The organism is Natrinema salifodinae (genome assembly GCF_900110455.1).
GTDB classification, from domain to species: Archaea; Halobacteriota; Halobacteria; order Halobacteriales; family Natrialbaceae; genus Natrinema; species Natrinema salifodinae.
Genome location: NZ_FOIS01000001.1, coordinates 1 through 230,686 on the forward strand (window position 1 = coordinate 1; position 230,686 = coordinate 230,686).

Annotated in this window: 197 protein-coding genes, 2 tRNA genes and 5 pseudogenes (1 of these 204 cut by a window edge); 96 read left to right on the forward strand and 108 right to left on the reverse strand. The window is 65.1% G+C overall.

The window, feature by feature from the left end:
* Positions 1–611: 611 nt before the first annotated feature.
* Positions 612–1,055: a DUF4112 domain-containing protein gene (locus BMY29_RS00005; RefSeq protein WP_049991692.1), complete on the reverse strand. Its 444-nt coding sequence runs from the start codon at positions 1,053–1,055 to the stop codon at positions 612–614.
* A gap of 471 nt (positions 1,056–1,526) precedes the next feature.
* On the opposite strand from BMY29_RS00005, the gene BMY29_RS00010 reads away from it, so the two are divergent.
* Both BMY29_RS00010 and BMY29_RS00015 read left to right on the forward strand, forming a co-directional pair.
* Entirely contained in the window at positions 1,527–1,880 is a 354-nt protein-coding gene (locus tag BMY29_RS00010) for a HalOD1 output domain-containing protein (protein WP_049991691.1), read from the forward strand.
* A 192-nt stretch (positions 1,881–2,072) separates the two neighbouring features.
* Complete coding sequence (locus tag BMY29_RS00015; RefSeq protein ID WP_049991690.1) at positions 2,073–2,387, forward strand: MTH1187 family thiamine-binding protein; 315 nt, start codon at positions 2,073–2,075, stop codon at positions 2,385–2,387.
* Positions 2,388–2,622: 235 nt separating this feature from the next.
* Here BMY29_RS00015 and BMY29_RS00020 read toward each other — a convergent pair whose 3' ends face one another.
* The 3 genes from BMY29_RS00020 to BMY29_RS00030 form a co-directional block, all read right to left on the reverse strand.
* Entirely contained in the window at positions 2,623–4,626 is a 2,004-nt protein-coding gene (locus BMY29_RS00020) for a TRAP transporter permease (protein ID WP_206539066.1), read from the reverse strand.
* 159 nt (positions 4,627–4,785) lie between these two features.
* Positions 4,786–5,850 (reverse strand): TAXI family TRAP transporter solute-binding subunit, encoded by a 1,065-nt coding sequence (locus tag BMY29_RS00025; RefSeq protein ID WP_049991695.1) that lies wholly within the window; start codon positions 5,848–5,850, stop codon positions 4,786–4,788.
* Positions 5,851–6,063: 213 nt separating this feature from the next.
* Positions 6,064–7,260 (reverse strand): MFS transporter, encoded by a 1,197-nt coding sequence (locus BMY29_RS00030; RefSeq protein WP_049991689.1) that lies wholly within the window; start codon positions 7,258–7,260, stop codon positions 6,064–6,066.
* Positions 7,261–7,521: 261 nt separating this feature from the next.
* Between BMY29_RS00030 and BMY29_RS00035 the strand changes: the two genes are divergently transcribed.
* A complete protein-coding gene (locus tag BMY29_RS00035; protein WP_049991688.1) occupies positions 7,522–7,731 on the forward strand; it encodes a heavy-metal-associated domain-containing protein in 210 nt (69 codons plus the stop codon).
* 101 nt (positions 7,732–7,832) lie between these two features.
* Complete coding sequence (gene mch / locus BMY29_RS00040) at positions 7,833–8,765, forward strand: methenyltetrahydromethanopterin cyclohydrolase (RefSeq protein WP_049991687.1); 933 nt, start codon at positions 7,833–7,835, stop codon at positions 8,763–8,765.
* Positions 8,766–8,778: 13 nt separating this feature from the next.
* Here the strand turns inward: mch and BMY29_RS00045 are convergent.
* The 6 genes and pseudogenes from BMY29_RS00045 to BMY29_RS00070 all read right to left on the reverse strand — a co-directional run bounded on the left by BMY29_RS00045 (position 8,779) and on the right by BMY29_RS00070 (position 15,325).
* Positions 8,779–9,932, reverse strand: a pseudogene (locus tag BMY29_RS00045) (RNA-guided endonuclease TnpB family protein).
* 2 nt (positions 9,933–9,934) lie between these two features.
* Positions 9,935–10,324, reverse strand: a complete 390-nt coding sequence (tnpA, locus tag BMY29_RS00050) for an IS200/IS605 family transposase (RefSeq protein WP_049991694.1) — start codon at positions 10,322–10,324, stop codon at positions 9,935–9,937.
* A 218-nt stretch (positions 10,325–10,542) separates the two neighbouring features.
* Positions 10,543–11,880, reverse strand: coding sequence for a glutamate-5-semialdehyde dehydrogenase (locus tag BMY29_RS00055; RefSeq protein ID WP_049991686.1), 1,338 nt, complete (start codon positions 11,878–11,880; stop codon positions 10,543–10,545).
* A complete protein-coding gene (proB, locus tag BMY29_RS00060; protein ID WP_049991685.1) occupies positions 11,873–12,706 on the reverse strand; it encodes a glutamate 5-kinase in 834 nt (277 codons plus the stop codon). Before proB ends, BMY29_RS00055 begins: the two co-directional genes overlap by 8 nt.
* On the reverse strand, positions 12,699–13,490 hold the full coding sequence (proC, locus tag BMY29_RS00065) for a pyrroline-5-carboxylate reductase (RefSeq protein ID WP_074854586.1): 792 nt from the start codon (positions 13,488–13,490) through the stop codon (positions 12,699–12,701). The genes proB and proC overlap by 8 nt, the downstream gene beginning before the upstream one ends.
* Before the next feature lie 179 nt (positions 13,491–13,669).
* On the reverse strand, positions 13,670–15,325 hold the full coding sequence (locus tag BMY29_RS00070) for a GTPBP1 family GTP-binding protein (protein WP_049991683.1): 1,656 nt from the start codon (positions 15,323–15,325) through the stop codon (positions 13,670–13,672).
* Positions 15,326–15,529: 204 nt separating this feature from the next.
* Between BMY29_RS00070 and BMY29_RS00075 the strand changes: the two genes are divergently transcribed.
* Together BMY29_RS00075 and BMY29_RS00080 are read left to right on the forward strand one after the other, a co-directional pair.
* Entirely contained in the window at positions 15,530–15,709 is a 180-nt protein-coding gene (locus BMY29_RS00075; RefSeq protein WP_049991682.1) for a hypothetical protein, read from the forward strand.
* 43 nt (positions 15,710–15,752) lie between these two features.
* On the forward strand, positions 15,753–16,061 hold the full coding sequence (locus tag BMY29_RS00080; RefSeq protein ID WP_049991681.1) for a hypothetical protein: 309 nt from the start codon (positions 15,753–15,755) through the stop codon (positions 16,059–16,061).
* Here the strand turns inward: BMY29_RS00080 and pyrF are convergent.
* A complete protein-coding gene (gene pyrF / locus BMY29_RS00085; RefSeq protein WP_049991680.1) occupies positions 16,058–16,861 on the reverse strand; it encodes an orotidine-5'-phosphate decarboxylase in 804 nt (267 codons plus the stop codon). The genes BMY29_RS00080 and pyrF overlap by 4 nt on opposite strands.
* A 253-nt stretch (positions 16,862–17,114) precedes the next feature.
* Here pyrF and BMY29_RS00090 point away from each other — a divergent pair, with 253 nt between their 5' ends.
* The 3 genes from BMY29_RS00090 (at position 17,115) to BMY29_RS00100 (ending at position 18,901) form a co-directional block, all read left to right on the forward strand.
* A complete protein-coding gene (locus BMY29_RS00090; RefSeq protein ID WP_049991679.1) occupies positions 17,115–17,387 on the forward strand; it encodes a hypothetical protein in 273 nt (90 codons plus the stop codon).
* Positions 17,388–17,712: 325 nt separating this feature from the next.
* Positions 17,713–18,138, forward strand: a complete 426-nt coding sequence (locus BMY29_RS00095) for an EamA family transporter (RefSeq protein WP_049991693.1) — start codon at positions 17,713–17,715, stop codon at positions 18,136–18,138.
* 190 nt (positions 18,139–18,328) lie between these two features.
* On the forward strand, positions 18,329–18,901 hold the full coding sequence (locus BMY29_RS00100; protein WP_143067634.1) for a hypothetical protein: 573 nt from the start codon (positions 18,329–18,331) through the stop codon (positions 18,899–18,901).
* Positions 18,902–19,005: 104 nt separating this feature from the next.
* Here BMY29_RS00100 and BMY29_RS00105 read toward each other — a convergent pair whose 3' ends face one another.
* Positions 19,006–19,425, reverse strand: a complete 420-nt coding sequence (locus BMY29_RS00105; protein ID WP_049991677.1) for a VOC family protein — start codon at positions 19,423–19,425, stop codon at positions 19,006–19,008.
* 388 nt (positions 19,426–19,813) lie between these two features.
* Here BMY29_RS00105 and BMY29_RS00110 point away from each other — a divergent pair, with 388 nt between their 5' ends.
* Positions 19,814–20,836, forward strand: a complete 1,023-nt coding sequence (locus tag BMY29_RS00110) for an NAD(P)/FAD-dependent oxidoreductase (RefSeq protein WP_049991676.1) — start codon at positions 19,814–19,816, stop codon at positions 20,834–20,836.
* Positions 20,837–20,864: 28 nt separating this feature from the next.
* On the opposite strand, the gene BMY29_RS00115 is transcribed toward BMY29_RS00110, so the two are convergent.
* Positions 20,865–21,557, reverse strand: a complete 693-nt coding sequence (locus tag BMY29_RS00115; RefSeq protein ID WP_049991675.1) for a haloacid dehalogenase type II — start codon at positions 21,555–21,557, stop codon at positions 20,865–20,867.
* Positions 21,558–21,679: 122 nt separating this feature from the next.
* On the opposite strand from BMY29_RS00115, the gene BMY29_RS00120 reads away from it, so the two are divergent.
* Positions 21,680–22,561 carry a halocarboxylic acid dehydrogenase DehI family protein gene (locus BMY29_RS00120; RefSeq protein ID WP_049991674.1) on the forward strand — a complete coding sequence of 294 codons (882 nt, stop codon included), beginning with the start codon at positions 21,680–21,682 and terminating at the stop codon, positions 22,559–22,561.
* A 15-nt stretch (positions 22,562–22,576) separates the two neighbouring features.
* On the opposite strand, the gene BMY29_RS00125 is transcribed toward BMY29_RS00120, so the two are convergent.
* Positions 22,577–23,374: a class I SAM-dependent methyltransferase gene (locus BMY29_RS00125; protein WP_049991673.1), complete on the reverse strand. Its 798-nt coding sequence runs from the start codon at positions 23,372–23,374 to the stop codon at positions 22,577–22,579.
* Between the two features lie 138 nt (positions 23,375–23,512).
* Here BMY29_RS00125 and BMY29_RS00130 point away from each other — a divergent pair, with 138 nt between their 5' ends.
* Complete coding sequence (locus BMY29_RS00130) at positions 23,513–25,798, forward strand: heavy metal translocating P-type ATPase (RefSeq protein WP_049991672.1); 2,286 nt, start codon at positions 23,513–23,515, stop codon at positions 25,796–25,798.
* A 51-nt stretch (positions 25,799–25,849) separates the two neighbouring features.
* Here BMY29_RS00130 and BMY29_RS00135 read toward each other — a convergent pair whose 3' ends face one another.
* Positions 25,850–26,062 carry a heavy-metal-associated domain-containing protein gene (locus tag BMY29_RS00135; RefSeq protein WP_049991671.1) on the reverse strand — a complete coding sequence of 71 codons (213 nt, stop codon included), beginning with the start codon at positions 26,060–26,062 and terminating at the stop codon, positions 25,850–25,852.
* A gap of 175 nt (positions 26,063–26,237) precedes the next feature.
* Here BMY29_RS00135 and BMY29_RS00140 point away from each other — a divergent pair, with 175 nt between their 5' ends.
* The 4 genes from BMY29_RS00140 to BMY29_RS00155 all read left to right on the forward strand — a co-directional run bounded on the left by BMY29_RS00140 (position 26,238) and on the right by BMY29_RS00155 (position 29,133).
* Positions 26,238–26,957: an SDR family NAD(P)-dependent oxidoreductase gene (locus tag BMY29_RS00140; RefSeq protein WP_049991670.1), complete on the forward strand. Its 720-nt coding sequence runs from the start codon at positions 26,238–26,240 to the stop codon at positions 26,955–26,957.
* Between the two features lie 105 nt (positions 26,958–27,062).
* Positions 27,063–27,908 (forward strand): phosphosulfolactate synthase, encoded by an 846-nt coding sequence (locus BMY29_RS00145; RefSeq protein ID WP_049991669.1) that lies wholly within the window; start codon positions 27,063–27,065, stop codon positions 27,906–27,908.
* Between the two features lie 100 nt (positions 27,909–28,008).
* Positions 28,009–28,377: a methylglyoxal synthase gene (locus BMY29_RS00150; protein WP_049991668.1), complete on the forward strand. Its 369-nt coding sequence runs from the start codon at positions 28,009–28,011 to the stop codon at positions 28,375–28,377.
* A 96-nt stretch (positions 28,378–28,473) separates the two neighbouring features.
* Positions 28,474–29,133, forward strand: coding sequence for an HAD family hydrolase (locus BMY29_RS00155; RefSeq protein WP_049991667.1), 660 nt, complete (start codon positions 28,474–28,476; stop codon positions 29,131–29,133).
* Between the two features lie 41 nt (positions 29,134–29,174).
* Here BMY29_RS00155 and BMY29_RS00160 read toward each other — a convergent pair whose 3' ends face one another.
* The 4 genes from BMY29_RS00160 to BMY29_RS00175 form a co-directional block, all read right to left on the reverse strand.
* Positions 29,175–30,134, reverse strand: a complete 960-nt coding sequence (locus BMY29_RS00160; RefSeq protein ID WP_049991666.1) for a bile acid:sodium symporter family protein — start codon at positions 30,132–30,134, stop codon at positions 29,175–29,177.
* A gap of 192 nt (positions 30,135–30,326) precedes the next feature.
* Positions 30,327–30,731 carry a DUF7993 family protein gene (locus BMY29_RS00165; RefSeq protein ID WP_049991665.1) on the reverse strand — a complete coding sequence of 135 codons (405 nt, stop codon included), beginning with the start codon at positions 30,729–30,731 and terminating at the stop codon, positions 30,327–30,329.
* 23 nt (positions 30,732–30,754) lie between these two features.
* The gene (locus BMY29_RS00170) at positions 30,755–31,213 is read right to left on the reverse strand and encodes a DUF2240 family protein (RefSeq protein ID WP_049991664.1); all 459 of its coding nucleotides are present in this window, start codon (positions 31,211–31,213) and stop codon (positions 30,755–30,757) included.
* 157 nt (positions 31,214–31,370) lie between these two features.
* On the reverse strand, positions 31,371–32,009 hold the full coding sequence (locus BMY29_RS00175) for a ribonuclease H family protein (RefSeq protein ID WP_049991663.1): 639 nt from the start codon (positions 32,007–32,009) through the stop codon (positions 31,371–31,373).
* Between the two features lie 221 nt (positions 32,010–32,230).
* On the opposite strand from BMY29_RS00175, the gene BMY29_RS00180 reads away from it, so the two are divergent.
* The 7 genes from BMY29_RS00180 (at position 32,231) to BMY29_RS00210 (ending at position 40,197) form a co-directional block, all read left to right on the forward strand.
* Entirely contained in the window at positions 32,231–33,793 is a 1,563-nt protein-coding gene (locus tag BMY29_RS00180; RefSeq protein ID WP_074854587.1) for an ABC transporter substrate-binding protein, read from the forward strand.
* Between the two features lie 100 nt (positions 33,794–33,893).
* On the forward strand, positions 33,894–34,910 hold the full coding sequence (locus BMY29_RS00185; RefSeq protein WP_049991662.1) for an ABC transporter permease: 1,017 nt from the start codon (positions 33,894–33,896) through the stop codon (positions 34,908–34,910).
* A complete protein-coding gene (locus BMY29_RS00190; RefSeq protein ID WP_049991661.1) occupies positions 34,907–35,902 on the forward strand; it encodes an ABC transporter permease in 996 nt (331 codons plus the stop codon). Before BMY29_RS00185 ends, BMY29_RS00190 begins: the two co-directional genes overlap by 4 nt.
* The gene (locus BMY29_RS00195) at positions 35,899–37,182 is read left to right on the forward strand and encodes an ABC transporter ATP-binding protein (RefSeq protein WP_049991660.1); all 1,284 of its coding nucleotides are present in this window, start codon (positions 35,899–35,901) and stop codon (positions 37,180–37,182) included. Before BMY29_RS00190 ends, BMY29_RS00195 begins: the two co-directional genes overlap by 4 nt.
* Positions 37,179–38,495: an ABC transporter ATP-binding protein gene (locus tag BMY29_RS00200; protein WP_049991659.1), complete on the forward strand. Its 1,317-nt coding sequence runs from the start codon at positions 37,179–37,181 to the stop codon at positions 38,493–38,495. Before BMY29_RS00195 ends, BMY29_RS00200 begins: the two co-directional genes overlap by 4 nt.
* Positions 38,496–38,696: 201 nt before the next feature.
* Positions 38,697–39,062, forward strand: a complete 366-nt coding sequence (locus tag BMY29_RS00205) for a DUF7344 domain-containing protein (RefSeq protein ID WP_049991658.1) — start codon at positions 38,697–38,699, stop codon at positions 39,060–39,062.
* Positions 39,063–39,270: 208 nt separating this feature from the next.
* Complete coding sequence (locus BMY29_RS00210) at positions 39,271–40,197, forward strand: DMT family transporter (protein WP_049991657.1); 927 nt, start codon at positions 39,271–39,273, stop codon at positions 40,195–40,197.
* Between the two features lie 135 nt (positions 40,198–40,332).
* Here BMY29_RS00210 and BMY29_RS00215 read toward each other — a convergent pair whose 3' ends face one another.
* Positions 40,333–40,626, reverse strand: a complete 294-nt coding sequence (locus BMY29_RS00215; RefSeq protein WP_049991656.1) for a DUF8028 family protein — start codon at positions 40,624–40,626, stop codon at positions 40,333–40,335.
* Positions 40,627–40,932: 306 nt separating this feature from the next.
* Positions 40,933–41,691 (reverse strand): protein sorting system archaetidylserine decarboxylase, encoded by a 759-nt coding sequence (locus BMY29_RS00220; protein WP_049991655.1) that lies wholly within the window; start codon positions 41,689–41,691, stop codon positions 40,933–40,935.
* 332 nt (positions 41,692–42,023) lie between these two features.
* Between BMY29_RS00220 and BMY29_RS00225 the strand changes: the two genes are divergently transcribed.
* Positions 42,024–43,238: a polysaccharide deacetylase family protein gene (locus BMY29_RS00225; protein ID WP_049991654.1), complete on the forward strand. Its 1,215-nt coding sequence runs from the start codon at positions 42,024–42,026 to the stop codon at positions 43,236–43,238.
* 36 nt (positions 43,239–43,274) lie between these two features.
* Here the strand turns inward: BMY29_RS00225 and BMY29_RS00230 are convergent, their stop codons facing one another.
* The 3 genes from BMY29_RS00230 to BMY29_RS00240 all read right to left on the reverse strand — a co-directional run bounded on the left by BMY29_RS00230 (position 43,275) and on the right by BMY29_RS00240 (position 49,051).
* Entirely contained in the window at positions 43,275–45,341 is a 2,067-nt protein-coding gene (locus BMY29_RS00230) for a PAS domain-containing sensor histidine kinase (protein ID WP_074854636.1), read from the reverse strand.
* A gap of 92 nt (positions 45,342–45,433) precedes the next feature.
* On the reverse strand, positions 45,434–48,274 hold the full coding sequence (locus BMY29_RS00235; RefSeq protein WP_049990281.1) for a DEAD/DEAH box helicase: 2,841 nt from the start codon (positions 48,272–48,274) through the stop codon (positions 45,434–45,436).
* Positions 48,275–48,412: 138 nt separating this feature from the next.
* Positions 48,413–49,051, reverse strand: a complete 639-nt coding sequence (locus tag BMY29_RS00240) for a prolipoprotein diacylglyceryl transferase (protein ID WP_049990280.1) — start codon at positions 49,049–49,051, stop codon at positions 48,413–48,415.
* A gap of 1,623 nt (positions 49,052–50,674) precedes the next feature.
* Between BMY29_RS00240 and BMY29_RS20790 the strand changes: the two genes are divergently transcribed.
* On the forward strand, positions 50,675–50,836 hold the full coding sequence (locus BMY29_RS20790; protein WP_173424907.1) for a hypothetical protein: 162 nt from the start codon (positions 50,675–50,677) through the stop codon (positions 50,834–50,836).
* Between the two features lie 74 nt (positions 50,837–50,910).
* On the opposite strand, the gene BMY29_RS00250 is transcribed toward BMY29_RS20790, so the two are convergent.
* Positions 50,911–52,305 carry an FAD-binding oxidoreductase gene (locus BMY29_RS00250; protein WP_049990278.1) on the reverse strand — a complete coding sequence of 465 codons (1,395 nt, stop codon included), beginning with the start codon at positions 52,303–52,305 and terminating at the stop codon, positions 50,911–50,913.
* Between the two features lie 114 nt (positions 52,306–52,419).
* Positions 52,420–53,601, reverse strand: coding sequence for a CaiB/BaiF CoA transferase family protein (locus BMY29_RS00255; RefSeq protein WP_049990277.1), 1,182 nt, complete (start codon positions 53,599–53,601; stop codon positions 52,420–52,422).
* A gap of 259 nt (positions 53,602–53,860) precedes the next feature.
* On the opposite strand from BMY29_RS00255, the gene BMY29_RS00260 reads away from it, so the two are divergent.
* Positions 53,861–54,097 (forward strand): hypothetical protein, encoded by a 237-nt coding sequence (locus BMY29_RS00260; protein ID WP_049990276.1) that lies wholly within the window; start codon positions 53,861–53,863, stop codon positions 54,095–54,097.
* Between the two features lie 150 nt (positions 54,098–54,247).
* Here BMY29_RS00260 and BMY29_RS00265 read toward each other — a convergent pair whose 3' ends face one another.
* Positions 54,248–55,171 carry a TAXI family TRAP transporter solute-binding subunit gene (locus tag BMY29_RS00265; RefSeq protein WP_049990275.1) on the reverse strand — a complete coding sequence of 308 codons (924 nt, stop codon included), beginning with the start codon at positions 55,169–55,171 and terminating at the stop codon, positions 54,248–54,250.
* A 266-nt stretch (positions 55,172–55,437) separates the two neighbouring features.
* On the reverse strand, positions 55,438–57,429 hold the full coding sequence (locus BMY29_RS00270) for a TRAP transporter permease (protein WP_049990274.1): 1,992 nt from the start codon (positions 57,427–57,429) through the stop codon (positions 55,438–55,440).
* A 260-nt stretch (positions 57,430–57,689) separates the two neighbouring features.
* Between BMY29_RS00270 and BMY29_RS00275 the strand changes: the two genes are divergently transcribed.
* Positions 57,690–58,634: a D-2-hydroxyacid dehydrogenase gene (locus BMY29_RS00275; protein ID WP_049990273.1), complete on the forward strand. Its 945-nt coding sequence runs from the start codon at positions 57,690–57,692 to the stop codon at positions 58,632–58,634.
* A gap of 25 nt (positions 58,635–58,659) precedes the next feature.
* Here the strand turns inward: BMY29_RS00275 and BMY29_RS00280 are convergent.
* Positions 58,660–59,177: pseudogene (locus BMY29_RS00280) on the reverse strand (SDR family oxidoreductase); the annotation flags it as partial.
* Positions 59,178–59,198: 21 nt separating this feature from the next.
* A complete protein-coding gene (locus BMY29_RS00285; protein WP_049990290.1) occupies positions 59,199–59,627 on the reverse strand; it encodes a universal stress protein in 429 nt (142 codons plus the stop codon).
* Positions 59,628–59,842: 215 nt separating this feature from the next.
* Here BMY29_RS00285 and BMY29_RS00290 point away from each other — a divergent pair, with 215 nt between their 5' ends.
* From BMY29_RS00290 to BMY29_RS00315, 6 genes are all read left to right on the forward strand, one after another.
* Positions 59,843–60,781 carry a dihydrodipicolinate synthase family protein gene (locus tag BMY29_RS00290; RefSeq protein ID WP_049990272.1) on the forward strand — a complete coding sequence of 313 codons (939 nt, stop codon included), beginning with the start codon at positions 59,843–59,845 and terminating at the stop codon, positions 60,779–60,781.
* Between the two features lie 107 nt (positions 60,782–60,888).
* Positions 60,889–61,845: a malate dehydrogenase gene (locus BMY29_RS00295; protein ID WP_049990271.1), complete on the forward strand. Its 957-nt coding sequence runs from the start codon at positions 60,889–60,891 to the stop codon at positions 61,843–61,845.
* An 89-nt stretch (positions 61,846–61,934) separates the two neighbouring features.
* Positions 61,935–63,584: a thiamine pyrophosphate-binding protein gene (locus tag BMY29_RS00300; protein WP_049990270.1), complete on the forward strand. Its 1,650-nt coding sequence runs from the start codon at positions 61,935–61,937 to the stop codon at positions 63,582–63,584.
* Between the two features lie 736 nt (positions 63,585–64,320).
* Entirely contained in the window at positions 64,321–65,487 is a 1,167-nt protein-coding gene (locus BMY29_RS00305) for an enolase C-terminal domain-like protein (protein ID WP_049990269.1), read from the forward strand.
* A gap of 132 nt (positions 65,488–65,619) precedes the next feature.
* A complete protein-coding gene (locus BMY29_RS00310; RefSeq protein ID WP_049990268.1) occupies positions 65,620–66,693 on the forward strand; it encodes a mannonate dehydratase in 1,074 nt (357 codons plus the stop codon).
* Positions 66,694–67,066: 373 nt separating this feature from the next.
* Positions 67,067–68,311: a mandelate racemase/muconate lactonizing enzyme family protein gene (locus BMY29_RS00315; protein ID WP_049990267.1), complete on the forward strand. Its 1,245-nt coding sequence runs from the start codon at positions 67,067–67,069 to the stop codon at positions 68,309–68,311.
* Positions 68,312–69,343: 1,032 nt separating this feature from the next.
* On the opposite strand, the gene BMY29_RS00320 is transcribed toward BMY29_RS00315, so the two are convergent.
* From BMY29_RS00320 to BMY29_RS00330, 3 genes are all read right to left on the reverse strand, one after another.
* Positions 69,344–70,786 (reverse strand): SLC13 family permease, encoded by a 1,443-nt coding sequence (locus BMY29_RS00320; RefSeq protein ID WP_049990266.1) that lies wholly within the window; start codon positions 70,784–70,786, stop codon positions 69,344–69,346.
* A 181-nt stretch (positions 70,787–70,967) separates the two neighbouring features.
* Positions 70,968–72,305 carry a CoA-binding protein gene (locus BMY29_RS00325; protein WP_049990265.1) on the reverse strand — a complete coding sequence of 446 codons (1,338 nt, stop codon included), beginning with the start codon at positions 72,303–72,305 and terminating at the stop codon, positions 70,968–70,970.
* A gap of 92 nt (positions 72,306–72,397) precedes the next feature.
* A complete protein-coding gene (locus tag BMY29_RS00330; protein WP_049990264.1) occupies positions 72,398–72,943 on the reverse strand; it encodes a hypothetical protein in 546 nt (181 codons plus the stop codon).
* 877 nt (positions 72,944–73,820) lie between these two features.
* On the opposite strand from BMY29_RS00330, the gene BMY29_RS21690 reads away from it, so the two are divergent.
* Complete coding sequence (locus BMY29_RS21690; RefSeq protein WP_049990262.1) at positions 73,821–74,315, forward strand: universal stress protein; 495 nt, start codon at positions 73,821–73,823, stop codon at positions 74,313–74,315.
* A gap of 161 nt (positions 74,316–74,476) precedes the next feature.
* Here the strand turns inward: BMY29_RS21690 and BMY29_RS00345 are convergent, their stop codons facing one another.
* From BMY29_RS00345 to BMY29_RS00355, 3 genes are all read right to left on the reverse strand, one after another.
* Positions 74,477–76,210: a thiamine pyrophosphate-requiring protein gene (locus BMY29_RS00345; protein ID WP_049990261.1), complete on the reverse strand. Its 1,734-nt coding sequence runs from the start codon at positions 76,208–76,210 to the stop codon at positions 74,477–74,479.
* A 120-nt stretch (positions 76,211–76,330) separates the two neighbouring features.
* Positions 76,331–77,335, reverse strand: a complete 1,005-nt coding sequence (locus BMY29_RS00350; protein WP_049990260.1) for an ABC transporter substrate-binding protein — start codon at positions 77,333–77,335, stop codon at positions 76,331–76,333.
* 1,438 nt (positions 77,336–78,773) lie between these two features.
* Positions 78,774–79,100, reverse strand: coding sequence for a Rieske (2Fe-2S) protein (locus BMY29_RS00355; RefSeq protein ID WP_074854589.1), 327 nt, complete (start codon positions 79,098–79,100; stop codon positions 78,774–78,776).
* Between the two features lie 576 nt (positions 79,101–79,676).
* Here BMY29_RS00355 and BMY29_RS00360 point away from each other — a divergent pair.
* The 6 genes from BMY29_RS00360 to BMY29_RS00390 all read left to right on the forward strand — a co-directional run bounded on the left by BMY29_RS00360 (position 79,677) and on the right by BMY29_RS00390 (position 85,321).
* Positions 79,677–80,576 (forward strand): DMT family transporter, encoded by a 900-nt coding sequence (locus tag BMY29_RS00360; RefSeq protein WP_049990259.1) that lies wholly within the window; start codon positions 79,677–79,679, stop codon positions 80,574–80,576.
* Positions 80,577–80,712: 136 nt separating this feature from the next.
* On the forward strand, positions 80,713–81,549 hold the full coding sequence (locus BMY29_RS20390; protein WP_081985462.1) for an ABC transporter ATP-binding protein: 837 nt from the start codon (positions 80,713–80,715) through the stop codon (positions 81,547–81,549).
* A 2-nt stretch (positions 81,550–81,551) separates the two neighbouring features.
* Positions 81,552–82,367 carry an ABC transporter permease gene (locus tag BMY29_RS00375; RefSeq protein WP_049990258.1) on the forward strand — a complete coding sequence of 272 codons (816 nt, stop codon included), beginning with the start codon at positions 81,552–81,554 and terminating at the stop codon, positions 82,365–82,367.
* Positions 82,367–83,140 (forward strand): ABC transporter permease, encoded by a 774-nt coding sequence (locus BMY29_RS00380; protein WP_049990257.1) that lies wholly within the window; start codon positions 82,367–82,369, stop codon positions 83,138–83,140. The genes BMY29_RS00375 and BMY29_RS00380 overlap by 1 nt, the downstream gene beginning before the upstream one ends.
* Before the next feature lie 223 nt (positions 83,141–83,363).
* Positions 83,364–84,131, forward strand: coding sequence for an IclR family transcriptional regulator (locus tag BMY29_RS00385; protein WP_074854590.1), 768 nt, complete (start codon positions 83,364–83,366; stop codon positions 84,129–84,131).
* Between the two features lie 200 nt (positions 84,132–84,331).
* Positions 84,332–85,321, forward strand: a complete 990-nt coding sequence (locus tag BMY29_RS00390) for an amidohydrolase family protein (protein ID WP_049990255.1) — start codon at positions 84,332–84,334, stop codon at positions 85,319–85,321.
* Between the two features lie 199 nt (positions 85,322–85,520).
* On the opposite strand, the gene BMY29_RS00395 is transcribed toward BMY29_RS00390, so the two are convergent.
* Positions 85,521–86,981, reverse strand: coding sequence for an aldehyde dehydrogenase family protein (locus BMY29_RS00395; RefSeq protein ID WP_049990254.1), 1,461 nt, complete (start codon positions 86,979–86,981; stop codon positions 85,521–85,523).
* Between the two features lie 224 nt (positions 86,982–87,205).
* Between BMY29_RS00395 and BMY29_RS00400 the strand changes: the two genes are divergently transcribed.
* From BMY29_RS00400 to BMY29_RS00410, 3 genes and pseudogenes are all read left to right on the forward strand, one after another.
* On the forward strand, positions 87,206–88,270 hold the full coding sequence (locus BMY29_RS00400; RefSeq protein ID WP_081985461.1) for an amidohydrolase family protein: 1,065 nt from the start codon (positions 87,206–87,208) through the stop codon (positions 88,268–88,270).
* 255 nt (positions 88,271–88,525) lie between these two features.
* Positions 88,526–89,204: pseudogene (locus tag BMY29_RS00405) on the forward strand (IS6 family transposase).
* A gap of 237 nt (positions 89,205–89,441) precedes the next feature.
* Positions 89,442–90,074, forward strand: a pseudogene (locus BMY29_RS00410) (IS6 family transposase).
* A gap of 308 nt (positions 90,075–90,382) precedes the next feature.
* Here BMY29_RS00410 and BMY29_RS00415 read toward each other — a convergent pair.
* On the reverse strand, positions 90,383–93,472 hold the full coding sequence (locus BMY29_RS00415; RefSeq protein ID WP_049990253.1) for an FAD-binding and (Fe-S)-binding domain-containing protein: 3,090 nt from the start codon (positions 93,470–93,472) through the stop codon (positions 90,383–90,385).
* Complete coding sequence (locus BMY29_RS21770; RefSeq protein ID WP_449289540.1) at positions 93,469–93,606, reverse strand: PaaD-like zinc ribbon domain-containing protein; 138 nt, start codon at positions 93,604–93,606, stop codon at positions 93,469–93,471. Before BMY29_RS21770 ends, BMY29_RS00415 begins: the two co-directional genes overlap by 4 nt.
* 124 nt (positions 93,607–93,730) lie before the next feature.
* Between BMY29_RS21770 and BMY29_RS00420 the strand changes: the two genes are divergently transcribed.
* On the forward strand, positions 93,731–94,126 hold the full coding sequence (locus BMY29_RS00420) for a universal stress protein (protein ID WP_049990252.1): 396 nt from the start codon (positions 93,731–93,733) through the stop codon (positions 94,124–94,126).
* A gap of 147 nt (positions 94,127–94,273) precedes the next feature.
* On the opposite strand, the gene BMY29_RS00425 is transcribed toward BMY29_RS00420, so the two are convergent.
* On the reverse strand, positions 94,274–95,734 hold the full coding sequence (locus BMY29_RS00425; RefSeq protein ID WP_049990251.1) for a YjiH family protein: 1,461 nt from the start codon (positions 95,732–95,734) through the stop codon (positions 94,274–94,276).
* A gap of 590 nt (positions 95,735–96,324) precedes the next feature.
* Here BMY29_RS00425 and BMY29_RS00430 point away from each other — a divergent pair.
* Complete coding sequence (locus BMY29_RS00430) at positions 96,325–97,554, forward strand: FAD-dependent monooxygenase (RefSeq protein ID WP_074854591.1); 1,230 nt, start codon at positions 96,325–96,327, stop codon at positions 97,552–97,554.
* A 153-nt stretch (positions 97,555–97,707) separates the two neighbouring features.
* On the opposite strand, the gene BMY29_RS00435 is transcribed toward BMY29_RS00430, so the two are convergent.
* The 3 genes from BMY29_RS00435 to BMY29_RS00445 all read right to left on the reverse strand — a co-directional run bounded on the left by BMY29_RS00435 (position 97,708) and on the right by BMY29_RS00445 (position 99,532).
* A complete protein-coding gene (locus BMY29_RS00435; RefSeq protein WP_049990249.1) occupies positions 97,708–98,031 on the reverse strand; it encodes a hypothetical protein in 324 nt (107 codons plus the stop codon).
* Between the two features lie 146 nt (positions 98,032–98,177).
* The gene (locus BMY29_RS00440; RefSeq protein WP_049990248.1) at positions 98,178–98,363 is read right to left on the reverse strand and encodes a hypothetical protein; all 186 of its coding nucleotides are present in this window, start codon (positions 98,361–98,363) and stop codon (positions 98,178–98,180) included.
* Positions 98,364–98,452: 89 nt separating this feature from the next.
* Positions 98,453–99,532 (reverse strand): cupin domain-containing protein, encoded by a 1,080-nt coding sequence (locus BMY29_RS00445; RefSeq protein ID WP_049990247.1) that lies wholly within the window; start codon positions 99,530–99,532, stop codon positions 98,453–98,455.
* Positions 99,533–99,717: 185 nt separating this feature from the next.
* Here BMY29_RS00445 and BMY29_RS00450 point away from each other — a divergent pair, with 185 nt between their 5' ends.
* Positions 99,718–100,599, forward strand: coding sequence for a fumarylacetoacetate hydrolase family protein (locus BMY29_RS00450; RefSeq protein WP_049990246.1), 882 nt, complete (start codon positions 99,718–99,720; stop codon positions 100,597–100,599).
* Positions 100,600–100,792: 193 nt separating this feature from the next.
* Here BMY29_RS00450 and BMY29_RS00455 read toward each other — a convergent pair whose 3' ends face one another.
* The 4 genes from BMY29_RS00455 to BMY29_RS00470 form a co-directional block, all read right to left on the reverse strand.
* Complete coding sequence (locus tag BMY29_RS00455; protein ID WP_049990245.1) at positions 100,793–101,506, reverse strand: acetate--CoA ligase family protein; 714 nt, start codon at positions 101,504–101,506, stop codon at positions 100,793–100,795.
* Positions 101,499–102,887, reverse strand: coding sequence for an acetate--CoA ligase family protein (locus tag BMY29_RS00460; protein WP_049990244.1), 1,389 nt, complete (start codon positions 102,885–102,887; stop codon positions 101,499–101,501). Before BMY29_RS00460 ends, BMY29_RS00455 begins: the two co-directional genes overlap by 8 nt.
* Positions 102,888–103,037: 150 nt before the next feature.
* Entirely contained in the window at positions 103,038–104,582 is a 1,545-nt protein-coding gene (locus BMY29_RS00465; RefSeq protein ID WP_049990243.1) for a class I adenylate-forming enzyme family protein, read from the reverse strand.
* Positions 104,583–104,729: 147 nt separating this feature from the next.
* Positions 104,730–105,497, reverse strand: a complete 768-nt coding sequence (locus tag BMY29_RS00470; RefSeq protein ID WP_049990242.1) for an IclR family transcriptional regulator — start codon at positions 105,495–105,497, stop codon at positions 104,730–104,732.
* 396 nt (positions 105,498–105,893) lie between these two features.
* Between BMY29_RS00470 and BMY29_RS00475 the strand changes: the two genes are divergently transcribed.
* Together BMY29_RS00475 and BMY29_RS00480 are read left to right on the forward strand one after the other, a co-directional pair.
* The gene (locus BMY29_RS00475; RefSeq protein ID WP_241471283.1) at positions 105,894–106,760 is read left to right on the forward strand and encodes a branched-chain amino acid ABC transporter permease; all 867 of its coding nucleotides are present in this window, start codon (positions 105,894–105,896) and stop codon (positions 106,758–106,760) included.
* A gap of 11 nt (positions 106,761–106,771) precedes the next feature.
* On the forward strand, positions 106,772–107,800 hold the full coding sequence (locus tag BMY29_RS00480; protein ID WP_049990240.1) for a branched-chain amino acid ABC transporter permease: 1,029 nt from the start codon (positions 106,772–106,774) through the stop codon (positions 107,798–107,800).
* A 187-nt stretch (positions 107,801–107,987) separates the two neighbouring features.
* Here BMY29_RS00480 and BMY29_RS00485 read toward each other — a convergent pair whose 3' ends face one another.
* From BMY29_RS00485 to BMY29_RS00495, 3 genes are all read right to left on the reverse strand, one after another.
* Positions 107,988–109,202, reverse strand: coding sequence for an ABC transporter substrate-binding protein (locus BMY29_RS00485; protein ID WP_049990239.1), 1,215 nt, complete (start codon positions 109,200–109,202; stop codon positions 107,988–107,990).
* A gap of 133 nt (positions 109,203–109,335) precedes the next feature.
* A complete protein-coding gene (locus BMY29_RS00490; RefSeq protein ID WP_074854592.1) occupies positions 109,336–110,040 on the reverse strand; it encodes an ABC transporter ATP-binding protein in 705 nt (234 codons plus the stop codon).
* Complete coding sequence (locus BMY29_RS00495; protein ID WP_049990238.1) at positions 110,037–110,756, reverse strand: ABC transporter ATP-binding protein; 720 nt, start codon at positions 110,754–110,756, stop codon at positions 110,037–110,039. Before BMY29_RS00495 ends, BMY29_RS00490 begins: the two co-directional genes overlap by 4 nt.
* A gap of 109 nt (positions 110,757–110,865) precedes the next feature.
* On the opposite strand from BMY29_RS00495, the gene BMY29_RS00500 reads away from it, so the two are divergent.
* Positions 110,866–112,344 (forward strand): DUF3179 domain-containing (seleno)protein, encoded by a 1,479-nt coding sequence (locus BMY29_RS00500; RefSeq protein ID WP_074854593.1) that lies wholly within the window; start codon positions 110,866–110,868, stop codon positions 112,342–112,344.
* Between the two features lie 9 nt (positions 112,345–112,353).
* Here the strand turns inward: BMY29_RS00500 and BMY29_RS00505 are convergent, their stop codons facing one another.
* The gene (locus tag BMY29_RS00505; RefSeq protein ID WP_049990236.1) at positions 112,354–112,755 is read right to left on the reverse strand and encodes an acyl-CoA thioesterase; all 402 of its coding nucleotides are present in this window, start codon (positions 112,753–112,755) and stop codon (positions 112,354–112,356) included.
* A gap of 196 nt (positions 112,756–112,951) precedes the next feature.
* Here BMY29_RS00505 and BMY29_RS00510 point away from each other — a divergent pair, with 196 nt between their 5' ends.
* On the forward strand, positions 112,952–113,440 hold the full coding sequence (locus tag BMY29_RS00510) for a DUF3237 domain-containing protein (RefSeq protein WP_049990235.1): 489 nt from the start codon (positions 112,952–112,954) through the stop codon (positions 113,438–113,440).
* 114 nt (positions 113,441–113,554) lie between these two features.
* On the opposite strand, the gene BMY29_RS00515 is transcribed toward BMY29_RS00510, so the two are convergent.
* From BMY29_RS00515 to BMY29_RS00535, 5 genes are all read right to left on the reverse strand, one after another.
* Complete coding sequence (locus BMY29_RS00515; protein WP_049990234.1) at positions 113,555–114,550, reverse strand: malate dehydrogenase; 996 nt, start codon at positions 114,548–114,550, stop codon at positions 113,555–113,557.
* A 116-nt stretch (positions 114,551–114,666) separates the two neighbouring features.
* Positions 114,667–115,446, reverse strand: a complete 780-nt coding sequence (locus tag BMY29_RS00520; RefSeq protein ID WP_049990233.1) for an ABC transporter permease — start codon at positions 115,444–115,446, stop codon at positions 114,667–114,669.
* The gene (locus BMY29_RS00525; RefSeq protein WP_049990232.1) at positions 115,437–116,237 is read right to left on the reverse strand and encodes an ABC transporter permease; all 801 of its coding nucleotides are present in this window, start codon (positions 116,235–116,237) and stop codon (positions 115,437–115,439) included. The genes BMY29_RS00520 and BMY29_RS00525 overlap by 10 nt, the downstream gene beginning before the upstream one ends.
* A gap of 4 nt (positions 116,238–116,241) precedes the next feature.
* The gene (locus tag BMY29_RS00530) at positions 116,242–117,027 is read right to left on the reverse strand and encodes an ABC transporter ATP-binding protein (protein WP_241471282.1); all 786 of its coding nucleotides are present in this window, start codon (positions 117,025–117,027) and stop codon (positions 116,242–116,244) included.
* A 91-nt stretch (positions 117,028–117,118) separates the two neighbouring features.
* A complete protein-coding gene (locus tag BMY29_RS00535; RefSeq protein WP_049990231.1) occupies positions 117,119–118,129 on the reverse strand; it encodes an ABC transporter substrate-binding protein in 1,011 nt (336 codons plus the stop codon).
* A gap of 367 nt (positions 118,130–118,496) precedes the next feature.
* Between BMY29_RS00535 and pdhA the strand changes: the two genes are divergently transcribed.
* Both pdhA and BMY29_RS00545 read left to right on the forward strand, forming a co-directional pair.
* Positions 118,497–119,660 (forward strand): pyruvate dehydrogenase (acetyl-transferring) E1 component subunit alpha, encoded by a 1,164-nt coding sequence (gene pdhA / locus BMY29_RS00540; protein WP_081985460.1) that lies wholly within the window; start codon positions 118,497–118,499, stop codon positions 119,658–119,660.
* A gap of 6 nt (positions 119,661–119,666) precedes the next feature.
* Entirely contained in the window at positions 119,667–120,635 is a 969-nt protein-coding gene (locus BMY29_RS00545) for an alpha-ketoacid dehydrogenase subunit beta (protein WP_049990229.1), read from the forward strand.
* A 102-nt stretch (positions 120,636–120,737) separates the two neighbouring features.
* Here the strand turns inward: BMY29_RS00545 and lpdA are convergent, their stop codons facing one another.
* Positions 120,738–122,165, reverse strand: coding sequence for a dihydrolipoyl dehydrogenase (lpdA, locus tag BMY29_RS00550; RefSeq protein WP_049990228.1), 1,428 nt, complete (start codon positions 122,163–122,165; stop codon positions 120,738–120,740).
* Positions 122,165–123,850: a dihydrolipoamide acetyltransferase family protein gene (locus BMY29_RS00555; protein WP_049990285.1), complete on the reverse strand. Its 1,686-nt coding sequence runs from the start codon at positions 123,848–123,850 to the stop codon at positions 122,165–122,167. Before BMY29_RS00555 ends, lpdA begins: the two co-directional genes overlap by 1 nt.
* 149 nt (positions 123,851–123,999) lie before the next feature.
* Between BMY29_RS00555 and BMY29_RS00560 the strand changes: the two genes are divergently transcribed.
* The 5 genes from BMY29_RS00560 (at position 124,000) to BMY29_RS00580 (ending at position 130,151) form a co-directional block, all read left to right on the forward strand.
* Positions 124,000–124,770: an IclR family transcriptional regulator gene (locus tag BMY29_RS00560; RefSeq protein WP_049990227.1), complete on the forward strand. Its 771-nt coding sequence runs from the start codon at positions 124,000–124,002 to the stop codon at positions 124,768–124,770.
* A gap of 910 nt (positions 124,771–125,680) precedes the next feature.
* Positions 125,681–126,871, forward strand: a complete 1,191-nt coding sequence (locus BMY29_RS00565; RefSeq protein WP_173424906.1) for a thiolase C-terminal domain-containing protein — start codon at positions 125,681–125,683, stop codon at positions 126,869–126,871.
* On the forward strand, positions 126,868–127,383 hold the full coding sequence (locus BMY29_RS00570) for a Zn-ribbon domain-containing OB-fold protein (protein WP_049990225.1): 516 nt from the start codon (positions 126,868–126,870) through the stop codon (positions 127,381–127,383). The genes BMY29_RS00565 and BMY29_RS00570 overlap by 4 nt, the downstream gene beginning before the upstream one ends.
* The gene (locus tag BMY29_RS00575) at positions 127,380–129,002 is read left to right on the forward strand and encodes a long-chain-fatty-acid--CoA ligase (protein ID WP_049990224.1); all 1,623 of its coding nucleotides are present in this window, start codon (positions 127,380–127,382) and stop codon (positions 129,000–129,002) included. The genes BMY29_RS00570 and BMY29_RS00575 overlap by 4 nt, the downstream gene beginning before the upstream one ends.
* A 384-nt stretch (positions 129,003–129,386) precedes the next feature.
* On the forward strand, positions 129,387–130,151 hold the full coding sequence (locus tag BMY29_RS00580; protein ID WP_143067635.1) for an IclR family transcriptional regulator: 765 nt from the start codon (positions 129,387–129,389) through the stop codon (positions 130,149–130,151).
* A gap of 33 nt (positions 130,152–130,184) precedes the next feature.
* Here the strand turns inward: BMY29_RS00580 and BMY29_RS00585 are convergent, their stop codons facing one another.
* The 4 genes from BMY29_RS00585 to BMY29_RS00600 form a co-directional block, all read right to left on the reverse strand.
* On the reverse strand, positions 130,185–131,378 hold the full coding sequence (locus BMY29_RS00585) for an MFS transporter (RefSeq protein WP_049990284.1): 1,194 nt from the start codon (positions 131,376–131,378) through the stop codon (positions 130,185–130,187).
* A gap of 926 nt (positions 131,379–132,304) precedes the next feature.
* Complete coding sequence (locus tag BMY29_RS00590) at positions 132,305–134,404, reverse strand: FAD-dependent monooxygenase (RefSeq protein ID WP_160290099.1); 2,100 nt, start codon at positions 134,402–134,404, stop codon at positions 132,305–132,307.
* A 170-nt stretch (positions 134,405–134,574) separates the two neighbouring features.
* A complete protein-coding gene (locus tag BMY29_RS00595; RefSeq protein ID WP_049990221.1) occupies positions 134,575–136,056 on the reverse strand; it encodes a sodium:solute symporter family protein in 1,482 nt (493 codons plus the stop codon).
* Positions 136,056–136,286, reverse strand: coding sequence for a hypothetical protein (locus BMY29_RS00600; RefSeq protein ID WP_049990220.1), 231 nt, complete (start codon positions 136,284–136,286; stop codon positions 136,056–136,058). Before BMY29_RS00600 ends, BMY29_RS00595 begins: the two co-directional genes overlap by 1 nt.
* Before the next feature lie 252 nt (positions 136,287–136,538).
* On the opposite strand from BMY29_RS00600, the gene BMY29_RS00605 reads away from it, so the two are divergent.
* Positions 136,539–138,233, forward strand: coding sequence for a (2,3-dihydroxybenzoyl)adenylate synthase (locus tag BMY29_RS00605; protein WP_049990219.1), 1,695 nt, complete (start codon positions 136,539–136,541; stop codon positions 138,231–138,233).
* A 354-nt stretch (positions 138,234–138,587) separates the two neighbouring features.
* The gene (locus tag BMY29_RS00610; RefSeq protein WP_049990218.1) at positions 138,588–139,352 is read left to right on the forward strand and encodes an IclR family transcriptional regulator; all 765 of its coding nucleotides are present in this window, start codon (positions 138,588–138,590) and stop codon (positions 139,350–139,352) included.
* Between the two features lie 696 nt (positions 139,353–140,048).
* On the opposite strand, the gene BMY29_RS00615 is transcribed toward BMY29_RS00610, so the two are convergent.
* From BMY29_RS00615 to BMY29_RS00630, 4 genes are all read right to left on the reverse strand, one after another.
* Positions 140,049–141,299 carry an ABC transporter permease gene (locus BMY29_RS00615; protein ID WP_049990217.1) on the reverse strand — a complete coding sequence of 417 codons (1,251 nt, stop codon included), beginning with the start codon at positions 141,297–141,299 and terminating at the stop codon, positions 140,049–140,051.
* A complete protein-coding gene (locus tag BMY29_RS00620; protein ID WP_081985458.1) occupies positions 141,296–142,597 on the reverse strand; it encodes an ABC transporter permease in 1,302 nt (433 codons plus the stop codon). The genes BMY29_RS00615 and BMY29_RS00620 overlap by 4 nt, the downstream gene beginning before the upstream one ends.
* Positions 142,587–143,375: an ABC transporter ATP-binding protein gene (locus tag BMY29_RS00625; protein WP_049990215.1), complete on the reverse strand. Its 789-nt coding sequence runs from the start codon at positions 143,373–143,375 to the stop codon at positions 142,587–142,589. Before BMY29_RS00625 ends, BMY29_RS00620 begins: the two co-directional genes overlap by 11 nt.
* 353 nt (positions 143,376–143,728) lie before the next feature.
* Complete coding sequence (locus tag BMY29_RS00630) at positions 143,729–145,039, reverse strand: aspartate aminotransferase family protein (RefSeq protein WP_049990214.1); 1,311 nt, start codon at positions 145,037–145,039, stop codon at positions 143,729–143,731.
* A 220-nt stretch (positions 145,040–145,259) separates the two neighbouring features.
* Between BMY29_RS00630 and BMY29_RS00635 the strand changes: the two genes are divergently transcribed.
* A complete protein-coding gene (locus tag BMY29_RS00635) occupies positions 145,260–145,751 on the forward strand; it encodes an Lrp/AsnC family transcriptional regulator (protein ID WP_049990213.1) in 492 nt (163 codons plus the stop codon).
* Between the two features lie 21 nt (positions 145,752–145,772).
* Here the strand turns inward: BMY29_RS00635 and BMY29_RS00640 are convergent, their stop codons facing one another.
* Positions 145,773–147,170, reverse strand: coding sequence for an APC family permease (locus tag BMY29_RS00640; RefSeq protein ID WP_049990212.1), 1,398 nt, complete (start codon positions 147,168–147,170; stop codon positions 145,773–145,775).
* 421 nt (positions 147,171–147,591) lie between these two features.
* Here BMY29_RS00640 and BMY29_RS00645 point away from each other — a divergent pair, with 421 nt between their 5' ends.
* Both BMY29_RS00645 and BMY29_RS00650 read left to right on the forward strand, forming a co-directional pair.
* The gene (locus BMY29_RS00645; RefSeq protein ID WP_049990211.1) at positions 147,592–148,557 is read left to right on the forward strand and encodes a PGF-CTERM sorting domain-containing protein; all 966 of its coding nucleotides are present in this window, start codon (positions 147,592–147,594) and stop codon (positions 148,555–148,557) included.
* 568 nt (positions 148,558–149,125) lie between these two features.
* Positions 149,126–149,353, forward strand: coding sequence for a DUF8149 family protein (locus BMY29_RS00650; protein ID WP_049990210.1), 228 nt, complete (start codon positions 149,126–149,128; stop codon positions 149,351–149,353).
* Positions 149,354–149,388: 35 nt separating this feature from the next.
* On the opposite strand, the gene BMY29_RS21550 is transcribed toward BMY29_RS00650, so the two are convergent.
* Entirely contained in the window at positions 149,389–149,517 is a 129-nt protein-coding gene (locus BMY29_RS21550; RefSeq protein ID WP_275041248.1) for a hypothetical protein, read from the reverse strand.
* A gap of 196 nt (positions 149,518–149,713) precedes the next feature.
* Here BMY29_RS21550 and BMY29_RS00655 point away from each other — a divergent pair, with 196 nt between their 5' ends.
* Positions 149,714–150,145 carry a hypothetical protein gene (locus tag BMY29_RS00655; RefSeq protein WP_049990209.1) on the forward strand — a complete coding sequence of 144 codons (432 nt, stop codon included), beginning with the start codon at positions 149,714–149,716 and terminating at the stop codon, positions 150,143–150,145.
* 181 nt (positions 150,146–150,326) lie between these two features.
* Positions 150,327–150,662 carry a hypothetical protein gene (locus tag BMY29_RS00660; RefSeq protein ID WP_049990208.1) on the forward strand — a complete coding sequence of 112 codons (336 nt, stop codon included), beginning with the start codon at positions 150,327–150,329 and terminating at the stop codon, positions 150,660–150,662.
* Positions 150,663–150,694: 32 nt separating this feature from the next.
* Here the strand turns inward: BMY29_RS00660 and BMY29_RS00665 are convergent, their stop codons facing one another.
* From BMY29_RS00665 to BMY29_RS21640, 4 genes are all read right to left on the reverse strand, one after another.
* Positions 150,695–153,274: a DEAD/DEAH box helicase gene (locus tag BMY29_RS00665; RefSeq protein ID WP_081985457.1), complete on the reverse strand. Its 2,580-nt coding sequence runs from the start codon at positions 153,272–153,274 to the stop codon at positions 150,695–150,697.
* 10 nt (positions 153,275–153,284) lie between these two features.
* The gene (locus tag BMY29_RS00670) at positions 153,285–154,859 is read right to left on the reverse strand and encodes a ribonuclease H-like domain-containing protein (protein WP_049990207.1); all 1,575 of its coding nucleotides are present in this window, start codon (positions 154,857–154,859) and stop codon (positions 153,285–153,287) included.
* Between the two features lie 111 nt (positions 154,860–154,970).
* Positions 154,971–155,321 carry a thioredoxin family protein gene (locus BMY29_RS00675; RefSeq protein WP_049990206.1) on the reverse strand — a complete coding sequence of 117 codons (351 nt, stop codon included), beginning with the start codon at positions 155,319–155,321 and terminating at the stop codon, positions 154,971–154,973.
* Positions 155,322–155,643: 322 nt separating this feature from the next.
* On the reverse strand, positions 155,644–155,841 hold the full coding sequence (locus BMY29_RS21640; RefSeq protein WP_177179241.1) for a hypothetical protein: 198 nt from the start codon (positions 155,839–155,841) through the stop codon (positions 155,644–155,646).
* Positions 155,842–156,120: 279 nt separating this feature from the next.
* On the opposite strand from BMY29_RS21640, the gene glnA reads away from it, so the two are divergent.
* Together glnA and BMY29_RS00690 are read left to right on the forward strand one after the other, a co-directional pair.
* Positions 156,121–157,476: a type I glutamate--ammonia ligase gene (glnA, locus tag BMY29_RS00685; protein ID WP_074854639.1), complete on the forward strand. Its 1,356-nt coding sequence runs from the start codon at positions 156,121–156,123 to the stop codon at positions 157,474–157,476.
* 337 nt (positions 157,477–157,813) lie between these two features.
* Positions 157,814–158,176 (forward strand): hypothetical protein, encoded by a 363-nt coding sequence (locus BMY29_RS00690; RefSeq protein WP_049992250.1) that lies wholly within the window; start codon positions 157,814–157,816, stop codon positions 158,174–158,176.
* A gap of 296 nt (positions 158,177–158,472) precedes the next feature.
* Here the strand turns inward: BMY29_RS00690 and BMY29_RS00700 are convergent, their stop codons facing one another.
* From BMY29_RS00700 to BMY29_RS00725, 6 genes are all read right to left on the reverse strand, one after another.
* Entirely contained in the window at positions 158,473–158,775 is a 303-nt protein-coding gene (locus BMY29_RS00700) for a hypothetical protein (RefSeq protein WP_049992252.1), read from the reverse strand.
* A gap of 68 nt (positions 158,776–158,843) precedes the next feature.
* Entirely contained in the window at positions 158,844–159,074 is a 231-nt protein-coding gene (locus BMY29_RS00705; protein WP_049992253.1) for a YgaP family membrane protein, read from the reverse strand.
* A 109-nt stretch (positions 159,075–159,183) separates the two neighbouring features.
* Positions 159,184–160,059, reverse strand: a complete 876-nt coding sequence (locus tag BMY29_RS00710; protein WP_049992254.1) for a metallophosphoesterase — start codon at positions 160,057–160,059, stop codon at positions 159,184–159,186.
* An 8-nt stretch (positions 160,060–160,067) separates the two neighbouring features.
* Positions 160,068–161,930, reverse strand: coding sequence for a hypothetical protein (locus tag BMY29_RS00715; RefSeq protein WP_049992255.1), 1,863 nt, complete (start codon positions 161,928–161,930; stop codon positions 160,068–160,070).
* Positions 161,927–163,201: a Single-stranded DNA binding protein gene (locus BMY29_RS00720; RefSeq protein ID WP_049992256.1), complete on the reverse strand. Its 1,275-nt coding sequence runs from the start codon at positions 163,199–163,201 to the stop codon at positions 161,927–161,929. The genes BMY29_RS00715 and BMY29_RS00720 overlap by 4 nt, the downstream gene beginning before the upstream one ends.
* Before the next feature lie 121 nt (positions 163,202–163,322).
* Positions 163,323–164,318: a phosphate uptake regulator PhoU gene (locus BMY29_RS00725; protein WP_049992257.1), complete on the reverse strand. Its 996-nt coding sequence runs from the start codon at positions 164,316–164,318 to the stop codon at positions 163,323–163,325.
* Between the two features lie 381 nt (positions 164,319–164,699).
* Here BMY29_RS00725 and BMY29_RS00730 point away from each other — a divergent pair, with 381 nt between their 5' ends.
* From BMY29_RS00730 to phoU (BMY29_RS00775), 10 genes are all read left to right on the forward strand, one after another.
* Complete coding sequence (locus BMY29_RS00730; protein WP_049992258.1) at positions 164,700–165,677, forward strand: PstS family phosphate ABC transporter substrate-binding protein; 978 nt, start codon at positions 164,700–164,702, stop codon at positions 165,675–165,677.
* A gap of 45 nt (positions 165,678–165,722) precedes the next feature.
* The gene (pstC, locus tag BMY29_RS00735) at positions 165,723–166,664 is read left to right on the forward strand and encodes a phosphate ABC transporter permease subunit PstC (RefSeq protein ID WP_049992259.1); all 942 of its coding nucleotides are present in this window, start codon (positions 165,723–165,725) and stop codon (positions 166,662–166,664) included.
* 67 nt (positions 166,665–166,731) lie between these two features.
* On the forward strand, positions 166,732–168,429 hold the full coding sequence (gene pstA, locus BMY29_RS00740; protein ID WP_049992260.1) for a phosphate ABC transporter permease PstA: 1,698 nt from the start codon (positions 166,732–166,734) through the stop codon (positions 168,427–168,429).
* Position 168,430: 1 nt separating this feature from the next.
* Positions 168,431–169,390 (forward strand): phosphate ABC transporter ATP-binding protein PstB, encoded by a 960-nt coding sequence (gene pstB / locus BMY29_RS00745; protein WP_244887439.1) that lies wholly within the window; start codon positions 168,431–168,433, stop codon positions 169,388–169,390.
* Between the two features lie 4 nt (positions 169,391–169,394).
* Positions 169,395–170,108 carry a phosphate signaling complex protein PhoU gene (gene phoU / locus BMY29_RS00750; protein ID WP_049991045.1) on the forward strand — a complete coding sequence of 238 codons (714 nt, stop codon included), beginning with the start codon at positions 169,395–169,397 and terminating at the stop codon, positions 170,106–170,108.
* A 388-nt stretch (positions 170,109–170,496) separates the two neighbouring features.
* Positions 170,497–171,474 carry a PstS family phosphate ABC transporter substrate-binding protein gene (locus BMY29_RS00755; protein ID WP_049991044.1) on the forward strand — a complete coding sequence of 326 codons (978 nt, stop codon included), beginning with the start codon at positions 170,497–170,499 and terminating at the stop codon, positions 171,472–171,474.
* On the forward strand, positions 171,471–172,388 hold the full coding sequence (gene pstC, locus BMY29_RS00760) for a phosphate ABC transporter permease subunit PstC (protein ID WP_049991043.1): 918 nt from the start codon (positions 171,471–171,473) through the stop codon (positions 172,386–172,388). Before BMY29_RS00755 ends, pstC (BMY29_RS00760) begins: the two co-directional genes overlap by 4 nt.
* Positions 172,388–173,323 (forward strand): phosphate ABC transporter permease PstA, encoded by a 936-nt coding sequence (pstA, locus tag BMY29_RS00765; RefSeq protein WP_049991042.1) that lies wholly within the window; start codon positions 172,388–172,390, stop codon positions 173,321–173,323. The genes pstC (BMY29_RS00760) and pstA (BMY29_RS00765) overlap by 1 nt, the downstream gene beginning before the upstream one ends.
* Positions 173,324–173,326: 3 nt before the next feature.
* Positions 173,327–174,208, forward strand: coding sequence for a phosphate ABC transporter ATP-binding protein PstB (gene pstB / locus BMY29_RS00770; RefSeq protein ID WP_049991041.1), 882 nt, complete (start codon positions 173,327–173,329; stop codon positions 174,206–174,208).
* 218 nt (positions 174,209–174,426) lie between these two features.
* Positions 174,427–175,098 (forward strand): phosphate signaling complex protein PhoU, encoded by a 672-nt coding sequence (gene phoU, locus BMY29_RS00775; protein WP_049991040.1) that lies wholly within the window; start codon positions 174,427–174,429, stop codon positions 175,096–175,098.
* A 52-nt stretch (positions 175,099–175,150) separates the two neighbouring features.
* Here phoU (BMY29_RS00775) and BMY29_RS20800 read toward each other — a convergent pair whose 3' ends face one another.
* Positions 175,151–175,750, reverse strand: a complete 600-nt coding sequence (locus tag BMY29_RS20800; protein WP_049991039.1) for a cupredoxin domain-containing protein — start codon at positions 175,748–175,750, stop codon at positions 175,151–175,153.
* 221 nt (positions 175,751–175,971) lie between these two features.
* On the reverse strand, positions 175,972–176,832 hold the full coding sequence (locus BMY29_RS00785) for a polymer-forming cytoskeletal protein (protein ID WP_049991050.1): 861 nt from the start codon (positions 176,830–176,832) through the stop codon (positions 175,972–175,974).
* A 148-nt stretch (positions 176,833–176,980) separates the two neighbouring features.
* On the opposite strand from BMY29_RS00785, the gene BMY29_RS00790 reads away from it, so the two are divergent.
* On the forward strand, positions 176,981–177,178 hold the full coding sequence (locus BMY29_RS00790) for a DUF5800 family protein (protein WP_049991038.1): 198 nt from the start codon (positions 176,981–176,983) through the stop codon (positions 177,176–177,178).
* Positions 177,179–177,254: 76 nt separating this feature from the next.
* Here BMY29_RS00790 and BMY29_RS00795 read toward each other — a convergent pair whose 3' ends face one another.
* Together BMY29_RS00795 and BMY29_RS00800 are read right to left on the reverse strand one after the other, a co-directional pair.
* Entirely contained in the window at positions 177,255–177,818 is a 564-nt protein-coding gene (locus tag BMY29_RS00795) for a DUF420 domain-containing protein (RefSeq protein WP_049991037.1), read from the reverse strand.
* Positions 177,819–178,025: 207 nt separating this feature from the next.
* Positions 178,026–178,110: transfer RNA gene (locus tag BMY29_RS00800), tRNA-Leu, on the reverse strand.
* A 259-nt stretch (positions 178,111–178,369) separates the two neighbouring features.
* On the opposite strand from BMY29_RS00800, the gene BMY29_RS00805 reads away from it, so the two are divergent.
* On the forward strand, positions 178,370–179,131 hold the full coding sequence (locus BMY29_RS00805; protein ID WP_049991036.1) for a TVP38/TMEM64 family protein: 762 nt from the start codon (positions 178,370–178,372) through the stop codon (positions 179,129–179,131).
* Positions 179,132–179,298: 167 nt separating this feature from the next.
* On the opposite strand, the gene BMY29_RS20805 is transcribed toward BMY29_RS00805, so the two are convergent.
* Positions 179,299–179,442, reverse strand: coding sequence for an HVO_2523 family zinc finger protein (locus tag BMY29_RS20805; RefSeq protein ID WP_173424931.1), 144 nt, complete (start codon positions 179,440–179,442; stop codon positions 179,299–179,301).
* Between the two features lie 216 nt (positions 179,443–179,658).
* A complete protein-coding gene (locus BMY29_RS00810) occupies positions 179,659–182,778 on the reverse strand; it encodes an adenosylcobalamin-dependent ribonucleoside-diphosphate reductase (RefSeq protein ID WP_049991035.1) in 3,120 nt (1,039 codons plus the stop codon).
* Between the two features lie 461 nt (positions 182,779–183,239).
* Between BMY29_RS00810 and BMY29_RS00815 the strand changes: the two genes are divergently transcribed.
* Positions 183,240–183,425 carry a DUF8029 family protein gene (locus BMY29_RS00815; protein ID WP_049991034.1) on the forward strand — a complete coding sequence of 62 codons (186 nt, stop codon included), beginning with the start codon at positions 183,240–183,242 and terminating at the stop codon, positions 183,423–183,425.
* Positions 183,426–183,568: 143 nt separating this feature from the next.
* Here the strand turns inward: BMY29_RS00815 and trpG are convergent, their stop codons facing one another.
* The 4 genes from trpG to trpD are packed head-to-tail and all read right to left on the reverse strand — an operon-like array spanning position 183,569 to position 187,652.
* A complete protein-coding gene (gene trpG / locus BMY29_RS00820; RefSeq protein WP_049991033.1) occupies positions 183,569–184,204 on the reverse strand; it encodes an anthranilate synthase component II in 636 nt (211 codons plus the stop codon).
* Positions 184,201–185,886, reverse strand: a complete 1,686-nt coding sequence (trpE, locus tag BMY29_RS00825; protein WP_049991032.1) for an anthranilate synthase component I — start codon at positions 185,884–185,886, stop codon at positions 184,201–184,203. The genes trpG and trpE overlap by 4 nt, the downstream gene beginning before the upstream one ends.
* Before the next feature lie 3 nt (positions 185,887–185,889).
* Entirely contained in the window at positions 185,890–186,558 is a 669-nt protein-coding gene (locus BMY29_RS00830) for a phosphoribosylanthranilate isomerase (RefSeq protein WP_049991031.1), read from the reverse strand.
* Entirely contained in the window at positions 186,555–187,652 is a 1,098-nt protein-coding gene (gene trpD / locus BMY29_RS00835; protein WP_049991030.1) for an anthranilate phosphoribosyltransferase, read from the reverse strand. The genes BMY29_RS00830 and trpD overlap by 4 nt, the downstream gene beginning before the upstream one ends.
* Positions 187,653–187,840: 188 nt before the next feature.
* Here trpD and BMY29_RS00840 point away from each other — a divergent pair.
* Together BMY29_RS00840 and BMY29_RS00845 are read left to right on the forward strand one after the other, a co-directional pair.
* Positions 187,841–187,915: transfer RNA gene (locus tag BMY29_RS00840), tRNA-Val, on the forward strand.
* A 361-nt stretch (positions 187,916–188,276) separates the two neighbouring features.
* Positions 188,277–189,185 (forward strand): AEC family transporter, encoded by a 909-nt coding sequence (locus BMY29_RS00845; RefSeq protein WP_049991029.1) that lies wholly within the window; start codon positions 188,277–188,279, stop codon positions 189,183–189,185.
* Positions 189,186–189,243: 58 nt separating this feature from the next.
* Here the strand turns inward: BMY29_RS00845 and BMY29_RS00850 are convergent, their stop codons facing one another.
* The 4 genes from BMY29_RS00850 to BMY29_RS00865 form a co-directional block, all read right to left on the reverse strand.
* Positions 189,244–190,077 (reverse strand): hypothetical protein, encoded by an 834-nt coding sequence (locus BMY29_RS00850; protein WP_049991028.1) that lies wholly within the window; start codon positions 190,075–190,077, stop codon positions 189,244–189,246.
* Positions 190,078–190,159: 82 nt separating this feature from the next.
* Complete coding sequence (locus tag BMY29_RS00855; protein WP_049991027.1) at positions 190,160–190,942, reverse strand: YihY/virulence factor BrkB family protein; 783 nt, start codon at positions 190,940–190,942, stop codon at positions 190,160–190,162.
* A gap of 99 nt (positions 190,943–191,041) precedes the next feature.
* Complete coding sequence (locus BMY29_RS00860; RefSeq protein ID WP_049991026.1) at positions 191,042–191,794, reverse strand: CAP domain-containing protein; 753 nt, start codon at positions 191,792–191,794, stop codon at positions 191,042–191,044.
* A 116-nt stretch (positions 191,795–191,910) separates the two neighbouring features.
* The gene (locus BMY29_RS00865) at positions 191,911–192,234 is read right to left on the reverse strand and encodes a lycopene cyclase domain-containing protein (protein WP_049991025.1); all 324 of its coding nucleotides are present in this window, start codon (positions 192,232–192,234) and stop codon (positions 191,911–191,913) included.
* A gap of 108 nt (positions 192,235–192,342) precedes the next feature.
* On the opposite strand from BMY29_RS00865, the gene BMY29_RS00870 reads away from it, so the two are divergent.
* Positions 192,343–193,500: a CBS domain-containing protein gene (locus BMY29_RS00870; protein WP_049991024.1), complete on the forward strand. Its 1,158-nt coding sequence runs from the start codon at positions 192,343–192,345 to the stop codon at positions 193,498–193,500.
* 113 nt (positions 193,501–193,613) lie between these two features.
* Here BMY29_RS00870 and radB read toward each other — a convergent pair.
* Positions 193,614–194,363: pseudogene (gene radB / locus BMY29_RS00875) on the reverse strand (DNA repair and recombination protein RadB); the annotation flags it as partial.
* A 63-nt stretch (positions 194,364–194,426) separates the two neighbouring features.
* Here radB and BMY29_RS00880 point away from each other — a divergent pair.
* Positions 194,427–195,179, forward strand: a complete 753-nt coding sequence (locus BMY29_RS00880) for a hypothetical protein (RefSeq protein WP_049991022.1) — start codon at positions 194,427–194,429, stop codon at positions 195,177–195,179.
* Positions 195,180–195,237: 58 nt separating this feature from the next.
* Here BMY29_RS00880 and glmS read toward each other — a convergent pair whose 3' ends face one another.
* The 3 genes from glmS to BMY29_RS00895 all read right to left on the reverse strand — a co-directional run bounded on the left by glmS (position 195,238) and on the right by BMY29_RS00895 (position 199,804).
* Positions 195,238–197,034, reverse strand: a complete 1,797-nt coding sequence (glmS, locus tag BMY29_RS00885) for a glutamine--fructose-6-phosphate transaminase (isomerizing) (protein WP_049991021.1) — start codon at positions 197,032–197,034, stop codon at positions 195,238–195,240.
* Positions 197,034–198,218, reverse strand: a complete 1,185-nt coding sequence (locus tag BMY29_RS00890) for a sugar phosphate nucleotidyltransferase (protein WP_049991020.1) — start codon at positions 198,216–198,218, stop codon at positions 197,034–197,036. The genes glmS and BMY29_RS00890 overlap by 1 nt, the downstream gene beginning before the upstream one ends.
* A 539-nt stretch (positions 198,219–198,757) precedes the next feature.
* Positions 198,758–199,804: a DUF1616 domain-containing protein gene (locus tag BMY29_RS00895; protein ID WP_049991019.1), complete on the reverse strand. Its 1,047-nt coding sequence runs from the start codon at positions 199,802–199,804 to the stop codon at positions 198,758–198,760.
* Positions 199,805–200,273: 469 nt separating this feature from the next.
* Between BMY29_RS00895 and BMY29_RS00900 the strand changes: the two genes are divergently transcribed.
* Positions 200,274–201,176 carry a bZIP transcription factor gene (locus tag BMY29_RS00900; protein WP_049991018.1) on the forward strand — a complete coding sequence of 301 codons (903 nt, stop codon included), beginning with the start codon at positions 200,274–200,276 and terminating at the stop codon, positions 201,174–201,176.
* Positions 201,177–201,228: 52 nt separating this feature from the next.
* Here the strand turns inward: BMY29_RS00900 and BMY29_RS00905 are convergent, their stop codons facing one another.
* On the reverse strand, positions 201,229–201,507 hold the full coding sequence (locus BMY29_RS00905; protein WP_049991017.1) for a DUF8044 family membrane protein: 279 nt from the start codon (positions 201,505–201,507) through the stop codon (positions 201,229–201,231).
* A gap of 457 nt (positions 201,508–201,964) precedes the next feature.
* Between BMY29_RS00905 and BMY29_RS00910 the strand changes: the two genes are divergently transcribed.
* From BMY29_RS00910 to BMY29_RS00925, 4 genes are read left to right on the forward strand one after another with little or no spacing between them, the layout of a single operon-like run.
* A complete protein-coding gene (locus BMY29_RS00910; RefSeq protein ID WP_049991016.1) occupies positions 201,965–203,386 on the forward strand; it encodes a nucleotide sugar dehydrogenase in 1,422 nt (473 codons plus the stop codon).
* A complete protein-coding gene (locus tag BMY29_RS00915; protein WP_049991015.1) occupies positions 203,379–204,341 on the forward strand; it encodes an NAD-dependent epimerase/dehydratase family protein in 963 nt (320 codons plus the stop codon). Before BMY29_RS00910 ends, BMY29_RS00915 begins: the two co-directional genes overlap by 8 nt.
* On the forward strand, positions 204,338–205,060 hold the full coding sequence (locus tag BMY29_RS00920; RefSeq protein ID WP_049991014.1) for a glycosyltransferase family 2 protein: 723 nt from the start codon (positions 204,338–204,340) through the stop codon (positions 205,058–205,060). Before BMY29_RS00915 ends, BMY29_RS00920 begins: the two co-directional genes overlap by 4 nt.
* Positions 205,061–205,063: 3 nt before the next feature.
* The gene (locus BMY29_RS00925; protein ID WP_049991013.1) at positions 205,064–205,990 is read left to right on the forward strand and encodes an NAD-dependent epimerase/dehydratase family protein; all 927 of its coding nucleotides are present in this window, start codon (positions 205,064–205,066) and stop codon (positions 205,988–205,990) included.
* 39 nt (positions 205,991–206,029) lie between these two features.
* Here BMY29_RS00925 and BMY29_RS00930 read toward each other — a convergent pair whose 3' ends face one another.
* Genes BMY29_RS00930 through wecB form a run of 3 tightly spaced genes read right to left on the reverse strand, consistent with a single transcriptional unit; the run spans position 206,030 to position 209,728 of the window.
* On the reverse strand, positions 206,030–207,304 hold the full coding sequence (locus BMY29_RS00930; RefSeq protein ID WP_074854595.1) for a glycosyltransferase family 4 protein: 1,275 nt from the start codon (positions 207,302–207,304) through the stop codon (positions 206,030–206,032).
* Between the two features lie 22 nt (positions 207,305–207,326).
* Positions 207,327–208,619: a nucleotide sugar dehydrogenase gene (locus BMY29_RS00935; protein ID WP_049991012.1), complete on the reverse strand. Its 1,293-nt coding sequence runs from the start codon at positions 208,617–208,619 to the stop codon at positions 207,327–207,329.
* On the reverse strand, positions 208,616–209,728 hold the full coding sequence (gene wecB / locus BMY29_RS00940) for a non-hydrolyzing UDP-N-acetylglucosamine 2-epimerase (protein ID WP_049991011.1): 1,113 nt from the start codon (positions 209,726–209,728) through the stop codon (positions 208,616–208,618). The genes BMY29_RS00935 and wecB overlap by 4 nt, the downstream gene beginning before the upstream one ends.
* A 564-nt stretch (positions 209,729–210,292) precedes the next feature.
* Here wecB and BMY29_RS00950 point away from each other — a divergent pair.
* From BMY29_RS00950 to BMY29_RS00965, 4 genes are all read left to right on the forward strand, one after another.
* Positions 210,293–211,348, forward strand: a complete 1,056-nt coding sequence (locus tag BMY29_RS00950; protein ID WP_049991009.1) for a lipid II:glycine glycyltransferase FemX — start codon at positions 210,293–210,295, stop codon at positions 211,346–211,348.
* Between the two features lie 415 nt (positions 211,349–211,763).
* Entirely contained in the window at positions 211,764–213,254 is a 1,491-nt protein-coding gene (locus BMY29_RS00955; RefSeq protein WP_074854596.1) for a flippase, read from the forward strand.
* Between the two features lie 125 nt (positions 213,255–213,379).
* Positions 213,380–215,173 carry a hypothetical protein gene (locus BMY29_RS00960; protein WP_049991008.1) on the forward strand — a complete coding sequence of 598 codons (1,794 nt, stop codon included), beginning with the start codon at positions 213,380–213,382 and terminating at the stop codon, positions 215,171–215,173.
* Positions 215,174–215,308: 135 nt separating this feature from the next.
* Entirely contained in the window at positions 215,309–216,370 is a 1,062-nt protein-coding gene (locus tag BMY29_RS00965; RefSeq protein ID WP_049991007.1) for a glucosamine inositolphosphorylceramide transferase family protein, read from the forward strand.
* A 12-nt stretch (positions 216,371–216,382) separates the two neighbouring features.
* Here BMY29_RS00965 and BMY29_RS00970 read toward each other — a convergent pair whose 3' ends face one another.
* The 5 genes from BMY29_RS00970 to BMY29_RS00990 all read right to left on the reverse strand — a co-directional run bounded on the left by BMY29_RS00970 (position 216,383) and on the right by BMY29_RS00990 (position 222,730).
* Positions 216,383–217,411, reverse strand: a complete 1,029-nt coding sequence (locus BMY29_RS00970; protein ID WP_074854642.1) for a lipid II:glycine glycyltransferase FemX — start codon at positions 217,409–217,411, stop codon at positions 216,383–216,385.
* Between the two features lie 253 nt (positions 217,412–217,664).
* Positions 217,665–218,843 carry a glycosyltransferase gene (locus BMY29_RS00975; RefSeq protein WP_081985488.1) on the reverse strand — a complete coding sequence of 393 codons (1,179 nt, stop codon included), beginning with the start codon at positions 218,841–218,843 and terminating at the stop codon, positions 217,665–217,667.
* Positions 218,836–219,954 carry a glycosyltransferase gene (locus tag BMY29_RS00980; RefSeq protein WP_049991005.1) on the reverse strand — a complete coding sequence of 373 codons (1,119 nt, stop codon included), beginning with the start codon at positions 219,952–219,954 and terminating at the stop codon, positions 218,836–218,838. Before BMY29_RS00980 ends, BMY29_RS00975 begins: the two co-directional genes overlap by 8 nt.
* Before the next feature lie 396 nt (positions 219,955–220,350).
* A complete protein-coding gene (locus BMY29_RS00985) occupies positions 220,351–221,235 on the reverse strand; it encodes a polysaccharide lyase (protein WP_049991004.1) in 885 nt (294 codons plus the stop codon).
* Between the two features lie 241 nt (positions 221,236–221,476).
* A complete protein-coding gene (locus tag BMY29_RS00990; protein WP_143067636.1) occupies positions 221,477–222,730 on the reverse strand; it encodes a polysaccharide lyase in 1,254 nt (417 codons plus the stop codon).
* Between the two features lie 237 nt (positions 222,731–222,967).
* Here BMY29_RS00990 and BMY29_RS00995 point away from each other — a divergent pair, with 237 nt between their 5' ends.
* The gene (locus BMY29_RS00995) at positions 222,968–223,990 is read left to right on the forward strand and encodes a peptidoglycan bridge formation glycyltransferase FemA/FemB family protein (RefSeq protein ID WP_049991002.1); all 1,023 of its coding nucleotides are present in this window, start codon (positions 222,968–222,970) and stop codon (positions 223,988–223,990) included.
* A gap of 308 nt (positions 223,991–224,298) precedes the next feature.
* Positions 224,299–225,021 (forward strand): polysaccharide lyase, encoded by a 723-nt coding sequence (locus BMY29_RS01000; RefSeq protein WP_049991001.1) that lies wholly within the window; start codon positions 224,299–224,301, stop codon positions 225,019–225,021.
* A gap of 152 nt (positions 225,022–225,173) precedes the next feature.
* Here the strand turns inward: BMY29_RS01000 and BMY29_RS01005 are convergent, their stop codons facing one another.
* Positions 225,174–225,713, reverse strand: coding sequence for a metal-dependent hydrolase (locus BMY29_RS01005; RefSeq protein WP_049991000.1), 540 nt, complete (start codon positions 225,711–225,713; stop codon positions 225,174–225,176).
* A 206-nt stretch (positions 225,714–225,919) separates the two neighbouring features.
* Positions 225,920–227,419 (reverse strand): hypothetical protein, encoded by a 1,500-nt coding sequence (locus BMY29_RS01010; RefSeq protein ID WP_173424930.1) that lies wholly within the window; start codon positions 227,417–227,419, stop codon positions 225,920–225,922.
* Positions 227,420–228,121: 702 nt separating this feature from the next.
* Here BMY29_RS01010 and BMY29_RS01015 point away from each other — a divergent pair.
* Positions 228,122–228,718 carry a hypothetical protein gene (locus BMY29_RS01015; RefSeq protein WP_177179242.1) on the forward strand — a complete coding sequence of 199 codons (597 nt, stop codon included), beginning with the start codon at positions 228,122–228,124 and terminating at the stop codon, positions 228,716–228,718.
* Positions 228,719–229,026: 308 nt separating this feature from the next.
* A complete protein-coding gene (locus BMY29_RS01020; protein ID WP_049990997.1) occupies positions 229,027–229,293 on the forward strand; it encodes a hypothetical protein in 267 nt (88 codons plus the stop codon).
* Positions 229,294–229,409: 116 nt separating this feature from the next.
* On the opposite strand, the gene larC is transcribed toward BMY29_RS01020, so the two are convergent.
* A protein-coding gene (gene larC, locus BMY29_RS01025) for a nickel pincer cofactor biosynthesis protein LarC (protein WP_049990996.1) crosses the window boundary here: on the reverse strand, positions 229,410–230,686 show its 3' portion. Its footprint extends 136 nt past the window's final position; the window shows 1,277 of its 1,413 coding nt (coding positions 137–1,413); its start codon lies off the right edge, out of view; its stop codon occupies positions 229,410–229,412.

Here is a 230,686-nt window from a genome sequence, read left to right on the forward strand (position 1 = left end):
GCCATGGTCACAACCTGGGTTCAAATCCCAGCCAGCGCATTTTTCGATACCTACCGACGACGAGCGGAGCGAGGAGTTCGTTTATCGAAAAACGTCCTGAATTTTCCCGGGAGCGCCTCGTAGCGCGTCGTCCGTGGGCAAGAGAAGCGGAGTTGCGCACCACTCGCCTGAAACGAGATCGGCTTCAACCGGTGCACCATACGATACCGTCGCTTCCCCTCGCCACCAGCGAAGCGCAGCCATAGACGGGAAGCGCCGCGGCGAGAACGGCGGTCGCAGCGTAGGTAATACGCGATTTAGTCGTGGCTGTCCGCGTCACCGCCTGGCCGGCGAGGAGCGATCGCGGATCTCATAGACGGTTTGTATCGCTCTCCGAAAGTGCTCGATAAGCCGTCTAAATCGGGGTAACAGTTTCTTACAGTTCGATTCGTGCGCTGGCCCAAGTCTGACGTGTGCGAATACCGGACTATCGTTCGCGGCCGCACACGTGCGACCCGTGCGTGTTGGTCCGAAAATGATCACCCGGAACGCTCTCGGCGCCCGAGCGCCGGCTGACGAGCCGATCGAGCGTCTCGAATGACCGAAATCGGGCCTCGTCTCGGAGTCGAACGTTAGTCTATGGAGACGGTCTTCGGTTCGCGCTCCGCCTGGCCGCCGTCAGCGAGGTCCTCGAGTGCCAGCATGACGTTCCACTTGTTCGACTTCCAGAAGGCGTCGAAGAGGACGCCGATGATCGGGACGGAGCCGCCGATGGTGTCGACGGCGACGTTCGCGAGCATGCGAAGGAGCGTCGACTGAGAGACGCCCATTCGGGCGGACTCGGCGACGATGTACAGCGAAACGATCGACGCTGCGCTGTCGCCGACCCCCGGGAGGATGCCGACGATCGGATCGAGTCCGAATCGGAAGTTCGTGCCGGGAACTCGCATCCCTTCGTCGAGGATGCGCGCGGAGACGCGCATTCGTTCGAGCGCCGCTTCGTCGACCGTACTGGGAAGGTCGCCCTCGAACTCTTCGAGCGCCGAACTGACGTTGTCGGCTGCGCCGGTAGCCATACGATACGATCGGATGCCTGCGCGGATAAGCCCGGGGGCGGCCGTGGCAAGCGGTCGGGACATCCATATCGGACGCTCGGTCCGAGCCATCGCGAGAAGGTTAATCGATGCGTGCGCGCAGTTCGATCCTGCCGATCGTCATCGCGCCACCGATTCATCGCGAACTACTGTGAGCGCGGTGTGGCTGATCGGCGCGTTCGAGACGAACCGACTCCGTGCGATGACGGCGGTCCCACCGTCCGCGGGTCGGGTCGACGACGAGTTTCCGCGGACGAGCGGATCCTTCCCGTCGCGTTTCCGCCTGGTCCCCCTTCGTCGAAATCGAGTGTGGATGTCCGTCGCGGCCGACGGTTACCGAACGGGGTTCCGTTTTCGATGTATTTCACATTCGACTACTGTTGTCGGCGACGAGTGGCTTTTATACCGCGAGTAACTACGGGCTAATACACGATTGACCGATCAACGATAGCAATGCAGACGGATCTCACACCCGCCGACGGCACGACCGACCCCCAGTACGACCAGACCAACGACCGCTACGTCTTCCACCACGACAGCGACGGGACGGCGGCTCTCACGACGACGATCGTACACGCACTCGCGTCGATCGCGGACACCGACGTCTCGCAGGGCGAGTTCTCCCTGTACGATAGCGTCGATCCGGATGCACTCGATCGCATCTTCAGTCCCAAAGCGGACGGTGCCGACCGGACGGGCGGTCACATCGCCTTTACCGCCCTGGAACACGAGGTGTACGTCTACGCGAACGGCGACATCATCATCTACCCGCCCGCGGAGACGCCCCGCACTCCGACGACGAACTGAGGACTGACGGCGGTCGCTGTTCTCCCCTGCATCGCCGCCGACGTGTGAGCCGCGCGTCAGCGCGTACAGCGACACCGATAGATCGCGTCGTCGCCGTTCCAAGCGGTCGATAGGACCGGCATCTGTCGACGTCCGGCCGAACGACCCACGCATGGCACATATTTACACCCCTGGCAGTCGTCGGTACCGGGTATGACGGTAATCGCACTACTGAGCGTCGCACCGGTGATCGAGGACAGCATGGCGGGCGAGATCGCGAAGGCCGTCGACGCCCTCGAGGAGTACGACGTTACCTACGAGACGAATCCGATGGGGACTGTGATCGAGGCCGAGTCGGCCGACGAACTGTTCGCAGCCGCCCAGGCGGCCCACGAGGCCGTCGACGCCGACCGAGTGAGCACCGTCCTGAAGATCGACGACAAGCGAACGCGCGACGTCTCCGCACAGGAGAAGGTTGACGCCGTCGAAGAACAGCTCGGCCGCCCGGCGACGAACCGCGAAGACTGAGCGCGAGACGCGTCCTAGTCGTCGTTCCCGTCGGCTCGTCGGTGGGATCGCCAGGCGCGTGACCAGACGGACCGAAGATAGCTAGTTCTCGAACCGACCGTAACGAAGAGCGACCGCACGTGCGGTTGTCCAGTCGCGATCGGTCACAGCGGCGTGACCGGGTTTCGAATCGGTTCTCGGTTCGATGGCCGTTCCGGAGATCCGAACGGCCTCGCGACGGGTCTTCGATTCCTGATTACTGACCGGGAACCTGCGTGTCCGGTGCGTCGGCGTCCGGACTGATCGTGGACTGGATCGCGTGCAGGCCGGCGGTGGCGACCAGCGCGCCGCCTTGGATCAGCAGGTCGGGGTGGACCATCGCCACGACGCCGAGCGCGAAGAAGCCGACCCGCGTGCCGGCGGTGGTGGATCGACTGAGGGGGAACCGGAAGTTGATCCCGTGGATGATCACCAGCGCGCCGATCAGGGCCAGGCCGCCCGCGGTGAGCGACGTGATGCCGAACGTCCCGGAGACGAGCTCCGGGTGGTAGATGAACGCGAAGGGAAGCACGTACAGCGGCGCGGAGATCTTCAGCGCTTCCTTGCACGTCTCCCAGAAGTCTGCGTCGGCAATCCCGCAGGCGACCGCGGCGCAGGTGGCGATCGGCGGGGTCAGGCCCGCAAGGATCGCCGCATAGAACACGAAGAAGTGTGCGGAGAGGTCGGGCAGGCCGAACTGACCGGTCAGCGACGGCGCGACCAGCAGCGCCACGACGGTGTACGCCGCCGTGGTGGGCATGCCCAGGCCGAGCAGGATGCAGATGGCCATTGAGAGGACGGCCGCGACGATCAGGATCCCGCCGGAGAGGTTCATCATCGCGAGCGAGATCGACGTCGGGACGCCGGTGGTCATCAGGATGTCGACGACGCCGTTGATCGCCGCGAGGATGATCGCGACCGGCGCGAGGACGACGACGCCCTCGCGGGCTCCGTCGACGGTGCGCTTCCCAACATCGAGTAGCTCAGCGACCAGGTCCCGTCCCTCGTAGGCGGCCTTGGCGAGAGGGAACAGTACACCGGTGGCGATCATCGACGCCGAGGTCCACAGCGCGGCGGTGCCGACGGTGTAGCCGAGCACGCCGAGTACGTAGATGAGGACGGCAAGCGGAATGAGGAACTTGATGCCGTCGTAGACGAACTCGCCGGCCGGTTTCTCCTCCTCGAAGAAGCCGTCCATCGTCGGATCGTCGATCTGGGGCGCCGCCACGTAGTGGACGGCCACCGTGATCGAGACGACGAGGATAACGGCAGGGATGAGCCCGGCGATCACGATGTCGACGTAGCTGATACCGGGGACGTCGACGAGGTTGGCCATGATGAACGCGGCCGCGCCCATCACGGGCGGCAGCACCTGACCGGAGGTCGAGGCGACCGCCTCGATCCCGCCCGCAGTCGAGGGCTTGATGCCGTTCTCCTTCATCATCGGAATCGTGAAGGAGCCGGTCATGCCCGCGTTGGCGGTCTGACTCCCGTTGACCGAGCCGATGACGGCGCTCGCGAGCACCGCGGTCTGGGCGACGCCGGAGGAGACGTACTTCGCGGACCGGACCGCGATACGCAGGATCAGGTCGAAGGCCCCGTAGGCCTTGAGCAGGCCCGCGTACAGCAGGAACAGCGCGATCCAGGCGGCCACGAGCCGGTTGAGCGAGCCGAAGAAGCCCTCGATCTCGAGGACGAGCACCCGGAGCATCCGTTCGGGGGTGATGCCGCCGTGGCCGAGGATGCCGGGGATGGACTCGCCGAACAGCCCGTAGCCGATGCCGGCGAGCAACACGACGAGGAAGGTCACGCCGAACGACCGCCAGGTGAGATAGATCATCGTCAGCGTGAACACGGCGCCGAGCACGAGCTGGAAGCCGGTCGCCGTGCCGCGTCTTCCGACGTACATCGCGTCGAAGTGCGTGAACATATACACCGTCGTGGCGAGGACGACGAGCCCCGAGGCGACCAGCAGAACGCTGGAGAGGTATTGCATCGCGGCCGACCGCCGATCGGGTGCCGCGAACGGGTTCTCGGCCTCGAAGACGGTTACGAACTCGTTGACGATGTACAGGAGCAGGATGCCCCCGAGGAACGCGACCCCGTACTTGGCGCGGGACGCGCCGCCGAGCAGCGCCAGTTCGTCGTACGCGTAGAGGGCGACGATCGCCCAGAAGACGAGCGAACCGACGGTCAACAGGCTCTCGAACGACCGGTGCATCGGACCGGAGTCGGTGGGCTCGGCGTCCTGGCCGATCTCGGGCGATTCAGCTGCCATCGGCGTCACCTCCCGCTACCGATCCGCGTACCTGACGAGCGATCGATGGGTGGATTGAGTGCATATCGATAATGAAATCGCGAGGGAACTCGGTCGTCGTACTTACTCTTCGTCGCTGCCTTCAGCTTCGCCGCGAGTCCAGGCGTCGTCCCAGACGCCCTTCTCTTCGAAGAAGTCCGCGACGCCGGGGTGGACCTCGAGGTCCTCCACGACGGCCTCGGTCATCGACTCGGCGTCGGAGTGGTCGAGCGTCGTCGGGTCGGACTCGCGGAGCGCCTCGTGGTGCTCGTGTGCGAGCCGGGCGATCTCGTAGGTCGCGTCCGCCGGAATCTCCGGTCCGAACGCCCACTGCGCGGCGAGCGCCCAGCTGGTCACCGTGTCCGTGATTCCGGTGACGTCCTGATTCCAGCCGTAGGGCTCGAACTCCGTCTTCAGCGCGCCCGGCGTGTCGTCGATCGCTTGCTCGAACTCGTCGTGGATCGGGATGGCTTGGAGCTCGGCGCGAGCGTCGACCTCCTCGACCCAGGAGGAGAGGTCGACACCGTTGGCGCCGTAGATACATAATGCGTCGACGCGGCCCTCCTCAACGGCGCCGGCCACGTCGGTGGTGTCGCCCTCGTAGATGTTGTCTGACTCGTCGAGGGACTCCCACATACCGGCGCGGTTGATGACCTCTTCGGTCAGTAGGCGGGTCCCGAACCCGGGCTGAATCGGGTAGATCGTGTGGTCGCCGTCGACGATGTCGGCGGTCGATTCGATGCCCGAGTCCTCGGTCGCGACCCAATACATCTCGAGGCGCGTGAAGACGAATCCCTGCATCGGGAGCTCGTCGACCGGGTCCTCGTCGAAGGGGGCTTCCTCGTTCATCGCCTTCGACAGCGAGTTGTTGTCGACGGCCATCCCGGGGATGTTGCCGCCGTCGAACTCGTGGAGATTCGCGGTCCAGCCGCCCGTGACCTGCGGATCGACCTGCACCGAGTCGCTGTGTTCACTCGCCGCGCGAGCCAGGGCCTGGGCGGCCTGCTGGCTCGAACTGTTCTGTGAGGTCGCGCCGATCGTCACGGTGGTCCGGTCGCCGCTACCGAGACAGCCGGCCAGGCCGATCGCGCCGGCCGCACCGGTCGCTTTGAGCACATCACGCCGCGTTGCCCGAGTTTGTTTTGCCATGTAATCCCACGCTTGCATTGGCATGGTTTAAGGATGTTGGATTGTCCGTGATGGATCATCACTAATCGTGCTGTTTAATTTGGTGATATTTAATCTAGGATGATTATTTTAATACAGATGGTGTGACAGTTGTTGATCAGCATCTAGATACCGTGTCTGATACGGTCGAGAAATGACCAATACGGCTGTTTCCTCAGGCCGAACAAAACGATATTATGTTCGTCTGAGCAGAACAACAAGAAAGACGAATCCGAGAAACGCCATCGCGGCGAGCATCGTCCACCCGGCGTCGTACCCCGTCACGTCGACGAGAAATCCGAACGTCGGCGGGGCGATCAGGGCACCACAGTTGAGCGCGATCTGAGCCCCGGCGGTCGCGCTTCCCATCTCTTCGGACGGGACGATCGATCCGATACAGGAGTAGTAGACGCCGGTGAACCCGAGGATGAAGAACCCTAGTAGCGAGAACAGGACCAGGCCAGTCAGCGCCGACCCGGCGAACGGAACCGCGAGGAAGAGCACGACGGATGCGGCCGCCTGCAGACAGAGGATGCGAAGCGTCGAGACGGTCAGCGGCGCCGAGAGGCGATCGGCGAGCCAGCCGAAGGCGAGGCGGCCCGCGCTGCCGGCGACCTGGGCGGCCGCGAGCGTAACGCCGGCGACGACGACGCTCGCGCCGACGGCCTCGTCGACGTAGAGGATCGTGTAGCCGACCGTCGTGAACAGCCCCGCACCGAGGGCGAACCCGGCGGCGATCAACAGGAGGTACGACGGTTCGGCCAGGCGCGCCCGGATGCCGTCCCGGCCCCCGTCGCTGCCGCGGCCCCCGGCGTCGTAGCTCGCCCAGAAGACGATGCTAGTCGCGGCGGCGACGCCCGCGGCCAGCAGGAACGCGACCTTCCAGCCGAACCGCGTCGCGCCGAACCAGGGCACCAGAACCGAGCTGATCCCGCTGCCCGCGGTCACGCCGACCTGCTTGATTCCCATCGACGTGTTGAGCCGCTCGTCCGGGACCGCGTTGAACACCGCCTTGTTGGTCCCCGGCATCGCCGTCGCGTAGAACGCGCCGACGACGAACACTGACGCGAGCAAGACCAGATACGTCGGCGCGACCGTGACGCCGACCGCGCCGAGGCCGAGGCCGACCAGGCCGCCGACCAGCGCGCGGTCCTCGCCGTACTCGTCGATGAACGAGCCGATCGGGAGCAGGAAGACGGTATACCCGAGCGTCAGCGCCGTCATCATCACGCCGACGAGCGTCGCCGAGACGCCGAACTCCTCGCGGACGAACGGCGTTACCGCGTAGACCGAGTAGAAACAGGCGCTCGCAGTGAGCTGCCAGAGGAGGATGAGCGCGGTGTATCCCTTCCAGCCGCGCACCCGGATTCCGGACTCGAAGACGCTGCTCATCGATCGATCACCGCTTCCGGTCGACGACTCGTCGGTACCGTTCGGACGACGACTCGCGCATCGATTTCGGCCACGGGTTCTCGTCCATTCCTGGGTCGTGTCTCTTGGATAGGAATTTCGACAGCGGCGAAGAGGTGGTAAGAATAGTGACACGATTCGGGGCCGGCCGAGACGTCGCCGCGATCGGTTGGATCGGCGTATCCTCGCCCCGTTGCAGGCACGGGCAGAAGATTCTCCCCGCCGGAAGGCCGAAACGCGGATATGGAACAGACGACGCTCGCCGTCACCGACATGTCCCGTACTGAGTGCGAGCAGACCGTGACCGAGGCCCTCGAAGCCCTCGACGGGGTCGCGTCGGCGCGAGCCGACCGCGAGGCCGACGAAGTACGCGTCGAACACGACGAGTCGCGGATCGATCGGGCAAGCCTGGCGGGGACGATCGAGGACGCGGGCTATACCGTCGAGGCCTGAGAAAGGAGCGGGTCGGGTCGGATCGGACCCAACGGTGTCCGTCGGACGCAGGTCGGACGCCAACGGACAAACGGTTTTACCCCGGAGGCTGAAGCCCGACCATGGAAAGTCTCAATCGGATGGCGATCGAGCTGGTCGACGAGGCCCTCGATTACGCCGAGGAGTTGAACGTCGGGGGCTACGACCTGGCGAACGACGCGACGGTGCTCGACTTTGGGCTCGAGTTCGACGGCGGTGTCGAGGCGGGCCTGTTGCTCACCGAGATCCAGACCGCGGGGATGGCGACGCCGAGTTACGAACTCGGCGAACTGGGCGACGCGTCGATCCCCTACGTCGAGCTCTCGACCGACCAGCCGGCGCTCTCGCTGCTGTGTTCCCAGAAGGCGGGCTGGGAGCTGACCACCGAGGACTTCGAGGGCCTGGGCAGCGGGCCCGCCCGCGCCCTCGTCGCCGAGGAAGCGGAATTCCGACAGATCGGCTACACCGACGCCTTCGACCTGACGGCCTTAGCCGTCGAGACGGACGAGGAGCCGACCGAGGCCGCGGCCCAGCAGGTCGCCGACATGGCCGAGGTCGAGCCCAGCAGCGTCTTCCTGCTCGCCTACCCGACCGCGAGCCTCGTCGGAAGCGTGACGAACGCCGCCCGCGCCGCCGAACTCGCAACCTTCCGGCTCTCGGAACTCGGCTACGATCCGCTCGACATCGTCTCCGTGACCGGCCGCGCGCCGGTCGCGCCCGTCGCGGACGACGAGCAGACGGCCATCGCGCGCACGACCGATGCGATCGCCTACGGCGGGCGGGCCCACATCACCGTCCGCGAGGACGCCGATATCTTCGACTCGGTACCGTCGACGGCCGCCGAGGACCACGGCCGTCCGTTCGGCGCGGTCTTCGACGACTTAGACTGGGAGTTCGACGAAGTGCCGTCGGACCTGTTCGCGCCCGCAACGGTAACGATCGACGTGCTCGGGGGGCCGACCTACGTCCACGGCGAGACGAACGAGGAACTGCTCGTCGAGTCCTTCGGACTCTGACATCCTCCCACGACTAAAGCCGTGGGGTTCCCCACTGGGGGTTGAACCCACGGATACGGAGAGGTTCGCAGGTTCGTCGTCGCGTGGGACGATGACCTGCGTTTCGGGCCGTGCCAGTACGGCCCCCGCCTCGGACAGCGGTTTCGAGAACTTGCCCAAGGCTCGTTTGCCGATGTTCAACGCGCCGTTTTTGTCCGCGTTGTCGTCCAACCCGCATTCCGGGCACTCGAAGCGTCCCTGCGTCTCTCGGACGCCCTCGCAGGCACAGCGGTTGCACGTCTTCGACGTATCGTATTCTTCGACCAACCGCATGTTGATGCCTGCGTCGTGTGCCTTGTATTCGATGTAGTTCAAAAGGCGGGCGAACGGCATCTTGTGCGTCTTGTCGTTGACGTACCGCCCCTTGTCGTTGTCCTTGCGAATCCCGCCGAGGTCGCCCACAACAACGACCGCGTTCCGCTCCTCGGCGTCCTCCACGATTTGGCGGGCAATCTTGTGGAGGAGGTCGTCCACCTTCCGCGCTTCCGCGTCACCGATTCGCTCCACGACCTGCTGGCCCTGCCGGGGTTTCGCCTTCCCGATGGACTTTCGCAACTGTTTGTAGTGTTCGCGGATACGGCGAACTTCCTCGCCGTAGAACCGTGTTTTGCGGTCGGAGAGGAACGCGCAGGTGGCGACCCACCGTGCGCCCATGTCGATAGCCAGCACGTCGTCATACTCGTCTTGAATGGTCACAGACCGTTTAACGACGAGATGGACGTACCAGTCACCGTCTCGGCCCACTAGTTCGCTGTCCCGAATATCGCCCTCGCGGACGAGTTGTTCGTCCTTGTTCGGGACGTGGGCGGGACACCAGATGGAGTTTCCCCGTCCGCGTTCGGGGTCGTAGACGGGGACTTTCACCCACCACGACGACAGCACCGTGCCCTCGTCGTGAGACACGTCGAACACGTCGTTGCGGAGGACGACGGGCTGGTCGGTGTCGGGATTCGGGTCTTTCTGGCGTTGTACCTTCGACGCCTGCTGTTTGGTCGCTGAGTACAGGTCGGCGTCTCCGCCGTGAACCTCGGTCTGAAACGCCTCGTATTCACGGGCGAGCAGGTCGGCCTTCCTGTTGGTCAGCGAGTGGAGTTTGACCCGCACCGTGGTCGAGACGTTCCGTTGCATGACTACTCACCCGCTTGCGCGTCGATGTACTCCTCGATAACCTCGCTGGACACGTCGCCCGCGTTGGAAACGAAATACGAGCGCGTCCACAGCGAGAGCAAGCCGAAGTCGAACTCGTCGCGGAGGTAGCGAGACGAGTAGCCTTTGACCTGTTGCAGTATCTTGTTCGGGGCGAGCGTCGGGTCGCCCGTGATGAACAAGTGAACGTGGTCGGGGCGAATCGCCAACTCCAGTATCTCCAAGCCGAGTTCGTCGGCTTTCTCCTCGATGAGTTCTTCGAGGCGGTCGCGTACCTCGCCTTCCAGTACCGACTTGCGGTACTTCGGACACCAGATGAAGTGGTACTGGAGTTTGTGAATGGAGGTACGTTCCCTGTCGAACCCACGAGGAATAGTCAACATATAGAAACTATTCATCTAAAGAGGTTACGCAAGCATCCAATCCCAGCCGTGGCTACGAGCGTGAATAGATTTCCAGTTGTCGGCTTCATCCCACTCCTACCCCTAGAGGGGGTTTCGCCTCGCAACCGCTGTAACGTCCCGGCGACCGGCAACGATTCCCGTTCTGCTGTAGCGACGTCGAGAGGAGAAAGAAGTGGAGAGAGACGCGACTACTCGTCGGAGAGCCGGCCAGGCGACCACTCGCCGTCGAAGTCCTCGTGGACGAACGGCGCCGCGTCCTCGCCGGCGTAGGTGGCGACGAGGTGGCCGTCGCCCTCGAGGTGGTACTTGTAGGTCGTCAGCCCTTCGAGGCCGACGGGACCGCGAGCGTGGATCTTGCCCGTGCTGATGCCGACCTCGGCGCCGAGCCCGAACCGGTAGCCGTCGGCGAAGCGCGTCGAGGCGTTGTGGAAGACGCTCGCCGAGTCGATGCTACGCATGAAAGTGCTCGCGCGGTCGGCGTCCTCGGTCACGATCGACTCCGTGTGCTTCGAGCCGTGGGTGGTGACGTGATCGATCGCCGCCTCGAGCGAGTCGACGACCCTGATCGAGACGATGAGATCGCCGTACTCGGTGTCCCAGTCGGCGTCGGTCGCCGCCTCGACGTCGACGATCTCGCGAGTGCGCTCGTCGCCGCGCATCTCGACGTCGGCCGTCTCGTAGCGGTCCGCGATCGCCGGCAGGAACTCCTCGGCGACTGCCTCGTGGACCAGCAGCGTCTCGACGGCGTTACAGACCGCCGGGTACTGAACCTTCGCGTCGTAGGCGATCTCCTCGGCCATCGAGCGGTCCGCCTGGTCGTCGACGTAGACGTGACAGACGCCCTCCGTGTGGCCGAGGACGGGGATGCTCGTGTTGTCCTGAATGTAGCTCACGAACTCGGAGCTCCCGCGGGGCATGAGGAGGTCGATCGAATCGTCCATCTCCAGCAGCCGGTCGACGTCCTCGCGGGCCTCGACGTGCTGGGCCCAGCCGTCGGGCACGTCGGCCGTTGCGTCCTCGATAATCTCGAAGAGGATCCGGTTGGAGTGCAGCGCCTCGCTGCCGCCCTTGAGGATCACCGCGTTTCCGGACTTGAGGCCGAGCGCGGCGATCTGGACGAGCGCGTCGGGCCGGGACTCGAAGACCGCACCGACGACGCCGATCGGGACGGCGACCTTGTAGAGTTCGAGGTCCTCGTCGAGTTCTCGTGCCGAGAGGGTCTTGCCGAGCGGGTCGTCCTGATCGGCGACGCTGCGGACCATCTCGGCGATGCTCTCGATCTTCGACTCCGAGAGCTTCAGCCGGTCGACCAGCGCCTGCGTGTACTCGCCTTGCTCGAGCAGCTTCTCGCCCTCGGCGACGTCCTTCTCGTTGGCTTCGAGGATCTCGTCGGCTCGAGCTTCGATCGCGTCGGCGATCTCGCGGAGCGCCGCACTCCGCTCCTCGTCGGAGCGTTTCGCGAGCTCTAAGGCCGCGGTCTGTGCCTCATCGACGTCTCGCTCGATATCGGTGTCAGTTTCAGTCATCGCTCCCTCCGTTGATGGGAACGAATACGGTCCCCACAGGCTTGGCAGTAGCGATCTTCTCGAGGATGTCGGGCTCGGTCGACTTCGCGATCACGGCCGGAATGCCGTGCTCGCTGACGTCGCGTGCGCCCTCGACCTTCGTCTGGATGCCGCCGAAGCCGTCCGAGGCGCTCTCAGAGACGATCTCCTGGACCGTATCGTAGTTCTCGCCGACCGCTTCGATGCGCTCGGCGTCCCCGTTTTCCTTCGGGTTGCCGGTGTAGACGCCGGCGACGTCGGTCAGCGTGACCTGCAGGTCGGCGTCGACGCCCATGGTCGTCGCCGCCGAGAGCATGTCGTTGTCGCCGATCCGGATCTCCTCGGTCGCGACGGCGTCGTTCTCGTTGATGATCGGGACGACGCCCCAGTCCAGCAGCGTCTCGACGGTGTTGCGGAAGTTCGTAAACCGCTCGGGGTTCTCGAGGTCGTGTTGGGTCACCAGCAACTGGGCCACCTTCCGGTCGTACCGCGCGAAGCTCTCGGTGTAGCGGTGCATGAGGTGGCTCTGCCCGACGGTCGACAGCGCCTGGGACTCCTCGACCGTCTCGCTCGCCTGGTCGATCCGTCCCATCCCGGCGCCGATCGCGCCCGAGGAGATCAGGATGACCTGCCTGTCCCGCTTTAAGAGGTCGTGGATGTCGTCGACGAGCTTGTCGAGTTTCTCGTCGTCGAGGTTCGAGTCCTCGTCCGTCAGGGAGTTGGTCCCCGCCTTGACGACGACGCGGTCGGCGTCGGCCGCCAGCTGTCGCGCCTCCGAGACGGCCGACGATTCGATGCCCTTACTCATCGGTCTCGTCACCGTCGTTGAACTCGCTTGCCAGTTCGGCGGAGCGCTCTTCGGCCGCCGTCACCGCCTCGGCGACCGACGTCTGGACGTCGCTGTCCCAGAGGACTTCCATCCCTTCGATGGTCGTCCCGTTCGGCGAGCAGACTGCATCGATCAGCTCGTCGACGGTCCGGTCCGACCGGAGGACGGTCTCGGCGGCTCCCTTGAACGTCTGGGCGGCCAGCGTCTCGGCAGCCTCGGGGTCGAGCCCGCTGTCGACGCCCGACTCCTTCATCGCCTGGAGGAGATAGAAGACGAAAGCCGGACCGCTCCCGTTGACGGCGGTCGCGATGTCCATCTTCGTCTCGTCGATCTCGACGAACTCGCCGACGTCGCCGAGCAGCGCCCGCACGTCGTCGGTGACGTCGTCGCCGGTGACGGCCGCCGCCATGTCCCCCGTCTCGGCCGCCAGATTGGGCATGATTCGAACGACGTTCGCGTCGGTCCGCGCTTCGACGAAGTCGGTCGGGACGCCCGCGGCGATAGAGAGAAGGGTCTGATCCGGCGAGAGCTCGAGGTCGTTCAGTACCACGCCGACGATGTCCGGTTTGACCGCGACGATCACTACGTCGGCGTCGGCCGCCTCCGCGATGTCGGACGTGGTCCGGTCGGCGTAGTCGGCGACCGCGTCGAGTGCTTCGGGATCGAGATCGCACGCGGTCACCGTGTGATTCCCGGCCCGCCGGAGGCCCTTCACCAGGGCACTCCCCATGTTTCCGCAACCGATGACGCTCGTCTGTACCATCTTGTCTCACTCTGAGGAACCGACACGGACATACAACTTTGGTTTCGCACAGCCGACGTCGATCGGGACGGATCGACCCGTCGGTTCGGCGGGCTACGAGTCGAAGGCGAGCACGTCTCGCGGCGGCCGCGAGGGAGCGAGCTACCCGGACGGTGGCTCCATCGGACGACCCGAGTGGATCAGTCCGCGGGGTGGACGTCAGTTACCGTTCCGACGCCCTTGCTTCGACCTTCGCGGAAGACGAACTTCTGGCCCTCTTCCACGAGATACGGGCGGAATTTGAACCGGACGGTGGTCTTGCCCGTGTCGCCTGGCAGCAGCCGGCCGTTTTCGGGATAGAAGGCGGCGGCTTCGCCGATCGTCTCGAGGTGGACGACGGGTTCGTACCCCTCGCCGATACGGGTCGGGTGGTTGAGCACCATCACCTCGGCCTCGAACTCGCGGATCGGCTCGGGGTCCGCGTCCCGCGGGAGCAAGACCATTCCGCGCTCCATGGCGCTCTCCTTGATCCCCTTCAGAGCGATGCCGACGATCCGGCCCGCTTGGGCCTTGTCGACCCGGTGGTAGTGCATCTCGATCGAGCGGACCTCGACCTCCTGGAAGCGGCCGTCTGGCATGGGACCGATCAGGAGTTCGTCGCCGGCCTCGACCTCGCCGGCCATCACCGTTCCCGAGGCGACCGCGCCGACGCCGGTCACCGAGTAGCTGCGGTCGACGTACATTCGGAACTCGCCGGTGTCCTGGGCCGTCTTGGGGAGCCGATCGAACAGTTCGTCAAGCGTGCCCAGGCCGTCCATCGTGATGGCGCTGCTCTCGACGATCGGGACCACCCGCTCGCTGATCTCATCGATCGCGGCGTCGACGCCGTGGCGGGCGATCCGCAGCGGCGACTTGTCGACCTCCCGGAGGAGCCGCTCGACCTCGCGTTCGACCTCCTCGACGCGCTCGTCGTCGACCAGGTCCGTCTTCGTGATCGCGACGATCGTCGGCAGGTCGGTGGCCAGCAGGACGCCCAGGTGCTCCCGCGTCGTCCGCGTCGGGCCGTCATCGGCGGCGACGACCAGCAGGCCGTAGTCGAGCTTCTGGCCGACCAGGCCGCGGATCGTCGTCCGGAGCCAGGGCTCGTGGCCGACGGTGTCGACGAAGGAAACGAGCCGGTCGGCCTCCTGGACGACCTCGGCGCGGTCGGCCTTGCGGTTAGGATTGCGAACGCGGACGGGGCCCTCGTCGTCGAAGCCGTAGACGGCGTAGGAGAGGTCGGCCGAGAGGCCACGCTCGACCTCGTGGGGCTGGACGTCGAGGAACGCGCGGGTCGCGCCGTCGCCGTCGTCCGGTTTCCCGGTCACCAGCGAGCCGACGAGCGTGCTCTTCCCGTGGTCGACGTGGCCCGCCGTGCCGACGACGACGTGTTCGTCGTCCGTCTCGAGGACGCCGCCCTCGCGGACCTGCGCGACCCCCACTAATCCACGCCCGGACGTCTCCGACGCTCGGTCTGCTTCGGACTCCGCGGCGTCCGAAACGCCGTTGACGCCCCAGGTCTGGACGTCTTCGATGTGTGCGTCGGCCTCCTCGGCCAGCAGGGAGAGGACGTCCATCGTCTCGGAAAAGGTGTCGGGATCGACGCCGGCCAGGCCGCCGTCGTCGGTGACGCCGACGACGTACGTCGCCTCGCCGTCGCCCGAGAGCAGGCGGTGTCGCAGTTGGGCGGCCAGGCTCTCCCGCCGTCCGCCCTCGAGGTGGACGTCTCGTGACAACCGCTCTTTGAATTCGACGTTGCCACCGTCCTGTTCGCCACGGTCCAGGGCCCGCTCCAGAAGGGCCCGGTCACGGCTCATGTCCCCCGTTAATGGGGGACACGGCAAAAGCCTTCCCGTACATTGTCAATTATTGTCACAGCACAATTCGGTCCGGCGGAACGACGAGCCGCGTCGATCGACCGTGCGGTCGCGCCTTTCTGGAGCAAATCGAAGCTCGAGGGGATCTCAGCGGTCGACGCATTCCGGGCCCGGTTTCAAGGCCCTCGAAGCCCTACGAGAGGCATGAGCATCAGCGGCCTCTGCCAGATCTGTGAGTCCCGGCCCGCACAGGAGCAGTGTTCGAACTGCGGCACGCTCGCCTGCGAGGTCCACTACGAGGAGAGCGCGGGGCTGTGCGCCGACTGCGCCTCGCAGGCCCAGCCGGGGCCCGACAACGACGACGTGGAGATCAATCGATTCTAGGTCGATCATTCGAATCGGAACGGCACAGCACAGACTCGAGACCGTGACCTCCATCCGCGACCTACTCGGCGAGACCCTCGGCGTCGGAGAGACGTATCGCCTGGCGCTCGAGGAACGGGACGGCTTCCTCGTCGCCGAGCACCCGAACGACGCCAGCCCGATGGACGTCGCCGTCGTCGAGGGACTGGATCGACTCGACGAACGCCCGCCGACGGAGCCGGTTCCGGTCGAAATCGTCGGCCGCGTGGTCGATGATCGAATCGCCGGACGGGTCGTCGCCGCTCCCGACACTGACCCCGAGTTCGGTCGCTCGTCAACGTCCGGAAGTAACGGCGCGGAAACGGACCGCTAGTCCCCCCGATACTGATTCAATCGCGCCTTCAGTTGCTTCGCCGCCTGGCCGCTCGCCTTCGCGAAGTCCTCGCCGTCGTTTTCTCCCGCAAAGATGATCCCCCGCGAGGAGTTGACCAGGCCGACGCCGTCGGCGAGCCCGTACTCGACGGCGGCCTCGGCGTCGCCGCCCTGCGCGCCGATGCCCGGGACGAGGAAGGGCAGGTCGGGCACCTGCTCGCGCAGTTCCTCGAGCTCTTCGGGCTGGGTCGCGCCCACGACCAGACCGACGTTGTCGTTCTCGTTCCAGAGGTCCGCCAGGGCCGCGACCCGCTCGTAGACCGATTCGCCGGTCTCGAGTTCGAGGTCCTGGAGGTCGGCCCCGCCGGGGTTCGAGGTGCGACAGAGGACGAAGACGCCGGACTCCTCGTCGGCCAGGAACGGCTGCAGCGAGTCCCGACCCATGTAGGGATTGACGGTGATCGCGTCGACTTTCTCGAGCATCTGCGCGTACTGCCTGGTCGTGTTGCCGATGTCGGCGCGTTTGGCGTCCAGCAGGACCGGAACGTCCTTGCCGTGGGCGTAGGCGATCGTTTCCTCCAGGGCGGCCCAGCCGTCGGGGTCCTCGTAGAAGGCCGCGTTGGGCTTGTAGACGGCGGCGTGTTCGTGCGTTGCGTCGATGATCCGGCGGTTGAAGGCCCACCGTGGGAGGTCGTACTCGTCGAGGTGATCAGGGACGCGCGACGGGTCGGGATCGAGGCCGACCGAGACGACGCTATCGACCGATCGGATGCGGTCGTGCAGACGATCGAAGAAGTTCATGCCGGGAGTGGCCCCGCGACGGTCGAAAAGGTTGCTATCCCGTCGGCCGCAGTCGATGGCGTCGACTTCGCTTCTCCTCGGTTTCCCATTGCGGCCGCTGTCTCGGACGAATCGGTCGCGGCTCCGCGTCGGACGGGGCTCGCGACGACTCATCGCCGGTCTCGAAAGCCACAGCATGTGACTGGTTACGATCGATCACGCTCCAAATATTTTAGACATCAGCTACTTCCTCCGTATGCCAGTTACATCACCTATGAACATCCGACAGCGTTCGACATCGTTCTCGAACCGCCTCCGTGAGCACGTCCGGTCGACGCTCCTGGAGCCGACGGACGCGAGGTGGGACGGGCCCGGAGACGATCAAACAGCGGACGCCGAACCCGAACAGGAGGCGACCGCATCCGGGAACCTCTTCCACTGCGCGCGGTGTAGCGTCGTCTACATCGCCGCCGAGAAACAGACCTGTCCCGAATGCGACGGGGACGTCGAGCAAGTGCGATCGACGCTGGCTTGTAATCAAGACTGACGCGGCACGATCCGTTACTGCCGGGCTCATACCGGTTTCGTTCGTTCTGTTTGCTCCGCCCGCTTCGTTCGTCTCAGGCTGTCCCTTAGCAGTAAATAGTAGCGCGATTTCTTTATTTAGAATCATGTCTGAAACTGAATCGGGCAGTTCGATAACTACGTGTGCGAACTGAACGGCGAAATATCTATCAGATATGGATGATGTTTGTCGAGCCGTGCTGCATATACAGCGCACTAACGTGCTCTATTCTTGAACAGAGGGTGTTTAAGAATTGCAGATAATGAAGGGAGAGGTGTTTTTCGAGGGCGATGTAGATTGCACACTGATGGGTTTCCCCGAGATAGATTCCGCTGTTTTCTTTGGTTCGATTACAATGGTAACGTGGGGAATCTGGGTAGTCTTGGGCAACGCTGCGTCAGAGACCATCGATCCGAGGACGGCCGCCGCGATCTCCTATCTTGTTGCGGGACCCCTTGCACTCGGATTCATCCTCGTTTCAGACGCATCGCTCGCCATTACTGCGAAAGGAGGACTGCTCGCTGGCACAGCCGGATTGTTCACCGGAATAGGCCTTATTTCGATGTACGTCGGCCTCTCCGGAGGGTCAACAGCAATCGTCTCTACTCTCGGTGCGATGTACTTCGTCATCGCGGCCATCATCGGTATGGTCGTCCTCGGAGACGAAGTTACGATAACGAGACTTGCCGGGATAGCGTTCGCAGTTATCGGGGTCGTCTTGGTTACCAGATAGATCAATCTTACTGAATTATTGGAAATGAGATAGTACTCCAAAAAATGAGTCAAGGCGCGCCTTCCACTCGGAAGAATACACGAGTAGCCCCTCCAAAACGTTGTTCTTAGTAGTGATCAGGGGGAGTAGAATCCGTCACGTTGCTGGTTCATCTGTCCCTACAGAAAAAGCAGGCCGAGTGCCTCGGGGCTTGACCCCGAGGGTGAAGGCCGTAAGCTCGATTATACGAACCGATACCCTCCGTGCCCTTATCCTGTACGAGCCGCCGATTCAGGTCGGCGACAACGAACTCGACATCGCCGAGATGGAGACGATGGTGAAACGCGGGGAAAACGAGCAGGCGCTCGTACTGTTCGAACGCGACCTCGCCGGTCTCCCACCCGACGAACTCGACGGGCTTCGCGCGACGCCGATCTGGCGGGAGATGGTAGACGCAGCCCGTACGCTTCCCCGAGAGTTGCGGGCGATCAGCGCGTACGAGTTCGATGCGGCCCGGTTTGCAGACGTGACCGCGCCGACCTTATTGTTGACCGGCAGTGAGAGCCCCTCACAGAGACGCGACGGACGCGGTTCACGAGGCGCTTCCGAACGGCCGGATCGCTACCTTCGAGGGGGAACAACACATGGCGGTGCACACCGCACCAGGCCGGTTCGTCGACGAGGTAGTCACGTTCGTCGAACCCCGAACCGGCTAATCGCCACCCGTTTTCTCCTCATCTCCGGCGGCCTACTCGAGAGCGATGATTGCAGGAAGTTGGTGTAGAACGGACTTCCTGAATAGGGACGCTCATCGTACCACATCTTCCCTGCACGTAACGGGTGGTTCGCGAGTTTTTCCGCAGAAAGTGCCCGTGCCCTTCGCTCCTGTTAGGCTTCGAGTACTTCGATCAGGTTCCCTTCGGGATCGCGCAGGAACAGAATCGACGTGCCGCTTTCGGTCGTGCGCGGCTCGCTGATCGTCGACACGTCGTCGGGAAGCGCCTCGTAGAAGGCGTCGAGATCGTCGACCGCCAGGCCGACGTGTTTCGCGCCCGGTTGGTTGAGCCCCGCCGCAGGGGAGCCCCTTGCTTCGGGCTCGTATTCGACGAGTTCGATGCGAGTTCCGTCGGCCTCGAGGTGGGCGAAGTCGGCGCTCGCGCCCGCGACGTCGACGGCGTCGGCGAACGCCTGGCCGCCGACGCTGAACCGGTCGATGACCGAGAGGTCGAGGACGTCACGGTAGAACGCGAGCGTCTCCTCGAGATCGGCGACGGTGATGCCGACGTGGTGTGCGCTGAGGTCTGCCATGGTTCGGTCGTGCCAGCGCGGGGGAAAAACGCTTCCGGCTGCTCGCCGCCTCCCGGGCGACCGGGGCAGTCCGGCGGAGCCGGTGACCGGCGGAATCAGGCGTCCACGGCCGGACGGTCGTCCGGAACGCCACGTGGTGGACGGTGCCGGCGCCGGGCTGGCCCCGCGGGTCTGGGGCTCCTCGAGGAGGCGGGGTCGAGCACCGTCAACACGAGTTTAGCGCTCGGGGGAGGTCGGCGACCGCGTCGGGAACCGTCGCCGCTGCCAGGCCGGATCGATCGCTCAGAGGAGTGGTGCCAGTTCCGAACGGTCTCAGTGACCCGCGGACGTGCGTCGTAATCGCACACCCACTGTAGACGCTTTGTGGCTCGGCGGCGTAGGCGGTCCCATGTCCGGTGATTCGACCGACCAGCGCGAGTACGACGTCGTCGTGATCGGTGGCGGCCCGGCGGGGCTGACGGCCGCGCTCTACACGACGCGACTCGGCCATGCGACGGGCCTCGTCGAGCGCGGCGGCGGCCGCGCGGCGATGATGGAGGACGTCCACAACCTCGTCGGCGTTCCGGAGGAGACCGGCGGAAACGAGTTGCTCGAGACCGGCCGCGAGCAGCTCGAGTCCTACGGCTGTGACGTGTTTCGGGACTTCGTCTCCTCGGCCGGCGAGACGGACGACGGTCGGTTCCGCGTCTGCGGGGCCGACGCGGACTACGTCGCCGACTGCGTCGTCATCGCGACGGGGTTCGACGACGTGCGGCCGCAGCCGCCGCTCCCCCGGACCGGCCGCGGGCTCCACTACTGCCTCCACTGCGACGCGTACATGTTCGTCGACGAGCCGGTCTACGTGATGGGGACCGGTGAGAGCGCGGCCCACGTCGCCGCGATCATGCTGAATTTCACCGACGACGTGGATCTGCTGACACGGGACGGCGACCCCGAATGGAGCGACGAAACCGCCTCGATGCTCGAGAACCATCCGATCGACGTCGTCAGCGAGGCGGTGACCGGCGTCCGCAACGGCGCGGACGGCTGGCTCGAGGCACTCGAGTTCGCCGACGGGAGCGTCCGCGAGTACAGGGGCGGATTCGCGATGTACGGCTCCGAGTACAACAACGGCCTGGCGGCCGATCTAGGCTGCGAACGTAACGACGACGGGACGATCGTCGTCGACGACCACGGGCGGACGAGCGTCGACGGCGTCTTCGCGGTCGGCGACGTCACGCCGGGACACAACCAGGTCCCGATCGCGCTGGGCGAGGGCGCGAAGACCGGGATCGCGATCCACTGGGTTCTGCGGGAGTTTCCGCGAGATATCGAAGAGATGGAGACCGCCGGCCCCGTTCGCGACGAGGAAGTACCCGGCATTCCGGACGAACTGCTCGAGCAGGCCGTCGCGTTCCACACGTACGACTGAGACCGTCCTGAGCGGACGAGCGTCGCGCTCAGGCCGTCTCTAGTTCGTCCGCCAGCTCGTGGAAGCTCTCGATCGTCAGCTCGGGCTCCGTCTCGTAGGGGCCCCAGAGCGTGTCCTGCCGGTTGATCCAGACGCCCTGCATCCCGGCGTTGATCGCGCCTGGCACGTCCCACCAGCCCGCGGCCACGAAGGCGATCTCCTCGACCGGCGTCCCGATTCGATCGGCGGCGTGGCGGTACAGCTCCGGTTGCGGTTTGAACTGCTCGATCTCGTCGGCGCTGATCGCGTCTTCGATTCGGTCGCCGAGATCGGCGTGCTCGAGTAGTGACTCGAGCATCTCCTCGTTGCCGTTCGAGACGATGTAGCAGTCATAGCCGGCGTCTCGAAGCCGCTCGAGGCCGTCGTGAACGTCGTCGAAGACGGGTAGTTCGTGGTACGTCGAAAGGATTTCCTCGCGTTCCTCATCGTCGAGGGCGACGTCGATCGTCTCGAGCGCGAACCGCAGCGCGTGCCGGTTCATCTCGTAGAACGAGTCGTACTCGCCGATCGCGTTGCCGACCATCGCGTACGCCAGCGACCGCTGTCGCCAGAGCTTCGCGACCAGGCCGGGATCGACGTCGTCGACGCGCTCCGAGAGCGGTTCGGCGACGGCGGAGACGTCCACGAGCGTGCCGTAGGAGTCGAACGCGATCGTCTCGACCGCGTCGGGATCGAAGGCCATAGCAGTCGGGCTACCCCGGCGATCTCGAAATAGCTTGGCCCGGGTCCGGTCCCGGTCCCAGAGCGCGGACTCGGATCCGAACGCGGCCCGGGACTGATAGGCATTGGCGTCGAGTCGGCGGTATGGATCGGAGCAGACAGCTGTACGAACGAGATGCGACGGGGTGGCAGCGCGGGCTGTACGAGGACGTCAAATCGACCTTTCGAGCACCGATCGTCAACTGGTTCTTTCGCGCACTGACGGCCAACGAACCCGCGTTCGCGCGGTACGCGTGGGGCCAGCTCAAGCCGCTCTTCCAGACGCGCGCGTTCGGCGGCTATGCCGTCTCGTACCGGGACGCCGTGCTCTCGGCACTCGAAGACGGCGAGGCGGCGCTTCCGCGCTACCGGCGCGTCGACGTCGACGTCCGACCGGCCGAGTGGCGCGAGCTCCGGGGACAGCTCGCGACGTTCGATATCGTGGCGCCGCGGCTCGCGCTCGCGTTTGCCGTCTGCGATCGGGCGATGAACGGTGACTCGGTAGACGATGACCCGAGAGGGACATCGTCGACGGCGCCCCTGCCGACGTGGCTCGACCGCGACCGTGGCCGGTCCGTGACGATGGTCGATCCCGGCGACGTTCCCGACGACCTCGCGGATACCGTCGACGGGATTCGCGACTTTCACGGCCTCGAGGGCGGACTTCCGAGCATCTACCGCTGCCTCGCGCAGTGGCCGCCCTATCTGGAGGCAGCCTGGTCCGATCTCGAACCGGTCCTCGAGAGCGAGGCGTTCGAGCGCGCCTGCGACGGCGCCGATTCGGCCGTCGACGACCACCTCGCGGGGCTCCCGTACGCGCCGCGGCTCTCGCCGGCGGCGCTCTCCGAGCGGGGGTTCGACGACGCGACGATCGACGAGCTCGGCGAGTTCGTTCGGCAGTTCAATCGAGGCGCCATCGAAACGGTGCTGCCGGCCATCGCCGTCTACGCGGCCACGCTCGACGTTGCCGGCGAGCGGATGCTGTAGGAAGAGTCGATCGTCTCACTCGAGTACGGCCCGCACCTGAAGGTACTCCACGCGGATCGCGTTGTCGCCGAACCACTCCTCGAGGGCCGCGACCGCGTCCCGGCGGAGCGCGGCCCGAGCCTCGTCGTCGTCCATCTGCCGGAGGACCGGCGAGAGCGGCCCCGACTCCTCGGCGAACTCCCGCCAGAAGTGGTGCGGCGTCGCGTACCGGAACTCGAGCAGCCGCCGCTGGAACGACAGGTCCGTTCCGTCGAACTGTTCGCGGACGAACTCGGGGTCGCCCCACTGGAGGTGCGACCACGGATCGCTCGGCGATTCCGCGACGTGGTCGGTCAGCACCTCCGTGAGGTCCCCGACGACGCCGTTGGGCGACCAGGCGGTGAAACAGACCCGGCCGCCGGACCTGGTCACCCGGCATAGCTCCGCGCCGGCCTGCGTCGAGTCCGGCGCGAACACGTGCCCGAAGTTCGAGAGGACGACGTCGAACGCGCCGTCGGGTACGGGGAGGGTCTCGGCGTCGCCGGTGAGCCAGCCGATGTCGTCGTAGCCAGCCAGGGAGGCGTTGTCGCGGGCGAGTTCGAGCATCCCGTGGGCGAGGTCGACGCCGACGACCTCGGCCCCCGCGCGGCGGGCGGTCAACGCGGCGTTGCCCGTCCCACAGCCGACGTCGAGGACGCGGTTGCCCGGATCGATCCCCGCGACGTTGATCAGGCGCGCGATCGCGGGCAGCATGTTCGGCGCCATCGCGGGGTATCGGCCGGCCGACCAGACGTGGCGCGTCGATCGGTCGTCGGAGTGGCTCGGGTCGTTCATACGCCGTGTGGGCGCGCCACGGACAAAAATCGGTTGTCGGAGCCGGCGTGCGCGCCGGAGCCAGGCGGACACGGCGGCGCGGAATCGACGGCGGAGGCGAGCGGCCGCTTTTAGGGATCGGGCTGCTAGCGAGTACCGATGAGCACCGCCCGAGAACAGTTCGACGTCGGCGGGATGAGCTGCTCGTTCTGCGCCGAGAGCATTCGGAAGGCGTACGACCGCACCGACGGCGTCGCGGACGTCGACGTGAGCCTCGCCCACGAGGAGGTGCTGGTCCGGTACGACGACGACCGGGTGAGCGAGGTCGACCTGAAGGACACGCTGCGGGACCTCGGCTACACCGTCCGCGATCCGGACAAACGGGAGCGATTCCGCGAGCAGCAAGCGGAGCTCGCGACCGGCAAACGGCGGCTCGCCCTCGCCGGCGGCGCGTCCGCGCTCACCGCCGCCCTGATGGGGTGGATGATCGTCGGCACGGGACGGTTCGAGTCGGACTCGCTACCGATGGATCTGGTCGCGCTGGGCCTGGCGCTGGGAACGATGGTCGGCCCCGGGCGCTACATCCTCGAGAAGGCGTACAACAGCCTCCGCCGGGGCATCTTCAACCAGCACGTCCTGCTCGAGGCCGGTGCGCTTGCCGGTCTCCTCGGCGGTTTCCTCGGTCTGGCGGTCTTCCCCGCCTTCCCGACGGTGCACTTCTTCGCCGTCTCCGTCTTCATCACCACCTACCACGTCCTCTCGGAGTACACCAGTCTGCTCGTCCGCACCCGCGCGTCCCAAGCGGTTCAGGACCTGCTCGAGCTGCGGCCGGAGACCGCCCGCCGCGTCGCCGACGACGGCACCGTCGAAGAGGTCGCCGTCGACGAGATCGATGAGGGCGACCGCGTCCGGATCAAACCGGGCGAGCACGTCCCGGTCGACGGCGTCGTCCGCGAGGGCGAATCGACCGTCGACGAGTCGGTCGCGACCGGCGAGTCGATCCCCGAGGAGAAGGCGCCTGGCGACGAGGTGATCGGCGGCAGCGTCACCGAGACCGGGACGCTGCTCGTCGAGGTGACCGCGACCGGCTCCGACGCGTTTCTGAACCAGATCGTCCACGAAATCGAGGAGGCCCGCGCGATGAAACCGGGAATCGTCCGGCTTGCCGACCGCGTCCTCAGGTACTTCGTGCCGGGCGTGCTCGCGATCGCTGCGCTCTCGTTTCTCTTCTGGGTCGTCGTCCCGGCCGCCTGGCCGGCCGGGCCGTTCGGAACGGGACCAAATGTTCAGCGGGGTGCGTTCGCCGCGTTGGCTGTCCTCGTGCTCGGCTACCCCTGCGCGCTCGGGATGGCGACGCCGCTGGCGCTCATCCGCGGCGGCGGGGCAGCGGCGAACCGCGGCGTCCTGCTGCGGTCGGGCGACGCCTTCCAAATCCTCCCCGAGGTCGATCGGATCGTCTTCGACAAGACCGGGACGATCACGGTCGGCGAGCCGGCCGTCGCGGAGATCGCGCCGCTGGCGGCCGAGACCGACGAGGAAGCCGTGCTCGCCGCGGCGACGGGCGCCGAAGCGTTCAGCGAACACCCGCTCGCCGACGCCGTCCTCGAGTGCGCGGATGAGCGGGAGGTATCCTCCGTCGACCCCGACGCGTTCGACTCCGTGACCGGCAAGGGCGTCCGCGCGTCGGTCGACGGAGACGAGGTGCTCGTCGGGAAGCCCGCCTGGCTCGAGACCGACGGCATCGACGCGTCCGGGGCGGCCGCGGAGATCGAGCGCCTCCAGCGCCGCGGGTTGACGGTCTCGGGCGTCGCGCGCGACGGAGAGCTGATCGGCCTGCTCGGCATCGGCGACGAGATCAAGGACGACGCCGCCGAGACCGTCCGACGGTTGCGGGCGGCGGGAATCGCGCCCGTGATGATCACCGGCGACGACGAACTGACCGCAACGGCCGTCGCGGAAGCGGTCGGTATCGACCGCGTGATGGCCGACGTCCGCCCCGACGAGAAGCGCGACGAGATCGGTCGGCTGCAGGACGCGGGCCACCGTGTGGCGATGGTCGGCGACGGGATCAACGACGCGCCGGCGCTCACGCAGGCCGACGTCGGGATCGCGATCGGGGCCGGGACGGACGTCGCGATCGAGTCCGCCGACGTCGTCCTCGTGGGCGAGCGCCTCGGCGGGGTGAGCGACGCCTACGAGATCGGCCGGGAGAGCTACCGGAAGACGAAACAGAACCTGGCCGCCGCGTTCGCGTTCAACGGGCTCGGCGTCGCCGCGGCGACGACGGGCCTGGTCCACCCGGTGTTCGCGATGATCGCGATGGTGCTGTCGGTCTCGGCCGTCCTCGCCAACAGCTTCGCCGGCCAGTTGCTCTCGGGCGAGGGGGTCAACGCGGCGTTCGCCGTCCGAGAGAATCGCTCGGAGGACGACTCCCCGGTAGCGTGATCGGACCGCGACGACCGCGCGACCCGCGGACCGATCGGTGACGGTCGCTCGTTAGGCGGTCCCGGGCACCTCGTAGCCGGCCTCGCGGATGGTGGTATGGAGGTCGTCGTCCGTCACCCCCTCGTCGACGACGACCTCGACAGTCTCGCCCTCGTGGTCGGCCTCGACCCGCGAGACCGCGTCGAGGGTCGCGAGCGCGCTCTCGACGGTCCGTTCGCAGCCGTCGCAGGACATGCCGCTGACGGAGATCGTCGTGCGTTCCATGCGAGCGGGTTGGCCGTCCAGCCCGAAGACCGTTCCGCCGACGCTCGCTGCCGTCCACCGCCGTCGTGTGACCGCGACCGGGCCGGACCCGATCGGGCCAGGCGGGCCAGGCCGCGGGACGCGGAGTCCCACCTCCCCCACCGACGTTTTGGAACTCGCCGTCGTCGCACGTCCCATGGCGCAATCGAAGACGGCCGTCATCGCCGGCGTCGGCCCCGGTCTCGGTGAATCGATCGCCCGCAAATTCGTCGCAGAAGGCTGTCGGGTTGGCCTGTTCGCCCGCTCGGCGGAGTACCTCGACGACCTGGCTGCGGACCTCGGCGACGACACTGTCGCCGTCCCGACGGATATCACCGAGCCCGACCAGGTCGAAGCGGGGTTTCGCGAGGTCCGCGACGAGTTCGGCCCGGTGGACGTGCTCGTCAATCACGCCAGCGGCGGCGCCTGGCGGGGGCTCCGGGACGTCGACCCGGACGAGTTCGAACGGGCCTGGCGCGTCTCGGCCTACGGCGCCCTGCTGTGCTCCCGGGAGGCGGTCGACGACATGCTCGCCGCGGATGGGGACGAGGACGGCGGGACCGTCATCTTCACGGGCGCGACATCGGCGGTGCGCGGCCGGGGCGGCGCGATCGGGTTCAGCGCAGCCAAGTTCGCCGTCCGCGGGATGGCTGAGTCGATGGCCCGCGAACTCGGACCGGAGGGGATCCACGTCGCCCACGTCGTAATCGACGGCCAGATCGAGACGCCGTCGGTCCGCGAGTCCCGGCCCGACCGCGACGAGGACGAGTACCTCGACCCGGACGCGATCGCCGACTCCTACTGGCACCTGGTGACCCAGGACCGGTCGGCCTGGACGCTCGAACTCGATCTCCGGCCGCACGTCGAGGAGTTCTGAGCGGGCGCTGGAGCCGCCGTCGCGGCCCGTGACCGTACCGGCAGCACCCGGTGCCTGCGCTTGCACCGTCCCCGGTCTATGCTCTCGGTTAGCATAGCGGTGCGTATGACCGAGCGACCGTTCGACCGCGCGTTCGACTTCCTGCACGTCAACCACCGGCCTGACAAGCCCCGCGAGAAAGGCATCACCGAGATCCGCGGCCCCTACTACGACCCGATGGGGCCGCGCGAACTCAGAGATATCCTCGAGACGATGGGTTGGTACGTAGACATCTACAAGTACTCCGGCGGCTCGTTCGCCCTAATGGACCGCGAGACGGTCCGGGAACTCAACGAGATCTGCCACGAGCACGACGTGCAGGTCTCCACCGGCGGGTTCGTCGAGAACGTGCTCGTCCGGGACAACGATCAGGTCGAAGCGTACGTCGAAGAGGCCGACGACCTCGGCTTCGACATCGTCGAGATTTCGTCCGGATTCCTCGCCATCGACACCGACGACCTGGTCGCGCTCACGGAACTGGTCGCCGACCGCGGCCTGCAACCGAAACCCGAGATCAACGTCCAGTTCGGCGCCGGCGGCGCCTCGAGCGAAGAGGAACTCCTCTCGGAGGTACAGCAGGATCCCCGCCTGGCGATCGAGGAGGGACGGCGCCACCTCGACGCCGGCGCGTACAAGCTGATGGTCGAGGCCGAGGGGATCACGGAAAACGTCACTGACTGGCGGACGGACGTGGTCTACGAGATCGCGAGCGAACTCGGCATCGAAAACTGCGTTTTCGAGGCCCCGGGACCGGAGATGTTCGAGTGGTATCTCAAGAACTTCGGGCCGAACGTGAACCTGTTCGTCGACAACTCTCAGATCGTCGAACTCGAATGTCTGCGCTCCGGGCTGTGGGGGAAGACGACCTCGTGGGGACGGGTCGCCTCGTACGAGCGCGGTCCCGATGAGTAGCCGCGGATCGCTCGCCTCGATCCGGAACCGAACCCCCAGTTACCCGTCGGGCTGCCGATCGACGGCCTAGCGTTATCCGCCCGGGGGTGGATCGTCCGCTATGACGCGCGTCGCGCTGATCGCCCACGACGAGAAGAAGCCGGATCTCATCGAGTTCGCGCAGGAGCACGAGACGCAGTTGCGCGAGTACGAACTGACTGCGACCGGGACGACCGGCAAACGGCTGCTGGAGGAGACCGACCTCGACGTCGATCGCAAGGAGTCGGGCCCGCTCGGCGGCGACCTGATGATCGGAGCGGAGGTCGCTGAGGGGAAACTCGACGGAATCGTCTTCCTCCGCGATCCACTGCGGGCCCAGCCCCACGAACCCGACATCTCGGCGCTGTTGCGCATCTGCGACGTCCACGACACCGCGCTGGCGACGAACCTCGCGTCCGCGCAGTTTCTCATCGAGGGCCTGGCGGAGTAAGCCGAGCGGGTCGTCGCTGACGACCGACTCGTCGCGATCGCCCCGTCTTCAGCGGGAAGGGATACCTTCAACCGGGTCGAGCCCCCCGTGACGTCTATGATACGGGCGGTCGTCTTCGACCTTGATTACACGCTCGCCGTTCCCCGCCGCGATCGGGCGACGATCCTCGCGGAGGCCGCGTCGGCGGCGGGCGCGCCCTCGCTGACCCGCGAGGAGTACCTGGAGGCCCACCGCCAGAACCTCACCAGCGAGACGCGCGAGCCCATCTTCGCCGACCTCCTGGCGGACCGCGAGAGCGACGCCGATCCCGCCGCCGTCGCGACGGCCTACCGCGAGACGATCGCCGACGCCCTCGAACCGCTGCCTGGCGTCGAGGACCTGCTCGCCGCCCTCCGGAAGGAGTACGCGGTCGGCCTGCTCACGAACGGCCCCGTGCGCGCCCAGCGGGACAAACTCGAGACGCTGGGCTGGGAAGACGCGTTCGACGCCGCCCTCGTCACCGGCGAGCTCGCGGCCGGCAAGCCGGACCCGCGGGCGTTCGAGGCGATCGCGAGCGAACTCGGCGTCGTGCCGGACCAGGCGGTCTACGTCGGCGACGACGTCGAGACCGACATCGGCGGCGCCACCGAGGTCGGCATGGCCGCGATTCAGGTGCTGCTCGCGGACGGACCCGGGCCGGACCCGCGGGCCGTCGCGCACGTGGACCAGGCCGAGGTCGCGACTGCGGTGCCGGAGCTCGTCGCGGAGCTCGATTGAGCCGGCTCGAGTAGCAGTCCACGCGCGACGGACAGTATCCGTTAGTCGCCGAGCTGGTTCGCCGAGACTGGCTCTGACGACTGTGCGGAGGTAGCGGAGCTGGTGGCGGTCGAATCGAGGTGCCGAACGAGCGAACTACTCACGATCTGCTGGGCGACGTGAAATGCGGTTATGCTGGCGATGATCGCCCCGCCACCGAACACCGCCCCGACCATCACCGATACGCTCAGGTTCTTCATCGAACTGGAGAAGAGCACGGAAAGACACTCGTCGCTCCGCAATCCACGCGCGTACAACGCGTAGGCGATCCCCGCACTGAGACACAGTGCCGCGATCGCGATACCGCAGACGATCGCGAGTTGAAAGACGTCGACGGAGAGGGTGGAATCCCCGACGCCGACGTAGATCACGATCCCGAGCGTCGCGACGGAGAATCCGTCCAATTGGCCGTCGGAAACGGTCCCGTTCGGGACGAGACGTGCGAGCACTCCCGCGCCCAGAATGATAGTCCCGAGTTCGACGATCATCTCGGCGGCGGAGAGGTCGACCGGCGAATCGGCAAAGAGCGCGATAGTGGTCGGCATCGCGAGCGGCGCGAGGAGCATCGAAGCGAGGACGATGACCGTCGCCAGGAGCGCGTTTCCCCCGCTCAGGCGCGTCCAGATGATCGAACTGCCGGCGGCCAGCGGTGCGGAGAGGACGATGAGGACGCCGAGTAAGACGTCCCCGGAGAGAACCAGGGCGGCGATCGGGTACAGCGCGATCGGCACGAGCAGATAGAGACAGCCGAGCGAGGCGATGATTGGGATCGAGAGAGCCCGCACCGAGAGATCGGCGAAACTGAACCCGTAAAACGCCGTGAAGACCAGTCCGGCGACGAGAATCGGGAGTATCGGCTGAAGGGGGGCGGAGAACGCGGGATACGCTACGCCGGCGAGCGTGGCGGCCAGTACGACGAACAGCGACCGCTGTGATCGAACGAGAGTCCGGAAATGATTCATTGATCGGTCGATAGCCGCGAATATTCGAAACGGGGGATATAGGTCTTTTCAAGCGCTCTTCAGCCAGATTCAACCAGACAGTCGCCCGTAATTTGAGTGGGAACATCTCCCACGACAAGCGCTGCCGCTATCAGGGTCGATACTACCCGCGAGTTCCACGACCGATTTCGAACACAGAAACCGTGCTACTAGCTACAGCGACTGGTCCGCCTCGCGTACCGCGCGGCTCACGCGCTGAAGGACGTCCGTCGCCCGCTTGACCTCGGCCCCGCTCTCGACGAACACGAGCGTTCGCGGCGGCGTCGTCGCTTTCGGTCGCACGCGAAGTTCGAGGTCCGACGCCGCGTCGGCCGCGACGTCCTGGGCCGCCGCGAACTCGATGTGAGCGCGGTCCTCGTGGACGAAGGCGCGAGCAATCCGCTCGTCACGGTCGTCGTGTGCGATATCGTACGCCCGAGCGCCGTCCGCCGTCGGTTCGACGTCGCGATCGGCGTTCGTCACCGCAAAATACTCGAGTTCGCCGTCCTCCCGCCCGTCGATCTCGCTCGAGAGGAGTTCAGCGATCCGCCGGCCGTCGGTGATCCGGTCCTCGACCATGCCCGACGCTCGGGGTTCGGGAACTAACTCTCTTCGGCTTCGAGCACGGCCGATCGAGCGACAGGCACCAGGTCGTCCACGTCGAGTCCCTCCCGCCTGGCGTAGACGACCGCGGCGGCTTCGATGGTCAACCCCAACTCCTGTTGAAGGGTGTTGATCGCGCCGACGGCCTCGTGTTTCTCCACGCCCTCGGCGACCAGCGAATCGAGGACGCGCTCGAACGCGGACCGCTCGCGCAGGAGGTCCTCGTCGGGCACGAACTCCTCGGGAACCGTCACTTCGGCGGGATCGAACGTCACCGCGAGGGCGTCGTCCTCGCGCTCGAGCAGTCCCTCCTGGGTGGCGACGTCGATCAGCCGCTTGGACTGGTCGGGGGAGAACCAGTCGCGATCGAGCGAGAGGGCGACGACGAACTCGTTTTCCTTGAGGCGACGGGTGCCGTTCTGGATGAACGGGGCGGCGACCGCGACGCGAAGGCTCATCGGAGACGACTCTCTCGAGGGGTGAGATAACGATGGCGGTTCCGGCCGATCCGTGGGTGACGTCGACTCGCGAGTCCGCGAGTCGGGGAAAACGGTGGTCGACCGCGGGCTGATCGCCCGATCGACCGCCGGCTACCGGGTGTGGGAGGCCCGGAGATCAGTCCGAGGCGCGTCCCCCGCCGCCGTTGCGGTCGGCGCGGGACGGCGGCGGAAATTCCGCTGCGGCCGGGTCCGGGGTTTCCGGAAGGACGCAGCGGTCGGGTTCGCGGTTGACGTGGCGGTATTGCTCCGGCGCGTTCGCGAGCGGGTGGGCGGGATTCTGATCGCTATCGATGCGGGCCGCTCGGACCTCGTCGAAGCCGTTGAGTCGGGCTTGGATGCCGCGCCAGTGATACCGCGTCGCGGTCGGGACGGAGACCGGCTGCGGCGATTTTCCGTCCGGATGCTGTGTCGCGAGGATGGAGCTGTTGACGTTGCTGGCGAGCGCGTCGTGGTCGATGAGGACGCCGACAGATGTGTCTCGCGGTGCACGCGCGGCGAGGACGTCCAAGCCGAGGTGCAGCGCCCGATACTCGGCAACGTTGTTGTCCGGCGGCGCGTCCGCGGTCGCAACGCGTGCGACACGGGTGCCGTCGCGCGTTTCGATTACGGCGCCCAGCCCGCCGCCCGACTCCCGGAAAGACCCGTCGGTGGCGACGTAGAAGTCTCGATGATGAGTCCGGGGAGGGTGGGCGATGTGGGGCGTGGGCGATTCGTCGAACAGGTCCCGCAGTGCGGGCCGGCCGTGAGCGGCCATACAATCGAATAAGTGATTCGCCACCTTAACTATTCTGTCCGTGGTAACGAATGCCACGGCTGAACGAATAGGATCGTCGATCGGGTCCAGAGCGATTCAATCTAGCTAGGTAAAATTCTGGTTGGAGAATACACAAATCAACGAGAAATACTATCTCCGGTATTTCATCCGATTTTATTTGTGTCACAATACCTATATATCGGTGTAGAATGTGTTGGGTTATGTCGTGGGATACTAGCCAACGTTCAACGCGGCGGTCGTTCCTAACGGCCGCGGGTGCATCGTCAGTGGTGGCGGTTGCCGGCTGTCTCGGTGAGGAAGGCGACGACACCGACGAAATCGTTATCACGCTGTCGCAGTTTCCGGACACCGTCGATCCGATCGACCACATCACGGGCGACTACTTCGACGTCTTCGATCACGTCTACGAGCCGCTGTTTAACATCGAACCAGGCGAGGCGCCTGAACCCCGCGTCATCGAAGACTGGGAACACGACGACGGGGCAGTCGACCTGATGCTGCGCGACGACGTCCAGTTCCACGACGGACAGGACCTGACCGCCGAGGACGTCGTCTTCACGCTGCGCCGGCAGATCGACCCGGAGTTCGGCACTGCGTCCTCGCAAGTCGCCGGTCTAGGGTCGATCGAGGGCGCGGAGCCCGTCGACGAACACACCGTCCGGTTCGAGTACAGCGGCGCGTCGGCGCTGGCGGAGTACGAGTTCGGGAACTACGCCCGCGCGATGAACGCCGAGTGGGCACAGGAACTGGGCGCTGAAGACGACGAGATCACCGGCGACTCCGCCGACGTGTTCAACGGCACCGGGCCGTACGAGGTCGTCGACTTCACGCCAGGCACCCGAATCGAACTCGAAACATTCGACGACTACTGGGGCGAGGACCCGCCGGTCGAGCGGCTCGTGTTCAACGCCGACGAAGAGTCAAGCGGCCGCGTCTCGGCGCTCGAGGCCGGCGAGTCCGACCTCACCATCAACGTCCTCCCGGAGGACGTCCAGCGGGTCAACGACGAACAGGATACCGAGGCCCGCCGCGTGACCAGCTTCCGGAACATCTTCTGCCCGATGAAAAACGAGTCGGAGCCCTTCGACAGCCAGGCGTTCCGCCAGGCGATGAACTACGCCGTCGACAACCAGGCGGTCATCGACAACGTCCTCAGCAGTTTCGGCGAACCGATGAGCCAGCCCACGCCGCCGGGGGTCAACGGGTACAACCCCGACCTCGATCCGTATCCGCACGATCCCGACCAGGCGGAGCAACTCGTCGAGGAGAGCGGGTACGGCGGGGTCGAGATCGAACTGGTCGCTCCGCAGGGGCGATACCTCAACGACGCCGACGTCGCCGAGACCGTCGCCGACCAGATCGATCAGCTCGAGACCGTCAGCTGCAGCGCTGACGTCGTCGACTTCGGGGTCGTCTCCGACGCCAACTCCGCGGGTATGGACGACTACGAGATCCCGTTCTTCATGATCGGCTGGGGCGTCATCACCGGCGACGCCGACTACGGCGTCTCCGGGTTCTTCCAGGAGGGCGGCGGCGTCCAGAGCTTCCGCGACGAGGAACTCGACCAGGCGATCGAGGAGAGCAAGGGGATCGAGGATCCCGAGGAGCGCGAACAGCAGCTCCAGGCGGTAAACGAGATGGCCCGCGAGAAGGCGCCGTGGATCTTCCTCCACCTCCAGGAGAGCATCTACGGCGTCCACGAGGACGTCGAATGGGACCCTCGCGAGGACGAGAGCGTCTGGGTCTGGGAGATGAACACGTGAGCGCGGTCATCCGCATCGGAGAGCGAACCGGAACCGGTTACCGACGGTACGGACCCGCAGTCGCGGTCGCACCCGCCTACCCTCGATCAACGAACGTCAGATGTCCCTCGCAAAGTTCCTGCTAACGCGACTCCTCCAGGGCGTGTTCGTCGTCTGGGGAGTGGTCACCGTCATGTTCGGACTGCGAGCGGTCTCGCCAGGCGATCCCGCCAATCTTATCGTGGGAGAGGCGGCCGATCCGGCGATCCGCGACCAGGTCCGCGAACAGTACGGACTGAACGAACCGATATACGTCCAGTACTTCGACTACGTACGGGGGATGGTCGTCGGCGACTTCGGCTACTCGTTCCAGTCGGGTCGGGAAGTCGAGGCGATGGTCGTCGAGCGGATCCCGGCAACCCTCGAGTTGGCCGTCGCGGCGACGGTCATCGCGATCGTCATCGCGGTGCCGCTCGGCGTGGTCAGCGCGTCCCGCCGGAACGAGCCGGCCGACTACGGGGCGACGCTGTTCTCGCTGGTCGGCATCTCGACGCCGAACTTCTGGCTGGGACTGATGCTCATCCTCCTCTTCGCCGTTCGGTTTCAGGACCCGATGGAGGCGATCCTCGGGTTCTCGTTCCCGACCGGTCGCCGACCGGTCGGGCTCGGCGAGGCCGCGCTCACGCTCGCGACGACCGGCAACGCCGGCGGCCTCTTCACCTGGCTACGCCACATCGCGCTGCCGGCCATCACGCTCGGGACCTACTTCACGGCCCTGATCACGCGGCTGACCCGCAGCGGCATGATCGACGAACTCGGCAAGCCCTACGTCGCGGCGACCGAGGCGAAGGGGCTGCCGGGCGCGCTGATCCGATACAAGCACGTGCTGCGGAACACGATGATCCCGATTATCACCGTGCTCGGGCTCCAGCTCGGAACGCTGATCGGCGGGGCCGTCATCACGGAGACCGTCTTTAACTGGCCCGGACTCGGCGACCGGCTCATCCAGGCGCTCAACTCCCGTGACTGGCCGCTCATGCAGGGGATCATCGTCTTCATCGGCATCGGCTTCGTCCTGATCAACATCGCCGTCGACACGCTCTACGCATCGCTCGATCCGCGGGTGACCGACGAATGATTCCGGACCGACTCAAAGCGAACCTGGGACGGGAGTTCCGACGGAGCCTGCTGGCGAAACTGGGGCTCGTCCTCCTGGCCCTGATCCTGTTCATGGCCGTCTTCGCACCGCTGCTCGCGACTCACAACCCGACGCGGACGGGGTATCTCGACGAGAACGGCAACGAGTACCCGCCGCTCGGGACCGAGTACACCACCCAGATCGGCGAGGACGGCGAGTTCGTCGACGTCGAGGTCGAACCGACGAGCGAGCACATTCTCGGGACGAACAACATCGGCCAGGACGTCTTCTCTCGCCTGGTCTACGGCGCGCGGACGTCGCTGCTGGTCGGCCTGCTGGGCACCGGGCTCGCGGTGCTCATCGGCGTCCCGTTCGGCCTGATCGCGGGCTACTACGGGGGACGCGTCGACGACGCGATGATGCGGATCGCCGACGTGATGCTCGCGTTCCCGTCGCTCGTGCTCGCGCTCGCCCTGATCGGCGTCTTCGGGACGGCCGGGTTCAGCGTCCCCGATCCGATCGTGACGGCCGGCCTGGCCGACGGGATGCCGGCGAGCACGACCATCCCGGGGACCGTGACGATCGTCGTCGCGCTGGTCACGTGGGTCTGGTTCGCCCGCGTGGCCCGCGGCGAAGCGCTGTCGATCCGCAACGAGGAGTACGTCACGGCCGCGCGGAGCCTCGGCGCGAGCGACCGGACGATCCTACTGAAACACGTCCTGCCGAACAGCCTCACGCCGGTGATCGTACTCGCGACGATCCAGGTGGCTGCAGTGATCCTCCTCGAGAGTTCGCTGTCGTTCCTCGGGTTCTCCGGGACGACGCTCTCGTGGGGGTACGAGATCCAGCGGGGGCAGGACTACCTGTACTCGCGGTGGTGGATCGCGACGGTTCCGGGGATCGGGATCGTCCTGTCGGTGATCAGCGTCAACCTGCTGGGCGACTGGTTCCGCGACGCACTGGACCCGAACATCGAGGGAGAAGGACGATGACGGAAGACATACTCCGAGTCAACAGGCTTTCGACGCGATTCTTCACGCAAGAGGGACAGGTAAACGCCGTCGACGACCTCGACCTGCGGATCGAGCGCGGCGAGGTCTTCGGTATCGTCGGCGAGAGCGGTTCCGGGAAGAGCGTCACCGCCAGGTCGATCGTCGACCTGATCGAGTCGCCAGGCGAGATCACCGACGGGACGATCCGGTTCAACGACGCAGAGTTGGCCGCGGCGGTCCGCGAGGACCACCCCGGGGCGGTCGACGGTGACTTCGTCGACCTTCGGGCGGTCCCCGAGCGGCTCCGGCGGTCGCTCCGGGGGACGTCCTTCAGCATGATCTTCCAGGACCCCGAGAGCAGTTTCAACCCGAGCCTCACGGTGGGAGAACAGCTCGCTGAGGCCGTGGAGGTCCAGCGGCGGGCCAGCGCGACCCCGCGGTCGACGCGGGCCCGAACGAAGTCGTCCGAGTACTCGCTGGGCAATTTCGTCCTCTCGGCGATGCTTCCCTCCCGGCGATACGTCAGCGAGGAGAGCCGCGAGCGGGCGATCGAACTGCTCGAACTGGTCGGCATCCCCGACCCGGTCGAGCGGGCCGACGAGTACCCCCACGAGTACTCCGGGGGGATGCTCCAGCGGGCGATGATCGCCCAGGCGCTGGCCGGCGAGCCGGACGTGCTGATCGCCGACGAGCCGACGACGGCTCTGGACGTAACCATCCAGGCCCAGATCTTAGATCTGCTCGACGACCTCCAGCGCGAGACCGGGATGACGATCCTCTTGATCACGCACAATCTGGGCGTCGTCGCGCGGATGTGCGACCGCGTCGGCGTCATGTACGCCGGCGAGATCGTCGAACGGGGCACCCTCGCGGACGTCTTCGACGACCGGGTCCACCCCTACACCGAGGGCCTGCTCGGGTCGATCCCCGATCTCGAAGGCGTGCGCGGACGCCTCGACCCGATTCCGGGCAACGTCCCCAGCCTGCTCGACGCGGAGATGGGCGACCGGTGTCACTTCGCCGACCGCTGTCCGAAGGCCATGGCGGACTGCCTCGAGCATCCCCCCGAGTACCCGGCCGCGGGCAGCGAGCACCACCAGGCGCGCTGTGTCCTCGCCGAGATGGAGTACGATCCGGCAAGGGCGCTGCCGGAGGGCTACTTCGACGAGACGGAACGGCCTGCCGCCGACAAACACGCGGGCCCGGAGGAACCCGAGGAGGAGCCGCCCGAAGAGCGACGGCATCCGCCGGCCGAGACCACCGGAGGTGAACACCAGTGAGCGCCGACGAGCCGCTCGTTCGCGTCGACGACCTGCAAAAGTACTTCTGGGAGAACGACTCGCTGCTCGACCGGCTGCTGGGCGACGAGCCCGTCCCCGTTCGCGCCGTCGACGGCGTCAGCTTCGACATCTACGAGGGCGAGACGCTCGGCCTGGTCGGCGAGTCCGGCTGCGGGAAGTCGACGGCCGGCGAGACGCTGTTGCGCCTCCGGGAGCCGACCGACGGCCGGGTCGAGTTCGACGGCGAGAACGTCTACGACCTCGGCGGGGACCGTCTCGACGCGTTCCGGAACGCGGCCCAGATCGTCTTTCAGGACCCGTTCTCGAGTCTCGACCCGCGGATGACCGTCGGCGACATCGTCAGGCAGCCCCTGGACATCCACGACGTCGGCACCGACGCGGAGCGACGAGAGGGGGTGCGGGACCTGCTCGAGCGCGTGGGACTCTCGGCCGATCAGCTCGACCGCTACCCTCACGAGTTCTCCGGCGGGCAGCGCCAGCGGATCGGCATCGCCCGCGCGCTCGCCTTGGAACCCGACTTCGTCGTGCTCGACGAGCCGACCTCGGCGCTCGACGTCTCGGTTCAGGCGCAGGTGCTGAACCTGCTCGACGACCTTCAGGACGAGTTCGACCTGACCTACCTGCTGATCAGCCACGACCTCTCGGTCATCCGGCACGTCTGCGATCGCGTGGCCGTGATGTACCTCGGCGAGATCGTCGAGATTGGCCCCGTCGAGGAACTGTTCGAGGCGCCGAAACACCCCTACACGCGGGCGCTGCTCGAGAGCATCCCGCGGGCCTCGACGGACGAACGGGAGCGCGACCGGGAGACGCTGGCCGGCGACGTCCCCTCGCCGCGGGACCCGCCCAGCGGCTGTCGGTTCCGCACCCGGTGTCCGCTGGTGATCCCGCCGGCCGATCTCGAGATCGACCAAGACGTCTACCGCGTCCTCATGACGCTGCGCGAGCGGATCGAGCGGCGCGATATCTCCCTCGAGTCGGTCGGCGAGGGTAATCGGTTCGAAACCGACGACGGCGGCGTCCCCGACGACGAGGTACCCGCGTTCGTCGCGACGCTGAAGGCACGCCTGGTCGACGTCGATCTGCCGCCCCGCCACGACGCGGTCGTCGAGGACGCGCTGGCCGACCTGGCGGCGGCGGACTGGGAGGCGGCCGCCGAGCGATTGCAGGCCAAATACGAGAGCGTCTGCGAGCGATCCCATCCCGGACTCGGGGATGACGGTCACCCCGTGGCCTGTCACTGCTACGGCGAGGCGAGCGAGCGGACGCCCGAGCCCGCCACCTGGCGGTGACGACATCGGCGACCCGGCTATTGCCGGCGTCAGTCGGTACGCGAGACAGTCAATAGAATGGATAGAACGCCGTATTTCGGCGTATTCCGGCGTTTGCGGGCCCGTACCGATTCTGTCCCGTGGTCGGGGACGAAACACCGTTTGCGGGGACCCAATCTGTATTGGCAGCAGGTGTAATACCGCTGCGTGTTTGGTACAGGTATGAACCAAACGAACGGCAGTCGGATGGAAGCCGCCTGCTCGCTGCTCGCGGAGTCGGAACGGCGGTTTCTGCTCTATCAGTTAGCGGACGATCGGACCGTCAACCTCGAGGACGTCATCACGCAGGTCGCCGCCTGGGAACTCGACGCCCATCCCGAGGCGATCGACAAGGAGACCAGACAGCGCGTCTACGTCTCGCTGGTCCACAACCACCTGCCGCGACTCGCGGACTACGACATCATCGAGTACGACCTCCGGAGCGGCGACATCGTGCTGACCGAGGGGTTCGAGGACATCAAGCCCCTGCTCGAGCAGTTCCGCCAGACCGAGGAGGAGCGCGAACTCCGCGAACTGCCTCCGCTCTGAGTCGAGTCGGTCCGTTCCAGTCCGGTCCGCACTGCCCCGTCCGTTCTCCGCCGGTTCGATAGCCGGACGTTCGCTCTCGACCGTCGTCCTGCCACGCTTGCGCGCTTTCCGCCCCTCGTTCGGCTCCGATCGTTCGATATGCTGACCGTTCACCGCCGCGGTAATTTCGAATCGAAACCAATAGGGGAACCCTAGCGAGACTGCCACTGTGAGCCGGTACCGAAATCTCGCACTGTTTCTGATACTCGCAACGCTGTGGGGATCCGCGTTCGTCGCGATCAGCGCCGGCCTCTCCTATCTCCCGCCGGTCCTGTTCGCGGCGCTGCGCTACGACGTCGCCGGCCTGCTGATGCTCGGTTACGCCGCCTACGCCGTCGACGCCTGGCGACCCAGCGATCGAGCCGAATGGGCGCAGGTCGCCGTCGGCGCGGTGTTGCTGATCGCGGCCTATCACGCGCTCCTCTTTATCGGCCAACTGAACACGACGGCCGCCGCAGCCGCGATCCTGGTAAGTCTCTCGCCGGTCCTGAGCACCGGGTTCGCGCGCCTGCTCGTCCCATCGGACGCGCTCTCGCCGGCGGGCGTCGTCGGCGTCGTCGTCGGCCTGGTCGGCGTCGGCGTCATCGTCCAGCCCGATCCCGCGAACCTGCTGGCGGCCGACTCGGTCGCGAAGGGCCTGGTCTTCTGTGCCGCGGCGGCGTTCGCGCTCGGTAGCGTCCTCACCCGTCGTATCGACGCCGGGCTCCCGATCGAAACCATGGAGGCCTGGTCGATGCTCGGCGGCGCGGCCGTGATGCATCTCGTGAGCCTGGCGATCGGCGAACCGGTCGAGCCGTCGGCGTGGGTCCACCCCGAGGCGCTCGGCGCGCTCGCGTACCTCTCGCTGGGCGCGAGCGCGGTCGGCTTCCTCATCTACTTCGACCTGCTCGATCGACTCGGGGCCGTCGAGATCAACATGGTGTCGTACGTCGCGCCGATCGTCACCGCGGTGGTCGGCTGGCTCTACCTCGACGAGGTCGTCGACGCGGCGACCCTGATCGGATTCGGGCTGATCGCGGTGGGGTTCCTGCTCGTCAAGCGGCGCGCGATCCGGCGGGAGTTCGGCCACGTTCGGTCCCGGGGCTCGAGCGAGTGAGCGGCGCGATCGACGGCACCGACGGCCGCGAGCGGCCGTTTCGCCTGCCGTAGGCATCGCCTACGGCCACGCGAACGGACGGAATCGGAGAAACGTACGACGGAAGCAACGGACGCGACGGACCCGCGGCCGGAATCACTGGCGGTACGCGTGTCCGACGTACAACGCGAGGAGATTCCCGAGTATCAGAGCGAGAAAGACGCCGCCTTCCAGCGAGGACGACAGCCCGGTCGCGAGCAACGGGAGGTAGAGGACCGGGAAGACGATCGCCGTCCAGAAGCCCGCCGCGCGGATCGGCGTGGCGAGTTCCGGCGCCGCGCGTTCGAGGACGCCGTGGTCCTCGTCCTCGCGGTCGTCCGGGGCGTTCGAATTCGAACTCGATCTCGAACCGGCGGATCGTCGCTCGCGGAGCGGGGATGAACTCGCCATCAGAATCACCTACGGGATTTCGTTTGGCCCGATGCCGCAAATACCGGGCCGACCGTTCGGATCAGTTACCGCGGATTCAACGAGATATACCCGGCTGAACGGCTCGTTTACTCGAGAAATATTTTGTTCCAGTCAGCAAAAACGGCTCGCACGGAGCCGCGCCGACGCGTCCCCGTCGCGTTCGACTACGCCGAGGTTGGCCGGCCGATATCGGATATCGGCTATCGATATGGCGGTAATCGGAATACCCGGCCGGTCCGAGTATCCGGTTCCGTCAGGAGGGGATCCCTCGACCGACCGAGTCCATCAGTTGGTCGGTCCGTCGGCGTCGAGCCCGAAATCGTCGTCTAACGCGTCGCCAGGCGAGTCGAGCACGACGCTCTCGCCGGCGGTCATGGAATCGCCGACGTCGACCGCGACGTCCTCGATGTCGACCGCGGGCGGGAAGAGGAGGTCGACCCGGCTCCCGAAGGCGATGTGGCCGATGCGCTCGCCGCGCTCGAGGTCGTCGCCGCGCTCGGCGTAGGGGTGGATGCGGCGGGCGAACGCGCCGGCGATCAGCGTGACTTCGGCGTCGTGGGCCGGCTCGTCAGGGTGGGCGGTCGGATCGTCCGCGACCGGCTCGCCGCCGTCGTCCGCGACCGTCGCCGGTTCGTCCTCGTCGCCAGTCGACGGCAGGTTCGGCGAGTCGGTCGCGAGGCGGACGTGGACGCGTTCGTTGCGATCCGATTCCTTCGAGAAGGCGGGCCGGTTCGCGCCGGAGACGTGTTCGACGTCGGTAACGCGTCCGTCGAAGGGCGCGCGGACGACGTGGACGTGCCAGACGTTCATGAAGACACCCAGGCGGACCCGATCGCCCTCCTCGCGGAGCACGGAGACAGTGCCGTCGGCCGGCGAGACGACGCCGGTCGGCGGCGGGGTGCGTTCGGGATCGCGGAAGAACGCGAGGGTTCCGACGCCGACCGCCAGGGCGACCAGGCCGACGGTGGCGCTGTAAAGGAGGGCAAACGGGGCTGCGAGCAGAGGGAGGATCGCGTACTTCCAGGCCCCCGGCGCGACGTTCATGGGCTAGGTGACGGGATCGGATCGTATGGCCGTTACGGATCGAGACCCGAACTGTAGCAGCCACCCAACCGTCCTGTAGCGGCTCCGTAGGTGAGACGACCGAGACGTACAACGTGGCACGGCGAAACCGAAGCCGCGTTCGGGGACCCTGTAGCCGGGTATTCGGCTACTACACAATGCCGCCGGTCCTACCGGACGATTCTTCAGTTACGGCCACTGTTCTCGTCCGATCAGCCGTTTCGGACCGCGTTTTTCGGACACTAGTGGGACTCCTGTCGTGTCGTCAACCGAGAATAACAATGTGGCTCTTCGTGCCGCAAGCGGTCACAGCAATGAAACGACGAACGTACCTCGGCGCGGCCGCTGCGGCCGTTCTGGCGGGTTGTTCGAGCAGCGAAGAGGCGAACGAGGCTACTCCGGGCGACGAGTCCGAATCGGACGACGGGGGATCGGACGGAGACAACGCGGAACCCGAGACGTTCGACGACTTCGAGGAACTGGATCAGTGGACCGCAGAGATCGGCACGCTCACCGCGGACGAGGAGCGCTCGGCCACCGGCACCCAGTCCGCCCGCCTCGAGGCGGGAGATGGCGACGACCAGATTCGGCTCGTCCAGGAGCTGTCGGAACCTCGTGACTTCTCGGGCGTGCGGCCGAGCCTGGCGATCTCGACGGAGGAGGAGGCCGACGTCGTCATCCAGCTGATCGACGAGGACGGCGACCGGATCGACTTCCGCCAGCGGATGCACGCCGGAACGCCGCTCGCGCAGTGTAACTTCGGGATTAGCAGTCTCGAGGGCGAGCCGGACCTGAGCGCGGTGGCGGAGATCCAGCTCATCCGCTGGACGGGCGAGGACGACAAGGGATCGGTCTGGATCGACGACCTCCGGTTCGCCGACGCTCCGGAGCCCGGCCAGGTCATGCTCCAGTTCGACGGCGGCTACGAGTCCGACTACACGCACGCGCTGCCTGTCCTCGAGGAGTACGACTACCCCGCGGTGTCGTTCCTCACGACAGAGCGGATCCGCGAGGACGAGTCCGCTCAGGGTGACCACCTCATCCGCGACCAGGTAGGCGAACTGGCCGACGCCGGCTGGACGATCGGGAGCTACTCGGCGCGGGGTCTGAACCTGGTCGATCCGTCCGATGACCGCGACCCCGAAGCCGAGATCAGCGACGCCGTCGACTGGCTCGAAGACGAGGGCTTCGAAGACGGCGCGCAATACTTCTCCTATCCGCTCGACCGATACGACGGCGACGTCCTCGACCTCGTCGCCGACCACCACGAGGTCGCCTTCGCCGGCCGCTACCCGTCCCACGGGGAGCCCGCGAATCCGCACCTCTGTCCGCGCGTCTCCAGTCCCAGCGCCAGCCAGGCGCGGACGGCCCTCGATCTGACCGCCGAACTCGGCGGCATCACGGCGATTTCCTTCGGCGAACTCGACAACGGAAGCCGGTCGGTCCTCGAGGAGACGGTCGCGCACCTCGACGAACTCGAGTCCGCCGGCGATCTCGAGGTGATCCTCCCCGAGGACATCCACGCGTAACGCCGTCGCCTCCGATCGAGCCCGCTCCCGTCGCGATTACCGGCCGCCGACCGGGATCGTGAACGTGAACGTCGACCCCTCGCCTGGCTCGGAGTCGACCCAGATGCGGCCGCCGTGGCGCTCGACGATGCGACGACAGAGCGCCAGGCCGATGCCGGTGCCGTCGTACTCCTCGCGGCTGTGGAGCCGCTGGAACACCCGGAAGACGCGGTCCTGCTCGTCGGGATCGATTCCGATTCCCTCGTCGGCGACCGATAGTTCCCAGGTCCGGCCGCTGCGATCGACCCCGACGTGGATCCGCGGGGGGTCGTCGCCGCTGTACTCGATGGCGTTCGACAGCAGGTTCTGGAACAGTTGGCGAAGCTGTCGCGGGTCGCCCTGGACCGCGGGTAACGACTCGGTCGTGATCTCGGCGGCTTCCTGCTCGATCATCACCTGAAGGTCGGTCAGGACGTCGTCGAGCACGTCGTCGAGATCGACGGGCTCGAACGGATCGCCCTGCGAGTCGATTCGGGAGTACTCTAAGAGCCCGTCGATCATCCCGCGCATGCGGTCGGCGCCGTCGACGGCGTACTCGATGAACTCCCGGCCGTCAGCGTCGAGGTCGTCGGCATACCGGTTCTCGATCAGCTGCAGGTAGCTCGAGACCATTCGGAGGGGTTCCTGCAGGTCGTGGGAGGCGGCGTAGGCGAACTGCTCTAACCGCTCGTTCGAGGCTTCGAGGTCCGCCACGGTTTCGTTAAGGCGACGCTCGTACCCCTGGCGTTCGATGGCGGTCGCGAGAATCGTCGCGACGCTCTCGAGGAAGTCGACGTCGTGGTCGGCGAACTCCCGCCGGTCGGTGTCGTAGACGCCGAGGACGCCCCACGGATCGGCCGACGAGCCGACGGAGACGCTGACGCCGCTGCGGACGTCGCGATCGGTCAGCAACGACGGGCCGTCGAACCGGTCGTCTGTTTCGAGGTCCTCGACGACGACCGGGCCGTCGTTCGTCAGCGTGGCGGCGGCCAGCGAGTCCGGCGCCGTCGCGGACGTCGTGGCGTCGTCGAACGAGGCGCCGGGGTCGTTATCGGCGCGGACCCGAAGCCGGTCGGCATCGGCGTCCGGGCCTGTCACCTCGCGCTCGAGGACAATCGCGTATTCCGCGTCGAGCGCGGCCGCGACCAGTTCGGTTGCTTTCGGAAGGAGATCGTCGATGTCGGCGTTCTCGAGGGCGTACCGACCGAGATACGAGACCGACTCGAGCTGAACGACCTTCTCGGTTAGGGTGTGTTCGGCCCGTTTACGCGGCGAGATGTCCCGAAAGAGGCCGACGAAGTAGCGGTCGCCGTCGTAAGTGAAGTCGTTGAGCGAGACGCCCAGCGGGACCTCGTGTCCGTCCTTGTGTTGGCCGGGGAGCTCGACGTAGGTCCAGTTGATGTGTCGCTCGCCGGTCTCGAGGTACCGCTGGAGCGCGGAGAGGTGTGTTTGGCGCAGCCGCTGCGGGATGATCTCGACCTGGCTCGATCCGACGAGTTCGTCGGGGTCGTAGCCGAGGATGCGCCCGACGGCAGGGTTAGCGTACTGGATATCGCTGTCAGTGTCCAAAACGATGATGCCGTCGGGGAGCGCGTCGGCGAGCGCCTCGAAGGTTCGCCCGTACGTGAGCTCGGAACGGGCGTCCGACACCGACCCGCCGTCGCCCGATCGGGGTCGGACGATCCCGGTGATCGACGGCTGCTGGTCGACCTCAGCCGCTGTTCCGGCCGCACTCGGCCCCCGTTCGAGGTGGACGGTACAGGGAAGCGTCTCCGTTTTCGTCCGAAGCGAGATCGTCGCCGAGATCGGCGATCCGTCGTCGAGGGCCGCGACCAGCGACTCGAAACCCTTCCCCTCCCCCTCGTCGGCGACGAGTGCGTCGAACGACCGGTCGCGGAGTTCGGCGCGCGTGTAGCCGGTCAGCCGAGCAAACGCGTCGTTGGCGGCGATGATCGTTCCGGCCGGCGTCGCTCGGAAGCAGGCGATCCCTGCCGCTTCGAGCAGTCCCGCCATCCGGAAATCGGTCGACTCCACGTCAACACCGGTCTCCTCGGGGGCGGACTCGTGTGGCGGGCCGGATCCCATCGTCGTGGCTTCGACCGTAGCGTAGATAAGGTCTGTGAAACCCGGGACCACTTCCCGCATTCGATCACTCCCGACTGAGGCAGACGGGAGCCCTAGTCCCAGAACGACTGCGTCCGGGCGTACTCGCGCTCCTTCGAGAGAATGTCTCGATAGAACTCGTCCTCGTCCTCGCGGAGCTTGTTGATGATCCGGGCGGCGTTGTGCGGGCCGACGCCGCGGGCGGCCATCGCGATCACGGCCTGCTTGCCGTGACTCTGGACCAGGCTCGCGGCGCGGAACGCGCGCTCGGTCATCTGCTCTTGCTCCTCGTCTTTCTCCGCGGCGCGGACGGCCTGGACGACCTCGTCGGCCCACGGGTTCAGCGACGCGATCCGGGTCGAGCCGCAGTCGGGGCACTCGGGTTGGTCGGGAACGCGTTTGACCTTCGTCTTCGCCTTCCACTCCTTGCAGTGGGTACACAGCAGGATGACACGGTCGTTCTGGAGCCGCTCGCGGACCGTCTTGATGACGCTCGCGTCGGCGTTTTCCGGCGCGAGCAGTTCCTTGCCGCTCGAGGAGCGACCGCCCTGGCCGACCGGCGTGCGACCGCGGTGGGTCACAAGTTCGAGGTCGTCGGACTGGATTCGCTCGAGGACCGCGCTCGCCCGCTCGATATTCAGGTCCTCGTGGAACACCTCTCGGATCGCCTCCTCGTACATCGGCGTCTCCTCCAGGGCCGACAGCAGGCGATCGTTCGAGATGCGGCCCGACCCCTGGCCCTGCCAGCGCTTGAGCGCGCCGAACTTCGCCGAGACCTGGGCGAGCCGGAACGCGAGGGCGTCCGAGCGCTTGAGCCCGAGTTCGACGATGGCCTCGACGTGGTCCGGGTCGGTGTCCTCGAGCACCTCGATCACGTCGCTGGTCGCGATCGAGTTCGGCACCTCGAGTTCGATCCGGTAGGGATCGGTCTCGAGGCCGACGGAGGAACCGGCCCGCTGGCCCAGCAGGGCCGAGAGCACCCGCCCGAGCGTCTCGTTGGCCGTGTGGCCGAAGCAGGCGTTGAGCACGATCGTCCGCCCCCGGCGCTCTAAGACGAGCCGATCCGCCGTCGGCATCGGCGTCTCGGCGTCGACCTGGCGCTCGAGCTGCGTACAGGCCTCCGTGAGCGTGTACTCGTCGGCCGGATATCGGTGTGCGAGTTCGCGGCCGATCGCCGCGGCGTCCGCACCCGTCTCGAGCTGCGGCTCTGCGACGGCGCGGATCTCGCCGACCTCGCCCGCCACCGCGGCGGGGACCGGGATCTCCTGGCCGATCCACGACGGGACTTCCCCCGCGGGGTCCTCGATCGGACTGACCTTGACCCGCCCCTCCTCGTCGTCGATCTCGGCGATCCGCCACATCTCACCGCGCTGGACGAACACCTCGCCAGGCTGGGCGAAGTTGACGACGAACCGCTCGTCTAAGGTGCCGATCTGGGTCCCCGAGGCGATGTCGTGGACCTCGTAGGTCTCCTCGTCGGGGATCATCGAGAGGTTCGCGTAGACGTACTGCCAGGTGCCGCCGGTCGTCTCGATGCGGTCCTCGCCCTCGTCGAACCACAGGATCCGGTTGCGGTGGAGTTCCGAGAGGATTTCGCGGATCGTCGCCTCGGGCACGTTCCGGAACGGGTACGCCCGCGTGACCGTCTCGACGGCCTCGTCGACGTAGGTATCCCCGCGGCTCTGGACGATCGCCGGCAGCTGGTTCGCGACCACGTCCAGGCTGCCCTCGTGGATCGCCGCCGGCTCGACCTCGCCGTCGCGGGCCCGCCTGGCGATCGACAGCGCCTCGAACGTGTCGTCGGGCCTGGTCGTCACGATCGTCCCCTCCGAGACCGCGTCCTGGCGGTGGCCCGCGCGGCCGATCCGCTGGAGCAGCCGGGTGACCTGGCGGGGGCTCTTGTACTGGATTACGTGGTCGACCTGGCCGACGTCGATGCCCAGTTCCATCGAGGAGGTACACAGCAGGCCGTCGAGTTCGCCGGCCTTGAACCGGTCCTCGACGTCGATCCGGGCCTCCTTCGAGAGCGACCCGTGGTGGACCCCGATCGGCAGGTCGAGCTCTTTGAATCGCGAGCCCAGCGCCTCCGCTGTCTGGCGGGTGTTGACGAAGATCAGCGTCGACTCGTGGTCGGCGACCAGGTCCCGGATCAGCCGGACGTGGCTGGCCGTGTCGGGTTCGGTCATAAGCTCGCCGGCCAGGCGCTCGTCTTCCCCCGTCACCGCGGGCTCGCGGACCGTCACGTCGACGTTGCTCCCGACGTCAATCTCGCGGATCTCGCAGGGGCGGCCGCCGGTGAGGAACTGTCCGACTTCCTCGGGGTCGCCGACGGTCGCAGAGAGACCGATCCGCTGGAACGGCCCCGCCAGGTCGCGGAGCCGCTCGAGGCCGATCGCCAACTGCGCGCCCCGCTTCGACGCGGCGAGCTCGTGGACCTCGTCGATCACGACGTGGGAGACGTCCTGTAGCGCCTCGCGCAGCCGCTCGCCGGTGAGCATCGCCTGAACGGTCTCGGGCGTCGTGATCAGCACGTCCGGCGGGTCCTCGGCCTGTTTGCCCCGCTGATACTGGGTCGTGTCGCCGTGGCGGACGTCGACCTCGAGGTCGAGGTAGTCGCCCCACCACTCCAGACGCTCGCGCATGTCGCGGTTGAGCGCCCGCAGCGGGGTGATGTAGAGCGCGCCGAACCCCTCCGGCGGGCCACCGTCGGCGACCAGGTGGTCGAAGACGGGCAGCATCGCCGTCTCGGTCTTGCCGCTCCCGGTAGGCGCGATCACCAGCGTGTTCTCGCCGCTCGACAGCGGCGGGATGGCCAGGCGCTGCGGTGCCGTCGGCGTCGAGAATCCCCGTTCGGAGAGCGCCCCGCGAACCGTCGAGCCGAGGTGCGTAAACGCCGCGACGTCCCCGTCAATCATCGAAATACGGTACGGGAGAGCGGCGGATAAGTACCACGTTTCCGGTGAACACGAGCGGGTCGAACGGAACCGCTAGCCGAGCAGCGAACCGGACGGCACGTGCCTGCGAACGCGCAACCGTCACGATCACTGCTCGAGTTACTCTTCGGTCTCCTCGCTCTCGTCGTCGGTTTCGGTCATCGATTCGGCGTCGACGAGATCCTCGGCGACGTCCTCGTCGACCGTCATCTCGCCTGGCTCCGCGGGTTCCTCCTGAACGTCGGACTCCGCTCGCTCGGCGATTTCCTCCTCCGAGCGCTCCCGATCGGTGTAGTCGGCGTTCGTTGCCGTCTCGTCGAGCACGTCGGCCTCGTCGGTCTCAGCGGGCGCTCCGGGTTCGTCGTCGGCTTCCGTCTCCGATTCGTCGCCTTCCCCTTCGCTTTCGTCCTCACCGGGTTCTCCGATCGGAATCCGCGCGACGTCGTCGGGCACGGCGTCGTCGGCCCGATCCCGAATTTCGGCGACGGACTCGGTGGGATCGGTCGGGATGGCCTCGACGGTCCGGTTCCGTACCTGATCGGGGATGGCGTTGACGGCGCGTTCCTGAACACCCTCGACGGATGGGCTCGGGGCCCGGTCGCGTGAGCCCAAGAGGCGCGAGATGATGTAGGCGAGCGCGAAAACGCCGAGGCTGACGAGCAGGAGTCTGACGGGCCCGCCGACGGACGAGGCTCCGTCCGTCCGGCGACGTGCCGAGACGGTAGCGTCTTGATCACGAGCGGGTGGTCGGAGTCGCATCACGAATGGTACGCGCTCGGCCGGGAAGTGGGTTGGGGGGTATCCATTCAACGACAGATACCGGCTATCGATCGGTAGTCATCAGTCGATACGACAGCCTACCGAAGGAGAAAAACTATATAGATGTTTTCCCGGAATGGCTGGCTCATGGACAGAACAGTTACGGCACTGTGCCGTAGAGGCCTTACTTCGTCACGGAATCGGTATATCGTCGTCTTGAATCGAATGGCCGTCCGCCACGGACGGAAACCCTGGTATTTTGTAAATATCGAAATGATGAAGGGACCGGCCGTCGTCAGTACCCTGCCGAATGCGCCGGTGTGTGCGCTCTTCGGGCAGTCTGATCAGTGGTAGCCACATATACCGGTATTATAGTAGGGCCGTCTTTCCTCTTCATGATGATGGCTCGAAGAAACTATGAATGGGTTTTATAGTAACTATATATTTGTTCTCGGCCTCTCGCTCTCTGGTTCGAGTCCGCCGGTCGGGCACATATTTGGCACCGGAGCGGTTGTGTTCGTGTACCGGGTTGTGACCGGATCGGCTTACGATTACAAACATATGGTTGTAATTCATTGGGAAAACATCGGCCGGCCCCATGTTGTGTGTTCCCGTGTCGCGAACCCCGATGGTTGTACTTCCGAATTAGTACCCGATATATTATATGCGCTTGTTTTATAATGCCTCATAATTGTGGTATACATGAATCAGATCTGGGCCTGAGTCCACTATTTCGGAGATTTGGGGCGGTGGTTCATACGGTTCCTCACGGAGGAACCCGTTCCGAAAGCCGACCCATCCGCCGCCTGGCTGCGGCGTCGTGGAATCGATCGCGCATCGCCGGTTCGGACCGACGAATACGGCGGTATTTGCAGACATCAGCCCCCGATCCTCGAACTCGATACCCGGCGTGACATCGCGACAATGCCGGATCAGCGCCGATTGATCGGCCGTGCTACGGCCAGCTTAGTTCCGCTATCGGGAACGAACCGGAGCGGTAGACGAGTCTCGAGCGCGACGTATCGACCGTCGTTCCGTCGCGAACCGACGCGGAATTCGGACCAGGCCGTCGCGAACTGAGCCACCCCTTCCACTATCGAAACGAACAGGGCGGTCTCTGAGTCGGTGGTACCGTACCGTGTGTTACGCACACCGCTGCACTCTGTCCGTGGGTTTATGGTGACGATGGTCGCGCGCCTGGCGATCAGCCCGTTCGTCCTGGCGATCACCGAGGAAGTTGCCGGCTCGAACGCTGCGGTCAGCCTCGGCCCCTCGCTCATGTGGGAGAGGGACGCCGCGATGCAGCTCCCAGCGGGATTCTCGGCGATCGATTCGGCTGGCGGGCCGGAATTCTCATTGGGTTCGCGATCGCTGCCCGGGTCTTCATCCTCTTCGCGAGCGGGCTCTTCTCGCTGTATCCCCTCAGTCACGAACTGACGCAGCCGCTGACGGGTTCGCTGTCGGATCGGTGGGGCGGGGAACGACGACGGCGCCGAGGCGGCCGGGGCAGTCCCGGGCGATACCTTTTTTCCGTCGTGGATCGATCATCTCCGATGTGAACGTTCTGGACACGCGACGGCGGAGTCGATGGCTCGCGAGCGCTCGAGGAGGTGACGTCGACGGATGAGTGACGGCCGACCGGGACCGATCGGGCGGCTCCTCGACGCCGAACGACGGCTCCACGAGGCCGCGCCGATCAGGGACGGCTACAGCCGACTCCTCGTCCGGACGCTCCTGTGGTTCGCGTTCTTCAGTCTCGTCGCCGCGTTGCTTTCGGGGCTCTGAGCGCCGTCTGCCGCCCCCGAGATGAGCCTCGCAACCATCGCGGCCCTCTGCCGGGCGGCCGCCACCGACGTCGGTCAGGCGTCCGGCAGCACCTTTCCGGGATTCAGAATGCCGTTCGGATCGAACGTCTCCTTGACTGAGCGCATGAGATCGAGCGCCTGGCCGTGTTCCGCCTCCATGAATTTCCGCTTCCCGATGCCGACGCCGTGTTCGCCGGTCGCGCTGCCGCCGAGTTCGATGGCCCGCTGCACGACGCGATCGTTCAGTTCGTGAGCCCGCTCGACCATCGCCTCGTCATCGGGATCGACCAGCGGGGTAAAGTGGAGGTTTCCGTCCCCCGCGTGCCCGACGCAGGCGGTGACGAGATCGAGATCGTCGCTCGCCTGCGAGACCGCGTCGACGATCTCCGGATAGCGGGAGATCGGGACGACCACGTCGCCGACCAGAGCGATGTCCCACTCCTGCCGGTACGCCCGCGTCGCCGGATACTTGTCGCGACGGGCCTGCCAGATCTCGTCGAGTTCCCCGTCGGGGGCCGACTCCCACGAGCGCATCCCGTGGTCCTCGCAGATCGCCTTCGCGAACGCGAGGTCCTCCTCGATCCCGCTGTTGTTCGCGTGCAGCTCGATGAGCAGCGTCGGGCGCTCCGCGAAGGTGACGTCCTCGCGGTAGGCGTTTATCACCTTCAAGGATGTGGCGTCGATGAACTCGATGGCGCCGGGAACCAACGCCGATCCGATCGCGTCGGCGACGGCCCGAGACGCGTCGACGCGCGACGGGAACGTCACCAGTGCCGCGCGGCGGTGTTCCGGAATGCCGACTAGACCGAGCGTGGCTTCGGTAACGACGCCGAGGGTCCCCTCGCTGCCGACGAAGAGGTCCGTCAGACTGTACCCCGCGGAGGTCTTGACGACCTCGCTGCCGCACTCGACGACGCGTCCGTCCGCGGTGACCACCTCGAGCCGACGAATGTGGTCGCGGGTCTCCCCGTACCGGACCGCGTTGAAGCCGCTGGCGTTCGTCGCGACCATCCCGCCGATCGTCGCCACGTCGCCGCTGGAGATGCCGGGTGCGAATCGCAGCCCGTGCGGGGCCAGCCGTTCGTTCAGGTCGTCGTAGACGACGCCAGCACCGACGGTCGCCTGCAAGTCGTCGGGCGACACCTCGACGTGCTCGATCTCGGCGGTACTGAGAACGATTCCGCCAGCCGAGGGGATCGCACTGCCCTCGAGCCCCGAGCCGCCCGAACGGGGCGTGACCGGGACGCCACGCTCGTCGGCCGCCGACAGGACGGCCGCGACCTCCTCAGTCGCGGCCGGCCAGGCGACGGCATCGGGTAGCTGCTCGGGGTGAACGCTCGCATCAGATGCGTACTGTTCGCACACGCTTTCCGCGTGTGCCACCCGTCCGTCGGTGATCACCTCGTCGAGAAATCCGCAGTCGTAGCCCGAATCGGCATCCGATACCATGGGAAGAAGGTTCACGGACTGGCATAAAATCGCATCGGTCCACCCGGATCGGCTGATCGGGTAGCGAGCACGTTTCGCGTCCGCCGCTCCGACCCGCTCGCGTCAACGTCCGAACTAGATGACGCCGTCGGTCTGCAACCGCTCGCGCTCGGCCTCGTCGTATCCCAGGTCCGCCAGTACCTCGTCGGTGTGCTCTCCGAGCCGGGGCGGCGGCCCCTCCTCGTCGGTCTCGAGGGAGTCGAAGTTGACCGGATTTGCGGGCGACTTGAACGTCCCCAGCTCCGGGTGTTCCATCTCCGCGACCATGTCACGGGTCTCGATATGCGGATCGTCGACCAGCGTCTCGACGTCTTGGACCGGCGTACAGGGGACGTCTTCCTCCTGTAGGATCGCCATCCACTCGTCGGTCGTTCGCTCGGCGAAGAGTTCGTCGAGGACGGGATCCAGTTCGTCCCGGTGTTCGACTCGATCCGAAAACGTCGCGTAGCGCTCGTCGTCGATCCACTCCTCGCGGTCGATCGCCCGGCAGAACTTCGGCCAGATGTGTTCGCTCACGACGCCGACGACGATGTGCGAATCGGCGGTCTCGAACGCCTGGTAGGGCATGAGGCTGGGGTGACGGGTGCCCATGCGCGTCGGATTCTTGCCCGTCGCGAAGTAGTTCGACACGTGGTAGCCGAGAAACTGGAAGCTCGCGTCGAGCAACGAGACGTCGATGTACTCTCCGTCGCCGGTTCGCTCGCGGTGGTACAGCGCCGTGAGGATCGAGTAGATCGCCGTCATCGCGCCGGCGAGGTCGCAGATCGAGACGCCGATCCGCGCGGGCTGGTCCTCGGTACCGGTGACGCTCATCATCCCCGACTCGCCCTGAAGGACGATATCGAAGGACTTCCGGTCGGCGTAGGGACTGTCCCGGCCGTATCCGGAGATGTCGCAGTAGACGAGATCGTCGTTGACAGCCGAGAGTGTCTCGTACTCGGCGTCGAACGTCGCCGCGTTCCCGGGCGCGAAGTTCTGCACGAACACATCCGCCTCCGCGATCAACTCGCGGAGGATCGCCTGGCCCTCGGCCGTCGTGAGATCCAGACTGACGCTTCGCTTGTTCCGGTTCGTGCTGACGAAGTACGCGGAGAGTTCGTCGCCGTACCGCGGCGAGTACGTCCGCGTGAGGTCACCGTGCTCCGGCCGTTCGATTTTGATCACGTCCGCCCCGAGGTCGCCGAGCGTCTGTCCCGTAAACGGACCGACCAGTGCCTGGGTCGCGTCGATGACGGTAATATCGTCCAGCGGTTGCATACTCGCGAGACATCCTCGGTGGAACGCATATAGCTTACGCCGGGCCGAGCGTCGCTGCGAGACCGGCCGCTCGATCCTAAAAGATTCCCGGGCCGACGCGCCGTTCGACTCGCGGACGTACCGAATCGGCGAGCCGTCGGACCGTCGGATCGATGTCGACCGTCCGGCCGGATAACGGTCCGAGTCGCTCTTCCGATGCGTTATCCGTCGCGAACGACTGATGCGAATATTTATGTCTCGTGGTGCGACATAACATAGTATGGGATCGGATACCAGTGGTTCAGGCGTTCCCGACGGAGACGACCGCGAGGCTCCGATGCGAGCGCCGTCCCGACGCATCGATCGAATCAGCACGCCGCTCGGGGAGATCCTGTCACCAGCACGCGTAGACGCCTTCAAAAAAGGCGTCAAGGCGCTCTTCACCCTTCTCCTGGCGACGCTCCTGGTGTACTGGGTCACCGCGTTTTACTTCGGCGTCGCGCTCTTCGAGTTCTGACGGCGGCCCGCTTCTCGTGCGAGTGTTTGTTCTCGTCCTCGTCCCCGTCCCGCGAGTTCGATTCGAGGCCGTAAAAGTCGGTTCTCGGTTCGCAACGACCGGTGTGTAACTGGCGCGTCGAGACGCTCGTCTATCGACCCTCGGTTCGGTTCAGTCACCTCGCTCCCAGCTGTCGTCCCAGAGGTCGTGATCCTCGTAGAAGTCGGCTGCACCCGGATGGACCGGCAGGAAATCCGATTCGATGGCGGTGACGAAGTGCTCGGGTTCTTCCCCGTATGGGAAGAACGCGGGCTGGCCCTCTTGGACGCTCTCGTAGTGTTCGTACGCGATCTCGAGCACTTCGTAGACCGCGTCAGCCGAGAGGTCGGGGTCGAAGAAGTACTGGAAGAGCAGGTTCCAGCCCTGGAACGTGTCGCCGACGTCCTGTTCGTAGCCGTAGGTGTCTTTCTCGTAGTAGGAAACCAGGTTCGACTGTTCGAACACGTCCTGAAACTGATCGGTTACCTCGACGCTGTGAAGGTCGACACGGGCACCGGTCTCGGCCATCCACGTCGGGAGGTTGACCTCGTTCGCACCGTACGAGAGGATCGCCTCGATCCGTCCCTCTTCGGCGGCCCCGGCCACGTCGCCGGTGTCAATGTTGACGACGTTTTCCGTGAGTTCCTCTTTCAGGTCGGGGTCCTCATCCATGGCGTCCATGAACTGCTGGCGCGTCCCCCAACCCGGCTGAAGGAGGTAGACGTCGCGCCCGAGCAGGTCGTCGGTTGTCTCGATCCCCGTGCCGTCCAGCGCGACGAAGTGGTCGTCGCGGACGAAGTAGGTGAACCCCTGATAGGGAACGTCGAGATCCTCGTCTTCGAATGGCTCCTGCGAGTTCAGCGCGTTTTTGACCGTGTAATTGGTCATGCCGTAGGCCTCGAGATCCCCCTGATCGTAAATCCGGGTGCTCGCCGGATCGCCGCCGGTCGTCTGCGTGTCCCACCGGACGGAGTCGGACTGCTCCCGGAGGACCCGCTGAATCGCCTGCGAGGTCTGGAAGACGGTCGACCCCTGGGTCGACGATCCGACTCGCATGTCCACGTAATCACCTCCGCCCCCACCGAGACAACCGGTCAGCCCGATCGCACTGACGCTTGCAGCACCTTTCAGATACCGCCGTCTTGAAGTCGGCCTCTCAGACATTACGCGAATTCCTTCGTATTAATAGATATTAAATCTGTGGGAGAGATACACACCCATAATTCTTGATAACACGAAACAACTACTTCGTAGCCCGTCCCAATTACGGAGTAAGCCGACGTGAAACGGCGATGTTCGAGTTTCGATCGCCCCTGGATCGCTCAGATCCGCCGTTGAATCACTGTCCGCATCTGTGTAAGGTCCAGTTCGTTGACTTGCATAAACTGCACCGTCACGAGGATGGCGAGGACGACCGAGAGGGCGAGACGGATGAAATCGCTGGGTACCGCCATGACGATCGTGCCCAGAACGACGAATACGGCGCTGAGAACGTAGTTGACCGCCCTGTTGTCGAACGCTTTTCCGTAGTAGTTCAGGCCGTGAACCATGGCAGCGGCGCCGCCGAGTAGCAGGACGCTCGACGTGAGCTTGTGCATCGACAGTCCGCCAGCGACGATTTCGGCATTGTAGATCAACGCGAACGGGAGGACGAAAAGCGGTGCGGCTATCTTGACGGCTTCGAACGCCGACGACCAGAAGTTCGCCTCCGCGATCCCCGACGCGACCACGACTGCAATCGCTATCGGCGGCGTAATGCCGGAGAGAATCGCCGCGTAGAAGACGAAGTAGTGGACCGGGAGCCGCGTCAGTCCGAACCCTTCGATGAGCGCCGGCGCCACCAGCAGGGCGACGATCGTGTACGCCGCGACCGTAGGCATCCCGAGCCCGAGCACGATACAGATCACCATCGCGAGCACGAGGGCCACGAGGAGGACGCCGCCCGACAGCTCGATCAGCGCGAGCGCGAGCTTTCCAGGGACGCCGGTCGTCACCAGGAGATCGGCGATACCGTTGATCGCGGCGACGATGACCACGATCGGGCCGAAGATGGTCGCACCGCCCTTGAGACCGGCCAGCGTCTGGCCCAGCAGATCGAGGATCGACACCTGGTTCCACCCCAGGAGTCGCTCGACGAGCGGGAAAGTGATCCCCATGATGACCATCGAGATGGCCGTGTACAGCGCGGAGGACATGACCGTCCACTGTGCGATCCCGAGCGCGTAGACCAGAACGGCGAACGGAATGCCGAGTTTTAGGGTCTCGGAGACGAACTCCGGTCGCGATTTCTTCTCCCCGACCGACTCGGGCGTCTCCTCGATACCGGATTTGATGTTCTGGTTGACCGCGGAGTAGTGAACGGCGATGGCGACCGAGATATAGAAGACGAGCGCGGGAACGATGCCCGCGACGAGGACCTCGAAGTAGGTGATCCCGAGGATCGACGCCATGATGAACGCCGCCGCTCCCATGACCGGCGGCATGATCTGTCCGCCCGAGGACGCGACGGACTCGACGCCAGCGGCCGTCGAACGCTTCAGGCCGCTCTCTTTCATCAGGGGGATCGTGACCGATCCGGTCATCGCCGTGTTCGCGACCTGTGACCCGTTGATCGATCCGATCGCCAGGCTCGCGATGACCGCTGACTGGGCGATCCCTGACCTGAGATACTCCGAGGCCCGAAACGCGATTCGCATCACGTAGTCGAACGCGCCGTACCCCTCCAGCAGGCCGGCGTACAGGAGAAACAGCGAGACCCAGGCAGCGACGATACCGCTGATCGACCCGAAGAACCCGGTGAAGTCCAACACGAAGACGTTCATGATCCGAGTGGGAGTCAACCCGCCGTGACCGAGGATCCCTGGCAGTCCATCACCGAGCCACGCATAGAGGGAGCCGCCGACGATGACGCCCAGAAACGCCGTCCCGAATTCGCGGAAGATGAGGTAGAACATCGTGAGCGTAAACATCAGGGCCAGGACGTACTCGTCGTGGTAGCCGAAGCCGGTCCGCTCGAAGAGTAACTCGTCGAAGTACCACAGCAAGTACGTCGTCGTGACACACACGATGAGCAGCGAAACCACCAGCAGGGCGAGATCGAGGTAATCCCGCTCCTCGAGTGTGTCCGTCATCTCGTCGAGGATGTAGATGCTGAACCCGAGACCGAAGAGACCGAGCGTATACTTCGCCCGCGGCATCATCTGGGTGTACGCGTAGTACACCGCGAGCCCCCACATGATGACCGCGAGCACTAACACTAGTATATCTATCGCCTTTGCTAGGCTTCCCGGCACGGTGGAGCGTCGTTCGAACATCCATTGTGTACGACTACCATCCTAGGCCATAAATATTCGGTATGTGTACTCACCTCATATCTTCGTTGATCGCAGGGGCCGTTCCCGCTGTTTCGAGGGTGTATCGGGGCGTCGCCGCCGAGAACCGCACGACGAGAGAATCCGACACGTCGGCGATCGAATTCCCCATTCCGTGGCCTCTCATCACGTGAGACAGGCGATCGATCGACGATCTACGGCGACCAGTACATCTTTACACTAGTCTGCGAAACAACTCGTTCATGCCAAGCGTCATCGTGAGACATGATCAGCCGATCGCGAACGCGCTTCGCGACGAACGCGAGGCGTTGACCGTCGTCCGCGCGGAGACGGAGGCGGATTGCCTGGCGACCCTCTCCGAGGCCGACGTCTTCGTCACCAACCCGACGAACTGGACGGACGAGTATCTCGACGGTCTCTCGGCCGGAGACTGGGTGCAAGCGACCAGCGCGGGATACGCGGCGTTTCCGCTAGACGAGTTCGAGGCGAACGACATCGCCTTCACGAACGCCGGCGGCAACTACGGCCACCCCGTCGCCGATCACGCGTTCGCCCTGCTCCTCGGCCTGGCCCGTCAACTGCCCCGCTGTTTCGAAAATCAGCGCCGCGGAGAGTGGGATCGCGACCTCGGGACCGACCTGCTCGACCTGCAAGGGCGGACGCTCACCGTGGTCGGACTCGGCGACATCGGCGAGGAGGTCGCACGCCGCGGCCGCGCGTTCGGCATGGACGTTTTCGGGACTAAACGCGATCCTGACGCCTACGACGGTTGTCTGCCGACGGAACGGGTCCGACCCTCCGGCGACCTCTTCGAATTGCTCCCGGAGACGGACACCCTCGTGGTGGCGGTCCCGCTCACGGAGGCGACACACCACCTCGTCGACGAGGCGGCTCTCGAGACGTTGCCGAACTCTGCGATGCTCGTCAACGTCGCCCGCGGCCCGGTGATCGACGAGGCGGCCCTCACCGACGCGCTCGCAGCGGATCGCCTGGCGGGTGCCGGCCTCGATGTCTTCGAGGAGGAACCCTTGCCCGAGGAGTCGCCGCTGTGGGATCGCGAGGACGTGATCGTCACGCCCCACGTCGGTGGCCGTTCGCGGGCGTTCATCCCGCGGTTCGTCGAGCTGTTCCTCGAGAACTACGACCGGCGACGGGCCGGCGACGCCCTGCGCAACCGGATCGTCTGAGTCGGAACCGAGTCCGCCATCGTGCCTACAGGGTCGCCCGACCGAGGCCGCCGTCGATCGTGACCGTGGTTCCGGTAATGAACTCGGAGCACGGCGCACTGAGGAACACGACCGTCTTTCCGAGCCCCATCGGGTCGCCCAAGCGTCCGACGGGAACGCTGTCCGAGCGGGCGGTCAGGCCCTCCTCGGAGGAATCGTACTCGCCGCGTTCGACGGCGTCCTCGATGAGCGATTCCACGCGATCGGTCTCGTGGGGACCGGGTAGGACGGCGTTTACTCGCACGTCCGGCGCCAGTTCCCGCGAGAGCGTTTTTCGAGGCCGACGACGGCCATCCGAACCGAGTTAGAGAGGACGAGACCGTCGATAGCTTCCTTCACGCTGCGTGAGGTGATGTTCACCACCGTCCCGCCGCCGTTTGCCTGGAGCGCGTCGGCGCTTTCCCGGACGAGGCGGACGACGCTCATCACGAGGAGTTCGTGTGCGTCGTTCCAGTCCTCGTCGGTCGTCTCGAGGAACTCGCCGCTTGGCGGCCCGCCGGCCGCTCCGGCGGGTCGGCGGGCGAGCTAGTCGGACAACGAAACGGTGACCGGCCGATCCGCGTCGAGTAGAACCGCCTGGACGACGCTGCCGAACAGCGCCTTCCCTACCGGCGATCGCCGACGACCACCCATCACGATGAGATCGACGTCCAACTCCCGCGCCGCGTTCGTGATCTCTTCCGGCGGCTCCCCGTGGCGCCGCTCGGCGGTCGACGACACGCCGTGTTCCGTCAGGAACTCGACCGTGCGCTCGAGGCTCTCCGGCGCGGGCTGATCCTCGAAGAGATCCTCGGACGAGGCGCGACCGCCGGCGTCCGTGGCGTCGAATTCCTCGAAGACGTTGAGCGCGGTCACCTCGATTTCGTCGCTCGCTCGCGGGAGGCCCGTGACGACCGCCGCGGAGCGGAGGGACTGCTCGACGTTCGAATCGACCGCTAACAGTATCTCGTACATCGTCATGTCGAGGAACGACCACCATCATAAATGTATCGCGGAGTGCCCCGTGGACGGCGCCGCTCCCACCCACCGCGTTCGGCTGACGCGGGATGTCCAACGCCAGCAGGAGCCGGGAGTCCGGAGCGTCAATCAGCGGAGCCACCGTTTCGGGCTTGCGCTCGACGTCTCCGCCGGCGATGGATTTATGCGCCAGCACCCTTCAATCGGAAGGCATGGCATTGTCAGCCGACCAGGTGCAGGAGCACCTCCGCGGCGTCGCCGCGGGGCTCCTCACGCCGCTGGACGACGATCGCGAGATCGAACACGAGAAGTTGCGCGAAAACGCGACATTGCTCCACGAGGCGGGTATCGAGACGTTCCTGGCGACCGCGAACATCAGCGAGTACCACTCGCTGACCCGGCGCGAACGGGTCGCCGTCGCCGAGACGGCCGTCGAGGCGCTCCCCGCGGACGCGTGCGTCCTCGCCGGCGTCGGCGGAAGCACGGTCGACGCGACGGAACTCATCCGCGAATACGATCGCATCGGCGTCGATGCGATGATGATCATGCCCCCGGACCACACCTACCTCCACGAAGAGGGGCTCCTCGAGTATTACCGCACGCTCGCGGCGAGTACCGACCAACCGCTCGTGCCGTACGTCCGCGGGTTCGATCCGTCGGTCGAGTACCTCGGCGAACTCACGCGGGTCGACGGCGTCGCCGGAATCAAGTACGCGCTACCGGATCCCGTGAAACTCGGCGCCGGCGTCGCGGCGGGCGACGACGACGTCGTCTGGGTCGACGGCCTGGCCGAACCGTTCTCGGTCGCCTTCTGGGCGGAGGGCGCGGAGGGCTTCTCGGCCGGCGTGAGCAACTTCCGTCCGGAGGTCGGCCTGGAACTGTTCGACGCGCTCGAGAACGGCGACTGGAAACGCGCCCGCGAACTGCGGAACGTCTGCCTCCCCTATCAGAACTTCCGCGACGAGCGCGGTGAGAACAACGAGATTCCTGGTGCCATCAGCATCCCCGCGGTTAAGAAGGGTCTCGAGCTCGCCGGTCTTCACGGCGGCACCGTCCGGGAACCGATCCGCCCGCTCTCCGAGGCGGACGAACGGCGAGCCGAAGAACTCTACAGCGAACTCGACGACAATATCGACCGCCTTATCGAGTGAATCGGCCGATCGACGGCGACAGCCAGGCGGTAGTCCCTCGCTTTCCGCGCTTTCTGGTTGGGAGAGTGACCGCAACTACAATGTAGTCGAGTGCCACACTGTGGCACATGCACGTAACGGTCATCGGTGGTGCCGGGGCAGTCGGGTCGACCGTCGCCTACACCCTCGCAACGACGGTTCCGGACGTGGAGCTTCGCCTGGTCGACGTTGCGGACGACGCCGCGGCCGGCCACGCGACCGACGTAGAGCACGCGATGAACCACGATACGCACGAGGTCGGACGCTCGATCGGCTCCCACGTTAGCTGGGGCGCCGGGCCCGTGACGACGGCGGAGCCTGGCCCGGACGCCGTTCGGGACACCGATTGTCTCGTCGTCGCCTACAACGTCTCGCGGACCGACGATGCCGTCGGCCGCGGCGGACGGGAGAGCTACTACGAGAAGAACCGGCCCGTCGCGGACGACCTCGGCGACTGGATGCGTGGCGCCGACCCGCGTCCCGTCGTCGTAGTGACGAATCCGGTCGACCGGATCACGGATTGCCTCTGGCGGAACTCCGGCTGGCCACGGGAGTCCTTCGTCGGCTACTCCCTCTCGGAGACAGCCCGTGCCGTCGCCGAGATCGGTCGTATTCGGGACGTCGATCCGCACACGGTTCACTGTCCGATGATGGGCGAGCACGGGGAACACCTCGTGCCCGTCTTTTCGAAGGCGACCGTCGGGGGAGACCCCCTCGAGCTGTCCGCAGCGCAGCGTCGCCAGGTCCTCGATTACGTCCGGGACGTTCCGTACGACGTCATGCGACAGCGGGGCGCGGCGGAGTCGTCCCGATGGGTGTCGGGACGGGGCGTGGCCGCGGTGGCCCATTCGATCCTAACGGGCGGCACGACGGCGCCGATCTGCCTGTCGGTGCCGTTGGCCGGTGAATACGGATACGAAGACGTGAGTATGAGCGTCCCGGTCGTCCTCTCGTCCGACGGCTGGGATCGGATCGAACGCTGGTCGCTGTCCGACCAGGAACGGGAACTCCTCGACGCGGCGTACGATCACCTCGCTACTGACTGAACGGCATCGAGACGGTCCGTCGTGCTCGTCTCGGTCGTCGCCCCGGTGACGCCCTAAAGCTTTAGAGCGATCCGATAACAAGGGGATGTATGACAGTTACAGTTGGTGCTGCCGTAATCGATTGTCTCGTCGACGAAGGGATCACGACGCTGTTCGGCATCCCCGGTAAGCAAACGCTCCCGATGAACGAGGCGGTCGCCGACCGGGACGACGTCGAGTTCGTGATGGCGCGCCACGAAACGGTCGTCTCTCACAACGCGTGGGGGTACGCGGAGTCGAGCGGCGAGATGGCCGCGACCGTCGTCATTCCCGGACCGGGGGATATGAACGCGATGAACGGGCTGAAGAACGCGTTCAACGACTGCACGCCGCTGATCCACATCTCGGTCGAGACGGAGCCCGAGATCCGCGGCGGCGACGGGATCCACGAGACGCCGCCCGACACCTACGACAACGTCGTCAAGGAGAACATCCTCGTGGAGACACCCCAGAGCACAGTCGCGGAACTCCGGCAGGCGATTCGGATCGCTCGGACTCCGCCGAAGGGGCCGGTCCGAATCGGAATCCCGAAGAATTTCCTGCCGATGGACGTCGAACTCGCCTCGACCGGCGACGCACGTCCCGCGGCCGCTCCGTCTGCCCCCGACCAGGCGGTGTCCGCGGCCGCGTCGCTGCTGGCCGACGCCGAACGCCCCGTCGTCGTCGCGGGCGGCGGCGTCCGATCGGCCGAAGCGCCCGCCGCGCTTCGGGACGTCGCGGAACGCCTTGACGCGCCGGTGGTTACGACGTACAAGGGCAAGGGGACCTTCCCTGAAGACCACCCCTTGTCGGCGGGCGTTCTCTGCGGCGGGTCGAGTACGGAACTGCAGGCGTTGTTGAGTAATGCGGATGCCGCCCTCGGCGTCGGAACCGACTTCGACGCGGTAAGCACGGGCAAGTGGAGCGTCGATCTCCCCGACGACCTCGTCCACGTGTCGCTGGACGCATCCGATATCGGAATCGGGTACGATCCGGCGGTCGGTATTGCGGCGGACGCCGCCCAGACGCTCTCCGCGCTCGCGGACGCGTTGGCGAACCGAGCCGTCCGGAGCGAACCGGGGGCCGAACGCGCGGGGGCAGTCCGCGAGTCCGATCGGGACCGGATCGCGGACCTCCAGAACACCGACGAGTCGCCACTGCCGTCCGTCGCCGCGCTCGACGCCGTTCGTACCGCAGCCCCGAGGGACGCTATCGTAACGGCCGACGCCGGCGGCTCTCGCGTGTGGACTGTCGTGACGTTCCCGGTATACGACTGCCGCGACTACGTCAATCCGGGATCGTGGGCGACGATGGGGTCCGGGCTCCCGTCGGCGATCGGCGCCAAGCTCGCGAATCCCGACCAGCAGGTTCTCACCGTCGTCGGTGACGGTGGACTGATGATGAGCGTCCACGAACTCCACACGCTCGTCGCGGAGGACATCGACGTCACCGTCGTCGTTCTCAACAACAGTGACTACGCGATCATCTCCGAAGAGGCGGAGCGAAACTATCGACTCCCCACGAGCGAGTACGGCTGGACCGACGCGCCGCTGGACTTCCAAACCATCGCTGACGGGATCGGCCTGGCGTCTCAGTACGCCGAAACGCCCGCAGAACTCGAAGCGGCCGTCACTGACGCCCTCGAGAGCGACGGACCGACGCTCGTCGAAGTACCGACCGATCCCGCGGAACCCCAGGCCGGCGTCAGGATGACGGAGTGACGATGCGGGTCGCAAGCGCCCGAGTGCGTGACCGAAACCGCAGTCGACCGGTTCGTTACGGACGGCCACACCACCGGCTAGTCGATCCGTACCGCCGGCAGTCGCTGGCCGCGAAGCGCACGATCAGAGCATCGATTCCGGTTCTCGATCACGGTCTCTGCCGTGTCCGCGGCCGCGAACAGGTATGAGTACCCTCAGACGCCCGGACGGCGGTCAAGCCGCTCCGCAGAGAAGCGGTTCGGCCCGATTCAGTTCCCCGTGAGGGAACGACCGGTCGCTCCCCCATTTTGCTCGGCGGCACCGCGGATTACGACTTCACGAGGCCGTCGCCTGCGATACGATCGCTATCCGTCAGCGATGCCGAGAAACGGCCACAACGGACGACTTCGGCCTGAAACGGCGGTTCCATTCGAACGGTGCTTCGGTTCCCCAGGACCGAACGAATCGATTCGTACCGCGGACCGAACGCGTCCATGCGCATTAATTTCCTCACTAAGCGGTATAGATTACTTTCGTACGGTTGTAAACAACGGCTCCGATGGGAGTCATTACGTACATACGGCTGTAAATTGTCCCGGCCGATCCGAACACTTGAACGGCATGCGAACGAGCGTCCTGTTCCCGCTTGGGGAACGATATTTCTCGCACCGCGAACGACGTCGGTCGCCGTGATCGGTACTGTGTTTCTGTCCCCAATACAAAGATATTAGATACCACATGGCATAGATACATGTCAATGTCTCCGACCATCACGCGCATCGAATCGATCGAATTCGCGTACGAACTGCCGGACGTCGGATACAGTCCGAACGGGTTCAGCGTCGTTTACGAACCCGGTGCCACAACGGAACGGCGATTGTTCGCCCTCCGTATTCACACCGACACCGGCGTCACCGGCGAATACGTCGGCGGGAACTCCCCCGCGGCCGCACAGATCAATATGATCGCGGAGTACCTGATCGGGAAGAATCCACTCGAGCGCGAACGCCACTGGAGCGCGATGAAACGCGCCCTCCGGAAGTACGACTGGATGGGTCTGGGCCCTCTCGACATCGCCCTCTGGGACTTCGCCGGGAAATACCGCGACGCGCCGATCCACGAACTCCTCGGAACGTACCGCGAGTCGTTCCCCGCCTACGCCTCGACCTACCAGGGCGACAAGAACGGAGGGCTGGACTCTCCGGACGCGTTCGCCGACTTCGCAGAGGAGTGTCTCGAGATGGGGTACCCGGCGTTCAAGATCCACGACTGGGGCGGCGACTGGACCGACCCCGAGGAGACCGCCGAGACCGTCCGGACGGTCGGCGACCGCGTCGGCGACCGGATGGACCTGATGCTCGACCCCGCCTGCGAGCCGGCAACCTTCGCCGACGCGCTGAAAATGGGCCGCGCCTGCGACGACGCCGAATTCCTCTGGTACGAGGATCCGTACCGCGACGGCGGCGTCTCTCAACACGCCCATCGAAAACTCAGACAGCGGATCGATACGCCGCTACTCCAGACGGAACACGTCCGCGGACTCGAACCCCACACGGACTTCATCTCGGCGGAGGCGACCGATTTCGTCCGCGCGGACCCGGAGTACGACGGTGGCATCACCGGGGCGATGAAGATCGCCCACGTCGCCGAGGGGTTCGGCCTGGACGTGGAGTACCACGCACCGGGGCCGGCCCACCGACACTGCCTGGCGGCGACGCGGAACAGCAACTACTACGAGATAGCGCTCGTCCACCCGGACTGTCCGAACACCCAGCCGCCGGTGTACGCGGACGACTACTCCGACATGCTCGACGCGATCGACGACGAGGGTCACGTCAGCGTCCCGGACGGGCCGGGATTGGGCGTCGAGTACGACTGGGCGGAGATCCAAGAGCGCGAGACCGGCCGTCGCGTATACGAGTGACCCGTCGGCCAGGCGCGAGCGGGTCGTCGCCAACTCGCGACTGACAGATTGAACACTGCGTCAGGGCATCCGATCGGCACCACGTCCCTGCAGCGCCGGAATATCTTAGTTGGTGGACCGAAGAGATGGGATATGGCCAATCGCAGTGATACGTATGACGTTCGAGTCGGCGTTCGCACGCGCTCGCTCTCGGACTCGCGACTACAGTACGTTCGGCAGCTGGGCGCGACCGACGTCTTCGTCGATCACGCCGACACGGAGGAGGAACCGGACGAGTTCAACGACCGCGACGGCACCGACACCATCGCGGTCGGCCCCGACCACATCCCCTCCGTCGCGGAACTCACTGCCGCGCAAGCACGGGTCGCAGACGCCGGTCTGTCGCTGACCGGTATCCATTCGCTTCCGTACTCGATGTACGGCGACATCATGTTCGGTCGCGACGGCGCGGACGAAGCGCTCGATCGGATCACGACCCTGATCGAGAACCTCGGGACGGCTGGCGTTCCGATTCTGGGCTATCAGTGGAATCCCCGAAGCGTCGTCCCGATGCGAACGACGCCGGTCGAAACCCGGGGTGGGGCGGAGGCGACCGCGTTCGAATTCGACGAACTCGACGATCCGCACGCCCTCGCGCCGGATCTCGATCGGGAGTACACCGAAGAAGAGTTCTGGGAGAATTATCGGTCCTTCCTCGAGACGGTGCTTCCGGTCGCGGAACGGGCCGGCGTCGAACTCGCGCTCCATCCGGCCGATCCGCCGGTCCTCGAGTCGCTCGGCGGGATCCCTCGCCTGTTCAGGAACGTCGAGAACTTCGAAAAGGCGATGGCCCTCGTTCCGAGCGACAACCACGGACTGAAGCTCTGTCTCGGGTGCTTCTCCCAGATGGGGGAAGACGTGACCGAGGTGATCCGTCGATTCGGCGCGGACGACGATATCGTCTTCGTTCACTTCCGCGACGTCGTCGGCACGGTCCCCGAGTTCCACGAGACCTTCGTCGACAACGGGAACTTCGTTCCCGCCGAGGCGGTTCGAGCGCTTCGGGACGTCGGATTCGAGGGCGCGGTCATTCCCGATCACGTCCCGAAGATGGTCGACGACGACGACTGGAGACACCGCGGTCGCGGCTTCACCGTCGGCTACCTCCGCGGCGTCATCGACACGGTCCGTACCGAACGCTCCGCACACCCGATCGAGGTCGAGTAGGAACCCCATCGCTTTCGCCAGGCGCGGAACACAGCCGAGTGAACGGACTCGCAGAGTCATAGTAGCGGGCCGATAGTTCGGTCGAACGGCGACCGCGAACGCTACCGTGCGGATCGGCATTCGATGAGTCCAGTAGTTGACAACCGGCGTTTCTAATTACTCGTCTCACCGGTGCCGGTACGTATGCGCTGCCCTGTTGGGACGACCACGATCGGCCCGTTCGAGTCTCTCGTTCTCGCGTCCCGATTGCGGTCGCGCGCCCCCGCAGGCGCCGACCGATAGCCACACGTCCTGGCGGCGATCAGAGGGAAGATAGTGGGTGTTGGTGGCAGTGACCACAATTATTTAATACATGAAAGAAGATAGCCCGCACATGGACATCGCTAGTGTTCATGGGTACGCACTGTCTTCGCCGATCGATCCGCCACAGGATCGCCCGTTTCACGGCGGAACGCGGCGGCTGAACAAGCGGGACGTGGTCCTCGTCGTCGTCGAAACTAAGGACGGAAGCCAGGGATTCGCCACGGCGGGTGCGAGCAGTTCCGCGATGCGCGAGTACTTCGAGGGCGATTCGCAGGGCACCTTCGCCGACGTGGTCGACGAGACCGTCGCCGACGCGCTCGCGGGCACGACGATCGACGAACCGACCGACGCTCACGATCTGATCGCCGATACGGATCTCCCGGCTCGCCTTCGAACCGAGGCCGTCTCCGCGCTCGACGTCGCGCTCTGGGACCTTCGCGGGAAAGAACTCGGCGCACCCGTTTACGAACTGCTCGCCGACGAGTACGGGACCGAGCCGACCAGCAAGATGCCCCTCTACGCCAGCGGCGGGATGTACATGGAACCCGAGGGGTACGTAGAGCAGGCTGAAGTGCTCGAAGCGGAGGGGTTCTTTGGCTACAAGTATCGCCCCGGTATCGGACCCGAGGGGGACCGGCGAACGGTCGAGTTGCTCGCCGACGCGACCGACGAGATGGAGTTCATGCTCGACGTCCATACGTGGTGGAAGCTCCGCGACTCGTACGGGACCGGTACCGTTCAGGAACTCGTCGAGCACGCGGCCGACGCGGGCGCGTTTTGGATCGAAGAGCCGGTCGAACCGGACGACCACGAGGGGTACGCCGCGCTGTCGAAGACCGGCGCCCCGCTGGCTGGCGGCGAGAGCAAGGAGGCGCCGTCGGACCTGGTCGCGCTGGGCGAGACCGGTGCCGTCGATTTCCTCCAAGGCGACGTCCGCCACCACGAGGGGTTCTCGGGCTGTCGGCCCGCCATCGAGTTTTGCACCGGTCGCGGCGTCGAGTTCGTTCCGCACAACTTCGGTACGTGGCTCGGACTGATCGCGAACGCACATCTGGTTTCCGCGGCGCCCGAAGTGCGCCTGCTCGAGTACCCAGTGTTCGAGGACGATCCGATGATCGCCGGGGAACCCGATCCTGGGATGTATCCGTTCGACCTAGCCTTCGACATCATCGAAGGAGAACCGGCCATCGACGACGGGACGCTGACGGTCCCAGACGGTCCCGGTCTCGGTGTCGACGTGGATCTCGACGTCATTTCGGAGTACCCGTTCGTCGACGGACCATGGACGGAGTTCAACTACGAGGACGAGACGTAGAGCGGACAACGCGCCGATCACGGAAGCGCTCGGTCACACCGTTTCGGGGATCCGTCCCGCGCCGTCAGCAGAGCCCGGTCCATAGCCACCTCCCAACCCTCGAAGAACGGGAAATCATCGGCCAGGAAGAGGACGGATACCGCCAGAAACTACAGCTTTTAGACATGGCAAATGGGATCCAGAACTAGACTAGCAACTACGATGCATCATCGATCCCGCTGACAATCACGAGTGATCACCTACGGAACCGTCACCGGGGTGGTCGTCGGACCGGGATCATCGAGAGGCTTGCCCGATCGCCGTAATAGACGAGTTGAGCGACGACCGTATCACGGCCTATTTGCACTGCGAGTGAACCGATACCGGTCGATTTCGCACTCGTCAGACGCATCGAGGTTCGTAACCGACGATTCGAGAACCGACGTCCGCATTCTCGGGCTCGGTCAGTAATCACGTCCGAACGTACACCGTCCCGAACCGGGAACGGGTCGAATAACGGCGCGGATACAACCTGCATTACGCTGTCGGGATCGGCTCGCAACACCCACACTACCCTGATCGCCCTACATGATATAAAATAGATATGTTATAGTTCCCATTCGAAACCATACTATTTCCCAATACACCGATTTAGTAGCCGCTGTCCGGAGATGCAGTATTCCTAGATCCTGGATTTTCGGATTGATGGCGCAATTAATGGCGGTGTTAGATTTCTTCTCACCTTGATTATTTATCGAAATTGTTTACGGATATGATTGTGGGTTTCCCCCACTAGAAATATGCTCGAAATAGGGCTTATAAACGGGTATGGCGGGACTAACAGGAGAAATAACCAATCGAGAACCGAAAATCGATCGATCCAATCGGTGACCGATCTATCAGTTTCACAATCTACATGCTATTCTGGTATGAACGAGGATTAGAAGTGCCTTCGTTAACGAATCCGGCGATCACCGGACGACACCGACGCCGGAACGGAATCGAACGGGCCTGGCCGCGACGGACGAGCGGAGACGGAGAGAAGTGGGCCGGTCAGTAGAAGACGCTAAACAGCCCGAACTGGATCGGGAGCAAGAGCAGGATTGTCGCGGCCGAGCACGCGACCGTCGTAAGGATCAGCTCCCGCGTCTCGATGTCCCCCTCGTTCAGGATGACGATGAGGACCGCCGACTGGTAGGGGAAGAAGTACGAACTCAGCGCCATCGTCTCCGCCAGCAATACCGGGGTGAACGGCAGCCCCGCGGCGTCGATGTACGGGATTAGGACCGGCGTCAGGACGCTTGCGACGGCCAGGCCTTCCATCAGGAACGTGAGTGCGAAGGTGATGAAGAAGACGGACGCGAGGATCACCGCGAGCGGCGCGCCGGTCGGGATCAACTCGAGCAGGTACGTCGCCGCGGTGTCGGTAAAGCCGGTCTCGGTCAGGCCGTCGCCGATCGCGAACACGGCGGCGATGAAAAACAGGATCGAGAAGTCGACCTCGCCGCCGACGGTCTCGAAGTCGACGACGCCGACCTCGGGGAGGAACGCGAGGACGACGACGACCACCGCGCCGATCACCGGGTGGAAGCCGTGGACGAAGTCCGTCGCCCAGATCGCCGCGCCGACGAGGAGGAAGGCGAGCATCCGCCGTTCGGCGGCGCCGGTGTCGATTCCGGCTCCTGTTCCGGTGTCGGTACCAGCGTCGGTGCCGTCGGTCCGCCCGCCGTCCGTATCGGGGACCTCGAACGCCGAGTCAACCGGCGGTCGAAAGAGGAGATAGACGATGCCGACGACCAGCACCACGCGCACCAGGCCCATGACCGGATACATGTGGAGCCACCACTCGGACCACGAGATGGTGTGGCCGGCGATCGATTGACCGAACCCCGAGATGATAATGTTGGGGAGATCCGCGGTCAGAATCCCCGACGAGCCGTAGAATGTCGCGAACAGCGGGCCGAGGTAGAGTCCGACACGGGCCTCCCGCGAGTCGAACAGCGAGCCGAGTTCCCGGAGGATCGGCGCGAGCGCGAGGATGCGAACCAGCGCCGAGGGAACGAGAAAGGCGAGTACGTGGGCGCCGATCGCGAGCGCGAGCAACAGCCGCCGATACGTGCGGCGCGAGTCGGCTTCGATCGGGTCGCCGATGCTTCTGGTCGCGATCACCCGGCCGGCCGCGTTCGCCAGGCCGCTCTGGCGCGTCGCCTCGCCCATCAGGAGCCCGAACCCGATGAGCCAGGTCGCCGGCTTCTGGAACCCGACGAGCGCCAGGTCCGTCGAGAAGGTGACGGCGATCAGGCCGAGACCGATCAAGCCCGTGTACGAGGGCGCTACGGGTGTCAGCACCCAGAGGACGATACAGAAGAGCGTGATCGAGAGCATCGTTCCCACCGCGGACGGGACCGTTAGCCAGGTCGCGACGGCGACGACGGCGGCGAGGGGGAACGCCACCGCCGGGGACCGAAGCGTCTCGATCGCTTCCGATCGGTTCATTGCTCCCAACTCGGGAACTCTACAATAAAGGTGTCGTGGTTCCGGAATCTCCGGATCGGTGAGTCGATTCCCGGCCGGTTCGTGGGCGGTTGGCAGCCGCTCCCAGTGGGTCTCGCACGGTTTTCGGACCGTCGCCGGCCGATGGTCGACGGCCGGTCGTCGCCGCGTTGACGCCGCGTCGCTACTCGTCGCCCGAAACGGATTCGATCAGCGCCGCGACGGCCTGGGCCCCGCGTTCGGGCGTGTCGAACGTCGGAATGCCGAGGGCCTCCATTGCTCGGCGCTCGTCTTCGAGCGCGTGGTCGGGGCCGGCGACCGTAAAGCAGATCGGTTTGTCGACTTCCTCGGCAAGCGCCTCGAGTTCGTCGACGGGGTAGCCCAGCGAGTCCTCGTAGATCTCGTAGACGAGCACGATGTCGACGTTGTCGTCGCGCGCGACGGCGTCGATGGCCTCGCCGAACTCGGGCATCGGCCGCCCCGTGTCGACGGGGTTTTCGGTGTACGTGATGCCGGGGAGGATCTCGTCGAGTCGCTCGCGGGTCTCCTCGGTCAGGTCCGGAAACTCGGCCCCCGTACCCTTGAGGTAGTCCGTGGCGATGATCCCCGGGCCGGCCTGGGCCGTCACGATCCCGACGTTCGGCCCGTCGGGGGTCGGCGAGTCCGCCAGAACCCGCCCGGTGTCGATCAGTTCGGTCGTCGAGGAGACGGTCACCAGGCCGGGCCGGTCGAACCCGTCCTCGTAGACGGCGTTGTCCTGTGCCGGGGCCGCGGTGTGGGCCTGCGCGAAGTCGGCGATGTCGTGTTCGCCGACTTTGAGGGCGACGACAGGCGTGTCCGATTCGCGGCATGCCGCGAGGAAGTCGTCGACGTCCTCGGTCCCCTCGACGTGCACGACGATCGCGTCGGTCCGCGGATCGTCGTCGAGCGCCGGGATCACGTCGGCGAACTCCGTGTTCACGCGATTGCCGAGGCCGAACATCGCGGAGACGCCGTACCCTTCACGGGTCAGGTGGAACGAAGAGGTGATGGCGACGCCAGCGCTTTGAGCGACGATGCCGACGTTACCGGTCCCGACCTCGCGGATGCGGGGGACGAACGAGCCGTACAGGTCCTTGTGCGGGATCGCGTAGCCGGCCGTGTTCGGGCCGAGGACCGTGATGTCGTACTCGTCGGCGATCGACGCGATCTCGTCCTGGAACGCCGCGCCCTCGCCGCCCATCTCGGCGAAGCCGCCGGCGAAGATCACGGCGGCGCCGACGCCCGCCTGGCCGCACTCTTCCAGGACCTCCGGAACGACGGGACTGGGCACGCAACACAGCGCCAGATCGGCGTCGACGTCGTGGACCGAGTCGACGAACTCGTAGCCGTAGACGCTCCCCTCGCTGGAGGGGTTGACCGGAAAGACGTCCCCGTCGTAGGTCCGAATGTTGGTCATCGCGTCGTTCCCGAGTTTCCCGGGGGTCTTCGACGCGCCGATGACGGCGATTCCGTCCGGATCGAAGAAGTCAGTTACTCTCATGTTCAATCATTGTCGAACATTGTAATATAAATTGCGGGAAAACGGACCGGGTGATGTAAAAAATTTGCTGATTTCGGAATCTGTAATATCAATTACTCGCCGTGTTCGAGGTACTGTCGTCCCTCTTCCGTCTCTGCGAGGATGTCGTCGAACACGGCCGACTCCGTTTGGAATTTGTGGACGCTATGGAGCATCGTGTTATGGAAGTCCGAAATCAGTTCGCCGTGCTCTTTGAAGAATTCGTGTACCCAGCTCTCCATCTGGTCATCTGTCCGGAACTGGGCGATGGCGTGCCACTGATAGTCGGTGTCCGCAGTGAAGAACATCAGGACGTGAGGATCGTTCTGGAGCGCCTCGTAGCAGTCCCGCCAGTGGTCCTCGAAGTTCGGGAAGTTGAAGGAGACCCGGAACAGGTAGTGACGGAAGATCTCCCGGTTCGGAAGGATCATCTCGCGGAAGATTTCCTCTTCGGACATCGTCCGCAGAATCTCGTTGATCCGGTTGTGGGACAGCGAGATTCCGTACTTCGCCTCGAGGATTCGGCTGAGTTCGCGCGTCGACGAAGCCGGATTGTCCACTCGCGCTTTCAGTATGGCGATGTCGCGGGGAGAGACGTCGAAGGATTCGGTATCGTTCATTGTAATCGTTTGTGTGGGATACTCCTGCAAAAGTTTATCCAATACCTTACGAGAGCGGCAACTGTTCGGTATCAGCGATGCGAACCCGTCGCGCAGTAACCGATCTGCAGAGGAAAGCTACAATCCAACACAGCGCCCGTCGGAGGCATTGTTCAGATTAGCTGACTCCGGCAGTATACGTAGCTCTGAGACCATGTTTCGACGGTTGCTGGATAGGCGTTTCTAAAACGGCTTTCAAACTGTGAGGTATGTCGTTTTGTCTCTTTGAATATGTATCTGAGGGGTTCCAGTTTCCGTGTTTTTCGAATCGGAATCGGCGCCCATGATCGTGAAGTGCAGCTTTGAGCCGCGGCGCTGCACCGGTGAAAACACGGCGTCTTTAACGCCGTGTTTCTCTCGCAAGGTTTGAATTGATATCGCCATACAGTCGATGACGCTAATCATTGAGTTAGATCATAGTTTCGTTGATCGCAATGCGATCCGGCTGGTTGCTGTCTTCCGGCTGTAGATCGGCTTTCTGCACCCAGTTATAGATAGTCGATCGTGCCCAACTGGCGCCAAATACATCTGATATAGAAACAATGTCCAAAAGTGATGATAGGGTGGATACTGCTGACTTCTCAATCGCAGTAGTTTGCGCGGTGTCGCCTCACGCTCCGCAAATCTAACTGTATCGCTGCACTATATTGTTGACCGGGTCGAGTTCTGGCATAAACCGCTGGCAAATCGCACCGTTTCGCTCGTCATCCCAATCTGAACAGCGCCACGGATTCGGTCGTTAGACTCGAATTTCGATCATGACGTCTGGAACAAATCCGATAAACAGCGTAGATGCGCACCATTATATATTTGGTGATTGAAAGATAGCTGTGACCAAATGACAATCTCGTATGCAGTCAATGACGATCAGTTCAGTGACGCGGTCGTAACGACGGCGAACGACCTTGCCGAAGCCTACAATGACGAACTCGTCGTGCTACATAGTATGACACAGGAGCGGTTTGACATTCGCTCTGAGAGACAACCCGAGTACTACGTCGACGAGGGCGCGAACGACGCTGCGAACACTGCCAAAACCATTGCCTCGCGAACGCTCGAAGACGCGGGTCGTGTTATCGCGAAGGGACAGGTCGGTGATCCAGCCGAAGAGATCATCGAATCGACCGAACGACTCGAGCCGCGGTATCTCGTCCTCGGCGGTCGCAAGGATCGCCGGTCGGAAAGGCGCTGTTCGGGAGTATCACGCAGTCGGTTCTCCTCGAGATCGGCACGCCAACTGTCACGGTTATGCGTGACTGACGTCTGCGCCGTCCGAGTCGGAACCAGTCGGATCAATGCGCCCCGCTCCGTCTCCACGTCCCTCCTGCGATAATAGAACGCGTTCACAGCCAGTATCACCCGGAATACCCCACTGTGATCTCGAGTTCGAGTCGATTCTCACCACTGGATTTCTTCGCCGCATCCCGACTCATCGGGGTCGGCTCTTCGAAGGCGGATGAAATCACGGATCCCCCGTGAGACACCACCCTGAGTTCACGAGATCGGTTCGAGGCGGACGTCGATTACGGCGTGGGTGCCGTCATCGACCGCGGCGGCGCCGGCCTCGAGCGCCTCGACGAGTCGGTCGGGATCTGTCACGGTCTCGGTGTGGGCGTCGACGACGTTCGCGGGCGCAGTGAGGTCTGCGGGTTCGTCGAACACCGATCCGGGCACGCCGTCGTCCGCGGCGGCGCCGTCGGGATGCTCGGCGAGCGTCGACGTCTTGACCGCGTTCCAGCCGCTGTTGTTGTAGATCACGGTCAGCGACGGTGCATCGGCGACCGCGGAGAGCCAGTTCCAGGCGGTCGGCACGGAGAAGAAGTACGAACCGTCGCCGACGAGCGAGACGATCCGATCGTCCGGTCGTCCGAGCGCGGTCCCGACCGCGGCACCGCCGGTCCAGCCGAGCCCCGCGCCGCCCTTCTGGTAGTAACTCCGCGGCTCGGTGAGTTCGAGGTAATCCAGCACGGCGTCGCGGCTCGTCACCGTATCCTCGATGACGACGGTCGACTCGTCGACGACGCGATTGAGCGCGTCGGAGAGGACGGCGGGCGTGAGCCGGTCGGACGCCCGTTGCTCCTCGAGTTCGGACTGGCGCTCTTCGCGGCGCGCCGCGACGACGCGCTGCCAGCGTTCGCGGCCCTCGTCGCCGGCGGACGGATCCAGCCGCTCGGTCACGTCCCGCAGGGTCGCCGTCGCGTCGGCCCGGACCGTCTCGGTGATGGGAAAGTCCCACTGCGGGTATAATCGCTTCGACGGATCGACATCGAGTTGGATGACGGGCACGTCGGGCGCCCCTCGCGACGGGACCCACGGGACGTCCGTGTCGGCGACGAGGACGAGATCAGTCTCGTCGAACACTGCCGTGGGTTCGTAGCCGGCGTGGAGATCGTGGTCGCGCGGGAAGCAGAGATGCGTCGGCGCGTGCTCGACAACGCCCGCGCCGGCGGTCTCCGCGAATTCGACGAGCGTCTCGAGACCCTGCGCCGACGCCGGCGATCCGATCCGACTGGTGATCACGAGCGGTGCGGTCGCCTCCTTGATCCGCTCGGCGAGCGTCTCGACCGTCTCCGCGTCGGCTCCCATGCGCTGCGTCACGGTGTCGAGGTTCGTCCGACTCGGTGCGAGTTCGATCTCCGTCTCGAGGGCCTCTCGGGTGGCAGTCAGGTAGACCGGTCCCTCCGGCGCCGTCTGGGCCCGCTCGAGTCCGCGAGTGACCAGTCGATCGGGATCAGCGGGCGGCCGGTACTCGGCCTCCCAGCGGCAGTACTCTTCGACGATCGCCGGCTGATCGAAGACGTCCTGCGCGAAGTGGATCGAGTGGTCGCGGGAGCCGGCGTGTCCGCTCTCGGTCACCGGTGCCAGACCCGAGATGATAAATACGGGCGCGTTCGCCCGGTGGGCGTTGTGCATCGCCGCCCCGAGGTTCTGGGTCCCGACGTCGACGTGGACCAACACCGCCTGCGGCCGGCCCGTCGCCACCGCGTATCCGTGGGCGACGCTCATCGCGACGAATTCGTGTGGACAGGCGATCAGTTCCGGAATCTCGTCTCCTTCGCCGTCGCGCTCGACGCGGACCATCGCCTCCAGAAGCGGCGTGTGATCCGTTCCGAGGTTTCCGAAGATGTACGACACGCCGCGCTCCGCGAGCGACCGGAGTAACCGCTCACCGGCGACGATCCCGTCCGCGCTCTCCTCGCTGCTCTCGCTGTCGGCTTGCTTTCTCATGTGTGGATTGATACCTGGTTCCGTTCTCAGACTCTTATGCTTTGGTCCCGTCAGCGCTGCCGTCACGAACGCCGATCTCGCGAGGTGACGCGGTGCGGGAACTGATCGTCGGACGACCGGTTACAGGAACTCATCGGTGAAGATCTCGTCGACATCGTCGACTCGGCTCTCCTCTTCGATGAGCCCCGTCTCGAGCAGGAGATCCTGCGCACGATCCATCTCTTCTTGCGCGATGTCTCCGTCCTCGGCCCAGAGCTCGTATTCGCGTGCGAGGTCGAGCGACTCCTCCCAGGGACCGTCTCCGACGTCGAACGTGGGGTAGAAGTCGTACTCCTGTGCGCCGTCGATGAGTTCGCCGGCGTCCGCCTCGTATACCTCTTTCTGGGCCGCTACGAGGAGATCGGCGACTTCCTGCACCTCTTCCGTCTGGTTCTCGATCTTGTCCTCCGTCGTCGCCCACACCAGCGCAGTCTGGTTGTTCGTGACCTCGTACTCCCACGGGAACGCGAGGATCGACGCGTACCCCTCTTCCTCCGCGGCGAACGCGCTACTCGCGGTGACCGCGGCGGCGGCCATCTCGCCGGACTCGATGGCGGCGATTCGGTTTTCGGTGCCCGCCATCGACGAGTACTCGACCGCTTCTGGATCGCCGAGTTCCTCGTTGACCATCGCGACCGTACTGGCGTAGGAGACCGCAGACGTGTCCTGAATGCCGACCGTCTCGCCCTCTAGATCGTCCCAGGTCTCGATTTCGTCGGTGGTGAGAAGCGGGAAGACGTACTCGTTCCCGTTCCCGAGGAACGCCTTGATCGGAACGCCCTCGGCTCGCGAGTTAATCAGCGCCTGGAGGCTGATGTAACAGAAGTCGGCCTCCTCGCTGACCGTTCCGGCGACGACGTCGGAGAATCCCTGAAAGGCCGTTCGTTCGACCTTCATGTCCTGCTCCTCCTGGACCTGCTCATCGAAAAGCGGAAATGCGGCGAACTCCCAGACCGGTGCCGTCGGACCGTTAACGCCGATCTGGTAGGTATCGGCCAGACCGCTGCCGTCCTCGTTACCGATACAGCCGCTGAGTGCGATTCCGCCAGTGGCTCCGACACCTGCGATGAACTGTCTGCGGTGCATGGTATGATGGCTGTTCCCAGGGGTCATAAACTATTTTAAATATTTTCTACACTTGTTCGTCTGTGACTACGCCGACGGCCGCTAAATGCACCCCTTGGACAACCGGTATCGCGACAGTCGCGGGAAGTTCCAGTGTCGATCGGTGGAAACGACCCGACCCGAACCGAGCGACGAGCTCGCCACCGATACCGATCGACAGGGCGAGACGAATCCGCGCGCGAGTTCCCGCTGGAACCGATCTCCGAGTCGTGATTCGGACCCACCGGGCGCCGTCCGGTCGCGGCTCGAATCGATCGCCGCCTCGCCAGCGCATGTGTGGAATGAGAGGTGTATTAACATACCATCATATAACGGGTTCATCCGGAAATATCGAACGCGATCCGCAGAGACCTGGCGGATCGCAGCGGTCGATTCTACCCGCTGCATTCTGCAGTCGATCGAGTTCCTTTACTACCATACGATTGTAAACACTGGATGCATCCCTTCCAGGGTGTCTGAAGCGGATTGATAGCGATTCGAACTGGACACGTCGCATTTTCCGCGAGCATCGGCGACGGTGTCTCCGAACTCATAAAAAGGATACTGAAGAACAACGGACGAAGCGAACTATGGTTTCGTTCCTTGAAACTAGAGGCCGTGAATTGTTGTGATTCTCTATCCAAAAGACAACTTGATCTGAGTTTCTAAGGGGACTCACCAGTAGTTCGTAGATATCGAACACTGGGCTAATTTCTCCATGATAATTTGTCGAATATATGGTGGCACACGTCACTCTGACCCTGGATATAACGCGTTAAACGCGATTCCGTGGCAAATTCCCTGATCCTGGGAGAAAATACACGGTGAGCAAATTCGGCCTTGGTTCGGTATGTCTTCACATGCTCTTCGAGGGTAGTCCTCGATCATCCGGTTCGCAGATACCGGCCGGTCCGTCTACGAGAATCGAGTCTGCGATGCCGTCCGAAAAGGCGTCTACTCACTGCCTCGGTGGCAGTTTCAACCGCGTTGATCGATATCGCGAGCGAGTTCGGGGCCACGAGAGCCGGCCTCGAGGCCGACCGGTCGTCGGTCCTCCGGATCGGCGACGGACGCATGAGAGAACGTATGACGACGATCCGACCGCCACGACGAGTGTTTCCCACATTCTGTCATCGTCTTCGGCCCGACACGACCGGTCCCCTCGGCGATCGCAGCCGCAGCGTCTCCCGTAGCAGTCTTCGGAACTGTACGCGTCTCCGGGTCGAGCGGTTATTGAATCCACCCGCCGAAGGGCGTCGCTCCGGTGATTTATCGTCGAACCAGCTCCGCTGTGAACGGAATTAGCGTGCTCGTCCGATCGGCGATGTCAATACGAGCGCGTCTCCGCCGACCGAAATCAGCGAGTGCCGCTCGGACGTCCCGGTCGACCGGACGGAACCGCTCGATCGGTTCGCCCGAATTATCGTTCGACGCGGATCTCGTCGCCTTCGACCGTCACCGAATACGTCTCCACCGAGTGGTCGCTGTGAGGGTGATCGCCCGATTCGATATCGAACCCCCAGCCGTGCCACGGACAGTAGACGCACTTGTCCTCAACCTTTCCCTCTCCGAGCGGTCCGCCCTGATGGGGACAGACGTTGTTCACCGCGAAGTACTCCCCGTCCTCGTAGAACACCGCGATTTCCTCGTCGTCGACGTCGACGACCAGCGGTTCACCTTTTGAGATCTCGTCCGTCGAGCCGACGACGCGGGATACACCTGCGCCTCGATTAGTCTGGTCAGCCATGTACACTCTGCACCGATCCCCTTCATATATATATAACTGACTTATTTATTCATCGAGGTCTGAATCGAACGAAGGGTGATCGAGCGGGCCGATCCCGAGTAGTTGGGTGGTATCTCGGACTGAATCCGGCTCTCATCACGAGGTTCGGACAGTTGCAGGCGATCGATCTGCCGGGTGACGGGGAGGACGCTCCCGAGAACGGGTCCGCTCCGCTTCGAACGACCAGCGAGTCGACGCCGGTGTCGTCGGTGAATCGTCGACTGACCGCTCGGCCAGATGCTGTCACGCGTTATCACATCCGTAGATTTATATATGGTTCTCTATCACATGCTACGTGATGATCGCGTTCAGCCGAAAAGCGGCCCGTAGCGCAGGCGAATCGAACGGTCGTTCGATCGGTTCGACGCTCGCGTGACCGACCAGCGACCCGCGATCGATCTCTCGCGATCGCTATCACGGACATCCGCTGTTCGCCGTCAGACACCGGTGATTCGGACGGATATCCGGAATCGAAACCGATCAAGTAATCGCCCTCGAATCGATCGTTCACACTCCCAACGGGGGTGTCGGTGAACCGTGCTGTCGGCGCTGCCGATCGGTGCATTGCTGGCTACCGTCGGAGCGGCGGGGCTGGCCGTCCAGGCGCTGTGTATTCGGTACGGAACGGTCCGCAGTCAGTCGACGCAGGCGCTGCTCGTCGTACTCGCCGTCAACCTGACGGCACTCGTGCCGATCACGTTCGTCTTCGCCGATCCGGTCGCCGAGTTCACTCGGCGTTCGCTGATCGCGTTCGTCGGCGCCGGTCTCGTCGGAACGATGGCCGGTCGCGCCTTCTACTACGAGGGGATCAAACGCATTGGTGCGAGCCGATCGGAGCCGATCAAGGCCTCACAGCCGTTACACGCCTCCCTGCTCGCCGTCGTCGTCCTCGGCGAAGTCGTCACGGGACTGCACTTCGTTTCGATGCTGTGTATAGTCGTCGGCATCGCACTTATCACGTGGGAGACCGCACAAAACGGCCTGACGGCCGGCGAGACGAACGCGTCCGCGCTACTGTTTCCGGTCATGGGCGCGGTGTTGTACGGGATCGAACCGGTAATCGCGACGCTCGGGTTCAACGCGGGGACGTCCGCGCTGTCGGGATTGCTGGTCAAGACGGTCTCGGCGGCGATCGGATTCGTCGCCTACCTCTTCTGGCGACGGGCGCTCCCCGCCCTCTTGACGTACGACGTCGCCGAACTCCGGTGGCTCGTCGCCGCTGGACTGGCCAACACGACCTTTCTCGTGGCATACTACACGGCGCTGGAGGTGTCGACCGTCGCCGTCGTGGTCCCGATCGTTCAGTCCAGTCCGCTGCTGGTGATCACCCTCTCCGCGCTGTTCGTCGGAGACGACCTCGAGCGAATCTCGCTTCGGCTCGGAATCTATACGCTGTTCGTGATCGCCGGCGCGATTGGCGTGACGATTTTCGGATGACATCGGCGATACCGATATCTCGCTCCCCACGAGTGGCCGCCAAATGACGGGGTTCGACAACAATATTTATGTCCTTGCGTGGTATTGATCGGCATACGCGTTTCGTGTACAACCGTCACGGGAAACGGGAACTACTATGTGTAAACAAATCGATATAGACTCCGTATCGAAGACGTACGGCTCGGAAGAGGACATGCTGCACGTGATCGACGAGATCGACATCGACGTCGATGCGAACGAACTGGTCGTCATCGTCGGCCCGTCGGGCTGTGGGAAGTCGACCCTGCTGAAGATGATCGACGGACTCGTCACGCCGACCAGCGGCGAGGTCCGCATCGGGGGCGAGACCGTCACCGGTTCCCGGTCCGAGGTCGCGATGGTGTTTCAGGACTTCAACCTCCTGCCGTGGCGGACCGTCCGCGAGAACGTCGAGTTCGGCCTCGAAGTACAGGGCGTCGACGACGAGGCCCAGCGTGAGCAGGCCCTAGAGTGGATCGAAAAGGTCGGTCTCGACGGGTTCGAGGACAGTTATCCGCACGAGCTCTCCGGCGGGATGCAACAGCGCGTCGGGCTGGCGCGGGCACTGGCGATCGACCCCGAAGTACTGCTGATGGACGAGCCCTTCGGTGCGCTCGACGCGCAGACGAAAGACCAGATGCAGACGGAGCTCCTCCGCCTGCTCGCCAACGAGAACAAGACCGTCGTCTTCATCACGCACGACATCCGCGAGGCGATTCTCATCGCCGACCGCGTGCTGGTGATGTCGACCAAGCCCGCGACCATCCTGGCCGATCTCGACATCGACTCCGAGCGGCCGCGGTGGAATCGGCGGACGGAGATCGAGACCAGCGAACCATTCGAGGAGTACGAGACCAGGATACGGAAAGAACTCGGCCTCATGCCGACCGACGCCGCCGCAGGTGAGACCGGCGCGACGGCCGAGACCGAACCGACCCAGCAATCAGCCGAATAACGATGGCGACGAAACAATCAACCGCTCCGGACGTGTTCACCGGCGTTCGCGCGCGCCTCGAGCCCTTCCAGGGGATCCTCATCCGGATCTCGGCGGTCGTCCTCTTTCTGCTGATCTGGGAGTGGTACGCCGGCACTCAGCCGGATTACCTCTTCCCACAGTTGGGCGTCGTCGTTGAGGCCTTCGGTCGCCAGATCCGGGAGTTCGGCCTCGTCAGTGCGTACGCTTCGACGATGGCGACCGTATTCATCGGATACGCCATCGCCGTCGTCGTGGGCGTCGCCGTGGGGCTCGGCATGGGTCTGGACAAGCGCATCGAGGTGACGCTCGATCCGTACGTGAGTGCGATGTACGTCGCTCCGGTTTCCGCGCTCATCCCGATCATCATCATGGTCGGTGGATCCAGTTTCGAGAGCAAGGTCTTCGTCGTGTTTCTGTTCGTCGTCTTCGAGATGATCATCAACACAATGAACGGAACGAAGACCGTCCCGGAGGGGCTCGTCAATGCCGGTCGATCGTTCGGCAGCAGCCGCCCCACGATTATCAGACGGATCATCATCCCTTACACGCTTCCGTACATCTTCGCGGGAATGCGACTGGGGATCGGTCGCGCGATCAAGGGCGTAATCCTCGCGGAGCTGCTCATCGAGTTCTCGAATCTCGGTGCGGTCATCCGCGAGTGGGAACAGATGTTCCAGATCGCCGGCGTTCTCTCGGTGACGTTACTGCTGATGGTGACGGGAGTCGTGCTCACCAGAGCCGTCAGCGCGATCCGCGATCGGATTATTACGTGGGAAGCCGACGGAGGTGATCACTGATGGCACTGAACCCGAACCGACGGCGCGATCAACGCCTCATGCAGGCCGGATTCGGGCTCCTGCTCGTCGGTCTCTGGACGGTCGCCGGTCTGCTCTCACCGCGGATCTTCCCCTATCCGTGGTTGATCGCCGAGGCGATGATCGAGCAGTTCGCCAGCGGAGCGATGACGGCCGCGCTCGCCGACGCCCTGCAGGCGATCGTCGTCGGTTACCTGCTGGCCGTCGTCGTCGGCATCGGTATCGGGCTGGGGATGGGCCTCAACGATTTCGTCGAGGCGTTCATGGACCCGTATCTCGACGCATTGTACGCGCTTCCGTTCGCGGCGATCATTCCGGCGATGATCCTCTGGTTCGGCACCGGCTTCCAGATCCGAGTGGTCGTCGTCTTCGGCTTTGCGGTGTTCCCGATCGTCATCAACACGCTCGAGGGCGCCAGATCGATCCCGCAGAACCTGTCCGAGCTCGCGCAGTCGTTCGACGCGGGCCGGTTCTACACGATCAGACACATCATCGTACCGTACGAACTGCCGTATATTCTGGCCGGACTGCGGCTGGGAAGCGGACTCGCGGTGCGCGGATTGGTCGTAACCGAACTGCTCGTCGCCGTAACCGGCTTCGGCCAGCTCATCACGCAGTGGAGCGCCGCGTTCCGGATGGAGGGCGTAGTCAGCGTCGTGCTCGTTCTGATGGCGCTGGGCGTCCTGTTCACGTGGGGACTGGGCCAGGTCGAGAAGCGAGCGATCGAGTGGGACGTCTCCGCGGTCAACAACTGAACCAGGCCCCGTGACGGCCGGCCTTCCCGTCGTTCGGTTCGATATCTCGAAACTCGTTCCGGCGTATCTTACCGTCAACACGGTCGAGACCCTTCTACGAGGACGCTACGCAGCCGTCACTCGCTACCGATTGCCGGCCGCTCGTCACGCTCTGCCCTGCGTTCGTCACTCGTTCGATATAGCGGAACATTTTAGTCGCCACCAGCCGTCATTTGCAGGTATAATGCAGGATGGTACCAAACGGCAGGTGAAAACGGCAGTCAGGGTGTTCGATATCGTCGACAAAGTTCAGGAGCGCGACGGAGCGCGACTGGTAGACATCGCGGACGCGCTCGACGTTTCGAAGAGCACCGCCCATCAGTACCTCTCGACCCTCGTCGATCTCGGCTACCTCAAGAAGGTCGAGCAGGAGTACACGCTCGGTCACAAGTTCCTCAATCACGGAATTCACGCCCGAAAGCAGTACGAGATCACCGAGGTTTGCCGGCCGACCCTCGAGAACCTGGTCGAGGAGACCCAGGAGATGGCGTGGGTGACCGTCGAGGAGCAGGGAAAGGCCGTCTACCTGGACAAAGTGAAGGGGAAACGCGCCGTCCAGACGCTCGCCCAGGTCGGTACGAGCGCCCATCTCCACTATCTCGCATCGGGACGGGCGATGCTCGCGAGCATGTCCGACGAAGACGTCCGCGAGATCATCGATAGACACGGTCTGCCGGCTCGGACGGAAGAGAGCATCACCGACACCGACGCGTTGTTCGACGAACTCGAGGAGATCCACGACCGCGGCTACGCGATCAACGACGGCGACGCGACGCCCGGCGTCCGCGCGGTCGGTGCCTCGGTGACGGTCAACGGGGACATCTACGGTGCCATCGCCGTTACGGGTCCGGCACACCGGTTAGACGAGCAGACGCTCGAGGAGGAAATCGCCAAACCGGTGTTGAGCGCGACGAACGAGATCGAACTCAAACTGGGGTACCAGATCGAGTAGCGCCCGATCCGCTACTGGCTTCACTGGCCCCTGTGGTGCGATCATCGCGATCGAGTCTCACTTCGTCTATCCGATCGAATACGTTCCGACTACCGTCGAGTACCCGATGACACTCGCGTAGCGGGTCTGCAACGCATCGTAAGCTGCCTGCCCGTTTCGATCGGTACCTTCATACTCCGCGACGTGTTGTGTACAGACGGATGCCAGAGATCATAGATAGCTATTCGCACATCGGTAGTGAGGCCGTCCTCGACGAGTTCGAGAAGGTGAATCCGAGCGTCGAACTATCGAGTCTGCGCAACGCCCCGCGGCTGTTCGCCGTCGACGGTCGGATCGACTACCTCGATCGCTACGGCATCGATCAACAGGTGATCAGTCTCGTCGGGCCGAACATGTGGCTGGGTGCAGATCCGGAGGATTCGTTCGAGGCGGCACGACTCGCCAACGACGAGGTCCGCGACATCGCCGACCAATATCCCGACCGGTTTCTGCCGATCGGCAACATCCCGTTCCTGACGGGTGAGTACGTCGACGAGGCGCGGCGCTGTATCGAGGAGCTCGACTTCCATGGGCTCCAGATCTTCTCGAATATCAACGGCCGGATGCTCGACGACGAGGCGTTCGAGCCGTTCTGGGAGACGGTTGACGACCTCGACGTCCCGGTCTGGATCCACCCGCAGCTCCACGACTGGCACGACTACGACGAGGGGTCGACGTGGATCTACAAGATGATGGGGTGGCCGTTTGACACCAGTATCGCGGTCGCGCGACTGGTGTTCAGCGGGATCATGGACCGCTACGAGAATGTAGAGATTGTCAGCCACCACCTCGGCGGCGCGATTCCGTATTGGATCGGCCGGGTTCGGTCGTGGTATCAGACTCGCCAGGAAGAGCCGGAGCTGTACACCAACCCGGACCTCGCGGACCTCTCCGAACCGCTCGACGCCTACTTCGACCGGATCTACGGCGACACGGCCGTCAGTTCGCAGGGCGAGTCGTATCCGCTCCGGTGTGGCTACGAGTTCTTCGGCAAGGACAACGTGCTCTACGGCGCCGACTACCCCTTCGGTCCCGAGAAGGGCGAGTACTGGACGCAGACGATTCCGCAAGCCATCGAGGACCTCGACATCCCCGAGGAGCACAAGCGGAAAATCTATTCTGAGAACGTCAAGTCGCTGCTCGATCTGTAATGCCATCGAACCGCGCGAGTGCCCTCGGTCGAGCGACGACGCTTGTCGGGACGGACGAGCACGGGTCGCCACTACCAGCGTCGGTCCGCTCGGAGCCGTCGCCGATGCGACGGACGCGTGAACCGACTCGCTCAAGAGACCCGAGCGACGTTCTCGATCGCGATCCGAGGCAGAATAGCGGCGGTCCGTTTGCGGCTCCTTATCCGTCGAGCGCGCCATCGGACGCGTCGCCGTACTCGATGTTGACCGTTTTCAGTTGGGTGTAGTGATCGATCGCCTGCATTCCCTTCTCGCGGCCGAGTCCGCTCTTCTTGTGGCCACCGAAAGGGGTCTGGGGATAGGATCCGGAGTACTGGTTGACCATCACGCTTCCCGCTTCAATCCCGTTCGCGACGCGGTGTGCGCGACCGAGGTCGTTCGTCCATACTGTCGCGTAGAGGCCGAACTCGGTGTCGTTGGCCCGTCGAACCGCTTCCGCCTCGTCGGAGAACTCGTAGAGGTTGATCACCGGTCCGAAGACCTCCTCACGGGAGATAGGCGCGTCGTCGTCGGCGCCTTCGATCACCGTCGGTTCGTAGAAGTAGCCGTCGCGATCCGGTGTTCTGCCGCCCGTGAGAGCGGTCGCGCCGTTCTCGAGGGCCTGCTCAACGTACCGTCGGACCTTCCCGAGACCGGCCTCCGAGACGAGCGGGCCGAGATCGGGGTTCTCGATTCCCGGACCGATCGAGACCGACTCGACGGCTTCGCGGAGGGCATCGCGGAACTCGTCGTACCGGGCTTCGTGGACGAACACCCGTGTCGTCGCGAAGCACACCTGGCCGCTCATGAGCGTGAGCGCCTTCATCGCGCCCTCTACGGCGCCCTCGAGGTTGGCGTCCTCGAAGACGATCGCGGGGCTCTTCCCGCCGAGCTCAAGCGCCGTCGGAACGACGTTGTCGATCGCGGTCTTTCCGACGGTCTGTCCGGTCGAGACCGAGCCGGTGAACGTGATCTCGTCGACCCGGGGGTCATCCGTGAGCGCGGCGCCCGTCGTCACGCCGTCGCCAGGGACCACGTTGAGGACGCCGTCGGGGAGGTCCGCTTCGGTGGCGAGTTCGCCCAGTTTCAGCGGGCCGAGCGGCGCCTCCGGTGCGGGCTTGACGACGGCCGCGTTTCCGGCCGCGAGCGCCGGACCGATCCCACGACAACAGAGTAGGAGCGGTGCGTTCCACGGCACGATCTGTGCGCTCACGCCCAGCGGTTCCTTCCGCGTGAACGCCTGTTGGGTACCTGGAACGGGCACGGTCTCTCCCTCGATCTTCGTCGTTAGCCCCGCGTAGTACTCGATGTAGTCAGCAGCGCTGTCGGCCAGACCCTTCGACTGACCGATCGGCCGACCGTTCTCTCGGGTCACGACCTCGCCAAGTTCCTCGGCGTGGTCCGCGATCGCCTCGGCGAATCGGTACAGGAGTCGGCCGCGATCGGCCGGGTCCATCGCCGCCCATTCGGGCTGGGCACGGTTCGCCGACTCGAGCGCGTCATCGACGCCCTGTTCTCCGCTCTCGGCGACGGTCGCGATCGGCTCCCCCGTCGCCGGGTTCTCGACCCGAAACGAGTCGACGCCGTCGTGGAACTCGCCGTTAACGTATACCCCCCGATACTCGGTTCGCTCGTCCTGCATGCATTGTCACTACATCTCACTCTACAAAGAACCTTCGCATCCGCTGATTTCGGGTCGGTGCGTCGCTCTCCTCTCGACGAGACCGCCGCAGCGTCCGCCCCACTCGAGCAGCGACGCCGCTCTCCGACCGCGTTCACGCGTTCGTGAACCGACACGGCTATCGGATCTAGCCACATGATACCACGGATAAGACTAATAGGTTCCACTACGGATATCGCGTCACGATGAGTCGAACAATCATTGATGGCGAGTGGCACAGCGCCGAGTCCGGCTCCGATATCCGCGAGTACCTCTCCAATCCGGAGTTCCGAGAGAACGAGCGGTCGGGATACACCGCTGGCCCGAACGAGTGGGGTCCGATCCAGTGGGACGGCTGGGACAGGAGCGCCGGCGGACGGAGCTCGATCGAGATTCATCAGCCGGATATCAACGATGCCGAAGACGTCGACACCGTCCGCGAACGGTTGGGCATCGATAGAGTCGTGTTCTCGCCTGGTCAGTTCCGGATGACGACGATCCCCGCGCAGGACAAGCAGGTCCCCTATATGCGGGCGCTGAACGACCTGACCGTCGATCGCTTCGCGAAGGGGGACGGGACGTATTACGCGAAGCTGTTCGTCATGGGCGACCATCCGAAGGAGAGCGCCAAAGAGATCGAGCGTCACGCCGACGAAGACGGGATCGTCGGCGCGATGATCACCGACGTCGGTCCGACGTTCCCGATGGGGCACAAGAGCTACGAGCCCCTCTACGAGGCGGCGGAGAAACACGATATCCCGATCATTCTCCACTCGACGACGGGCATCGTCCCCGGCTTCCCCATCACGGGGATGCAACCGACGAACTTCGCGGAGTTCCACACGCTCGCGCACACGGTACCGAAGATGTGGCACGCGAACAGCCTCGTTCAACGCGGCATCCCCGAACGGTACGACGTCGACATCGGGTTCTGGGAGGGCGGCATCTCGTGGGTACCCGCCCTCGCCGAGCGGCTCGACCGCGAGTACCTCGAACGCTCGAGCGAGTTCGCCGACCTCTCGAAACTACCGAGCGAGTACCTCTCCGAGTTCTACTACGGCACGCAACCGCTGCCCGAGGAGGAGACCGGAATGGTCGACTTCGCCAACCTCATCGAGCGGGCCGACCTGGGGGATCAGGTCGTCTACACCTCCGATCGGCCGCATCAGGACTTCGACGCCCCAGCGGCGATCGACAACATCGAGGGGCTGAGCGAGGAGCAGCGTCGCAAGATCTTCAACGAGAACGCCTTGGCGCTGTTCGATCTATAGAGGTGTACACTACGCACGGTCGACGCGGAGAACGTCGACGCAGAGAACGTCGACGCAGACGTCCGATCCGGCCGGATCCGCGGTGGAGCGGCGGCTCCGGTCTCGTCCCCTTCACCGTGGCGATCTCGATTCCGATACGCGGCCGCCCGTACTATTATACCTCAGATAGTGGTATATATCGGATAATACGAGGAACTAGGCAGAGTCTAGTGAGGACCGTTTGAGAAGTGAGCAGGTCGTAGGGCTAATTTGGATATGTCACTCGCAGATCTGTTCAAGAGTGCTACGCGGCGGAATTTGATGAATCTTTGGAGCGTGAGCGGACGGCGACGTCCGTCAGGGCGTTCGCCGTCCGCCTCCATGCAACCGGTTGTTCTCTCCGGGAGATAACAGCAATTCTCTCGGAATTAGGTGTTGAACGATCTCATGGAGCGATCTGGAACTAGGTACATCGACTGGCTGACAGCGTTCCGGACCCGCCGTCGGCGAAGCCGACGCGGGTCGCGGTTGACGAGACGCTGTCAAAATCAACGGCGAGTGGTCTTGGCTATACGCTGCAATAGACATCGAGACACAGTTGATTCTCGATGTCGCGTTATTTGATCGGCGCGGCACCGATCCAGCAGCTGCGTTTCTCCGCAAATTGACCGAGAAGCACGATCTCTCCAAGACAGCGTTTCTCGTCGATCAGTTCGGGTATCGGACTGCCCTCGCTCGCTTAGGATTGGGCGGTCAGGTCGAATATACTGACCGAAACCTCATCGAAAAGTGGTTTCAGACTCTCAAAATGCGAGTCGACCGCTTCCACAACTCGTGGGTGGGCAGTCGGGCGAGCGCACGCCGGTGGATTGAGCAATTCGTACACTACTACAACCACCAGAGACCGCATCAATCGCTCGACGAAAGAACGCCAGTCGAGGAGGTGCTGAACTAGACAGTGCCGTCAGATGGAGCTGAATACTCGATCGCATCAACTCCCGCGGTGTCCGCCTCTCGTTCCACAAAATCTGACTGAATCTCTGTGCTAGAACCGTTGAGCCCGGTGGATTTTGATATGGGCTCCTAAAATCCCTCCGCCTCATTCCTTCAAACTCTAATCTGAACAGCGCCGCCGCTCACGGTGCTGTTTCGTTAAGCGTGAAAAGTGAGGCGGGACGATTTTGTGGTGCCTATGCCAAAAATCGACTGCCTCAGTGGGTATAGCGACTGGATCGAGTTGAGTTTTGTGGAGCGAGAGCGGACACCGCGTCAGCTGATGGAGCTCGGTATTCGACTCTATCTTGCTTCTGACTCTTTCGAATACTGTTCAAGAGTAATAGAATTTCGGTGTCGAACGCAGTCGCAAGGCAGTCCACGATTGGGTTCACAAGTGCGATCTACAGCCGGTAGTTGACGAGAATCCGAATCACGCCGCGCTCGACGAGACAGTGATTCAGCTTGACGAACACCGCTATTGGCTGTACACTGCTGTTGATCCACAAACGAACAACATCCTCCATATACGGCTATATTCGACGACTACAACCGCGTTGACAGAGCGATTCCTGCAGGAACTCACTGAGAAACATGATCTCGACGATACCGTGTTTCTCGTCGATGGCGCAAAACATCTCCAGACTGCACTCCGTCGATCAGGGCTCCGATTTCGATACGAAAAACATGGAAATCGGAACAGTTCCGAACGTGTCTTCCGAGAGATAAAACGCCATACCTCTTCGTTCTCAAACTGTTTTAGCCACGCGAAACGTCAACAGCCGAATCGTGGCTCCAAGCCTTCGACGTCTGTCACAATGCTACAAACTAAACACGACCCCGCTCACGCTCCCAACATTCATCAAATTCTGTCGCGTAGCTCTCACTGAGCAGGTCTGTGAGCATTAGTCCAGCCAAACTCTACGACCTGCTCACTTCTCAAACTGGCCTAACTAGTGTCACTTCAAGCCTCAACCGGTATGCAGAACAACGACAACGTAGCCACGCTCGGTCGATCATTTCACGGCTGAAGCAACACTAGACACTGCCTCATACACTATAGATCGATATTCGGACACGATCCATCGTTCGCTCTCGACGAACGACTTCGAGACCGCGGGTTGCGGGACAGTCCGCCGTCTACCGCGGGAGCGCGTACGCCAGCAGTTCGACCGGCGTCGGCGGCTTCTCGCGGTCGAGCGACGTGCCGGCGAGCGAGCTGGCGGCGGGGACGGGCTCGATCCGACCGTCGCCGAGCTGGGTCCGACAGGAGGTTCCCGGCGCGGTGACGACGTCGGCGCCGCTGTCCTCGATCTGCTCGAAGAGGATGTCGCCGATCGACCGGCTCAGCGAGTAGTGCTCCGCCTCGTAGCCGAAGGTACCGGCCATGCCACAACAGCCCGAGTCGAGCGGCTCGACCTCGTAGCCCGCCCGCCGGAGGACGCCGACGGTGTGGTGGTCCTTCTTTTCGGCCTTCTGGTGACAGTGACCGTGATAGGCCAACGACTCGGGGGGCGACGCCCACTCGACGTTCTCGTCGAGTCGGAACGCGTCGAGGTACTCGCAGACGCCGTAGGCGTTCGCCGCGAGCGTCTCGACCGCCTGGCCCGAACACAGATCGAGGGCGTCGGACTGGAACATGACGGCGTCGGACGGCTCCGCGAGGACGATGTCCCAGCCGTCGCGGATACGGGGCTCGAGTTGGGAGACGTTCGTCTCCACGGCGTCGCGCGCCTTGTCGACGAACCCCTTCGAGAGGGCCGGCCGGCCGCTGTCGGTCCGGTCGGCCACGTCGACGTGGACGCCGGCGGCCTCCAAGACGCGCACCGCGGCCTTGCCGACCTCCGGATGGCTGTAGTTCGTGTCGGTGTCCGCGAAGAGGACGGCCGTCCGCTCGGCCTTGGCTTGGGAGACGCGCGCGCCGCCGCGGGCCTCGAACCAGTCCTGCAGCGTCTCGCGCCGGAACGCCGGCAGCGACCGTTCGCTCGCGATGCCGACCGTCTTCTCGGCGATGGTCCCCGAACCCGGCAGCGAGTCCACGAGGTTCGAGACGGGCGCCAGCGCGCTTCCGAGAGCGGCGAGCGTATCGAAATTCGCGAACAGTTTGTCCCGGAGGCTCGCGCCGTGTTTCTGGTGGCGTTCGTGCATGACCTCGGTCTTGAGCTTCGCGACGTCGACACCGCTCGGGCAGTCCCGCTTGCAGCCCTTACAGCCGATACAGAGGTCGAGCACCTCCTCGGCGAACTCGTCGTCGGTCGGGTCGTCCGGCAGGTCGCCGCTCATCGCCTGGCGGAGGAGGTTGGCCCGGCCGCGAGTGGCGGTGATCTCCTCGTCGGCGGCCCGGTAGGTCGGGCACATGACGCCGCCGGTGGTCTCCTGGGAGCCCCGACAGCCGCCGCAGCCGTGACAGAGCTCGACCATGCCCTGCATGCCGTTCTCGTTGTCCCAGTTCAGCGACGGCTCGAGCCCGGCGTCGTACTCGTAGTCGTCGTCGTACCGGAGGTGCTCGGTCATGTCGTGGTCGCCGCAGACGTTGCCCGGGTTGAGCAGCCAGTCGGGGTCGAAGGCGGTCTTCAGGTCGCGGAACGCCTGCCAGAGGTCGTCACCGTAGAGCTTGCGGTTCCACTGGGTACGCGCGTGGCCGTCACCGTGCTCGCCGGAGACCGAGCCGCCGAACTCGACGACCATGTCGGTCACCTCGTCGGCGATGGCGACCATGTCTTCGCGGTCGTCGGCGGCCTTCGTGTCGACGAGCGGGCGGACGTGGAGGACGCCTGGCCCGGCGTGGGCGTAGAACGCGGCGTCGGCGTCGCGATCCGTCTCGGTGAGCAGCGCTTGGAAGCGTTCGACGAACTCGGGGAGGTGTTCGGGCGGGATCGCACAGTCCTCGATGAAGCTGATGTGCTTCTCGTCGGAGGTCCGCGAGAGCAGGATCGGGAGGCCGGCCTTCCGGAGGGTCCAGAACGTGTTGCGTTCGTCCGCCTCGTGAGCTTCGAGTCCGGCGAACGCGATGGTCTCGTCGACGGTCGGCCGCTCGGCGGGCGGTTCGGCCTCGGTGTCGGTCCCCGGCACCCGGTCCGCGAGGAGCCCGGCGGTCTGCTCGCGGCCGTGGTCGTCGTCCTCGGCATAGAACTCGACGAGCAGCCCCGCCTGCGCCTCGTCGGGGACCAGCGACGCTGCCGCCTCGAACTCGGTCGTCTCGCGGGCTAAGCCGAGGAGGACGTCGTCGATGAGTTCGACCGCCGCGGGGTCGTGCTCGAGGACGTGCTGGACGTCGGTGACGGCGTCGAGGACGCTCTCGTAGAACAGCAAAGAGACGGCCTTCGTCTCCGGGACGGGTTCGAGCGACACCTCGGCCTCGGTGACGACGGCGAGGGTCCCCTCGCTGCCCGCGAGCAGGCGCGCGAGGTTGACTGTCCCGGACTCGGCCTCCTCGACGAGCACGTCCAGATTGTACCCCGAGACGTTGCGCTTGAGATCGGGAAAGCGGTCTCGGACCTCGTCGGCCTCCTCGTCGATGATCCGGACGACTTCCGCGTACACCCGCTCGAGGATCGAGCCGTCGGGGTCCGCTTGTTCGCGGAGCTCGTCGACGGGCGTCTCGCCGAGCGTGGCGACCGTCCCGTCGGCCAGCACGACTTCGCACTCCTCGACGTAGGCGTCGGTCTTGCCGTAGACCAGCGAGTGGGCGCCCGTCGAGTTGTTGCCGATCGCGCCGCCGATCGCGCTGCGGTTCCCGGCGGCCGGGTCGGGCGCGAACTTCAGATCGTACGGCGCGAGCGCCTCGTTGAGGTCCCCGAGGACCGCGCCGGCCTGGACGCGCGCCTGGCGGGCGTCGGCGTCGATCGACACGATCCCGTCCATGTGACGGGTGAAGTCGAGCACGACGGCCTCGTTGACCGCCTGGCCGGCCAGGCTGGTGCCGCCGCCCCGCGGGAGGACGGGAATCTCTCGCTGTGTGCAATAGGTGACGGTCGCGGCGACGTCGGCGGTCGACGTCGGGAAGACGACGCCGATCGGCGTCACCTCGTAGGCGCTGGCGTCGGTCGCGTACAGCTGGCGCGTGTAGGTGTCGAACCGCACGTCGCCGTCGATCCGCCCGCGGAGGTCGTCCACGAGCGCAGGCTGTGTGACGTCGTCCGAGACGAAGTCGTACGGCGCCCGCTCGTCGGCGACGTCGGCTCCGCTGTCGTCCCCTGCGTCGAATACGGTGTTAGAGCTCGCAGTCATCCTCTACTGAACACTTCGAATGGTTCGTCACACGTTTCACAACGATAAAGCGTTCGACAACGCGCCGGTCCCGGTCCGATCCGCCGGTGCGGTCGCGGCCAATTCGCGGATCGGACGGTGCGTGATGTAAACAGCTATATGCCTGGGAGGTGCTACCTTTCGCCGATACGAGCAGCGTTCGATGTCAACGGGTGGGCGACCGGTCCGCACGAACGGTCGCCCTGACGTCGAACCGCGCCGTCGATACGTCGACAACCTATGAAAACGATACTCCTGTGCGCCGACACGAACGTAGACCAGGTATCGGACCAGGTCGAATCGATCACGAATCTGCCGTTCGACCGGGATCGAACGCGGATCCTCGTCTATCACGTCTTTCGCGCCGACGACGGCGGGGTGGCCGCCGCGAACCTCAAGTCCGTCCAACACGCCACGGACGCGCTCGAGGCGGACGGGTTCGAGGTCGAGGTCGTGCAGTCGAGCGGTGACGCCGTTCGGAACATCATCGAGACGGCCGACGACGTCGACGCCGACGCGATCAGCATCGCCGGTCGGAAGCGGTCGCCGACCGGGAAGGCGCTGTTCGGCAGCGTCGCACAGCGAGTTACCCTCCGCTCGGAGCGGCCGGTGTTGTTCGCCACCGCGAACGAGTAAGTAGCGCCAGCGCGTCTTTGCGGTCTCGATCCCTCGTTAACGGCTTCGAAAGCGCGGTTCTCGTTCTCCTCGACTGGAAACCGTCTCGGTCGGCTACCGAGTTCCGACGGGGAAGAGATCGAACCGCGACGAAGACCGGTCAGTTCCTCACAGAAGCCCGGCGATCCGCGCGGCGTGGATCAGGCCCGCGGTGATCGGGATGAGGAGGACGGTCCGCAGCACGAACAGCACGAAGAGGTCCCGGAACCGGATCGGGATATCGTCGAACATGTCCACCATCATCGGGGCCGACGCGGCGAAGAAGATCGCCTGGGAGCTCACCACGATCACGACGAACACCTTCGTGAGCAGATCGGAGCCGACGGCGAACGTCGCGCCGATGAACATCTCCGCGCCCCCGAGGATCAACCCCGTCGCGGCCGTCTGCGGGTCGGGGATGCCGAACGCCGACAGCACGGGCACGAGCGGCGTCGAGAGCACCGCGAAGAGCGATGTGTACTCGTTGAGGAGCATGGCGCTCATCGCGATCGTGAGGATCGTCCCGACCATCATCGCGGTCAGCTTCATCCCGTCGATGAGGCCGATGACCGCGGACCGCGGGATCGACTCGCCTTTCTCGGCCGTCCTGACGGCCTCGTTGAACGCGAACCGGATGTAGTCGCCGACCGACCCGCTGAACTCGGGTTCCGGATCGGGCTCGGCGACGTACTCGTCGGGCACGGTCGACAGCGGCGGCATGCGAACGAGGATGACCGCGGTGACGAGGACGCTGAGCAGGTACAGGAAGACGACGATCGGAAAGACGTGCAGGATGTCGAGCACGGCCGCGATCGCGCCGACCGTCCCCAGATTCCCGGTCGCGAAGCAGGTGCAGATGACGAAGACGTCCCGCTTGTTGTAGCCGCCGCGGTCGAAGACGTTCCGCGTGAGGTAGTAGCCGATGCTGAACGAGCCGAGCCACGACGCCGCGCTGTCGAGGGCCGCGCGGCCGGGCAGGTTAAACAGCGGCCGCATCACCGGCTGCGAGAGCGTGCCGACGAACTGGAGTCCGCCAAGTTCGGCGAGTAAGTTGACGAACACGGCGCCGATCGGGATCACGAGCGCGATCGTCAGCAGGAGCGCGCCCCAGACGATCCCGGACGTGCCGTCGTTGAACAACCACGCCGGGCCGGTTCCGAGGAGGATCGGAATCGCGAGGAGGATTCCGACTACGCGGAATGCCCAGAAGATGCTTGAGGTCTGCCAGTAGTCCAACTCCAATCGCTCGACCGTTGCCCGATCGAAGGTCACGATCTCCCGGTAATGGAGCATCGAGAGCGTCGTCAGCACGCCGCCAGCGACGATCAACGCGAACGTGAACAGTTCGACGAACGTCGGGAACGATTCCTGTATCTGGCTGACGACGACGTCGAGGGGGATCGTCGTCTGTCCGTTCCACTCGATCGGAAACAGGAAGAAGAACGAACCGATGCCGAACGCGAGGATGAATTTTAGCAACGGCCTCGGCCGTTTATCGATCAACGTAACGTCGTCGATCGTTTTGGCTTCCGGCTCAGTGCTTTCCCCTGACATGTGATCGTCATTCTCCCACGCGGTTCTCCCGAACATGGTCCGACCTCATTTTCCATTAACAATAAAAATACCGGTCATACAGGGCTATTGTTTACCAGTAAACACTAGAGCGGCGGCTGAATCAGAAATTGTAGTCTCACAAGCCGGTTCAAGCCGACGCGTCGCCGACGGCCCGTGCTGCAGCGACTGAACGCCAATGACCGCGTTCAAGCGTTCGCTCCGAAGCGTCGATACCGCTCGCATTGTCTCGTTCTCGGAAACCAGCGTTCGAGCATTCGGATTACAGCCTACGACCCTAATTCGAAATAGATGATATTGGTCTGCCTATAGAGTTTTCTTATTATTTTGTAATATGGGTCCGATATACGATCAATCGATCCCTGATAGAAGATCACGTTGAACATACGACCAGATTTTACGCACGTACATTTGTAATGCGTTGTGAAGGGGACGCACCCGGTACCCACCGATACCCTCGTTCTCCGATCGGCGGCTGACCCAGGCTAAAATTGCGTTCGTTCGCTCGCGCGCTCTACTGTACGTGCTCAAACAGCAATCGACCACGGTAAACGACGAGACCGAAATGACCACAACAATTATCACGGATTACTGCAACTACACGTATCATGAGCGGTGATACGACGGAGTCTCCCGTACTGATAGCTGGTGCCGGACCGGTCGGAATGTCCGCAGCGCTCGCGCTGAACGCGCGAGGGATCGACGCGACGATCCTCGAGGCCGACCCGGAAGACCGAGATCGATCCGGGAGCCGCGCTATCTACGTCCACGGCTCGACGCTCCGGACGCTCGAACGAATCCACCCGGGACTGGGCACCGATCTGGTCGACGAAGGGCTCGTCTGGCCGACCCGACGGACCCTCTTCCGCGGGACGGAAGTGTTCAGCCGAACCTACGACTCGCCAGGCGGCACCGGTGACATCCCCCACTTTACTAGCGTCCCGCAGGTCGTGACCGAGGCGTACATGCACGACGCGTTAGCCGAGGCCGGGATCGACATCCACTGGGAGGCCGAAGTGGAGACCGTCGAATCCGATACCGACGGCGTCCGCGTGGAGACAGCCGACGGTCGCGAGTGGGACGGTGAGTTCCTGATCGGGGCCGACGGCGGGGGCTCGACCGTCCGCAAGGAGATCGGTGCGAACTTCGAAGGCGATCAGTCCGAAAATTCCTACATCATCGCCGACGTCGAAGAGGTCGAGGACGACCCGCGGGAGCTCGAGCGGGTGTTCCACTACGACGCGCCGGCGGCCGGCGGACGGAACGTGTTGCTCGTCCCGTTTACCGGCGGCTGGCGGCTCGACATTCAGTGTTTCCTCGACGACGACCCCGACGAACTCAGCAGCGACGAGCGGATGCGCGAGTTCGTCCGCGACATCATGGGCGAGCGCTACGCGGACAACCTCGAGTGGACCTCGACCTACCAGTTCCTCCAGGTCATGGCCGACACCTTCATCGACGAGCACCGCCGCGTGCTGTTGGCCGGCGAGGCGGCGCACCTGCTGGCGCCGTTCGGGGCCCGCGGGATGAACTCCGGGGTCGCCGACGCCGACGAGGCCGCCTCGGCCATCGCGGCCGCGATCGACGCCACGACCGACGCCGTCGTCCGCGACGAAGTCGAACTCTACGCGGCGCGCCGCGAACGGGCCGCGGAGTTCAACCTCGACGCGGCCGGCCAGGCGCTCCGCCATCTCCGGGGCGACGATCCGGTGACGGTCCTGCGCAAGGAGGCCGCCGCCTCGCTGGCGGACCACTTCGAGGTCGCGGGCGAGTGGCTCGACGACGCGCCGTACGGCCCCCACGGCTCCCCGCCGATCGTCTCGACGGGTAACTACTGACCGCCTGGCCGAGTCACACCGCCGAACGACGCAGCCCGCTCTTCTTTCGCACGCGATCGACGGTTACCGACGGGGCTGTCGGGAAGCGTGACTGGGGCTTCGACTGGAAGCAACCGAAAAGGACCGACGAATCGAGCGTCCCGAGCGCAGTTTTCAGGCCAGGTCCAGTCGCTTGGCCACCCAGTGGTCGCGAGCGGCCAGCACGAACGCCTGCTCGTCGTCGAAGGCGGTCGCGTCGGCGACGAACTCGTCCCACTCGCCGTGGGGAACCGTCTCGAGTTCGTCGGCGGAACCGGCGTCGCTCGGACTCGCCGCGACCAGTTCGTCGAACGACTCGAACGCGGTGTGTTCGCGGACGAACGCCGCGTCGAACAGATCGGTGACGTCGATCTCCGCGTCGAAGTCGTACACCTCGTCCGGATCGGGAAGGTCGTCACGGTGCGCTGCAGCCGTCTCGAGATCCGTTTCGAACGCCATACTCGCATTCGGTAACGAATCCATGTAAATCCATCCCATCCGGCGACGGCGACGAACTGACGCGGGCGGAGCGGGTCTTGTGAGTCCAGCGGCTTTGCCGATCGAAACGGCGTCCTCGACCGTCCGCCACACGACCGATCGATGCCTCAGTCAGCGGTCCGTTCGACGCTGGCGTCGAATACCTGTTCCGACGGGAAGACGCCGCGACACTCCTCGCAGACCATCTGTCCCTGGATCGCGTACTCCCAGAGCTTCCCGCCGCAGTCCAGACAATCGAAGTGTGCTCGGACGAACGGGTCCTGATCGACGTACGGGTTGTCGAACTCGGCCATACGGGAATTCTATGGGCGACAATCTATAAGAGTATTCCCCCGTTCGACACGTCCTCGGCGGTCCGACGGCGTCGACATCGCCGACGAACTCACTCGTCGATCGCGGCCTCGGCGTAGAAGTTCATCGACTCCAAGATCGGGCGGTCGGTGATGCCGAGGAGGATCGCCTCGCCGTCGGGGTCGTGGTGGTGGGGTTCGTCCGGCGGCACGACGAAGATGTCCCGCTCGCCCCACGCCAGCGCCTCGTCGCCGACGTGGGTCGCGCCCTCGCCCTCGATGACGAAGTAGACCTCCGTCGAGTTGTGGAAGTGCGTCTCCGTCGGGCCGTCGTTCAGCAGTTGCGCCCGGAAGGACATGGTCGGGACCACCGGCGGCTCCCCGGTAGCCGGATTGACGTATTCGAGGCTGTAGCCGTCGTAGGGGTCGGGGTCGTCGTTGTCGGCGCGCTGGCGGAGCGCCTCCAGCATCTCGTCCCAGCCGAAGCGGTACGGCGGCGTCGGCTCCTTGTTGCCCTCGAACGGACCGGGGATGGAGCCGTCTTTTTCCTCGTTCGCGGGGCGGCCGCGCCCGTACTGGGAGTCCCAGTATCCCTGGGTCTTCGTGACCGGCTGGCGCTCGAGTTCGTGGTTCTCGAAGACGTGCGTGTTGTTCAGCGTGTCGAGGAACAGCGGCAGATCGAGGATGTCGAGCCAGGCGGCCGTCTCGTCGGAGTCGTTGACGTGGTCGTGCCACTCCCACTGGGGCGTCGTGATGAGGTCGTTGTCGCGCATCGGGAACTCCTCGCCGGCGACGACCGTCTTCATGTCCTCGGTGCCGTCGATGGTGAACCGAAGGGCGCTGGAGGCGTGGCGATGGGCGGGCGCGGTCTCCCCTGGCGAGACCGTCTGGACGCCGACGTAGATCGTGTTCGAGATCGCGTGTGCGGCGTTGATCGGGACCGCAACGCGGCGCTGGAAGCCCGGCGGCAGATCGGCGATCGGGACGTCCTCCTCGATCCCGTCGATGGCGGCCTGAATGTCCTCCCACTTCCAGATGTCCGCTTCGAGGTCGTCGAGGAGATTTCCCATGTCATCTTCCACTTCCCAGAGCGGGCGGAGGTCATTCGTCTCGAGGATGCTCCGCGTGTCGGAACTCAGCTCTAGGAGTTCCTCTGGCTCTTGTTCTGCCATATTCGTATGTTTGGTGAACGATACCATAAGTGTGTTGGAGGCCCGTTCGTCGCTCGGGAGGCGATCAGAGACGGCCGCAGACGACCGGTCGCCCCCTCGCGTCCGTCCGAGAACGTAATGATCGTTCGGAATGGTTAGTGAGCGAGAAAGGATGATTTATGTGGGCGTGTCGCAGTGTGTCTACCATGCGATTCGTCCGATTCAATGACGAGAGACTCGGCCTGCTGACTGACGACGGCGACGGCATCGTCGACGTCACCGATCGCCTTGGGCTCGAGACGACCGATCCGCTCCGGGAGTACGCGAACCGCGATCTCGACGCGAGCGAATACGCGGACGCCGAGGCCGACTACGACCGCGAGGAGGTCCGCATCGAATCGCCCGTTCGCCGCCCCGGGAAGGTCATCGCGGCGCCGCTGAACTACGAGAACCACGTCGAGGAGGCCCTGGCAGACAAGGACATCGTCACCCAGGAGTGGTTCACCATCGAGGACAAGGGCTACTTCCTCAAGGCCCCCTCGAGCGTCGCCGGCCCCGAGGACGGGATCGAGTTGCCGTTTACCGACCGCCGCGTCGACCACGAGATCGAACTCGCGTTCATTATGGGCGAGGACGTCAAAGACATCGACAGCGACGACGTCTGGGACGCCGTCCTCGGCTACACGATCCTGCTCGACGTCTCGGTCCGGGGCGATCAGGACCGCTCGAACCGCAAGTCCTACGACACCTTCACGATCGTCGGCCCCTGCGTCGCGACCCCCGACGAGGTCGGCGACCCCCACGACCTGGAGATGGAACTCCAGCTCAACGGCGAGACCCGCCAGCAGGAGAACACGGGCGAGATGATCTACAGCTGCGCCGATATCGTCGAGTACGCCTCGATCGGTGCGACGATCGAAGCCGGCGACGTCGTCACCACCGGGACGCCGGAGGGCGTCAGCGCGATCACCGGCGGCGACACCATCGAGGCCGAGATCGAGAACGTCGGCTCGATGACCGTCGACGTGACCGAGCGCGACCTCGCGTTCGAGGACGTCGACGTCGAGAAGAGCCAACTGGACGAGTAGACGCCGAAGCCCGTATCCTCCAGACGGACGGGACTGCCGGTTCGGATCCGACCACCGGTTCACGCGTCACGCTTCGCGTTCGGCCACCCGTCGTCGACGAGCGACCAGGCGGGCGACGATTCCGTCTCGCTGTCTACCGTTGTACTCGGCCCCGTCGGTCAGCGGGCGCACTCGCGAACCGTCCCAGCGACAGCTACTCGTACTCCTCGTCCACCCCGTCGAGCGTGATGAGCGCGTCGAGCGCCACCGCCCGCTCCGACAGCGCGAGCAGGGGGTTGATCTCGATCTCGCGGATCGCCTCGCGCTCGGCCAGTAGGTCGCCGACGGCGACGATCGTCTCGGCAACCGCCGTCCGGTCGACCGCGGGGCTGCCGCGGTAGCCGTCGAACAGCGGCGACGCCTCCAGTTCGCGGGTCATTTCGAGCGCCTCGGCGGTCGAAATGGGAGCGATCCGGTGGCTCGTATCCTGCAGCACCTCGACGGCGATCCCGCCGAGACCGACGAGGACGGTGGGTCCGAACGAGGGATCCCGCGTGCCGCCGACGATAACCTCCAGACCGGCGTCGACGTCGACTCCCGATTCGACGAGCACCGCTGCATCGAGCTCTCGGTCGTCGGCCGCGTCGAAAATTTCCGTCGCGGCCGACCGGACCGCGTCGGCGTCCGCGAGGTTCACGTGCACGCCGGCGCCGCCGGCCCACTCACTCTTGTGCTGGACCGACGGCGCGGCGACCTTCGCGACGACCGGGTAGCCGATCCGCTCGGCCGCGTCGACCGCCGCGTCGGGCGAGTCGACCGTCTCGCCCGCCGGAGTCGGAAGTCCCGCCTCGGCGATCATCCGTTTCGCTTCGGGCTCAGTTAGCGCGGCTCGGCCGTCCGCCAGCGCGGTTTCGAGCGGATCAGTCATCCGCGCTCACCTCCTCGCCGGTCCTCGCCGCGTCGGGCGCCTGGTTCCGTCGCGCGTACTGCACGAGCGCGGCGACGGCGTCGGCCCCGCGTTCGGGCGTCCGGTAGGTCGGGATCCCGAGCGACTCGAGTTTCGGGAGTTCCTCGGCCAATGCCGCGTCGGGACCGCCGGTGGCGAAGACGATCGGTTTGTCGACGTCCGCGACGAGTCCCTCGAGCGCGTCGGTCGGGTAGCCGATCCCGCCCTCGTACAGCTCGTAGACGAGAACGATATCGACGTTCTCGTCGCGCGCGACGGCGGCGACGACGTCGCCGAACTCGGGCATCGGCCGGCCGGTGTCGACCGGGTTCGCCGAGAAGGTGATCCCCGGGAGGATCTCCTCGATGACGGCCTGGGTCTCCTCGGACAGCGACGGCAGCGTCGCCCCGGCGGCCTTCAGGCGGTCCGTGATGGCGATGCCCGGCCCGGCCTGTGCGGTCACGACGCCGACGTTCGGTCCGTTCGGGCGCGGGCAGGTCGCCAGCGCGGTCCCCGCGTCGAGCAGTTCGGCGGTCGAGCGGACCGTCGGCACGCCGTACTGGGCGAAGCCGGCCTCGTACAATTCGTACTCGCCGGTCAGCGCGCCCGTGTGGGACTTGGCGAAGTCGCCGACGTCCTGCTCGCCGACGTTGTAGGCGAGAATCGGCGTCTCCGCCGCTTTGCATGTCTTTAACAGCCCGCGGGCGTCGTCCGATCCCTCGACGTGCAACAGGATCGCGTCGGTCCGCTCGTCCTCGTCGAAGTACTCGATGGCCTCCCGAAAGCCGACGTTCGCTCGATTGCCGAGCCCCACCATCGCGGAGACGCCGATCCCCCGGTTTTCGGCCTGAAACGCGAGGGCGTAGGCGAGCCCGCCGCTCTGGGCGACGATCGCCAGGCTCCCCGCGGGAATCGTCTCGACGTCCGTCGCGAACGTCGCGTACAGGTCGTCGGCGGGTACTAGGAAGCCGCTCGTATTCGGCCCGAGGAGGGCGACGCCGCCCTCGCTCGCGGCCTCGACCAGGCGCTCCTGTAACGCCCGTCCGTCCTCGCCCGCTTCGGCGAAGCCGCCGGCGAAGATGACGGCGCCCTCGATCCCCGCGTCGCCACACTCCTCGATGACGTCCGGGACGACCGGCGCCGGCACGCACAGCAGCGCGAGATCAACGTCGCCGTCGATGTCGGTCACCGAAGCGACGAACTCCCGGTCGAACACCGTCCCCGATGCGGACGGGTTGACCGGATAGACCGGCCCGTCGAATTCGATCGCGTTTCGCATCGCCTCGTACCCCATCTTCCCCGGCGTGTCGGACGCGCCGACGACGGCGATCCCGCTGGGGTCGAATAGTTTCGTTACGGCCATAGCAACGGTGTTGTGCAACGGCGTGATAACGTTTTCCCCGGGAGATAGTCGCACGAACGGGTGACGCGCCGCTTCTCGACCGGTAGCGCGGTGCAGACGGACGGAGCGACCTGAACCGTATCCCGGTTCCGACGCCGAACGGACGGCGTCTCACTCGTCGAAGAACTCGGCGGAGACGCTCTCGCGCCGGATCGTTCCGGTATCAGTCCGTGGGAGCGGTTCGGTCGTCACTTCGTACTCGCGCGGGCGCTTGAAGTTCGCGAGTTCCTCGTGGTCCTTGCAGAACCGGTCGAGGCCGTCGACGTCGAGATCGTCCGATTCGCAGGCGATCACGCAGGCGACGCGGTGTCCCCACTGTTCGTCCTCGACGCCGACGACGACGGCCTCCTCGACCGATTCGTGGGTCTCGACCACTTCCTCGACCTCCTCGGGGTAAACGTTCTCGCCGCCGCTAACGATCATGTTGTCGACTCGACCCACGATGTACAGGTAGCCGTCCTCGTCGACCTGGGCGCAGTCGCCCGTCCGGAGCCAGCCGTCGACCAGGAGTCGCTCGGTCTCCTCGGGCCGGTCCATGTAGCCGTCGCACATCCCCGGATTTCGCACGAGGAGCTCGCCGGTTTCGCCCGGCTCGACGGTCGCCGTCGGATCGGGATCCTCGTCGGGTTCGGCGGCCTCGACGACCCGCACCTCGCACGTGAACGATTCCTTTCCGATCGTTCCCGGGTGATCGTCCTGAGCCGACGGATGCGCGAACGACACGTTCGGCCCGCCTTCCGTCAGGCCGTAGGTGTTGTACACGCCTTCGGTCAAGTGGTCGGCGGCCTTTTCGACAAGTCCCTCCGTGACGATCGACCCGCCCGTACGGATGTACGAGAGGGTATCGATGTCGTACCCCTCGGCCGCCTGCGTATCGGCTAACGCGTGTAGCTGCGTCGGGACCGCGAGCATCCCCGTCACGTCGTGTTCCTCGATGAGCCGCAGCGACTCGTCCGGGTCGAAATCGGACTGGACGACCATCGTCGCCCCGGCCTGAATGTGCGGGAGGATCCAGGCGTCGCAGGTGACCATGTGATACCACGGCGTCGTCACCAGCGCCACGTCGGTCTCCTCGATCCCCATCTCCATGACCACCTGCGCGCTGCCGTACCACAGCTGTTCCTGATCGAACAGCACGCCCTTCGGCGTGCTCGTCGTTCCGCTCGTGTAGAAGACCCCGTGTTCGTACTCCGGATGCGGCTCGACCGGCTCGGTCGACGCGTCCGACAGCAGGACGTCGTAGGAGACGACGCCCTCGCGATCGATCGACTTCTCGCCCGCGTGGATCGCCGTCTCGATATCCGTCCGGTCGAGCACCGACAGCGCCTTCTCCGCGTTCGCATCGTCGAAGAGGAGGATCTCCGCCTCCGTCGGCTCGAGCATCGACGCGAGCGCACCCGGACTATCGCGAAACGGGAGCTGGACGTTCCCCACCCCCCGCTTCTGGCTCGCGATCATCGCTTCGATCGGGGCCACCCCGTTGACCGCGAGCGTCGCCAGGCGCCGGCCCGGCGCGCGCTCGGTCAGCGCGTTGGCCAACCGGGTCGTCCGATCGTCCAGTTCCCCGTAGGTCAGCGACCGCCCGTCGTCGGTGACGATCGCCGTCGTCGACGAGTGGCACCGGACCGTTCTTTCGAACGCGTCAATGAGTTTCATGGGTACGTCCGTCATCCGCCTACATGTGAGAGGCGTTACCGAACATATTAATGATTATGGTGCGGGAATTCGCCGACGGACGTCGTCACCGCCCCGCTCTTTTTCGCGGCTCGGTCGGGACACCCGATCTGACTGCCGAACGGGTCCTTAGCCGTACACCAGGCGGAGCTCGATGTCGTCGACCGCTTCGAGCAGTCGCTCGGACAGATCGGCCTCGATCCGGTCTTCCGTGACGCGGTTCGCGGCGCCGGCGATCGTCACGGCAGCGACCGGGCGGCCGTCGGTGATGATCGGCGCTGCGATCGCGTGGAGGCCGCGCAGGTCCTCCTGAAAGTTCACCGCGTACCCGCGGTCCCTGGTCGCCTCGAGCTCGTCGAACAGCGCGTCGCGGTCGGTGATCGTGTTCTCGGTCTGGGCCGGGAGCCCGTGGCGGTCGATGACGGCTTCTACCTCGCTCTCGGAGAGGTGCGACAGGATCGCCTTCCCGGCCGAGTTCGCGTGCAGGTAGACCCACGTCCCGATCGTCGTGTCGAACGTGAACGATTCGTTGGACGGGACGCCGTAGACGAACATCCCCATCCCGTTCTCGTGGACGATGAGCCAGGCCGCCTCGTTCGTCTCGGTCGCTAACCGATCGATCCGTTCCTTGGCGGCGTGATAGACCTCGTACCCGTTCCGGACGTGGATCCCGGCGTTGAAAAACTGGAGACCGAGCCGGTACTCGCCCTCGTCCTTGACGGCGTACCTGTTTCGTTCGAGCGCCACCAGGTGTTTGTGGACCGTGCTTTTGGCGAGATCGAGCCGATCGGCGAGTTCGGTCACGCCCGCACCGTCGGTTCGCTTGAGGCATTCGATGATAGCGAATAGCGTCTCGTCCGATTTGATAGAACGTCCATCGCTTGCCCGATTTTCCATAGTGCGTCTATAATTCGGTCCCCATATAAGTGATTTCCAAGGCATCTAGCAGGTTCCCCCGAGAAACAAACGCCGATCGTTCGTTCACAAGAAACGAAAAAATTGGGTCGGAAGCAAGGCGATTAATTACAACCATATGGATGTAAACCTCCAGCATCGGCCGCTGAGCCGCTTTACCATATACAATTGTTATGGAGTCTGGTGACAAGGTTATGGCTGTAAAGAAATGGCCGAACGGGAGAGTGGGACGCTATCACGCTGTTTCCTGATATCGAACGGAATGTAATTATTAACACTACAGTGCGAGTACGGCGACGAACGGCGGTGGATCGACGGCACGCGTCGAGCGGGGTGACCATAATTTATAATACAGGGAGGTGTGATACCATTTGTGTAATGGTGTCAGAATCGGTAACACAGGTAGTGGAGTTTACCATCGACGGGATCACGCAGGGTCTCGTCCTGGCTCTGCTCGGGTTGGGGATCACGATCGTCTTCGGGCTCGGGGGCGTTCTCAACCTGGCGATCGGAGTGTTCTCGGCTATCGCCGTCATCGTCGCGATCGAACTCCTCGGCATCACGTCCAGCCTCCCCCTCTCGATCCTCCTCTCCGTGCTCATCGTCACGGGTATCGGGTTGGCGATCGACAAGTCGCTGCTCTCGTTCGTGTACCGGTCCGAGGGGGAAGAGCGCATCCTGCTTGGAATCTTCGTCACGCTCGGCCTGGCCACGCTTCTCGACGGGTTGCTCGTCATCTACTATCCGTCGTCGTATTCGCTGTCGGTCGGCGTCCCGTCGACGACGATCCTCGGCGCGCACGTCCGCGGCTCGTCGCTCGCGATCATCGCGATCACGCTGGCGATCTTTGCGGTGCTGTATTACTTCTTCAGTCGAACGTACCTCGGCGGGGCGACGAGGACGGTGATGCAAGACGAGACCGGCGCGGTACTCTGCGGGATTAGCCCGCGGAAGATGCGGACCTTCGTGTTCGCGCTGAGCGCCGCGATCGCGGCGATCGCGGGCATCCTCTACAGTTTCACGCAAGAGGTCGGCGCGGCGGAGGGATTCGAACTGACGATCCTGGCACTGATCGTCTCCATCGTCGGGGGCGTGACGAGCATCGTCGGGGCGGTCGCCGCGGGGTTAGTCCTCGGGCTCGTCGTCACGTTTACGAGCGCGTACGTCGGCGCGTACGTCGCCGAAATCGCACTGTTCGCGGCCGCAGTCGTCGCACTCCTGCTCCAGCCCGAGCAGGTCGCATAACGGACAAGACAATGAGCCAATCATCACTCACGCGCGTCACTGGGGCGAATCGAGAGCGACTGAAACTACCGGTCATCGTGGGACTGCTCGCGCTGATTCCGCCGGCCGTCTTCCGCGAAGGCGCGACCTACGTGTCCCGCCTGATCATCCTCGCGTTGATCTTCGCGACGCTCGCGATGGCCCTCAACATCGTCTTCGGACACACCGACCAGTTGTTCCTGTTCGTCGGGGCACTGACCGGGATCGGGGCGTACACGACTGCCCTCTCGGCTGACGCGTTCGGCATCTCGCCGTGGGTCACGCTGTTCCTCGGAGCGCTCCTCACCGGCGCGATCGGCGCCCTGGTCTGTTACGTCGCGGCCAGGCTCCGGTTTACCGTCATCCTGATCGCCATTCTCACCCTGGCCCTGCAGTTCGCGGTCATCGAGTTCTTCGTCGGGGCCCGCGACATCACCGGCGGCAGTACCGGCTTCATCTTCTCCGGACTCGAACTCGAGTCGATTCAGGAGAGCGTCGGGCTCCACGAGCACGTCGTCCTCTACTACCTCGTGCTCGGGGTGCTGGCCGCGACGTTCGCGTTCTACGAATGGATGCGGGGTTCGAAGTACGGCCTGGCGTTCGACGCCATCCGACAGGACGAGGTCGCCGCCGAATCGATCGGCGTCGACGTGGTCCGGTACAAGTCCGTCGCTGGGTTCGTCAGCGCTTTCATCATCGGCCTCGTCGGGCCGCTGTACGCGCAGCTAGAGGGGTTCGTCATCCCCGGCCTGTTCGAGTTTCAGGTGATCGACGTCCTCGTACTGATCATCCTCATTGTCGGCGGGATGCGGACGCTGCTGGGGCCGCTCGTCGGGGCCGCGATCATCATCTACATCAACGAGGGGTTGGCGGCTGCCGGCCAGTGGCGCACGGTGATCTTCGGTGGGCTCCTGATCTGCCTGTTCCTCTACTTCCGGCAGGGCGTCGTCCCGTTCGCGGACCGCGTGCTGAACGAGCGGTTCGCCGTCCGCGATCGAGTCACCGATTTCCGGGAGAGTTGAGGCGGGATACGCCTTCCGCCGCGTTGTAGACGGTGACCGTCCGTGCTCACTCGGCCGGGGGCCGCCGAACGCCGTTCGATTCCGACTAGCGATTCTCGAGGAGAACGGGGGCGTCGCTGGTGGTGCGTTCGTAAGGGACACCGGAAAACGGAGCCGAGCGTCAGAAAGCGATGGGGGGGTCCGTCGGTCACCACTCCTCGGGATCGATGGCCGACAGCGTGTCCGTTCGGTAGGCCTCGTGGAGATCGAAGTCGCCGTCCGGATAGTACTCGGGCGCTTCGAGTTCGAAACCGCTCCAGATCAGGGAGTAGTCCTGCAGTTCTCCCCACTCCGTGTATTGGATCGGTTCGGCGTAGATCGTGTCGTACTCGAGCTGTCGGGTTCCCGCCGCGATATCCGCCGCATCGTCCGACTCCTCCTGTCGGATCGCTTCCGCGATCAGGTGGACGGTGACGTAGCCGGCCGCCTGCGTCGGCCCGAAGTAGCCACCCGTCTCCTCGTAGAACCGATCGGCGATCTCCCGGTACTCGTCGGAGTAGACGTCCGGGAGGTGACCGAACGTGAACCCGTTGGCGACGTCGTCGCCGATCCCATTGTAGTTCGTCTCGGGCGGATCGACGGCACCGGTCATCAGGTCGGGCTCGAGTCCGACCTCCAGCATCTGACTGAACATATCGTTCAGCCCGGGCGGATGACCCGATCCGACCAGCACCTCGAGATCGCCCGGCATATCACGGAGGTACGGCGAGAAATTGCTCTCGCCGGCGGGTGCCCTGCGCATCGTGAGGTCGATACCGTCAGGGAACGTCCGCTCGATGGCCGCTTCCGCTGCTTCCCCCCACGCGTAGTCCGCGTTGATGGCGCCGACCGTCTCGTAACCGTTCCCCTCGATGATGTCGGCGACGGCCTGAATGAACGCCGGTGCGGGCGGAAGCGCCGTCCGGAACGTGTATCGCGAGTCCCGGGAGAGAATCTCGATGTCGCCCGCGGTGTGTAGGTACAGCGGTACCTCCAACTCCTCGGCGTTTTCCGAGGTCAGCACGCCCACGTCGCTCGAGACCGGCCCGAGGGCAGCGACGGCGCCCTCGCGTTCGACCAGGCGATTGAGAATCGTCGCCGCCTCGCTGGGCTCGGAGCCGGTGTCCTCGGCAACGTGTTCGAGTTCCTTGTCGAGCAGGCCGCCGTCGTCGTTGATCTCCTGCATCGCGAACTCAACCCCTGCCGTGTGTGCATCCCCGTAGAGGGCGAACGGCCCGGAATAGGGCTGTAGTCCGGCGATCGTGATCGTGTCCTCGTCGCCGCCGCCACCCATGCACCCGGCAGTCAAGCCGACGCCGACGCCGGCGCCGGTCGACTTGAGAAACGTTCGCCGCCGTATTCGGTCTACTCCCTTCGCTGGCATTTGAACCACGGTACCAAATCACACCTTGATGACTTCAATCTTTTCGTGGCCGCGACCTTCGAGACCCGGTTCGGCAGAGCGAACGACGAGGGAGAGAGGAGGCGGCGAAGCGACGATCCGCTCGCGGACCGGTTCAGCCGCGCAGGTACGCGTCCACGACGTGATCGCTCTCGAGCAATTCGTCGCCGGTCCCCTCGGTGGCGATGCGGCCGTTCTCCAGGAGGTACGCGCGGTCGGCAAGTTCCAGCGCCCGGTCGACGTGTTGCTCGACGAGGAGGACGGTGATGTCGGTGCTGATCTCCTCGATCTTCTGAAAGACCCGCTCGGCCAACTGCGGGGCGAGCGCGCCGGAGGGCTCGTCGAGCGCCAGGACGTCCGGCTGGGCCATCAGTCCGCGACCGATCGCGAGCATCTGCTGTTCGCCGCCGCTGAGCGTTCCGGCCTTCTGTTCTCGACGTTCCTCGAGGACGGGAAACATCTCGAAGATCTCCTCGCGGGTCTCGTCGAATTGGTCGCGGTGCGTGAACGATCCCATCCGGAGGTTTTCGTAGACCGTCATCTCGTCGAAGAGGTTTCGCTCCTCCGGCACGTGGACGAAGCCGAGATCGATGATCTCCTCGGCGGGATGCCGAGAGATGTCCTCGCCGAGGATCTCGATGGACCCCGCCGACGGCTCGAGGAGGCCCGACAGCGTCCGGAGCAGCGTCGTCTTCCCTGCCCCGTTGGGTCCGACCAGCGTGACGACCGAATCCGACTCGTCGACGGTCATCGACACGTCCCAGAGGACCTGGAGGTCCCCGTAGGCGACGTCGATCCCGTCGACGTCGATCAGCGTCACACTTCCACCCCGCCGAGGTAGGCCTCGGCGACCTCCGGATCGGCCTGGACCTCCGCGGGCGTGCCGTCGGCGATCTTCTGCCCCTGATTGAGCACGATGATCCGATCGGTCGCACCCATGATCGCGTCGACGATGTGTTCGATCCAGAAGACGGAGATTCCGAGGTCGGCGCGAATCCGCGTGAGCGTCTCCGTCAGCGCGTCCAGTTCGGCCGGCGTGAGTCCGCTGCCGATCTCGTCGACGAGGACGAATTTCGGACCGGTCGCGAGCGCCCGCGCGAGTTCCAACAGCTTCCGGTCTGCGATGTTGAGGCTCCCGACGGACTCGGTCACCTGGTCGTCGAGGCCGACGAACTCGAGGCACTCGTAGGCCCGCGATTCCGCCTGGTCTTTCGAATCTCCGTTACCGAAGACGGCGCCGATGGTGACGTTATCGAGGACGGTCGACTCGTTGAACGTCCGCGCCGTCTGGAACGTCCGCGCGACGCCGGCCGTGGCGATCTCGTGGGGTTTCTTGCCGGTCAGCTCCGTGTCGTCCAGGACGATCGTCCCCGACGTCGGCGGATGGACGCCCGTGATCGCGTTGAACAGCGTCGTCTTTCCGGCCCCGTTCGGCCCGATCACTCCCACGATCTCCTCGTCACCGATCTCGAAGGTGACGTCGTCGACGGCGACTAGACCGCCGAACGATTTCGTAACACCCGTCGCCCGTAGCATGGTATGCGATTTCGTCGCGTCCGATATAAATGATGTGGGAGACAGGCGCATGATTCGGGACGAGCGGGGAGCCATAGCGTACTTATGCCAGACCGTGACATTGACAGTCATGTCTTCGCGCTCATCCCCCGAGCAGACCGACGATCGTCTCGCGGCCCTCGTCGACGACCTCCTCGTCCGCGATCCGGCCGTCCACGCGGCGGCCCTCGACGAGCTCGCGGACGTGGGCGATCGCCGCGTCGTCCCGCACCTGATCGAGACGCTCGTGATCCACGAGATCGGCGGCGACTGGGAGCAGTTCGGATTTCCCGAGGTGCTCCGCGACCGCAGCCCGCCGCGGTACCTCGAGCTCCCGGAGGCTCGCTGGCCGGGTGTCCGAGACGCCTTGCAGACGATCGCTGAACCGGACTACGACTCCGACTACGCCTGGGTCGAGTGGGAGACCTGGTACTCCCAGCAGGGGATCGAACCCCTCGAGGGATTCGACGAGTGGAAACTGCAGCTCTACCGGTCGTATCTACCGCCCGTGGGACGCCTGCTCGACGCCGAACCGCGTGCGTTCGATCTGCGGGATATCCGCTGGGGGAACTGCGACCCGTCGTTCCTCGCGGCGTGTAACGAACCGGACTTCGTCCCGGGCGACGCCGTCGCGACGGACGCGGAGAGCGAAGCCGGCGAGTACGACCGCTATCTCGACCCCAAGGACGCCGTCTTCGGGTTCACCGTCGGCGACACCGCCTACGCCGTCCCGCGGTGGGTGCTCTTCCCTCACGAGTTGGCGAACGTGACCGTCGACGGGACGCCGCTGACGCTCACCTACTGTACGCTCTGTAACGCGCCCATCTGCTACGACCGGCGCGTCGGCGATCGGTCCTTGACGTTCTCCAGTACCGGGATGCTCCTGGACGGCAACAAGGTCATGTTCGACGAGGAGACCGAGAGCCTCTGGAGTCAACACCGCGGCGTCCCGATCGCGGGCGAGTACCTCGACGGCGGCGGCGACGCGTCCCTCGACGTCCGCCCCGTCACGCAGACGTCTTGGGCCGAGTGGCGCGAGGCCCACCCCGAGAGCCTCGCGCTGGACATCGACACCGGTTATGACTTCGACTACCGGTTCTACGAGGACGATATCGGCTTCTTCCGCCACTACTGGAACGACGAGGACGCCGTCCAGCCGGGCGTCGAAACCGCCGACGGCGCGTTGCCGGAGAAGACCGACGTCTACGGCGTAACGACCGACGACGGGACGACCGTCCGCGTCTATCCCGTCGACGACGTGCCCGACGACGGCGTCTGGACCGACGAGATCGACGGCCGGTCGGTCGTCGTGCTCCGGGACGAGACGGGGGACGTGGCCGTCTACGAGGCCCCGCCGACGCCAGTCGAACGGGACGACGACGCGCTCGTCGACGCCGAGGGGACCCGCTGGCGGCCCGGTCGCCAGGCGCTCGCCGGCGAGCGCGAGGAACGCGGCGAAAGCGGCGAGCCCGACGGCCGCGAACGACCGAGGATGCCCGGACGTCACGGGCTCTTCTTCGCCTTCCGGTCGCAGTACGAGACCGTCGAGGTCGGCCCGACCGGGACGTAGACGCGGCCGTCAGTCGGCGGCCGCTTCGAAGGCCGCGCGGAGGTCGTCGGGAACCGGAACGCCGCCGTCGCCGTCGACCGGGACGCAGACGCGGTGTTCCGTCCCGCTGAAGACGACCGCCCCGTCGTGGGTCGCCCGGTAGTCCAGGCGAACGCTCGAGTCGCCGACCTCCGGCGTCAGTTCGATCTCGACCTCGTCGCCGGCGTTGACCTGGCCCTCGAAGTCGAAGTCCATCGAGACGAGCGGGAGACCGATCCCGTGGTCCTCGGTCAGTTCCCAGAACGGCCAGCCGATCGACTCCATGAACATGTCCGACGTCTCGTGGATCGCGTCGATCAGCCGCGGGTAGTGTGCGATCCCGAACGGATCAGTGTCCGAGAATCGAACCGTCCACGTTCGTGTGAAACTCATGGGATATACGGTGACCGAACGCGTCGAGTTTCATAAACATACTCCTCTCTCCCGCCTCCACCCGACGACACGCTGCGGCGATCGATAGTCCTGCGGAGTCGGCGATTTCGCTGGCCGAGAGGGGCGCGCCGAGCGCAGCGGGTCGCGCCGAGCGAGCGACAGCAGTTATTTAACCGAAAAACCTGAACCGTTTGCTGTGGGCCCCGATAGCGATAATCACGGCACTAATGTACCCGCGCCGGCGCTAGAGCACGTCCTCGAACTCGACGTCGAAGTCGAGGAGCCGATCGAGATCGGCGACACCGGCAATGGCCGGCGTCGCATCATCCCGATCAGCGGCGGGACGGTGTCGGGCCGCTGCGGGGGGACGATCCTGGCCGCGGGCGCGGACTACCAGGTGTTCCGCGAAGAGCGAGCGACCGAATTGGTGGCCAAGTACGCGTTCGAGACCGACGGCGGCTCGCGCGTCTACGTGGAGAACCGCGGGATCCGCGACGCCTCCCCGGAGACGAAGCGGCGGCTCCGCGACGGGAAGCCGGTCGATCCCGACGACGTCTACTTCCACTCGGTCCCGGCGTTCGAGACCGCCGACCCCGACCTCGAGTGGCTCACGCGGAGCATATTCGTCGCAGCGGGAATTCGGCAACCGAACGGCGTGAAACTGGCGGTGTACCGCGTCGGCTGACGGGATCGGATCGCCAGGCGGCGAAAGCGAGACCGAGGACAGTTCCCTCGTCGGCGATATCCGCCCCGCTGTGGGTCGACGAACCCGCTCGTTGCGACGCCGCGAGCGCCGCGGTTACAGGTCCGCGACGACGGACTCGTGTGCGGCCGCCAGGCGCTCGCGCTCCTCGTCGGCGAGTTCCCACTCGACGATCTCGCTGACGCCGGACGGCGTCAGCGTCACCGGGACGCTCAGACAGCCGTCGTCGAAGCCGTACTCGCCGTCCAGCGGCGTCGAGAGGCAAACCGGGTCGGCGGGCGCGTTTGCCGTCGCAGCTGCGTCGGCCCCCGTCGACGTCCGCTCGGCGAACATCGTTCGGATTACCCGCACCACCCCGGCGCTCGTGACCCAGCGCGACGTCTCGGCGGCGCCGCGTCGCGCTGCGATCTCGAAGGGAACGCTCCGGACGTACTCGCGGACGGCCGCGCGCTGGTCGTCGGTCAGCGTCGTCGGCTCGCCGTCGATGCGGAGCCGCGAGAAAACCGGCACGACGCCCTCGCCGTGTTCGCCCATGACGGGGCAGTAGACGGTCGCCGGGTGCGAGTCCGTCAGCCGCCCGATCTCGTGGGCCGTCCGCGCGGTCTCCGACAGCGAGTAGCCGAGAACGCGCTCCCGCGGCCAGGCCAGGCGGTCCCAGAGTCGATACGTGAGCCGGTCGATGGGGTTCGTCAGCACGAGGACGGGAACCGGGTCGATGCCCTGCAACTGCTCGGCCACGTCGTCGACGATAGCGCGGTTGGCCTCGAGTTCCGCCTCGCGAGCGTCGCGATCGGTCGCGTCGTCCGGCCGCGGCGCGGCGGCGGTGACGATCGCGAGGTCGGGGGCCGGATCGAGGTCGGGAAGTTCGTCGGGGCCGACGGCCCGGACGGTACCGAACGATGCCGCGCGGTCGCCGTCGACCGGAGTGGTCGCGGCGTGGAACGTAGCGTGGGTGATATCGACGGCGTGGGCCCACGCAGCCTCGGTCGCCGGGTCGACGAGCGTGATATCGATCGTCGGGTCCGTCGTCGCCAGCGTGTAGGCCACCGTCGAGCCGATCGTGCTTGCGCCGCCGATCACTGCAATGTGCATAGATTACGGATCACACGCTACGCTGGGAGGGCGGCTCACTTATAGATTGCAACGGACTGAACGGTCCGCGCTCGGAAACCAAACTCGTCCTCGAATCCAACCGTCGGGTCGCGCCCTCAGGACCAGCTGAGCAGCCGCGCCCGGAGGATCCGCAGCGCTCGGTCGAGGGCGAACCCCAGGATCATGATTGCGATGAGCGACGCGTACACCTGCGCCGAATCGAACGAGCGGACGCCCTGAATCTCGAGGTGGCCCAACCCGCCGCCGCCCGCGACCATCTCGAAGACGAACGTGACGATCAGCGAGATCGGCAGCGCGATCTGGATGCCCGAGATGATCCCCGGCGCCGCGGCCGGAATAACGACCCTTCGGAGCAGCCCTCGGTCCGAGGTGCCCATCATCCGCGCCGACCAGATCAGGTTCTCGTCGACGTCGCGGGTCGCGTTGCGGGCGTTGATCGCCACCGGCCAGAAACAGCCGACGGCGACCAGCACGATCTTCGGGAGGTCGCCGGTCCCGAACCAGAACATGAACACGGGCACGAGTGCGATCACCGGCACCGGGTAGCCGACCTCGATAATCGGGTCCCAGAACCAGGCCATGAGCCGGTTCCGGGCGGACAACACGCCGACGACGACGCCGAGGACGCACGCGATCACCAGGCCGACCAGCGCCCGGCGAAACGTCAGGTAGGCGTGCTCGATCATCGTCCCGTCGACCGTCAGCTCGTAGAAGGTCGCGAGGACGTCCGACAGCGGCGGCAGGAAGTAGTAGTGGATCATGCCGTTCTGGGCGGCGTACTCCCACAGGAGCAACACGAGCACGAGCGAGTAGATCGACTTTCCGACGGCGACGACGTCGTTCCGGTCGACGGCCGCGGCACGAGTTACGTCCATCGAACCACCTTCCGTTCGAGCCACTCGTAGCCGCGGACGGCGAAGAATGCCGCCCCGGAGATGATCACGAGAACGGCGAACATCGACGTGTAGTTCCCGATCTGCCCGTACCGGAGGATCTCGAACCCGATGCCCTGGTTCGAGGCGATGAGTTCGGCGCTCACCAGCGCGATGAACGCGATCGGGATCGCCTGGCGGATCCCGGTCAGGATGCTCGGGATCGTCGCGGGGACGACGACCTTGATCGGGATCTTCCACGAGGGCATTCCCATCATCTGAGCCGACCAGATCAGGTTCCGATCGACGTCTCTCGCGGCGTTGTAGCTGTTGAGGACGATCGGGAGCAGGCAGGCGAGGAAGACGATCAGGATCGCCGTCTCCGTGCCGACGCCGAGCCAGAGGATCGCCAGCGGCACGAGCGCGGCCTTCGGGATCGGATAGAGAAGCGCCAGGAACACCTCGAAGACGTTCTCGATCGGCTTCGACCGGGCCATCCCGACGCCGAGCGCCACGCCGACCGCGATGCTCAGTCCGAGCCCGACCGCGATCCGGTAGAGCGACATCTGGAGGTGCGGGAGGACCTGCCCGCTCGCGAGCAGGTCCCACGTGACTCGGAAGACCGCCGTCGGCGGCGGGAGGATCTCGCTCGAGACGACGGTGCCGCTTGCCAGTTCCCACAGCCCCGCGACGATGACCAGTGGGATCCACTCGACGACGAACCAGGCGACCCGTCGGAACGGGGCCGGGAGCGTTTCGTCCAGCGCGTCGAATCTGAAGTCGGCGTAGGACATGGGCTTAGAGTTGCGCCTCGGGGGTCGTTTCCTCCCGGAGCGATTGCCAGACGTCGTTTTTCGTGGCGGTGTACTCGTCGGACATGATGATCTCCTCGCGGGGTCGAGAGCGATCGAGGTCGATCTCGACGGTGGTCTTCTTCGTTCCGGGATGGCGGGTCATGATCATCACGCGTTCGGAGAGGTAGACCGCCTCCTCGACGTCGTGGGTGATGAACATGACCGTCTTCTCGAGGTCGCGCCAGATATCGATGAGGTGGTCCTGCAGGGACTCGCGCAGCGGTTGGTCGAGCGCCCCGAACGGCTCGTCCATCAGGAGGATCTTCGGATCGTACGCCAGCGTCCGCGCGAGCGCGACCCGCTGTTTCATCCCGCCCGACAGCTCCTTCGGGTACTTGTCCTCGAAGCCATCGAGGTCCATCATATCGATGAACCGCTGGGCGGTCGACCGGCGCTCCTCCTTACCGACGCCCGCCTCCTCGAGCCCGTAGGTCACGTTTCCCATGACCGTCCGCCACGGGAAGAGCGCGTAGTCCTGGAAGACGACGCCGCGATCGGTCCCGGGGCCGTCGATCGGGTCGCCGTCGACGGCGATCGTCCCCGACGTCCCGTCGAGGAAGCCGGCGACGAGATAGAGCAGCGTGCTCTTCCCGCAGCCGCTCGGTCCGACGACGCTGAGGAATTCCCCGCTGGGGACGTCCAGCGAGAGGTCCTCGACCGCCGTCGTGCGTTCGTCTCCCGACTCGTACACCTTCTCGAGTTCCGAAATCGTAACTTGTCCGTCAACCATCGTATTCGTGTCTCGCCCGTGCGTTCACGGCTCGGGTCTGGGTCTTGGTCTGGGTTCGGGGTCGGTTCATGGTCGGGCTCCGTGGGTCGGCTCAGGGCAGGTACTCGTTGGTCGCGTGCTCCTCGACGTCGAACGTGTCGTCGGTAAAGCCCATCTCGTGCATCTCGTCTATCGCGAACTGAAGGCGATCGAAGTCGATCTCGATCTGGTCCCGGTAGTAGTCCTGCTCCGTCAGGAAGAACGAATCGACTAGCTCTTCCGGGATCTCGAAGTGCTCGCTGGCCAGCGAGACGACCTCGTCGCGGTTCTCGAACATGTAGTCGACGACGTCGACGTAGTCTTCCATCCACGATTGGACGGCGTCTTCCTTCTGGTCTAAGGCGTTGTTCGACGCGACGACGTACGCGAACGGGTACTCCCCGTCCCAGACGTCCTGACTGGAGAACACCTCGTTGAAGCCGTTGTTCCGTGCCTGGGGCGCGAACAGGGCCGGGTAGATGGCGACGTCGAAGATCCCGTCCTCGAGACCGGCCGTGAACGTGGGGAAGTCCTGTTCGACGAATTCGACGTCCTCGTCGGGATCCAGGCCGAGTTCCAGAAGCTGGCGCTGGTACACCGAGTGGATGCCGGTCCCCAACGAGTTGACGCCCAGGGTCGCACCTTCCATGTCTTCGGGTTCGGTGATGTCCGAGTCGCTGTGCGAAAAGATGGTGAACCCGTAGTAGTCGTCGTGTGCGTCCCAGAAGTCGGTCGCGAGCATCGTGATGTTGCCGGGGACGGCTTCCTGCATCACCGCCGAGGCGTAGCTGACCGTCGTCACGAGACAGATGTCAGACTCGCCGGCCGCCAGCGCGTTCAGCGAGTCCGGCGTGCTCGAATCCTGCGAGACGTTCAGCTCGTACTCGTCGCCGATGTTCCCGAGCTGATCCTGAATATCCGGGATGTCGAGCAGCGACCCCAGGTTCTCGATGGGAACGGTGAAGTTGAACCCCAGCGCATCGTCGCCGCCTCCCCCGCCGACGCAGCCGGCCAGGCCGGTGAGGCCGGCAGCGGCGACCGCAGTGCCGGACTTGAGGAATGTTCTCCTGCTACGTGGTAGCATACTCCTTCGTATATCCGTATAGTGGTAAAAAGATTGTGATGGAATGTTACCCGACGGAATCGGCTGATGTTTAACAGCGGCACAGTCGGCGGTCGAACCAGTCGAAGGTCGGAAGAAAAACGGGGCTGATTCGGTACTACCGTTCGAATTCGCCTCGTTGCGGTCGTTTCCACCGGTGCTAGGCGTTAGAACTCGGTAGCAGGCCGACGATCGACGACCGCCGGTCGTCAGTCGGCGATCGATGACGGTTCGGGACCGATCGAGCGACGGGCGGCGAGCAGCGGGCGGCGAGCGGCGGACGTCCGCGAAACGGTGGGAGGGAGTAGCAAAGATTTATACGGTTGATGCAGACATGTTGAGCCGTACTATGGACGACAGCCCACGACCAGTGACCCCAGCGCCGGCGTCGGTCGACACCGGCGTCGATCCGCTCTCGCAGGGGGATCTGGAGATCGAAACGTACCGCGTGGTACGTCCCGACGGGTCGTTCGACGCCGATCGGGTCCCGGATCTCGACGACGACGAACTCCGCGATCTCTACCGCTGGATGCTGCTGCAACGCGTCTACGACGATCGGGCGACGAAACTACAGCGGCGCGGCCGGCTCGGCACGGTCGCTTCGGGCCGCGGGCAGGAAGCCAGCATCGTCGGCAGCGGCTACGCGCTCTCCCGGGACGACTGGATCTTCCCGTACGGTCGCGAGGCCGGCGCGCTGTTGATGCACGGGCTTTCGATGCGCGATCTCCTGTTGTACTGGCGCGGCATCGAGGACGCTTCGCGGATGGAGGGCGCGAACGTCTTCGGCATGGCCATCTCGATCGGCTCACACATCCCGCTCGCGACCGGCAAGGCCTGGGGGATGCGACTCGAGGGCCAGGACGCCGTCGCGTTCGCGAACCTCGGCGACGGAGCGACCTCGACCGGCGCGTTCCACGAGGGGATGAACTTCGCCGGCGTCCTCGGCGCGCCAGCGGTATTCTTCTGCCAGAACAATCAGTACGCGATCTCGCTGCCGTTCGACGAGCAGACGAACGCCGAGACGGTCGCCCAGAAGGCCCTCGCTTACGGTCTCGACGGCATCCGCGTCGACGGCAACGACGTGCTCGCGGTCTACAACGCGGTCTCGACCGCCCGCGAACGCGCCCTCGACGGGAACCCGGTCCTGGTCGAGGCCGTCACCTACCGGCGCGGCGCGCACACGACCAGCGACGACCCGACGCGGTACCGCGCCGACGACGAGGTCGACGAGTGGAAAGAGCGCGATCCGCTGGAGCGCTACCAGGCGTTTCTCGAGGAGACCGGTCGATGGGACGCGATCGACGAGGAAGCGATCCGCGAGGAGATCGAGGAAGAATTCGATGAGGCGGTCGACGCCGCCGACGCCTTCGAGGAACGCGGCATCGAGGAGATCTTCGAGTACCTCCACGAGGAGATGCCGCCGGAACTGAAACGGCAACTCGAGGAGTTCCGCGAGCTATTGGAGGAGCGACCCGACATGGACGACTACATCGAACGGCGGCCGAAGGGGTGACCAGTTATGAACGCGACAATCATCGACGCGATCAACGACGCACTGCACGAGGAGATGCGAAACGACGACCGGACGCTCGTCTTCGGCCAGGACGTCGCCGAGTCCGGCGGCGTGTTCCGGGCGACCGACGGGCTCTTGGAGGAGTTCGGCTCCGATCGCGTGCTCGACACCCCGCTCTCGGAGATCGCGATCGTCGGCGGCGCGGTCGGCCTGGCGACCCACGGCTTCCGCCCGATCGCGGAGATCCAGTTCTCCGGGTTCCTGCCGCCGGCATTCGACCAACTGGTCACGAACGCCAGCCGCATCCGCTGGCGGACCCGCGGCGAACTCACCGCGCCGATGGTCGTCCGGACGCCCTACGGGGCCGGCGTGCGAGCGCTGGAACACCACTCCGAGAGCCTGGAGGCGATCTACGGCCACGTTCCCGGTCTCAAGGTCGCGATTCCGTCGACGCCCCACGACGCCAAGGGGATGCTCATAAGCGCCATCCGCGATCCGGATCCGGTCCTGTTCATGGAGCCGAAACACGTCTACCGCTCGCTGCGCGAGGAGGTCCCCGAAGGGACCTACACCGAACCGCTCGGCCAGGCGGCCGTGCGACAGGAGGGCGAGGACGTCACGGTCATCTCGTGGGGCGCGATGATGCACAAGACCCTCGAAGCCGTCGACAACCTCGACGACGTCGACGCCGAGGTGATCGACCTGCGGACCATCTCGCCGCTCGACCGAGCAACGATCACCGAGTCAGTCCGGAAGACCGGCCGCTGCGTCGTCGTCCACGAGGCAGCCAAGACCGGCGGCCTGGCCGGCGAACTCATCGCGACGATCAACGACGAGGTCCTGATGTACCTCGAAGCGCCGGTCGAGCGCGTGACCGGCTTCGACGTGCCCGTCCCGCTGCTCTCGATGGAGGACTACTACATCCCGCACCCGCCGCGGATCGAGGAAGCGATCACGGAAACCGTCGCGTACTGACGGCCGTCGACTCCTTCAGGTCGCGACGGTTTCGTTCCCGTTCCCGTTTCCGTTCTCGCGCGTTTCCGATTCGCTAGCTTCGGTTTCCGATCCGCTATCGATTCACCGGTTCAGCGTGTGAATCGTCCGCTCCCGCGCGTTCTCGGCTGCCTCCATCACCGCCTCCGAGAGCGTCGGGTGCGCGTGGACGGTGCCGCCCAGGTCCTCGAGTCTCGCACCCAGTTCGATCGCCAGGCCGAGCTCGCCGATCAGTTCCGACGCCTCGGGCGCGACGGCCTGGCCGCCGAGGACGAAGCCGGTCTCCGCGTCGGCGACGAGCCGCACGAACCCGTCGGACTCGCCCAACGTGAGCGCGCGGCCGCTGGCGCGCAACGGCATCGTTCCGACGACGGGGTCGTACCCGGCCGCCGCCGCCTCCGCCTCGGTCAAGCCGACGGTCCCGATCTCGGGATCGGTGAACACCGCCGCGGGGATCGCCCGGTGATCCAGCGCCGCGGGTTCGCCGGCCGCGACGCCGGCGGCGACGAGCCCCGCCGCGCTGGCCTCGTGAGCGAGCATCGGCTCGCCGGCCACGTCGCCGACCGCCATGACGTGGTCGACGGCGGTCCGCGCGTGCTCGTCGGTCGGGAGGAACCCGCGCTCGTCCGGTTCGAGACCGATGGCATCCAGCTCGAGGCCCTCGGTCACGGGCTCGCGGCCGACGGCGACCAGGACGCGATCGGCGTCGTAGACGCGCTCGTCGCCGTCCTCGCGCTCGGTGACGACCTCGATTCCGTCGCCGTCGGCGTCGCGCCACTCGCTCGCGCGCTCGCCGAAGTGGAAGTCGATGCCCAGGTCCGCGGCGCGCTCTCTGACGACGCGGGTGACGTCGTCTTCGTAGTTGGGAAGCGCGTCGTCGAGCGCCTCGACGACCGTGACGTCGGCGCCGGCCTTCGTGAACGCCGTCGAGAGCTCCATTCCGATGTAGCCCGCGCCGACGACGACCAGGGCCTCCGGGACGGCGTCGGCGTCAAGCGCGTCGCGCGAGGACCAGACCGGCTCGTCGCCGAAGTCGAACCCGGGCAGCGATATCGGGCGGCTCCCCGTCGCGATGACGGCGTGCTCGAACTCGACGGACTCGCTGCCCTGTCCCTCGCCGCCGTGGGCGATGCGGACCGTGTGTTCGTCGACGAACGTCGCCGTTCCCTCGATCAGGTTCACGCCGTTGGCCTTGCAGAGCTTCTCGACGCCGCCGGTGAGCCGGTCGACGACGCCGTCCTTCCACTCGACCAGCGTCCGCATGTCGACGGTCGGGTCGGCGCGGACGCCGAACTCCTCGGCCTGGCGGGCCTCGTGGGCGATGTCCGTGGCCGTCAGCAACGCCTTCGAGGGGATACAGCCGTAATTGAGGCAGGTCCCGCCGTAGGCGTCCTTCTCGACCAGGGTCGCGTCGAGTCCGTGTTGCGCGGCGCGGATCGCGGCCGTGTAGCCGCCCGGTCCGCCGCCGATGATCAGTACGTCAGTGCCGGTGGGTACGTCTCCGACGACCATTATTCGAGTAGGAGCAGTTCCGGTTCGTTCAGGTACCGTTTGACCTCGTTCGTGAACCGCGCGGCCTCGGCGCCGTCGACGATCCGGTGATCGACCGACATCGAGATCGGCAGCGTCGGCCTGGCGAGGAGCTCGCCGTCCTCGGCCCAGGGGCGTTCTTTCAGCGAGCCGAGCGCCAGGATGCCCGCTTCGGGATGGTTGATGATCGGCGAGGCGTACTCGCCGCCGATGGCGCCGATGTTGGTGATCGTGAAGGTGCCGCCCTGCAGTTCGTCGAGGCCGATCGACCGGTCGCGGGCGCGGGCGGCCTTGTTGTCGATCTCGCGGGCCAACTCCAACAGTCCCTTGCGGTCGGCGTTCTCGATCACCGGGACCATGAGCCCGGCGTCGGTCGCGACGGCGATCCCGATGTTATACTCGTCGTGGAGGACGATCTCCTCGCGCTCCTCGTCGAGTTCGCCGTTGATCGCCGGCACCTCCTTCAGCGCCGCGACGACGGCCTTGACCGCGAACGGCAGGTACGTGAGCTTGACGCCCCGCTCTTCGGCCCGCTCCTTGAGCCGACTGCGCGCGTCGACGAGTTCGGAAACCTCGACCTCGTCGTGGTGGCTCACGTGGGGCGCCGTGTACTTCGAGGTCGCCATCTGCTCGCCGATCGTCCGCCGAACGCCCGCGTAGGGGATCCGATCGCCCGGTCGTGGGCCGTCGGCCTGGTCCGCGCCCGTCGATCCCCGCGACTCTGTCGCGGTCTCGGCTGCGGCCTGTGATCCTTCCGCGGCCAATACCGCAGACTCCGGTCCCGGTGCCGATGACGCCGGCGGAGCGCCCGCCGAGCCTGCCGCGTACGAACGCACATCCTCCGGCGTCACGTACGGCTGGCCGTCCCGCCGCTCGCTCGCTGGCACGTCGTCGACGTCGACGCCCTCCTCGCGGGTCAGGCGACGCGTCGCCGGCATTGCTAGAGTTCGATCGCGGCCGGCGGCCGCCTGCGGCCGCGACTCGGCCGAATTACTCCCGCATCCGAGGTCGGGGCTTTCGACACTGACGGCGTCGGTCTCGATGGACGCGGACTCGGCTTCGACCGTCCCGGATTCGGGTCCGACTGCGCCGATGCTGGCGGACTCGGACGGGGTTTCCGCGTCCGATTCCGTCTCGGTCGCGGCCGCCTCCCCGGCGGCGTCGCGGACGTCCCGTTCCGAGAGCCGACTGCCGGGATCGGCCTCCTGTACGGCGGCGAGGTCGACGCCCAATTCCCGCGCGAGCCGCCGGACGCTCGGCGGCGCGAACACGCGCCCGTTCGGGATCGCCTCGTCTTGGTCCGTCTGATCCGGCTGATCGGTCCGTCCCGTCCCGGCATCGCCGTCGCCTGGCGGCGCGGTCGAGTCGGCCCGGTCGCCTGCCGTCTCCGATTCCGACGCACCGGTATCGCTCGGCGCGTCGGCCTCGTCGACGTCGAAGACGACGAAGGTCTCGCCGACGGGAATCGTTTCGCCTTCCGCGGCGCGCAGTTCCTCGACGACGCCGTCGTAGGCCGACGGGATCTCGACGAGCGCCTTGTCGGTCTCGACTTCCGCGATTGGTTGGTCTTCCGCGACGCGGTCGCCCGGCTCGACGAGCCAGGCGACGAGTTCGCCCTCGGCGACACCCTCGCCGACGTCGGGAAGCGCAAACTCCGTTCGCACCATGTAACAGTCACTCTCACACACTGGTGTATACAGTCTTCGATGCGCGAGCGGCGAGGTCGGGACCGGTTCACCGGTGCGGGTGCGCTCGCACGAGACGGCCGCCAGAAACGAATACCTATTAGTAGGAGCCGAACGGTTTATCGTGTACAATGACAACCAGCGACACAGGGCCGGAAACGCCCGTGAAAACGGCTCAGACGACGTTCAGGATCGTCGAGGCGCTAAAAACGCTCGACGGTGCGACGGTGACGGCGATCGCCGAGCGGCTGGATCTCCCGAAGAGCAGCGCGTACAACTACCTCAAGACCCTCGAGCACGAGGGGTACGTCGTCAGCGACGGCGGGGAGTACGAACTCGGGCTGCGATTCCTCGATCTGGGCGCGTACGCCCGCCAGAAGAAGAAATTGTACACCGTAGCGAAGCCGGAACTCAGGTCCGTCGCCGAGGAGACCGGCGAACTGGCCAACCTCCTCGTCGAGGAGAACGGACACGGGGTGTTCATCGTCCGGGAGCGCGGCCCGGACGCGGTCAACATCGATTCTTACACCGGCCAGTGCGTGCACTTACACACGACCGCGCTCGGCAAGACGATCCTCGCCCACCTCCCATCGGACCGACGGGACGAGATTATCGATCGGTACGGGCTGCCGGCGAAGACGGACCGGACGATCACCGATCGGGAGACCCTGCTCAATGAACTCGACGAGATTCGCCAAAACGAGGTCGCGTACGATCGGGAGGAGCGGATCAAAGGGCTCCACTGCGTCGCGGTACCGGTCTTCGAGGACGATCGGATCTCCGGCGCGATCAGCGTGTCCGGACCGAACAGCCGAATGGACGACGAGCGGATTCGAGAGACTATCCTCCCACAGCTCCGGCACGCGGCGAACATCGTCGAACTCAACCAGACGTATTCGTGACCCGCGATTCGGCGGTCGTCTCCCCATTGTTCGTGAGATCCGAATCGCCGTTCGGATACTGACCGATAGAGCCGTCCGAAGCGGACGGCAGTTCGGTCGAACCCGGACGACGGCCGCGTCTCGTCACGATCAGCGACCGGTAGTGCGATATTATTACAGGTATACGGATGTAAACCAGATCGCACGCAGAGCGGGGTGCGGCCGACGAGTCGACAATGAGTGGTTACGTTCCTTGATAACATCCCACATAAAAATTGTCCGGCCAGAGAGAGCGGGCCGTCGAACGCGCCGTGACGGATACCAGTGCCGTCTCCTGTGCGGATCGGCCTGGTCCGCGAACGGGGCCGTCACGCGTGTAACCCGACGGGCGAACGCAACGATCTGCCCCCGTGAATCGATCGCGCGGTCCGATTCGTAGCGTCGGAAAGGCGGTTCGGTTGTTACGAACAACGGGGCGGTAGCCGGCGATCCTTGCCCGACATATTCGGGCGTGATACGGCCTGTGTCTGGTATCTACGGCGGAGATACCGAGACCCCGAAACCCCGAAAAATCCGTCCACCGACGGCGGACGGAACCGGAGTACTAATCGCTACGACGTGGCGACCGCGCCGGAGGCGTCCGATCATCTCGGACACGCCTGAACGGCTATCCGTTCGAACGACACCGAACGACCATTCTACTCGACCGGTGTATCGCGTCCATCGTGCCCGATCACTGCGATGTCGTCGCCGTTCGAACGCCACTCGTTCTCTCAAAAGATATATGTACTATACTATCACACAGGTCTGTGATGACAAATGATACCATAGAGCAAATCTCGATCCTCGGTGCCGGCGGTATGGGCCACGGGATCGCCGCAGTCACCGCGTTCCGGCAGGATCGCGACCCGCAGTTCGAGGGGGACTGACCGTGACGCGAAACGTAGCGATCGTCGGCGGCGGCCACACGCGCTGGGGCGAGCGTGACGCGACCTGGAAGGACCTCGCCCAGGAGGGCGGGAAAGCGACGTTCGACGCCGTCCCCGACGTCGGCCCCGAGGACATCGAGGGGCTGTTCGTCGGCACGGTCCAGCCCGAACGGTTCTCCTACCAGACTCACGTCGCACCGATGGTGGCGGAACTGCTCGGCATCGAGGTGACCGAGATGATCGCTCGAACGGAACTGGCCTGCGCGAGCGGCCAGGCGGCGCTGCGGTACGCCTGGCTCGCGATCGCGGCCGGCCAGCTTGACGTCGCGCTCGTGCTCGGTGTCGAGAAGATGAACCTCGGGCGCGAGCACATGCCCGAGATGCAGGCCTCGATGTCGAACGTGCTCGATCGGGAGTTCGACGGCGTGAACGGACTGGCCGCGCCGCCGTTTTTCGCCTGGTACGCCCAGCGACACATGCACGAGTACGGGACGACCCGCGAGCAGCTCTCGGAAGTGGCCGCGAAGAACAAGAGCAACGCCGCAAAGACGGCGTTCGCGCAGTTCCAAAGCGAGATCGATCCGGAAGACGTCCTCGACTCGCCGGAGATCGCGCCCCCGCTGCACCTCTACGACTGCAGCGGTATCACGGACGGGGCCGCGGGCCTCGTCCTGATGAGCGAGGAGAAGGCCCGCGAGGTCACCGACACCGCGGCCTGGATCGCCGGCAGCGGACAGTCCTCGATGGCGGGTAACTCGATCAACAACCTGCCCTCGTTCGACGGCTGGCCCCAGGCCCGGAAAGCCTCGCAGTCGGCGTACGACCAGGCGGGCATCGAGGACCCGCTCGCGGAGATCGACGTCGCCGAGGTCCACGACTGCTTCTCGATCAGCGAGATCATCGAGTACGAAGAACTGGGCTTTGCCGAGCGCGGCGAAGGCGGCCAGTTCGTCGAAGACGGGCGGAGCCGCATCGACGGCGACGTGGCGGTCAACCCCCGCGGCGGGCTGCTCGGCTGCGGGCACCCGCTGGGCGCGACGGGGATCTCGCAGGCGCTGGAGGTGACCCGACAGTTCCAGGGAACAGTCGCGAGCGACCGCCAGGTAGACGGCCCGACGACCGGCCTGCTCCACAACTTGAGCGGGAGCGGGTCGGTCCACAGCGTGATGGTCTTAGACCGTGATCCGCAATGACTGACCCATCCGATTCGATCGACGGCGACCCGACCCCGAAGCGAGAGCGCGTCTCGGTCCCCGACGAAGTCGACCTCCCCAGGCTGCTCGACTTCTACGAGCTGCAGACCGAGGCTCAGACGGAGATCCACGAGTTCTACGACAACCTCCGGGACGGCCGGCTGACGACGACGCGGTGTACCGACTGTGAGGAGATCCACTACCCGCCCCGGATCGTCTGCCCCGAGTGTACAGGCGACGACCTCGAGTACGTCGATCTGCCCCACGAGGGCGAGCTGTTTGCCTTCTCGGAAGTGCGCGGCGGACTGCCGCTCGGCCTGGCGGAGCACGACGTGCCGTACGTCGTCGGGGTCGTCGACCTCGGTCCCGTGCGGCTATCGGCCCGGATCGACGACGCATCGTACGCGGACCTCGAGATCGGCGATCCGGTCGCGCTGAAGGTCGTCGAGATCGACGGGCCGACGGACGAGGACCGCGTGTTCTACCGCTTCGAACCGAGTAAGGGCCTATGAACGACTACGAACTCACCCTGCAGGTCATGCTCGAACGGGCCACTGACCTGTTCGACCACAAGGAGATCGTCTCCGAGGAACCGGACGGCACGACCCACCGGTACACGTACGCCGACGCGTACGACCGGATGGGGAAACTCGCGAACGCGCTCGACGACCTCGGCGTCGATCCGGGCTCGCGACTGTCGGTGATGGCGATCAACCACCACCGCCACTACGAACTCTACTTCGCGCTCCCCTGTAGCGGCCGGAGCATCCACATGACGAACCACATGCTCCCGGACGAGCACATCGTCGAAATCATCACCGAGGCCGAGGACGAGATCGTCTTCGTCGATCCCGATCTGATCGACACCGTGGAGGCCGTCGCCGACCAGCTCGAGACCGTCGAGCGGTACGTGATTCTCGACGACCACGTGCCAGAGACCAGCCTGGAACCGGTCCACGCCTACGAGGACTTGCTCGAGGGTCGGGACGCCGACTACGCCTGGCCCGACATCGACGAGGACCGGGAGGCGGGGATCTGCTACACCTCCGGCACGACCGGGCTCCCGAAGGGCGCGGCCTACTCACACCGGGACCTCTACCTCCACACGGTGACCCACAGCCACGTCGACGTCTTCGGGATCAGCGAGAACGACGTCGTGATGCCGGTCGTTCCGATGTACCACGTCAACGGCTGGGGACTGCCGTACACGGCGACGATGTGCGGCTCGAAGCTCGTGCTCCCGGGCCCGAAGACCGACTCCGAGCGGATCGCCGAACTCATCGACCGGGAGGACGTGACCGTCACCGCCGCGGTCACGACGGTGTGGCTGGAGATGGCCGACTTCTACGACGAGCGCGACGACGTCAGCCTCGAGAGCCTTGACCGCGTGCTCATCGGCGGTACGTCCCCGCCCGAGTGGCTCATGGAGAAGTTCGACACGGAGATCGACGCGCCGATCCACCAGGGCTACGGGATGACCGAAGCCGCGCCCCACCTCGTCAATACGATGACGACGACCGAGGTGCGGGACCTCCCCGAGAGCGAGCGATACCAGCAACAGATGAAACCGGGCGTCCCCGCGCCAGGCGTCCGCATCCGCCTCCGCGACGCGAACGGCGAGCCGGTGCCCCACGACGGGGAGTCCACGGGCGAGATCCAGGCTCGGGCGCCCTGGCTCATCGACGAGTACTACGACCGCCCGGAGGAGACCGCCGCGTCGTTTACCGACGACGGCTGGTTCGAGACCGGCGACGTCGGTGTCATCGACGAGTACGGCTACCTCGAGGTCGTCGACCGACTCGACGACGTCATCAAGAGCGGCGGGGAGTGGATCTCCTCGCTCGAACTCGAGAACGAACTGACGGCCCACGACGCCGTCGAGGAGGCGACGGTGATCGGCGTCGAACACGAGAAATGGGACGAGCGGCCGGTCGCCTACGTCGTCGCCGAGTCCGGCGTGGCCGAGGACGAACTCGACGACCACCTCCTTGACCGCTTCCCGAAGTGGTGGCTGCCGGACCGGGTCTTCTTTCGCGAGTCGATCCCGAAGACGTCGACCGGGAAACGCAACAAGAAGGAGCTCCGCGAGGCGTTCACCGACGAATACGGGTCGCTGCCGCTCGACGAGTAAGACCGCGGCTCGCGAACGCTACGCGTTCTCCGTTTCGCGTTCGGACCGACCGCGAAAGCGATCCCGAGATCCCGACGCCGACGGGCCAGGCCTATCGCCTATCGACGGGAGTGGTCGGCGTCGGTCCGGATCAACCGTCCGTGCTGACGGAATCGGAGCAATCCAATATCTTCGGACGGGATGAACTCGGCGTTCGACTGAGAAAGACTCGGAGAGCGCCGCGAATAGTTACAAACACAGGTCTGTAATGGAATTGAAGATGTCGTTCGAACCGGTCCCGTCCTACGTGTACCAGTCGGTTCAGTCGGTGTCGATCGGTCGGTAACCGCATCCACGTCCAAGATAATCGAACGATTTAACACGTCCGGGATGGGTCGTGATACCATGACAGACGGCGAGACGGCCGCGATGACGTCGATCCTCCGGGCGTTCGAGGTCATCAACGCGCTCTGGGAGACGAAGGGCGCGGGCCCGTCCGAGCTCGCAGCTCGAATGGACGTTCCGAAGAGCACGGCTCACGTGTACCTCCGAACGTTAGAGGAGACTGGCTACGTCATCAACGAGGGCGGCGAGTACTCGCTCGGCTATCGGTTCCTCACTACCGGCTCGCGGATCAAACACCGGAACGGCCTGTTCCAGGCGTCCGAGCGGCTGCTAAAAGATCTCGCGGCGCAGACGGATGAACTGGTGACGCTCGTCGTCGAACAGGACGGAAAGGCGGTGATATTACACAAGGAATTCGGCAATCGGTCGCTGGAACTCGGGATCTATTCGGGCATGACGACGCCGTTGCACACGAACGCGACGGGAAAGGCGATCCTCGCGTTCCTTCCGGACGAGCGGACCGACGAGATCCTCGACGCGCACGGACTGCCGCAGGTAACCGAGCAGACGATCACGGACGAAGCCGTTCTCCGCGCGGAGTTAGCGACGATTCGGGAGGATGGGTGCGCCGTCGACTGGGAGCAACAGGTCACGGGGATGGGCCTCATTGGGGCGCCGATCGTCGTCGACGAGCGGGTCGCGGGCGCCGTCGGCATCGTCTGTCCGACGGGACGGCTACAAAACGAGGCATACCAACAACGGCTCGTGCGGAAACTCCGGGAGACGATCGATGCGATCACGATCAAGTACCGGTACGGGAACTGAGCGAGGGCGGCCGGGAAGAATCGCGTCGCTCCCCTACCGCCACCGACGGAGCACGAGGACGACGAGCGCGGCGGCGAGGAACAGCGCCGCGATCACCTCGAACGCCGCGGCCTGGCCGCTGACATCGATGACCTGGCCCAGAAGCACGGGCGCGAGCGCGCCGCCGATCGGGAGGCCGGTGTAGACGATGCCGAAGCTCTTCCCGGTGTCGGCGCTGTCGGAGAGCGCGTTCGTGATGCGGTCGCGGGCGGGGAGCGTGAGCCCGAAGCCGGCGCCGGCCGCGCTCCAGACGAGCACGAGCGCGACCGGCGTGAGATCGACTGCGAGACCGGCCCAGAGGACGACGGCCGACCAGCAGACGCTCGCGACGATGATCGCGAAGCCGTCGTAGCGATCGGCGAGCCAGCCGCCGACGAGGACGAAAACCGCCGCTGCGGCGAGAAACGCCGTGAGCGCAGTGTTTCCGACGGCCGTCGAGTGTCCCAGGTCCACGGCCAGGGTCGTGGTGTACGTCTGGAACCCGGTGTCGGCGAGCGTCACGAGGAGGAAGAAAGCGAACATGCCGGCGACGAGCGGCCGACGGAGCAGGCGAACGCTCTCGAACTGGCCGCCGTCGGTCGCGAGCGCAGGCGCATCGGGCGCGTCGGCGATCGTTCGTCTGTGAATCGGTGCGAGGGAGGCGGCGAATACCGCAGCGTAGAGGAGGCCGCCGGCGCCGACGGTGAGGAACGCGGTCCGCCAGTCAGCGACCGCCGTCAGCCCGGTCATGAGAGCGGGCGCCGCGGCGAAGCCGACGAATCCGCTGAACGTGTGGACGCTGAACTGGCGCCCCTCGGTGGCCGCGTCGCCGGCGACGTCGAGGAGAGCGTAGTTCCCCGGATGGAACGCCGCCTGGCCGACCCCGGAGAGGAAAGCGAGCGCGAGGACGTGCCGGTACGAGGTCGCGAACCCGAGGAGGCCGACGCTGACGGCCGTGAGGGCTAACCCGCCGCCGACGACGCGCTTGCCGCCGACGCGGTCGACGAGTTCGCCGGCCGGGATCTGACAGAGGAACTGAGCGGCGTAGATCAGGGTGACGGCGACCGCCAGGCGGGTGACGGTGGTCTCGACGACGGACGCGAGGATCGGGAACAGCGGCGGGAGCGCGAGGAGGTAGACGTGGGAGAGGAAGTGGTCGACGCTCACGAGCGCCGTCACACCGACGGGATCGGACGCGCGTCGCGTCACGGTTTCACCCGACGTCTCGATGTCGGTGTGATCGCCTCGGATACTGTCATGGCCACACGTATCAGTGGGGGCCTCGTAAAAATTGCGAAAGCTGTCGGTCGACTGGCGGCTGATCTCCGGCGTTCGGGATCGCGGGCACGGAGTCGGAGGCGGCGTCGTGGCCACAGGTCGGTCCAACGGCCGGAGCGCTGACTCGAGTTAGCGGGGAGCGAGAGCGGCGCCCGAGAGACGGTTGGCACTCGGTATTCGCACTTTTCCCCTCTCCTGTCTTCTCTCCCTCTCCCAGAAATGCCAAATTCAGATACTACATCTGAAGTAGTGACTCCGGTAGTCTCCAATCGCGGAAAGCCGTCGGTGCCGGGATCCCGAGGGGATATACGATCAGTCAGGTACGTGCGTCTAGTTTCCATCGAGACGACGGGGCGGCGAGCCGAATCAGCGGACAGCCGTTCCGTCTGCACGCCGTTTGATTCCGACCGAACGGCGTTCCGCGTCAAACGCGAGCCGTCGCTACGAGAGGGGACGTGAGAACGGTGATCGTCGCCGTAGTCGATCACCGCGCCTCGTGGCTACACCGCACCGAGTCAGGGCGGTGGTTTCACAATCGTGCGACGCAGAGAGTGAACCTAATTAATAGAATCAATATGATTACATTCGATTTTCACTATTCACTTGATATAACGGGCGTGTGATCCAGAAACCACGACGAGAGCCTGGCCGTCAAGTAAATCTCGCGTGACCGAACGCGATGGCTCCGCACTGCGTCACTGAAAACGCGTAGAAAACCGCTCCGCTACGAATGCGGGGCGAGGGCAATATCCGAGGTATTCGTCGCCCGGCGCGGCGGCCGCGAAAACGAAGTGAGGGAGGCGAGTCGCGGGGAATTGAAAGTAATCCGCTAGACCCACCTGATCAAGCACGCGTCGTTAGCCGTCGCGAAACGGCGTTCCCTGAACCGCACAGAGGTCCGCACGTCCGGTCGCGACGAGCGTGTTTACTTTATCCGCGGACGCGGCGGGGGCAGTCGCCAACGTGGAAACTTCGACCTCGTTTCTGATATCGTCGCTGAAGTCGCTCGGTCCTTTCTCGGCCAGGCCGCGCTCACCGGTCGACGCCGCAACCGGCGCCACGACGTCACAGCCCGCCTCCGAAAGTTCGCGAACGGCCCCGAACGCCTCCTTGAGCGACAACCCACGTCCGTCGCCGTCCGAGACGGGGACCGTCACGCCTAGCGGCGTTCGAGCCGGTAACGCGTCGGCTACGTCGGCGACGACGGTCCGTACGAACTCGACGCGGTCCTCGAACGGGACGCCCGACGCCGTCAGGAACCGGGACAGAAGGGAGGGAGCGGCCGCCTGCAACTGAACGTACTCGAAGCCGGCGTCGTCGGCGCGCCGGGCCGCCGCGACGAAGTCCTCGACGACGGCGTTCCGGTCGTCCGCGTCCATCGCAGTACGCTCGAACGAGCGGGGATGAACCGGGTACTCGTCGCTGAGACGCGGCGACCACGTCGGCTCCCGCTCGGTGAGGCCGCCGTGACCGAACACGCGGGGCTCTCGCCCGCCGCTCGCACCGGCGTGGGTAAGGTGGGCACCGGCGGTGACTTCGTCCAGAACGGTGTCGATGGCGTCGGCCCACGTATCGACGTGGTCCTCTGTGTAGAGTCCCGGACTTCCGATCGTCGGCCGTCCCGCTTGTGCAACGGCGAGCGGTTCCGTCAGCAACACTCCCGGCTCTTCGTCCGCCGCCGCGGTGAACGCCGACAGCTGTGCGGTTGACGGTGTCCCTTCGTCGGCGGACGACGTGGGTTCGAGGACGCGGACGTACCGGTTCGCGATGACGGTATCGGCGAGTCGAACGGGCTGGCGGGCCGGCGGTCGCCGCTTCGTATCGACCGGCGTCCGCTCGGCGAACCACTCGTCGAACGCGTCTGTGAACGTCGGATCGCGTCGCTGCAGGCTCCCGTACGTGAGCCGACCGCTTCGGGTGAGATGGTGGATCGCGAACTGTCGAGACGGCAGATCGTAATACCGCTCGATGTCCTCGAAGTGAATCCGACTCCGTTCGGCTGCCGACAACAGGGTTTCGACGAACGGTTTCCGAGCCGATTCGTAGGCCGCGAGTGCGGCGTCGAGTTCGTCGTTGGTCTCGAAGGCCTCCATCAACCCGATCGCGTCTTCCATCGCGAGGGTCGTTCCGGAGCCGATCGAGTAGTGGGCGGTGTGAGCGGCGTCGCCCACGAGGACGACGTTGTCGTGGTGCCAGATATCGTTCGTGACCGTCTGGAACCGTCGCCACTGGTCCTGCTGGGACTGGATCGAGTGCCCGTTCAGATGGTCGGCGAAGACGTCCTCGAGGTAGGGGAGGTACTCGGTTTCGGTCATGTCCGCGACCCCGGACCGCTCCCACGTCTCGACGTCGCAGTCGATGATGAACGTACTCGTCGGGCCGGGGTAGGTGTGAGCGCACCAGAGCCCATCCTCGTTCTCGACGAAGATATGCGTCAGCGCCTCGAACTCCGCGTCGGTACCGAACCAGGAGAACCGTGCGCGCCCCTGTTCGATCTCCGTGCCGAACTCGTCGGCGAAGACCTCACGCGTGTGGCTGTGGATCCCGTCGGCCGCGATACAGAGGTCGGCCTCGGCGGCGACGGCGGCGGGGTCCGCGATCTCCGTCTCGTACTCCAGTTCGACGCCCACGTCGCGACAGCGCTCTTCGAGGACCGCGAGGAGATCGGTCCGCATCATGCTCGCGAACGTATTTCCGCCACAGCGGAAGTGGTCGTCGTCGGTGACGATGTCAAACGGATCCCAGCGCTCGAACGTCTCGGTTATCGCCTCGTGGGACGGCGGATCCGCGTCGGCGAGGTTCGAGAGCGTTCGGTTCGGGAACACGATCCCCCAGCCGTACGTGACGCCCCGGGGATTCCGTTCGTACACGGTCACGTCCCAGTCGGGGTGGCTCCGTTTGAGGAGGAGGCTCGCGTATAGTCCACCGGGACCGCCGCCGATAGTCGTGACGTTCATCGATCGGCCCTCCCCTCCCCAGCGATCGATGACGCGATCGTCTTCCGACTCTCCGACGTGGTCTCTTCGGTGCCGGCACATCCTCTCCGCTCGCAGTACTGGACGGTTCCTCGCATTCGTGAGTTCTCGTTTTCCACGATTACCCGTATTCCCTTCATTGTTGTGACTTCTCACCAGACATTTTCGAAGAGTCGCTCGTACTCCGATACCCTTTCAGCGGGCGGTTCCGGTGTCAGATATGCGACGACGATCATCAGGACGAGCTGGCTCGCGGCCAACGGCAGGAACGGGAGGAACCCGAACGTGAAGCTCCCCGGGAGCAGTCCCAGTTCGAACGCCCAGAGGCCGACGAATCCCCAGATGAGGCCCGCATAAGCGGCGTACTTGTTGGATCGGCGCCAGTAGAAGGCCGAACAGATCGGGAAGAACATCAGCGCAAAGCCGGAGAACGCGAACGTCGCGGTGTCGACGATCGTATCACGGGTGAGCATGGCGCCAGCGAACGCTGCGAGGAAGATCGCAATCAGGAACAGCCGCGTGTAATGGATCTCCTTGGATTCGTCGACGTCGAAGAACGGCCGGAGCACGTCCTCGGTGAAGAAGGTGCTGAGGGTGAGCACCTGCCCGTCGAGGCTCGACATGAGCGCGGCGAGGATGCCGGCCAAAGCGAAGCCGATGACCCAGACGGGGAGGAACTCGCCGACCAACGCCGGCAAAATGAAATCGGGGTTCGCCAGATCGGGGATCTGTGCGATCCCCCAGAACCCGAGCATCACGGCGGGCACCCAGACGACGATAACCGCGACGGGGTAGAGGACGGCGGTTTGCTGGAGGTTCTTCACGGATTTGGCGGTCATGTAGCGGATGATCAGGTGCGGGAACATGAAGGCGCCAAACGCGACAACTAGCCCCTGCGAGAACCAGATCCGCGGCTGAAACGGGGGAATCCCGGCACGGTTCAGGAGCGCACCGTTGTTGATCCGTGCGACGGCATTCGTTGCCTCGGTGAACCCGCCGACCCGTAACGGGATCCACGCGAACATCGCCAGCAGGAACGCGATGAAGACGATACCCTGGAACGCGTTCGTCCAGCCGGTCCCACGCATTCCGCCCTGATAGACGTAGCCGCCGACCACGAGGAGGACGATCGCGGCCCCCGCCCAGTAGGGGACCAGGCCATCCGTCAACGCCTCGAAGACGATTCCCCCTCCCTGCACGCCGACGAGGAGATACGGGACGGTCCAGACGGTGAACATTCCCATGGCGAGCACACCGAGGTACTCGGCGTCCCATCGGTGGTTGATGATTTGTGCCGGCGTGATGTGACCGAACTCCTTTCCGACCATCCAGATTCGGTAGCCGACCGTCATCAGGAAGACCGGGAAGAGGAACGCGAACAGAACGACGAAGAATCCGAACGCGCCTGCTCCGGCGTTGTACGCCAGCCCCGGTGCACCGATCATCACCACCGCAGTCATATTCGTGGCGAACAGCGCCGCCAAGAGGATGATCGTACTGAACGACCGGTCCGCCATCAGGTAGTCCTCGCGGGAAGTGCCGGTCGTCCGCGCTGCGAGCTGACCAACGCCGAGGACGATCAGGAGGTAGACCGCAGTGATACCGACGATAAGGAGGTTCGATTCGGCCAGCATCAGTCATCGCCCTCCGCGGGAGCGACGGGGTCAGTTGGTTCGTCCTCTCGCTCGAGTTTCGCATCGTAATCCGCGGGCGGTTCGGGCGCGACGACGTACATCACCGATAGGATAACGACGCCGACGAGGAGGAACGCAATGTCGTACGCGATCTGGATCGGCAGCCATCCGAACAGCAACGTCTGCGCGTCCATCAATCCGAACAGTTCGCTCTGATGCAGTACGACCATCGTCAGTACGGAGACGAGTAGCGCCGCTCGTACCGGTGACTTCGGAGTCCAAAAGCTATCGCCCATCATGTTCTCAGTTCACACACCACGTTATATGCCAGGGGTACTTGAAGATAATTATAAATAATCATACATATTCCGCGGGGAACAACGGGCGGTGCGCTCTGTCGCTATAGGCGTCGAAGCGCAAAGACAGAGGCCGAGCCCGGACATAGATTTAATAATACCGGTCCGGTATGTGGATCCGCACCTATGGTCGAAGGCGAGACTATCGATACGGCGTCTTTAGACGGTTATGTTCCGTTCGACTCCGAACGACAACAGGCGTACATCGACGCCGGGTACTGGCGAAATATCACGTTTCACGACGTAGTCGACCGACACGCAGAGGAAATCCCCGACTATACCGCTCTCGTCGGGCCGCATCGCGAACTCACGTACGCGGAGCTCGCGGCGAATTCCAGGCGGATCGCGGCGTACTTCGTCGGTGAACTCGGCCTGCGCCCGAACGAGCGAGTCGTCCTCCAGCTACCGAACTGCACCGAATTCCTCGAGGCGTTCGTCGCCTGTTCTCGCGTCGGCGTCATCCCGGTAATGGTGCTTCCTCGTCACCGGAGCGCCGAGGCGAACCACGTCGTCGATCTCACCGACGCGCGGGCCTACGTCGTCGATTACGGCCGCTATTCGTCCGGATTCGACTTCGTTGGACTCGCGGATGACGTCCGCAGTTCTCACGAATCTTTGGAGCATCTCATCGCCGTTACCGACGGTGAGACGTCCTCCGTCGACGGCTGCGACGCGTTCGCCGAAATGCGCGACGAGCGCTGGGTCGACAAGTACGGGGACGAGGTCTCGAAGACCGACGTCGATCCGTCGAAACCAGGCGTCATGCTCCTTTCCGGTGGGACGACCGGGTTGCCGAAAGCGATTCCGCGCACCCACAACGAGTACGTCTTCCAGTGGGAACGGATGGCCGACGCGGCCGACGTTCGAGACGACTGGGTCGCCTTCCCGGGCGTGCCTATCGGTCACAATGCCTCGCTCAACTGCATCGTTGGCGCCGCCCTGTGGGCGGGAGCGACAGTTGCCGTCGAACCGGAACTCAAGCCGGACGCGCTCATGGCGTTTATCGAGCGCGTCGGCGGCAACTACACGCTTCCCATGCCGACACAGATCCTCGACATCCTCGAACACCCGGATCTCGACCAGTACGACCTGAGTTCGCTCGAGGTGCTCGTCAGCGGCGGCCAGAAGGTTCCGCCGAGGGTCGTCGAGGAGGCAGTCGATCGCTGGAACGTCGGGTTCTGTAACATCTTCGGCATGGCCGAGGGGCCGCTCATCTGCACTCGTCCAGGAGACGACGTCAAAGTCCAAGCCAACACCGTCGGTCGTCCGATCGCCCCCGAGGCCGACGAGATCCGTATCGTGGAAACCGACCGCGAAACGGAGGTCCCTCCCGGAGAAGCGGGCGAACTCGCCGTCCGCGGTCCCGGCTACTTCACCGGCTACTTCCGGAACGAAAAGGAGAATACTGAGAACTTCTCCGACGACGGCTGGTTCTTCACTGAGGACGTACTCGCCCGGCGCGACGACGGTAACCTAGAGGTCTACGGCCGAATCAAGGATACCATCATCCGCGGCGGGGAAAACATCTACGCGCCCGGCATAGAGGACGAACTCGTCGAGCATTCGAAGATCGCGAACGCCGCCTTGATCGGAATGCCGGACGACCGACTCGGGGAACGACCAGCCGCGTTTGTCGAACTGACGGACGATGCGACCGAACTCCCGCTCAAGGACGTCTCGTCGTTCCTGGAGGAGCGCGGTATCGCCGTCTTCAAGCGGCCGGAGTATCTCGAGATCCTCGAGTCGCTTCCGCGAACGGAAGTCGGCAAGATCGAGAAACAGGCCCTCAAGGACCGAATCGTCGATGCAGAGTCGAAGTAAATAGTCCGGCCTCTTCTCGTCCGTCCCGTCCGTGTTCCATTCTCGAAGCGTAACTACCAAGTCTGGTTTTGCTCCGGGATCCGTTTCCTGCCATTTGTTACCGTGCAATAAGCGGCCATCGGATGGGCCAATTTTTCCTTAGCAATTATGGACCAATATATCGTTCATGCGATTGAATCCACCATATAGTGGATGTACGGGGTCAAGAGAAGCCCATACAGCGAACTAACGACCTGATCACCGTTCGTTCCGCCTCGTGCAATAGATTGATGATCGCTATCGGCTCTCCAAGAGAGAGTCCTAATGATTGCATGAGACGGAACAAATATGGTACCTCACACCACGGGTTATGGTATGGGAAAGCGGACGGAAGGCACGATCAAATCGGACGAAACGCTACTTGAGATACTCGAGACGCTTCATTCATACGAGAGAGTCTCGCTAACGACGATCGCTGACGAAGTGGGTGTGTCGAAGAGCACCGTGCACCGACACCTGAGGACGCTTCAAAATCGGCGGTTCGTCACGAAGATAGACGATGAGTACGTCCTCGGACTGGAGTTCCTCCGATTCGGCGGAGCTGCACGGGAGCGGTATTCGTTCCACCGGCAGTCGAAAGCGATCGTCCAACAGGTCGCGGATCAGACCGGTGAATTCGTTGGCTTTCTCGTTGAGGACCAGGGAATCGGGACGTTTCTCTACTGCGAAATGGGGACCGAAGGCGTCCCGTCCGAGGCCCGGGTCGGACAGAATCTCTACCTCCACCAATCTGCGTCGGGTAAAGCGGTTCTCGCGCATCTCCCGGCGGATCGACGCGAGGAGATACTGGACGAATACGACTTACCGGCGCGGACGGAAAACACGATAACGGATAGGGAAGAACTCCGATCGGAACTCGCGGAGATCCGTGACCGCGGGTACGCGACCGTTCATGGGGAGTACGTCGATGGGCTGAAAGCCGTCGCCGCACCGGCGTTCGATCCCGACGACGCCCTTCTCGGGAGCCTGGTGGTCGCGGGTCCGTCCCACCGCTTGCGAGGGGACCGCTTCGAGTCGGAACTACCCGATCTGATTCAGGGTGCCGTCAAGGAGTTCGAGCTCACGATCTCGTACACGTAGGGCCGACCGATCTCACCCTCTGTTCGGACGTCGCTATCCTGCGATCAACGCCGTTTTGCGGAATGCCCGTAACCCGACAATCGTCTGTAGTTGTTTACAGTCATATGTCTGTAATTCATAGGAAGACAATCTGAAGACGCCGTATCCGACCAAATTAACATTCTAATTCTGGTACTTATGGATAATAATATGGTATCTTACTATTCAGGGATCGTATAAGATAGATCGAATATGGATTTGCAGAGTGGTTCCGTAATATAGTCGTGGCGAGAGCTAGGGAGATAATCGGCCCAGTACGCCCGGTTCGGGCGGCTTCGAAGCGAACGGGTACTGCCCATCGATCAAATCACCAACGAGGGCGCGTCCAGCGGTATGGATACCTCGACGGCAACTCCAAAATCTCGGTGGCGCCGCCAGATCCGCCGAACCGTCGTACGAGTATCCTTCAGGGGGTAACATTGCGGCCGGCTAATTGGGTACAGTCATTGGTATGACATCCAATTCATGTCGAGTTAGAATCGTAATATCAAATCTGACATATAACGGGGGTATCTACCCCATTGGTCGATAGACAAGATGTGACAGAACTCGGTAATTAGGAACGGTCCGACTAGATCGACTCGCGGTACCGCAGCAGGAATCGTGGGCGGCGATCCGGCGCGATCACGACCGGGACTGGCGGGACCGCCCTGCCCGTCACCCTTCGACATGTTCGATGCGAGCGTAGCGGCCGGCGCGCCAGCCGGAAACGAGCGCGACGATCGTTCCCACGAGGATCGCGAGCGCGAAGCCACCGAGGTAGATCTCGGGCGTCGTCTGCAGGAGTCGTTCGAACCCCAACATCGACGCCGAGAACCGGTTCAGCCCGAGCACGGCCAGCGGCGTCGCCGCGACGCCGATCAGACCGCCGACCAGACCGATGACCAGGCCCTGGGCGCCGATCGTGCCGGCGAGGACGCGCCGAGAGAGGCCGACCGCCCGCAGCGCCGCGAGTTCGTCGCGCTGCTGGTGGGCGACGAGCGCGAACAGGTTGGCCGTCAGGACGACACCGCCGAGGACGGCCAGGCCGACCAGCGTCGCGCCGCTGGCGAGGACGATCGTGCGCTCCTCGAGCATCGACTGGACCTGTTGGTCGCTGGTCCGGACGTCGTATTCGGGGTAGTCCGCGTTGAGATCGGCCGCGACGGCGTCGCGGTCGGCGTCCGATTCGACGTCGGCGGTGATGAAGGTCGCCCGGTCGGTCCCCGACGTTCCGGCGACGGCCTGCAGATCGCCGAGCGGCACCGTCATCGCGGGCGAGCCCAGGTACTGCGAGTAGTAGCCGGAGATGCCGATGACGGTAAACTCGTGAGTCGCCGCCGTGTGCCGGCTGGTCCCGACGTGGATCGTGTCGCCGACCGAGACGCCAAGTTCCTCGGCGACCCGCGGGTCGATCACGATTTCGTTCCGCTCGGGCTCATCGGGCGGGGGGCTGGCGGCGGTCTCCTCGTCGACCTCGAAGCCGTGGCCCGCCTCGAAGTCGAACCCGTCGTGGGTCTCCTGGACGCCGACCGCGGGGCGGCGCTGGAGCTCCGACGGGTCCGTGCCGACGTAAATGTCGTACATCGCGATCGGCGAGGCGGAGCTGATGTCATCCCGCGCGGTGAGCTCCGCCGACACACCGTGGGCGCCCGCGATCGGGTTCTCCGTGCCGCTGGCAGTCGGATCGACCGGTTCCCGCGAGACCCAGATATCCCGATCGGCGTTGTCCAGGCCCCGCTCGCCCTTCTCGAGGACGCCGACGCCGAGGCTCGCGAGCACCGTCACCGAGAGCACGGCCAGCGTGACCGCGACCACGGTGAGGGCGGTCCGGCCCGGCGAGCGCCGGAGCTGGGCGAGCGCGAGGCCGAGGACCGCTTTCGCACGGATCACCGCGCCGCTCAGTCCCGATCCCGATCCCGGGCTCATCGTCCCACCTCCGCCAGGACCGAGGTCCGCGCGGCCACCGCCAGGGGATAGGGCACGGCGACCAGGCCGGCGACGAAGGCGACGACGATCGCGTAGGGAACGAAGATCGGGTGGAAGTGCGCGACCGTCCCCGGGGCGACGGTCGCGCCGGCGATGGCGTTGACGCCGAGGATGCCGAGCATTCCGAGGGGAATGCCCGCGAGTGCGCCCGCAAGCGTCGTGACTTCCGTCGAGATTGCGACGACGGCGAGCCGGCTGTGGGTCGGGTATCCGACCGACTCGAGGACGGCCAGGTCCCGCCGGTCCTCGTCGACGGTCATCCCCATCGTCGTCGCGACGAACGACGCGCAGATGGTGACGCCGACGAGCAACGCGATTACGCTCGTCGCGAACGCCAGGCCGTCGTCGAACAGCGCCGAAGGGTCGGTGCTTCCGGCGACGTCGACCGACGCGGCGGGATAGGCGTCGGCGGCGGCCGCCTCGGCCGCGTCCTCCTCGCCCCAGATCAGGATTCGGTCGGCGAGCTGCCCGTCGTCGGCGCCGGCGACGGTCTGGAGTTCGCTCAGGTGGACGAGCGCGAACGGAGCGCCGGCCTCGCTCTCGCCGTCGTCGACCGCTGCGACCGTGACCGTGGGCGCGTTCTCGGCCTCCGGTCCCATCCAGAGGGTCAACTCGTCACCAGCGGACGCATCGAGGCTGTCCGCCGCGGTGCGAGAGAGCACGATTGTGCCCTCCCGCGGACCGTCGTACGAGCCGTTTGCGTAGTGGGGATCGCCCGGCTCGAGGCTGCTCGTCGACATCCCCGCGACGGTCCGCGACTCGTCGTCGGGATCGATCCCGACGAGTCGGACGGTCCGCGGCTCGCCGTCGGCCCCCTCGAGTCGCGCCGTCTCGATTAGCATCGGCGACGCGTGCTCGACGCCGTCCTGGGAGCGGATCGTCGCGGCCCGCTCGTTGGTCTCGCCGAGGTTCGGTCCCTCGACCCCGTCGACCGAGGAGAGCGTGCTCCCGTCTTCCGGCGCGACGCGGACGTCGGCGTCGTCCTCGGTCACCACGCCGCCGTCGGCCAGCGCCAGCGCGACGCCCGTCACGGTCAGCAGGAACGCGATCGTCAGCGCGACGGCGGCGACCGTCGACGCGACCCTGGCCGCCGTCGTCCGCGTTGCGCGTTTCCACCACCTGATGACCGTCAGACCGACCAAGCCGCGCCAGCGCGTGCGTCGCGGCCCCGCACTGGGACCGGAACCGGGGCCCGAGCTAGGGCCGGGTGTCCCGTCGGTCCCGCCGTCACCGGCCATCGTCGACCACCCGTCCGTCGCACAGTGTGACAACCCGGTCCGCGACGGACAGCGTGGCCTCGTCGTGGGACGCGACCACGACGGCCCGGTCGCGACCGATATCGGTCAGGAGCTCGAGGACGTCCGCGCCGGTCGCCGTGTCGAGTTCGCCCGTCGGCTCGTCGGCGACGATCACGTCCGGATCCGTCGCCAGCGCCCGCGCGATCGCTACGCGCTGGCGCTCGCCGCCGCTCAGTTCGCCGGGCAGGTGCGTCGTCCGATCGCCGAGCCCGACCGCCTCTAGCAGCGCCGTCGCCCGCTCTCGCCGACCGGCCCTGGGGACGCCCGCCTGAACCAGGGGCAACGCGACGTTCGCGCGGGCGGAGAGCGAGGGCATGAGGTGAAACCGCTGGAAGACGATCCCGACGTGACGCCGGCGCAGCTCGGTCCGTTCGGTCTCGGACAGCGTCGTGAGGTCGGTCCCGCGCAGTTCGACGCGGCCGCTCGTCGGCACCAACAATCCGGCGACGGTGTGGAGGATCGTCGACTTGCCGCTCCCGCTTGGTCCCTCGAGACCGACGATGGTCCCCGTCGGTACCTCGATGGAGACGTCGCGGAGCGCGGTCACCGCCCGCTCCCGACCCGACCGGAGCCGACCGCCGGTAGAGCCGTACTGGTGTGTAACGCCCTCGAGACGAACGGCCGTCGTCGGTTCGCCCCCGTCGTCCTCGCGGCTTCGATCCCGCTGGGCGGGTCCCCGGGCCGACGAGCGCGAATCGTAAACTGTGTGATCGGACATCCTCACGCGATCTCGTTGCTACCCGACGGCGGACCGACCCATTGTTTCGACCCGGTTACCCCTGCAAGACGTCTCTTAACGGTTATCCCGGTCGATACAACCGTTCGGAGACGGCAACGCGATGTCGCCAGCGATCGACTAGTCAGTCGCGAGACGGTCGTATGCTTGCCGTGACGGCAACTGTCCCGCTTGGGAAAAGTATGCAGTAGGGAACGCGTTTTCCGGCGATTCGGTATCGAAACGGCGCCGTACAGATTGGCGGTCGATCACGTTCTACGGCGGCGCGTTCTACGGCGGATTCGGTCGCGCACGCCTGGCGGGACGGCCGGCGTCGCCGCCTCGCGATCGGCCGCTCAGGCGACCGTCTCGAGGGCCGCCCGGAGCTCGTCGACGGCGGTGGCGAGCTGGTCGCGCGAGATCGTCAGCGGCGGCTGGAACCGCATGACGTTCTTGTAGTAGCCGCCGACGCCCATCACGACCTGCGACTCCTCGCGGAGGTAGTCGCTGACCGCCGACGCGAGTTCGGCGTCCGGCTTCGGGGCGACGTTCTGCGGGCCCGTCGTCCCCGGCTCGACGAGTTCGACGCCCCACATCAGGCCGAGTCCCCGGGTCTGGCCGACGACGTCGAAGTCCTCCTCGAGCGCCGCGAGTTCGTCGGCGAGCCAGGCGCCCTGCTCGCGGGCGTGGTCGACCACGCCGTCTTCCAGTTCGTCGATGGTCGCCAGCGCGGCGGCGCAGGCGACGGGGTTGCCGCCGAACGTCGAGAGGTGGTCGCCGGACTCGAAGGCGTCGGCGATCTCCGCCGAGGCGGTGAACGCGCCGAGCGGGAGCCCGTTGGCGATCCCCTTAGCCTGGGTCAGGATATCGGGTTCGACGTCGAAGTGCTCGGTCGCGAACAGCTCGCCGGTCCGGCCGTAGCCGGTCTGGACCTCGTCCAAGATGAGCAAGGCGCCGTGGTCGTGGGCGATCTCGCGGACCCGTTCGAGCCAGCCCTCGGGCGGGACGATGATCCCGGCTTCGCCCATGACGGGCTCGACGACGACCGCCGCCAGGTCGCCGCTGGTGTGCGAGCCGATGACCCGCTCGAGTTCGTCGGCGCACTCCGGACCGCACTGCGCGCCGTCACAGCGCGGACAGCGGTAGCCATAGGGCGGCGCGGTGTGGGCGACGTCGTTGATCGTCGGCGCCATCCCCTGCTTGTAGGCCTTGTTCCCTGTCAGCGCCAGGCTGCCGAGGGTGCGCCCGTGAAAGCCCATCTCGAGGGCGATGACCTCCTTCGAACCGGTGTACTTCCGGGCGAGTTTGATCGCGCCCTCGACGGCCTCCGTCCCGGAGTTACAGAAGAAACTCTTCTGCAGGTCGCCTGGCGTCACGTCGGCGATCCGTTCGGCCAGGTCGGCGACCGGTTCGTTCGGATGGACGTACGAACAGCCGTGGACGAATTCGTCGAGTTGGTCCTTCGCGGCGTCGACGACGGCTTCGTTCCCGTGGCCGACGTTCGTTACGGAGATGCCGGAGAACACGTCGAGGTACTCGTTCCCGTCGAAGTCCTCGAGCGTGCACCCCTCGGCCCGTCTGACCGGCACGTCAAGGGACTTCCAGATGGACATCACGTGCTCGTCGTACGCCGCCTCGACGGCAGCATTTGACTCGTGTTTAGACATAGTAGCAATAACGGTACTACCTCCTAATAAAACATACTATGCTGAACTCAGTACGACACGCATCGTTGCTCGGGTAACCGGAGCTACGCGGGCGGAAATCGGACGAACGGTCCACCGTCAATCAATCCGGCGTTCGATCCGTCGAACTGTATCCGACTAGCGGCCGAATTTGTGGCGATTGTTCGAATAGTGTTTAATCCCGCGGCGCCTCTCCGCGGATATGGACGAGCGGAACATCCGCATTCTCCAAGCCGTGGCGGAACTGGGTACGGGAAGCCCGGACGAGATCGCCGAGCACACCGGCATTCCGAAGTCGACGGTCCACTACCGGCTCACGAAACTCAAAGAGCAAGGCGTCGTGACGAACGACTTGCTGGACGTCGACCTCGAGCAACTCGGCCTCGATATCACGGTCATCACGGAGGTCATCGCGGAGTACGACGACCAGTATCACGAGCAGGTCGGCGAGCAGTTAGCCGCCATCGAAGGGGTCAACCAGGCGTACTTCACGATGGGGGACACCGACTTCGTCGTCATCGCTCACCTCTCGGACCGCGAGATGGTCCACCGACTCATCAGCGACTACGAGGCGATCGACGAGGTCGTCCGCACGAGTTCGCAGTTCGTCGTCGAAACCGTCAAGGACGAATCCCGGCCGCTGAACGACTTCTCGCTGGAAACGCTGCTAGAACACACCGCGGATATGGACTGACCGGCGGCGCCGGTTGCGCGGTTATTCGAGTTCGTCCAGTTCGAGGTCCGCGAGTTCGAGGTCCGACTCGGTCGACGAAATCCCGTAGAGTCCGACGCCGAGCAGCGCCCAGAAGAGGACGATCGCCCACTCGTAGGGCCAGACGAGCGCCGACGGGCCGCCCGGCAAGTAGAGTCCGATGAAGCCAAGCGTCAGGACGAGCGCGACGGCACCGAACGCGTAGCCGAACGGCAGTTCGAGCGGCCGCTCGAGGTCGGGTTCGCGCCGCCGGAGCACGAAGAAGGAGACGACCACGAGGAACCAGGCGACGACCAGGCCGAGGCCGCTGGCGTTGACGATCCAGACCAGCATCTGTTCGCCGAACAGCGGTGCGAAGACCGAGAGGCCACCGAGGAGGGCGACGGCCGTCGACGGCGTGTTGTACTCGGGGTGAAGCGTGTTGATCCGCTTCGGGATCATCCCCGAGTCGGCGAGCGCGAAGACGGCGCGGCTCGCTCCGAGCAGGAAGGAGTTCCAGCTCGTGAGGATACCCGCGATACCGGCCAGCGCCATGATCCGGCCGATCACTCGGCTGTCGAAGATCGCCTCCATCGCCGCGGCGGCCGGAAGCGGGCTCTCGACGAGTTCGGCGCCGGGCATCGCTTGTCCGGACGCCCAGATCACGGCGATGTAGAACAGCGCGGCCAGCGTGACCGAGGCCGGGATGAGCAGTCCGATGAGACGCGGCGAGACGTCCGCCTCCTCCGCGGACTGCGGGATGACGTCGAACCCGACGAACATGAACGGGGTCATGATCGCGACCGTTGCCACGCCCGTCGCCCCGACGTCCGACAGCGGTGGGTTCGGCTGCGACTGCCCGTTGAAGACAGATCCGATGACGAGCATGACGCCGGCCAGGCCGATGACCAGCGCCAGGAGCGTCTGGAACTGCGCCGCGGGTTTCACACCGCGGTAGTTCAGCGCCGTCATCGCGACGGCGCCGAGTCCGCCGACGAGGATCCAGGAGGCGTAGACCGGCTCACCGGCCACGGTCCAGAGTTCGAACACGTTGAAGCCGGGCACGATGTACGCCATCGCGGACGGCAACGCGACGACCTCGAAGACGACGACGCCCACGTAGCCGAGGACGAGCGACCACGTACAGATGAACGATCCGAGCGGACCGAGCGCCCGGAAGCTGTAGACGTGCTCGCCGCCGACGAACGGCAGCGCGGAGGCCAGTTCACCGTAAATCAGGCCGACGATACACACCATAACCGCGCCGACGACGAATCCGAGTACGGAGCCGCCGACGCCGGCTTCGTCGAGCCAAAACCCCGTCTGGATGATCCATCCCCACCCGATCATTGCACCGAACGCGAGCACGAAGAGATCCTTCTTCGTCAGGATGCGCTCGAACTGTCTGCCATCTTCACTCATACCACGCAGTGGCAAACAGTACGTCTTAAGTTTAACTATTCCGCTCGCTATGAGACTGCGTTCTTCATCTAGTCAATCAATCGAACTACGTTCAACGAGTGTCGAACGGGAGGCGACAGACGCGACGCTCGTCAAATTTCGATCGGTAAGGGCCAAATATAATCGCCGAAACGGCTGCCTACCGTCCTTACTCTGCCCCTATTCCGCGGTACGCTGCTCATAGTATAGACCGTCGCATCCGGTACGTCAATTCGATGACCCGTACCAGATCGAGACAGTCGTCATCGTGGAACGATAGTCCAATCGACACTCCCTCCGGTGTCGCACGGCCGTCGCGACGTCCCGGTCGCCCCCCGACGCGACTCGACGCGTCCCCGACGATCGAATCCGAACCCGCCGATTCGAGGGCCGAGGCGTAACCATGGCGGGACTCCGACCGCTCCTCGCGGGCAAGCGCCAGGCGCTGCTCGCGCTCGGACTCGGCCTGGTCGTGATCGCCAGCCTCGTCGTCGCGGGCGCCAGCGCGGGAGCGACCGCGAACGCAAGTGCCGTCGATCCGGACGTTTCGAGTTCGGACGGCAACGTCTCCGAAGCAGCCTACGTGGAAGCCGCGCCGGAACCGGGCGACCCCTACTTCGAGGCGGCGGCCGACGACGGTAGTTGGATCAGCTACGACAACCCGCGCGACGAGTATCGGAGCCCCTACCTCGGCGACGGCTCCGGGAAGATCTGCGTGACCCTGGTCAACGAAAACGGCGAGCCGGTCGTCGGCGAGTCGGTCCCGGACACGTCGGTGACGATTCCGACCGGCGGTGCGACGACCTGGCACCCCGACGCGGATCCGATCACGGTCCAATTCCCCATGACCGAGCACTACGACCGGCCGCTCGACGGCGACCAGTTCGGGACCAGCGAGGACATCTCGCAGGGCGACGGCTACATGGACTCCCACTGCTACGAGTTCCACGGAAACCCCGAAGACGCGACCCTCGAGTACGGCGAAGCGCAGATAAACGGCGAACACGCCGATCGGATCGACGTCGTCGGGTACATCCAGCAAGAGCCCGAAGGGGACGGCTGGGACACGGACATCGACCCGATCGACGCCGCCGAGTCCTACGAGGAAGCCGGCGGGAGCTGGACCTACGAACCCGGTTCCACCCACGGCCAGGTCGACGTCATTTTGCAGCTCGACGCGCCGGCCGACGAACGGTTCGATCCCGACGACCCGAGAGAGACGTCCGATTCCAACGGGACCGAGTCGGGCGAGGACTCGGACGAGACGAGCGACGGGACCGGTTCCGACGGCGATGAGATGCCCGGCTTCGGCGCGCTCGCGGCCGTCGTCGCCCTCTCGGTCGCCGTCCTCGCCCGCTACCGCGGCTAACCGTTGTCGACTCGCAAGTCGCCGTCCGTAGCCGATTTCGATCTCGAGTCGCATCCGCGGTCCGCGTCCGTCGCGAGCCGCCGCGACCGACGCAGTCGATACGATCTACCGACGGGAGCCAGGCGCGACCGCGGTCGGGTACGACGACGGATCGGCGTACCTGACGGCTGTTGCTGGTCCGTCGATAGTCAGTCCGTCCGCGGACCGAACAAAAAATTGGACAGGGAACGGCTACGGGTGTAGCCGGGAACCATGGAGCTCCTCGCACGTCGTGACGGGGCGAACGGAACTGATGGGGAAATCCATCGACAGACTGTCGTACCCCCGTCTATCCGACGATTCGTTCGAACTGCAATAAGACTGCTGGCCAACCGGTCCGATAGGTGATACGAATTACCGACGGCAGCGGAAGGAAGCTGTGTTTCCGGACCGCATCACGTCGCGACCGGCGAGCGGTCAGTAGCTGCGGCGGGGCCACTGTTCCGGCAACCGATGTGACCAGCGCGGCCGACCGCGTCGGTCGCCGGAACCAATTAGGTTTTGTCGGTCGCCGCGAGACACCCGAAAAATGACGACCACGAGCGACTCCGACGATCAGCCCGCGCGCGTCCCCATCGTCTGTTCCGCCTGCGAGACGACCAGCCGCATCCCGCTCTCCGACGTCGCCGACGCCATCGAACGACACAACGACCAGCTCCACGACGGGGACGACGTTGCCGAAGTCGATCCCGACGTCGCCGACCGCATCGCGGACCTGGTCGCCACGGAACTCGGCCTGCTTGACGACGCGGAGTGAGCGGACGGCCCCGACTCACCGGTGTCGGGCTGCGATCACCGACGGAAGAACTCGCGGAGTTTCTCGACGAGCGACCGAGACGAACCGCCTTGCTCCCGCTTGGTGACGATTCCTTCTTCATCGGGCGAGTCGTCGAGTTGGACGTCGGGACGTTTCGAATCCATACCCTCGAATTACGGAGATACCGAGGACAAGTATTGGCCTTGAAAGTGTAACCCGCCGACCCTCGCGGCTCGAATGACGGTTCGGAACACTGTTCCACATTCCGTCTTATTCCCACTCGAGAGGTTATATTTCGCCTGTTCCGACCGTTAGTTCAGTGAGAAGGCTTATACTGTTATACCCGACTGTGTCCACCATATGGCACCCGACAAAGTGACAGTCGATAACGACACCGGACGCTCAGCCGCCGATTCGACGGTCCCTGCATCCCCGATCGGTACCGAGACGGCGGCGACGGCGACGATCGCGGCAACGCGAACGGCATCCGACGCCGATGCGGACGGCGACCTCCCGAACACGCTGACGATCATCGGTCAGGGCGTCCCCACGAGTTTCGAACTCACCGTCGACGGTGCGATCGAACTCGCCGACGAGGACCAGGCGACGGACGTGACCGTCCTCTCGGGAACCGCCGTCGAGGGCGCAATCGAGACCGACACGATCACGTTCCGGTTTAGCGGCGAACTGACCGACGTCACGTTCGTCGATCGCGGGATCACCGGCCTGGCGCCGGCGACGACCCCGAACGTCCACGTAGACTACGGCGCGCCCGACGCGTCCCAGTCCTAACGCGACGATTCGACGCGGCGACGGGCCGGGTCGAGGGACGGAGCGCGATTCGTTTCGCGGATCTCGCGGCACGATTCGATTTTTCGCTGTCGACGCTGTCTCGGCGACCAACACAGTCATGTGGCGCGCACGCCATCGATCCGATACGTAACGCGGCTCCCGACAGGGAGCAGTGATATCAATGGACGATGAACCTGCCGACAGTGATCGTGACGCCGGGGCGGAGGCCAACGCCGACTCCGAACCCGAGACTGATGCTGAGTGGATGCAACCCGCGGACAGGCCGATCCTCGAACTGATGCAAGACGACGACGTCTTCGAACCCAGCCACATCGACGAGGAGCGCATCTGCCGGGGCCCCCACGCGGCCTATCGATGTCGGGAGCTAACCAAGTACGGCCTTTTAGAGCGACTCATGCCCGGCATGTACGACATCACGGAGCTCGGCGAGCAGTACCTCGCGGGCGAACTCGACCCGAGCGAGCTCGAGCCCGACGAGAGCATCAACTTCCGCTGACCTGTCTGTCGCCGTTCGGCGGCTAGCGGTTGCTACGAGATCGAAGCCGGCGGCCTGCGGTCGTCGCCGTCGTCGGCCAGTTCGGTTTCGAGCGCCGGTCGGACGGCCGCTGCGTCCGTCTCGCCGAGCAGCGCGTCGATCACGTCCGTCGCCGCTGGCGCGTACAGCGGCCGGTTATCGTTCCCGCACCGATCGTCCATGAGACAGGCGGGACAGCCCTCGTCGCGCCCGCACTCGCAACCGGTCATCAGCTCCCGCGCCCGCTTGGCGACCGCCTCGTACTCCTCGTAGATGCGGCGAGAGAAGCCCAGCCCGCCGTCGACGCCGTCGTAGATGAACCAGCCGCTGGTGTCCGGGGCGTCCGGCAATCGATTGGTCGCCAGGCCGCCCAGATCGGACGCGTCCACGGTCAGTTCCAGCGGCGCGACGGCGATCATCGCGTGTTCGATGGCGTGAATGCCCCCGAGGTACCCGTGAAGCCGCGGGGGGAGCTCCTCGCATTCGTCGTTGTGGTACTCGCTGTGAGCGGCCGTGACCGCGCGTTCGACGTCGTCGGGGACCTCGGCCCAGCAGAGCTGCGTCCGCATTTCCAGCGGCGGGACGCCGGTTTCGAGGCCGGTCTCGCGGACGTCGCCCGAGCCGAGTTCCCGCTTCATGAAGGTGTCGTAGCGAACGGTGACGGTGCCGTATCCCCAGTTGAGGCGGAACGGGCCGACCTCGCGCGACTCCCGGATTTCGGTGTCGTAGATCGTCGTCTGGCGTTGGGACTGAGTGTAGTAGTCGACGTCGGCCGGTTCCAGTTTCACGAAGGGCTGCGGGCGGTCCTCCCGCAGTTCGACGACCTGGTACCGGTCGCCGCGGTAGAGCACTGTCGCGCCCTCGTGGTAGTCTCGGTACGCGCGTGCGCGGCCGATCGGCTGGTGATCGAACGAGTCGTCGCCCGCCAGGCGGACCTCGAAGGCGTTCCCGCCGGAGGCGTAGAGGCTGATCTCGTCTTGGGGGCGGTCGCGGTGGGCGTAGGTGACGCCGCCCGCGAGCGAGCCCTCGAGGTCGCCGGTCCGCCGGCCGTACTCGACGGCCCGCTCGAGGCGGTCGCGCCCGCCGAAGCGGTCGGCGTCCGCGCGGGTCAGCGGCAGTTCCTGGGCGGCACAGCGCAGGTGCTGGAGGTAGACCGGGTTGTTCTCGAGGTCGACGACCGCGCTCTCGGGTGCTTCCTCCAGGAGGTACTCGGGATGGCGGAGGATGTACTGATCGAGCGTCGCGTGACTGGGAACGAACACCGAGAGGGCGTTGCGCTCGTCGCGGCCCGAGCGGCCGATGCGCTGCCAGAACGACTGCCTGGAGCCGGGGTAGCCCAGGAGGACGGTGCCGTCGATCCCGCCGACGTCGATCCCGACTTCGAGCGCGCTGGTCGTCGCGACGCCGTCCAGATCGCCGGTCTTGAGTCGGTGCTCGGTGCCTCGCCGCGCTTTCTTGCCGTGGCCCGCGTTGTACGCGGCCAGGTCGGCGCGTCCCCGATAGGGAAACTTCGGGGTCTCGAGGAACTCCCGCGCCCGTCCGACGGCCAGTTCGGTCTGCTTCCGCGAGTCACAGAACAGCAACGAGGGGACGCCGTGATAGCAGCAGTGGGCCCAGACCTCGGGCGCCTCGACGGTCGCGGGTCGTTTGCTCGGGGTCCAGTCGGACCCGTCGCCCGCCGCGTCGCCTCCGCTCCCGTCCCCGCTTTCGGTTCCGTCTCCGTCGCCGCCGCTGCCCTCCTCGTCAGCCGGCGGATCCCAGAAGACCAGGTGGCGGCGACCGCTAGGCGAGCCGTCCGCGTCGATCACCATCGCGGGCTCGCCGGTCAGCGTGCGGGCGTGTTCGGCCGGATTCCCGATCGTCGCAGTCGTCAGCACGTACTGGGGATCGCCGCCGTACCAGCCGATTACGCGGCGAGCGCGCCGGAGGATCCAGGCGGCGTGCATCCCGCTGACGCCGGTCCAGGCGTGGGCCTCGTCGATCACGAGCAGCGAGCAGTTCGCGTGGAACTCGGCCCAGCGGTGGTGGCCCTCGAGGTACTGATTGAGTCCCGCGAAGTTCGTGATGACGACGGTAGCCTCCTCGCGGATTCGGACCTTCTCCTCGCGGTTCGTGTCGCCGTCGTAGACGCCGACGGTGACGTCGACGCCGAGGGCGTCGAAGAGGTCGTTGAGCTCTCGCTCCTGGTCGCGGCTGAGCGCCTTCGTCGGGTAGACCAGCAGCGCGCGCACGTCGGGATTCTCGCGAAATCGCCGCGCGATATCGAGTCCGTAGACGTAGGTCTTCCCGGAGGACGTCGACGTCGCGACGCAGACGTTCTCGCCGTCGGCCAACGCGTCGAGCGCCGCGGCCTGGTGGCTCCAGAGATCGACCCCCAGGTTCGCCGCGAGTCCGGCCGGAAGCGCCTCGCGGGCCGGGACGTGCTCGGCCGGTTCGGCCGGCAGGACGAACTGCTCGCGGGCCTGGTGGGCGTAGCGAGCCGCGGGATAGGTCTCGCGGAGCCGGTCGGCGGTCAGGGCGAGGCCGTCCGGGCCGGTGCTGTGGCGGCGGTTCGTCGGTCGTTCGGCGTCGATATCGGTGTCGTCGGATGGCATCGGTAGCGAGTCAGAAGTCGGCGAGCCCGGTCTGGGTCGTCGAGTCGGCGGTCGATCCGTTCGTCGCTTCTTCCGCTCCGTCGTCCTCGTTCGGCTCGGGTTCGGCCGCCGCGATCGCGTCGAAAACGGCGGCCAGTTCGCGGACGTCCGCCTCGCAGTACCGTCGGGCGGCGTCCCAGTCGATTCCCGCGTCCGCGTCGGATTCGGCGGCTCCGGCGGTCCCCGTGGGCTCGACGGCTCCAGCATCGTCGGCGGAGCCGACGGAAGAATCCTCGAGCAGCCGTCGGATCCGCTTCGCGAGGGACCTTCCGTCGAGCGCCGCCGCAGGGCCCGAACGGGCACAACCCAGGGCGGCGGCGACGGTTTCGAGGCGATTCGTTCGGCCCGGCAGGACGGCGTTGTCCCGCCGCACCGCCCAGTCGTAGGGGTCGTACGTCTGGACCCGATCGCGCCAGTACTCGCGGTACTCGGGCGCGTAGCGGACGACGAATCGATCGAGATGTTCGTAGTCGAACCCGTAACCGTTCCAGGCGATCAGCGACGGCCGCTCGTACTCGGCGGCCAGCCACGAGACGAATTCGCGGGTCGCGGCGCCTGGCTCGTCGCGGGACGGATCGGCATCGACGAAATCGACGTACGCGTCCCGTTCCGGGTCGTAGACGCCGATCAACCAGATGATCGTCGGCCGAAGTCCGTCGGTCTCGATATCGACGAACAGCGGTGTCGCCGTCTCGGCGGTCGGCGGGACCGGCTCGTCCGTCCGGCGGACGACGCGAGATTCGGCGAGCGCACGCGCGCTGTGGAGCAGCTCCCGGGCCGTGGCCGCGCCGATGCCCGCGATCTCGCGCAGGTCCGTTTCGGCCGCGTCGGCGACGGCCGCGCGCGTCTCGTACCCGTGTGTTCGGAGCCGATCCGCCGTCGTCGGACCGACGCCGTCTAGCGCCTGCAGTCCGAACCGATCGGCCGGCGCCGACGAGACGGCCACGCCGCCGCCTCGATCGCAAGTGAGGCGGGCGAGTTCGACCGCGCCGGAACGTCGCAGCGGGGCGACACCACGCACCGGCAGCCGGACCCGGTCGCCGTCGACGGTCGCGTCCCAGACGTGATCGTAACTCGCCGGGAGCGCGCCGGAGAGGAACGTCGTCGAGCCGCCCGTCCGGCGCTGGTAGCGAGCGATCTCCCTGCGCCCCTCGAGCGTGGCCTCGAGCGCGACGGCGTCGGTCGTCGGCTCGAGATCGTCGCAGACGACGTAGTCGGCCCGGGCCGCGGGTTCGGGCGGCTCCTCGAGCAGTGACGCTGCGCTCGCGAAGGCGACGGTGACGTCCGCCACCGTCTCCGTCCGGACGTCGGCGGGGCCGCCGGCGAAGACGACCGGGCCGTCGAACGCACGCCGGAGGCGACTCACGATCCGGACGTCCGAGGCCTCGCGAACGACGTAGACGAGGTCCGGGTCGAAGTACTCGAGGGCGTCGCGCAGCGCCGCGTCCGCCAGATCGGCGACGGCGTCACAGCGTAACGCCAGCAGGTCTCCCCCCGTTTCGGTTTCGGACCCGGCTCCGGGTTCGGTTCCAGTCCCGGCGGTCATAGCGAGAAAATACCAGCGGCCGGCAATAAGGGTTCGTGAACGGACGATCGGCGGCGTCGGACTCGCGCCGGACGATCGTGAGACGTCACGGCGAGACGGCACACGACGGCGTCAGGCCGTCTCGGCCGCGTTCGGCACGTGCTCTTCGAGGAAATCCGTGACCGCGTCTCCGCCCTGGAACCCCTCGGCTAGGCGCGCCGTCTCGGTGCCGTCCTCGAACAGGATCAGCGTCGGCACCGACCGGATGTCGAACCGGTCGACCAGATCGATGTCGTTGCCGGGGTTGATCATCCCGATCGCGACGTCGGTCGCGCGGGCGACGTTGCCGAGCACCGGCTCCATCGCCTGGCACAGCGCACAGCCGCTGGTGTAGAACTCCACGAGCGCCACGTCGTTGGTTTCGACGAAGTCGTCGAGCTCGTTGCCGGTGTCGAATCGGCTCGGTTTGCTGGCGGTGGCCATGTCCGGTGCTACGAGCCGTCCGCTGAAACGTGTGACGGACGCCGAACCGGCCGTCGCCGATCGGTTCGATATCGCGATCGACTACCCGATTCGGCGGACGTTGTGGCGACGAACATTCACAAGAAAACCGTATTATGTGAACCGGAGTCGGAGTGTGATTTTATACGTGGCGATCGTAGCCTCGCTCGATGACCGGTCCCGCACCAGACCGCAGCGACGGTGGCCCGACCCGGCGGAAAGCGACGCTGTTCTGCTGGGAGTGTGACCACTCGAGTCCGATCGACGGTGACTGGCACCGCCGATCGGCCGACCGGCACGTCGCCTACGTCTGCCCCGACTGCGAGACGACGCTCGCGACGCGTCCCCGGTCCGGCGAGTCGGTCGCCGAGCCCGAGTCCGAGATGGACCAGGCGACGCCGAATCCGTTGACGGCCTGGCGGAGAGCGTTTCGTACCACGGCGACCGTCTGGCGGGCGAGCGTCGACATCGGGTTCGTCGGGCTGCCCGCACTGTGTGGCATTCCACCGGTCTGGTCACGTCGCTCCGGGCTCGGTCGACCGGCCGTCCGAACGGTGACTCGGCCGCACGCCCGCGGCGATCACTGTCGATAGCGTCGACAGATCGACCGCCACCCTATACGACCATTCAATTTTAGCGGCTGTTTTTCTGTCAGTGTAATCCGCACTCCGAATATCTCATATTATAACGGACAATCGGCCAATTTCTGGGAGATTTGCGCATATTCGCCCACAACAGTAGAATTTTAATAGTGGGATCCGTCGTCATACTCGAGCAGAAGATGACAGACGGGTACCTGACCGCTGCGGAAGAAGACGTACTGGAAACGATCGAAGCGGAAAATATCGACTTCCTTCGGCTGCAGTTCACTGACATCCTGGGCACGGTCAAGAATGTCTCCGTTCCGGCCCGCCAGGCCGAGAAGGCCTTCACCGAAGGCATCTACTTCGACGGCTCCTCGATCGAAGGCTTCGTTCGCATCCAGGAATCGGACATGCGGCTCAAGCCCGATCCGGACACATTCGCGGTGCTTCCGTGGAAACAGCGCGAGGACGGGGCGTCCGCCCGGATGATCTGTGACGTCATCAACACCTCGACGGGCGAGCCCTTCGAGGGCGACCCGCGCCGCGTCCTCAAGAACGCCCTCGAGCGCGCCAACGATCTGGGCTACACGGTCAACGCCGCGCCCGAGCCGGAGTTCTTCATGTTCGAGGAGGACGAGGCCGGCCGCGCGACGACCGACACTGCCGACCACGGCGGCTACTTCGACCTCGCGCCGAAGGACCTCGCCTCCGACGTCCGCCGCGACATCATCTACGGCCTCGAAGACATGGGCTTCGAGATCGAGGCCAGCCACCACGAGGTCGCTCGCGGCCAGTACGAGATCAACTTCGAGTACGACGACGCGCTGTCGACGGCCGACAACGTCGCCACGTTCCGGACGGTCGTCCGCGCGATCGCCGCCGAACACGACCTCCACGCGACGTTCATGCCCAAGCCGATTCCGAAGATCAACGGCTCGGGGATGCACACCCACCTCTCGCTGTTCACCGAGGACGGGGAGAACGCCTTCCACGACGAGGACGACGAGTTCGACTTGAGCGAGGAGGCTCACGCCTTCACCGCCGGGATCCTCGAGCACGCCCCTGCGATCACCGCCATCGCCAACCCCACCGTCAACAGCTACAAGCGCCTGGTGCCCGGCTATGAGGCACCAGTCTACGTCGCCTGGTCGGACCGGAACCGCTCGGCGCTGGTCCGCAAACCGGCCGCGCGCGTCCCGGCAGCCTCCCGGATCGAACTCCGCTCGCCGGACCCGTCCTGTAACCCCTACCTCGCGCTCGCCGTCATGATCCACGCCGGCCTGGACGGCATCGAGCGTGACCTCGAGTGCCCTGCTCCGGTTCGAGAGAACATCTACGAGTTCGACGAGCAGAAACGCGAGGAGTACGGCATCGACACCCTCCCGTCGAACCTCGGCGAGGCCGTCGAGGCTCTCGAGGCGGACGAGGTCATCTACAGCGCCCTGGGCGAACACGTCGGGCCGAAGTTCGTCGAGGCCAAAGAACAGGAGTTCGAGGACTACCTGGTCGACGTCTCCGAGTGGGAGCTCGACCGCTACCTCGAGACGTTCTGACGTCTGCGGCGACGGGAACGACACTCGACGGCAGCGCCGAAACGCCCCACCGTTCGTCGGGCACTCTCATCCGATTTTGACACACCACCGAGCGCGGCGTCTCGGTCGCCGTCCCGACGACGCGGTGTGGCACCCGTTCGCGACGACGTCCGCCGGTCTGATCGACGTCGCCGGCGCTCACCAACGAGTGCAGTGCGCGCAGGATGGTCCCCGTCGTCATCGCGAGCGCTTCTGAGGGCACCGATCGTGTCGCACCGCCGCCCACCTCGAGAGTCACCGTCCGAAGTGATCGAACGGAACGACGACGTTTTACGGGCCCTCGAGACTATCGAGAGGTATGCCCACGGACGAGCGACCGAGCCCGCCGACGGACGTCGACCGCGTCGGCCGCGAGGCTCTCCGGGAGCTCGCGGACCGAGATCCCGAAACGCTTCGCGCAGCGAGTACGTACCTCGCGGACTTAGCGGACTGGAAGGACCGAACGGACGCCGCTGCGGACGAGCGAGACGAGAGCGAGAGCGGCGACGATGGCGACGGGGACACGTGTGACGGCGCGCCCTCGTCGACCGATACGGCCGACTACCCGGACGGCGTCCCCGAACGAGCGAGCGTCTCGGTGGACGAGATCGGCGGGACCGAGTACCGCTACTACCAGTGGCGCGAGGGCGACGAGATCAGGTCGAAGACGGTCCGCCGATAGCCGACGTCCGACGGTGATCGCCGGCGGCGGCGTCGGTGTCAGTGCCGCGGGCCTGGCGTGGCTCCGCGACGTCGGTAATGCGCCGACGGCCGACGGTCTCATCGTCGCGCCGCCCTCGTGCGCGGTCCAGTCTCCGTTTCACCGGAAACCGGGTGTCCGGCGGGGACCGCTCGCCGATCGACTCGGTTGCAAACTCGCGCGTCGGTTCGACGTTCCGCGCCGGTGAGCCTGGCGGCTCGACGGCCGCTTCCGGTGCTCATCCCCCGCCGAGTACCGGCCGACCACCGCCTGCGCGGTCAGGCCAGGCCCCACTCTTCGTCGTCGATCCGGATCGACGTCAGTTCGTCGCGGTCGCCCAACAGGCGAAACGCGAAGCCGGCGTCGTCGCGTTCGTACTGCAGGTCGAGCGTCGTCACGTCGGCCGTCACCTCCGTCGTCGCGTTCGGTTCGTCGTCCCGGGAGCCCGGCGGATCGAGGTCGAAGTCGTCGTAGGCGACCCGCGTCGACGCTTCGACGGTTCCGTCCTCGTTGTAGACGTCGGCGTCGATTCCGTTGGCCTCCGCTTCCCGGATCTCCAGCCGGTACGTCTGCATCGTCATACCGCGAGTTCACCGGGCCAGGGGATGGCGATTCGGCTTTCGTGCGCTGGCGTCGCGGACCGCGGTCGTTACGCGTCCGCGGCTAGTTCGTCCTCGGTCGTATCGATGCCGAAGACCGCGTTACAGCCGCAGAACTGCGTCCGCCAGTTGAACAACAGGCCGATCCCCGCGAGCGCGGCCGTGGCGGCGGTGACGCGCCGCTCGTCGAGCGCCGCCGCGACGGCGACGACGACCAGCCAGATCCCGGCGACACCTCTCATAACGCGGTCGAGACCGCCCACGTTTCGCTCGAGTGCCATGTGAGTAGCTACTGTCAATCACCCTAAATACGTTCGGGGTCCGAGAAACTCGATTGATCTCCGAACCCCGACCCGCGATGCGTCCCAACGACGCGCCGTCGACCGTCGATCAGACCGACTCGTACGGCCCGAGCCGCGTCCCGTCGAGCAGGTACGCCTCGCCGTCGGCCAGGCCGGCCGGCAGGAACGGCGAGAGAAACGACTGGCCGGGGACGTTGATCCACGTCCCGCCGACGAGATCGTTGAACGCGGGCAAGACGACCGCTCGCGGCGGCGGTTCGTCGCCGTCGACCCACGAAACGCCGTCGTACTCCGGCCGCTCGCGGAACGGTTCGGGAGCGAGCCGTCCGCGCAGCCAGGCGCGCTCGACGCGGCTGCCGCCGACCTCGTCTTCGAGCCGGACGCAGGGGTGTTCGTGACCCAGACAGACCACGTCGGACTCGAGGACGGCCGGCGCGGGCCAGGTGTGGCCGTGACAGACGCCGACGGCGCCGAGCGCGACGCCGTCGCCGGGGACGACGTCGACGGCGGGGGTCTCCTCGTCCGCGGCGAGCCAGGTCCCGATCTGCCCGTCGTGGTTGCCCTTGACGACGGTCACGTCGAAATCGGCCGGAAAAGACTCGAACAACACTTCGAGTTCGCCGCGTTCGGCCCCGCCGGGGTCGCCGATCGAGTGCATGAGGTCGCCGAGGACGACCAGGCGATCCGGACGAGTGCGATCGAGCAGCGCCTGGAGTCGCTCGCGGCGGTCGGGCGCCCGGCTGGGGACGTCGACGCCGCGCTCGTATCGCAGTCCCGCCTCGTAGCCGGCGTGGTAGTCGGCGACGAGCAGCGCGCGTTGGGTCCCGTCCCCGTCACCGGTCCCGTCCCCGATCGTCGCGGTCGCGGCGGGCGCGCCCGGAACGGGCTCGACGAGCGGGGCGGTCGAGGAGGCGGGTGCGGACGCGGATCCTGGCTCGGCCGGACCGTCGTCGGGGGTATCCATGGGCCGGTTCAGATCGCCTTCAGCGTCTCGTCGTCGGGCTCGTAACACTGCCCGCCCATCAGCGCGTCCTGGATAGCGTCTTCGACCGCGGCCTCGGCGGCCCCCGTATCCGCGGCGACCGTCTCGACGAGTTCCGTCCGGTCGGCGCCGTCGCCGTCGTCGAGTTCCTCCATAGTTTCGACGACGTACGCTTCGAGGTCGACGTCGTCGGCCGGTTCGTCCTCGACAGCGGAGTCGTCGGCGTCGTCGGTCGCTGGCTCGGACTCGTCGTCGGTCGGCTCCGGTTCAGCGGCGTCCGCAGTTTCGGCCGCCGCTTCGCTCTCGTCGACCGGTTCGGATTCGAGTCCGGACGCGGGCGGTTCACCAGGGTCGTCGTCCGCCGGCTCCGCCGACTCCGCCGACTCGTCCGGTTCGGGCACGTCGATGTCGGCCTCGCCTGGTTCGTCGACTTCGGATCCGGTGGTGAACTCGGCACCGAACTCCGCTTCGATCTGCTCGCGCTCCTCCTCGTCCATCTCGTACATACCGTCGTCGACGCTGCCGGCGTCGAAGTCGCCGAGTTCGCCGTCCTTGTCGGCGGCAGGTTCAGGCTCGTCGGATTCGTCGACGGCAGCGGGTTCGGGCTCAGCGGATTCCGCTTCGTCGGCAGCCGGTGCATCGTTCTCGGCCGCGAGCGGTTCGTCGTCGGTATCGGTCGCTGCCGATTCGGGTTCGGGCTCGGACTCGGGCTCAGGCCCGGATTCGACATCGTCGCCCGCCGTCTCATCGACGGCGGTCTCCGTGTCGGTGTCGGTATCGGATTCGGCCTGGTCGGTCGATGCCGCTGCCGCCGTGGCGTCCGCCTCGGCGTCGGCGGCCCCGGAATCGGACTCGGTGCCCGTCCCCGCGCCCGCGGTCGCGGCGGCCGGTTCGGCGTCGACCTCGGCGGCGTCGGGTTCGTCGCTCGTCGCCGACGTCGCCGTGCCGGCCGCGGAGCCGGAGTGCGCTTCCGGCTCGTCGGCGTCGGTTGCCGCGCCGCCGGTCGTCGCCGCTATCGGCTCCGCCGGTTCAGTCTCTGTGTCGGCCGCGGCGTCGGGGTCGGTCGCGACGCCGCCCTCGAGCGCATCGGGATCGATCCCGTCGAGCTCGGCCAGCGCGTCGAACGTCGTCTCGTACTCGGGGCTGGTGTCGTCGGGCGCGAGATCGAGACCGCTCACCTGGTCGCGCTCGCCGGCGACGACCTCGACAGCCTCGAGCGCGCAGTCCCGCAGCGCCGCCAGGTACGACGGCGTCGTGCCGTAGTGGTCCTGAGCGAGCGGGAGTCCCGCCGCCAGGCCGGATTCGACGTCGGCCTCGAGCAAGGCGTCGGTCAGGGCCTCGCCGCCGGCGTCCAGATCGGCCGCCGCGGAGTACGCGGCGATCCGTTCGATCGTTTGTTCGGCCGCGCTGACGACCCAGCGGTCACGGGTGTCGGCGTCGACCGTCGCGAGGCTCTCGGGTCGGAGCGAGGTGTAGACCCGATCGCCGTCCTCGGGCTGGAAGGTGCGGGCCTTGCCGGTCACCGCGACGAACGCCGGCGGGTCGATCTGCTCTAAGAAGGCCAGCTCGTCGGGCTGGTACTGGCCGGCGTAGACGACGAACGCGCCGGTCGGATCGACGACGCGTGCGCGAACCATCTCGTCGTTGACCGGCGAGACCTCGGTCAGCGTGCCGACGGCGAAGACGCGGTTGAGCCGCGCGCCGGTCGGCGAGATCACGTAGTTCGGGGCCCGCTCCTCGTCGCTCTCGGCGTAGGAGAGCGAGGCGTCGTCGTACTCGGCGGCGAACAGGCGGTAGGCGATCTCCCGTCCGGGAATCTCGTCGTCGCCGTCGCCGTTTCCGTTCGCGCTCATGCGTCCACCTCCGCGAGGAAGTCGGTCGCACGCGCGGCCGGATCGTCGGCGCTCTCCTCGAAGATCTCGGCGTCGAGGTTCGCACCGTACTCGTCGACCGAGAGGTGGCCGCGCACGCGGTACTCACGGCCGACGATGCGCTCGCGGATCGCGTCCGCGACGACCGCCTGGTCCATCGCCTCGCGGGCCTGTTCGAGCGCGTCTTCCAAGGTCCCGCCGTAGACCTGCTCGGTGAGTTCGTCGTCGAGGACGGCGGTGACGGTCCCGGTGCCGTCGTCGAGGATCGCCTTCACGCGCAGGTCGTCGATTCCGTCGACGTCACCGTGGGTCCGGCACTGCCCCTTCTGGATGACCCGGTAACACTCCGGACAGCGCTGGATGAGCCCGGAGCCGTCACGGACCGCGATCACGTTACCCACGAGTTCGACGTCGTAGATGCCGCCGGTGCGGACGGCGTCGCCGACCCCCATCGTCGAGGCGGCGCTGCCGACGTCGATCGCGCGGTCGAGGTCTGAAACCGTCGAGAATTCGGAGACGTTGACCTCGGGGACGCCGCGGAACTCCTGGACGTAGGCGTTCTCGATGCGGATCGAATTGCCCTCCTCGATCTCGGGGGCCGGCTCCCAGTTCGTGAAGGGCAGGCGACCGCTCTCGTCGCCGAAGACGCCGCTTTTGATCTCGGTCTCGCCGTCGCGACCGTCGATCGTCCGGCGCTCGCACTCGACGACGGTGACCTCGACGGTGACGGCGCGGTCGCCCGTCTGTAAATCGGCCAACTGCGCGTCGCCGCCGATCTCGTAGGGGACGTCGAGCGACTCCTCCTCGAACGACAGCGAGGTGCTCTCGCCGAGGTTGAGTTCCGGCTCGCCGTCCCACTCGCGGACGCCGGCGTTGCCCGCGGTGATCGTATCGCCAGGCGAGAGGCCGAAGTCCTCCCAGGCCGTGTAGTCGATGACGCCGGTCTCGTCGGCCAGGCGGCCTTCGACGATAACGTGATCGGAGCCCTGATAGCGGATCGATCGCTTGCCGGCGGTCAGGACGGTGCTCGTGACGGTGACGTTGCTATCGTCGGGCGTAATCTCGGCGACGTCCTTCGCCGACGGCGTCGCACCGCCGCCGCTGGAGCCGTCGCCGTACTTCCGGCGGAGGCTCTGTTTGGCCTCGTCGACCGGGACGCTGTACTCCACTAAGTTCTGCAAGTCGGATTTGACCTCCTCTTTGTCGACACCGAGGTCGGAGGCGAGATCCTCGGCATGATCGTCGAGTTCCATCACTTGCCTTTCGTAGCGGGGCTTGAAAAGCGTTCCCGCAGGAGGGCGAAAGTGAAAACCGGCTCGCGGCTGCGGTATCGGTCCGAACGCGGGGGAAACCGTATCGCTGTCGGCGGCGTGACTACGGGCGCGGCGCCGCCTTCTGCAGCGCCGTCTCGGCGATGTTGCCGCCGTAGTCGGCGCTTCTCGACAGCGAGTCGACGATCAGTCCCAGCGACTGGGCCTGAACCGGCTCCATGTCACGCAGCATGTCGTCGATCGTCCGGGTGTGTTCGTCGATCTCGAGGACCGTCTCGCGGGCGTCGTGGCCGAGGCGGTTGGCCTCGTCGGGCTCGTCGGCGAACAGCGCGTCCATCGCCTTCTCGAGGACGGTGGAGGCGTCCGCGTGGAGTTCCTCCAGTGCGTCGGCGACCGGCCCCGGAATCTCGTCGAGTTTCAGCGCGATGTTGCTGATCTTGGCCGCGTGGTCGGCCACGCGTTCGAGTTGGCGGGCGCTGGAGTGGAAGTCGAAGCAGTCCTCGCGGGGGACGCCCAGTTCCTCGGCTGCGCGCGGAGAGCGAAGCGTCGCGCGGAAGATCCGCGAGACGACGAGCCAGAGCCGATCGACGTCGTCGTCGCGCTCGATTACGTCGTGGGCGATGTCGTCGTCGTTCTCGACTAACGCCCGCACGGCGTCTTCGAGCATCGATTGGGCGATCAGTCGCATCCGCGTGACCGCGTTGACGATCGACAGCTCCGAGGAGTCCAGTAAGTCCTGAATGACCACGCTGTCGGTCGTCTCCTCGAGCACCTCGACGCCGACGAGACCCTGGGTCGCGTCGCGGATCGCCCGGCGCTGGTCGGTCGTGATCCGGCCCGCTTCGAGCCGGATGATGTCGAAACCGCTGACGTACATCGTCATCACGGCCCGGGTCAACCGTTCGCCCTCGAGGTTCGAGATGTCGAGGGTTCCCTCCTGGCGCTCCGTGTCGTTCTGGGGCGTCAGTAGGAGGGCGTCGTCCTCGGGGTAGAATTCGACGGTCGTCCCGGCGCTGACGTCGTTGTCCGTCGCCCACGTCTTGGGCAGCGAGACGGTGTAGGTCGACCCGCCCGTCACCTGGACCTTGCGCGTCTCCATGTTGCGAGGGCTTTTCGACTGAGGGAATATAAATATATGTGGATCTATAGAGGTCCGTTCGAAACCGACCGCTATCGCACGTATCCGACGAGATTTTATCGGGTATCGAACGAAGAGTTCCGTATCAGTACCACTGACAACGGACCTGAACGGACCCATATATAGTGATACGTTACGCTCAGTTCACGACATCACTCTCTCGACGGACCCGTCGCCGCATCGCGTCCGTTCGCTCGGTTTGTGCGTCTCGAGACGCAACGGTTCCTATCACCGACAGTTTGCTCCGGTATCGGGATTTGACTATATAGGAATATGTCCCTACTGACCGGTATATATGGCTCATAGCATCGTATTTTTATATCCTCTCGAATTCCCAACGTGATGGCAGACAGCCAGTTCGGACGCTCTGTCGACGCGGTATCGCGGCGAAAGTTCATTGCGGCCACCGGTGCGCTAAGCGCGACCGCGCTCGCCGGCTGCAGCGAGACGACCGACAGCGACGACCTCTCCGGGGAGGTCGTGGTCACGGGCTCGAGTACGGTGTTCCCGATTTCCGACGCGATGGCGGAACGGTTCATGGAGGAGAACCCGGCCGTCAACGTCACGGTCGACCCGACCGGCAGCGGCGGTGGGTTCGAGAACTACTTCTGTCCCGGCGACGCGGACGTCAACGGCGCATCGCGGCCGATCAAGTCCGAAGAGGAGGATCACTGCGGTGAAAACGACGTCACGCCGGTCGAGATGGAGATCGGCGGCGACGCGCTCACGATGGCCGTCAGTCCCGAGAACGACTGGGTCGACTGCATGTCCTTCGACGAGATGGCCCAGATCTGGGAGGACGGTGGCGCCGACACGTGGTCCGACGTCAACTCGGAGTGGCCCGACGAGGAGATCGTCCGCTACGGTCCCGACACGACCTCGGGGACCTACGACTGGTTCACCGAGAACGTCGTCGGCGAAGCCGGCAATCACACCACCGACTACGAGGGGACCGAGGACGACAACACGATCGTTCAGGCGCTCGAGAACGACCCGTACGCGATGGGGTACTTCGGCTACGCTTATTACTCCGAGAACGAGGATCGCGTCAAGGCCCTCGAGGTCAAGGAAAGCGAGGGCGACGAGTGCGCCGAACCGAGCCTGCAGGCGGCCAGCGACGGTACCTATCCGATGGCTCGTCCGCTGTACATCTACCCCTCCGAGGAGGCCCTCGAGAGCGAGGAGGTCTACGAGTTCGTGAACTACTACCTCGAGAACTCGACCGAAGATTGGATCGCGGACGACGTGGGCTACGTACCCTCCAGCGACGACCAGGCGGACGAGAATTTGAGCACGCTCGAAGAGATCGCCGGGGAGTAACGCGGACCGTCTCTCAGGTTTTCGTCGAACGGAAAACGAAACGACATGAGTAATACACCAATGGACGCCGATCTCACGCGATCGGCAAACGGACGGATTGCAAAGGAACGGTTGTACCACGGCCTGTTGTTCTGCTGTGCGGCACTGACCGTCGTCGTCACGGTCAGCATCGTCGTCACGCTGGCGAGAGACGCCGTCGAGTTCTTCGGACGAGTCGACCCCGTCTCGTTTTTTACCGGTACGGAATGGGTGCTACGCAACAATGATCCGATCCTCGGCATCCTGCCGCTGGTCAGCGCCACGCTCGTCGTGACCGTCGTCTCGGCGCTGGTCGCGATCCCGATCGGCACCGCGGCGGCGGTCTACCTGAGCGAGTACGCCAGCGACCGGATGCGCTCGGTGCTGAAACCGGCACTCGAGATCCTCGCGGGGATTCCGACCGTCGTCTACGGCTTCTTCGCGCTCGTGTACCTGACGCCCTGGCTCCAGGCTCTCGGGCTGGACGTGAGCCTGTTCAACCTGCTGTCGGCGTCGATCATGGTCGGGATCATGATCATCCCGATGGTCTCCTCGATCAGCGAGGACGCCATGAGCGCGGTGCCCGACTCGCTTCGCCAGGCGGGCTACGGACTGGGCGCGACGAAGTTCGAGGTCTCGACGCGGATCGTCATCCCCGCCTCGATCTCGGGGATCTTCTCGTCGTACATCCTCGCGCTCTCGCGGGCGATCGGCGAGACGATGATCGTGGTGACGGCCGCCGGCATGCAGTCGCGGATGTTCGACCCGACGAACCCGCTCTCGAATCTCTTCAACTCGGGCCAGACCATGACCAGCGCCATGGTCCAGGCGGTCACCACGGATCTGGTCGGCGGGACCGCCGGCTACTACTCGATGTTTGCGATCGGGTTGACGCTGTTCTGTATCACCTTCATGATGAACCTGCTCAGCAACCGCATCGCCGCACGCTACCGGGAGGAGTACCAATGACGCCAGCGCAGACGCGACCGATCCGAACCGCGAGACCGATCGCGCGGCCGACGGAGGTGGACCGCTGATGGCGACGATCGACGACCAAACCGAGGCCTGGTACGGCGCGGAGGGACAGATCAGTCAGCTCCGAGGGCTGCTGTTCAAGCTCGGCTGTCTCGGCGCGACGCTGCTCGCCCTCCTGCTCGTGTTCGTGTTCCTGCTGTACGTCGCCAACGACGCGATCGAACCCATGTCGGTCGAACCGATCTGGACGGTCACCCTGACGGCGCCGATCTGGGCGGTCAGCGTGACCGTCCCGCTCCCGGCCTGGTGGCTCGCGGTCGCCGCGACCGTCGGCGCCCCGGCGCTCGCGCTCACCGGCTACTACTACCGGTTCGATCCGCGAGCGGGCGAAGTGGCCTACGCGGCGCTCGGGCTCCCGATCGCCGCGACCTTACTCGCCGGCGGCGTGGTGATCGCGTTCAGACACATCGTCTCGCCGCGCGAGTGGCTCGCGCTCGTCGTTGCCGCCGCCGTCGCGGTCGGATTGCTCGCGCTCCACGTCCGTACTCGCGACGCCGCCGCCGTCGAACGCGGACTCGTCGCGACCCTCGTCCCGCTGCTCGTCGTCGTCGGCGTGCCGGGCGTCGTCCCGAGTCTACGGGGACTGATCCTCTCGCTGCCGGTCCTCCCGTTACCGTCGCTGTCGCTGCTTGGGACGTTCGCAGCGCCAGTCGGGCTCGGCGTGGCCTGGTACGTGAGCCGCGTTCGCGAGAGCCCCCGCGCCGGATGGCTCGCCGGCGGGGCGACGGTCGTCGCCTCGGCGCTCGGCCTGGTTGCCGCGCCGCTGGTCGGTATCGCGGCGACGACGTGGATCGTGCTCGTGACGGTCGTCGGCGTTCCCGTCGGCTTGTACGTCGAGCGGGTGGTGCGACGCGGAGAGGGGATCGCCGGACTCGCCATGCCGGTCGTGATCGGTGCCGGCGTCGTCGCCTGTGCCCTCGTCGTCGAGGCGCTCGGATTCTCCGGCCCCAACGTCTGGTTCGATTGGGACTTTCTGACCACCGCTCACAGCCGGGACCCGTACGATGCCGGGATCTATCCCGCGCTCGTCGGCTCGGTGATGCTGATCATCGTCGTCGCCGTCTCGGCGTTTCCCGTCGGGGTCGGCGCGGCGATCTATCTGGAGGAGTACGCGCCGAGCGAAGGGCCCCTCGGTAGGTTCGTCGAACTCATCGAGATCAACATCGCGAACCTCGCGGGCGTCCCCTCGGTCGTCTACGGGCTGCTCGGGGTCGCGCTGTTCGTCAATACCGCCGGTCTGGGCCGCGGGATCGTCGTCGTCGGCGGGCTCACGGTCGGTCTGCTCGTCCTGCCGATCGTCATCGTCTCCGCTCAGGAGGCGATCCAGGCTGTCCCCGACTCGCAGCGACGGGCCGCCTACGGGATGGGCGCCACCAGATGGCAGATGGTCAGAACGACCGTCCTGCCGCGGGCGATGCCCGGCATCCTGACCGGGACGATCCTCGCGCTCGGCCGGGCGATCGGCGAGACGGCGCCGCTGCTGATGGTCGGCGTCGCGGCGGTCGTGCGCATCCCGCCGAACTCGTTTTTCAGCCGGTTCAGCGCGATGCCGCGACAGATATTCTCGTGGGCGAGACTGGCCCAGCCGGAGTTTTATCACGGCGTCCTCGCCGCCGGCGTGCTCGTGTTGCTCACCGTCCTGTTGATGATGAACGGCACCGCGATCCTCCTGCGGAACAAGTACCAGCGTCGAGAGTGAGATGACCCGAAACGACACACCACGGACCGACGACAGCGATGCACAGCGAACGGACGAGGGCGCGGCCGTCTCGGAGACGACCATCGGCTCCGGATCCGCCGGGCCCGATTCCGGATTCGGATCCGAATCCGACGCCGAAAGCGCCCCCTTGCTCGACGAGTCGTTCGACGTCGGCGAGCGATCCGCAGCCGGGACGACCCAGGCGGAGACGGAAGCGGTGATCGAAGCACGCACCCTCGACGTCTACTACGACGACCACCAGGCGCTGCGAAGCGTCGACATCGAGATTCCCGAGAACCGCGTCACCGCGTTGATCGGCCCCTCCGGTTGCGGGAAGTCGACGTTCCTGCGCTCGATCAACCGGATGAACGACCTTATCGACGCCGCCCGGATGGAGGGAGAACTGCTGTTCGACGGCAAGAACGTCTACGACGAGGACGTCGACCCCGTCGCCTTACGCCGGAAGATCGGAATGGTCTTTCAGTCGCCCAACCCCTTCCCGAAAAGCATCTACGACAACGTCGCCTTCGGCTTGGAGGTGCAGAACAGGGACGTCGACGTCGACGAGACGGTCCACAGCGCGCTCGAGCGCGCAGCGTTGCTCGACGAGGTCGAGGACCAGCTCGATGGGAGCGGACTGGACCTCTCCGGCGGGCAGCAACAGCGGCTGTGTATCGCCCGCGCGATCGCGCCCGATCCGGAAGTCATTCTGATGGATGAGCCGGCATCGGCGCTGGACCCAGTCGCCACCTCGAAGATCGAAGATCTGATCGAGGACCTCTCCGAGGAGTACACGGTCGTCATCGTCACGCACAACATGCAACAGGCGGCCCGCATCTCTGATAAGACGGCCGTCTTCCTTACCGGCGGCGAACTCGTCGAGTTCGACGACACGAACAAAATCTTCGAAAATCCCGATAACGACCGCGTCGAGGACTACATCACCGGCAAGTTCGGGTGACGGAATGACCCGCGAAAAGTACCGACACCGGCTCGAACGGCTTCGCGAAGCGGTCGTCGCGATGGGCGATCTGGTCCGCGATCGGCTGGCTGACGCCTGCACCGCACTGTATACCGGCGATCGATCCCTCGCACGCGACGTCGTCGCGGGCGACGACGAGATCGACGACCGGTATCTCGAGATCGAAGGGGAGTGTCTCGATTTGCTCGCGCTGCACCAACCCGTCGCCGGTGATCTCCGGTTCGTCGCGGCCGCGTTCAAGGTCGTTACCGATCTGGAGCGGGTGGGCGATCTCGCGACCAACCTGGCCGAGTACGCAATGGACGCGACCGGCTCCGCGTCGCCGCTGCCCGACGTGGATTTCGAACGGCTCACCGCGCTCGCGCTCGAACTGCTCGATCGGGCGATCGAGGCGTTCGCCACCGAGGACGCGGCGGCCTGTTTCACGGTCGCCGATCGCGACGACGAACTGGACGCGCGCTGTGCCGACGTGACCGATCGAGTCGTCCGGACGCTCGTCGAGTTACGGTGCGAGGCGACCGGCGAGAACGCCGGTCGGCCTCGGTACGGACGGGACGCCCCCGTTCGGAACGTCCTCGCTGACGTTTCACGGACGCTCGTCGTCGTTCGCGATGTAGAGCGCGTCGGTGATCACGCGGTCAACGTCGCCGCCCGGACGCTGTACGCCCTCGAGAGCGACGACGAGTTACTCGCCTGACCGCCGTCGGCGGGACCGAATTCGAGTCGAACGGACGGGAGCCGTCGACCGAGTAGCGATCGATGTTCTCAGCAGCGAGTCCCCTTTTCTGCCGTCTCTCTCCGGAGTAGCGCCGACCGTCGGTCTCGCTATCCCCTACCCCTATTTCGGTCGATTACGTTCGAACGCGGTCTTCTATATACTACGCAGCTGACACAGGTATCTTCGACTGATTGTAACGCGCATCAACTGGATCGATAGTCCTACTGAGCAATCAAGCGGCGAAATACGTGCCGCTTGTCGCATATTCCCACAGATCACGGCAACCGATGCCCGACCCGAATATCTACATACGTCTATATAGCGATCATAGTAGGGTACTTATTCGGTAGCTGGTCATCCTCACGTGATGTCGAAAGACACCACTGGACCACCGTCGTCCGGGCTCGGGCGGCGGCATTTTTTGGCCGGGACGGGCGTTGCCGCCGCAACCGGCCTGGCCGGCTGTGTCGGGACGCTCTCGGGCGAGTCCAGGGAGGTCAACATCGCGGGAAGCTCGACGGTGTTTCCCGTGACCTCCGTGGTCGCGTCCGAGTTCAGGGAGGAACGAGACGACGTCACCATTTCGATCAGCCGGACGGGGACCGGGGGCGGTTTCTCGAACTTCTTCTGTCCGGGGATGACGGACATCAACAACGCCAGCCGGGAAATCGCCGACGTCGAGGTCGAACAGTGCGGCGGGAACGACATCACGCCGATCGAGTTCACCGTCGCGACGGACGCGCTGACCGTCGTCGTCAATCCCGAAGCCGATTGGATCGACTGCGTGACCGTCGAGGAGCTCAGCCAGATCTGGCAGGCTGACGGCGCCGAGCGGTGGAGCGAGGTCCGCGACGAGTGGCCAGACGAGGAGATCCAGCGCTTCGGCGCGGACACGACTTCCGGCACGTTCGACTACTTCGACGAAGCCATTCTCGGCGAGGACGGCACTCACACGACCGACTATCACGCCACCGAGCGCGACCGGACGATCGTTCAGGGCGTACAGGGCAACGAGTTCGCGATCGGGTACTTCGGGTTCGCGTACTACGACGAGAACCCGGACGAGATCAAGGCCCTCGGGATCGACGACGGTAACGGCTGCGTCAAACCATCGCTCGAGACCGCAAAGAAGGGCGAGTACACGCCGCTGTCCCGCTCGCTGTATATCTACGTCGCCCAGGAGTCGCTGGAACGGTCCGCGGTGCGTGACTTCGTCGAGTTCTACCTCGAACAGACGTCAACGGACCTGGTCAACGAGGTCGGCTACGTCCCGATGACCGAGGACGAACGCGACGAGAACCTCGCGGAACTCGACGACGCGATCGAGGAGGTGACCGCCGAGTGAGCGCACCCGATCTCACCGGCGACGGCGCCCGCACGACCCGCGGTGCCGCGTTCAAGGCGCTGTTCGCGCTGTGTGCCGCCCTGTCGATCCTCACGACGATCGCGATCGTCGCCACGTTACTGTACGACGCCGTGGACTTCTTCGCGGCTGTTTCGCCCCTCGAGTTCTTCACCGGCACCGAGTGGACGCCGGCCAACGAGGTCTACGGCGTCTGGCCACTGATCTCCGGGACGCTGATCATCACGTTCGGCTCGGCGGTCATCGCCCTGCCGATCGGTCTCCTGACGGCGATCTACCTCAGCGAGTACGCCTCCGAGCGCCGGCGGGCCTTCCTCAAACCCGCCCTTGAGGTGCTCGCGGGCGTGCCGACGGTCGTCTACGGCTACTTCGCGCTGGTGTACGTCACGCCGGCGCTCGACGCGATCGTCCCGATCGGTACGTTCAACGCACTCTCGGCGTCGATCATGGTCGGGATCATGATCATCCCGATGGTCTCCTCGATCAGCGAGGACGCCATGAGCGCGGTGCCCGACTCGCTGCGCCGGGCCAGCTACGGCCTGGGCGCGACGAAGTTCACCGTCTCGACGTCCGTCGTCGTGCCGGCGGCGCTGTCGGGGATCCTCTCGTCGTACATCCTCGCGCTCTCGCGGGCGATCGGCGAGACGATGATCGTCGCGATCGCCGCGGGCCAGACCCCGCGGCTGATCGATCTGACCGATCCCGCCGGAATGTTCCTCGGATCGATCCAGACGATGACAGCCGCCATGGTCCAGATCGGGGCCAGCGACGTCATCGGCCAGTCGACGGAGTACAAGAGCCTCTTCGCGGTCGGGTTGACCCTATTCGTCATCACGTTCGCGATGAATCTCTTCAGCGAATGGGTGGCCTCGCGCTACCGGGAGGTGTACCGCTAATGTCCTCGGATACGGAGCAATCGCAACCGGACCTGACCGACGCGTCGGAACCGGCCTTCGGCCGCGTGAGCCGAACGAAAGACGTCGCCTTCCGCTGGCTGACCTTCGCGGCGGCCCTGCTCGGCATCGTCGCGCTCGCCGCGTTGCTGGCGAACGTCCTTGTCGACGCGCTGGCGGTGACCGACCCCGAGTACGGCTCGTGGCTCGATTGGCAGTTCCTCACGAGCCCGCCGAGCTTCAGCGATCCCTTCGCGGCCGGGTTCTTCCCGGCGATCGTCGGCTCGATCGCGCTCATGATCGTGATCGCCGTGATCACCTTCCCGCTTGGCGTCGGCGCGGCGATCTACCTCGAAGAGTACGCCAACGACGGCTACCTCACGCGATTCATCCAGCTCAACATCGCGAACCTCGCCGGCGTCCCGTCGGTCGTCTACGGCCTGCTCGGGCTCGGCCTGTTCGTGAGCCTGCTCAATCTCGGCTTCGGGACGCTGTTGGTAGCCGGCTTCACGATCTCCCTGCTCATCCTGCCGATCGTCATCATCTCCGCCCAGGAGGCGATCCGATCGGTGCCCGACTCCCAACGCCAGGCGAGCTACGGGATGGGCGCGACGAAGTGGCAGACGATTCGCAACGTCGTCCTGCCGCGGTCGATGCCCGGCATCCTGACCGGGACGATCCTCGCGCTCGGTCGGGCGATCGGCGAGACGGCGCCGCTGATCATGATCGGCGCGCCGACTGCGGTCTTCGGAACCCCGAACAGCCTGTTCAGCAAGATCACGGCCATGCCCATGCAGATCTTCACGTGGGCGGACCGTCCGGAGATGGAGTTCCAGTACGGCGTCGTCGCCGCCGGCGCGGTGACGCTGCTGGTCGTCCTCCTGACGATCAACTCCATCGCGATTCTCATCCGGAACAGATATCAGCAGCGGACCTGACACATGACACAAGACGCAATGACTTCCCCAGAGGCGGAACAGACCGACGAGCAGCGAACCGGTACCGGCCCCACGCCCGGAACCGACGGCCTCGCCGACCGGACCGCCGAGTCAGAAGCGGAGACGGTCGTCGACCGGACGATCATCGAGGCGCGCGACCTCGACGTCTACTACGGCGACGACCAGGCGCTGCAGGGGATCGACATGGAGATCCCCGAGAAGCAGGTGACGGCGCTCATCGGGCCGTCGGGCTGCGGGAAGTCGACATTCCTGCGCTCGATCAACCGGATGAACGACCTCATCGACATCGCTCGCGTCGAGGGCGACCTCTACTTCCGCGGGAAGAACGTCTACGACGAGGACGTCGATCCCGTCGCCCTGCGCCGGAAGATCGGGATGGTCTTCCAGTCGCCCAACCCCTTCCCCAAGAGCATCCGCGAGAACGTCGCCTACGGGCTGAAAGTCCAGGGGAAAGACGAGAACGTCGACGAGAAGGTCCGCACGGCCCTCGAACGGGCAGCGCTGCTCGACGAGGTCGAGGACCAACTCGACGAGAGCGGACTGGATCTCTCCGGCGGGCAGCAACAGCGGCTGTGTATCGCCCGCGCGATCGCGCCCGACCCGGAGGTTATCCTGATGGACGAACCGGCGTCGGCGCTGGACCCGGTCGCCACCTCGAAGATCGAGGACCTCATCGAGGACCTCTCCGAGGAGTACACGGTCGTCATCGTCACGCACAACATGCAGCAGGCGGCCCGCATCTCCGATAAGACGGCCGTCTTCCTCACCGGCGGCGAACTCGTCGAGTTCGACGATACGAACAAAATCTTCGAGAACCCCGAAAACGACCGCGTCGAGGACTACATCACCGGCAAGTTCGGATAGTCCCTCGGTCGAGGGGGGTTTGCGGTCCCGGTACTGACCTATTGCCGAACGATCCGTCGCTCGAATCGCGTCTCGTTCCTCGTTTCTGTCCCGCGTTCACGTTCGACGTCGCCGTCATCAGCGGCGGCACCAGAGCGGCCGTCCGCAGCGGTGTCGCAGAATCTGCCCGCGATCGCTCGCACGCAGTCTTTATCAGTGCTCGACGAGGTGTCAAACGTATGGCCAGGCAATCGTATCAGGAGCAGCTCGCGGAACTCCGCGAGGACGTGCTCTACATGAGCGAAGTCGTCATGGAGCGCCTTCGCATGGGACTGGACGCCCTCGAGCAGAAAGACGACGAACTCGCCCACGAAGTGATCGAGGGCGACGGTGAGATCAATCGGATGTACCTCGACTTAGAGCAGGACTGCATCGACCTGCTGGCGCTCCAGCAGCCGGTGGCAAGCGACCTTCGCTTTATCGCCGCGTCGTTCAAAATTATCACCGACCTCGAACGGATCGCCGACCTGGCGGTCAATCTCGGCGAGTACACGATCGACGCCGAACAGGACCTGTTCCCCGACGTCGACGTCCAGGAGATGGGCGAACTGACGCTCGACATGCTCGAGGACGCGATGATGGCCTACGACACTGAAAACACCGAGCGCTGCCGGGAGCTGGCCGCTCGCGACGACGAACTCGATACGTTCGCCGAACGTGCCAGTGAGATCGTCGTCCGCGACCTCATCGAGCGTGAACTCAACTCGCCGGACGAGGTCGAACTGCTGTTACAGGACGTTTCGCGGCTTCTGTTGACGATCCGCGACCTCGAACGCGTCGGCGATCACACGGTCAATATCGCTGCGCGGACGCTGTACATGGTCGAAAACGACGAAGAATTGATCTACTAAATCACGCGTCTCGTCTCACGGTCGGAATCGATTCCCGACCGATCGACGGGAATTACTCGCTGCTTTCGTTACCGCCTTCGCTCTCGTTACCGCCTCCGCTCTCGTTGCTTTCGTTGTCGCCTTCGCTTTCGTTGCCGCCTTCACTTTCGTTGCCACCTTCGCTCTCGTTGCCACCCTCTTCTCCGCCACCGCCGCCGCCGCCTTCGACCTGAATCTCGCCCTCCATGTTCGGGTGCGGCTCACAACGGTAGGTCGCCATCTCGCTGCTGGCCGTGAAGTCGAAGGGGTTGTTCTCGGCCTCGTCGGGGTTCGAGACGGGATCGCCGGTCGTGAGGTCGTCGATGACCTGGTCGCTGTCGTCGCGGATTTCCAGGTTGTGGTCGGAGTCGTCGCCTTCCGACCAACCGATCGTGTAGTCCTCACCCTCTTGGAGGATGAGCGTCGGATTCTGCTCGCCCTCGATCTCGGAGGGGGCGAGGCCTTCCCAGTGGCTGGTCTGGCCGCTGAAGTCGATCTCCGTTCCGGGCTCGATCTCGACGCCGTCACCGCCACCGCCACCGCCGTCGCCACCGTCGCCGCCGTCACCGCCGCCACCGCCACCACAGCCGGCGACGAACGCCGTCGACGCTGCGACGCCTGTCAACTGGACCATCCGCCGTCGGGATAACCGATCGTCTCGTGCCATCGGGCTGACTTTGCCCTCAACGGGAATAGTCGAATACCCGTCTACTGCGTGTGAATCAAGTACGGGCGGGTTTGAGCGGGGACAGCGCGTCGATTTCTGTCCCCGCGCCGTCCCTCATGATGCGATCCGAACTGGTTGCGATCCGCGCTCGGCTCACACGGGAGAACCGACTGCGTCCACCGACCGCGTCACTCCAGATCGCGTTCGGTCGTCCCCATCGTGATCTCGCCGGCGGCGCGGATCGTCCCGTCGATCTCGGCGTCGGGACCGAGTTCGAGGTCCTCGCAGGAGACGTCACCGAGGATTCGGGCGTCGCTTGCGATCTCGACATCGCCGTCGCGCGTCGTCAGATCGCCGTGGATGCGGGCCCCCTCGCCGACGGTGACGTCGTCGCGCGCCCGGAGGCTACCGAAAATATTGCAGTTCGCACCGACGTCGATCGTCTCCGCGCGGACGTTGCCGTGGAGCCGGCAGTTGTCCCCGATCGTCGCGGGCGTCGAGACGCGCCAGGCGTCGTCGCCGACGGTCGCGTTTCGGGGGATCACGAGCGGCTCCGCCTCGGGCTCGCCGTCCTCGTCGTCCTCGACGAGTTCGGAGACGAGCCGCTGGGCGGCGTCGTCCTCGCCGATCAGGAGGAGGTGCTTGAGGTAGACGAACAGGAAGACGATCGTCGGCATCGGGTTCCGGATGACGATCCAGCCGTTGGCTTCGAACCCCTCCTCGATCTCGACGTCGTCGCCGATATCGAGGTCGCCCGCGACTTTCAGCTTGCCGCCGACATGGACGCGCTCGCCGATGTAGGCGTCCTGGCCGACCAAGACGTTCTCCGCGACGTCACACCACATGTCGAGCCGGCAGTCGCCGTCGGCCTCGATGTCGCCGCCGAACGCGGCCGACTCGCCGGCTAACACGTTTCGGCCGCGGACGCCGAACTCGACGGTCGCGCGGCCGCCCACGAGGACATCCCCGTCGGTCACGAGGGCACGTTCCTGGGCTTCCGTTCCGTCGGGAACGACGAGTTCGTCGAGCGGATCCCTACTGAAGGCCACACTCACATGCAAAGGAAGTACCGCCTAATAAAGCTCGCGCGTCGTCAGTCGTCCGTCTGACGCCCGGCCGTCGCCGCGACGGCACTCGGTCTCGCAGCCGCCGAACACAGTCGCCTCCCTTTTACACCAGCACTACATACGGTCGCTTATGACTACGCTCGCGTTCGACGACGACGGCGTCGACGTCGTCTACGAAGGCACCGAGTTCCGCCTCGAACGGGATCTCGTCGAGGAAGCCGTCGAGAAATCTTACTACGACGTAACCGACCACGAAGTGCTGAAGATGGTCGCCGAACAGCCGAACCTGCAGGGCGAGCCCCGTCGGATCGGCGACATTCTGGACTGAACTACACGGACCGTCTCGACCGACTCGAGACGCGGTCGTCACCGCCCGATCGCCGCTGAGAACCGACGGTTCGAACTCAGTAGGCGACGTGGAGCAACGCGTAAACCACGATCCCCAGCGTGAACGAGACGAGCCACAGCGTCGCCGCGACCCGACCCACGCGGGCGTGGTTCGTCCGGGCCAGGTCCCCGACCGGATGCGCGAACGCCACCAGGAGCGCGTAGTAGACCAGCGGGATACAGATGATCGCGAGAAGAATGTGGACCGCTAACAGCGGCAGGTAGACGAACTGATAGACCGCCTCGGGACCCGGAAACGGCTGCGGCCCGCCGGTCGCGACCAGGCGATAGAGATAGAGCGCGAGGAAGCTCGCGAACAGTCCGAACGACGTGAGCATCGCGGCCCGGTGGCGGGCGATCGCGCCACGACGAATCGCGCGCCAGCCGAGCGTGATCGTTCCGATCGCGGCCGCGCTGAGCACGACGTTGACGTGCGGAATCGCGTCGAGGAGCCATTCCGGCGCCGTCGGGACGCTCGAGGAGGGGATCCGACCGCCCGCGGCTGCGAAGACCACCGCCAGCGACACGACGCTCAACACGCCGGTGAGCAGGCGCACGCGCTCTCGCGGAACGTATTCCATACGCGAGGATTCGAGCGGAACGGGAAAGTGGTTACCGTCTCCGCCGGTCGCGACGCTAACCGGATCTGGTGCGGTAGCGGTAGCCCGACGGAGCGATGGACGACGCCATCGCTCGTCGGTGTAGCGTCGGAAGGAATTATGCGTGGGTGATGTCCACGAAGGGAGATCACCTGCATCGATCTGTGGCGGCTGAACCGCCGTATGCGATGCGTGGGACCGGATTCGAACCGGCGGACCCCTACGGGACAGCGCCCTCAACGCTGCGCCGTTGGCCTGGCTTGGCTACCCACGCACGCTGTCTCTGTCTGCACTCAATCGTATCCAGTGTGATTATAAAAGCCCTTTCCTTTTGGTCGGCGACTGCGGCCGGCTCACACGGGGAGCCAGTCCACGAGTGACACGTGACCGACTCACTACCGTCGTCGACTCGCCGCATCCCGACCGCGACGCCGTCTCTCGCCCGAAACGCGTCGGTTCCGCCCCAGACGCCGCCGACACGTCGACCCGCGGGAGACACAAAGGTTTCAACGCTCGCGCGAGAGTCTCGATCGATGTCGTTGTCGTCGGTCCGAACGCGCGCACTCGCAGGGGCGATCGTCGCGAGCGGGATGGTCGCCGCGGGTGCGCTCGTTTCCCCGACGACGATGCTCGGAACCGTCGACGCCCTCGCCGCGGACCCGTTCCTGTTCGGCCTCGTCGTTACCGGGCTGTACCTCGTGCGACCGCTGCTCGCCTGGCCGACCACGCCGCTTGCGGTCGTCATCGGCTACGGCTTCGGCGTGGCGATCGGGGTTCCGATCGCGCTCGCCGGCGTCGTCGTCACCGTGCTGCCCGTCTTTTTCGCGGCTCGTTGGCTCGCTGGCGGCGACGCGGCCGGCGCTACCGACTCGACGCCCTCGACCGAAGAATCGACTGTGGGGCGGCTGAGCGGGCGCAGCGAACCGCTCGCGCGGGCCGGCGACGCCGTCGCGCGCTACTACGACGCGGCGGGGCCGCTCCGCGGCGTCACCGCCTCCCGACTCGCGCCGATCCCGTCGGACGTCGCGACGTGTGCCGCCGCGGTCAGCGGCGTCGGTCTCCGGCACCTGGTCCTCGGAACCGCGATCGGCGAACTCCCGTGGACGGTCGCCGCGGTCGTCGTCGGCGCCTCCGCCGCGACGGTCACGTCGGGCGGCGTCGGCGACCTCGGCATCGTACTTTCGCTCGCCGGCGTCGTCGCCGCCGGTCTGCTACTGGCCGGGCCCGCGTACCGCGCGCTCCGAGCGCGGGGTCTCTCACGAACGGACGGATCCGGTCGATCGACCGACGGGTGACGACGGGTGACGACGGGCGGTCGACGACCAGAATCGTCGGTTGCGTCGACGTACAACTCGATGTCGGCACCGTCAGTTCCCATCTCGTCGCAGTATCAGGCGACTCGCGGCTCGAGTCGGGCGCTGAAGCGGATCAGCGCGGGCCCCGCCCGCGTCCCCACCGTCGCTTACTGCCAGAACGTGTCCGAACAGTCGTAGACGACGCCGTGTTGTGGACAGACGTACTTACAGTGGCGTTTGGACATCGGCCGCTCGCAGACGGGACACGGGCGACCGCCGTCGGCAACCTCGTCCGGCTCGGTCTCGACCATTATCCGAGTCCTCTTCGCGGACCGTGCTAAAGGCTTCGCGACCGAGCGCGGACTCCCGCCGTGATGACTCCGGTTGAATCGCGGGCGACCAGGCGAGGCGCGCGAACTGCGACGGCGAAAAACAGCGACAACGGAAAACGGAAGACGAGAGACGAAATCGGGACGCGAACGATCCGCGTCAGTCGATGCGGCGGCGAGTGTGCCGACTACGGCGGCTTAGCACTCGCTCCAGCCACAGGACTCGCAGGTCTTGCAGCCTTCGGAGAAGTACAGCGACAGCGAGCCGCAGTCGGGACACTCCGGCGATTCGCCGGCGTCGATGAGGTCCTGGGTCGCGTCGCTGTCGGCGTCGGACCCGCTCTGGGCGGCCGCACCGCCGTCGGTCTTAGGCCCGTCGTAGGTGGCCTCCGTGTCGGCCGACTCCTCTAAGGTCTGCTGGCGCGGGTACGGCTTGTCGATCTCGTCTTCGAGGTAGCGTCGCATCGCCGTGCCGATGGCGTCCGGGATGGACTGAATCTGTTCGCCCTTGTCCCAGGCCACCTTCGGACTCCGGGTGCCACAGAGTTCGTCGACGATCTCCTCGGGATCGACGCCCGAACGCAACGATGTCGAGATAACCTTCGCCAGCGCCTCGGTGAAGGAGTTCGTGAAGCCGCCGGAGTGGCCGATGTTGGCGAACAGCTCGAACGGCTGGCCGGTCTCGGGGTCCTCGTTGATCGTCACGTAGACCTTCCCGTAGCCGGTGTCGATGCGCTGGCTGACGCCCTGAAGAGCGTCGGGTCGTTCGCGCTTTTCGGTGAAGTCGATCTCGATCGGCTCGTGGTCGGCGTCGTCGCCGGCCAGCGGGTCGACGTCCGACGCGAGGACGTCCTGGACGTCCTCGCTCTCGAGGAACGCCTCGAGCCCGCCGAAGATGTCGTCGATCTGCTCGACGAGCGCCTCGGCGGCTTCGGTTTCGTCGGCGAAGTCGGTGTTCTTCGCGCGGGTCGTCAGCACCTGCTTGCTACGGGTGCCGTCGCGGTAGTAGGTGACGCCCTTGCCGCCGTGCTCGTAGATGTACTCGAACACGTCCTTGGCGTCCTCGAGCGTGGAGTCGTTGGGCGCGTTGACGGTCTTCGAGATGGCGGAGTCGACGCCCGCCTGGCAGGCGACCTGCACGCCGGCGTGCTCTTTCGCCGAGAGATCGCCGGTCGTGACGAACAGTTCGCCGATCGCGTCGGGAACCGTCGAGAGACCCTCGACGCCGTTGAACTGGTTGGTTGCCATCTGCTCCTGGGCCTCCTCCTTGACCGCGTCGACGTCGATGTCGTTGGCCTCGAGGGTGCGCAGGAAGTAGTCGTCGAACTCGACGAGCATTTCGTCGCCCTGAACGTCGTCGGAGACGTTCTTGTAGTAGGCGACGTTGTAGATCGGTTCGCAGCCGCCGGTGGTGTTGCCGACCATCGAGGTCGTGCCGGTCGGCGCGATGGTCGTCGTGTTGTGGTTCCGGATCGGGAATCCATCTTCCCAGTCGTCGGCGTCGAGGCCGGTCTGGTGTTCGAACCACTCGCGGTACTCGGTCGGGTTCGCGTACTTGGACTTGTCCCACTCGTCGAAGCTTCCGCGCTCCTCGGCGAGTTCGTGGGACGTCCACTTCGAGGTGTGGTTGATGTGGGTCATCAGCTGGCGCGCGACCTCGTTGGAGGCCTCGCTGCCGTACTCCATGCCGAGCTGGATGTACAGCTGCGCCAGGCCCATGATGCCGAGCCCGATCTTGCGCATCTCCCGGACCTTCTGCTCGATCTTTTCGACCGGAAAGTCCGACATCGTGACGACGTTCTCGAGGAACCGCGTGCCCATCTCGATGCGGCGGTCGAACTCCTCGAAGTCGACGGCGTCCTCGATGAAGGCGTCGACGGCGTCCTCGAGCGAGTCGTACTCGTCGCCGTGCTCGTCGTACCAGACGCGCCAGTCGGGCGCCTCGAGGTCCGCGAGCGTCGAGAGGTTGATGTGCCCGAGGTTACAGGCCTCGTACTCCTCTAGGGGCTGCTCGCCGCAGGGGTTCGTCGCGAGGATGCGGTGGTCGGGATGTTTCTCGACGTCGAAGGAGTGTTGCTTGTTGACGCGCTCGAGGTAGATAACGCCGGGTTCGCCGTTCTCGTGGGCGCCCTCGACGATGTCGTCCCAGAGCTCCTCGGCCGGAATCGACAGCTCCTCGCCGACCTCGACGTGCTCGCCGAGGCCGAACATCTCGTAGAGTTCCTTCGTCTCTTCGGTCGCGATGTGGGGCTCACCGGTTCGGGGGTTGGTGAACGTGAACTCCTCGTCGTTCTGCAGCGCCTCCATGAAGCCGTCGGTGATGCCGACGGAGATGTTGAAATTCGAGAGGTGGCCCTCGACGGCGTTTCGGAGGTGCTTGGGGACCCGCCCTTCGTCGTCGATGAGTTCGCGGGCCTCCGCTAAGGCGTCCTGGAAGGAGGTGTGCGTGTAGTCGTCGGGGTCGTTCAGGCGCAGCGTTTCGGCCAGCGAGACGTCCTTGTTCTTGGCGTGGATGAACTGGATGACGTCCGGGTGGGAGACGCGCATGACGCCCATCTGCGCGCCGCGGCGGGCGCCGCCCTGGGCGATCGTCTCGCACATCTGGTCGTACGTGCGCATGAACGTGATCGGCCCCGACGCGATGCCGCCGGTCGAGCCGACCGCGTCCCCGTAGGGGCGCAGACGCCAGAAGGCGTAGCCCATGCCGCCGCCGCTCTGGAAGACCTGCGCGGCCTCCTTGGCGGTCTGGTGGATGTCGTCGATGTCGTCCTCGGGGGAGTCGACGAAACACGCCGAGAGCTGCTGGAGCTCGTCACCGGCGTTCATCAGGGTCGGCGAGTTCGGCATGAAGTCGAGGTTCTCCATCATGCCCTGGAACTCGTCGGCGACGTCCTCGACGTGGTCGCGGATCTCGTCGGGGAGTTCGGGGACGACAGTCTCGTAGGCAAACTTGTTGACGTTGTAGATAGACAGCGTAGTCTCGTCGTCGTCGTCCGCGGTCGTGCCGGCGCCGAACACTTCCTCGGCGAGCTCGTCGCGCCGCGGGTGGTCGGGCTTGAGCTGGTCGGGCGTGACCGTGATCTCGACGTCCCGCTTTCGCGCCTCGAAGACGGCTTCGGCCAGCGCGATGTTCTCGCCGACGCGCTCGAAGAGGTCCTCCTGCTCCTCGACGAGTTCGCCGTCGGCGTCCTTGCGGAGGTAGCGGGCGGGGAGGATGTTCTGGTAGGCGTTACCGGTCAGGCGCTCCTCGAGGGTGTCGCCCTCGGTACGCTTGATCGGGAGGGTCAACTCCTCGGCCGAGAGGTCGGCGTCGCTCATGCGCGGGTCACCTCGTCGCTATCCCACTGCCGTGTACCGATTTCGGCGCGGGTCGGATTCCAGGTTCTCATCATTCGTGACGAAGGTTCAGTATTCATGCCTCCATCTTAAACGTGGTGTTGTAGTTCTGTTTTTCTTGTAGTAATACAAATCTAGTTGTAGAGACGTCTCTACTATCTATCGTTCCTGTGCGTCCGGCGGCCGTCGAGACGGTCGCCTGCGTGGTCGTTACAGTCTACGCGGCCAACCGTCTTAACGATTTTCAGACCGGGCTGAAAGTGACTGTGAGCGACGGAACTCTATCGTCTCTCAGCGATTTTCTCCTACGTCGACCGGTTCATTCGCCTGATTCAGCGACCGGTTCGCCCGCCGGTCGGACAGCCCTCGCCGCGGTTAGGTCTCGTCGCTGATCAGTCACGATATCCAGAAAGATTACGTCCCTGCAGCGCGGGCTTTCACGTATGATCGATGCACTGACGTCGGCGCCCCCGCTCCTGTTGGGCCTGGTCGCGCTCGCCGTCTTCGCGGTCGCGGTCATCGCGATTCGAATCGCGATCAAACTGGCCGTTCGAGTGGGTATCGTCGCCGCGGTCGTCCTCGCGGCCCTGTACGCGGTCGGACAGCTCGAACTGCTCCCCGGCGTCTGAGAGCGCGGCCAACAGCCGCTCTGCCCGCATCGCCTGGCGGCCGGCGAAAACGAACGCAGTCTCGGAAAAGTGCGCACCGAACGGCCGCGTCCCATCCTGTCCCGTCTCGTATCGCCGACCGTTTTCGAGTCCGATCGTCCCGATTAGACGCCAGAGAGGAAGTTCTCGATCACGTCGTGACCCGCGGCCGTGAGCACGCTTTCGGGATGGAACTGGACGCACTCGAGGGGGTATTCGCGGTGACGGACGCCCATCACGAGCGTCTCGTCGTCGTGGTCGGCCGTCGCCGAGACCTCGAGACAGTCGGGGACCTCGGTTGCGACGAGGGAGTGGTACCGACCCGCCCGGAATCCCTGATCGAGGCCGGCGAAGACGCCCTCGCCGTCGTGGTCGACAGCGGACGCCTTCCCGTGGATCGGGTCGGGCGCACGGCCGACGGTCCCGCCGTACTCGTAGACGGCGGCCTCGAGGCCGAGGCAGACGCCCAGCGTCGGGACCGCGGGCGTGACTTCTTGGAGGACGTCCGTCGTGACCCCGACGTCCCGGTCGTTCTTCGGATGACCGGGGCCGGGGCTGATGATGATCGCGTCGGGGTCGACCGCCCGGACCGCTTCGAGCGAGGCGGTATTCTTCAGGATCTCGGTCTCGGTGCCGTCTAACTGACTCACGTACTCTACGAGGTTGTACGTAAAGGAGTCGTAGTTGTCGACGAACAGGACGGTCAGCGGCTCCGCGTCGCCGTCCGTCCGCTGCTCGTCGTCCGTCGCAGTCGCGCTCATCGGCTCACCTCCGGGGTCGGTTCGGTTTCGCCGTCCGCGGTCGATTCACCGGCCGTCGTCTCGATTTCCTCGAGCGCCGCCAGGACGCCGCCCATCTTCTTCTCGGTCTCCTCGTACTCGGCGGTCGGATCGCTGTCGGCGACCAGGCCGGCGCCGGCCTGGACGGTGATCCGATCCCAATCGCCCTCGTTCTCCACGGTCGCCGTCCGAATCACGATCGCGAAGTCCGCGTCCCCGGTCCAGGAGTAGTAGCCGACACCGCCGCCGTAGAGGCCGCGGGGCTCGGCCTCGAGTTCGTCGATGATCTCCATCGCGCGGATCTTCGGCGCACCCGAAAGCGTCCCGGCGGGGAACGACGCGCGGGTCGCGTCGAACGCGTCCGCGTCGTCGGCCAGGCGGCCGGTCACGGTCGACTCGATGTGCTGGACGTGGCTGTACTTGAGGACGTTCATGAACTCGTCGACGCGGACCGACCCGGGTTCGGAGACGCGGCGCACGTCGTTGCGCGCGAGGTCGACCAGCATCGTGTGCTCGGCGCGTTCCTTCCCGTCGGCGAGCATCTCGCCGGCGAGCCGGCGGTCCTCGACGGGGCTCGATCCCCGGTCGCAGGTGCCGGCGATGGGGTTGGACATGACCTCGCGGCCGCGGACGGAGATGAGCGTCTCCGGGCTGGCCCCGACGACGGTCAGGTCGCCGTGGTCGAGCAGGTACATGTACGGCGACGGGTTCACGTCCCGCATCGCCTCGTAGAAGCCGAGCGGATCGACGTCGCCGTACAGCTCTCGCGTCCGGGAGATGACGCCCTGATAGATGTCCCCGTCCAGAACGTGTTCTTTGGCCCGACGGACGCTCTCCTCGTACTCGTCTTTCGGCCCCGCGACCTCGTCCTCGCGGACGAAGCTGCCGGTCTCGGGCGTCTCAGCCCCGCGCAGCGTCGCCGCGACCGCGGCGGCCTCCTCACAGAGCGCGTCGTAGGCCGCGTCGGGGTCGTCGCCGGCCTCGAGCACCGGCGTGAAGACCAACGACACCGTCCCGTCGCGCTCGTCGAACGTGAGCGTCTTCGTCGTCAGGACGAACTGCGCGTCCGGGAGCCGGGAGTCGGGCCGCTCGAGCCCGACCTCCTCGAGCCAGAGGTCGTAGACCGCGTCGTACGCGAGGAAGCCGACCAGGCCGCCCTCGAGGTGTTGGCGGTCGTGGTCGGGAACGTTCGCCAGGCGCACGTCGGGCATCGCGTCCCGGAGGGCGTCGACGGTGTCCCCGTCCCCGTCGCCGTCGGTCTCGGCCGCCGCGAGCGGCGCGTCGTCGGACAGCGCCTCGACGGTGGCGTCGCCGGACTCGACGGTCACGACGGCCTCGGGGTCGTAGCCCACGTAGGAGTACCGCGCGTGGCGCTCGGCGTCCGCGGCGCTGGGTCGGAAGGCGCCGTCCGGATCGCTCGAGGCGGTCTTCTCCGCGCTCTCGAGCAGGAAGGCGTACGGTGCGCGCTCGCGGTCGCTCGCGTCCGCGCGGCCGGTGAGCGCGGCGTAGGCGGACAGCGGCGTCGTCTCGACGTCGAGGGTCGCGACGGTGCGGACGACGACCGGTTCGTCTTCTCGGTCCGCGCTCGCGCCCGCGTAGTCGCGGAACGTCTCGCGATCGATGTCGAACGACGGTGACTCGGTTGCCGTGGCTGATTCGCGCATGGATTACGGCTCCGGCTCCGTTTCCAACTCCGCCTGGCGGCGGGTTCTTGTGGCTCGCTCGACGAACGATCGGACGGCCTCGGCGTCCTTGACGCCGCCGTCGGCCTCGACGCCGCTTGCGACGTCGACGGCGAACGGCTCGACGGTCCGGACGGCCTCGGCGACGTTGTCGGGCGTGAGTCCGCCCGCTAAGATCAGCGGCGAGTCGAGGTCAGCGGCGGCCGTCCGGGTCCGGTCCCAATCGTGGGTCCGACCGGTCCCGCCGCCGCCGTCCTCGGCCGGCGTGTCGACGACGAAGCCGTCGACGATATCGTCGTAGGTCTCGGCGGTCGGCGCGTCGTCGGCGTCGACCGCGAGCAAGAGTTCGACGTCGAGTCGCCCGCGCAGATAGGAGAGGTCGCCGGCCCGGCGCTCGCCGTGGATCTGGATCGCGTCGGGTTCGATCTCGTCGACCAGGTCGATCGCGTTCGCGGGGTCGTCGGGCATCGTCACGAGGACGCTCGTCACGAACGGCGGGGCTGCGGCCGCGAGCGACGCGGCCCGCTCGACCGAGACCTCTCGAGGCGTATCGACCGGGACGTCGCAGATGATGCCGACCGCGTCCGCGCCCGCGTCGACGGCCGTTTCGAGATCCGCCTCGTTCGTGAGTCCGCAGATCTTCACGTGCGTCATCGGCGCTCCGCCTCTACCCCTCCGTCCGCCTCGACCGCCTCCGCCGTTGCATCCGAACCGCGGAGTTGGTCGAGCTTCGTCGCCGCCGAGCCGGAGTCGATGGCCTCCCGCGCCGCGTCGGCGCCCGCTTCGAGCGAGTCCGCCTCGCCGGCGACGTAGATCGCCGCGCCGGCGTTCGCGAGGATGACGTCGCGTTTCGCGCCGGTCACGTCGCCCTCGACGATCCCGCGCATGTCGGCCGCGTTCTCCGCGGGCGAGCCGCCGGCGATGTCCTCGATGTCGTGCTCCGCGAGCCCGAGGTCGGCGGGCTCGACGGTGTACTCCTCGACGGCGTCGCCGTCGTCTCGCGGCTCCGCCGCTCGAGAGTTCGCGGAACTTCGTTCCGCGCAGACCTCGGCGACGACCGTCTCGCCGTGGATGGCGATCTCGTCGGTGCCCGCGCCGTGGACGACCAGCGCGCGCTCGATATCCATTCGGGATAGGGCTGCCGCGAGTACGGGAACGAGATCGGGATCGTAGACGCCGACGACCTGTGCGTCGGCACCAGCGGGGTTGGTCAGCGGCCCGAGGACGTTGAAGATCGTCCGCATGCCGAGTTCCTTGCGCGGGCCGATGACGGCCTTCATCGCCGGGTGGAACACCGGCGCGAGCATGAAGCCGATGCCATCCGTTTCGATGGCCTCCTCGACGGCCGGCGGCTCGGCCTCGACGTTTACGCCGACTTCCTCGAGTACGTCCGCGCTGCCCGACGAGGAGGAAACCGAGTAGTTGCCGTGCTTGGCGACCGGCACGCCCGCGCCGGCGGTGACGATCGCGCTCGTCGTCGAGACGTTGATCGTATTGTAGTCGTCCCCGCCGGTCCCGCAGGTGTCGACCAGCGGCTCCCGGTCGGGCGAGATGGTCCGCGCGGCCCCGCGCATCCCCTCGGCGAAGCCGGCGATCTCGGCTTCGGTCTCGCCTTTCGCGCGCAGCGCCGCCAGCAGCGCGCCGATCTGTGCCTCCGTCGCGTCCTCGAAAACGGCCGTGGAAGCCGCTCGAGCGCCCGCTTGCGTGAGGTCGTCCCCCTCCGTGACTCGTTCGACGTACTCCTGCATAGTGAACACCAATGTACGTAGTTGTCTTGTGATGTCCAAATGAGTACATCAACTTAAGCGTATCGACGGTGGTGCGTGGGTTCGACTCGCGTACGGCGTCCGATTCGAAACCTTCAATTAGGGTCGGCAGCAACGATTGAGTGCAGGCGAGGTGGCGACGGACGCCACGAACGAAAGCGAAACCAGGCGGGTTGGTGGTCTAGTCTGGTTATGACACCTCCTTGACATGGAGGAGGTCGGCAGTTCAAATCTGCCCCAACCCATTACTTCTGTCGCGAGCAAACCCGCGAGCGACGGCGTCGTGACGTTTGGCAGATTTGAATCAGGGAGTGAAGCGAAGCGGAACGACCGTGGTTCAAATCTGTCCCAACCCATTTTTCGAGCGCTAACACGCGAGGAGCGACGCGACGAACGAATCGCTCAAAAGCCGTACTGTTCGTTCTCCGCGCGACGATTCCTCCCTCGAACGCGGACGACCAGGCGACGCGTTCTCTCCTAGTCGTGCCGGACGAGATGCCTGACGAGTCCGGTCGTGTTTTCGGCGTCGACAGTGCTGATGTGTGACACAGGTGCACTGTTGCCGCGACCGAACGGTACAAAACCTCGTGACGACTGGGCCGGGACATGGAAGTCGTCGGTCGTCTGGTGGCGCTGCTCGTGATCCTTCTGGTCGGGGCGGGGCTGCGGACGACCGGCGTGTTGACCAAGCAACGGACCGCGTTGCTGAACGACGTCGCGTACTACATCGCGCTCCCGGCGCTGATCTTCGTCTCGACGTACGATCGTTCCATCGGCGCGCTCCTCTCGCCCGCGCTGCTGGGTGGGCTCCTCGCCGTATTGCTCGGAACCGCGAGCGTCGCCTGGCTGGTCCATCGCCACCGGGACTCGACCGCGCGCCGGAGCGTGGCGATCGTCCAGTCGTACCACTCGAACCTGGGCTATCTCGGGCTCCCGCTGGTCGCCGCGACGTTCGACCAGTCGGTGACGGCGATCGCGAGCGTCGTGTTGGGGGTCGTCTCGCTGGCCCAGGTGCCGCTGACGGTCGTCGTGCTCTCGACGTTCAACGGGACCGACGCCTCGATCGCGCGGGAACTCCGTGGACTCGCGACCAACCCCGTCTTGCTGACGCTGCTGGCCGGACTCGCCGTCGGCTCTCTGGGCCTGGTGATCCCGTCGCCCGTCGCGACCGGGCTCGACGCCGTCGGCTCGCTCGCGCTCCCCGTCGCACTGCTCTGTGTCGGGGCCTCTCTGGAGGTCGACCTGCCATCGGTCGACGTCGGGGCGACGGCCACCGTCGTCGCGGTCAAGATCGGCGTGATGCCGGTCCTCGCCTGGGCCGTCTTCTCCACGCTGGCCGTCGACGCGACCACGTTCACCGCCTGCGTGGTGATGCTCGGGACGCCGACCGCCGTCTCGACGTTCGTCTTCGCGAGCGAACTCGGCGGCGACCGGGAGTTCGCGTCGCTGAACGTCTTCGTGACGACCCTGGTCTCGGTCGCGACGCTATTCGTGTTGATCGCGCTGGTCAGCTAGTCTGCGAGCAGAAACCGAACCAGAACGGAGAGTCGAAGCGGTCGGTACCGATGTGCTGTTAGCTCGAGAAGAATCGCTTGAGTCGACCGAGCAGACCGGGTTCGTCGGAAGCGTCTCCGTTCGCATCGCTCGCATCGTCGCCAGCGTCGCGGTCGATCGATCCGGCGAGCGGCTCGGCGTCGTCGGAGACGCCGGCGCCGCCGGTTCCTGTCTCCAGATCGTCGATCGAGAGGTCGACATCGTCAATCTCGGGCGTCGACTCGCGGCCCTCGCCGGCCTCGGCTGCGCGGACATCCGCGCCGGTAACGGTCCCCGCTTCGACGCGGGCGGCGAGTTCGTCGATCGAAGCGTCGTCGGGGAGTGAAGACGCGGCCGCGTCGATCGACGACGCAGCTGCGGATTCCGACGACCCCGATTCGGACGTCGATTCGGATTCGGGTTCTGGTGTGGGTGCGGTGGTGGTCGCGTCCACGGCGTCGGTCGCATCGGTGTTGGTGGCGTCCGTTTCGGTCGTCCGGTCGCCGTCGCCACCGTTGTCACCAGCGTCGTCGACGTCGGTATCGGACGGCGCATCGGCGGTGTCAGTCGCGGTCTCCTCGACGGCGGTCTCGGCCTCGTCGGGGTCGGGGATGTCGTCCTCGTCGAACTCGGTCGTGACGGACTCGTCGGAGTCGCTCGTCGGGGTCGTGACGGTCGCGGAGGGCGCGTCGTCAGCGTCCGTCGGCTCCGATTCCGTCTCGTCGAGCGAGTCGAGGATGTCGTCGACGCTCTGCTCGGAGACGACGCGTTGCGGACCGCCGGCGGGCTCGAGGCCGCCGCTCGAGCGGTCGGTGTCGGCGTCGTCGTCCGCCTCGTCATCGGTCGCGGCGGAGGGTGAGTGCTCGTCGCTCATACTGGTGGTCTGACGCTGCCGGGGACATAATCTTTCCCCTGAACGGACGTTTCAAGGAACGAACGTGTCGTCGACGGTCCGACTACTCGGCGATCATGGGATGGCCGCGAACGACGTTGAGCACGGCGCCGACGAGGATGATGATCCCGGCGAAGTAGAGCCAGGTGACGAACAGGAGGATGGCCCCGACCGCGCCGTAGGCCTCGTACTGGCCGGCGTTCGCGGCGTAGAGCTGGAACCCCGCCTGGAGGACCGTCCAGCCGACGGCGGCGAAGATCGCGCCCGGGAGGACGTCGGTCAGCGTAACGGGGATCGGCGGCAGGACGTAGTAAATCGGCAAAAAGACGAGGACGAGCCCGCCCAGCAGGGCGAGCCAGCCGAGCAGGCCGGCAAACGGAACGGTGTCGGCGACGAGCCGAAGCATCGCGCCGATCCCGACCATCAGCCCGAGCGCGCCCGCGCCGGCGACGATCACGGTCAGTCCGTCCGTGATCTGGTCGACCAGCGTCTCTTCGGCCACCTCGTCGTAGACCTTGTCGAACGCCAGGCTGAGTCCGCGGAAGACCTTGAGCGCACCCCAGGTGGCGACGGCGAGCCCGACCGCGGTCGCCTCGGCGCGCCCGGACTCGGTCGTCAGCGCCTCGGTCACCAACTCCTCGCCGGCCGCCGGGAGGAAGTCGCCGGCGACCATCACCAGGCGCTGGGCGGCTTGCTCGCCGCCGACCAGCGAGCCGACGACGAGCGCGAGCAGGATCAGCGGGATCAGCGAGACGAAGGCGTAGTAGGCGAAGCCGGCCGCGAGAAAGGTCAGGTCGCGGTCGCTCGCCGTCCGATAGACCGCGGTGAGCGTCCCTGAGACGTCCATCGTATCAGGGCTGTACGGAGCGTCCGCCTAAGAACCTGTGAGTCGTTCGCAGTTTCTGGGGCCGGCTCGTCGGGACGTCCGCGTCACGTCCGGCGGCCGTCACCACTCCCGACAGAAGTTCTGGGCCGCGTACACCGACCCGTCCTCGGCGATGTAGACGCCCACGCCGGCCCGATCCCACGCCGGCGTCTCGCCCTCCTCGAGGATCGCCTGGCGGTGCTCGGTCGAGTTCATCCACTGGTTCACCAGGCCGGTCGCGAGGGCCTCGCCGGTTCGGTAGCGGACGGGGTCACCGCCCCCGCCCGGTCGCTCGACGGGGCGGTCGACCCACGTCATGGCGATGTTTTCGCCGTAGGCGTGACAGTAGTCGTCGACGCCCTGGAACCGGTCGTACGGTCCCTCCCCGTCGGGGTTCCGGTGGGCGAAGTAGTCGCGCTGGGCCATGTCGTGACTGTGTGCACGTGCGACGGACGCGACCGTGCCGTCCCACCCGATCGGATCGAGGCCGCGCTCGGTCCGGCGCTCGTTGACCTCGGCGTGGACGAAGTCCTCGACCGTCGGAGAGCGGACGACCTCGACGTCGGTCTCGTAGCTCGAATTCCCCGGGTCGTCGGGATCGGTCGTCGCGGGATCGCGCTCGCCGGCCGGCGGCGGATCGGAGCTGGGCGTCGGCGCGTCGTCGACGCCGACCCCGGCGAGCAGTTGGGGCGCGAACAGCGCGGTCCCGAGCGCGAGCGAGCAGACGAGGGCAACGGCGACGAGGAAGTTCACCAGGCCGCGCACCAGCGCGCGGTCCCGGCTCTCGTCGGTGCCGGTCGAGACCCGAACTGTTGCGGGTCGCCGTCGATCCATCGGATCGACTATCCCGACCTCGATACAAGACGGTCGCGATCCCTTACAGTTACTGAGAGACGATTGTCAGGACGTGAATAGTGAGAATCGTGCAGTCGTCGCCATCGCGAGCACGACTACGACGCGGGATTCGACGCGTCGGCGCCGGTGCCGAAGATGGTTTCGTGAATCCCGATGACGAGCCCCGGCACGACGGCCATGAACAGGTGTTCCTCAAGCGGGATGCCGGCAATGTCGATCCCCGTTCTGAGTTTGATATCGAAGACGCCGACCGCGAGGGTGTACCGGTCCCAGGCGTAGGCGATGGGGTACAGCGCGAGGATGGTTACCGCCGCCTTGTCCAGCGCGTTCGCGCGACGGAGCAAGAGAGCGGCGACGGTCCCCCAGAACAGTTCGGTCACGAGGTAGGTGTACCGACCGAAGACGCTGATATCGCGCATCGAACCGGGCCTTCCACGGCCGGTGCAAAAAGTCCGGCCCCCATCGCCACCCGGATAAAAACGGGCCGTACGTTAAATACCTCGGCCCCGGTACGTCTCCGTAGAAGGATGAATATCGCTGATATCGCCACTACGGAGTTCATCGAAGTCGACGTCGGCACGCGCATGGGGAAGGTCCGTTCTACCTTCGAAGACGGCAACCCCAAAGGGATCATCGTCACCGACGACGGGGACTACGAGGGTGTCATCAGCGAGCGGGAAGTCCTCCAGTCGCACGTCGAGGACGACGCCAAGGTGGCGGCGCTGATCAAACCCAGCCGGAACTCGCCGGCGCCCAAGGTCGACCGGGACGAGGATGTCCGGGAGACCGCACGAGTGCTGATCGAGAGCAACGCGAAGGTCGCACCGGTCTTCGAAAACGGTGAACTCTGGGGCGTCATCACCGACGACGCGATCCTCGAGGCGGTCCTCGAGAACCTGGATACGCTCACCGTCGAAGACATCTACACGAACGACCCGGTCACGATCGAGGAGGACGACGGGGTCGGCCGGGCGATCAACTACCTGCGGGAACACGGCATCTCCCGGCTGCCGGTGCTCAACGAGAACGGCTACCTCTCCGGCGTCGTGACGACCCACGACATCGCCGATTTCGTCATCCGCAAGAGCAACTCGACGACGACCGGCGATCGGGTCGGCGACACCCAGCGGATGCTCGACGTCCCCGTCTACGACATCATGAACAGCCCCGTCGAGACGACGACGCTCGACGCCACCGCCCAGGAGGCCGTCGAGACGATGCTCGACAACGACTACGCGGGGCTGATGGTCACGCCCAAGGACGACGACCGCGTCGTCATCGGGGTCATCACCAAGACGGACGTCCTCCGCGCGCTGACGTTCACCGAGGAGGAACGGATGGACGTTCAGATCACCAACATCTCGATGCTCGATACCATCACCCGAGAGGGAGTCGTCGAGAGCATCCAAGATGTCACCGACAAGTACCAGGACATGCAGGTCCAACACGCCCACGTCCGGTTCAAGGAACACCAGGAGAAACTCCGCGGCACGCCGCTGATCCACTGCCAGATCCGCCTGCGGACCAACAAGGGTCAGGTCGCCGGCACCGGCGAGGGGTACGGCGCGGAGAACGCCTTCCGCGTCGCCCTCGACAAACTCGAGCGTAACGTCTTGGAGGTCAAGGGCGTCACCAGCGACGAGGAGTACCGCGGTCAGCTCCTGCGGAAGCTGAACGAACTCTGATCGGAACGGAACCCGAGTTAGCGCTCCGTAACACGCTTTTTCTGTTCTCGTTCACGGGACCAGTCGTCGGTTGCCGACAGCGCGACGACAGGATACGGCGCACCGCCGCGGCCTCAGGACCGGACCGTCTCGTCGCCGCCTGCAAGGCCGGTATCGGTGATCCGGAACTGGACCGACTCCCCCGCCGGCTTCGAGCGGTGTTTCTCGAGGGTCGCGCGCCGCTTGCCGCCGCGGAACCGCTCGATCCGGACGACCGCGCCGGTCCAGTGCTCCAAGGTGTTGCCGCCGAGCGCCCGCGTGCGGTCCGAGTCCGGATCGGCGAACACCTGGTTCGTCAGGACGACGGCCAGGTCGTGTTTGCGCGCCAGCGAGAGTAGATGGGTCACCTGGCGGGTGACGTTTCGCAGCGCCTCGCCCTCGTCGCCGTCGGCGGTGCGCTCGAGTCGGTAGAAGCCGGTCGCGCTGTCTAACACGATCAAGTCCGCGCGCCCGGCGAACTCCTCGGCGTCGCGGACGGCCTCGGACTGCTCCTCGAAATCGAGCGCGTCCTCGATGACGATCCGCGAGGCGACGGTCTCGACGTCGTCGGCTCGGCCGTCGGTTTTCGCGTCTAACAGCTGCTGGAAGCGGTCGACCGAGACCCCCTCAGTATCGATGTAGACGACGGTCCCGCCGTCGACCGCCGTCTCGACGGCCGCCGACAGCGCGAGGTTCGTCTTCCCGGCGGCCGGCGGGCCGTACAACTGCGTGACGGTCCCGCGCTCGAATCCCCCACCGAGCAACTCGTCGACCGGGGTACAGCCGGTCGAAATCGCCTCGTCGGTCACGGTTCGAGTTGGCCCGGTACGAGCAAAAAGGCCCCGGAACGGGTCGACGGGGCGATCCGTTCGCGTACGTTTATTCCCCGCGAGGACGAACGCCGAGCCGTGATCGTCGTCGCCACGTCAGACTTCGAGGTGTACCACGGCGTCGTCAACGAACTCCGCGACCGCGGAGCGACGTTTACGACGATCGAACCCGACGAGGAGCTACCCGACCAGGCCACCGTGGTCATCACCGACGCCGACCACGCCGACGCCTTCGCGACCGTGACGACGATCGTCGCCGAACCCGACGGCCCCCGTCGCGCGGTCGACCAGGCCCTGGCCGCGGTCCGCGGCGACGGCGGGCGGACGGTCATCGGCGTCGATCCGGGCCGGAAGCCGGGGATCGCCGTCCTCGCCGGAGAGACGGTCGTCGCCGCCTTTCAGGTACCGCTGGGCGACGCCGTCGACGTGATCCAGCGCGAGGTCGCCGAGGCACCCTCGCCGATCGTCCGAATCGGCGACGGCTCCCGCCTCGAGAGCGCGACGCTGGTCAACGACCTCGAGGACGTACAGGTGGAACTCGTCGACGAGACGGGAACGACCCCCTACCTCGGGACGGGCACGCGGGGGATGGGCGACGTCCTCGCCGCGGTCAACATCGCCAGGCTCGAGGGCGAAGTCGTCGACGCTCGCGAGATCGAGCCGACCACAGGGGAGATTCAGGTCATCAAGGACCGCTCGCGCGAGCGCAGCGAACACAATCGGGCGATCGATGAGGTGCTCGCCCGCCGAGTCGCCGCGGGCGAGTTGACGATCGAGGAGGCGTTGTCGGAACATCGGACCGACGACGGAAGCGGATCGGGAGACGAGTGAGTGCGGGAGCCGCTCGAACCCCCCGGAACCGCCTCGTTCCGTCGGCGTTTCCCGCCGCTCACTCGACCGTCACGCTCTTCGCGAGGTTGCGCGGCTTGTCGATCGACCGGCCCAGGCGGTGTGCGAGCCAGTAGGCGACCAGTTGAAGCTGGACGTTCGCCAGGATCGGCGTCAACTGCTCGTGGGTCTCGGGGATGCGGAGGACGTGATCGACGATGCTCTCGACCGCGGACGGCGAGTCCGTCACCGCGATTACCGGCGCGTCGCGGGCCTCGACTTCCTTGATGTTGCTGAGCATCTTTCCGGTCGCCGACTCACCGGTGACGATCGCGAACACCGGCGTTCGGTCGCCGACCAGTGCCAGCGGCCCGTGTTTCAACTCGCCGCCGGGGAAGCCTTCGGCGTGCTTGTACGTGACCTCCTTGAGTTTCAGCGCCCCTTCGAGGGCGACCGATGCCCCGTAACCGCGACCGATGAAGAAGTACGCGTCCGAACGCGCGTAGACGTCGGTGATCTCCGACGCGCGCGAGCCGTCCAGGATCGACTGGATCTGGTCGGGCAGCGCTCGAAGCGCCTCGACGAGCGACCGAGAGTAGTCGCCCGCGAGCGTGCTCGCGAGTAACAGTAGCGCAACCTGCTGTGAGGCGAAGGTCTTCGTCGCGGCGACGCTGATCTCCGGCCCCGCGCGGATGTACATCACGTGGTCGGTTTCGCGCGAGGCGGAACTGCCGACGACGTTCGTCACCGCAAGCGTCTCGGCGCCGCACCGATTCGCGTCCCGGATCGCACTCAGCGTATCGGCCGTCTCGCCGCTCTGGGTTACGCCGACGACGAGCGTTTCCTCGTTGACGGGGACGGCGCCGGCGTCGTACTCGCTCGCGTAGAAGGCCGTCGCCGGAATCCCGCGTCTCCGAAAGAGCCGCGCGGCGTACCGCGAAGCGTGATAAGAAGTGCCACAGCCGACGAACTGGATCCGCTCCGGCCTGGCCAGGTCGCCGATCTCGTCGATCGAGACCGAGGCGTCGATCTCGCTGATCCGGCCGCGGAGACAGTTGCGGATCGCCCGCGGCTGCTCGTTGATCTCCTTGCACATGTAGTGGTCATAGCCGCTCTTGCCAGCCTCCTCCGGGTCCCACTCGACCGTCCGGACCGGCATATCCACGAGCGTGCCGCGTTCGTCGGAGATTTCGACGCCCGAGGGGCTGATCTTCGCGAACTGGCCGTCTTCTAGATAGACGACTCGATCGGTGTGGTCGAGAAACGCCGGGACGTCGCTGGCCAGGTGGTAGCCGTCGTCGCCGAGGCCGAGGACGAGCGGCGATTGGTGGCGCGCGGCGTAGACCCCTTCGGTGTCGGAGAAGACCGCTGCCACGGCGAAACTTCCCTCCAACCGGTCGATCGCGCGACGGAACGCCGTCCCGGCGTCGGCCCCCTGGTCGAGCGCTGCCTCGATGAGGTGCGGGATGACCTCGGTGTCAGTCTGGCTCTCGAAGACGTGGCCCGCGGCTTCGAGGTCCGCGCGAAGTGCCCGGTAGTTTTCGATGATTCCGTTGTGGACGACGGCGACGGACCCGTCGCAGCCGGTGTGTGGATGGGCGTTCTCGTCCGTAGGCGGCCCGTGCGTGCTCCATCTGGTGTGGCCGATGCCGGCGTCGCCGCCGGGCGAGCGGTCGGGGATCGCGGCCTCGAGTTCCGACAGTTCCCCGTTGCGCTTGTACACCGAGACCGACGAGTCGGCGATCGCGACCCCCGCCGAGTCGTATCCCCGGTACTCGAGGTCCGAGAGGCCGTCTAACACGACGTCGAGGACGTTGCGATCCGCCTCGATCGGCGTGTACCCGATGATGCCGCACATCAGGACCACACCTCCGTTCCCTCGGGGACGGTTCCGCGAACCGTTGCGCCTGGCTCGACGGCCGCGTCGGGGCCGACGATCGCGCCCGGCAGATACGTGACGCCGCCGCGATCGCGGACCCGGTCCGCCAGCAGCGCGCCGATCGCCTCGCCCTCGAAGAGACGGTCCTCGACGCGAACGTCGGCCGGGCCGCCGGGAACGGTCGATCCCGCGCCGATCGTCACGCCGGTACCGGTGACGCACTCGATCGCCGTCGCGTTGGGTTCGATCCGCGTGTCGGCGTCGACGACGCTGCGCTCGACGACGGCGTTCGCGCCGACGGTCGCGTTTTCGCCGAGACAGGCGTAGGGCCCGACGACGGCTCCCGGTCCGACGACGCAGTCCTGATCGACGACCACCGGAGTCCGAATCTCCGCCGAGTCGTGGACGGTCGTGCTGCGAGCGCGGTCTCGCGATCGGTCGCCGTCGATGTGCCCCGAATCGAACAGTGCGAAAGAGACGTCGAGCAGGTCCCACGGATACGTGGCGTCGACCCAGAGACCGTCGGAAACCACCCCGCGGACGGTCGCTCCCTCGTCGACGAGCGACGAGAGTCCGTTCCCCAGATGGTGTTCGCCGGCGGTCGGTTCGACGGCGCGAACGGCGTCGAACACCGTCGGCTCGATCGCGTAGACGCCGGCGTTGAGGTAATACTCGTGACCGTCACGAGGGTTCTCGACGAGATTCGTGACCCGACCGTCGTCGACGATGACGCCGCCGTACTCCGCGACGCCCGAGCGCTGTAACAGTGCGAGCGTCGCGACGGTATCGGAGTCGTGTTTCTCGACGACGTCCCGGATGATTCGACTATCGACGATCTGGTCACCGTTGATTACGAGAGCGGTACTGGATACTGCAGATTCGGCCGCGAGCAGTGCGTGTCCGGTCCCCAGTTGGTTCTCCTGCGTGACGTACGTGATCGGGAGACCCCGGTACGTGGGACCGAAGTACGACTGGACGCGATCGCGATGATAGCCGACGACTACGACGATCTCGCCGATTCCGGCGTCGATCAAGTGATCGAAGACGTGCTCGAGAATCGGTTTCGTCGCCGCGGGCAACATCGGTTTCGGCCGATTCTTCGTGAGCGGCCGTAATCGGCTCCCCTCTCCGGCAGCGAGTACAATTGCGGTCTCCACACCCATACCCGATCTTCCCACGTTCGTTCTCTTTTGAGGCCATGATTGTATTGGCTATGAAATAGTCAATATATTACCCACCTCTTTCGTCAATAATACAGACGTTCGTGAAACAGTCCCTTGCTGAGCGATAAATCCGCGGCGTCGTTTCGTTACCCGTCCCCGGTCGAGACGGATTTCTCGTGGCCGTTCACACCAGATTCGCGAGCCAACCGTGATGCCAGCAGTCGTGCGGAATCGGGGCCCAATTCACGCTCCGAGCGACTGTTTCGCCGAACTCAATCCGGGATTTTAATTCCACTCCCAACTCCCGATAGTAATGCGCGATCCCCTCCCGAATTCAATTCGTCCCCGTCAAGGCAACGCTCCAAGGGAATTCGTCTAGGTAACTCGTCTGATGACGCCTGGCGGTTCGAACTCATCACAGCAATCCTGTCGCTCACCATCGCACCAACGCTGACCCAAATCTGACGCCGACCCGAATCCGACGGCGACGGGGCTACTGGCGTGATTTCGGCCGACTCGAGCACCGGCCGCTGTCGCGGTTAGGACTCGGCGTTCGACTCGCCCACGTCGGCCCACACGTGGACGTGATACGGTGCGGTCTCCATCGACGGGGACTCGGGAGCGGTATCGTCGAGATAGACGAGCCAGACGAGTCGAACGTTCTCGCCGGCCATCGTCGGTTCGACCTCGTGGTCCTGTCGCCACGTTTCCCCGTGATCGAGTCGGGTTTCGAATCGGTCGAGTTCTCGTTGGTCGGTGACGGTGGGTTCCCCGTCGGTTGACTCGACGGCCTGCTCGACGGCTATGATCGTGTAATCGGTCGTCCGATGTTCGTTGTTTTCTACACCGACCACCAGGTCTCGACTCTCGCCCTGTTCGAATTCGGTCGGGTACCCGTCGGCGCTCAGTTCGTCGCCGTCCTCGCCCAAGAGATAGAGTTCGGAGAACTGCTCTCCGTCCTGGGAAGTGGTCACTGCATACCCGACGCTGCCGACAGCGAGGAAGATCGACACGAGCAGCAAGAGGGTCAGTACCGTCTCCGCTCGTTCGGTCGACTCGACCGACTCGGTCCGAAGCATCGTCGACCAGCGACGAACGGGGAGCCGAAACCGCTCCTCTGCGGGCAGATTCAACCGACGGACCGTGGCCGTGACCGTCAGTAGTAGCGTGACGATCGTCGTCCCGGCCACTATCGACACCGGTTGGATACCCCACGACGTATAGTTCACGAAGAGCGCAAAGCCGGGAACGATAGCGACGCTCAATCCGAACGAAAGAACCGCGCGTTCGAGGCCGTCGATCGCCGATCGGCCAACGGGGCTCGGCAGCGATCTCGATTCACGGGTCGCCGCTGACGCGTCCTCGTCAGCGCCACGGCGACCGGATTCGGGAAACAACGTCGCGACGAGTACGTATCCGGGGACGAAGAAAACGAAGAGGATCCCCAGCGGAACGCGAAGCGGCGTCGTACGGACGACGGGCGCGAAGACGGCTACGTTTACGAGGACTGTCACGGCGACGATCACAGCCAGGTCGACTGGAACGACTCCGAGCGGACGGAAGCCGGACGATCGGTCGGCGGTCATCAGTCGTCGGCCACGACTTCGATCCCTAAAGTTAGGTAGCCAACGTTCACGGCGTCTGGAGTGTCTGTGTCGCCTTCGACCGACTCGGAGGATCGTCCGAAGCGAATTTGAATCGGCGTGCTGGGCCCGAAAACAGCAGCACCGTTACAAGCCGCTTTCACTCGAGTGACAATGCAATATTGATGGTCAACGGTTCGACACGATCTGCCGCCTATCGCGAATAATTCGGTTATACTGCACTGTTACGATCAGTGGGTTCAAACACTCGTTCCGTATATCACGGAGATATGTGTCGAGTACCTGATCGTATCCGACCGCCGTCCTCACGACGGCGGTCGCTGGCAGGGGCTGGCGAGGGTTGCCCGCGCCGAACCGGTGCTTCGGTTCACCAAACCGAAGCGGCCAGGCGTAACCGGAATCGATCGCCGGTGCCGGAAGCACCCCTGCTGTCGTGCCTCGAGCGCCACACATGAGCGCGAATAATTTCGGCGGTGACGATCTCTCTTCAGACGACGGCGTCGCCGTGCGAGTCGACGGCGACGCGAATCGGTCCGAACTCGAAGCCCGCATCGAACAATTGGCCGAAGAGAACAGGCGACTTCGCGAAGAAAACGAACGGCTTCGAGCCGGCGAGAGGTTCCCGTACCGGCCGCAGTACCGACGACTGGGGTTCGGCCTGGTGCTTCTCGGCGCGATCTTCGCGGTGGGTGCCGTCCTCGTTCCCGCGGCACGGGATGTCCTGTTCGCGACGGCGGCGACGGGCCTGTTCGGCGGCCTGCTAACGTACACCCTTTCGCCTGGTACGTTCCTCGCCGCGACGATCTGCGATCGAATTTACGCCGCCACCGCGGCTAACGGTGGCGCGTTCACCGACGAACTCGATCTCGGCGGCGATCGAGTCTACGTTCCCGACGGCGACGGCGGAGCCTCTCTCTTCGTTCCGCGAGGGTCCGACGGCGAGATTCCAGCGTCGCTCGACGGGCCGGCAGTGACGGACGATAACCGGGGAGTGATTCTCGAATCGACCGGGATGGGTCTCTTTCGCGAATTCGAACGAACGACGAGCGGCCACTCGGACGCCCCTTCGGCGCTCGCCGCCCGACTCGCGGACACCCTCGTCGAACAGTTCGAACTCGCCCGCAGCGTCGAGGCGAGCGTCGGCGAAAGCGAAGGGATGTACCGCGTCGCTGTCACGGTGTCTCACAGCGTACTCGGCGACGTCGACCGGTTCGATCACCCGATTGCGTCGTTTTTCGCCGTCGGACTCGCCGCTCGTCTCGACCGTCCGATCGTCCTCGAAGCGACCGAAAAGCAGGGCCAGGCCGAGTGGCGATTGCGCTATCGGTCGTGTCCCTCCGACGGCAACGCGTAACGGATCGCCGAGCGGCTACGAGCGCCCTGCCAGCGATAGACGCGCCGTCTCGCTACGTCACCGCCAGGACCGCCAGCGTGGCGTAGATCCGACCGGCGATGACGAGCGCGAAGCCGAGTAGTCCGAGCGCGACGAACCACCGTACCCGCGTCCGCCACGCCGGCGTCGCAACGGCGGGTGCCGTCAGCACCGTCACTAGCAGAAATCCGACGAGGGAACTGACGAAGAACAGTTCGTACGAGAGGACGTCGAGCGCCGAGAGAGCGAGTATCGTCACGATCATCCAGCTGACGTGCCCGCGAACGAACCGTAGTCGACGTTCAGTTGCCATCGACGGCACCGTACCCCGAGCGGGAATGTAAAACCGTAGCCCCGTCCGCAGCCGTAACTTCTCCATCGGCACCCGTCTTCGGACTCGACGGATGCGAACTGGACGCCGACAGAGACACCGTCGACTCTAGCCGACCGAACTCTCGTCGCGCGGGAATCCACTGTTCTCCTGTCTGCCCTATCATCTGATTATGACCGACTGTGGAGGCGAAATCCGCAGTTGTCGGTCGATGGCTGTCCAGCGGCTACGCCGCTGCCGATCCACGAGACGGGTTACATACCGTAATTCCTGGGCGATCGCTGTAACAGTATGACTCACTTTTGCACGATACGTTGGTACATCCGGTAGCTATGGCGGGTCAGTCTACTCAGACAGCAACTGCCGTCCCTCGACCGTCCATTCGAACTGCCGCGCCGGCGTGCGGGTGGACCTCGCGGAGGCAACGGAGTGATCGCTGATGAGTCGGCCGGATCTGGCGGATCGTGACCGAACGCTCTCCGAAGTGTCGGTTCACGTCGCCTGCGTCGGGCTCGGGTTCGTCGGGTACAACTCGGCACTGGCGTTCAGTCACTCGTCGTATCCCGTCGTCGGCGTCGATACGGACGCCGCGTTGATCGAGGCCGTTCGAACCGGCAACTCGCCGTTCGAAGCGGCGGAACTGGCCGAGTACATCGAGGACGGAACCTGTGACGTGACGACGCGCATCTCGGACGCCGCCGACGCAGACGTCTACGTTATCAGCGTGCCGACGCCGTTGTCGGCGGACGGCTCGCCCGACCTCTCCGCCGTTCGGTCCGCCAGCCGCGACGTGGCGGACGTCCTCGACGAAGGAAATTTGGTCGTCGTCCAGAGCACCGTCTACCCGGGCTGTACGCGAACTGATGTCCGTCCGGAACTCGAGCGATCGGGGCTCGAAGCCGGCGCCGAGTTCGGCGTCTCGCACGTCCCGGAACGGTACAGCCCCGGCGACGACGCGTCCGAACGACCGACGCGGGTCGTCGGATCGATCGACGCGTCGTGGCGCGCGCTGACCGCGGAGTTGTACGAGGACGTCGCCGACACCACGATGCCGGTGTCGTCGCTCGAAGTCGCCGAGACGACGAAACTTGTCGAGAACATCCAGCGGGACGTCAACATCGCATTGGTAAACGAGCTCGCGGCCGCCGCGTCGGCGCTCGGCATCGACATCGCGGAGGTGATCGACGGGGCCGATACGAAGTGGAACTTCCACCGCTACGAACCGGGACTCGGCGTCGGCGGCCACTGCCTGCCGATCGATCCCCACTACTTCCGCGCGGCTGCGGAAGACCGAGGAATCGACCTGCAAATGATCCCCGCCGCTCGGGAGATCAACGACTCGATGCCGAGGCGGTACGCGGACAGGATTCTTCAAACGATCGGCACCATCGGCAAGTCGCCGTCGTCGGCGGTCGTGTCGGTGCTCGGTGTCACCTACAAGCCGAACGTCAGAGACACGAGGAACAGTTCGGCGGTCGAATTAATCGGCCACCTTCGCGACGAAAACGTCGCCGTCGAGGCGTTCGATACGCAGTATCCGCCTGGCGAGGAGATCGAGGACACCGGCATCGTCAACAATCCGAGCGCGATCGCGGCGGTTCGCAACGCCGACGTCGTCGTCGTGGCGACGGGCCACGACTCCTTCCAGCGGTTCGATCCGGCGTCGCTGGCGGCCGCAATGGCGGCCGACCCGATCCTGATCGATCCGCAACGGGCGCTCGAGCAGGATGCCGTCGACGAAAGCGAGTTGATTCGCCCGCGCGACGTCGATCCGAACTGGCCCCGCCGCCAGGCCGCCGGGCCGGCGAGCGGTGTGCCAGCCGACGGGATCGAGGGCGACCGGAGGGAGACCGATGATTAGCGGCGAGCGCGTGCTGATTACCGGCGGCGCCGGATTCATCGGGAGTCACGTGGCCGACCGCCTGGCGGACGAGAACGTCGTGACCGTCCTCGACGATTTCTCGGTCGGCAGCGAGCACCACCTCTCGTTCCTGCCGTCGGAGCGCATCGTCGACGCGGACGTCTGCGATTCGGCCGCGGTCAGGTCGGCCGTTGCGGGGCACGACGTCGTCATCCACATGGCGGCCATGATGGGCGTCCGTCGGACCCTCCAGAATCCCCTCGAGGTGTTGCGCGTCAACACCGACGGCACACAGACCGTTCTCGAGGCGGCCGTCGAGGCGGACGTCGACCGCGTCCTCTTCGCCTCGACGTCGGAGGTGTACGGCGACGTCCCGGACGTGCCGTATCACGAGGCCGATGCGAAAGCGCCCGAGACCAACTACGCGGTCGCGAAACTGGCCAGCGAACGCTTCGTTCGCGCGTACACGGCGAAACACGATCTCGATCACACGATCGTGCGCTACTTCAACGCGTACGGCCCGCGCCAGGACGGCTCGGCCTACGGGTACGTCATCCCCATCTTCGTCGACCGCGCGCTCTCCGGCGAGCGGATCGAGATCCACGGCGACGGCCACCAGACGCGGGACTTCACGTTCATCGACGACGCCGTCGACTGTACGATCGCTGCGCTGGGTCCCGGCGGCCGAAACGAGACGTTCAACGTCGGCACGGGGACCGAGACGAAGATCCGGTCGCTCGCGATGGCCGTCGCCGACGCGGTCGACGGGGCGGAAGCGGTCCACGTCGAACACCCGCGACCCTACGTCATCGAACAGCGGTGCGCCGATATTTCCCGCGCGAAGGCCAGGCTGGAGTACGAACCGACGACGACGGTTCGCGAAGGGATTCGGCGGACGGTCGAGTACTTCGAGGGGAACGCCACGCGAGAATCGTCCTCGCTATCGTCAAAATGACGACTACTGCAGCCGTCCTTCCGGCGCACAACGAGGCCTCGCACGTCCGAGACGTCATCGAGAGGATCGCAGCGACCGGACTCGTCGATCACACGATCGTCGTCGACGACTGCTCGACCGACGAGACGGCCGACCGGGTCGAAGCGACCGACGCGATACTGGTGTCGAACGAGCGAAACCGCGACTACGGCGGTGCCATCAAACGCGGCTACGAGCGAGCGATCGACCTCGGCGTCGACGTCCTCTTCCGCCTCGACGCCGACGGACAGCACGATCCGGCGGAACTCCGACGGTTCTATCGGATGCTACGACAGCCCGACTGCCAGTACGTGCTCGGAAACCGGTTCGCGGATCCGACGTTTCGGGACGCCATGCCGGTCGACAGGCAGTTCGGGAATCGGGTCGTCGCGCTCGCCACGAGCCTCCGACTCGGACAGCGCGTCCACGACCCGCCGTGTGGGTATCGAGCGATGGACGCCGACGCGCTCGCGCGGACACCCTACCGATCGTTTTCGAACGACTTCCAGATCGGCGTCGAAGAGATTCTCGCGTTCGACGCCCTCGGCGCGGGAATCGAGGAGGTCCCCGTCTCGTGTATCTACGCGAACGAGGAGTCCTCGCTCACCTACTACGACGGGGTCAGATTCCTCTATCCGAACGTCGCCTGGTGGGATCGGAAAGCGGCGGGAACCGCTCTCGAACGGGTCGTCCGGAGGTGACAGATGTCGGCCACACGATTCCACTCGCTTACGGGACGGACGGTTCTGATCACGGGCGGTGCCGGCTTCATCGGCAGCCACCTCGCTGCGGCGCTCGTCGACGGCAACGACGTGCGAGTGGTCGACGACTGCTCGGGCGGCAGCGCCCAGACGGTTCCCGACGGCGCCACCCTCATCGAGGGAGACGTCCGCGATCGGGAAACGGTCGCCGAGGCGATGGACGGCGTCGACGTCGCGTTCCACCAGGCGGCGAACCCGAGCGTCGAACGCTCCGTCGAGGCCCCGCTGGAGAGCCACTCGAGAAACGTCGCGGGAACGGTGACCGTCCTCGAAGCCGCTCGGAACGAGGGAGCGCGCGTCGTCACGGCCTCGAGTACCGCGATCTACGGCGCGCCGGAGATGATCCCGATCGCCGAGGACGCCAGGCCGACCCCCTCCTCGCCGTACGGGATCGAGAAGCTGACCGCGGACCGGTACACGCGCCTGTACGACGACCTGTACGACCTGCCGACGGTCGCGCTGCGGTACTTCAACGTCTACGGGCCGGGTCAGACCGGCGCGTACAGCGGCGTCATCAGCGTCTTCCTCGAGCAGGCCCAGGCTGGCGAGCCGATCACCGTCCACGGGGACGGTGAACAGACTCGCGACTTCGTCCACGTCGACGACGTGGTGCGGGCGAACCTCGCCGCGGCGACGACGGACGCCGTCGGCAAAGCGTTCAACGTCGCGACCGGCGAGAGCGTGACGATCAACGAACTCGCCGAGACGATCCGCGATCTGACCGGCTCCGACGCCCCGATCGAACACGTCGACGGTCGTCCGGGCGACGTCCGCCACAGCCGCGCGGACGTCTCAAGGGCGGAGCGGCTGCTCGATTTCAGCGCCGAGATCGGGCTCGAAGAAGGGTTGGAACCGCTCGCGAATCGGTGAGCGGGTCGTCCGTTGTTCGCTATTCGCTGCTCGCTGTCGCTACTCGCTACTCCGCCTCGGTCGCTGCCGATCACGTCGCGACGACGGCGTCGCGGAGTTGTCCGCGCGGACGTCCTCAAGGATCGATTCGAACCGCCTGGCGGTGGCGGCCCGGTCGTAGCGGTTTTCGACGTGTCGTCGTCCCTTCTCGCCGAGCGTCTCGCGTCGTTGCGGATCGTCGAGGAACCGCTCGAGGGCCGCCGCGATCGCGTCGGGATCGTTGTCGACGACCACGCCGCCGTCGGACGACTCGATCACGGACTCGATCTCGCCGGCGCCGGTCGCGACGACCGGCACCTCACAAGCCAGGTACTCAAACGTCTTCGTCGGCACCGCATACTCCAGCGCTTCGTCGGACTTGATGGGGGCTAGGCCGATCTCGGCGTCTTCGATGAAGCCGGGCACCGCCGCTCGCGGAACGAGGCCCTCGAACTCGACGACATCTTCCAGCCCCTCCGCCGCGACGAGTCGCTGAAGGGCCGGCATCCGATCGCCGTTGCCGACGATGCGGAAGACGACGTCCGAGCGATCGAGTCGGCCGATCGCCCGAATGCAGGACTCGAGGTCCTGCGCGTGACCCACGTTGCCGGTGTAGACGATCGTCTTCGTCCCGCCCGTCTCCGTCTCCGTCTCGGCCGGGGTGTACCGATCGACGTCGACGCCGTTCGGGACGTGGTGGATCTTCTCGTTGGCGATGTCGTAGGTGGCCGCCAGCCGCGAGCCGAGGAGGGCGGTCGTCACGGTGATTCGGTCGGCGGCCGCGTGCAGGACGCGCTCGTACGCCCGACTGAGTCGCTCGAACAGGCCGCCCTCTTCGATGAAGTCCAGCTCGACCGCGCTGTCGATCCACAGGTCGCGGACGTCGACGACCACCGGCTTCCGACCGAGGAGGGCAAACGGGAGCCCGGCGATTCCGACGAACACCGGCGGCGACGAGAGGAAGATCACGTCGAACGACCGGTAGTTGAGTACGAGCCACAGCAGCGCGTGAAGGGGAAAGAGCACGTAGTAGAGGAGGCGACTGACGAGCCCCGGATCCTCGGTCGCGGGCTGCCACGCCCACAGTCGGTGGACGGTCATCCCATCCCGCTCGTCGGTCCGAGACCGTTCCCACGAGCGGTCGAACGAACCGAACGGGAACGTCGGCGGCGGTGCGAGCACCGTCACTTCCCACTCGTCGTCCGCGGCGAGGTGTTTCGCGTTGTCGTAGATTCGTGCGGCGTTTCCCAGACTGTCCGGTGGGAAGTTCTGCGTGACGATGATTGCGCGGGTCATATTACGGTCGTTACGGTCGTACTTACAGTCGAATCAGCTCTATGTCGGTCGCGCTCCACGCCGTCTCGTCGAGAATCGTCTTGGTATCGACGACGACGTTCCCCGCCATCCGTCGTTCGACGGTCGCCGGATCGAGCGACTCGTACTCCGTGTGGTCGGCCGTCACGACGAGCGCATCGGCATCCGCCACCGCCTCGTCGAACGAGTCGAGGGCGAGCGCCTGGTCGGTCACGTGCGGATCGTGCAACGAGAGGTGGATCGGTTCGTCGCCGTCCGCCCGCGCTTCGAGGGGCGACTCGCCCAACGCTCGCTCCTGGAGTTCGTCCGCGAGGGTCAACCCCGGACTCATGCGCGTGTCGCCGACGTTTCCCTTGTATGCGACGCCGAGGACCGCGATCTTCCGTTCGCTGACCGTCCCGAGCTCCGCCTCGAGCCGGTCGACGACGTACCCCGCCATCCCGTCGTTGACGGCTCGCGCGCGGGCGATCAAATCGAGTTCGTCGGAGTCGTGCCCGAGGAACCACGGGTCGATGGGGAGACAGTGACCCCCGACGCCGGGACCCGGCTGGTGGAGCTCGACGCGCGGATGAGTGTTCGCCAACTCGATCGCTTCCCGCGAGTCGACGCCGTAGTCGGCGGCGAGTTTCGCGATCTCGTTCGCCAGCGCGATGTTCGCGTCCCGGTACGTGTTCTGGATTAGCTTGACGAACTCGGCGGTCGTCGCGTCGACCATCGTCCTGATCTCGCTCTCGACGAACGACTCGTAGAGGCGGACGGCCGCCTCCGTCGAGACGCCGTTGACCCCGCCGATGATCCGGTCGTTTTCCCGGAGTTCGGTGATGATGTTCCCCGGAAGGACCGTCTCCGGACAGTGGACGAGCGCGATGTCCTCGCCCGCGTCGAACCCGTCTCGCTCGAGGATCGGCTGGACGGTGTCGACCGTCGTCCCCGGCGGGACCGTCGACTCGAGGATCACCGTATCCCCGGTTCGCAATTCGGGGGCGATCGCCTTCGCCGACTGCCTGACGTACGAGAGGTCGACCCGCCTGGTCTCCCGATCCAGCGGCGTCGGGACGCAGATGATGTGGTACTTCGAGGACGGTACCTCGTCGTCGATGAGCAGCTGTCCGGACTCGAGGGCCTGGGTAACGAACGCCCTGAGGCCGGGTTCGTCGATGCGGACCTCCCCGCCGTTGAGTTCGGCGACCAGTTCCTCGTCGACGTCGAAGCCGACGACGTCGTGGCCGTAGTTGGCGAACATCGCGGCCGTCGGCAGCCCGATGTAGCCCAGGCCGTGGACGCAAACGCTACTCATCCCGTCACCGTCATCCGATCTTCGTCGCGCAGTATCGCGTCGACGATCCGTTCCGCCGCCTCGCCGTCTCCGAACGGGTTCGGCCAGGCGGGCGTCCGATCGATCATCTCGACGGCCCCCTCGTGAATCGCATCGGGCTCCGTGCCGACGAGCACGTTCGCGTCAACCGCGAGCGTCTCCGGCCGTTCGGTGTTCTCGCGCAAGGTCACGCAGGGGACGCCCAGAATACAGGCTTCTTCCTGAACGCCGCCCGAGTCGGTCAGGACGAGGGTGGCCTCGCTCTCGAGCGCGAGGAAGTCGAGGTACTGCTGGGGTTCGATCGTCCGAACGCCGTCGGGAATTACGAGGTCGAATTCGTCGACCGCGTTCGCCGCCCGCGGGTGGATGGGGTAGACGATCTCCCGGGCGAGCGCGTCGGCGACGCGACCGGCTCCCCGAAGCAACGACGCGAACCGGTCCTCGTCGTCGACCGTCTCGGCCCGGTGGGCCGTAAGCAGGCAGAACTCGCCGCGCGAGATATCGTAGTCGTCGAAGACCGACGACCGCTCGGCGGCCAGGGTCCGGTTTTGCTCGACCGCGTCGACGACGGTGTTTCCGGTGACGTGGATTCGCTCGTCCGGAATGCCCTCCTCGCGAAGCGCCCGCCTCGACTGATCCGTCGGAGCGAACAGGTAGTCCGACGCGTGATCGGTCAGGACGCGATTTCGCTCCTCGGGCATCGTTCGATCGTGGCTCCGCAGTCCGGACTCGACGTGGCCGAGGTCGATCGATAGCTTACTTGTCGCGATCGCGCCCGCGAGCACGGAGTTCGTATCGCCCTGAACGAGAACTGTCGCCGGCTCCGCTTCGAGCAGCACGTCCTCGATTTCCACGATCATCTCGCCCGTTTGCTTCCCGTGGCTGGCGGATCCGACCTCGAGTTCGTATTCCGGCTCCGGCAGCCCCAGCTCGGCGAAGAAGACGTCGTTCAGCGAGTCGGAATAGTGCTGGCCGGTGTGGATGACCGTGTGCGGGATCGACCGCTCCCGGCAGTGCCGGATGATCGGCGCGAGCTTGATAATCTCCGGTCGCGTTCCGAGGACGATCGCGATCTCGGGCTGGTCAGCCATGGACGTTCCCCCTCGCTCTCGAGCGATAGTATACCGGGACCATGTTGTCACACCTCAGTTCGGAGCGCCGTTCGTACGCAAACCCGGCTGTCTGGCCGTTTACCGGCGCTCCAGCGAGCGTGGTGACCATTCCAGCGCTATCGTTTAAATTCCGCTCTCGGTTGAATCGGACAACGTACAAGAGAGACTGACCGTCGAGGCGAACCATCACCCCACGGAACCATTGACGAGTGAATCGGTCTCGCCGTCGCCGATGACTGAGCAGCTACCCGGATTCCGATTCGCGCCGGTCGGCCGACGACGACGGGAATTCCTCGAACCGGCCGACCGAGGCGACGCTAACGACCGATTGTGTCGTCTCGTCCCGGTATCGAGACGGATCCGATCCGTCAGTGATCGCCGGAGTAACCAGGCGATCGGTGAGTGACTTCCGCGGGAGTCGATCGGTTCGCGCGTCGTCTCCGACCGGGACGATAGCTCCCCGAATTGTCGGTTTTCGGCCCCTCAATCATCGCTAGCCTCTAATACCGACGCTCACGAGGGATCACGAACCGTGAGACGATAATGGAACGAGGAGCACGGAACGCGACCGACCTTCGCGCGGCACGCGTCGAAACGATCGAGGACGTCAACCGGAACCAGTGGAACCACGTCGTCGACCAAGCAGCTCATAGCAGCGTCTTTCAGCGGTACGAGTGGATCGCCGCGATCGAGGCCGGAACGACGAATCCCCCCGCCCACGTCGTCGCGTATAAGAAGGACAACCCGGTCGGGATCTTTCCGAACTTCGTCACGGATATCGAGAAGACACCGTTCAAGCGACTGCGGTCGATCGAACCCGGATTCGGCGGGCCGCTGGTGACGACGGACGAGGCCGCTTCTCTGGACCTGATGTTCGAGGAAATCGACGCCGTCTGCGGCCGAGAGGTGATCACCCACCTCTTCCAACCGATCGATCCGGCCAGCGTTCGGTACCAGCCGCGGTTCGAAGCGGACGGCTACCGACCGAACGTCTCGAACTGCCGATTCGTGATCGATCTGCGGAAGGGCTGGGAAACGATCGTCGCGGAGATGAGTAGCTCCCGCCGGCGGAACATCCGCAACGGCCACGACGAGGATACCGACGTGGTCGACAGAGAAATCACGCGCGAAACGATCGATCAGTTCTACCTGAACTACTGCTCGGTCATGGACCGCCTCGGAGAAACGCCGTATCCGCTGGCCTTCTTCGTGGCGCTGCTCGAACTCCGCGATCGGATCAAGGTATTCTCGCTCTCGGTCGACGGCGACAAACGCGGAATGCTCTTTTACTTGCTCGACGACGAGCGGTCATCGGTTCACTACTTTTTCTCGGGCGTAACCGAGGACGACTTCGCGTACAATGCCTCGGAACTGCTCCACGAGCACGCGATCAAGTGGGGGATCGAGAACGGGTACGAGACGTACGATCTCGGCATGACGAGCGCGGATTTCGACGACGGGTTATTCAAATTCAAGGCGAAATTCGGCGGCGAGGTCGTCCCGGTTATCTCGTGGGAGAAAGGGTGTTCCCGGGTGCTGTGGCCCCTCTTTCGCGCGGGCCGGCGCGCCTATCAGCGGTACGATTCGCCCTCCGGATGACGGACCGTCTCGGGCGGGCCAGGCGAACGGATCTGTCCTCGGGCGGGGAAGTAAATCGTCCTAGACCCGGCCGAAAACATGGTGTGGACTTTTGTACGCCGCTGTGGCAGGTCGCGTGAGCCGTGGTGTACGAGCACGATGTCGAAAGCAAGCGTCACTGCCGCCGACGGACGGGAGATCGAACCCCCAGTCGCGTCGTCGCTCCCGTCACTGCGAGAGCGGTCATCGAGCCCGGCGTCGACGCTGTGTGATCGATTCGGCGCGAGCGTCGCCGCTCGATCGAACGCGTGCCGGTACCCGACCCACAACCGTCGCAGGTCCGTCCGGTCCCGGCAGCGACGACAGACAGTCACGAGACCGAACCCCCCTCGGTCTCAGTCCGTCTCGGCTACGACCGCCGACGAGTAATCGATAGATGTCTCGAGACATTCTCCGTGGGATCGTCTCTATCGCGGGGTCGAACGTCGCCGTCATGGTGCTAGCGTTCCCGCTCACGCCGATACTCGTCAGATTCCTCGGAAGCGCGCAGTACGGTGACTACGCGTTCATGCTCTCCTTTCTCAGCGTCGCCTGGGTGTTCGTCAACGGCGGCGTCTTCGACGGAATGCGGAAGTACATCGCCGAGGAGCGCGAGATGGCGAACTGGCAGGAGTACGTGTTCGGCTTCTACTTCCGCGTCGCGCTCGTCTTTGCCGTTCCGAGCGCGCTCGTGATCGGCCTCGCGGCGTACGTCGGCGTGATCGAGTTCGCGTTGGACGCGACGTTTCGGACGTACTTCTATCTGATCGGGGTGTTGATCGTCGCCCGACAGCTCCGGGCCGTCGGTCGGAGCGTCCTGATGGGACTCGGCGACGAGCACCTCTCGGAGCCGCTGTTGATCCTCGAAAAATTCTTCTTCTGGCCGGTCGCTCTCGGACTCGTTTACACCGGACTGGGCGTCTCCGGCGTCCTCGTGGGGCATATCGTGGCGGTGTTGCTTTCCGCGACCACCGCGTTCGTCATCCTCTCTCGTCGGGTCTCGATCGCGGCGCTTTTCCGGCGGACTCCGCCGGACTTTCCGCGCCGGACGCTGGTCTCGTTCAACAATCGGACCATCGTGCTGATGTTTCTCCTGAACGCGTTGCTGTACACGGACATCCTCCTCCTCCACCCGATCGCCGGAAGCGAACAGGCCGGCTACTATCAGGCGGCGATCGTGATCACGGATTTCCTGTGGCTCGTTCCGTTCGCGGTCCAACTTACCTTACTGCACTCCTCGTCCGAACTGTGGTCGAACGGGCGTCGGGAACGGATCAACGAGGTTTCCGCGCTCGCGACTCGCTACGTGTTCCTCGTGACGATGCTGTTCTGCGTCGGAATCGCGGTGCTCGCGGATTCGTTCGTCCCGCTGTACTACGGCGGCGAATTCGAGGCCGCGATCAGACCGCTCCAGTTCCTCCTGATCGGTGTCGTCGGATTCGCGGTCGCGCGGCCAATCTTCGCGATCGGCCAAGGGAAAGGGACGCTCAGGACGCTCATCTACGCGACCGGTGCCGCCGTCGCGTTCAATCTGGTTCTCAATCTCCTCCTCATTCCGCGCTACGGAACGAACGGTGCCGCAGTCGCGACGAGCATCGGGTACGGGTCCATGTTGATTTTTCACGTCTGGAGCGCTCGACGGCTCGGGTTCGATCCGCTCGGCGATTTCCGATTCGGTCGCATTCTCGCGACCACCGTCGTGACTGGTGTCGTCATCTATCCGCTCGACGCGGTCATCGGCTCACCCGTCGTCTCCCTCCTTCTCGTCCCGCCGGTCGGTCTCGTCATCTTCCTGTTAACGGCCGTAACGGTCGGCGCTATCGACGACGACGACATCATCTACATGCTCGAGCGGTCCCCGGAGCGGGTACAGCGGATGATCCCGTGACGAGCGAGAGCGGGCACATCCCCGCCGACGTCCGTCGCGCAAGGGCTTCGTTTCCGGCCCGCAATACGAGACTACGGTCGTTACGACGACAAGCATCATTAGGAGCGCTCAGGTAGACGACTCGCATGATCTCGGGCCGGAAATCGTCTCCGAGGCTCCTGCTCCTTGCGGGGATCGGATTGCTCACGTACGCGGCAGTCGTCGTCGCGACGACGCCGCCGGCCGCCGGGTACGAAGTCTCACTCTATACCGCCTATCCCGTCACCTTCTGGATCGCGATCGTGCTGACGATTTTCGTCGGCCAGCTCCTCGTCCTCGAGGATGCGACGGCGTCGCGGCAGTGTGGCTACTGGAAGCGGGGATACGCGCTGCTCGTGACCGCGAGTGGGATACTGCTCTTTCTACCGACGATGCGCTATCAGTACGTGATGGGGCGGGCGGACACGCTCACGCTCGCCGGCGGGATCGAGTACATCACGGCCACCCACGCGCTCCAGCCGGACAACTACTATCCGATGATCCACCTGCTCACGGCGTCGCTTTCGTTTTTCACCGGGATCGATCCGATCACGCTTATGCAGGCGATTCCGCCGCTGTTCTCGCTTGCGTTTCTCCTCGGGACCTACGGCCTGTTGCGATACCTGTTCCCGGACAGGCGCGAGTTCCTCGTCACCCTGCCGTTCGCGTCGCTCCTGTTCGCCGGCTTCGAACACCTCCACTTTACGCCGTACAACATGAGCTTCCTCCTGGTTCCCTTGGTCGTTCTCTACTGTCTGAAAGCGCAGGAGCGAAACGCGGTCCCGTCGACGGTGGCGATGCTCGTACTGGTGTTCGCAATCGTCTTCTACCATCCGTTAACCGGCCTGCTCATCGTCGCATTTTTCGCCATCGCGCAGGTGCTGTCGGACCTGCCGAGTTCGGTCCGGTTCGTTACCGGTCGAAAACCCGTGCCGTCGGCAATGGTCAGTCTCCTCGTACTCGTCGTGCTCTTCGCCTGGTACACGCGGTTCGAAACGGTCATCCTCAGCATGGCGTCGGTCGTGGCCGGTCGGGGCCCGTCCCAGTTCGCGCACGTCACGACGGTCGCGGACAGGGTCTCGCCGAGCCTCGTCGACCTGTTGCAAAGCGCCATCGCATCCTACGGCATGGAGGCGATCGTCGGATCGGTCACGCTGGTGAGCCTCTGTTACCTCGGCTACGACCACTACCGCCGCGACAGCGCCGTCGATACGTACGTCGCCTGGCTCGCCGGCATCTTCCTCGTCTCGTTCGCCGTCGGCGCGGTCGCGTTTTTCCTGAACGTCATCTTCGAACCGCTCAGGTTCACCAGGTATGGTCTCCTCGCGGGCAGCACCATCGTCGGGTTCGGATACCTGGCGCTCTACAGCACGCTTTCGGACCGCCGATCGAAACGAGTGCTCACGGTCTCGATGTACGCGTTCCTGCTGGCGCTCGTCTTCCTCTCGGTGTTCCTGCTCTTTCCCTCGCCGTTGACCGACGACGCGAACCTCCAGGTGACCGACCGCGAGGTCCGCGGCATGGCGTGGGCGATCGACAACGAGAACGAGACGATGGCGACCCAAGACGACGGGGTCTTGCAGCACCGACACGTCGACTACCAGTCGATGGGTACCGAATCCACCTGGGAACTCCGCGAGCGGGACACAGCGCCGCCGGATCACTTCGGTTACGACGACAACTCGACCGCCGGGCAGGGGTATCAGGAAGTCACCTACCTTCGCGTGACGGAACTCGCGCGGATCGAAAACCCTAGCCTGTACCCCAACTACCCCGACCACTGGCGCCACACGCCCTCGGACTACGATCGGCTCGAAGACGACCACACCGTCGATCACGTCTACACGAACGGCGAGTTCGACAACTACGTCGTTCGGCCGACCGATGCTGAGAACGGCTAGTTCCGTCGTCAACCGCGTTTTATGGCGCTGGCCGCCGTGTCGTTTTCCGATGCCACGATTCCAGCAGCCGATCGCTCGATCGTCCGTTCCAGTATCGCGCCAGGCCGTCCGGGACGCCGCCGCTCGATTCCACACATGAGTTCGAGGCGCGCGTTGTTCCGACGCGACTCGGTCGTCCACGACCTCCGGTGGAAGGCGGGCGAAGTCGTAACTCGCGGTCGTCGGTCCGCTCGAACCGACCCCGCGAGCGCGGCGACGACGACCGGCGAAACGACCGGGACGACGATCCCGCCGACGCCGCGCGATTTCCCTCACGAACCCCTGTCTCCGCGGCCGGTACGAGGGGTCAACAACCCGGTTCTGACCGCCGACGCTCTTTCCGGCCGCGGCGGGGCAACGTTCGTCGCCGACCCCTTCTGTTTCGTCGACGACGGCACGTGGCACTTGTTCTTCGAAATCTTCACGATGCACCGCGATCCGCCGGCGGTCATCGGTCACGCGGGGAGCCGCGACGCCGGCGCGACGTGGTCGGTTTCCGACGCCGTCCTCCGGACCGACACCCACCTCGCCTTTCCGTACGTCTTCGAGTGGGAAGGGAGCTATTACATGCTCCCCGACCGGTGGGACCACGTCGACGGGGAGCCGCGAGATATCAAACTGTACCAGGCGAGTCGGTTCCCCGACTCGTGGACCGAGGTCGCGACGCTCGTCTCGCCGACCCATCGGTTGAACGACGTCGTTGCGGTCCGCTACGACGACCGCTGGTGGGCCATCGGCGGGGACGGCCGCAACCTCTATGCCTACTACAGCGACGAGTTGGCGGCCGACGACTGGACGCCCCACGCCGACAATCCCGTCGTCGCGGACCGACCGAGCGGCGCCCGGCCTGGCGGTCGGCCGATCGTCGGGCGTGATCGAATCCTTCTGTACCTGCAAGATTGTGCCGCCAGCTACGGGTCCCAGCTCCGGGCGTTCGAAGTGACCCGGTTAACGCCGGAGCGATACGCGGATCGCGAGCATCCCCGGTCACCGGTCCTCACGCCGGAAGACGACCTGATCGGCTGGAACGCCGGCAAAATGCACCACCTCGACGCGGTGTACGTCGACGGCGAATGGCGGTGTCTGGTCGACGGGAACATCGGATTACAGCGCGTGTTCGGGAACCAGCACTGGTCGATCGGCCTCTTCGAGGCCTGAGTAGGGGCAGGGTCAGTTGATCAGCGAGCTGATCGAGTTCGGCATCTGATCGAGCAGCCCCGAGGCGGCCTTCGCTCCCGAGGACTTCCGTTCGATCTCGTACAGCGGCGTCAGTTCGGGATTGAACTTCGATTTGTACTCGGTGACCCCTCGCTCCATCGCGCCGTGGAGATCGTAGCGATCGAGGCCCTCTTCGATCCCGTCCCGGATGATAGCCCAGTCGAGGCCCTCGTTCACGGGGGCGTCGACCGAGGGGACCGTCCCGCCGATCCAGCCGTATACTGTCCCACCCTCTCTGAGAACGAGGACGCCGCCCACGATTTCGTCCTCCCTGACGCAGACGTACGGCCGAACCCGATCCGGCCCCAACTCCTCGTATAGCTCCTCGAGAAACGCCGTCGAGAGGTTGTGATCGAGCCCTTTCTCCGCGAGCCGCGACCGAACCTGTTCGTTGAGCGTCCCGAGGTCGTCGTACCCGCCGACCTCGACCGTACACTCTGACGCGTCGAACTGGCGGATATTAGCTCTCGCATCCGACGAGAACGACGAGAGCAACTCGTCCGGATCGTCGCCGAGCGGGAGCGTGTACGTGTAGGTCGGCGTGACCTCGAAGTCCTCCCAGAGGAACGGGCGGACGTCCGTGTAGCCGCTCGTACACCGGATCTGTATGAGGTCCGGCTCGAGTTCGGTTTCGATCCACTCGAGCGCTCCCTGAACGAACCGACGGCGGGTCTTCTCTACGTTCCGCTGTTTCGCGCCGTTCAACCCGAGCTCCAGCGGCCCCATGTACGCGATTCCGGTCTCGATCGGCGGCGAGCTGACGACCGTGAAGGGACCCATCGTCGTCTCGAAGAGCGGAAACAGCCCGATCGGCTCCTGGCCCTTATATCCGACGAGCGGATGCAACTCGTGATCGGAGTGGGCAGCGATCGACTCGAGCGCCGATCGGCGGTGAAACGGCAGCGCGTGCGACGACCGGTCGACGTACGAATTCCACTCGTCGAGGTGCTCCCCGTTTCTCTCTTCGATAGTGATACTCATGCGTGTGACGTCGACGATCGCGGACATGAATCCACAGGAGCGTGACGACGCGAAACCGCCGATTGGCGCCGAGAGCAATCACCTCTCCAGAGCGGTCTTGCACGCTAAGACGACGATGCCGGCAGCGATGATCTCGTCGAAGCGATCGGTCCGGAGGAAAGGGACAAAAACGCTATTTACTGCGCTCCGCAGTCGGGGGCGGACCGACGAAATCGACGGGTCGGCGAGGCGGCCGGTGGGCATCGTTACGCCGTTACTCGGGAAACAGCGCCCGTTCGTACTCGTCCGCGATCCTCGCCGCCGAGAAGTCCATCGCACGGTCGCGCAAGAGTGCTTCGTCGGGCGGATCGGCCAGCGTCTCGAGAATCGCGTCGGCGAGCGCGTCGAAATCGTTCACAGGAACCAGCGGCCCGACTCGACCATCTTCGAGGATTTCCACCGGGCCGCTCGAGCAGTCGGTCGCGACGACCGGGCACGCACACGCCATCGCCTCGATCAGGGCCAACGGAAGCGCCTCCGTGATCGACGGGAGCGCGAACACCGAGGCCCGTCGCATGTACGGATACGGGTTCGGTTCGCTTCCCGGCAGCGAGACGTCCGCTTCGAGCTCTAACTCCGCGACGAGCGACGTCAACCGGTCTCTTCGCTCCCCGTCGCCGAGAATGACGAGCCTGGCGTCCCTGGTTTCCCGCACCCGCGCGAACGCGCGTATCAGGGTTGCGTAGTTCTTGTGCGGGTGGAGGCGACCGACGCCCAACACGACGGGCGGAGCATCGTCAGTGAACCACGGGTGATCGATGGGTTCTCTCGCCTGGTCTCTCAACTGCGGCGTCACGACCGGGTTGTGTATTACCCGCATCGCATCCGTCGGCAGTTCGAGGACGGTAGCGGCGTCGATCTTCGATCCGTCCGACGCGACGACGATTTCGTCAGCAAACCGATACGCGTGCTTCGAGAGCCGGATGATCGTCCGGTATTTCAGCGTATCGACGCTCGCGACGTGATGCGAGAGCATCGCGTTGAGACTCAGCACGGTCCGTACCTCCGTCCGCGAGCAGCGACCGGCAGCGAGCGCAACGAGATTGGTGTGCGGTTTCCCCGAAAGCAACACTCCGGGGTCCGCTCGGTGAAGGTACCGCACCAGCGACGGAACGGCCGAAAAAACGCCGATGCCGGGGACTGTCGGCGGGTCGAGATCGACGATCCTGACGTCGTCGGGTACGTCGGCGACGAACGCTCCGTCCGACCGGACGAGTACGAGGTCGACGGTGTACCCGCGGTCGGCCAGTTCCCGCACCAGATTGAGCAGCACCCGTTCGATCCCGCCGATCTCCATCGCGGTCTGAAAGACGGCGACGTGCCCCTTCGAGTCGCGCCGCTGCCGTTCGGCTCGGCGTCGTCTCGGGATCGTCGACGGCCGTCGCTCAGTCATTTCTCGATAGCTCCTCGCGGAGGGATCGGTTTTCGGTCGTACGGGGTATCGAGGGCCGTCGCGCCGCGTAAATGCGACGGGTTCGGCCGGCGATCGCGTTCCAGTCGTAGGTCAGCGCCCGTTCGTAATTGCGTCGTCCGAGCACGGCGAGATCAGCCGAGCGCGCGCGCTCGAGGGCCCGCTCGAGCCCGCGGTCGTCGGCCGCGTCGTAGAGCAGTTCTCGCTGGTCGGCGAGGAGTTCGGGAAGGCACCCCTCTTTCGGAGCCACGATCGGATTGCCAAACGACATGGCGAGGAGGACACTCCCGGAGGAGAGAATGTCTTCGAACGGTAAGACGACGACGTCGGCCGCGTTCATGTACACCTGCACCTCCGCGGACGGAACGAATTCGAGGACCGTCTCGACGCGGTCGTCTCGACGTGCGGCCGCGACGACCGAGCGCCTGGCGTCGTCGTCCGCCGGGTTGCCGGCGACGAGCAGTCGAGCGTTCTCGTCGTCGAGTTCGGAAAACGCGTCGATCAGCGCCGGGACGCGCTTGTACGGTTTGATCGAGCCGAAAAACGCGATGACGGTCGCGTCGTCCGGGAGGCCGAGGCGCTCGGTTGCCTCCGCGCTCGAAAGGTCGTTCTCGTAGGCGTCGACGTAATTCCCGTGCGGGACCGTCACCAGCTTCGAGGAGACGGAGTCGGGAAGTCCGTAGGCGGCGAGTAGCTGCCGTTTCGCCCCCTCGCAGTGGACGATCACGTCGTCGAACGCGTACCGAACGAGGTGGCGTTTGAAGAATCGCTCGAGTCGCGGATCGCGTCGCTCGTGTTCGAACACGTTGTGAACCGTCCAGACGATTCTGACGCCGAGCAGTTTCGCACAGAACACTCCGGCGACGAAGACCGCGGCCTTACACGCCGAGAGAAGACGATTGTCCGAAATTAGGAACCACGAGATCCAGTGCAGGTGGAGAACGTCGGGGAGCCCGCCCTCGAGGACCGTTCGGACGATATCTTTCGGATACCCGGTCGAGAACTGAACCGAGACATCGTGTCGCTCGAGCGCTTCGCCTAACTCGTGGTGATACGGATTCTCCTCGAACCACGGGAGTTGCAAGACGTTCATGCCGGTTCTGGGCGCAAGTATCGGGTGTTCCCGACCCGGACTCCGCCGTCGAGCGGCGCGAACCCGGCGCCGCCTGCACCGCCCGAACAGCGGGAGCGCGCGCGGTTCTTCGTCCGCCGGTCCCCTGATCGAGGTGTGGTTATGAGCGTCAATGCTCGCTTCCCTAGCAGGAACGGGCCCATAAACGTTTGTCCAGAACGGGTGATAGTCGCGAAATACGGTACGGATCTTCCAGATAAGTTGTGTATGTGGGAGTGATCGCTGTCAGTGGCGGGTGTCGTCGACGGAGACGACCCGACACAGCGGGAGAGCGACGCGGACAGCGGGATCGTCTCCGAACGCCGCTCTCGAAAAACGCACCCGAACGCGCCGAGCGTCGGCTATCGCCGAGCCGTGCTACGCCCGCGTTCGAAGCGTGAGGTTGTCGAACAGTATTCGGTTGTCCGCCGGCGACGAATTCGTACCGCCCCAGTAGACGGTAAACCAGTAGTCTTCGATCTTTAGCTCGGCCGTCTCCCGAAACCGAACATCCCGCCGGTCGTACGCCTTGTCCCCGTCTACCCATCCGGCGAGGATACCGTCGTCCTCTCCCGGCGCGTTCAAACGAATGTACTGGTCGATTCGGTGCCACTGTCCCTTCGAAAGGGACCGGTCCCAGTTGAATAAGTCGCCGAAATAATCGTCCATGTCGGCGTGATACACGTAGTAATCGAGCCCGATGGTATCGGACTCGCCGTTTCTGAATCCCATTCGTGCCGACCAGCCGTTCGTTCCGTTGGACCGTCTCCCGCCCCAGCCGGCGTTCTCGTAGGTTCCCGCCGGGCCGGGAAGTTTGCCGACCTGTCCCTCCGGATCGAACGATTCGGGGAAGTACACGTAGTAACTCGCCCAGAGCTCCTCCGGCTCCCAGGATAACTCGTTCGAGAAGCGGTAGTGAAGCGACGTTCCGTAGTGGGCTCCTTCCGGTATTTCGACGGAGAGCGAGCGTTCGTAGTAGGCTTCGTCCCTGATCAGGTCGACATTGCCGATCGGATCCTGCTCGGTGAACTGTCCCATCCACTCCCAATCGAGAAAATCGACGTAGAGGTCGGTGACCATCTCGACCCCTTCGGCTACCTCGACGTCCGCCGGCGGGACCACGGCCTCCGGCGGGTTGGCGTCTCCCGAAGCGTCGTCGACCGAATCGTCCGTCGGTATCGGACTATAGTTCCGTGCGACGGCAGCGAGACTGCCCGCGATAACGCCGCAAAAAGCCAGGATCCGCCGTCGTGTGACTTTCATAGTAGCGCCTCGACACGTATACTTTCGATTGGACACTCCTAAGCGACCAGCGAATAAATCGATTGTCCCCCTTGCTCAGCGGGCTCTCGTCCGATCGTCCCTCCTCTCGGAGAGACCGACTCGAAAAGGACGTGTCACGTATGGCGCGTCCCCGCCACCGCATTCGATTGCAGCGGTCGCGAGGCGGACGTCTACACGGCCATCGCCGCGGGACGAAGTGACCTCTCGGTGACGCGCTCCGCTACAGGATCTCGCCCTGCTCGGCCCAACACTGGTACTCGTCGGTGTAGAGCCGGTACGTCTGGTTCGGCGTTCCGTTCCCGCCGTGGTACGTGTCGTGCCAGAACGAGTACACGGACAGGTCGTCGGTGTCCCGCCAGCGCCAGCCGTCGGACTCGTACTCGAGTTCTCCGTCGACCCACCCTTTCAGTACGCCGTCGTTCCGGCCAGGCGTGTTCAGATCGATGTACTGGTCGATCTGATACCACTGACCGAGCGAAAGCGTCGTTCCCCACGTCTCGTAGGTTCCCCACCAGTCGGGTTGATCGACGTGGTAGACGTAGTATCCCGGTTCGACGCCGCCACTCGCGGGATGATACGAGCCGCGCGCCGACCAGCCGTTGTATCCGTTAGGTTCCGTCGTCCCCGCCAGGTTTCTGTCCGGATCACCGCTGAAACCGGGCGCCTTACAGTCGTCCGTCGGCGCCGTGTTCTCTCCGAAGTAGATCCAGTAGCGCTGGTGGAGTTCGTCCGGTTCGTAGCCGATCGCTCCGCTCATTTCGATCTGTCCCGCGCCGCCGTAATGCGATCCCGCCTGGATTTCGGTCTCGAGTGCGGTCCCGGAGCCGTCGGGTCGCGTCGGAGACGAAACCGCGCTCATCGTCTGTTGTTCCCACCCGTTATCGAACGCCTGGATACCGGAGTCGAACGTCTCGATGAAGTCGGGCGACGGATCGTCGGTCGAAGTCGACTCCTCTATCCACTCGTTCGGGTTCGGTCGGTCGTTGAGGAACAGGTCGCCGTCGGTCACCGCTGTTCCGTTCTGCTCGACCCACATCGCCTCAGTATCCTCGATCCAAACGGCGACGACCTCCCCGGTGACGGCGAACGCATCGCCGAACCCTTCACCAGTAGCGCCACCGGCGTGAATCACACCGTCACTGCTCTCGTCGATGAAGTCTCGGTCCGGCCACGTTCCGCCTTCGATCGCCTGGCCGGTCGGCGATTCGGCTCCCGCGTCGGTGAACTCCACCGCGAGTCCCTCCGCGTCACGCCGGACGACGAACTCGTAGGAGATGGACCGGGCGCTTTCCTCGGTGACGAACGACCAGAGCGACGCCTGGTCGGAGTCGGCGGCTGCGACCGAGCCGGCAGCGAGCGGGATCGAACCCGCCCCGATCAGTTTCAAGACCGATCGGCGGTTGAAATCGTCCGGTCGGGCGCGCTGGTGACGTTGCCCGGGCGTTTCACGACCGCTGTTTCTCTCCGTACCCATACAATCAGGTCGTGATGAACTATGAAATAACCTGAGAAACACATGTTAAGATTTTTTAAGCCGAGGTGACTGTCACGTGACGAATCTCGAACGTCGTCCAGCACCGGACCCTGCGTGGACGTCGTCGGATCCGAATCCGGTCGTCACTGCCGTTCGATCGGCCGTCAGTTCACAGAAATTGACGCTAGCTTTTTCTATGCTCTCGATGTCGGGGAACAGCGCTCGAAAAACCGTACCATGTCTTTGACCGTTACCGTCATCGATACTATCGAAGAAGCAAACCGAAATCAGTGGAATCACGTCGTCGAGCAATCCGACATCGGCACCGTCTACCACCGATACGAATGGTTGCGAGCCATCGAATACGGGACCCCACACAACCCGAGACACCTCCTGGTCTCGAAGAAGGACAATCCGATCGCTCTCTTCCCGAATTTCCTCGTCGGCGGCAACCGGCTACCGTTTCACCATCTCGAATCTATCGCACGTGGACCAGGCGGACCGATCGCGACGACCGAAGAGGAAACGGCCGTCCAACTACTCCTCGAGGCGGTCCCTGACGCGTGTAATGGGACGGTTATCTCGAATCAAATTCGGACGTGTGGGCAGGACTACGCGCGGTATCACGGTATATTCGAAGAAAACGGGTACAAACAGAAACTCACGGACTGCGACTTCAAACTCGATATCACCCGAGAGTGGGAGGACATTCTCGCCGAAATGGCTAGTTCGAGGCGCCGTGCGATCAGGCAAGGCCACGAGAACGATTTCGAGATCGTCGACAAAGAGATCACCACTCAAACGATGTCGGAGTTCTACGACGGATTCGTATCGGTGATGGACCGCGTCGGCGGAGACCGTCCTCCGCGTCGGTTTTTCCTCGAACTAACCGAGTTCGCCGAGCGGGTCAAGGTGCTCTCGCTGTACGCGGACGGGGCGGAACGGGGCTCGATACTCCTGCTCCTGAACGACGAAGCGAAGATGATTCGGTATCAGGAGTCCGCGGTCGAGGAGGAACACTTCGAATACAACGCATCGGAGTTACTCCACGAACACGCGATCAAGTGGGGCCGTCGAAACGGATACGAGACGTACGACTTCGGCGGGACGGATTTGGACTTCCGGGACGGGCTGTTCCGCTTCAAGGAAAAGTTCGGAGCCCAGCCGGTCCCGGCACTGGTCTGGGAACGCGGTTGTTCGACGCCAGCGTGGCCCGCATATCGGATCGGTCGCCGTCTCTACCAACGACTCCATGCATGAGGCGTAACCTGCCGCTCGGAGATGGAAATCACAGCAAGGAACGAGAAAATAGTGGCGGGGAGACACTCAAACTCCTCGATTTGTAGTGATATCCATCTCCGAGAGACGGTTCCGTTCGGTCGCACGGAGCCGATACGGAGACTGATCGATTGGACAATACCCAATCATGTTCTTTATTTGCAGCCCATGGTTCACTCACTGGGCCCTATTACTTCCAGAAACACGACCTATAACCGATTACGGTGCATGGTATCCACAACCCCTCCAGAAGATTGACGACGGGCTAGCCGATAGGGACTGACGGTACGATGGCCTCCATTTCGTTCAACGAAGAGAGCGCGTTCGATTCGTTCTCCGAGCGGTTTCACGACGAACATGTGTCGATCGTCACGGGCCCCGAGCCCAAATCCGACGCAGAATCGACCTCGTGTGAAGTATTCTTCCCGGCGGGATCACATTACGGTGCCGACCTCAGTTATGAGGTTCAAAACGAGGCCGAATCGGAGCCAGAATCGATGTACGCATCGTACTGGCTGTACCTCGACGAAACGTTCCAGCCGGCAACCGACGGGAAGCTTCCCGGGTTCGCCGGACGGTACGCGAATACGGACCGCGAAGGAGGGTGGGGAAGTCGAGTCACTACCGGGACGAACGGTTGGTCGGCCCGCGGCGTCTTCGACGCACCCGACGGGAACGGCGAGATTCCGATCGGCAACTACGTCTACCACGTCGGTATGGATTCGTACGGAACGCACGCGTGGTGGGACGTCTCCCTCGAAACGGGCCGCTGGTACAAGATCGATCAGTACATCGAACTGAACACGCCGGGGGAGAACGACGGCGTGCTACAGGGGTGGGTCAACCAAAACCGCGTGTACAACAGTTCCGACTGGCGCTGGCGCGACACGGACGAAATCGGAATTCAGGAATTCTGGTGTAATTTCTATCACGGGAACGACGATCCAGCACCGCAGGATATGACCCTCTACATGGACAGGCTCCACCTCCGCAACGAATCGGACTCATCGTAGATCGGCGAGCCGGTCGATCGCGCCGTCCCCTCCGCTCGCGTTCCCGTGTCCGGTTTCGGGCCGACGGCGTCGACTACCGGTGACGGCGAATGCGAAAGTGGAAGGACTCGCCTACTGTGACGCTACCGCCGCCCGAATCCGACCGTCTCGGTCTAATTCTGTTGGTCCTTTCTCAGCCGACCGCGGATGGCTCGAACGTAGCCGAGCCCCGGCATTCCGTCGGCAATCCACAGCGCGGCGACGACCGCTCCGACTGCGAGTTCGATCGAACTGAAATAGACGGCCGGTGGCCAGATAGACGGTCGAGAGCCGTATTCGGGCGATGCCAGCAGAGGCCAGACCAGAAACGTTATCCACTCCGCTCCGCCCCGAAGAGCGAACGCGGAATCGGCGAAAAGGTGCGAGAAGTACCCGACAGCGAACCCGTCGCCATCGGCCGGTCGATTCCGGCGTCGAAACCAGAACTCGACGAGTAAAACGAGCGGGAGAGCGAACACAACCGAGTGACCGAGCGAACGGCCCGTCGGCAACACACCGAGTGACCAGGCCAACGGTTTATCGATCAGGTCCGGGAGTTGGGTAGCGAAGAGCAGCCAGACCATCGACGAGTCCGTCGGAACGTCGCGGTGCCATGCCCGTCGGCACAGCGAGAACGCCAGGTAGCCGACCGCGGCGTGGCCCGGAGGAAGCATCGGGGTCGCTACGACGCGTGGTGAAGTATAGTTATTCGACTCAGTAGTCGGACCGATACCGACGCTACGGCGGGTACTGCCGTATCGACGGGACGTGGTGACGTCCGGACGTCGAAGAATGTGAAAACCGCGTAACTGCGGCGGCTGAATGAGCGATTCCGGCTGTCACAGCGGTCCGAATTCGATCGGACGTCGGAGACAGCGCCTTACGCGCCGGCCCAGACGTTCGTCGAGGAGACGGACGTGAACTGCACGTTCTCGTTCTCCTGCATCGTGACCTGCGAGCTGCCGGCGCTGCCGCCGTCTTCGGCGACGGCAACCGCGGCGTGTTGCTCGTTCAGGTTCTCCTGGGAGATGACCTGGGACTGCTGGATCGCCACGCTCGCCTGCTGTTCGATGTCGCTCGACTGCGTCGCGTCACTGTCGTAATCGTACGACAGGCCAGGCGTGTCAGCGTCGGTGTTGCCGTCGACGGTGACGGTCGTACTCGAGGTCCGGATGACGTCGTCGGTGACGTAGTCCGGGCTCGCGTAGACGTTGAGCGCGTCGGCGTAGGCGACCTGAGCGTTGTAGTTCTGCTGGTAGGCCAGCTGGATGGCGGTCGACTCACTGCCGTTCAGCGCGATGGCCATGGCAGTGTTTTGCAGGTTGATGTTCTGCTGTTCGACCTCTTGACCCTGAGCCACGCCGGCGGTCGCGGTCTGCTCACCGTCGATGTCGTCTTGCTTCTTGTCCTTCTTGTCGTGGCCGTTCGTCTCGGTCTCGGTCGAGAGGATCTCGCCGCTGACGTCACCGGCGGTGGCGACGTTCATCCCCGGGACCGACGCCATCAGGTTCGTGGCCTCCGCACTCCCGAGCTGCTGGTTGAGGTTGCTCTGGTCAGTGAACTGGATCGCCGTCGCGGTGCTGTTCTCGCCGACCGCGATGGCGACGGCACCGCCCTGTTCGTTGATGTTCGCCTGCTCGACGTCCTGGGTCTGTTCGACCAGCGCTTCAGAGCTCTGCGCCGGGCTGCTATCGCCCTTCTTGTGCTTCTTGTGGCCAAACTCGCCGTCGCCGAGATAGACGTTGGACGCGTTGGCGACGCCTTCCTGCAGGTTCTCGTTGCGCTGGTAGGACTGCTGGAGGGCGGTCGCATCGCTGTCGTTGACCGCGAGCGCGAAGGCGGTGGTCTGGTTGTTGTAGTTGACCTGACCGACTTCCTGCGCCTGCGCCACCGCGGCGACGGACTCCTGTGCGGTCTTGATCTTGTCGCCCTTCTTGTCCCCGACCGCCCAGCCGTCGAACTGCTGGTCGCCGCCGTCGCCAATGATGATGTTGACGTCGCCGACGTTCTCGAACTGGGTCTGGGCGTTCTGGTCTACGGCGGACGCCTCAGCGGACTGTGCGTTGTCGTTGTACTGGTTCGCCTCTTGGACGGCGGTCGCTTCGCCGCCGTCGATCGAGATCGACACTGCGGTGCCCTGCTCGTTGAGGTTGACCTGGTCGACGTCCTGGTACTGAATGACCTCAGTGGCGGCACTGTCCGTGTCGCCCGCGTGCTCTTTAACATACTCTTCGAGTGACTGCCCGCCGAGGTCGGCACCGAAGACCAGGTACAGGTCTTCACCGTTTTCGAGCGCGTGGACTGTACCTGCGTCATACTCACCTTCGCCCCCCGCGGCAGCTGCCGGGACGCCGGCGGCTACCATCGACAGGGCAACCATACATGCTAGAAGAACGGTCGTCATTCGTGACCGTCTCGTCGTGTCGTTTGTCATTGATCGGTTGATCGATATCGTGATGGTCGTTCGTTTCTGAATCTGTGCGACGCAAACCAGCCTATCCGTATGAGAGACTTTGTTATCGACAGGTTGGCAGCAGTATGAATCGGCCTATGAATCAGAAGGGTTTCACTTACAGCGAGAAACTGGTGACTTCGCGGGTTATTCGCGGCTGCCACTGCCGCGACCAAAAGGAACTTGTAATGGACTTATCCAGCTGGTGTATTTTCACTGTAAAAAGAGATCGAAAGGTTTCGATTCGAGGAACAGTTTCAGTGTCGAATTGAGGGATTAGGTTCGCGTAGGTTGGTGTCAACCGAGCCACATTGGATATTTCGGTGACGGGAGCGCCGTCAGGACACGATGAAACTGCAGGCGGAAGGTCAATAGGATTATCGAAACGGCAACAAGTCCCCGGCTACAACAGCTGAATGATCTCTCTGAGAAGATAAGCAGTCTCATCAAGCGATCTAATGGCGCGATTCGGTTCGAAACCGTTTGCTGGGTTCAAATGGGTTACCGCCAACAGTAGCGACCGGGCAACGCGCCACAGCGGGGAGTGACCGGGGAGGTCACGGCTGCCTCGCACAGAGCGACGGACATCGCTGCTCGCGGAGCCGAACTCCGCGAGGGGCACTCCCCGTCGTGGTTCCACGCGCGCTGCCCGATGACGACACGGTGACCGAAGCTATGAAGCGCGCAATCACACTCGCACTGACGGTAGCACTGATCGGTGGCCTCGCGTTCATGGGGGCTGCTGGAACTGTAGCGGCACAGGACAACGGGAACGAATCCGTAACCGAAATTGAGGACGAAACCGAAGCCGAAGCCACACTGGGCGATCAGACGATCGACCAAGACGTCACCCAGGACGCGAACGCGAACACCGACATCAACGTCGACCAAAATAACCGGAACTCGCAGTCCCTAGAGACGTTCTCGGTCAGCGCCTCCGGTGGTTCGGACAAGGGCCACGGCCACGGCACGGCCCCGTCAGCCACGTTCCAGAACCAGAACGTCGACCAGGATAACACGGCCAACGTCGAGGACGTGACCACGACCGCCGAGAACAACGCTAACCTCAACGCCAGCACCGAAGGAGACGCCAACGCCACCGCCGTGGACGCGGATGGAGAGGGCGATGCTGTCGATGATGGTGGCGATGGTGATGGTACTGATAGTGCACTTATCGACGCTCTGAACCGCATCGCTGTGGCGATCGAGGCCTTCCCTCAGACCTAACTGTTCCGGATAGAGCTTGACCCTTCCCTTGGAATAGTTTTTTTAGATAAAGGTCCCCGATAGACGATGCAGCACACCGAATAGCTCGGATGAGTGACGTGTGTCCGACCGGCAGGCACGCCGAGTTCCTCAACGTCGTCGGATCGACCTGACGTCGGTCTTGATCACGGACGGACTTGAAACGGAAGGCAGTCGTTATCCCGCCCGTCAGCCACTCTCACGCAGCCGGGCGTCGATGTGCCGGGGCACGCCCGTCCAGACATTCCCAATAGCTCACACGGAACATAATAATCATCATATGAACGGCGATGCTGGCGCACACCACCACGTATCCAGTCTCCGGAACGGTGACCGCGTGTGACCTGCCCGTCGACGACGGCGACGATACTGACGACACTGACGGCAGTAACGACGTTGATGACACCGACAATGGCAACGACGGTGACAGCGCTGACGACGGAGACTCCGAGAACGAAATCGTCGACGAGACGGAACTCAGCGAATCGATCGAGGGGACGGTCGACCTGATAGAGAACACGGAAAGCGGCAACGTGATCCCATCGTCGAGGTGCTAATCGCAACGTACCACGGTGAGGGGTTCGCTTTCCGATCGATCACGGACACGCCACGCGACGTATGACGTGCGACGTGTCTTCTCGAAAGGCGACTCAAGCAGTCACCGCACTATCGGCTACTCCGCCGTGCGGTCGGACCGGGCAGCCGTTTCCGCCCGTTCCAGGACGGCCCGAGTCGGGAGCGACGTTTCCCGTGCCACCGCTTCGGCGTCGTCGTACTCCGCGCTCACGTCGTAGACCCGGCCGTCGGAATCGCTCGCGATCTTGACCGTGACCTCGTACTCGTCGCCGTCGATCTCTACCGTGACGGTCTCGAACTCCCGGTCGGCGATCCAGCGGTGGGTCACGCCCGCGTCCCGAACGCCCAGGGTGCCCGTCTCCTCGGCCAATCTTCGCGCGACGCGCTCGCGGTCCGCGGGTTTGCAGATGACCTTCACCAGGTGGCCCGGGCGGGACTTCTTCATCATCGCGGGGAGAATCGAAACGTCGCGCGCGCCCGCGTCCGCGAGAGTCTCCTGCAGACCGCCCAGCACTTCGGGCGTCGCGTCGTCGAGGTTGGTCTCGAGAACCGCGATGTCGTCTTTCGCGAGCGCGCCCTCGTCCTCGGTCGTGCCGACCATCGCGCGGAGGACGTTCGGGTGGGGATCGAGGTCGTACCCGCCCGCGCCGTACCCCGACCCCTCGAGCGAGAGCGTCGGAAGGGCATCGACGCCGTCGGCGACGTGGCCCAGGATCGCCGCGCCGGTGGGCGTGAGCAGTTCCGCATCGACGGGCCCGCCGCGCAGGGACCAGGCGGCCCGCTCGGCGATTTCGACGACCGCGGGCGTGGGGACGGGGTACTCGCCGTGGCTCATCGAGACCGTGCCGCCGCCGGTCGACAGCGGCGTGGTCACAACTCGATCCGGATCGAGGTCGTGGAGTAAGGCGGCGGCGCCGACCACGTCCGCGATCGCGTCGTCGGCACCGACCTCGTGGAAGTGAATCTCCTCGAGGGACTCGCCGTGGACGCTGGCCTCGGCTTCGCCGAGCAGTTCGAAGATCGCGAGCGCGTCGCGTTCGACCGCGGGGTCGAGGGCCATGTCCTGAACGATCTCGCGGACCTCGAGATAGCTGCGGTGGGGACCGTGGCCCTCGGCGTGGACGGCGTCTTCCCCCTGATGCTCGTGTTCGTGGTCGTGGTCGTGATCGTGAGTATGGTCGTGACCGTGGCTGTAGCCGTGGGCTCCGTGCTCGTGATCCGAATCGTCGTGCGCGTGCTCGTGCGAGTGGCCGTGGTCGTGCCCCTCGCAGGTCCCGTCGGCCGTTCCTTCGCCGCCCCCGCCGTCCTCGCCGTCCTCGTCGTCGGTCAGGAACACGTCGACCGTCGTCGCCGCAATGGCGCTCTTTTCGACCT

Bases quoted from the DNA above. Each gene is read 5' to 3' on its own strand.
- BMY29_RS00005 (WP_049991692.1), bottom strand. From the start codon at position 1,055: ATGGCTACCGGCGCAGCCGACAACGTCAGTTCGGCGCTCGAAGAGTTC.
- BMY29_RS00010 (WP_049991691.1), top strand. From the start codon at position 1,527: ATGCAGACGGATCTCACACCCGCCGACGGCACGACCGACCCCCAGTAC.
- BMY29_RS00015 (WP_049991690.1), top strand. From the start codon at position 2,073: ATGACGGTAATCGCACTACTGAGCGTCGCACCGGTGATCGAGGACAGC.
- BMY29_RS00020 (WP_206539066.1), bottom strand. From the start codon at position 4,626: ATGCACCGGTCGTTCGAGAGCCTGTTGACCGTCGGTTCGCTCGTCTTC.
- BMY29_RS00025 (WP_049991695.1), bottom strand. From the start codon at position 5,850: ATGGCAAAACAAACTCGGGCAACGCGGCGTGATGTGCTCAAAGCGACC.
- BMY29_RS00030 (WP_049991689.1), bottom strand. From the start codon at position 7,260: ATGAGCAGCGTCTTCGAGTCCGGAATCCGGGTGCGCGGCTGGAAGGGA.
- BMY29_RS00035 (WP_049991688.1), top strand. From the start codon at position 7,522: ATGGAACAGACGACGCTCGCCGTCACCGACATGTCCCGTACTGAGTGC.
- mch (WP_049991687.1), top strand. From the start codon at position 7,833: ATGGAAAGTCTCAATCGGATGGCGATCGAGCTGGTCGACGAGGCCCTC.
- BMY29_RS00055 (WP_049991686.1), bottom strand. From the start codon at position 11,880: ATGACTGAAACTGACACCGATATCGAGCGAGACGTCGATGAGGCACAG.
- proB (WP_049991685.1), bottom strand. From the start codon at position 12,706: ATGAGTAAGGGCATCGAATCGTCGGCCGTCTCGGAGGCGCGACAGCTG.
- proC (WP_074854586.1), bottom strand. From the start codon at position 13,490: ATGGTACAGACGAGCGTCATCGGTTGCGGAAACATGGGGAGTGCCCTG.
- BMY29_RS00070 (WP_049991683.1), bottom strand. From the start codon at position 15,325: ATGAGCCGTGACCGGGCCCTTCTGGAGCGGGCCCTGGACCGTGGCGAA.
- BMY29_RS00075 (WP_049991682.1), top strand. From the start codon at position 15,530: ATGAGCATCAGCGGCCTCTGCCAGATCTGTGAGTCCCGGCCCGCACAG.
- pyrF (WP_049991680.1), bottom strand. From the start codon at position 16,861: ATGAACTTCTTCGATCGTCTGCACGACCGCATCCGATCGGTCGATAGC.
- BMY29_RS00090 (WP_049991679.1), top strand. From the start codon at position 17,115: ATGAACATCCGACAGCGTTCGACATCGTTCTCGAACCGCCTCCGTGAG.
- BMY29_RS00095 (WP_049991693.1), top strand. From the start codon at position 17,713: ATGGGTTTCCCCGAGATAGATTCCGCTGTTTTCTTTGGTTCGATTACA.
- BMY29_RS00105 (WP_049991677.1), bottom strand. From the start codon at position 19,425: ATGGCAGACCTCAGCGCACACCACGTCGGCATCACCGTCGCCGATCTC.
- BMY29_RS00110 (WP_049991676.1), top strand. From the start codon at position 19,814: ATGTCCGGTGATTCGACCGACCAGCGCGAGTACGACGTCGTCGTGATC.
- BMY29_RS00115 (WP_049991675.1), bottom strand. From the start codon at position 21,557: ATGGCCTTCGATCCCGACGCGGTCGAGACGATCGCGTTCGACTCCTAC.
- BMY29_RS00120 (WP_049991674.1), top strand. From the start codon at position 21,680: ATGGATCGGAGCAGACAGCTGTACGAACGAGATGCGACGGGGTGGCAG.
- BMY29_RS00125 (WP_049991673.1), bottom strand. From the start codon at position 23,374: ATGAACGACCCGAGCCACTCCGACGACCGATCGACGCGCCACGTCTGG.
- BMY29_RS00130 (WP_049991672.1), top strand. From the start codon at position 23,513: ATGAGCACCGCCCGAGAACAGTTCGACGTCGGCGGGATGAGCTGCTCG.
- BMY29_RS00135 (WP_049991671.1), bottom strand. From the start codon at position 26,062: ATGGAACGCACGACGATCTCCGTCAGCGGCATGTCCTGCGACGGCTGC.
- BMY29_RS00140 (WP_049991670.1), top strand. From the start codon at position 26,238: ATGGCGCAATCGAAGACGGCCGTCATCGCCGGCGTCGGCCCCGGTCTC.
- BMY29_RS00145 (WP_049991669.1), top strand. From the start codon at position 27,063: ATGACCGAGCGACCGTTCGACCGCGCGTTCGACTTCCTGCACGTCAAC.
- BMY29_RS00150 (WP_049991668.1), top strand. From the start codon at position 28,009: ATGACGCGCGTCGCGCTGATCGCCCACGACGAGAAGAAGCCGGATCTC.
- BMY29_RS00155 (WP_049991667.1), top strand. From the start codon at position 28,474: ATGATACGGGCGGTCGTCTTCGACCTTGATTACACGCTCGCCGTTCCC.
- BMY29_RS00160 (WP_049991666.1), bottom strand. From the start codon at position 30,134: ATGAATCATTTCCGGACTCTCGTTCGATCACAGCGGTCGCTGTTCGTC.
- BMY29_RS00165 (WP_049991665.1), bottom strand. From the start codon at position 30,731: ATGGTCGAGGACCGGATCACCGACGGCCGGCGGATCGCTGAACTCCTC.
- BMY29_RS00170 (WP_049991664.1), bottom strand. From the start codon at position 31,213: ATGAGCCTTCGCGTCGCGGTCGCCGCCCCGTTCATCCAGAACGGCACC.
- BMY29_RS00175 (WP_049991663.1), bottom strand. From the start codon at position 32,009: ATGGCCGCTCACGGCCGGCCCGCACTGCGGGACCTGTTCGACGAATCG.
- BMY29_RS00180 (WP_074854587.1), top strand. From the start codon at position 32,231: ATGTCGTGGGATACTAGCCAACGTTCAACGCGGCGGTCGTTCCTAACG.
- BMY29_RS00185 (WP_049991662.1), top strand. From the start codon at position 33,894: ATGTCCCTCGCAAAGTTCCTGCTAACGCGACTCCTCCAGGGCGTGTTC.
- BMY29_RS00190 (WP_049991661.1), top strand. From the start codon at position 34,907: ATGATTCCGGACCGACTCAAAGCGAACCTGGGACGGGAGTTCCGACGG.
- BMY29_RS00195 (WP_049991660.1), top strand. From the start codon at position 35,899: ATGACGGAAGACATACTCCGAGTCAACAGGCTTTCGACGCGATTCTTC.
- BMY29_RS00205 (WP_049991658.1), top strand. From the start codon at position 38,697: ATGAACCAAACGAACGGCAGTCGGATGGAAGCCGCCTGCTCGCTGCTC.
- BMY29_RS00215 (WP_049991656.1), bottom strand. From the start codon at position 40,626: ATGGCGAGTTCATCCCCGCTCCGCGAGCGACGATCCGCCGGTTCGAGA.
- BMY29_RS00220 (WP_049991655.1), bottom strand. From the start codon at position 41,691: ATGAACGTCGCGCCGGGGGCCTGGAAGTACGCGATCCTCCCTCTGCTC.
- BMY29_RS00225 (WP_049991654.1), top strand. From the start codon at position 42,024: ATGAAACGACGAACGTACCTCGGCGCGGCCGCTGCGGCCGTTCTGGCG.
- BMY29_RS00230 (WP_074854636.1), bottom strand. From the start codon at position 45,341: ATGGGATCCGGCCCGCCACACGAGTCCGCCCCCGAGGAGACCGGTGTT.
- BMY29_RS00235 (WP_049990281.1), bottom strand. From the start codon at position 48,274: ATGATTGACGGGGACGTCGCGGCGTTTACGCACCTCGGCTCGACGGTT.
- BMY29_RS00240 (WP_049990280.1), bottom strand. From the start codon at position 49,051: ATGCGACTCCGACCACCCGCTCGTGATCAAGACGCTACCGTCTCGGCA.
- BMY29_RS20790 (WP_173424907.1), top strand. From the start codon at position 50,675: ATGAGTGACGGCCGACCGGGACCGATCGGGCGGCTCCTCGACGCCGAA.
- BMY29_RS00250 (WP_049990278.1), bottom strand. From the start codon at position 52,305: ATGGTATCGGATGCCGATTCGGGCTACGACTGCGGATTTCTCGACGAG.
- BMY29_RS00255 (WP_049990277.1), bottom strand. From the start codon at position 53,601: ATGCAACCGCTGGACGATATTACCGTCATCGACGCGACCCAGGCACTG.
- BMY29_RS00260 (WP_049990276.1), top strand. From the start codon at position 53,861: ATGGGATCGGATACCAGTGGTTCAGGCGTTCCCGACGGAGACGACCGC.
- BMY29_RS00265 (WP_049990275.1), bottom strand. From the start codon at position 55,171: ATGCGAGTCGGATCGTCGACCCAGGGGTCGACCGTCTTCCAGACCTCG.
- BMY29_RS00270 (WP_049990274.1), bottom strand. From the start codon at position 57,429: ATGTTCGAACGACGCTCCACCGTGCCGGGAAGCCTAGCAAAGGCGATA.
- BMY29_RS00275 (WP_049990273.1), top strand. From the start codon at position 57,690: ATGCCAAGCGTCATCGTGAGACATGATCAGCCGATCGCGAACGCGCTT.
- BMY29_RS00285 (WP_049990290.1), bottom strand. From the start codon at position 59,627: ATGTACGAGATACTGTTAGCGGTCGATTCGAACGTCGAGCAGTCCCTC.
- BMY29_RS00290 (WP_049990272.1), top strand. From the start codon at position 59,843: ATGGCATTGTCAGCCGACCAGGTGCAGGAGCACCTCCGCGGCGTCGCC.
- BMY29_RS00295 (WP_049990271.1), top strand. From the start codon at position 60,889: ATGCACGTAACGGTCATCGGTGGTGCCGGGGCAGTCGGGTCGACCGTC.
- BMY29_RS00300 (WP_049990270.1), top strand. From the start codon at position 61,935: ATGACAGTTACAGTTGGTGCTGCCGTAATCGATTGTCTCGTCGACGAA.
- BMY29_RS00305 (WP_049990269.1), top strand. From the start codon at position 64,321: ATGTCTCCGACCATCACGCGCATCGAATCGATCGAATTCGCGTACGAA.
- BMY29_RS00310 (WP_049990268.1), top strand. From the start codon at position 65,620: ATGGCCAATCGCAGTGATACGTATGACGTTCGAGTCGGCGTTCGCACG.
- BMY29_RS00315 (WP_049990267.1), top strand. From the start codon at position 67,067: ATGGACATCGCTAGTGTTCATGGGTACGCACTGTCTTCGCCGATCGAT.
- BMY29_RS00320 (WP_049990266.1), bottom strand. From the start codon at position 70,786: ATGAACCGATCGGAAGCGATCGAGACGCTTCGGTCCCCGGCGGTGGCG.
- BMY29_RS00325 (WP_049990265.1), bottom strand. From the start codon at position 72,305: ATGAGAGTAACTGACTTCTTCGATCCGGACGGAATCGCCGTCATCGGC.
- BMY29_RS00330 (WP_049990264.1), bottom strand. From the start codon at position 72,943: ATGAACGATACCGAATCCTTCGACGTCTCTCCCCGCGACATCGCCATA.
- BMY29_RS21690 (WP_049990262.1), top strand. From the start codon at position 73,821: ATGACAATCTCGTATGCAGTCAATGACGATCAGTTCAGTGACGCGGTC.
- BMY29_RS00345 (WP_049990261.1), bottom strand. From the start codon at position 76,210: ATGAGAAAGCAAGCCGACAGCGAGAGCAGCGAGGAGAGCGCGGACGGG.
- BMY29_RS00350 (WP_049990260.1), bottom strand. From the start codon at position 77,335: ATGCACCGCAGACAGTTCATCGCAGGTGTCGGAGCCACTGGCGGAATC.
- BMY29_RS00355 (WP_074854589.1), bottom strand. From the start codon at position 79,100: ATGGCTGACCAGACTAATCGAGGCGCAGGTGTATCCCGCGTCGTCGGC.
- BMY29_RS20390 (WP_081985462.1), top strand. From the start codon at position 80,713: ATGTGTAAACAAATCGATATAGACTCCGTATCGAAGACGTACGGCTCG.
- BMY29_RS00375 (WP_049990258.1), top strand. From the start codon at position 81,552: ATGGCGACGAAACAATCAACCGCTCCGGACGTGTTCACCGGCGTTCGC.
- BMY29_RS00380 (WP_049990257.1), top strand. From the start codon at position 82,367: ATGGCACTGAACCCGAACCGACGGCGCGATCAACGCCTCATGCAGGCC.
- BMY29_RS00385 (WP_074854590.1), top strand. From the start codon at position 83,364: ATGCAGGATGGTACCAAACGGCAGGTGAAAACGGCAGTCAGGGTGTTC.
- BMY29_RS00390 (WP_049990255.1), top strand. From the start codon at position 84,332: ATGCCAGAGATCATAGATAGCTATTCGCACATCGGTAGTGAGGCCGTC.
- BMY29_RS00395 (WP_049990254.1), bottom strand. From the start codon at position 86,981: ATGCAGGACGAGCGAACCGAGTATCGGGGGGTATACGTTAACGGCGAG.
- BMY29_RS00400 (WP_081985461.1), top strand. From the start codon at position 87,206: ATGAGTCGAACAATCATTGATGGCGAGTGGCACAGCGCCGAGTCCGGC.
- BMY29_RS00415 (WP_049990253.1), bottom strand. From the start codon at position 93,472: ATGACTGCGAGCTCTAACACCGTATTCGACGCAGGGGACGACAGCGGA.
- BMY29_RS00420 (WP_049990252.1), top strand. From the start codon at position 93,731: ATGAAAACGATACTCCTGTGCGCCGACACGAACGTAGACCAGGTATCG.
- BMY29_RS00425 (WP_049990251.1), bottom strand. From the start codon at position 95,734: ATGTTCGGGAGAACCGCGTGGGAGAATGACGATCACATGTCAGGGGAA.
- BMY29_RS00430 (WP_074854591.1), top strand. From the start codon at position 96,325: ATGAGCGGTGATACGACGGAGTCTCCCGTACTGATAGCTGGTGCCGGA.
- BMY29_RS00435 (WP_049990249.1), bottom strand. From the start codon at position 98,031: ATGGCGTTCGAAACGGATCTCGAGACGGCTGCAGCGCACCGTGACGAC.
- BMY29_RS00440 (WP_049990248.1), bottom strand. From the start codon at position 98,363: ATGGCCGAGTTCGACAACCCGTACGTCGATCAGGACCCGTTCGTCCGA.
- BMY29_RS00445 (WP_049990247.1), bottom strand. From the start codon at position 99,532: ATGGCAGAACAAGAGCCAGAGGAACTCCTAGAGCTGAGTTCCGACACG.
- BMY29_RS00450 (WP_049990246.1), top strand. From the start codon at position 99,718: ATGCGATTCGTCCGATTCAATGACGAGAGACTCGGCCTGCTGACTGAC.
- BMY29_RS00455 (WP_049990245.1), bottom strand. From the start codon at position 101,506: ATGACTGATCCGCTCGAAACCGCGCTGGCGGACGGCCGAGCCGCGCTA.
- BMY29_RS00460 (WP_049990244.1), bottom strand. From the start codon at position 102,887: ATGGCCGTAACGAAACTATTCGACCCCAGCGGGATCGCCGTCGTCGGC.
- BMY29_RS00465 (WP_049990243.1), bottom strand. From the start codon at position 104,582: ATGAAACTCATTGACGCGTTCGAAAGAACGGTCCGGTGCCACTCGTCG.
- BMY29_RS00470 (WP_049990242.1), bottom strand. From the start codon at position 105,497: ATGGAAAATCGGGCAAGCGATGGACGTTCTATCAAATCGGACGAGACG.
- BMY29_RS00475 (WP_241471283.1), top strand. From the start codon at position 105,894: ATGGTGTCAGAATCGGTAACACAGGTAGTGGAGTTTACCATCGACGGG.
- BMY29_RS00480 (WP_049990240.1), top strand. From the start codon at position 106,772: ATGAGCCAATCATCACTCACGCGCGTCACTGGGGCGAATCGAGAGCGA.
- BMY29_RS00485 (WP_049990239.1), bottom strand. From the start codon at position 109,202: ATGCCAGCGAAGGGAGTAGACCGAATACGGCGGCGAACGTTTCTCAAG.
- BMY29_RS00495 (WP_049990238.1), bottom strand. From the start codon at position 110,756: ATGCTACGGGCGACGGGTGTTACGAAATCGTTCGGCGGTCTAGTCGCC.
- BMY29_RS00500 (WP_074854593.1), top strand. From the start codon at position 110,866: ATGTCTTCGCGCTCATCCCCCGAGCAGACCGACGATCGTCTCGCGGCC.
- BMY29_RS00505 (WP_049990236.1), bottom strand. From the start codon at position 112,755: ATGAGTTTCACACGAACGTGGACGGTTCGATTCTCGGACACTGATCCG.
- BMY29_RS00515 (WP_049990234.1), bottom strand. From the start codon at position 114,550: ATGCACATTGCAGTGATCGGCGGCGCAAGCACGATCGGCTCGACGGTG.
- BMY29_RS00520 (WP_049990233.1), bottom strand. From the start codon at position 115,446: ATGGACGTAACTCGTGCCGCGGCCGTCGACCGGAACGACGTCGTCGCC.
- BMY29_RS00525 (WP_049990232.1), bottom strand. From the start codon at position 116,237: ATGTCCTACGCCGACTTCAGATTCGACGCGCTGGACGAAACGCTCCCG.
- BMY29_RS00530 (WP_241471282.1), bottom strand. From the start codon at position 117,027: ATGGTTGACGGACAAGTTACGATTTCGGAACTCGAGAAGGTGTACGAG.
- BMY29_RS00535 (WP_049990231.1), bottom strand. From the start codon at position 118,129: ATGCTACCACGTAGCAGGAGAACATTCCTCAAGTCCGGCACTGCGGTC.
- pdhA (WP_081985460.1), top strand. From the start codon at position 118,497: ATGGACGACAGCCCACGACCAGTGACCCCAGCGCCGGCGTCGGTCGAC.
- BMY29_RS00545 (WP_049990229.1), top strand. From the start codon at position 119,667: ATGAACGCGACAATCATCGACGCGATCAACGACGCACTGCACGAGGAG.
- lpdA (WP_049990228.1), bottom strand. From the start codon at position 122,165: ATGGTCGTCGGAGACGTACCCACCGGCACTGACGTACTGATCATCGGC.
- BMY29_RS00555 (WP_049990285.1), bottom strand. From the start codon at position 123,850: ATGGTGCGAACGGAGTTTGCGCTTCCCGACGTCGGCGAGGGTGTCGCC.
- BMY29_RS00560 (WP_049990227.1), top strand. From the start codon at position 124,000: ATGACAACCAGCGACACAGGGCCGGAAACGCCCGTGAAAACGGCTCAG.
- BMY29_RS00570 (WP_049990225.1), top strand. From the start codon at position 126,868: ATGACTGACCCATCCGATTCGATCGACGGCGACCCGACCCCGAAGCGA.
- BMY29_RS00575 (WP_049990224.1), top strand. From the start codon at position 127,380: ATGAACGACTACGAACTCACCCTGCAGGTCATGCTCGAACGGGCCACT.
- BMY29_RS00580 (WP_143067635.1), top strand. From the start codon at position 129,387: ATGACAGACGGCGAGACGGCCGCGATGACGTCGATCCTCCGGGCGTTC.
- BMY29_RS00590 (WP_160290099.1), bottom strand. From the start codon at position 134,404: ATGAACGTCACGACTATCGGCGGCGGTCCCGGTGGACTATACGCGAGC.
- BMY29_RS00595 (WP_049990221.1), bottom strand. From the start codon at position 136,056: ATGCTGGCCGAATCGAACCTCCTTATCGTCGGTATCACTGCGGTCTAC.
- BMY29_RS00600 (WP_049990220.1), bottom strand. From the start codon at position 136,286: ATGGTCGTACTGCATCAGAGCGAACTGTTCGGATTGATGGACGCGCAG.
- BMY29_RS00605 (WP_049990219.1), top strand. From the start codon at position 136,539: ATGGTCGAAGGCGAGACTATCGATACGGCGTCTTTAGACGGTTATGTT.
- BMY29_RS00610 (WP_049990218.1), top strand. From the start codon at position 138,588: ATGGGAAAGCGGACGGAAGGCACGATCAAATCGGACGAAACGCTACTT.
- BMY29_RS00615 (WP_049990217.1), bottom strand. From the start codon at position 141,299: ATGAGCCCGGGATCGGGATCGGGACTGAGCGGCGCGGTGATCCGTGCG.
- BMY29_RS00620 (WP_081985458.1), bottom strand. From the start codon at position 142,597: ATGGCCGGTGACGGCGGGACCGACGGGACACCCGGCCCTAGCTCGGGC.
- BMY29_RS00625 (WP_049990215.1), bottom strand. From the start codon at position 143,375: ATGTCCGATCACACAGTTTACGATTCGCGCTCGTCGGCCCGGGGACCC.
- BMY29_RS00630 (WP_049990214.1), bottom strand. From the start codon at position 145,039: ATGTCTAAACACGAGTCAAATGCTGCCGTCGAGGCGGCGTACGACGAG.
- BMY29_RS00635 (WP_049990213.1), top strand. From the start codon at position 145,260: ATGGACGAGCGGAACATCCGCATTCTCCAAGCCGTGGCGGAACTGGGT.
- BMY29_RS00640 (WP_049990212.1), bottom strand. From the start codon at position 147,170: ATGAGTGAAGATGGCAGACAGTTCGAGCGCATCCTGACGAAGAAGGAT.
- BMY29_RS00645 (WP_049990211.1), top strand. From the start codon at position 147,592: ATGGCGGGACTCCGACCGCTCCTCGCGGGCAAGCGCCAGGCGCTGCTC.
- BMY29_RS00650 (WP_049990210.1), top strand. From the start codon at position 149,126: ATGACGACCACGAGCGACTCCGACGATCAGCCCGCGCGCGTCCCCATC.
- BMY29_RS21550 (WP_275041248.1), bottom strand. From the start codon at position 149,517: ATGGATTCGAAACGTCCCGACGTCCAACTCGACGACTCGCCCGATGAA.
- BMY29_RS00655 (WP_049990209.1), top strand. From the start codon at position 149,714: ATGGCACCCGACAAAGTGACAGTCGATAACGACACCGGACGCTCAGCC.
- BMY29_RS00660 (WP_049990208.1), top strand. From the start codon at position 150,327: ATGGACGATGAACCTGCCGACAGTGATCGTGACGCCGGGGCGGAGGCC.
- BMY29_RS00665 (WP_081985457.1), bottom strand. From the start codon at position 153,274: ATGCCATCCGACGACACCGATATCGACGCCGAACGACCGACGAACCGC.
- BMY29_RS00670 (WP_049990207.1), bottom strand. From the start codon at position 154,859: ATGACCGCCGGGACTGGAACCGAACCCGGAGCCGGGTCCGAAACCGAA.
- BMY29_RS00675 (WP_049990206.1), bottom strand. From the start codon at position 155,321: ATGGCCACCGCCAGCAAACCGAGCCGATTCGACACCGGCAACGAGCTC.
- BMY29_RS21640 (WP_177179241.1), bottom strand. From the start codon at position 155,841: ATGCCACACAGTGCGGGCAGCCCGACGAACCCGATGTCGACGCTCGCC.
- glnA (WP_074854639.1), top strand. From the start codon at position 156,121: ATGACAGACGGGTACCTGACCGCTGCGGAAGAAGACGTACTGGAAACG.
- BMY29_RS00690 (WP_049992250.1), top strand. From the start codon at position 157,814: ATGCCCACGGACGAGCGACCGAGCCCGCCGACGGACGTCGACCGCGTC.
- BMY29_RS00700 (WP_049992252.1), bottom strand. From the start codon at position 158,775: ATGACGATGCAGACGTACCGGCTGGAGATCCGGGAAGCGGAGGCCAAC.
- BMY29_RS00705 (WP_049992253.1), bottom strand. From the start codon at position 159,074: ATGGCACTCGAGCGAAACGTGGGCGGTCTCGACCGCGTTATGAGAGGT.
- BMY29_RS00710 (WP_049992254.1), bottom strand. From the start codon at position 160,059: ATGGATACCCCCGACGACGGTCCGGCCGAGCCAGGATCCGCGTCCGCA.
- BMY29_RS00715 (WP_049992255.1), bottom strand. From the start codon at position 161,930: ATGAGCGCGAACGGAAACGGCGACGGCGACGACGAGATTCCCGGACGG.
- BMY29_RS00720 (WP_049992256.1), bottom strand. From the start codon at position 163,201: ATGGAACTCGACGATCATGCCGAGGATCTCGCCTCCGACCTCGGTGTC.
- BMY29_RS00725 (WP_049992257.1), bottom strand. From the start codon at position 164,318: ATGGAGACGCGCAAGGTCCAGGTGACGGGCGGGTCGACCTACACCGTC.
- BMY29_RS00730 (WP_049992258.1), top strand. From the start codon at position 164,700: ATGGCAGACAGCCAGTTCGGACGCTCTGTCGACGCGGTATCGCGGCGA.
- pstC (WP_049992259.1), top strand. From the start codon at position 165,723: ATGAGTAATACACCAATGGACGCCGATCTCACGCGATCGGCAAACGGA.
- pstA (WP_049992260.1), top strand. From the start codon at position 166,732: ATGGCGACGATCGACGACCAAACCGAGGCCTGGTACGGCGCGGAGGGA.
- pstB (WP_244887439.1), top strand. From the start codon at position 168,431: ATGACCCGAAACGACACACCACGGACCGACGACAGCGATGCACAGCGA.
- phoU (WP_049991045.1), top strand. From the start codon at position 169,395: ATGACCCGCGAAAAGTACCGACACCGGCTCGAACGGCTTCGCGAAGCG.
- BMY29_RS00755 (WP_049991044.1), top strand. From the start codon at position 170,497: ATGTCGAAAGACACCACTGGACCACCGTCGTCCGGGCTCGGGCGGCGG.
- pstA (WP_049991042.1), top strand. From the start codon at position 172,388: ATGTCCTCGGATACGGAGCAATCGCAACCGGACCTGACCGACGCGTCG.
- pstB (WP_049991041.1), top strand. From the start codon at position 173,327: ATGACACAAGACGCAATGACTTCCCCAGAGGCGGAACAGACCGACGAG.
- phoU (WP_049991040.1), top strand. From the start codon at position 174,427: ATGGCCAGGCAATCGTATCAGGAGCAGCTCGCGGAACTCCGCGAGGAC.
- BMY29_RS20800 (WP_049991039.1), bottom strand. From the start codon at position 175,750: ATGGTCCAGTTGACAGGCGTCGCAGCGTCGACGGCGTTCGTCGCCGGC.
- BMY29_RS00790 (WP_049991038.1), top strand. From the start codon at position 176,981: ATGACTACGCTCGCGTTCGACGACGACGGCGTCGACGTCGTCTACGAA.
- BMY29_RS00795 (WP_049991037.1), bottom strand. From the start codon at position 177,818: ATGGAATACGTTCCGCGAGAGCGCGTGCGCCTGCTCACCGGCGTGTTG.
- BMY29_RS00805 (WP_049991036.1), top strand. From the start codon at position 178,370: ATGTCGTTGTCGTCGGTCCGAACGCGCGCACTCGCAGGGGCGATCGTC.
- BMY29_RS20805 (WP_173424931.1), bottom strand. From the start codon at position 179,442: ATGGTCGAGACCGAGCCGGACGAGGTTGCCGACGGCGGTCGCCCGTGT.
- BMY29_RS00810 (WP_049991035.1), bottom strand. From the start codon at position 182,778: ATGAGCGACGCCGACCTCTCGGCCGAGGAGTTGACCCTCCCGATCAAG.
- BMY29_RS00815 (WP_049991034.1), top strand. From the start codon at position 183,240: ATGATCGATGCACTGACGTCGGCGCCCCCGCTCCTGTTGGGCCTGGTC.
- trpG (WP_049991033.1), bottom strand. From the start codon at position 184,204: ATGAGCGCGACTGCGACGGACGACGAGCAGCGGACGGACGGCGACGCG.
- trpE (WP_049991032.1), bottom strand. From the start codon at position 185,886: ATGCGCGAATCAGCCACGGCAACCGAGTCACCGTCGTTCGACATCGAT.
- BMY29_RS00830 (WP_049991031.1), bottom strand. From the start codon at position 186,558: ATGACGCACGTGAAGATCTGCGGACTCACGAACGAGGCGGATCTCGAA.
- trpD (WP_049991030.1), bottom strand. From the start codon at position 187,652: ATGCAGGAGTACGTCGAACGAGTCACGGAGGGGGACGACCTCACGCAA.
- BMY29_RS00845 (WP_049991029.1), top strand. From the start codon at position 188,277: ATGGAAGTCGTCGGTCGTCTGGTGGCGCTGCTCGTGATCCTTCTGGTC.
- BMY29_RS00850 (WP_049991028.1), bottom strand. From the start codon at position 190,077: ATGAGCGACGAGCACTCACCCTCCGCCGCGACCGATGACGAGGCGGAC.
- BMY29_RS00855 (WP_049991027.1), bottom strand. From the start codon at position 190,942: ATGGACGTCTCAGGGACGCTCACCGCGGTCTATCGGACGGCGAGCGAC.
- BMY29_RS00860 (WP_049991026.1), bottom strand. From the start codon at position 191,794: ATGGATCGACGGCGACCCGCAACAGTTCGGGTCTCGACCGGCACCGAC.
- BMY29_RS00865 (WP_049991025.1), bottom strand. From the start codon at position 192,234: ATGCGCGATATCAGCGTCTTCGGTCGGTACACCTACCTCGTGACCGAA.
- BMY29_RS00870 (WP_049991024.1), top strand. From the start codon at position 192,343: ATGAATATCGCTGATATCGCCACTACGGAGTTCATCGAAGTCGACGTC.
- glmS (WP_049991021.1), bottom strand. From the start codon at position 197,034: ATGTGCGGCATCATCGGGTACACGCCGATCGAGGCGGATCGCAACGTC.
- BMY29_RS00890 (WP_049991020.1), bottom strand. From the start codon at position 198,218: ATGGGTGTGGAGACCGCAATTGTACTCGCTGCCGGAGAGGGGAGCCGA.
- BMY29_RS00895 (WP_049991019.1), bottom strand. From the start codon at position 199,804: ATGACCGCCGACCGATCGTCCGGCTTCCGTCCGCTCGGAGTCGTTCCA.
- BMY29_RS00900 (WP_049991018.1), top strand. From the start codon at position 200,274: ATGAGCGCGAATAATTTCGGCGGTGACGATCTCTCTTCAGACGACGGC.
- BMY29_RS00905 (WP_049991017.1), bottom strand. From the start codon at position 201,507: ATGGCAACTGAACGTCGACTACGGTTCGTTCGCGGGCACGTCAGCTGG.
- BMY29_RS00910 (WP_049991016.1), top strand. From the start codon at position 201,965: ATGAGTCGGCCGGATCTGGCGGATCGTGACCGAACGCTCTCCGAAGTG.
- BMY29_RS00915 (WP_049991015.1), top strand. From the start codon at position 203,379: ATGATTAGCGGCGAGCGCGTGCTGATTACCGGCGGCGCCGGATTCATC.
- BMY29_RS00920 (WP_049991014.1), top strand. From the start codon at position 204,338: ATGACGACTACTGCAGCCGTCCTTCCGGCGCACAACGAGGCCTCGCAC.
- BMY29_RS00925 (WP_049991013.1), top strand. From the start codon at position 205,064: ATGTCGGCCACACGATTCCACTCGCTTACGGGACGGACGGTTCTGATC.
- BMY29_RS00930 (WP_074854595.1), bottom strand. From the start codon at position 207,304: ATGACCCGCGCAATCATCGTCACGCAGAACTTCCCACCGGACAGTCTG.
- BMY29_RS00935 (WP_049991012.1), bottom strand. From the start codon at position 208,619: ATGAGTAGCGTTTGCGTCCACGGCCTGGGCTACATCGGGCTGCCGACG.
- wecB (WP_049991011.1), bottom strand. From the start codon at position 209,728: ATGGCTGACCAGCCCGAGATCGCGATCGTCCTCGGAACGCGACCGGAG.
- BMY29_RS00950 (WP_049991009.1), top strand. From the start codon at position 210,293: ATGGAACGAGGAGCACGGAACGCGACCGACCTTCGCGCGGCACGCGTC.
- BMY29_RS00955 (WP_074854596.1), top strand. From the start codon at position 211,764: ATGTCTCGAGACATTCTCCGTGGGATCGTCTCTATCGCGGGGTCGAAC.
- BMY29_RS00960 (WP_049991008.1), top strand. From the start codon at position 213,380: ATGATCTCGGGCCGGAAATCGTCTCCGAGGCTCCTGCTCCTTGCGGGG.
- BMY29_RS00965 (WP_049991007.1), top strand. From the start codon at position 215,309: ATGAGTTCGAGGCGCGCGTTGTTCCGACGCGACTCGGTCGTCCACGAC.
- BMY29_RS00970 (WP_074854642.1), bottom strand. From the start codon at position 217,411: ATGAGTATCACTATCGAAGAGAGAAACGGGGAGCACCTCGACGAGTGG.
- BMY29_RS00975 (WP_081985488.1), bottom strand. From the start codon at position 218,843: ATGACTGAGCGACGGCCGTCGACGATCCCGAGACGACGCCGAGCCGAA.
- BMY29_RS00980 (WP_049991005.1), bottom strand. From the start codon at position 219,954: ATGAACGTCTTGCAACTCCCGTGGTTCGAGGAGAATCCGTATCACCAC.
- BMY29_RS00985 (WP_049991004.1), bottom strand. From the start codon at position 221,235: ATGAAAGTCACACGACGGCGGATCCTGGCTTTTTGCGGCGTTATCGCG.
- BMY29_RS00990 (WP_143067636.1), bottom strand. From the start codon at position 222,730: ATGGGTACGGAGAGAAACAGCGGTCGTGAAACGCCCGGGCAACGTCAC.
- BMY29_RS00995 (WP_049991002.1), top strand. From the start codon at position 222,968: ATGTCTTTGACCGTTACCGTCATCGATACTATCGAAGAAGCAAACCGA.
- BMY29_RS01000 (WP_049991001.1), top strand. From the start codon at position 224,299: ATGGCCTCCATTTCGTTCAACGAAGAGAGCGCGTTCGATTCGTTCTCC.
- BMY29_RS01005 (WP_049991000.1), bottom strand. From the start codon at position 225,713: ATGCTTCCTCCGGGCCACGCCGCGGTCGGCTACCTGGCGTTCTCGCTG.
- BMY29_RS01010 (WP_173424930.1), bottom strand. From the start codon at position 227,419: ATGGTTGCCCTGTCGATGGTAGCCGCCGGCGTCCCGGCAGCTGCCGCG.
- BMY29_RS01020 (WP_049990997.1), top strand. From the start codon at position 229,027: ATGCTGGCGCACACCACCACGTATCCAGTCTCCGGAACGGTGACCGCG.